Source organism: Thiemannella venezuelensis, from assembly GCF_014203605.1.
GTDB classification, from domain to species: Bacteria; Actinomycetota; Actinomycetes; order Streptosporangiales; family Streptosporangiaceae; genus Planomonospora_A; species Planomonospora_A venezuelensis.
The window spans coordinates 1-230686 of record NZ_JACHJJ010000005.1; the positions used below are offsets into that span (position 1 = coordinate 1).

Below are 230686 nucleotides of genomic sequence, written 5' to 3' on the forward strand. Positions count from 1 at the left end.
GGTCACACATCGATCCTCAACACCCTTCGTCGTCGGTGTCCTGGCGTGGAGGACAGGTTCAGCTGTCCTGGGGCACGGCCCGGGTGGGCGACACCTGTCCCACCACGGACGCGCCTCACGGGTGGGCTCCTCAGCTGGTAGGCGTCGCCGTACCCGCTCTCAGCTTTAGGACTTACTCGTCTAGTGGTGGACCGGTCGATACGGCGGGCCATGAGCGGACTCTACGGGAGTGGCGTCGGCTCGCTCTGCGAGTCGCTGAGTTACGGGTAACGACCTGGGGAAACGCCTTTAAGATCGTCCCCCATATGTCCCCGATCATTGGCCTAGGGCTGCACACGACGGCACCCGGCTGCATGTGATCGCTGAGAGGGGCCGAACTAAGCCCCTGGTCAGGGGCCTGACGGCTGGTGGAGATGGTGCCCCCGGCATGATTCGAACATGCGACACCCGCTTTAGGAGAGCGGTGCTCTATCCCCTGAGCTACGGAGGCAGGGTCTGCATGTAAGAGTAGCGAAAATGGGGCGTGCATGCGCGGTCGGGAGAGGTCTGGCGAACAGGAACGAGTCATCCCTTCGCTGACCTGCGGCAAAGGGATGGTAAGCCGACGGGTGCCCGGAGTGTCGGGATGACTAGCGTCACGCTTTGTGATCAGAGGACGGCAGAGGCGGGTCCAGACGCGGCGGGTGCTGCGGCCGGTGGTGCTGTGTGCGGCGATATGTGCTCCCGCGCTGCTGGCCGGCGGTCTCTTCGTGGCGGAGCTCACCGGGTACCGGAAGGCGCCCGATGCGGTCGTCGCGAGCGCGGAGCCCGCCGCAGAGCACGTGGAGCACGTGGAGCGCTGGGAAGGGGTGGTCGCCGCGATGTCGGTCGCGATCATGCCCGCCCGGGCGGAGGTGACGGAGCCGAGGCTGGTGCCTCCGCGCTCGCCCGCCTCGCCCGACCGGACGTACGGGGGCTGGGTGCCCTCCGCAGCTCTGGGCGCCTCCTCTCCTCACGGGCCGGGAGGCGTGGCGCCCGGTGCGGGGTGGGGGACGGAGCCTCACGTGCCCTGGGTGCGGTCGGTACGGCGGGACGCGGGATCCTCGCCCGGCGCGGAGGACGGCTCGGGCCGGAATTCGTGGGCGTGGGGGGCGGCGCAGAGGCCGTTCGGCGGCTCGGCGGAGGTCCGTACGGGGGCGGGGCCGGGGACGCGCGCGGGGTCCGGCTCGCACGGCGCGGCGACGGGGCCGGGCGCAGCGGCGAATCCGGGCGCGGGCACGAAGGCGGACGCGGGCACGAAGGCGGACGCGGGCACGAAGGCGGGCGCGGGCACGAAGGCGGGCGCGGAGGCGAAGCCGGGCTCGGACGGCGTGCGGACGGGCGCGGGGGCGGACGGCGCCGGCGTGGGTTCGGGGCCGGGCGGGACGAAGGCGGGGGCGGGGACGCGGGTGAAGACGGAGCCGGGAGCGGACGCGGAGGCCGGGTGTTCGGCGGAGTGGAAGGACACCTGGCTGTGGGAGGTCTGCGCGGAGAACGCGCGGAAGGAAGTCTGAAGGAGGCTGCCGGAAGGTTTGCCGGAAAAGTTGGCGGAACCGGGCGTTCGACGCATAGCGGCTGTGCAGAGTGTGGCTCGTGCACTCGGTGAGCTGTAGTAGCGTGCGTGGCTGACCCAGGTCACGAGTTCGCAAACGGAGGGGTCGAACGTGCCACCTCGACGATCAGCGGGTCTGATCGCCGTCGTCGCGACGATGATTTCCCTCTCACCGGGAGCCGCCGCCGCGGAGCGGGCGCCGGTGGAGGCCCGGGAGGTCCGGAGCGTCCTCGTCCGGGAGCCGGTGAACCTCGTGGAGCTCCGCAGGGAGGCCGAGAAGGCGGCGAAGGATCTCGAGGTCGCGACCAAGGCGCTGGAGCAGCGGCGGGCCGAGATCCAGGCGTCGGAGAAGGAGCTCACCGCCAAGCTGCGTGAGCTGCAGGCCGCCGAGCGGGCCTTCGCCCAGGTGCGGCAGCCGCTCTCGGACCTCGTCGGCCTGCTCTACCAGCAGCCGATCGGCGGGGACCTGGCGAGCCTCATGTCCGGCGGCTCCGACGTCTCCACGTTGCGGGCCATGACCGACGCGACGCAGCTCGTGGAGGAGCGGGAGCGGGTCCTGGAGGAGAGCGGCCGGCTGCACGCCGAGCGGGAGCGGCTCGCCGCCGAGGCGCAGGAGATCCGGGCGGGCAACCTGCTCTCCGAGGCGCAGATGGGCGCCGAGATCCAGACGCTCCAGGCGCGCTCCGACAAGATCGTCAAGTCGCTGACCAAGGCGCTGGTGAAGCTCGGCGTGAAGGTCGACAAGTCCGGTCAGGCGGCGGGGGGCTGCAACCCGACGAAGGCGGCCTCGATCGGCGACCTGCCCAACGGCCTGATCCCGAAGCTCTACCTCTGCCCGCTCCAGCAGCGCGGCCAGGAGCTCCGGGCCGACGCGGCGCTCGCGTTCATCAGCCTGAACGAGGCCTACCGCAAGCGGTTCGGCAAGCCCATATGCGTGACGGACAGCTACCGGAGCCTGGCGGAGCAGCAGTCGGTCTACTACCGCCGTCCGGGACTGGCCGCCATCCCCGGCCGCAGCAACCACGGGCTCGGGCTCGCCGTCGACCTGTGCGGGGGCGTGCAGAACTTCCGCTCGGCGGAGTTCAACTGGCTGGAGGCCAACGGCAAGGAGTACGGGTGGATCCACCCGCAGTGGGCCTACGTCAGCCCCTTCGAGCCCTGGCACTGGGAGTACGACCCGAAGCTCGGCTCCCTGCTCTGACCCGCCGCCGGCCTCTGCTCCCGCCCCGGCGCGTCAGGTCGCCGGCCTGCTGTCGTCCGTCATCGGCGCGATCTGGGCGGTGCAGTGCGAGCAGCGGACCGCGGCCTTGGGGATCTCGGACAGGCACTCCGGGCACTCGCGCAGGGTGGTCTCCTCCGGCGTGGAGAACCGGGCGGTCAGTTTCTCGTACGGGGTGATGACGAAGAAGTAGACGACCGCCGCCATGATCAGGAACGAGAACACCGCGTTGAGGAAGACGCCGTATCTGATCGGGCTGGAGCCCACGTGCAGCACCAGGTCCTCGAAGCGCGGCTGGCCGCCGATCGCCGCGAGCATCGGGGTGAAGACGTCCTTGACGAGGGACTGCACGATGGCGTTGAACGCCGTGCCGATCATCACGGCGACGGCCAGTTCCAGGACGTTTCCGCGCAGTAGGAACTTCTTGAATCCGCTCAGCATGGCCACTCCTAGCCCGGGGGTTCGGCTGCTCCCACCGGCCCGTCCCGGCAGGGCGGAGGTCTTATTACCCGTCCGTGACCGGGTTATCACCGGGCGGAGGAGATGGTGATCGAGAGCCGGCCGCCGGCCTGCGCCGAGGCGAGCTCGGCCGCCTGCCCCGGGGTGGTGGCCAGCACGACGAGCGCACCCCGGTCGGACCCGCCCGGGGGCAGGGCGAGGACCGGGACGTCCTCGGCCACGGTCCTGGCGGGAGCCGAACCGTCCCAGTCGGAGGGGGCGGCCAGCACGTTCACGAGGTTGCCCGGGGAGAGCAGGCGGGCGCTCTCGGGGTCGGAGACGCGGACCGGGGTGGCGACCGTACCGGGGGTGCGGGCGGCCAGCAGGTCCGGGCCGAGCAGGCGGACGTCGGTGAGGGGCTCGCCGCGCCGGACGGGACCGGCCAGGACCCGCCCGGCGACCGGCGCGCCCGGTCTCAGCGCGCCGTCGGGGGCGGTGCCGGGCCGCAGGGCCACGGGCTTGACGTCGGCGGCGGTCAGCACGCCGCCGGGGAGGTCGCGGGCCGCCGCGAGCACGGTCACGGACGCGCCGCCGTCCGGCCGCAGCCCGATCACGGCGCACGCCGCGGCGAGGGCGGCCAGGACGGTGGCGAGGACCCGGCGGCGCCGGCCGAGGAGGCCGCGGAGGAGGCGCCGGCCGGGGGAGAGGGGGCCCGGAGGCCCGAGAGGAGCGCGCACGACTGAACTCCAGGGGACGGGAGCCGGGCGGCGCGGTGCCCGGGGGCGGTCGGGAGGAACTGCCGGAGAGGCTACTGGGGGATCTCGAAGGGGAGCTTCAGCCCGTCGAGGGCGTTGCCGCAGGAGCAGGCGCGGTCCTGCGGGAGGGCGGTGACGAGGTCGGTGACCAGCGAGCGCATCCGGGTGACGTTGGCGGCGAAGAAGGCCAGGACCTCCTCGTGGGTGACGCCCTCGCCCGCCTCGACCCCGGCGTCGTGGTCGGTGACCAGGGAGAGCGACGTGTAGCACATGGCCAGCTCGCGGGCGAGGACGGACTCGGGGAAGCCGGTCATGCCGACGATCGTCCAGCCGTTCGCGGTGAACCAGCGGGACTCTGCGCGGGTGGAGAAGCGGGGCCCCTCGATGACCACCAGGGTGCCGCCGTCGGCCACCTCCCAGCCGGCGGACCCGGCGGCCGCGACGGCGGCGGCGCGGCCCGCGGGGCAGTAGGGGTCGGCGAAGGGGACGTGGACCACGCCGCCGGCGTCGTAGTAGGTCTGCACGCGGCCGGAGGTGCGGTCGACGAGCTGGTCGGGGACGACCAGGGTGCCCGGGCCGAGCTCGGGGCGGAGCGAGCCCACGGCGCTGGGGGCGAGGACCTGCCGGACGCCGAGGGAGCGCAGGGCCCACAGGTTGGCGCGGTAGGGGATGCGGTGGGGCGGGAGGCGGTGGTCGCGCCCGTGGCGGGGGATGAACGCCACCGGCCGCGAGCCGACGCGCCCGACGGTGACGGCGTCGCTGGGCGGGCCGTACGGAGTGGAGACCTCGACCTCCGTGGTGTCGTCGAGCAGGGAGTAGAAACCTGAGCCGCCGATGACCCCGACGTCCGCGCGAGTGACCATGGCGCAGACATTAGCGGTACGGGCGGGCCGTCAACGAGGACCGGGTCCGGCCTGTGGATAACCGTATCCGTAATGTGACTGTCCGGTCGCTATGGGTAGTGACCCCCGTACAGTGATCAGGGGGACGGAATGCACGTACAGGAGACCAGGCGGGACGCGGGAGGACTGGGGCTGATCCTCGGCGCCCTCATGCTCAGCATGCTCCTCGCGGCGCTGGACCAGACGATCGTCTCCACCGCGCTGCCGACGATCGTGGGCGATCTGGGCGGGCTGGACCACCTCTCCTGGGTGGTCACGTCCTACATGCTCGCCTCGACGGTCTCGACCCCGCTCTGGGGGAAGCTCGGCGACCAGTACGGCCGCAAGAGGCTGTTCGAGGGCGCGATCGTCGTCTTCCTGGCCGGCTCGGCGCTGTGCGGCCTCTCCCAGAACATGGGCCAGCTCATCGGGTTCCGCGCGCTCCAGGGGCTCGGCGGCGGCGGGCTCATGGTGCTCGCCCAGGCGATCGTCGCGGACGTGGTCCCCGCCCGGGAGAGGGCGAAGTACCAGGGATTGTTCGGGGCCGTGTTCGCCGTCTCCAGCATCGCCGGGCCGCTGCTCGGCGGACTGTTCGTGGACCACCTGTCCTGGCACTGGGTCTTCTACGTCAACCTGCCGATCGGCGTCCTCGCGCTGGCCGTGGTCGCGGCCGTGCTCCCCGCCGGGAGCCGCCGCACCAGGCACTCCATCGACTACTTCGGCATCGTCTTCCTCGGCGGCGCCGCCGCCTGCCTGGTGCTGGTGACCACGTGGGGCGGGGGCGTCTACCCGTGGGGCGACCCCGTCATCATCGGGCTGGGGGTCGCGGCGGTGGTGCTCGGCCTGCTCTGGTGGCTGGCCGAGCGGCGGGCCGCGGAGCCCGTGCTGCCGCTCCGGCTGTTCCGGCTGCGCGCCTTCAACGTGGCGTCGCTGGTCGGTTTCATCGTGGGCCTGGCGATGTTCGGCGCGCTCACGTACATGCCGCTCTTCCTCCAGGTGGTGCAGGGGATCTCGCCCACCCTCTCGGGGCTGCACCTGCTGCCGATGATGGCGGGCATGCTCGGCACCTCGGTCGTCAGCGGGCAGATCATCTCCAGGACCGGGCGGTACAAGCCCTTCCCGATCACCGGCAGCGCGGTCGCGGCGCTCGGCCTCTACCTGCTCTCGCGGCTGCACGCCGGCATCTCCACCCTCGAACTCGGCCTCTACCTGCTCGTCCTGGGCATCGGGCTGGGCATGGTCATGCAGGTCCTGGTGATCGTGGTGCAGAACGCCGTGGACTTCGACGACCTGGGGGTGGCCACCTCGGGGGCCACGTTCTTCCGCTCGATCGGAGGTTCGTTCGGCGTCGCGCTCGCCGGATCGATCTTCACCTCGCGGCTCACCGACGACCTGGCCCGGCTCTCCGGGACGGTACGGCTCCCGCCGGGCCTCGCCGACGCCGTGCAGGGCGACCCGACGGTCATCCGGCGGCTGCCTCCGGAGGCCGCCAGGGCGTTCCTGGAGGCGTACTCCGACGCGATCGCCCGGGTCTTCCTGTTCGGCGCGCCGGTGGCGCTGGCCGCCTTCGCCGTGGCCTGGCTGCTGCCGGAGATGCCGCTGCGGGAGACCACCAAGGCCGCCGACCTGGGCGAGGGCTACGGGGCGGCGCCCACCGAGCGGTCGTCGCTCGACGAGGTGGAGCGCGGGCTGTGGCGGCTGGCCGGCGCCGAGATGCGCCGCGACTACTACCGCAGGCTGGGCGACGCCTCCGGCTTCCCCGACCTGCCGGCCGGTTCGGTCTGGCTGGTCACGCGCCTGGGCACGCACGGCCGCCAGGCCGGCGCGGAACTCGCCGAACGGGCGGGCGTGACGGTCGAGGAGGGCCGGCCGTACGCCAGGGAGCTGGTGGAGCGCGGCCTGATCCGCCGGACGGAGGACGGATCCTGCCTGGAGCTCACCCCGGACGGGGAGCGGGCCGCCGACCGGCTGGTCGCCGAGGCCCGCGGCAGCCTGGCCCGGCTGGTCGAGGACTGGCGTCCCGGGGAGCATCCGGAGCTGCGCGAGCTGCTGGACAGGCTCCCCGGGGAACTGCTCGGCGCGGCGGCCGACCGCCCCGCGGGCCCGTGACTCAGGAGGCCGCGGGGGCGGGCGCCGGGGTCGCGGCGGGGGCGGCGGGCTTGGACTCCGCGGAGGCCGGCGCCGAGGACGCCGGCGTGGTGGAGCTCACCGTGCTGGACGAGCCGGACGACCGGTTGTCGGTCCGGTAGAAGCCGGAGCCCTTGAAGACGATGCCGACCGCCGAGAACACCTTGCGCAGCTCGCCCTGGCAGCTCGGGCACACGGTGAGCGCGTCGTCCGTGAACTTCTGGACGATCTCGAACTGGTTGTCACAGGCGGTGCAGGCGTACTGGTAGGTGGGCACGCTCTCCTCCTCGTTCGGGCCGCGCCGATTGGCACTCGACTGACGCGACTGCTAATGGTAAGGCGTCGACAAGCATAAACGCGAGCCGGAGCCATCACATTCCGTCCGAGGCATGGAAAGAGCGGACACCGTGCGACCGGGGGGTCACGTACCGCGCTCGCCGAACCACCCGGCGAGCTTGCCCCGGCGGCTGATCGCGCGCAGCCGCTGCTCCACGACCTCCCGGCAGGCGGCGGTGGCCACCACGAGAAGCTGGTCGTCGGTCCTGATCCTGGTGGAGTCCGACGGCACGAACGTCCTGCCGTCCCGGACGATGAGCGTGACCTGGGCGTCGGAGGGCAGCCGGAGCTCGAAGATCTCCACACCGTGCAGCCTGGACGTCTGCGGCACCCTGATCTGCAGCAGGTCGGCCTTGAGCTCCTCCAGCGGCGCCGACTCCACCTCCAGGTCGCGCGCCTCGTCCAGGACGGACACCCCGAGGACCCGCGCCACCCACGGCAGCGTGGGCCCCTGCAGCAGGGTGTAGACGACCACGATGACGAAGACCTCGTTGAACACGAACCTGGCGGTGGCGTCGTCGACCGAGGTGGCGGCCCAGGGAATGGTGGCGAGCACGATCGGCACCGCGCCGCGCAGCCCGGCCCACGACAGGAACGCCTGCTCCCGCCAGTCCAGCCGGTCGACGCCCGCCAGCCGTACGAGGAGGGCCGAGACGGTGATGGACAGCGGCCGGGCCACCGCGACCAGGATCAGGCCCGCCACCAGGCCGGGGACGATCGCCGACGGCATCTCCGACGGGCTGGCCAGCAGGCCGAGCATGACGAACAGGCCGATCTGGGCCAGCCAGGCGACGCCCTCGGCGAAGCCCCGGCTGGCGGCGCGGTGCGGCATCCTGGAGTTGCCCATGACCAGCGCGGCCAGGTAGACGGCGAGGAAACCGCTGCCGTGCAGCTGTACGGCTCCCGCGTAGGCGACGAAGGCGAGCGCGAGGACCGCGATCGGGTAGAGGCCGGAGGCCGGCAGCGCGACGTGGCGCAGCGCGTACACCCCGAAGGGGCCGACCACGAGGCCGATGCCCGCGCCCACCGCCAGCTCGAAGACCACCTCGCCCAGCGCGCCCCAGAGGCTGGGCGAGGCGCTGGTGCTCAGCAGCATCACGGCGATGACGACGGGGGCGTCGTTGAAGCCGGACTCGGCCTCCAGGGTGCCGGAGAGCCGCCGGGGCAGAGGCAGCCGGCGCAGGACGGAGAAGACGGCCGCGGCGTCGGTGGAGGCGAGGATCGCGCCGAGCAGGAGCGAGGTCCGCCAGTCCGCGCCGAGCAGGAAGTGCACCGGCGCGGCGACGGCGGCGATGCTCACCCCGACGCCCGCGGTGGCCAGCACCAGCGCGGTGGGGATGGAGCCCTTGACCTGGCTCCAGGTGGTGGTCAGGCCTCCCTCGGCCAGGATGATCGCCAGCGCGATCAGGCCGAGCTGCTGGGCCAGCTCGGCGTCGTCGAACTGGAACCCGAGGCCGGACTCGCCGATGACCAGGCCGAAGCCGAGGAAGATGAGCAGGCTCGGCAGCCCGCTCCAGTGGGCGACGCGCACCGCGACGATGGCGGCCATGACGATGAGCGCGCCGAGAAGCAGCCAGATGTTCCAGTCCATCTGGCCCCCTCTCGTCTTCTGGGGACCATTGTGTCCTATTCGACAGGGTTTCCTGTCCCCACCCGGACAATGCCGCTCGGTGACGCAGCGTAGCGGACCGCCCGGTCATGGGCCTCCGCGGGGACGCCGTCCAGCAGTTCGCCCTCGTGGAGCAGCGCGACCGTCGGCACGTTCGGTCCGACCCTCGCCAGGGCGCGGTCGTAGGAGCCGCCGCCCCGGCCGAGCCGCACCCCGGTGGACCGGTCGACCGCCAGCGCGGGGACGATCACCAGGGCGGCGGTCCTGATCGCGTCGACGCCGCGCCGGGCGTCCACCGGCTCCATGATCCCGAAACGGCCGGGGGCCAGGGTGTCGGGCCCGTCGTACACCGCCCAGTCGAGGTCGTCGTCCGGCCGGAGCACCGGGAGCATCACCGTCGCGCCGTGCTTCCACAGGGCGAAGACCAGCCCGTGCGTCGCGGGTTCGGCCCCGACGGACCAGTAGCAGGCGACCAGCCCGGCCATCTGCACCCAGGGCCGGTCCAGCAGGGACTCCCTTATCTGGACGGAAGCCGCATGCCGCTCGTCTTCGGGGAGCGCGGCACGCGCGGCCTCGATCGCCCGGCGCAGCTTCAGCTTCTCCACAGATCCCTCCACTATGGTTTCGGTCATGGCCGACTTCGATCCTGTGACGAAAGCCGTCGTTCCCGCGGCGGGTCTGGGCACCCGCTTCCTTCCGGCGACCAAGGCGACGCCCAAGGAGATGCTGCCGATCGTCGACAAACCCGCGATCCAGTATGTCGTCGAGGAGGCCGTCTCCGCCGGGCTGCTCGACGTGCTCATGGTGACGGGAAAGAACAAGCGCTCCATCGAGGACCACTTCGACCGGGCGATCGAGCTCGAAGACGTGCTGGAGGCCAAGGGCGACGACGAGCGCCTCTCCCAGGTGCGCGAGCCCGCCGACCTGGCGACCCTCCACTACGTACGGCAGGGCGAGCCGCGCGGCCTCGGCCACGCGGTGCTCTGCGCCAAGCAGCACGTGGGCCGCAACCCGTTCGCCTGCCTGCTCGGCGACGACCTGATCGACCCCCGCGACGAGCTGCTCAAACGCATGATCGAGGTCCGCGCGACCCACGGCGGCAGCGTCATCGCGCTGATGGAGGTCCCCAGGGAGCAGGTCTCCCTGTACGGCTGCGCCGCCATCGAGCCCACCGCCGAGGACGACGTGGTCCGGGTGACCGACCTGGTGGAGAAGCCCCCGGCCGAGGAGGCGCCGTCCAACTGGGCGATCATCGGCCGCTACGTGATCGACCCGGCCGTCTTCGAGGTCCTGGAGAACACTCCGCCGGGCCGCGGCGGCGAGATCCAGCTCACCGACGCCCTGCGCACGCTGGCCGGCCGGGACGTCGACGGCGGCGGGCCGGTCCACGGCGTGCTGTTCCGGGGCCGCCGCTACGACACCGGCAACAAGCTCGACTACCTGCGCACGGTCGTGCAGTTCGCCGCCGACCGGCCCGACCTGGCGCCGGAGTTCCTGCCCTGGCTGAAGGACTTCCTGGGCTCACGATGAACCAGACGATCCCGATGAGATCGGTCGACGACCACCTCGCCGACATCCTGGGCACCGTGCGGACGCTCGCCCCGCTGGAGCTGGAACTGGAGCAGGCGCTCGGCACCACGCTGGCCGAGGAGGTGACCTCCCCGGTCCCGCTGCCGCCGTTCGACAACTCGGCCATGGACGGCTACGCCGTACGGGCCGAGGACGTCGCGGACGTCCCGGTGACGCTGCCGGTGATCGACGACGTCGCCGCCGGCGACGGCCGCCTGCACGCGCTCGGCCAGGGGATGGCCGTGCGGATCATGACCGGCGCGCCGATGCCCGCCGGGGCCGACACGGTGATCCCGGTCGAGTGGACCGACGGCGGCACCGCCCGGGTCGGGATCGGCCGGTCCGCGCCGAGGGGCAACGCGATCCGCCGGGCGGGCGAGGATGTGCGCCCCGGCGAGCCGGTGCTGCCGGAGGGGACCGTGATCGGTCCCGCCCAGCTCGGCATCCTGGCCGGCGTCGGCCGGCGCCGGGTGCTGGTACGGCCCCGCCCCCGGGTCGTGGTGATCTCCACCGGGGCCGAGCTGGCCGAGCCGGGCGTCCCGCTGGCCCCCGGCCAGATCTGGGAGTCCAACAGCTACACCCTGATCGCCGCGGTCCGCGAGGCGGGCGGCGAGGGCTACCGGGCCGGGATCGTCGCCGACGACGCCGCCCGGTTCATGGACCAGCTCGACGCCCAGCTCGTCAGGGCCGACATGGTGATCACCAGCGGCGGGGTCTCCATGGGCGCGTACGAACCGGTCAAGGAGGCCCTCGGCCCGCTCGGCACGGTCCGGTTCGAGCGCGTCGCCATGCAGCCGGGCATGCCCCAGGGCTTCGGCGTCGTGGGCGAGGACCAGGTGCCGGTCTTCACGCTGCCGGGCAACCCGGTCTCGTCTTTCGTCTCGTTCATGCTGTTCGTCCGCCCGGCGCTGCGCAAGATGCGGGGCCTGCCCGCGGGGCCCACCCCGACGGTGCCCGCCGTGACCAGCGCCCCGCTCCGCTCGCCGGCGGGCAAGCGGTCGTACCTGCGCGGCGTGCTCGGCCCCCTGGGCACCGTGGCCCCGGTGCTCCGCCAGGGCTCCCACCAGCTCGCTGCCCTGGCCTCGGCCAACGCCCTGATCGTCGTCCCGGAGGACGTCACCGAGCTGCCCGAGGGGGCGTCCGTGGAGGTCATCCCGCTGTGAACGACCGGATCGACAGGTACGGCGCGGGCGCCGGACCACTGGCAGGGGAGACGGCATGACCGGATTCACCCATATCGACGAGACGGGCGCCGCCCGCATGGTGGACGTCTCGGCCAAGGACGTCTCGGTCCGTACGGCCGCCGCCACCGGCAGGGTGCTGCTCTCGGCCGAGGCCGTGGGCCTGCTCAGGTCCGGGGACGTCCCCAAGGGCGACGCGATCGGCACCGCGCGGATCGCCGGGATCATGGGGGCCAAGCGCACGCCCGACCTGATCCCGCTCTGCCACCCGATCGCGCTGCACGGCGTGAAGGTCGAGCTGGCCGTCGCCGACGACGGGGTGGAGATCACCGCCCGGGTGAAGACCGCCGACCGGACCGGCGTCGAGATGGAGGCGCTGACCGCCGTCACGGTCGCCGCGCTCGCGCTGATCGACATGGTCAAGGCCGTGGACCCCGCGGCCGTGATCACCGATGTCCGGGTCGAGGAGAAGACCGGCGGCAAGACCGGCGTCTGGACCCGGCCGTAGGAGGGAAGCGCGTGCGAGCTCTGGTGATCACGGCGTCCAACCGGGCGTCGGCCGGGATCTACGAGGACAGGTCGGGAAAGCTCCTGGCCGGGCTGCTCGCCGAGGCCGGATGCGAGGTGGACGGCCCGCAGGTGGTCCCCGACGGCGAACCCGTCGAGGAGGCGCTCAGATCCGGCGTGGCCGAAGGCTACGACGTGATCGTCACCACCGGCGGGACCGGGCTGACCCCCGCCGACCTGACGCCGGAGATGACCCGCAGGGTGCTCGACCGGGAGATCCCCGGGATCGCCGAGGCGATCCGCCAGGCCGACCGGGACAGGGTGCCGACCTCGATCCTCTCCCGCGGCCTGGCCGGCCAGGCGGGCCGCACCCTGGTCGTGAACCTGCCCGGCTCCTCCGGCGGGGTCCGCGACGGCATGGCCGTACTCGCCCCCGTCCTGGCGCACGCCGTGGACCAGATCCGGGGCGGGGACCACCCGCGCTGACCTGCACCGTGGCACGGGAGCGTGTCTTCGGGAGATGATGAGGGCGTGGATCGACTTCGTGGCTGGCCGGTGACCCTGACCGAGGGCCCGGTGGGACTCCGGCCGCTGCGCCTGCGGGACGTGCGCGTCTGGCGCGAGTCGCGGCTGCGCAACGCCGCCTGGCTCCGCCCCTGGGAACCGAGCAACCCGGAGACACCCCTGTTCCGGACCGGCCTCGGCCCCTACGTCTCGATGGCGGGCTCCCTGCGCCGGGAGGCCAGGCAGGGGCTCGCGCTGCCCTGGGTGGTGACCTACGAGGGCGCCTTCGCCGGACAGCTCACCGTGGGGGCCGTCGTCTGGGGCTCGGCCAGGTCGGCGCAGATCGGCTACTGGATCGACGGCGCGCTGGCCGGGCGGGGGATCACCCCGACCGCGGTGGCCATGGCGGTCGACCACTGCTTCTTCACCACCGGACTGCACCGGGTGGAGGCCAACATCCGGCCGGAGAACCACGCCAGCCGCCGGGTGGTCGAGAAGCTCGGCTTCCGGGAGGAGGGCGTCCGCCGCCGGCACCTGCACATCGACGGCGCGTGGCGCGACCACATCTGCTACGCGCTCACGGTCGAGGACGCGCCCCGGGGCCTGCTGGTTCGGTGGCGGCGCGACCGCGAGGCCGCCTCCCGCGGCGGCGCCTCCCACGAAGAGGTTTGAAGATCTCGCGACACACCGCATTGGATGCTCGTCAAATAGTGACACGCGGTCTTACGGTGCGTGACGTGAGCACATCGAGGGCGCCGATGGACCCCCGGCGTCTTCGTGCTGCCCGGAGGTGGCCGTGAGCAGCGTAGTCCTGTATCTGGCCATCGTCGTCATGTGGTTGTGCGTGCTCGTGCCCATGTGGCTGCGCCGCGACCGCGGCACCTTCGACGAGTTCCACGACGTCGCGGAGCCGTACGTCCAGGACGAGCAGCCCGCCGAGGCGGAGGGGCCGGGGGCGGCGCCGGAGGGAGAGCTCCGTTCCGAGCCCGGGGACGGGCCGGAGCCCGACGCGGGCCCTGAGACCGGGCCCCAGCTCAAGCCCGTGCCCGGCCGGGCCGAGCGGCGCCGGGCAGAGCTGCGCCGCCGGGCGAAGATCGTGGCCAAGCGCAGGCGGCTGACGTTCTGGTGCGTGCTGCTGCTGCTCGCCTCGGTGGTGACCGCCGCCGTCCGGGTGATCCCCTGGTGGGGGGCGGCGCCCTCGGCGGTCCTCCTGGGCGCCTACCTGAGCGTGCTGCGCGTCTCGGTCCGGGTCGACGCCGAACGCCGCCGGGCCGCCGCCCGGGCCCGCGCGGAACGTGCCAGGCTCGCCCGCCGCCGCGCCGCCGAACGGGCGGCGCGGGAGGCCATGCGCCCGGTGGCCGAGGTCATCGAGATCGCCGCGGCCCGTGACGAGATCTTCGACCAGTACGCCGAGCCTCCGGCCCGCGCGGTCGGCGACTGAGTCACGTGATCGGCGCTTCGGTGGCGCGAGTGCCCCTGGATGTTTGCTAACCTAGAGCACGTCTTGGGGATGTAGCGCAGTCCGGTAGCGCACTTCGTTCGCATCGAAGGGGTCAGGGGTTCGAATCCCCTCATCTCCACCAAGTCGGAAGGCCCGGTTCCAGATCATGGAGCCGGGCCTTCCGCCATCTCCGCAGGTCAGGTCCGCCAGTCTCGTTCGGGCAGCCTGAGCCACATGTCGGAGCCGATGATCGGCCCGCCGTCGGTCAGCCGCAGGCTTGCGCCGGCGCAGCAAAACGCCACAGAGTGGTCGCGGTAGAGGTAGGCGGCGAGAATCTTCTCGGCAGGGGCGTCAAGGGGCATGGTGTAGGCGCTGTGCGGCTGCCAGGCTGAGACTGCGCCGTCTCGGGCGATGTATCCGCCATTGCCACCCAAGACGTACATGCTGTAGCAGACCGTGCCCGGTGAGACGCGTTTGGCGACACCGCGAGTGGACGCGGTGTATCCCCAGGGTTGGATGATGACGCAGCCGCCGGGCACGTCCGTGATACCGACGATCAGCTCGGCGTCCGGCTTGTTCCACGGGCACTCGTAGAGCGCATCCATGTCCATGTCGTCGGCAGGTGTGGCTTCCAGTCGCGCTGCCGCCTCGGCTGCGCTGACGTCGGCCACGCAGGCCAGGCTCAGGTCGTCGTAATAGATGTCTCTCAGCGAGTCTTCCAGCGCGGGAATGAGACGTCTGGCTTCCCTCGCGGCGGCGGCCTCGGCCTCGGACAGGCCGACCTCCGGTGCGGGAAGGGGGAAGAGGTCGGGAGTGGGGCCGGCCAGGCTGAGGCGGCCGGGGGACCAGTCCGCCATCATGGGGCGCCACGGGTCCGCCCCGGCGGAGACGAGGGCTCGGGCGTTGTCGGTGCGGCCTTCGAAGACGGCCATCCACAGCGCGGTACGGCCCTCGCGTTCCGCGTCGACGTCATCGACGAGCCTGGCCAGTTCGGCGACCACCTCGGGTGAGCCGCGATCAGCCGCGGCGTGCAGCGGCTTTTCGAAGACATGCGCGCCGTAGTTCGGATCGGCGCCTGCGGCGAGCTCGGCGCGGACCAGGTCGAGATCTGCCCAATTGTTGATGTCCCACCATCTGACACCGTCGGTGGCGGCCATGGCACTCCTTGAGGGGACGTACAGGACATGCGAATGCCGATCATGGCGGATGGGGCCGACAGATTCGGGCCGGTGCCACGATTGGTCTACGAAGGACATCCTCCGCAGATCATGGCCATACCGGTCTGTGGACGGCTGGGTGAAGCCAGCGAAAAGTCAGCGAACCCGTTGGCACGGAAGCGCAACCGGGATCAACGGACGTCATCCTTGCCGCACCTGACGGCACCGGACGGCATCCAGTGACCAGGAGCGGCACGCGCCACCGGGGCTCACGTCGAAGGGGTCAGGGGTTCGAATCCCCTCATCTCCGCCCAGGTCGGAGGCTGCTTCCGAGAGATCGGGAGCGGCCTTCCGCGTTGCCGGGTGATCGACTGAGTGACTACGGTCCGTCCACCGGGTCCGTGTCCCGGACTTCGCGGAATCCAGTGACGAGGTGTCTCAGCAGTGAGTGATTCCAGCCCCGCGACCGTGTGGGTTTTTCTGGGCGAGGGCGCTCGGTGGCCGTCCGGCGTGTTCCGGACGCGAGAGCGCGCCGAGTCCTGGATCAAGATCGGCGAGCTGACGGGGATGCTCACGGAGTACCCCCTCGACACGGGGGTCTACGACTGGGCGATCGAGCACGGCCACTTCCAGCCTCGCGCCGCTCACCAGCAGACCCCCTCGTTCGTCGGGCGCTTCACGACCGCGTACCAGGAGCACTTCCACTACACCGATGGGAACCCGGACTAAGGAGCCTGTATCAAAGATCTTGTGCCAAGATCGCGGAATGCTGCGACTCACCGATTTCATCATTGACTGCCCGGACACGATGAAGCTGGCGGCCTTCTACTCTGAGGTGACGGGCCGACCGATCAAGGAAGGCAGCGACGAGAACTGGGCCGGCATCAAGTTCGGCGAGGTCGAGCTGGCCTTCATCCGGGTGGACGGCTACCGCGCTCCGCAGTGGCCCGACAGCGAGCACCCCAAGCAGTTCCACCTCGACTTCGAAGTGGACGAGATCGAGTCCGAGCAGCGCCGCATCCTCGACCTCGGCGCGACGCTGCGGCAGGACTTCATCGGCCCCGACGGCTACGGCTGGCGGATCTACACCGACCCGATCGGCCATCCCTTCTGTCTGTGCCGCAACAAGGGCGTCGTCTGGACCGACCAGGGCCCGGTCTGGCCCGAGCGCGGCTAGAAGGCCTGCTCGTCGACCGCCGATCCGCCACGGCGTTGCCCTCTACGCGGCCGGATGGCATGCGGTAGACGGCCTCCGTCACCGAGGTGCTGCAGTGGCCGACCAGGCGGGAGATGTTCTCCAGCGGGATGCCGGAGTCGGACGGCAGGAAGACGAAGCTGTGCCGTGTCCCGTGGGGTGTCCACTCCTCGGTGGACTTTCGGGTCCTGGTGTCGCCGCCCTCCCGGACCGAGCGCCGGACGATGATGGGCGGCGGGGTGCCGTCGAGGCCGATGTGGGACCAGGTGGGCGCCCGCAGTCCCTCCGTCCGCGCCCCCAGCAGCAGTGAGAGCACGATGCAGGCGTGCAGCGCCGTACTCTCGGACGCCTTGAGTACGGCTTCCGCCTGCTCCGGGGTGAGCGACTTGGACGGACGGCCCTGCCTGCCCTTGGGGATCCCGCACAGCAGCACGACGTTCCGGTCGAGGCGGGTGACGGCGGAGCCCGCGCCTGTCGGTGGCGGCCGGCAGCATGACGACATGACCATGCAGCCCCTCGATGTCTCCTGGCTCCGCGGTGAATACGGAGGGGAGTGCTACAGCTTCGTCTACGTCCGTGCCACGCCTGAACAGGTGGTCGCCCGCCTCGGCGGTCGATGGGAGGAGTTCACGCCAGGCCCCTTCCCCGACGACCCGGATCACTACCCGAGCCACGGGGATCCCCTCGGTGTCACCTCCATCGGCGACTGGACGTTCGTTTTCGATCCTGACTGGCTCGGCACCCGTGAAGAGGTGATCACTCAACTCTCCGAAGGCACCCGCCTGGTCTCCCAAGCCGCACTCGGCATCGAGGACATCGACTACCTCTACTGGTGCGAGGACGGCGAGATCAGATTCGCCTGGGGCGACGAGGACAACTACTTCGAGGAGACCCCGGGCGAACTCGTGGACACGATGGCGGAGATCGACAAGCTCTATCCATCGTTTCCCCGGCCCTACGAGGGGCCGGCCTTCCTGCTCGTCGAGCACCTGACCGGGATCAGGGTGACAGAACAACTGCTGAAAGGCTCCACGCTCATGTGGGGCGTCGTCCCGGAACCGGCCACGTCGTAATGCCGGCCGTCGGTCCTTGGATCGTCACCCTGCCGCAGTGGGGGAGTTCCATGGCCGGCAGGGGAAGCGGCCGATGGAGAGCCGGGTGAGCAACGGGGTGACAACGGCCGCGGACCGGGCCGGACGATCACGGACGGGCCGGGGTCGGCGAAAAGTCAGCAGACGTCCTCGGAGCGGCGAACTGCCGTGGGGAGGGATCGGCTGGCGGCCGGATCAGGCGTCAGGGTTGTCGAGGATGACGACGGGGGCGTCCTCCACATCCGGCCACCCGGCTTCGATTCTCATACCGGTGGCAGCCTCGATGAAGGCGAACGCCGCACTGCGCTTACCGCTGTAGTCTTCCGGGCCCAGGCTGTCGAGCATGGTGCGGAAGCCGGCCAGGACGTTCGGATCGCCTTGCTCGAAGATGTGCTCGGTGAAGATGAAGTCGCGCATCCGCGCCCTGATCTCGCCGCCGGCCGCGTAGAGAACCGTGTAGCCGCCGTTGAAGTGCCAGGTCACCATCCATACGCGTGATTCTTCGCTGAGCTCCATGAGGACGCGGTCGGACAGGCCGAAGCCGTAGGCGAGTTCGAGGAAGCCCCAGGTCCCTTCGCCCTCGGAGACGAGGAGGACGGGCCGGTCCTCGTCCATGGCCTCCTCCCGCGGGTACTCCATGGTGCGCTGTTCGGGATCGCGGCCCCCGTTCATCCGTCGCAGGAGGTCGCCTGGGGTGATCTCTTCGTTGAGGGGTTGCACCACGGTCCAGGAGAGTCCGTCCTCCAGCCACTGATGCTGTTCGAAGAAATCGCGGTAGTAATCGATCACATGATCATTGTGGTGGAGGCCGGGCCGCATGATGAAGGCCCGACCCCAGGTGGTGGAATCGGGCCTTCTGTCCGCTCGGAAACCATGCGGGTGATTCTTCCGGCGACGAGCCAGGTCGCGTAACAGCGCCGCAGGTCAGGGAAGAGCGCGGCCAGACTCCAGCAGCTCACGCAGCGCGGCGGGGGACTGGACGCCGGGGACCGGCCGGGCGCCGTCAATCACCAGGGAGGGGACTCCGGCGACACCGCACTCGATCGCCCGGCGCCGATCGGCTCGTACGGCGTCCGCGTAGCCGTCGCCGGTGAGGACGGCGCGCACCTCGTCATCGGCCAGACCGGTCTCGCCGCCCAGGAACCGCAGAACCTGAAGGTCGGCCACGTTGAGACCTTCGGTGTGATATGCGCGCAGCAGACGCTCCATCATCTGGTCTCCCCGGCCGCGATCGGCCGCCAGGTGGCACAGCCGGTGCGCGTCGAAGGTGTTCACCGGTCGGGCCAGGTGCAGGTTGAGCTCCAGTCCTTCGGCGACGCCCAACGACCGGATCTGCGCGATACGGGCTGCAGCCTGATCGCCCCACCACCCGGCCATGGCTTCGGCGGCCGTCGGCCCAGGAACCCGGCCTCCATCCGGTGCGAGCTCGTAGCTGCGCCACACGAGCTCCACGTCGTCACGGTCGGCGACCGTCTCCAGTGCCGCCGCCAAGCGTCTTTTGCCGATATAGCACCATGGGCACAGCACATCGGCATAGATTTCGACCTTCATGAACGTCCTTTCCTCGATTGACCGCCGCCGGCGGTGGAACCCCACCTCGATGGCATGAAGGAGCGGGGTCTCCGCCCGGCCGGGAGACGGCCCGCCGGGCGAGACGCAGGTGCGGTCAGGAGCCGAGGCGCTGCGGTCCGGGGCCGACCCCACGGACGGCGGTGTGGGTGGGCATGCCGCTCATACGCGCTCCGTCCCTCCCGAAGGGACCCTCCAGGGCCGCACGGAGATCGGACAGGACCCGGGATCGGTGCTCACCTGATGCTCCTCGTGATCGGCCGCAGGTTCGGTGGCTCATCCTGCAACCTCGACCATGGTTGAGATCAAGGGGGCTTTCTCTGGACCGAGCGGTGCCCGGCATCGGATGGCGCCCGGTGATCAGGGGTGGCACGTCCCACCGGGTTCGCGTCGAAGGGGCAGGGGTTCGAATCCCCTCATCTCCACCCGGGCCAGAGACCGCTTCCAAGAGATCGGGAGCGGTCTTCTGCATTGCCGGGTGACTTGTGGCACTGCGGTGCGCACCACCGGAAGCGAGGCGGCGCCGTCAGTCGAGTGGGCCCGTCGCCTTCGCCGCTCGGACGAACTCGCGCACACGCTCGCTGGAGGGCGAGCGCGCCGAGGAAGCCGCCGCGTAGGACGCCGCTGACGCCGCGCCCGGCGTCGATCGCCCGTTGGAGGGCATTCCGGATGCCGCCGACGTGCGGCCTCAGGTCGTCGGCCGACTGCCTGCCGAGCGGTGCCAGCCGGACCTGGCGGCTGGCCCGTTCGAACAATGGCGCGCCGATCAGCCGCTCCACCTTCTTGACCGCCTGGCTGATGCGTCCCGGAGTGAGCCGCAGGCGTTCGGCGGTGCGGGTGAAGTGCAACTCGTCGGCGAGCACCAGGAGCACCTGGATCTCCTGCCGTTCCAGCGCCGCGGCCTCCGTCATTGAGTCCGGCTAAACGCCCCTTCGCTGATCGCGGGTTGATTCGGTCGTTGCCACACGGGATCGTTCACTCCGGAAATGCAATGGGAGGCACCACGCGCCGACGACGCGGATCGACGGTCGTGATGAGTGACCGGAACGGATCGGCCGGTGGGCCTGCTCATGCGGAACCGTACGGGTAGGAGATCGCGGACCGGCGGTCCACGGCGAACGGAGACAGGCATGTCGTTCCAGGCGTACTTGGACAACATCGAGGACAAGACCGGCCTCACCCCGCGTGAGTTCATCGCGCTGGCGAAGGAGCGCGGTTTCGATGACCCGTCCACGAAAGCGGGCGTGATCGTTGACTGGCTGAAGCAGGACTACGGTCTCGGGCGCGGACACGCGATGGCGCTAGTGCATGTGATCAAGAACGGGCCGAAGATCGATGCCAAGCACGTCGGCGGCTCCGGCTCCCACCGTGACGAGTCTGACACGCTCTGGCTGGACGGAAAGAAGAACCGGCCCTGATGCGGCTGCCGGTCGCCGTGGCCGGAGACGGCGACCGTACGGATGCGAGACCCGCGTGCTCCCGAGCGGTGGGCCGTGACCACGGTGAAGCCACGCGGTGAGGTATCACGTCGGATGAAACGCGATGGGTCCCGGGGCGACCGCGCCGGAGTCTGCGAAAAGTCAGCGGCCCCGCTGGCGGGAGAGCGCAGCAGAGATCAACGGATGTCACCGTCGTGGTACCCGACGGCACCGGACGGCATCCGCTGATCGGAGGCGATGCGTCCCACCGGATCAAGCCCACGGGTTCGCGTCGGAGGGGTCGGGGGTTCGAATCCCCTCATCTCCATCCAGGTCAGAGGTCATTTCCGAGAAGTCGGGAGCGGCTTCTGGCGTTCCTGGGTGACCGACTGAGCGCTATGCCCGCTACTCGGGGTCGCGACCGGAGATCGCCATCACGGCGGAGGTCAGGATGCAGCCCAGCCCGACGGCGGAATTGGCGATCAGGAAGGGGATGGCGTCGTTGTCGACACCACTGGCGACCGCCCCGCATCCCCCCAGGAGGAGAACGGCCCACCCGAGGGTCAGGGGGAACATGTGAGATCGGTTCTGAGGTTTCACTGATCATCCTTCGCGGGGACGGACCGAGCCGGACGATGATGCCACGGCATGAAATCAGTCAGGGAACAGCTGGTCCATGGCCTCGGCTCCTTCCAGGAGCATCGGGCGGAGCTGCTTGCGGTAGACGGTCTCCGTCACCGAGGCGTTGCGGTGTCCGCACTTCAGGGGCAAGCCTCGGTCTCTTACTCGGGGCGGATGGCGATGGTGCTGACGGTGCCGTTGCCCCAGACGGTGGTGTTCATCATCATCCGCCCGTCCAGGGACACGACTGTGAACTCCGGTACGAAGCGTGTCGTGAACGTCCCGGCGATCCAGCTCCGCAACTGATCTACTTCACTCGCGACCCAGTCCCACTCGTCGAGGAGCCGCACTCGGACCCACGCCCTGTGCTCCTCTATGTCGTCCACGTCATCGCTCTCGGAGTAGGTGACCGCGAGCAGGAACTCGCGGTCTTCGTTGAAGAGCCCGTACTCCGTCGCCATCCGGAACCAGCTCGCATTGACCTTGTCCGGCATGTCCAGGTCGTCGACACCAGGTATCTCGTCCGGGTGGGAGTCGAACCGGCCGTGCTCGGGGCCGGCGCTCCCGGGTGAGTGGTACGGGGGAAGCGGAGGCAACCGGACTTCATCCCGGCTTCTCCGCTCTATGAGGTGGAGTCCGGCGGGTGCGAGCAGAGTGGCCATCTCGTCATCGGTGAGCGTCACGGATGCACGGTAGCCATCAGGAAGGGGGTCCCGTGAGCCGGAGTCAGCGAAAAGTCGCAGGAATGCCACGTCGATGGGATCAAGATGATCAGGCGTCAGGGGCTCGGCCGAGCGGGCTTTGCTCTCCTCCGCAAACGTGGGCTGCTCGCCCTCTGGCGATCGCCTTTCTCTGATCGGCCCCAGCGCCGGGAGAAAGGGATCGGTTGTCGTCATGCGGGCCACGATGGCAGGCCGGGCCGGCAATCTGCCGGAGTGGCAACCCCGGTGGTCATGCCGGTGACAAGCTCCCCTGGACCACTGTCCGCGACCGCTTCACGGACTTCGATCCAGATCTGGAATTCGGCGATGACCGGTCCACCGCGCATCCGCCCGGCAGCCGGATCACGGCGAAGTGCCGTCCGATCCGGCTCATCCGCTAACGGACGCGGGGCAGCCCCAGCGGCAGGAGATCCCACAGGGCATCCAGCAGCGCGTCCCACCCCGTCGCCAGCGCCCACCACGCGCCCGCAGCGAGCATGACACCCAACAGCAGCGTCAGCACGGTCAGCTTCGCCAGGGCGCGCCCCGGGGACCGCTCGGGGCTCCGGAAAGCCATCATGACGCCAGCCAACCAAACAGACAGGCGGCACACCAGTCCTTGCGGCTACGCACACATGGCAGTCCAGACACGCAACCCCGCGGAGCCGGCTGAGAGCTCCGGCTGTGGATGGTCTGGCCGGTTCCGCCGCGCTTCTGGGACGATCTCGGTGATCCGTTCCCGCCGAGCGAAGGGGCCCTGCGTGACCACCGGACAGCCGCCGACATCCGACCTGCGCGAGTACTACCGGCGGCTGATGAACGACACGCAGTGGCTCAGTGCGGGCATGTGCTGGACGGCGGTGGTCCCCGACGACGGGCGAGCGCTCACCCTGGACGAGGTCGCCGCCCGGCTCGCCGGGAACACGCCCTACCGGCTGCACGAGCCGACGCCGCTGGACGCCGTCGGGCCGCCCGAACGCGACGCCTACCCCGTGCTCGTCGACTGGTACGGCGCGACCACCGTGCTCTTCGAGTGGGACTACCTCGGGACGGAGCCCGTCGTGCTCCGGCGGCTCAGTGCGGGAGCGCGCGTCTACAGCGCCTGGTGGAACGTCAACGCCAACAATCGGCTGAGCTTCGCGGCCGGAGGCGAGCACCTCCTGGCGATCGACGGGATGTTCCCCGGGCAGAAGGAACACCACGCCCACCTGGCCCGGTGGCCCGAACTGCAGGCGATGACGGACTTCTTCGCCGACCCCCCGCCCGAGGACCTCGACGAGGACGAAGATGACGACGACCTCGGTGACCGCGCCGACTACGACTGGCAGGCCGCCTTCCTCGCGGTCATCGACCGCACCACCGGGGCGCGGCTGACCGGCGAGTGGCTGGAGCGGCCGCACCCCTGCGTGACGGTCCGCGTGCCCGACGTGACCCGCTGACTTCTCAGCGGTCCGCACGCCCGATGCGATCCGCTGACTCCTCAGCGGTCGGCGCGCGGGCTGCATGCGCGGGAAGCGACCTTCTCAACCCCTCGTGCGCGCCGGGCACGCCCTGTCTGCGAAGACCCCGAAGGGAGCGTCTTCCGGGACGCCCTCTCTCTTCGAGAGGTGGCCATGCGCTCACGGACCTACCTGCACGGCCTTCTGGTGTCGACGATCTTCACCGAGGGGCTCGACGCTAAAGGTCGAGCGTCAACGCGCGGTGATCGGACACCTCGGGTGCGGCCGCGATCTCGAATCGCCGGACGGCGGTGGGCTCGGAGACGAGCAGGTAGCTCGCATGCCGTACGGGCTTGGGATAGCGGGAGGTTCTGGTGTCGGCGTCCTGGACCAGATCGGTGAGGCCGAGCTTGGCGAGGATCTGGAGCGTCTCGCTGTCGGGCAGCACGTTGAAGTCGCCGCACACCACGGTCAGGTCGCCGTTCTCGCGCACGCCGGTGATGAGGCCGGCGAGCCTTTCGGCCTGTGCGCGGCGAGCCGGAGTATCGGTTTTCCCGCGTGCGTCACGCAGGCCGTGGAGGTTGACGACGGTGACGAACCGCTGCGCCCGGCGGTCGAAGACGCGTACGGCCAGAGCGGCGCGGGGGCGGTCGTCGGCCGGCCAGTGATCGCGGTGTTCGGCGTAGTCGCCGTGTACGAACGCGGATCGCATGCCGACGATGGGAAGCGTCTCGGCGACGAAGGTGGCGAGCCCGAAGTCCTGCCGGTGTGAACCGCGTTCGCGGTCCTGGACCGGCCCGGAGTCGCTCGCGGTGAACAGGTCGTGGTGGCGGGGAAGGCGCGACCGTACATCACCCAGGAGGTCCGCTCGTTGCGGCAGCGACCGCTCGGCGTCGTCGAATCGTGTCCAGCCGCGGGCGGTCGGCGTGTGCGTCACCTCCTGCAGGCACAGGACGTCGGCGTCGCAGTCGTCGAGCCAGGGGGCGAGCTCGCTGAACATCGCGCCGCCCCAAGCGTTGAGGGAGATGATCCGCACGATCACAAACCTAGACCAAGCCGACTCCTCCCGGCCGGCACGGCAAGGATCTTGCTCCGAGAGGGTTCACCCTCAATTAGATAGTGCTACTATCCATTAATAGATAACGTCACTATCCAAAGGAGGGTGAGTCCTGTGACCGTGATCGTCCTCGTCGCCGCCACGCTGTGCTTCCGCCTGCTGGGCGCGGCACTCGGCCTGGCCCGCTTCGCCACCTGGCGGGTAAGCGCCGCGCACGGCCTGGCCGTCATGCTCGTGATGACGGCCGGCGCCCACTTCGTCCCGTCGGATGTGGCCTTCATGCCGAACCACGCCGACATGGTGGCGATGGTTCCGCCGTTCGTCCCGTTCCCCGCCCTCGTGGTCTACCTGACCGGCCTCCTGGAACTGGCCGGTGCGGTGGGCCTCGTGATCCCGGCCACCCGGCGGGCGGCCGGGATCTGCCTGGCGCTGCTGTTCGTGCTCATGCTCCCGGCCAACATCCACGCCGCCCTGGCCGGGGTGACCCTGGCGGGGGAGGCGGCGACGCCGCTGTGGCAGCGCATCCCCGAGCAGGTCCTCTACATCGGCGTCGCGCTCTGGGGGGCGGGCGCCGTCGGGGGACGCGAGGGCCGTACGGCTTCCGCGGGCCGTACGGGCGCGGGAAGCGGGAGCGGGCGGCCGCGGGCGGAGCCGGAGCGGACGTAGGCCGGGTCAGGCGTCAGGGGCGCCGGGCGCGGAGCCGGCGCCGCCCTGCCCCGAGGAGGCTCCTCCGCAGGCGGCGGACAGGCGGCGGGCGAAGGCGGAGCAGGCCTCCCGGAACTCCGGGGGCTCGATGATGGAGAAGTCGGCGTCCAGGAAGACGAGGCTGAGGACGAGCCACTCCCAGGAGTCGAGCCAGACGGTGACCCGGGTCTCCTGGTCGTCGACGCGCTGGATCCGGGCGTCCTGGTACTTCAACGCGTCGGCGACCTCGTGCGGCTTCGCCCTCACGGTGAGCCGGACGCGGCGGCGGTCCGCGTTCAGGCCCTGCCGGAGGTACGACAGGGCCGTGTCGGCCGGCAGTTCGCGGGAGGGGCCGCGGGCGTCGGTGCGTACGGCGTCGGTGACGCGGTCGACGCGGAACACCCGCCAGTCGTCCCTGCCCAGGTCCCAGCCCAGCAGGTACCAGCGCAGATGCAGGTGGACCTGCCGGTGCGGCTCCACCCGCCGCCGGCTCGTCCTCCCCTGCCGGTCCGTGTAGTCGAACGCCACGACCTCCCGGCGGGCGATCGCCTCGGCGAGGCCGGCCAGGACCTCCGCGTTCACACCGGGTGCGAGTTGCTGCCCCGTCTCCAGGCTGGTGCGCAGCGCGGCCGCGCGCGGGCGGAGCCTCGCCGGGAGGAACTGGTCGAGTTTGCCGTAGGCGCGGGTGGCCGCGTCGTCGAGGGCCCCGTCCTGTCCGGAGCGCGCGGAGGCGAGAGTGGCGAGACCGAGCAGCGTCGCGACCGCCTCGTCGTCGTCGAGGACGAGCGGAGGCAGCGTCCGGCCCGCCACGAGCCGGTAGTAGCCGCCGGGCCCCGGCTGCGTCTCGACGGGGTAGCCGTAGCCCCGGAGCCGTTCGATGTCGCGGCGGACGGTCCGGGGACTCACGGCCAGCCGGGAGGCCAGTTCCTCCCCGCTGAACGGCCGACCCGTCTGCAGGGTCGACAGCAGGGCCAGCATGCGTCCGGTCACGTCGGCCATGACCTCATCATGCATAGAATTGCGGTCAATATCCGGCCACATCTAGCCATACTGTCGGAAGCATGGTGAAGCGCAGCATCTCCATCAGAGGCGCCCGTACGAACAACCTCCGCGACCTGGATGCGGAGATCCCGCGGAACCGCCTCGTCGTCTTCGCGGGCCTGTCGGGCTCGGGCAAGTCGTCGCTGGTCTTCGACACGATCGCGGCGGAGGCGGGTTACCAGCTCAACGACACCTTTCCTCCGTTCACGAGGAACCGGCTCCCGAAGTGGACGCGCCCCGACGTGGAGCACATCGACGGGCTCTCCCCGGTGGTGGTGATCGGCCAGCGGCGCATCGGCGGCAACGCGCGCTCCACGGTCGGCACGATCACCGACACCTGGACCTACCTGCGGCTGCTGTTCTCGCGACTCGGTGAACCCCACGTGGGCGAGTCGAACCGCTTCTCGTTCAACGACCCGGCCGGGATGTGCCCGACGTGCTCGGGGCTCGGTGAGGTCGTCTCCCCCGCCGTCGACCGGTTCCTCGACCTGGACAAGTCGCTCCGGCAGGGCGCGATCCGCCTGCCGGGCTTCGGCGAAGGGGGTTACTGGTACGCGCAGTACGCCGACATCGGCACCTTCAGCCCGGACACGCCGCTGCGGGACTGGAGCCGGGACGAGCGGAACGCCCTGCTCCACGGCGGAGAGGCGGCGGCGCGGCTGGGGCGGAGGCCGCCCAGGGACTACGAGGGGGTCGTCGAGCGATTCGAGCGGATATATCTGCACACCTCGGACAACATGTCCGAGCGCAAGCAGGAGACGATCCGCCGGTTCACCCGGTCCGAGGTCTGCCCCGACTGCGGCGGGGACCGGCTCAACGAGCAGTCCCGCTCCGTCACCGTCCTGGGCCGCACGATCGGCGAGATGTCCCGCATGGAGATCGCCGAACTCGCCGGACTCGTCCGGGGCGTCGACGCGCCGCAGGTCGCCCCCGTCGTGGCCGCGCTGGTCTCCAGGCTCGACGCCATGGACGCCATCGGGCTGGGCTACCTCGCCCTGGCCCGCGCGACCACGACGCTGTCGGGCGGCGAGTCCCAGCGCGTCAAGATCGTGAAGCACCTCGGCTCCAGCCTCACCGAGATGATCTACGTGTTCGACGAGCCCACGGTCGGGCTCCACCCCACCGACGTCGAGTCCGTGACGAGACTGCTCGGGCGGCTGCGCGACAGCGGCAACAGCGTCCTCGTCGTCGAGCACGACCCCGCCGTGATGGCGGTCGCCGACCAGATCATCGAGATCGGTCCCGGCGCCGGAGCCGACGGAGGCCGGCTCGTCTTCCAGGGCACCTTCGAGGAGCTCCGGCAGGCCGGCACGCACACCGGCCGCGCGCTCTCCCGGGGCCGTCCCCGCGGGAAGGCCCCGCGTACGGCCGGGCGGACGATCAGGATCGCCGGAGCGACCCGCAACAACCTGCGGAACGTCACCGTGGACGTCCCCGTCGGCGTGATGACCGCCCTCACCGGCGTCGCGGGCTCCGGGAAGTCCAGCCTCGCCGCCGAGCTGGTCGAGCAGCACGACGTCACCGTCATCGACCAGAGGCCCGTCGGCACCAACCGCCGGTCCACCCCCGTCACCTACACCGGCATCGCTCCGGCCGTCCGCAGGCTGTTCGCCCGGCACAACGGCGTCCCCGCCGCCCTGTTCAGCGCGAACTCGGAAGGGGCCTGCCCCGGATGCGACGGTCTCGGGATCGTCTACACCGACCTGGCCTTCATGGACGGCCAGGAGGCCGTCTGCGAGGTGTGCCGCGGGCGGCGCTTCGTTCCCGAGGTGCTCGCCCACACCGTCGACGGCCTGTCCATCGCCGACGTCGACGCCCTCTCCGTCGACCAGGCCGTGCGCCGGCTGCCGGACGAGGCCGTCGTCAAGGCCCTCCGGCACCTGTCGGAGGTCGGTCTCGGCTACCTCCGGCTGGGCCAGTCGCTCACCACGCTCTCGGGAGGGGAGTGCCAGCGCCTCAAAATCGCCAGGGAACTGCGCGACAGCGAGCAGCCCGCGGTCTACCTGCTCGACGAGCCCACGACGGGCCTGCATCCCGGCGACATCGACACCCTGCTCCATGTGCTGGACACGCTCACCGGGCAGGGGCACACCGTCGTGGTGATCGAGCACGACCTGGACGTCGTCCGGCACGCCGACTGGTTGGTCGATCTGGGGCCGGGAGCGGGAAGGCACGGCGGGACGGTCCTCTACGAGGGGCCCGTCTCGGACTACGGGCAGGACGCCGGCACGCCGACGGCTCGGGCGCTCGCGGCCCGCGCCCGGACGGGCCGGGGCCGGGACGGGGACGTCCCCGCGCCCGCCGGGCCGTCATCCGCGCGCTGACCGTCCGCGGCGGGCGGCCGGGTTCAGGGAGTGCCCGCCCGGTCGGGACGGCTCGCCTGGAGGGACTCGATGCAGCGGCCCAGCAGGGCGATCAGCGTCTCCCTCTCCTCCGCGCTGAACTCGGCGGCGAGCCCCCGCTCGACCCGCACCGCACGGGTGTCCCCGTCGGCCAGCACCCGTTCGCCCTTCTCGGTGAGCCGGGTCTCCAGGATGTTCTTGTGCCACTCGTGCGGAGTGCGCTCGATGAGGCCGTTCTCCTGGAGGTTCTTGAGCACGGTGTTCATGGTCGGCGGGGTGACGGCGCACGCGCGGGCGAGCGCGGCGGCCGAGATGCCGGGACTCTGCGACAGGTGCAGCAGCGCCGCGTACTGCGACACCGTCAGGTGAGCCGGCTTCAGTGCGGCGTGCTTGGCCGCGCTGAGCGCCTGCTCGGCGCGCTTGAGGTGGGAGCCCAGGCGCTCCGGTAGCGGCATCGAGGTCATCCCTGCATGGTAACGGCCCGGAAGGTTCGTATGTTGACATGCATTAGAGCTCTAATTATTGTTCGTGCACAGGTTAAGAGTAGATATTTAATGTAGATGAGTGTACGAACGGAGAAGTATCGTGTACCGCCTCCGCCGGTCCGTCGCCGCCGCGACCGCGGCCCTCGCCGCCACCCTGTCCTGCGTCCCGGCCGCCCAGGCGGCGCCGGCCGCCGTGACCACCGTGCCCGCCGCGGCCGGTTCGTCCGCGCCGGCCGCCCTCGGGACGCACCCCCGGATCTCCACGGCGTACGAACTGCCGGGGGACCGGGTCTACCCCGAGGGCATCGCCGCCGACCCGCGCACCGGCGACCTCTACGCCGGATCCTTCGCCGACGGCACGGTCTTCAGGATGACGCCGGGACGGCGCACGGCCCAGGTCTTCCTGCCGGCGGGCGCGGACGGCCGCCGCACCGCCAACGGCCTGAAGGTGGACCGGCTCGGACGGCTCTGGGTGACCGACTCCACCACCGGGGTCTCCGTGTACGACACGCGCAGCCGCCGCCTGCTGGCCCGTTTCGAGGTCCCGGGGCACGACGCGCGCTTCGTCAACGACCTCGCCATCACCCCCGACGGCAGCGCCTACCTGACCGACAGCGTCCGGGCCGTGGTCTACCGCGTCACCCCCGAGCAACTGGCCGGGGCGGGCGGCGAACCCGTCGCGCTCACGCCCCGCTTCGACCTGGGCGGCGTCCTCGACGCGCACGCGCCCGGCGCGTTCACCCTGAACGGGATCGTCGCCGACCGGTCCGGACGCCACCTGCTGACCGTGGACATGACCGGCGGCGATCTCTACCGCCTCGACCCCGCCTCGGGAGAGGTCCGCCGGGTCGCCCTGCGCGGCGGCGACATGCTCCACGCCGACGGCCTGGAGCTGCAGGACGGCAGGCTCTGGGTCGTCCACAACACCGACGACGCCATCAGCCGGTGGCGGGTCTCCGGGGACGGCTCCTCGGCCCGGATGGAGCGGCGGGTGACCGACGAGGCGCTGCAGCTCCCGACGACGCTGGTGCGCTCCCGCGGGACGCTCTACGTGGTCCGCTCGCAGTTCGACAAGGGCGGCCCGCTGGGAGAGGGCACCCCGCAGCGGCCGTTCACCGTCGCCGCCGTGCGCGGTCTCTGAGCCGCTCCGCCCGCGGGCGGAGCCCGGCTCCGTCCGGCGGGATCAGGGCCGGTCGCGGTTCAGCACGACGTAGCCGTCGCGCTCGAAGACGACCCGGTACCCGTTCCGCTTCAGGAGGCCGACGCGGGCCACCTGCTCGTCGCGGGTCGTGAAGGGGAAGGTCTTCCTTCCGGTGTCCGCCACCACCCACGGGGCCCAGCGGGGCTCGCGGTCCCACAGCAGCACGCGCGTGCGCGAGGTGAGCGCGGGCCCGACGTAGTTGGCCGCCTCGACCAGCGCGCCGTCCGGCACGGCCGCCGCGGCCTCGGTGGCCGCGGGTGCCCGATGGCCCGCGGGAGTGATCCTCCCGTAGGCGAAGAACGGCAGTGCCGCGACGGCGACGGCCACGAGGGCGGTGGCCGCCGGGACCCTCAGGCGGGCGGGCGCCGTACGCCGTATCCCGTCGGCGGCGGCGCAGAAGAGCACCACCGCGAGAAACGCGTTGTAGTGGTACTCGGTCCCCCACCAGTTCGGAAAGGAGCTCGCCAGCATCCGCGCGGCCAGCAGCGGCACCGCGATGAGCACCATCGGCGACAGCAGGCACAGGAACAGGACCATCGCGCCCAGCAGGAGCATCGTGGTCAGCTTCTCCGGAGGGGTGCCGAGCAGCGCGAGCGCGTCCAGCGGGCTGCTCAGCAGGTGCCCCGCGGCCGACGGCAGGTCGGCTCCCAGCGCGCCGTAGGCCCAGTAGTAGTCCTCCCGCCCGCCGAACGCCGGGATGAGGACCCTGCTCGTCACGATGACGGCGCCCAGGCCGGCGGCCACCAGCGCCGGCCCGGCCTTCCACCGCCGGGTGGCGAGCAGGAAGATCCCGTAACCGGCGACGACCAGCCCCATGTCCTCCTTGACGCACAGCAGCAGCGCGCCGGCGAGGACGGCCTGCCCGGTCCGCCCGGCGTCGTGGCGCTCGATCATCCACGCGGTGAGCACGGGCGCGAAGGCCACCTCGTGGAAGTCGAAGACGACGGCCTCGGCCACGGGCCACGAGAGCGCGTAGGCGACCGCCGTCAGGTGCGCGGCCGCCGTCCCCAGCCGCCGCCGGACGAACAGCCACAGCGGAGGCACGGCCGCCGCCATCAGCGCGCCCTGGAGGACGAGCAGGGTCTCGGGTCCGTCGTGCAGCCAGTAGAAGGGCGCCAGCAGCGCCAGGATCGGCGACCAGTGGTCCCCCAGGACCGGGAACTCCCACCCGAAGCCGTTGTGCACCCCCTTGGCGATCGAGACGGGAAGCCCGAAGCGCGAGTAGGAGCGGACGGCCTGGTCGAAGATGACGAGGTCGTAGGTCCCCAGGTGGAACGTGCGCAGGCGGATCAGGCTCACGGCCGAGTAGAGGACCGCGGCCGATGCGGTGATCACGCCCACGGTGAGCGCCGCCCGGTCGCCGCGGGGGAGCAGGCGGGTCGTCGCCGACCGGATCGTGCTTCTCACAGCAGGCCAGCGTAACCGCTCCCGGCGGCGGCCGGTCGCCGGTCCGCCGCCGGTTCCGCCGCGGCCGCCAGGTCCGGGTACGGCCCGCCGCCGCGGTGCCCGTGCCGGTCAGAGGCGTTCCTGGCGGGGCAGGACCACCTCGCGCAGGATGAGCAGGACCGCGGCGGCGATCGGGATCCCGAGCAGCGCGCCGATCACGCCGAGCAGCGCACCGCCCAGGAGCGCGCCCACGACCGTGGCCAGCGGCGGGACGTCCACCGAGCTCAGCATCACCTTCGGGGCGATCAGGTAGTTCTCGACCTGCTGGTAGACGGTGAAGAAGACGATGCACACGATGCCGACCGTGGGGGAGACGAAGAACCCGACGAGCGAGGCCACGCCCGCGCCGATGAAGGCGCCGACCATCGGGATCAGGTCGGTCAGGGCCACGATCAGGGCGAGGGCCAGCGCGTACGGCACCCGCATGATGCTCAGGAAGAGGAAGGTCGTCACCCCGGCGATCAGCGAGACGATCAGGTTCCCGGCGACGTAGCCGCCGATCCGCTGGATGATCTCGTCGCCGAGCAGCCGGGTCCGGGTCCGGCGGGACCGGGGCACCAGCCGGTAGCCCATCTCCTTGATGGAGGTGAGCGAGCCGAGGAAGTAGAGGGTGAGGACGAGCACGGTCAGCGAGTTGAAGACCGCGCCGAGCAGGACCGTGCCCAGGCCGAGCACGCCGCCGAACATCTGGGTGCCGAAGTCGCCGCTGGTGACGTACTGCTGGAGCTTCTCCAGCAGCTGGAAGCGCTGGTCGAGGTCGCGGACCAGGGGATTGTCCTGCAGCTCCTGGACGTAGCGGGGGACGTTCTCCACGAACTCGGTGAACTGCGTGGTCAGCGGGGGCACGACCGCAAGCCCGAAGACGACGAAGAGCGCGATGACGCCGAGGAAGACCACGGTGATCGCGAGCAGGCGCGACAGGTTGCGCCGCTGGAGGGCTTCGACGGCCGGGTTCAGGCCGACGGCGAGGAAGAGCGAGACCACGATCAGGAGGAGCACCGAGCCCGCGCTCGCGACGGCCTGCACCAGCCACCAGGCGGTGAGCACGCCCAGGGCCGCGGTGAAGCCGAAGACGAACGGGCTGCCCCGCATCGACCGGCCGGGACGTCCGAAGGGCCCGTCGGCGATGGTCGTGTCGAAGGAGGCGTCCGCGGGGTCGCGCAGGGGGGCCGACGGAGCCGGGGCGGGCCCCGTCTCACCCGGGGAGGGCAGGGGGCCGGCCGAGGTGAGGATCGGCTCCGCGGCCGGGGCGAGGACCTGCCCGGTGGCCGGGACGGTCTCGACGGCGGGGGGCGGCGCGGCCGCCGGAGGTTCCGCTGCGGAGGTCTCCTGGGGCCCCGGCGCCGGCGGTCCGCCGGGGGAGGTGGGTTCGGGCACGATCGTTCACTGCCCTTATCTTGGGGGAAATAGTCGGATAATGGAGGAATCGCGACGTCGGCGGCGGCCCGCACCGGTCAGCCCATGCTGACGTACCGGCGGGGGCGCAGGGCGTGGCCGCGCAGGGCCGCCAGGGCGGCGGAGCGCCCCGCGGCGGTGAGCTCACCGCCCGAGCGGAGGTCGAAGGCGTCCAGCCGGAGGGCCAGCTCGGCCAGGGAGGCCTCGAGGTCGGGCCGGCGCCACTCCTCGCAGCCGATCACGGCGATCACGCTCTCGCTGTCGGCGGGACGGCCGTCGGCCAGCAGCATGAGCGCCACCTCCCGGGCGGAGGCCCCGAGGTCGTGCTCCCGGGCCACCGGGGCCAGCAGTGTGGCCGTGGCGGCCTCCCAGAGCAGGCCCGGGTCGCCGAGCAGGCGCCGCCCGCCGGCGGTGGCCGCCAGCGCCGGGCCGGTCCGGTGCAGCGCCTCCATCTCCTGCGCGGCGGCCAGGGCCGCGTCCAGCTCGGCGTCGCTCCAGCGGCCGTCCGACAGCACCGCCAGCACCGGGCGGACCGGGTCTCCCTCCGGGGTCAGCGGGATCCCGGAGGGTGCCGTGCCCAGCCGGAGCAGCCGCCGCAGCACCTCCAGGCAGTCGCCGTCCGGGACGGGGATCGGGGCGTGCAGGCGGACCTCGAACGGCTGGGCCAGCTCGCGCCAGGCCGTGCCCCGGCCCAGCACCCAGCGGTTCAGCCGCTCGCCCTGGACCCGGTGGAGCCAGTTGTCCCCGCCCAGTTCGGCGCGGGGCGTGGTGAGCCAGCGGCGGGTCAGCGCCGCCCGGTCGGCCGCGGCCCCGGGGGCGAGCCCACCGGAGACGATGGCGAGCTCCAGCGCGGCCGAGCAGGCGCCGTGCGCGCCCAGCTCCTCCGGACCCATGATGGAGCTCCAGCGCAGCTCCGGCACGTCGGGCGGGAGCACCCCGGTGGCGTCCAGGGCCGCCTGGTAGGCGGCCAGGCCCGCGTCCTCGCCGGAGCGGGCGTAGGTGCGCAGGATCTGCGCCGTCATGGGAGCGGCGCAGAGCGCGGCGTAGCGCTCCAGGCCGCCGCGCAGGAGCAGCCGCCCCAGCGCCCGGGCGATCGCGGGGCGGTCGCCGCTCACCTTGGTGGGCAGCGTGTACCAGAGGAACTCGCACACGTTGAGCTCGGTGATGGTCTCCAGCGGCTCGCCGCCGGTGAGCCACTCGATCGCGCTCCGGGCGTACTCGGCGTAGTCGGGTTCGGACCGCTCCATCTCGACCAGGAGCGCAGCCACGTCCGGTGCAGGCATGCTTCGCAGTCTGCCGTATGCCGGCCTGCCCTGACGATGAACGTGACGTAGTGGATCGCGCACGTCGCCTACCCTACGAAATCAGCTCTAAGCGGCTCGTATGCGAACGGTCAGATCCAGCCCTTCTTGAAGAGCATGCGCGCATGCCAGTCCGTGTACGGGATGCTCTCCGCGGTGAGCACCGGGTGGAGCCACCAGAAGTTGACCAGCGCCAGGAGCATGAAGGCCCCCGTCACCCCCGCCCCGATCAGCCGCCGCCGCGGCGAGGCGTCCGCCGGGCCGATGATCAGCCCGGCGGCGAGCACGATCGCCAGGATCATGAACGGGATCAGGGGCATCGTGTAGAACAGGAACATCGTCCGGTCGTGCGCGATCGCGTAGTAGAGCCAGGGCAGCCAGCCCGCGGCGTAGGCCAGCAGCACGGCCCCGGCCCGCCAGTCGCGGGTGGCCACGTACCAGGCGATCATCGCGATGAGCGCGGCGAGCGCGCCGTACCAGATGACCGGGGTGCCGACCCCGAGCACCGCCTGGGAGCAGCCGTTGGCGTCCCCGCAGCCGGGTTTGACCGACTCGTAGTAGAACGCCACCGGGCGCAGCAGCAGCGGCCACTCCCACGGCTCGGACTGGTAGGCGTGCGGGGTCGACAGGTCCTCGTGGAAGTTCAGGATCTGGAAGTGGTAGGCCAGCCAGGAGCGGGCGGAGTCGAAGACGAAGAAGAACGGCCCCTGCGAGGTGGCCTGGCCCCAGTTGCGCCCCCAGCCGTTCGGCGAGGCGAACCAGCCCGCCCACGAGGCGACGTAGGTGACGGCGGGGACCAGCGCCATGGCCAGCAGCGCGGTGGGCGCGTCCTTGTTGAGGGCCCCGGTGTACGGCCTGCGCAGGCCCACGGCGCGGCGGGCGCCGGCGTCCCAGACCAGGGACATGACCGCGAAGGCGACCAGGAAGAAGATCCCGGACCACTTGACCGCGCAGGCGGCGCCCAGCATGGTCCCGGCCGCGATCCGCCACGGGCGCATGCCGAGCCAGGGGCCCTGGACGCCCGCCGGCGCCTTGACGTACCAGTCGGCGAGGCGGTCCCGTGCACGGTCGCGGTCGACCACCAGGCAGGCGAACCCGGCCAGCACGAAGAGCATCAGGAAGACGTCGAGCAGCGCCGTCCGGGAGAGCACGAAGTGCAGGCCCTCAAGGGAGAGCAGCAGGCCCGCCAGGCAGCCCAGCAGGGTGGAGCGGGTCATCCGCCGGGCCGTCCTGGCCAGGATCAGGATCGACAGCACCCCGGCCGCGGCCACGGCGAACCGCCAGCCGAAGGGGTTCATGCCGAAGAGCTGCTCACCGGCCGCGATCAGCCACTTGCCCAGCGGCGGGTGCACGACGTAGGAGGCGCACTTGTCGAGCTCCTCGGGGGCGCACTGCTGCCAGATGTTCAGGTCGCCCTGCATCAGGAGCTTGTCGGCGTCCTTGACCGTGTTGTGCTCGGCGCCGAAGGTGAGCAGCGCGAAGCCGTCCTTGGCGTAGTACGTCTCGTCGAACATGACCGCGTGCGGCTGCCCGAGGTTGACGAAGCGCAGGATCGCGCCGAACCCGGCGACCAGCAGCGGGCCGAGCCAGCCCCACAGCACGCTGCCGGGCATGGGCGGGACCAGCCGGTCGTGCACGGAGTCGGCGGGCCCGCGCGGGGACGGCTCGGGCTCCGGCTGCTCGAACGCCTGGTCAGGAAAGTCGGTCACGGCCACCGGGACATCGTACGGGCCGGGCCGCCCCTGTCACCCGGGAAACACCCCTTAACCCCTTAATTAGGGAGCTTCTCCCCGCGCCGGAGCCCGGTCCGGGATGGGGGAGGATGGGAGGGTGACGGAGAGCGGGACCGGGAACGGCAGGCTGGTGCTGGCGGGGGCGCCGATCGGGCAGGCGGGTGACGCCTCCCCGCGGCTGCGCGAGGCGCTGGAGACGGCCGACGTGGTGGCGGCCGAGGACACGCGCCGCCTGCGCCGCCTCGCCGCCGACCTGGGCGCGGAGATCGGCGGCCGGATCGTCTCCTACTACGACGCCAACGAGACCGGCCGGGCCGCCGAACTGCTGGAGGTGCTCCTGGCGGGTTACACCGTGCTGGTCATCACCGACGCGGGCATGCCCGGCGTCTCCGACCCGGGCTACCGGCTGACCCGCCTGGCCGTCGAGGCCGGGGTCACGGTCACCTCGCTGCCCGGTCCGTCCGCGGTCACCGCCGCGCTGGCGATCTCCGGGCTGCCCAGCGACCGGTTCTGCTTCGAGGGGTTCCCGCCGCGCAAGCCGGGCGAGCGGGCGCGCAGGCTGGCGGCCCTGGCCGCCGAGGAGCGCACGATGGTCTTCTTCGAGGCGCCGCACCGGCTGGCGGCGGCGCTGGCGGCGATGGCCGAGGCCTTCGGGGCCGAGCGCCCCGCGGCGGTCTGCCGGGAGCTCACCAAGACCTACGAGGAGGTACGGCGGGGCGGTCTGGGAGAGCTCGCCGAGTGGGCCGCCCCGGGCGTCAGGGGTGAGATCACCGTCGTCGTCGGCGGGCACGTCGCACAGGAGGCGGAGCCGGTCATCGAGGACCTGGTCGCCGAAGTGGAACGGCGCGCGGAGACGGGTGTGCCGCGCAAGCAGGCGATCGCGGACGTCGCCAAGATCGCGGGAATTCCCAAACGCGATCTCTATGACGCTGTCCACCGGAGCTGATTTGTCACCATAATTTCCTGAATGGGATCAACGCGGGAGCGGCTGGTGCCGTCCATGCCGGGCAGCGTGCTGTGGGGCCGGCTCGGCCCGCTGCTGGTCGCCGGGTTCGGCGCGATCCTGCGCTTCGCCGACCTCGGGCGGCCGCACGCGGTCATGTTCGACGAGACGTACTACGCCAAGGACGCGTTCGCGCTGCTCACCTTCGGCGTGGAGCGCAAGGCGCTCGGCAGCGCCGAGGACCCGGTCGCCGACCGCCTGCTCGTCGCCGGGGACACCCGCATCTGGGAGACGTGCACGCCCCCGGACGCCGACCCCTGCCCGCTCTTCGTGGCCCACCCGCCGCTGGGCAAGTGGCTGATCGCGGCCGGTGAGCAGCTCTTCGGCATGAACCCCTTCGGCTGGCGGTTCGCCGCGGCCGCGGCCGGGGTGCTGTCGATCCTGATCCTGGCCAGGACGGCCCGGCGGATGACCCGCTCCACCCTGCTGGGCTGCCTGGCCGGGCTCCTGCTGGCCCTGGACGGCCTGCACTTCGTGCTCTCCCGGACGGCGCTGCTCGACGTCTTCCTGATGCTCTTCGTGCTGGCCGGGTTCGCCTGCCTGGTGGTCGACCGCGACCGCATGCGCGCCGGACTGGCGGACTGGTACGGCTCCTCCCCGCTGAGCGAGCGGGGGCCGTGGCTCGGCATGCGCCCGTGGCGGATCGCGGCCGGGACCATGCTGGGCGCCGCCTGCGCGGTCAAGTGGTCCGGGGTCTTCTTCCTGGTCGCCTTCGCGGTCATGTCCCTGGTCTGGGACGCCGGCGCCCGCCGCGCCGTGGGCCTGCGCAGGCCGTACCTGGGGGCGCTGGACCGGGACGCGCCCACCGCGCTGCTGGCCATGGCGCTGGTCCCCGCCGTCGCCTACGTCGCCTCCTGGGCGGGCTGGTTCGCCTCGCCGAACGGCTGGGGGCGCAACTGGGGCCAGGCCACCTCGCAGGGGCCGTTCTTCTTCGTCTTCGACTCCCTCCGATCCTGGCTGGCCTACCACGTGCAGGTGCTCGGCTTCCACAGCGGCCTGTCGACCCCGCACGACTACCAGTCCGAGCCGTGGGAGTGGCCGCTGCTGCTGCGCCCGGTGGCGTTCCACTGGGAGACCCCGCAGAGCGGGTGCGGCGCCGACCGGTGCGCGCAGGCGGTGCTCGGGGTCGGCACCCCGGTCATCTGGTACGGCGCGCTCGCCGCGCTCATCGCGATGATCGCCTGGTACACGGCCGCCCGCGACTGGCGGGCCGGGGCCGTGCTGGCCGCCTGCGCCGCGGGCTGGCTGCCCTGGCTCTACTACGCGGTCGCGGACGACCGGACCATGTACCTGTTCTACGCGCTCCCCGTGGTCCCGTTCATGATCCTGGCGATCGTGCTCGCCGCCGGGCTGGTCGTCGGGCGCGCGGACGCCCCGCCCAACCGCAGGGCGGTGGGGGCCGCGCTGGCCGGCACGTTCGCGCTGCTCGTGCTGGCCAACTTCTGGTGGCTCCACCCGGTGCTCTCGGCGGAGGTCATCCCCTACGAGGAGTGGTGGCGGCGGATGCTGACGCGGGGGTGGGCAGGGCCCGGCTGAGCGGGCGGGGCCGCCGGACCCCGTGGCGCAGCGAGATCGCCGCGGCGAGGCACGCCAGCGGCACCGCGGGCAGCAGGTAGCGGTAGTCGAACTCGGCGGTCGCCGCCGGGGCGAGGATGAGGCCGAAGGCGGCCAGCCAGGGCAGCAGCACCGGCCCGCCCAGCGTGCGCCGGCGCGCCGCCACCCCGGCCAGGCCGACCAGGAGCAGGGCGCCGAGCACGATGCCCGGCAGCCGGACGACCCGCTGGTAGCCCTGCATGAAGGAGGCCCACGGGTCGTGGACGTCGGTGCCGACCACCCGCTGCTTCTCGCTGATCACCGCGGTGGGCAGGCCCGGATCGTAGGCCTGCGCGTCGCGGTCGGTGGTGCTCCCCTTCGGGGACGACCAGACGGGCAGGACCTTGGTGTCCGGCGGGAACTCGTACTGCAGGTAGGTCTTGGCGTCGGGGAAGCGCGGCCGGCCCCAGTGGAAGGCGCGGAAGAAGTCGCCGGCCACGAGCGCCAGGTAGTCGCCGGGCTGGGAGAGGATGGCCCGCTTGGCGAACTCGCCGGCCGTCCGGTTCATCTCGGGGGTGAACGTGGCGCCCGTCCCGAAGGCGTGGAAGCGCTGGCCGTTCTCCGCCCACCACAGGTACTTCTGCCCGGAGAAGTGGCGCTGCTCCGGCGGGTCGCTGATGCACAGCAGCGCCAGCTCCAGCTCCGTGCGCTTGTCGACGCCCATCTTCGTGCAGTCGGCGAACAGCGCGGTCCGCATGTAGAGGATCGCGCCGTCGCTGTTGGTCATCGCGAAGGGGCCGTGCGCCGAGGCGAACCAGGCCATGTAGCCGGCCACCGGGATCCCGCACGCGGCCACCATGGCCGCGATCGGCTTCCATCCGGCGCGCTTGACCAGCATGTAGACCGCGACGAGCGCGAGGATCGGCAGGCCGATCGAGCGGGTCAGCGCGGTGAGCGCGAGCAGCAGCCCGATCACCGCGCCGAGCTTCCAGGTGACCGTGCGGTGCCAGAGCACCAGCGTGACGACGCCCACGACCAGCAGCATGAACATCGTGTCGGACATGATCATGTGCTCGAGCTGGATCTGGTAGGCGTCGAACAGCACCGGCACCGCCGCCAGCGTCGCGGCCCAGCCCGGCAGCCGGAACCGCGCGTACAGCAGCGCGTAGACCAGCGCCGCCACGCCCAGCCCCATCAGGTGCTGGGTGAGCGCGACCAGGCCGAAGCTGTGGAAGGGGCGCAGCAGCAGGAGCCAGAAGGAGTAGCCGTTCGGGCGCAGGGCGCTGGGCCGGTCGGGGTTGACCGCTCCCGAGACGTACTCGTAGGAGTCGTTGAACCACAGCGCGGGGCCGTACCCGAGCATGGTGACCAGGCGGAGCAGGAACGCCGCCGCCAGGACGGCGGCGAAGACGCGATGGCGGCGCAGGAACATCAGCACCCGGGCCTTCCTGCCGGCCGGGGGTGTGTCCAGGCGTGGTCGATCCGCGACGGTCACCATGCATTACAGAATGCCAGCCGTTTGGCCGAGACGACGCGGGCACCTGAAGGTAGGGGGCATCATGGTGGGATTGCCTGTGCTGTGACTGAAGGGTTCGAGACGTGGAACTGACCGTGGTCATGCCCTGCCTCAACGAGGCGGAGACCGTGGAGACCTGCGTGCGCAAGGCCCTGGCCTGCATGCGCGAACACGGCATCGACGGGGAGGTGCTGATCGCCGACAACGGCAGCACCGACGGCTCGCAGCAGCTCGCGCGCGACGCCGGGGCCAGGGTCGTGCACATCGACGCCAAGGGGTACGGCAACGCCCTCATCGGCGGCATCCGCGCCGCCCGCGGCACGTACGTCATCATGGGCGACGCCGACGACTCCTACGACTTCACCGCGCTGCTGCCCTTCGTGGAGCAGCTGCGCGACGGCGCCGACCTGGTGATGGGCAACCGGTTCAAGGGCGGGATCGCGCCGGGCGCCATGCCCCCGCTCCACCGCTACCTGGGCAACCCGGTGCTCTCCTTCATCGGCAGGCTCTTCTTCCCCAGCGCGATCGGCGACTTCCACTGCGGGCTGCGCGGTTTCCGGCGCGACTCCATCCTGCGGCTGGGCCTGCAGACCGGCGGCATGGAGTTCGCCAGCGAGATGGTGGTCCGCTCGACCCTGGCCGGGCTGGACGTGCGCGAGGTCCCCACGACCCTCTCGCCCGACGGCCGCTCCCGCCCGCCGCACCTGCGCTCCTGGCGGGACGGCTGGCGCCACCTGCGCTTCCTGATGCTCTACAGCCCGCGCTGGCTGTTCTTCATCCCCGGTCTGGCCCTGATGACCCTCGGCCTGGTCGCGGGCACCCTGCTGACCTTCGGCCCGGTCTACATCGGCAAGCTCGCCTTCGACGTCGACACGCTGGTCGGCGCCTCCGCCATGGTGGTGATCGGCTTCCAGGCGGTGCTGTTCGCCCTGTTCACGAAGGTGTACGCGGCCGAGGAGGGCTTCCTGCCCGAGGACCGGCGGGTGCGCAGGCTCGTCGACATCGTGACCCTGGAGAAGGGGCTGGTCGCCGGCGGCCTGCTGGCCCTGGCCGGTCTGGGCGGCCTGGTCGCCTCGCTGGTGCACTGGCAGACGCGCAGCTTCGGCCCGCTGATCCCGTCGGAGTCGCTGCGCATCGTCGTGCCCTCGGCGACGGCGCTGATCGTCAGCTTCCAGACCATCCTGGCCTCGCTGTTCATCAGCATCCTCGGCATCCGCCGCACCAAGGAGACGCCCATCGACGTGGCCGCCTCCGCCGCCGAGGAGGCCGCCGAGGCCGTGACCCGGGAGCGCCAGAGCGCGCAGGCCCGGGAGGGCGAGGACGAGGCGGAGCAACGGGAGGCCAGCACCGCCTGAGGCTCCCGCGGCCGGCCGGCCGCGGGCGGATCCGGCCGTGTCGCGGGTAGGCACAGGATCCACAGGCGACCGGCACTAGGCTTAGGGCCATGTCCCAGCAGTCCCAGCACATCCTGACCGCGGTCGCCTGGCCCTACGCCAACGGCCCCCGCCACATCGGGCACGTCTCCGGGTTCGGCGTGCCGTCCGACGTCTTCAGCCGCTACCAGCGGATGGCGGGCAACAAGGTCCTGATGGTCTCCGGGACCGACGAGCACGGCACGCCCATCCAGGTCCAGGCCGACAAGGAGGGCCTGGGCGTCCGGGAGGTCGCCGACCGCTACAACCGGGTGATCGCCGAGGACCTCACGGCCCTGGGGCTCTCCTACGACCTGTTCACCCGGACGACGACCGAGAACCACTACGCCGTGGCGCAGGAGATCTTCAAGGGCCTGCACGCCAACGGCTACATCTTCCCGAAGACCACGATGGGCGCGATCTCGCCGTCCACCGGCCGCACGCTGCCCGACCGCTACATCGAGGGCACCTGCCCGATCTGCTCCTACGACGGCGCCCGCGGCGACCAGTGCGACAACTGCGGCAACCAGCTCGACCCGATCGAGCTGGTCAACCCGGTCAGCCGGATCAACGGCGAGACGCCGGTCTTCGTGGAGACCGAGCACTTCATGCTCGACCTGCCCGCCTTCGCCGAGGTGCTCGGCACCTGGCTGCAGTCCAAGCAGGGCGAGTGGCGGCCCAACGTGCTGAAGTTCTCCCTCAACCTGCTCGGCGACCTGCACCCGCGGGCGATCACCCGCGACCTCGACTGGGGCGTGCCGATCCCGCTGGAGGGCTGGAGCGACCAGGCCAACAAGCGGCTCTACGTCTGGTTCGACGCGGTCATCGGCTACCTCAGCGCCTCCATCGAGTGGGCCCGCCGCTCCGGCGACCCGGACGCCTGGCGGCAGTGGTGGCAGAACCCCGAGGCCCGCGGCTACTACTTCATGGGCAAGGACAACATCGTCTTCCACTCGGAGATCTGGCCGGCGCTGCTGCTCGGCTACAACGGCCAGGGCGCCCGCGGCGGCACGGCCGGCCCGCTCGGCGCGCTGAACCTGCCCTCCGAGGTCGTCTCCAGCGAGTTCCTGACCATGGAGGGGCGCAAGTTCTCCTCCTCCCGCCAGGTCGTCATCTACGTGCGCGACTTCCTGGAGCGCTACGACGCCGACGCGCTGCGCTACTACATCGCGGTCGCCGGGCCGGAGAACCAGGACACCGACTTCACCTGGTCGGAGTTCCTCAACCGCAACAACGGCGAGCTGGTGGCGGCCTGGGGCAACCTGGTCAACCGCTCGATCTCGATGGCCGCCAAGAACTTCGGGGCCGTCCCCGAGGCGGGTGAGCTGACCGACGCCGACCGCGCCCTGCTGGCCAGGTCCCGCGCGGCCTTCGCGCCGGTCGGCGCCGAGCTGAACCGCTCCCGGTTCAAGAACGCGGTCACCGAGGCGTTCGACGTCGTCCGCGACGCCAACCGCTACCTCGCCGAGCAGGAGCCCTGGAAGATCAAGGACGACCCCGAGCGGGTCAAGTCCATCCTGCACGTCGCCCTGCAGGTGGTCGACGACGCCAAGACCCTGCTCACCCCGTTCCTGCCCAACTCCTCCAACAAGATCCACGCGATGCTCGGGGGAACCGGCCTCTGGTCGGGCATGCCGGAGCTGCAGGAGGTGGAGGAGGGCGGCCGGAGCTACCCGGTCATCACCGGCTCCTACGAGGGCGGCGCCCGCTGGGAGTCCACCCCGATCCGGCCCGGCACCCCGCTCGCCCCGCCGACCCCGCTGTTCCGCAAGCTCGACCCCAAGATCGTCGATGAGGAGCTCGCCCGCCTCGGCGAGTAGCCCGCGGGAGCCGTACGGCCCCAGCCGCCCTTGCCGGGCAGCACGTCGACTGCGGCCAACCGCCCGGACTATCCAGGTCCGGGCGGTTTTTTATGGCCTCGGCTGCGAGAAACGCCCCATTACCTCATGATATTCATGAAGTCGTCCTATGAAAATCGCCTTGTCATCCTGTGAATTTCATAGTCTGACCTCGCTATCGTGGGTACATGAGCCGACTGATTCCCCGAGCGATCGAGCCTCTCCTGCACGAGCTCGCCTCCGGGCTGCGGATCGTCATCGTCAACGGGCCGCGACAGTCGGGGAAGACCACGCTCCTCCGGCAGGCCCACGCCGTGCGCGGCGGGCAGTACGTGACGTTGGACGATGAGAAGACGCTGGCCGCCGCGTTGGAGGATCCGGTCTCCTTCGTCAGGGGAAGGCCACGGCCGCTCATCATCGATGAGATCCAGCGGGGTGGCGACAAACTCGTGCGGGCCATCAAGATGGCCGTGGACGAGAGTCGAGACCGTGGCCAGTTCATCCTCTCAGGGTCCAGTAAGTTCCTCACCATCCCCACACTCTCCGAGTCGTTGGCGGGACGCGCCGGCTTCCTCGACCTGTGGCCCCTGTCGTTGTCCGAGCGAGTGGCAGGGCCGATCGACTTCATCGAGCGGGTCTTCGAGGAGCCGCAGTCGCTGATCGGGGCGCGATCGGAATGGAGCCGCGAGGACTACCTTGAAGCGATCATCCGAGGCGGCTATCCGGAGACGTTCCCACTCAAGTCGGACCTCGCGAGGTCCAGATGGTACGAGGGGTATGCGTCGACGATCCTCAACCGTGACATCACCGACTTCGCGCAGGTGCACCACGTCGGAAGTCTTTCCCGGCTTCTCGTCCTGATCGCTGCGCGGGCCGGGAGCCCCGCTGTTCTGGCGGACCTGGCCCGCGACGCCGATCTGGGGAGGGACACCGTGCGCAACTACCTGAGCTACCTGAACATGGTGTTCCTCACCAACGACCTTCAGGGGTGGGCGGCGAATCTGAACACCCGGGCGGCCAAGACCCCGCGCACGTACATCACCGACTCGGGACTGGCCACCCAGCTTCTCTCCGTGACGCGTGCCAAACTGCGCACCCCCGGACACAGGGCGCTGGGAGGGCTGCTCGAGACCTTCGTGGTGGCAGAGCTGACCAAGCTCAAGGCCATGAGCCTGAGCCGCGTCGACCTGTACTTCTACAGGGACAGCAACGACCATGAGGTGGACATCGTTCTGGAGAGTCCTCGCGGTGAGGTGGTCGCCATCGAGGTGAAGGCCAGCGTCTCTCCCGGGCTCGGGGCGGCCAAGCATCTGGTGTGGCTGAGGGAGAAGCTGGGAGACCGGTTCGTGGCCGGAGTGGTCCTCCATCTGGGAGAGCAGGCGCTCTCCTTCGGGGACCGGATTCTCTCGCTGCCGGTGTCGGCCCTGTGGGGACACACTCGTCTGCCGGGCTATACAGATTGACGGGTCACCTTATGATTTTCATGGGTCAGAAGCGTGATCTTCATGGGATGAGCTAACGATTTTCAGCTACGTCAGCAGGGTTTTCAGCTGTTGCGCGTCCGGTTGATGGACTATGGCCCGCTCTCGATGACGCGGTAGCGGAGAGTGGGAGAAAGTGGTCGGTTGGAGGGCCGGAGGCAAGCCGGCAGGACGTCGGAGTCGGCTTGGCGGTGTTCCACGGGCCGGCCGCCTCACTCGACGGGATCGTTCCGCCGGCCGTCGTCGGTCCCGTCGAGATCGCCCTGCCCTGGTCGCCCCTCAGCGCTGGGTGGGGGTCTGGTTCACGTCACGCCGGTAGGCGTAGTGGATGAGCCCTTTGTGGAACTTGCCCACCTTGTCGTACAGCGCGCGAGCCGGGGCGTCTTCCAGCGTGTTCCAGTAGAGGCCTGGGAAGCCGCGCTCCTTGGCATCCCGCGCCACCCACTCGATCACCGCCGTCGCGATACCCTGCCGCCGGACTTCCGCATCCACGAAATCAGCGGTGGGCTGCCTGATTTTCAGCTGGTGCAACCGCTGATTTTCAGGCACTATGACCGTCATTTTTCAGGAAGCGCTCCGGGACTCCGGGGCCGGGGCCGGGTCGGTGCTCAGGGCTCGGTGGCCTGCCGGGTGGAGCGCCGGTGAGAAACGCGGCGGTGGGTTCTCACGTTCTGTGGAGAGACGCTCTCAGGACACCCGCCGGCCGGCTGGCGGTAGGTTGGGCCGTGTGACCACGATGCCCGCCGCGCCGGAAGCGCTGACCAGCGAAGTCTTCGACAGCCACTGCCACCTCGACATCATGGTGGGCAACCGCCAGGCGTCCTCGGGTGATCCCGTGGCGCAGGCCGCGCAGGCGGCCGGGGCGAGTGTGGAGAAGATCCTCGAGGAGTCCCGGGCGGTCGGGGTGACCCGGCTGGTCACGATCGGCTACGACCTGGCCTCCTCGCGGTGGAACGCCGACGTGGCCAGAATCCACCGCGACGTCTACGCCGGGGTGGCGATCCACCCCAACGAGGCGCACGCCGCGACCCCCGAGGTCCTGGCGGAGATCGAGGAGCTCGCGGGCGAGCCCCAGGTCAGGGCGGTCGGGGAGACCGGCCTCGACTACTACCGCGACTGGGCCTCCAGGGACGACCAGCACGCCTCCTTCCGGGCGCACATCGAGATCGCCAAGCGGACCGGCAAGGCCCTGGTCATCCACGACCGGGAGGCCCACGACGACGTGCTCCGCGTGCTCGCCGACCAGGGCGCGCCCGACGCGGTGGTCTTCCACAGCTACTCCGGTGACGCCGAGATGGCCGAGAAGTGCGCCGAGGCCGGCTACTTCATGTCCTTCTCCGGCCCGGTCACCTACAAGAACGCCGGCTACCTTCGCGAGGCGGCCCGGGTGGCGCCCAGGGAGCTGATCCTGGTCGAGACCGACGCGCCCTACCTGCCGCCCATGCCGCACCGGGGCAAGCCGAACGCGCCCTACCTCATCCCGCTGGTCGTGCGCTGCCTGGCCGAGGTCAAGGGCATGGAGGCCGGCGAGCTGACCGCCGCGATCAGCGCGAACGGGGAGCGGGCCTTCGGGGCGTGGTGAGCCGCCGGGCCGGGAGCGCCACCGGGAGGCCGTGACCGGCCCGCCCGGTCTCAGCGGGTCCGCCGGCGGGTCTCGGCCGGGCCGGCGGTCTCCCGCCGGCCCGGCGCGTTCCGCGAGGTTCAGCCCGTGGCGGAGCCGAAGTCGGCGGAGCCGCCGCGGTCGAGGGCGGGGACCTTCCCCGCTCCGGGGGCGGCCGGGGTCGCCGCGCCGTCGTTGCGGCCCAGCAGCGTCACGCCTCCCGACGTCCCCCGGTCGGGGGCACCGGCGACGATCTTGTTTCCGCTGGCCGCCACCGACCAGCCGAAGCGCTCGCCGGGCCCGGTCCCGTCGACCACCCGGGCCCGGCCGGAACCGCCGCCCACCGGGAACAGGCTCACGCTGCCGCGCTGGTCCGGCCCGCGGAACGGGACGCCCACCACCAGCCGGAGCTCCCCGCCCTCGGAGAAGGCCACCGCGAAGCCGTACCCGTCGCCCGCGACACCCTCCCGGCCCTGGCCGAACGTGGGCCCCGGGGTGATCTCCGCCGTGCTGGAGGCCTGGAAGAGCTGGACCACGCCGGAGTCCTTCACCGACTCGCCGTCGCCGAGCGGCGCGCCCACGGCCAGGTAGGAGGTGTCCCCGTCCTCCCCGTAGGCGAGGGCGTAGCCGAACCGGTCGCCGGCGTCGGCCTCGGTGATCTCACGCAGGTCCCACTTCTTGCTGACCTGCTTCCCCCGGTTCTTCCGCACGTCGAACAGGACGCCGATCGCCCCCGAGTCGAGCTTCCCCTCGCCGGCCTGCACGCCCGTCCCGTCGTCGTTCTCGTACGGCAGGCCGATCGCGAGGTCGAGCTCGCCCGCCGTCCCGCCCAGTCTGCCCAGCTCCACCGCCCAGCCGAACATGTCGCCGACCTCGCTGTTGCCGGTGACCCCGTCTGTGCTCTGGGAGATCTTCCAGGGCCGGTCCAGGGCCGAGGTCTCGAACAGGTGGGCCGCGCCGGAGTCGGCCACCCCGTCGACGTTCTCGTGCGGCGCCCCCACCGCGACCAGGGGGCCCCGCGCGGCCAGGGACCAGCCGAAGTGGGCGTCGGCCTCCGGCTCGGCGGCGGTCAGCCGGACGGGGTCGCGCGGGGTCCCGCCGTACACCACGTAGGCCGCCCCGGCGTCCTCCCCGGCCGGCAGGTCGGCGTACGGCGCGCCGACCAGCAGGTCGGCGCAGCGGTCGCCGTCGATGTGGACCAGCCGCACCGACCAGCCGAAACCGTCTCCGGCGGCGGGCCCGGGAGCGGTCACGACCGCCCCCTCCCCGCTCCGGCCGGACAGCACGTGCACGGCTCCCGCGCCGTTCACGGTCTCCGCGCCGTCCGCGCCCGCCACGTCCGCGAACGGGTCGCCGACCACGGCGTCGTCCACCCCGTCGCCGTCGAAGTCGCTCTCGCCCGCCGAGGCGCAGGGATCGGGGGCCGCGGCGACGGGGACGGCGGAACCGGGGACGGGGGCGCCCGCGGGCAGCACGGGGAGCGCCGCGGCGAGGAGGAGGGAGAGCAGGAACCTCATGACAGCCTCACCTCGATCTCCCCGCCGCCCTCGACCACCCGGCCGGTCAGCCGGGCCGGGGTGCGCGCCGGGGGCAGGTCGTAGACGAACTCGCCGTCGACCCTGCCGCCGGGGGTCAGGGCGGTCGGCAGCTCGGGAGCGAGCGCTCCCGGATCGTGGGAGACGCCCCGGTCGTCCACCAGGGTGAGCGGGGTGCGGGCGAGCGGGACCAGTTTTCCGCCGGTGTTGACCAGGATCCAGCGGACCACGCAGAACCGGCCGCGTTGCGGTGTGGCGCCCCGGTAGGAGGCCAGGCCGCAGGCCGGAGCGCGGGGGATGATCAGGTGCGGGTCCTCCACGGGGGAGCCGAGCGCGATCCGCCGGCCGACGTCGGTGTTCCCGGCGGGAGCGGAGGCGCCCGGCGAGGGCGTCGCCCGCCCGGCACCGTCACCGCCGGTGTTGGCCAGCACGACTCCTGTCACCGCCAGCGCCGCCACCGCGGCCAGCCCGGCGATCATCCAGCGCCGCCGCTCCCGGCCGGGAGCGGCGGCGCCCGGGGAAGGGGCGCCGGGAAGCGGGGGGCGGACCCCCTGGCCCGGTGGACCGCCTCCCGGTGCCGGCGCGGGGGTCCCGGGGGCCGCGGCACGCGCTCCCGCGCCGGCCTGCGGGGCCCCTGCCCCGTCTCCGGGCGGGGAGGGGAAGAAGGTGGATCCGGTCTCCGGGAGCGGGAGCGGGCCGGGCGCCGGGGTGGCGCCGCCCGGCGGCAGGGTCCCGGACGCCGGGGAGGCGCCGCCCGGACGGGTGCCGGCCCCGGACTCTCCCGGGGAGGTGTCGGACGTCCATGGATACGGGGGCGGCGGGGTGTCCGCCTCCGCGCCGAGCGTGCCGATGGCGCCGAGCGTCTGGGTGGAGTCGGGCTCGACGTTGGGCGGCGGCTGCCACGACTCGCCGAGCAGGTCGGTGGCGACCAGCGTGGGCGGGTCCACCCGGAGCTGCGGGGACGGGCCGCCGGACGGGGCCGCGATCCCCCCGCCGACCAGGGCGATCAGCAGGTCCTGCGCGGTCGGGCGCTGGTAGGGGTCCATCGCGGTGGCGCGGCGGGCCAGGTCGTTCAGCGGCGCCGGGAGCGCGCCGAGGTCGGGCGGGCTGTTGAGCAGCCGCGTGGCCATGGTGATCATGTCGCCCCGGCCGTACGGGTGGCGGCCGTTGCCCGCGTAGGCGACCAGGCAGCCCCAGGCGAACACGTCGGCCGCCGGGGTGATCTCCTGGCCGCGCACCTGCTCGGGGGCCCACCAGCCGGGGCTGCCGAGCACCTCGCCCGACTTGGTGAACCCGGAGGTGGAGTCCAGCGCGCGGGCGATGCCGAAGTCGATCACCCGCGGCCCGGACATGGACAGGATCACGTTGGCGGGCTTGAGGTCGCGGTGGACCAGCCCCGACACGTGGATGGCGGCCAGCGCGGCGGCCACGCCGAGGGCGACGCCGTGCAGCGGCCCCGGTTCGAGCGCGCCGTGCTCGGCGATCTGGCGGGAGAGCGGGGTGCCCGCGATGTACTCGGTCACCATGTACGGCCGGCCGTCGCCGGCGTTGCCGTTGTCGAGCACCTGGGCGGTGCAGAAGGAGGCCACCCGCCGGGCGTTGTCCACCTCCGCGTGGAACCGGGCGGCGAAGCCGTCCTCGATCGCGAACTCCGCCTTGACCACCTTGACCGCCACCGGCCGCCCGGTCGGCGCCAGCGCCATGTAGACGGTGCCCATGCCGCCCTCGCCGAGCCGGCCGAGCAGGCGGTACGGCCCGATCTGCTCGGGATCGCCGGGCCTCAGCCCTCCGACACCGGCCTGGTTCACGTTCTCTCCACGGGGGGACTCCCCTTCCTCGCCGACCGTCCCCCGAGGGCTAACGGTATCCACAACGGAACCTCCCGTGTCCATGATGCGTCGCCGCATGGCGTTCGATGCGGGAAACTTGTCGGATGACGTGGGAAGAGGGAAAGTGATCGAACGCGGCGGGCGGGCCCCCGGGCAGGGTATCCGGGCGAGTGCCGGTTCCGAGCCGTCGGGCGGGGAACAATCATGAGCCTGCTGGGGCCGGTGGAGATACGTAATTTGGCGGAGAAGCTGGATATCCGGCCGACCAAGAAGCTCGGGCAGAACTTCGTGATCGACGGCGGCACGGTCCGCCGGATCGTCCGGGTCGCCGGGCTCCGCCCCGACGACGTGGTCATCGAGGTCGGGCCGGGCCTGGGCTCGCTGACGCTGGCGCTGCTGCCCGAGGCCCGCGCGGTGGTCGCGGTGGAGATCGACCCGGTCCTCGCCGCCCAGCTCCCGCTGACCGTCGCCGAGCGCGCCCCGGAGCTGGCCGGGCGGCTCACCGTGGTGCTCGCCGACGCCATGCGCGTCCGGCCGGAGGAGCTGCCGGAGCACCGGCCGACCGCGCTGGTGGCCAACCTGCCCTACAACGTCTCGGTGCCGGTGGTGCTGCACCTGCTGGAGACCCTGCCCTCGCTGCGGAACGTGCTGGTCATGGTGCAGTCGGAGGTGGCCGACCGGCTGGCCGCCGTACCGGGGTCGAAGATCTACGGCATCCCCTCGGTCAAGGCGGCCTGGTACGCCGACGTCCGCCGGGCGGGCCCCGTCGGCCGGACGGTCTTCTGGCCCGTCCCCAACGTGGACTCCGGCCTCGTCGCGATGACCCGCCGCGAGCCGCCGGCCACCGGGGCCGCCCGTGAGGAGGTCTTCGCGGTCGTGGACGCCGCCTTCGCCCAGCGGCGCAAGACCCTGCGCGCCGCCCTGGCCTCCTGGGCCGGTACGGCCGCCGCCGCCGAGCACGCGCTGCGCGCGGCCGGGGTCGACCCGTCGGCGCGCGGGGAGCAGCTCACGGTCGAGGATTTCGCCCGGATCGCCGAGAACCGCCCGTAGTGTACGGGCGCCGCCCACGGGGTGCGGCTACCGCCCGCGGGATGCGGCGCCGGTCCGGCGGCGTGGGCGGGAAGGCGGTCCCGTTACGATCGGACACCGTGAACGACGAGTGTTCCGAGGGGAATCCATGGACTCCGTGACCGTCCGCGTTCCCGCCAAGGTCAACCTGCAGCTGGCGGTGGGGCCGCTCCGCGACGACGGCTACCACGACCTGGTGAACGTCTTCCACGCCGTCTCGATCTTCGACGAGGTGACGGCCGTCGCGGAGACCGGGATGAGCGTCCGGGTCGAGGGCGAGTCCGCCGACCAGGTGCCCGAGAACGACGACAACCTCGCCATCCAGGCCGCCGTCGCGCTGGCCCGGCACGCGGGCCGCTCGTACGGCGTGAGCCTGGCGATCCGCAAGGCCATCCCGGTCGCGGGCGGCATGGCGGGCGGGAGCGCGGACGCCGCCGCGGCGCTGGTCGCCTGCAACGAGCTCTGGGGGCTCGGCCTGCCGGTCGAGGACCTGATGGAGATCGCCGCCGACCTCGGCAGCGACGTGCCGTTCGCGCTGCTGGGCGGGACCGCGGTCGGCACCGGCCGGGGCGAGCGGCTGACCCCCCTGGAGGTCGGCGGAAGGTTCCACTGGGTCCTCGCCCTCGCCGACGGAGGCCTGTCCACGGCGAAGGTCTACGGAGAGTGCGACCGCGTCCGCGCGGAGGGCGGCGAGCAGGTCGCCGCGCCGCGGACCAGCGAGGCGCTGCTGGCCGCGCTCCGCGCCGGCGACGCCAAGGCGCTCGGCGCCGAGCTCGCCAACGACCTGGAGCCGGCCGCCCTGTCGCTGCGCGGCTCCCTGGCCCGCACCCTGGACGCCGGCCGCGCGCACGGCGCCCTGGGCTCCCTGGTTTCCGGCTCCGGTCCGACCTGCGCCTTCCTGGCCGAGTCCGAGGCCCACGCCGCCGCCCTGGCCGCCGCCCTCACGGAGGCGGGCGTCGCCCGCGACGTCCTGACCGCCCACGGCCCGGTCCCCGGCCCCACGGTGGTGTGAGCGCCGGAGTGAGCGCGTGCGGTCGTTGGATACCCTTGTCCCACGATGAATCTGGTCAACCTTGAGTCGGTCTCCCACTCCTACGGTCCCAAGCCGCTGCTGAAGGACGTCTCCCTCGGCATCGAGGCGGGCGACCGCATCGGGGTGGTCGGCCGCAACGGCGGCGGCAAGACGACGCTGATCTCGGTGATCGCCGGGGAGCTCAAGCCCAACGCCGGGCGGGTCACCCACAACCGGGGCCTGCACGTGGGCGCCCTCTCCCAGGGCGACGACCTGGACCCGGCGCGCTCGGTGGCCGACATCGTCCTCGGCGACCGGGCCGAGCACGAGTGGGCCGGTGACGCGGGCGTCCGGGAGATCCTCGCCAATCTGCTCGGCGACATCGACCTGACGGCCCCGGCGGGGAGCCTGTCGGGCGGCGAGCGCCGCCGTACGGCCCTGGCCAGGCTGCTCATCGGCGAGCACGATCTGATCATCCTCGACGAGCCCACCAACCACCTCGACATCGAGGCCATCGACTGGCTGGCCAGGCACCTGTCGGCGCGGAAGACCGCGCTGGTGGTCGTCACGCACGACCGGTGGTTCCTGGACGCGGTCTCCACCCGCACCTGGGAGGTCGTCGACGGCGCGGTCGAGCGCTACGAGGGCGGTTACGCCGCCTACGTGCTGGCCAAGGCCGAGCGCGCCCGGATCGCCGCGGCCTCCGAGGCCCGCCGCCAGAACCTCATGCGCAAGGAGATCGCCTGGCTCCGGCGCGGCCCGCCCGCCCGCACCTCCAAGCCCAAGTTCCGCATCGAGGCCGCCCAGGCGCTGATCGCCGACGAGCCGCCGGCCCGGGAGAGCGTCGAGCTGGTCAAGTTCGCCGCCGCCCGGCTGGGCCGTACGGTCTACGACCTCGAGGACGTCACCCTGCACGCCGGGGGGCCCGGCCAGGGCCCGCTGGTGCTGGACCACTGCACCTGGCAGTTCGGCCCCGGCGACCGGATCGGCCTGATCGGCGTGAACGGCTCGGGCAAGTCCTCGCTGCTGCGGCTGCTCGCCGACACCGTCCGGCCCGACTCCGGCAAGGTGGTGCGGGGCAGGACCGTCCGCCTGGCCCACCTGTCGCAGGAGCTGACCGAGCTCGACCCCGCCCGGCGGGTGCTGGAGACGGTCGAGGAGGTCCGCAAGTTCATCCAGGTCGGCAAGAAGGAGTGGACGGCCTCCCAGCTGCTGGAGCGGCTCGGCTTCAAGGGCGAGGCGCAGTGGAAGGTCGTCGGCGACCTGTCCGGCGGCGAGCGCCGCCGGCTGCAGCTGCTCCGGCTGCTCATGGACGACCCCAACGTGCTGCTGCTCGACGAGCCGACCAACGACCTCGACATCGAGACGCTCAACGAGCTGGAGGACCTGCTCGACGGCTGGCCGGGCACGCTGATCCTGGTCAGCCACGACCGCTACTTCCTGGAGCGGGTGGCCGACCGCTGCGTGGCCCTGCTGGGCGACGGCAGGCTCTCGATGCTCCCCGGCGGCGTGGACGAGTACCTCCAGCGGCGTGCCGCGGGCGGGGCGCTGTCGGCCCGCGCGGCCTCCGTCTCCGGCACGGGTCCCGGTACGGCCGCCGCCCCCGCGACCGCCGCCCCGGCGGCGGAGCCCGGACTGTCGGCCAAGGAGGAGCGCGAGCTGCGCAAGGAGCTCTCCCGCCTGGAGCGCCAGCTCGACAAGCTCGGCGGCCGGGAGGCCAAGCTGCACGACTCCATGGCCGCGGCCGCCGCCGACTACGGCCGCCTGGCCGAGCTGGACGCCGAGCTCAAGACCGTCCGGGCGGAGAAGGAGACCGTCGAGGCCGAGTGGCTGGAGGTCGCCGAGCGCCTCGGCGAGTAGCGCGCCGCCCCCGAGGCGGGGCGCTCGTGCGGCGCGGCGTGGAACGGACCCAGGACGAGGGCCGGTCCGTTCCCGGTCGTCCCGGACCCGGATCTCCTCCGTCCGGAGGATTGCCTCTGTGTATTCTATCTGTTAGATATATCTAACAGAGAGAAGGAGGTGCCGATGGCACGGCGGAGCCAGACGGAGACGGCGGTCCTGGGGGGCCTGAGCATGCACCCGATGACGGCCTACGCGCTGCGGGAGGCCATCCGGGACGTGCTCGGGCATTTCTGGAGTGAGAGCTTCGGGCAGATCTACCCGACGCTCAACGCCCTCGAACAGCAGGGCCATGTGGAGCGCCGCGAGGGACCGCGCTCCGGCTCGTCGACCTTCGTCATCACCGAGTCCGGCACCGCGCGCCTGCGCGAGCTGCTGAGCGAGCCGATCACGGCGGCGCCCCCGCGCAACGGGCTCCTGCTGCGCCTGTTCTTCGGCCGGGTCCTGGGCGCGGAGAAGTGCCGGGAGCTGCTGCTGGAGGCGAAGGCGGACGCGGAGCGGAGCCTGGCCGAGTACGACCACCTGGCCCGCACGCTCTCCGCCGAGGAGGAGGGCTCCGCGGACCTGCCCTACGTCCTGATGACGGTCTCCGCCGGCAGGCACGACGCCGAAGGCGTCCTCGCCTGGATCGGCGAGGCCCTCGCCCTGCTCGGAGACGCCCCCGCGAACGACGCCCCCGCGAACGGAGAATCATGATGACCGCACCGGCCGACGTCACGGCCGCCACGGAGCGGCGCCGTCCCCTCTCGCGGCTCCGCGCCCGGATCAACTTCGCCGTCTTCTCGGCCGTCGCCGTCGGCGGCGGCTGGCTCTTCGCCGCCATGGACCGGGCGACAGGGGAGGCCGTCGGCACCGGGAGCGTGACCTCCACCAGCGGCGGCACGAACGGGCAGGGGCTGTGGATCGCCGTCCCGGCGCTGACCGCGCTCGCCCTCCACTTCCTCAGCCGGGACGGCGCCGGGCCCCTGGGGCTCACGCCGCGCTTCGCGGGCCGTGTCCGCTGGTTCGGGTTCGCGGCGGGGTTCTCGCTGGTCACGACCGCCGTCGCGGTGGCGGCGGCCGCCGCCACCGGCGTCGCGACGTTCTCCGCCGCCCCCTCGGCCGGCGCGCCCTCCCTCCCCGTCGCGTTCGCCACCACGCTCGGCTTCCTGGTGGTCAAGAACCTGCTGGAGGAGTTCATCTTCCGCGGTTACGGCACCCGCACCGCGATGGCTCTGGGCCTGCGCGGCGTCGCCCCGCACCTCCTCGTCGGGCTGGTGTGGGGGCTGTGGCACCTCCCGCTGTACACGGTCTGGATGTCCCAGGAGGACTTCCGCCGGTCCACGTCGCTGCCGTGGGCGCTGTACCTGCCGTTCTTCTTCGCGGGCATCATGGCGCTGTCCGTCCTCTACGGCGAGATGCGCGTGCGGACCGGCTCGATCTGGCCCGGCGTGGTGCTCCACACGGTCAGCAACGCGCTGGTGACCCCGCTCCTGCTCAACGGCCATGTGAGCTACGAGGGGCACGGCGACGCGCTGTTCGGCCTCGCCCCGAACTCGGTCGTCTCGGTCCTCCTCTTCGGCGGGGCGGGACTCCTCCTCCTGCACCGCCGGAACCGGGACGCGGGCGCGCTCGGGCGACCGGTTCGTTCTTGATCGCGTTTAGGGCCGGAGGATCGGGCAGAGTGCCTTAGTGCGCTCCGGTGTCGGTCGCGTCAAAAGGGATGAGTAGCGTGCGCAGCAGGCCCGCCAGGGCCTGCTGTTCATGCTGTCCGAGGCCGGACAGCAGCTCGCGCTCGCGGCGGAGCAGGTCGGCGAAGGCGTCGTCCACGCGCTCGCGCCCGGCCTCGGTCAGCGAGACCAGGACGCCGCGCCGGTCCTCCGGGTCCGGGCGGCGCCGTACGAGACCGGTGGCGGCGAGGCGGTCGATGCGGTTGGTCATCGTCCCGGAGGTGACCAGGGTGGCGCGGAGCAGGGCCCCCGGACTCAGCTCGTACGGCTTGCCGGCCCGGCGCAGGGCGGTGAGCACGTCGAACTCCCAGGTCTCCAGGCCGTGTTCGGCGAAGGAGGCCCGGCGGGCGCGGTCGAGGTGGCGGGCCAGGCGGGAGACGCGGCTGAGCACCTGGAGCGGCTCGACGTCGAGGTCGTCGCGCTCCTGCCGCCAGGCCGCGACCAGGCGATCGACTTCGTCCTCGGCGCGGTCGGGGTGGTGCGGGGTCATGACACGCAGTCTAGCTTTCTTGACATCGAGATATATCCGGGGATATCAATTATCTTGATGTCAAGAGATATGTGGGACCCAGCGAGTTACGGCCGCTACGCCGACGAGCGGGCGCGCCCGTTCTTCGACCTCGTCGGCAGGATAGCCGCCGAGAACCCCTCCTACGTCGTCGACGCGGGCTGCGGCACCGGAGACCTCACCGCGGAGCTGGCCAGGCGCTGGCCCGGGGCCGAGGTGCACGGCTTCGACTCCTCGCCCGCGATGGTGGACAAGGCGCCCGCGGGGGAGCGGCTCTCCTTCTCCGTCGGAGACGTCACGCAGTGGGCGCCCGGCCGCCCGGTGGACGTCCTGGTCTCCAACGCCGTCCTGCAGTGGGTTCCCGAGCACCGGGAGCTGCTGCCGCGCTGGGTGGAGGCGCTCGCCCCGGACGGGTGGCTCGCCTTCCAGGTGCCGGGCAACTTCGACGCCCCCAGCCACGTGATCCTGCGCGACCTGTGCCGGACGAAGTGGCTCGAATGGCTCGGGGACCTGGTCCGGCACGAGCCGGTGGGCACCCCGGCGGAGTACCTGGAGCAGCTCGCCGCCCTCGGCTGCGCGGTGGAGGCCTGGGAGACGACGTACCTGCACGTGCTGCCGGGGGAGAACGCCGTGCTCCACTGGGTCGGCGGCACCGCCCTGCGCCCCGTGATCGACCGCCTGCCTCCCGCCGAGCGCAACGAGTTCCTCGCCGACTTCGCGGCCCTGCTGGACGACGCCTACCCGCGCAGGCCGTACGGGACGGTCTTCCCGTTCCGGCGGATCTTCGTCGTGGCGCGCAAACCGGCGCTGGACGGGTAGGGGAGGAGCAATAAATACTGCGAGAACACAGTAGATATCTGGGCAAATGGGGTAGACCTGTGGCGCTAGAGATCGAAGACAAGTTCGACGTCCCGGCGGACTACGAGCTGCCGGACCTGTCGGATCTGCCTGGTTGCGACGAGGTCACCGGCCCCCGCTCCCACCAGCTCGTCGCGATCTACTTCGACACCCCCGACCTCCGGCTCGCCGCCCGCGGCATCACCCTGCGCCGCCGCCGGGGCGGCACCGACCCCGGCTGGCACCTCAAACTGCCCAAGGCGAAGGGCGTCCGGCAGGAGATCACCCACCCGCTCACCCGGAGCATCAAGATCGTCCCGCCCGAGCTGGCCGACCTCGTCCTGGCCTTCACCCGGGGCGCGCCCCTGGTCGCGGTCGCCGAGCTCGACACGCGCCGCTCGGTGACCGTGCTGCGCAACGGCGCCGGAGTGGCGCTGGCCGAGATCGCCGACGACCGGGTCAAGGGCACCGTGCTCGGCGACGAACCGCACGTCGAGCGCTGGCGCGAGGTCGAGGCCGAACTCGCCGAGGGCGACGAGCAGCTGCTCGCGAAGGTCGGCAAGCGGCTCCGCAAGGCCGGGGCGAGCCCCGCCGCGTCGGCCAGCAAGCTCGCCCGCCTGCTCGGCGCCGCCCGGGAGATCCCCCGGATCGAGACCGCCAGGACGGGCAGGGGCAGCGCCGGAGAGGTCGTCGTCGGCTACCTCTCCGCCCAGGTCGCCGCGGTGCTCTCCCAGGACCCCCGGGTACGGCGGGCGGAGAAGGACGCCGTCCACCAGATGCGCGTGGCCTGCCGCAGGCTGCGCAGCGCCCTCAAGTCGTTCAAGGCGGTCCTCAAGGACACCGGGACGCTCCAGGACGAGCTCAAGTGGCTGGGATGCATCCTCGGCGAGGCCCGCGACCTGGAGGTCATCCGGGAGCGGTTCGCCCGCGCCCTCGACGACCTGGACCGCGACTCGGACGGCGAGCTGATCGCGGGCCCGGTGCGCGCCCGGCTCGGCTCCGACCTGATCGACGACGAGCACGAGGCCTACGAGCGGATCAGGCAGGCGCTCGGCGGCGAGCGGTACTTCGCCGTGCTCGACGCCCTCGACGACCTGGTCGCCGGGCCCGCGCTCACCAAGGCCGCCGCCAAGCCCGCCGCGACCCTGGAGGCCGTCGCGGCCAAGAGCTGGCGCCGGGTCGTCCGCGCCTACAACGCCGCCCAGGAGATCGCCGACCCCGGCGAGCGCGAGACCGCGACGCACGAGGTCCGCAAGGCCGCCAAGCGCGCCCGCTACACCGCCGAGGTGCTCGGCATGCCCAAGCTCGCCAAGCGGGCCGAGGCCGTGCAGGAGGTGCTGGGCCTGCACCAGGACGGCGTGGTGGCCCAGGAGCGGCTGACCGGCGAGGCCGGGCGGGCCCGGCGGGCCGGAGAGGACACCTTCACCTACGGTGTGCTGACCGGCATCGAGCGGGCCCGGGCCGCCCGCGCCTACCAGGACTTCCCCCGGGTGTGGAAGAAGACCTCCAAGGCGGTCTCCAAGCTCCTGTGAAGGCCGGCGGGGACCCTGCGGGCCCCCGCCCGGCGGCCTCCCCCCGCGCTCAGGTGGTGTAGCGGTCCATTCCGACGACCCGGCCGCCGGCGTGGTGCAGGACCAGGAACGCGCCCTTGCGCAGGTGCGCGTCGCCCGGACGGCCGATCACCTTCTTGATCAGGCCCGGGAGCACCTTGCCGTGGCTGCACAGCACCGCCGCGCGGTCCGCCGCCAGCGCCTCGTGGAGCAGGCGCAGCGAGGCGCGCGGATCGTGGCCGGTCTCCGCGAGCAGGCGCTCCCGGCGGATCTCCAGCCCGGCCCGCGCGGCGTACGGCTCCAGCGTCTGCACGCAGCGCAGGCTCGGGGAGCTGACCAGCTCCGCCGGGCGGTAGCCGTACAGCGCCTCCGCCAGCACCTCGGCCTGCGCGGCGCCCGTCCCGTCCAGCGGGCGGAGGTCGTCGTCGCCGCGCCACTCCTGGCGCGATCCGGCCGAGCCGTGCCGGACCAGGAGCAGCGGAGTGGTCGCCAGCGGGAACGCGGCGAGCGCGCGCAGCAGCCCGGCGTCCCACTCGTAGGTCAGCCGCCGCCGGGCCTCCTCCAGGGGCAGCCAGGCGACCTCGTCCACCTCCTCGACCGCGGTGTACGGCTCGCCGGAGACCGCGCGGGCCAGCCAGTAGTCGACCCGCTTGAGCCGCCTGCCCTTCATGTAGTGGACCGGCGGGAGCGACCGGCCGAGCACCGCGGTGATCCCCGTCTCCTCGGCCACCTCGCGCAGCGCCCCGCCGATCACGTGCTCACCGGGCTTCAGCTTGCCCTTGGGAAAGGTCCAGTCGTCGTACTTCGGCCGGTGGACCAGCGCGATCTCCGGCGCGGACTCCGGACCCCGCCACAGCACCGCCCCGGCGGCGCGGATCATGCCGGCCGGGCGCACGTCCAGATCAGTCATCGATGGTCCTCCACCTGCGAGTGCCGATCAGGTGGCTCTGCAGGTCGTCGCCGCCGTGCCGGGTCCAGGACCCGTCCGGGTTGAGCCACCACGTGGTCGTGTTCTCCGACATCGCCCGGTCGAGCAGGTCGCTGAGATAGACCCGGTGCTGCTGGCTGACCACCTTGACCAGCGCCTCCACCCGCCGGTCCAGGTTGCGGCGCATCAGGTCGGCGCTGCCGATCCAGACCTCCGGCCTGCGGCCGTGGCCGAACTCGTAGATCCGCGAGTGCTCCAGGAACCGGCCCAGCACGCTCCTGACCCGGATGTTCTCCGACAGCCCCGGGATGCCCGGCCGGAGCGTGCACACCCCGCGCACCCACAGGTCCACCGGCACGCCCGCCTGCGACGCCCGGTAGAGGGCGTCGATGACCGGCTGGTCCACCAGGGAGTTCGTCTTGATCCGGATCCTGGCCGGGCGGCCCGCCTCCTGGTGCGAGATCTCCCGCTCGATCCTGGCCAGCAGCCCGCCCCGGAGCGAGTGCGGGGCGACCAGCAGCCGCCGGTAGGCCGAGTGGTTGGAGTACCCGGTCAGGTGGATGAACAGGTCAGTGACGTCCTCGCCGACGAGCGGGTCGGCGGTCAGCAGCCCCAGGTCCTCGTACATCCGGGCGGTCTTCGGGTTGTAGTTGCCCGTGCCGATGTGGCAGTAGCTGCGCAGCTCGCCGGAGGGCTCCTGCCGTACCACCAGGGCCAGCTTGCAGTGCGTCTTCAGGCCGACCACGCCGTAGACGACGTGGCACCCGGCCCGCTCCAGCTTGCGCGCCCAGCTGATGTTGGCGTGCTCGTCGAACCGCGCCTTGATCTCCACCACCACGACGACCTGCTTACCCGCCTCGGCCGCGTCTATCAGCGCGTCCACGATCGGCGACTCGCCACTGGTCCGGTAGAGCGTCTGCTTGATGGCCAGCACGTCCGGGTCGGCGGCGGCCTGCTCGATGAAGCGCTGCACGCTCGTGGCGAACGAGTCGTACGGGTGGTGCAGGAGCACGTCCCGCTCGCGCAGCACCGCGAAGATGTCGTCCTCGACGTGCACGACCTCCGCGGGCACGAAGGGGCGGAAGCTCAGCTCCCCCCGGTCCAGGTCGGCGATCGCGTGCAGCCCCGTGAGGTCCAGCGGGCCGGGCAGCCGGTAGATCTCGTGCTCGGCCACGCCCAGCTCGTCCACCAGCAGCTCCAGCACCCCGGGCGAGATGGTGTCCTCCACCTCCAGCCGGACCGGCGGTCCGAACCGCCGCTTGAGCAGCTCCTTCTCCAGCGCCTGCATGAGGTTCTCGGTGACGTCCTCGTCCACGTCCAGGTCCTCGTTGCGGGTGACCCGGAAGACGTGGTGCTCGACGACCTCCATGCCCTTGAAGAGCTGGCCCAGGTGGGCCGCGATCACGTCCTCCAGGGGGACGAACCGGTTCTTGGACGCCGCGACGAAGCGGGGCAGCCGGCTGGGCACCTTCACCCGGGCGAACACCGTGTGGCCGGTCGAGGGGTTGCGCACGGTGACGGCCAGGTTCAGCGAGAGGCCGGAGATGTACGGGAACGGGTGGGCCGGATCGACGGCCAGCGGCGTCAGCACCGGCCGGATCCGCTCGCGGAACAGCTTGCGCATCTCCGTGCGCTCGTCACGGCCCAGGTCGTCCCAGCGGACGACCTCGATGCCCTCGGCGGCCAGTTGCGGGCTGACCCGCTCCTGGAAGCAGGTCGCGTGCCGCTGCGCCAGCTCGTCGGCTATCGCGGCGATCCTGGCCAGTTCCTCGCGGGGCTTGAGGCCGCTCTTGGTGCGCAGCAGCAGGCCGGTGGCCATCCGCCGCTTCAGGCCGGCCACCCGCACCCGGAAGAACTCGTCCAGGTTGCTGGCGAAGATCGCCAGGAACCTGACCCGCTCCAGCAGCGGCAGAGCCGGATCCTCCGCCATCTCCAGGACACGTTGGTTGAACTGGAGCCAGCTCTCCTCGCGGTTGAGGAAGCGTTCCTGTGGAAGGGGCGACCCTTCTGGGGCGGAGTGCACGGGTTCGACGGACATAGTGACCACAATGCCCGCTTTTGTTGAACGGAACGTTAATTTCGGCTCAACGGGCGCTGTTGCTTACTCGGTCGTGCGAAGTTTTTCCTGGACCGTATCCCGGTCGGCCAGCTTCGCCTGCCGTGCGGCCTCCCGCTCGGTCCTGATCCGGAGCTTCTCCTGCTCCTTCAGCTCGCGCTCGCGGGCCCTGTCCCGCTCCCGCTGCAGCTTCTCCTGCTCCTTCAGCTCGCGCTCGCGGAGCCTCTCCTGCTCCTTCAGCTCCCGCAGCCGCGCCTTCTCCTGCTCCCGCGCCAGCTTCTCCGCCTCGCGCTGCTCGCGCTCGCGGAGCTTCTCCCGCTCCCGCAGCTCCTTCTCCGACGGACGCGGTGCGGGCACCGGGCGCCGCTCGTCGGCGGCCCGGGAACCGGCGGTCAGCCGGGGCCGCGGGTCCAGGCCGGTCAGCCCGTTCCACGCCAGGTTGACCAGGTGCGCCGCGACCTCCTCGCGGGGCGGCCTGCGCACGTCCAGCCACCACTGGCCGGTCAGCGCCACCATCCCGACCAGCATCTGCGCGTACATCGGCGCCAGCTTCGGGTCGTAGCCGCGCCGTACGAACTCGTCGACCATGACGTCCTCGACCTGGCTGGCGATGTCGTTGATCAGGCTGGCGAAGGTGCCCGTCCCCGAGGCCGCGTGCGAGTCGCGGACCAGGATCCGGAAACCCTCGCTGTTCTCCTCCACGTAGGCCAGCAGGGCCAGCGCGGCCCGCTCCAGCTTGACCAGCGCGTGCGAGGCGGACAGCGCCTCGGTCACCATGCCGAGCAGCTTCTGCATCTCCCGGTCGACGACGACCGCGTAGACGCCCTCCTTGCCGCCGAAGTGCTCGTAGACCACGGGCTTGGAGACGTTGGCGGTCGCCGCGATCTCCTCGACGGACGTGCCGTCGAACCCCTTCTCGGCGAACAGGGTCCGGCTGATCTGGATCAGCTGCTCCCGGCGCTCCTTGCCGGACATACGTCGTCGAGGTTGGCTCACACGTCCCATAATGACGTCACCCCCCGACGAAAGGGGAACGCCGCCGGTCCGGAGCGGCGGGGCGGACGGGGGAGGCCCGCCCGGAGCCGGTGTCGCGAGGGCCGTCGCCGCGGCCCCCGCGGAGTGGTCAGACATCGGCCCGGTCAGACATTGACGCGCTTCGCCGCCAGCCGCTCGGGGGTCGGCCAGCGCACGTCGTAGGCCCAGCCGAGCCTCTCGAAGATGCGGATGACGCCGGCGCTGATGTCGATCTGGCCCTTGAGGGCGCCGTGGCGGGCGCAGGTCGGGTCGGAGTGGTGCAGGTTGTGCCAGGACTCGCCGAACGACGGGATGGCCAGCCACCACACGTTGCGCGACTTGTCGCGCGACTCGAAGGCCTCCTCGCCGAAGACGTGGCAGATGGAGTTGATCGACCAGGTCACGTGGTGCAGCAGCCCGATCCGGATCACCGTGCCCCAGAAGAAGCCGGTCGCCATGCCCCACCACGACCAGGTCAGCAGCCCGCCGAGCAGCGCCGGGGCGACCAGCGAGGTGATCGCCAGCACCGGGAACCACTTGTGCAGCTTGATGATGTCAGGGTCCTTGACCAGGTCCGGCGCGTACTTCTCCCGGTTGGCGCGGGTCGTCTCGAACAGCCAGCCCATGTGGGCCCAGAGCAGCCCCTTGGCCATCGACCAGAAGCCCGGCCCGAACCGCCACGGCGAGTGCGGGTCGCCCTCCTTGTCGGAGAACTTGTGGTGCTTGCGGTGGGTCGCCACCCAGTCGAGCACCGACATCTCCAGCGAGATGCTGCCCGCGATGCCCAGGGCGAGCTTCAGCGGGCGCTTGGCCTTGAACGAGCCGTGCGTGAAGTAGCGGTGGAAACCGACGGTGACGCCCAGACCGGAGACCACATAGAAGACGGCCGCGATCGCGACGTCGGTCCAGCCGAGCCCCCAGCCCCATGCGAACGGGACCGCGGCGATCAGCGCGATGATCGGCGTCGCCACGATCACGCCGAAGGTGATGAGCTCGGGGACGGTCTTCGGCTCCGGGTCGATGTCGGGCTTGGGTCCAGGGGCAGAGCGTTCCGTGATGACTGTCATGCGCTACCTCATGAGGTTAGGAAGAGGATGGACCTTTTGTCCGGCTACGCCACCGTAACCTACGCTAGGGTAAGTTAGGAATCCCCAGGCGGCCAACACGGCGAAGGTGACTGTTTCCGGGGAATTTCGTGGCTCCGTCAAGCCTTGCGCCCCACCTTCTTGGCCTGATAGGGACCAGACGCCCTACGCGTGCCCCCGTGGGCGATCGCTAATCCCTCCACCCGCTGTGGACGAGCTGTCAATCGAGATGACCTCCGGCCGGAGGGCTTCGGTATGGTAGGGATCGGTGGAGTTCGGATCCTGTCCGAAACGCCGAGTTGATCCGGCATTGGGTAATTGGCAGCCCCCAAGGTTTTGGTCCTTGTTGTCCAGGTTCGAGTCCTGGTGCCGGAGCTGTGATTTTTGTCTGGTTTGGTGCCTGGCTGGTCGGCTGGGTGGATTCCCGTCGGGGAAGGTATCCTCACGTTGTCGAGCGGATGACGGTCCGGTGCCCCCGGGGTGGCCGTGCGTCGTCCCGTTTCGCCATGTCTCAGCCGCGATGCCGAGGGAGCCTCGTCCGTGAGTGTGCCGCGCCCGGCCGCCGTCATCGTCCTCGCCGCAGGCGAGGGCACCCGGATGAAGTCGAGAACACCGAAGATCCTGCATGAGCTGTGCGGTCGCGCCCTGGTCGACCACATGCTCGCCGCCGCTCGAGGTCTCGAACCCGAGCGGCTCATCGTTGTGATCGGTCATGAACGGGAACGGGTCGGGGCGCATCTGGCGCGCACCGCCCCCGACGCGCAGACCGTGGTCCAGAAGGAGCAGCGGGGCACCGGGCACGCGGTCAGGATCGTCCTGGAGGCGGCCGGCGCGATCGAGGGCACGGTCCTGGTGACGTACGGCGACACGCCGATGCTGCGCACCGGCACGCTCGCCGGGCTGCTGGAGCGGCACGCCGAGGACGGCAACGCCGTCACGGTGCTGACCGCCGAGGTCCCGGACCCGTACGGCTACGGCCGGATCGTCCGGGACGCGACCGGGGCCGTGCTGGAGATCGTCGAGGAGAAGGACGCCACCGCGGAGCAGCGGGCGATCCGGGAGATGAACTCCGGCGTCTACGCCTTCGACGGCGTGCTGCTGGCCGACGCGGTCAAGCGGGTCTCGGTCGCCAACGCCCAGGGCGAGGAGTACCTCACCGACGTCCTGTCGATCCTGCGCCGCGACGGCCACCGGGTGGGCGCGCACGTCGCGGCCGACCACGTCGAGGTGGAGGGCGTCAACGACCGGGTCCAGCTGGCCGCCGCGCGCAGGGTGCTCAACTCCCGGCTCCTGGAGGCGCACATGCGGGCGGGCGTGACGGTGGTGGACCCGGCCAGCACCTGGGTGGACGTGGACGTCGTGCTGGAGCAGGACGTGGTGCTGCACCCCGGCACCCAGCTGCACGGCCGCACGTCGGTGGCGGAGGGTGCCGAGGTCGGGCCGGCCGCGACGCTGACGGACACGGTGGTCGGCGAGGGCGCGGTGGTGCGCAACGCCGTCTGCGTGGAGGCGGAGATCGGCCCGGAGGCCATGGTGGGGCCGTACGCCTACCTGCGCCCGGGCACCGTGCTGGCCCGCAAGGCGAAGGCCGGGACGTACGTCGAGATGAAGAACGCCCGGGTGGGCGAGGGCTCGAAGGTCCCCCACCTGACGTATGTGGGCGACGCCACGCTCGGGGCCGGGGTGAACATCGGGGCCTCGTCGATCTTCGTCAACTACGACGGGGTCAACAAGCACCACACGACCGTGGGAGACCACGCGTTCGTGGGGTGCGACACCATGCTCGTCGCGCCGGTGAACATCGGCGACGGCGCGTACACCGCCGCGGGCTCGGTCATCGACGGCGACGTCCCCCCCGGGGCGATCGGGGTGGCCCGGACGCGGCAGCGCAACATCGAAGGGTGGACGGTCCGCAAGCGGCCGGGCACCAGATCGGCCGAGGCGGCGCAGCGGGCCGCCGAGGCCGGAGATCAGCAGGGGAGCACCTCCACATGAGCAGCATCAAGCAGACCGGTGAGAAGAAGATGATGTTCTTCTCCGGGCGCGCGCATCCGGAGCTGGCGGAGGAGGTGGCCAGGCATCTCGGAGTGGAGATCACGCCGACGACGCTGCGCGACTTCGCGAACGGTGAGATCTACGCCCGCTACCAGGAGTCGGTCCGCGGGAGCGACGCGTTCGTCATCCAGAGCCACACCGAGCCCATCAACCAGTGGATCATGGAGCAGTTGATCATGGTGGACGCGCTCAAGCGCGCCTCCGCCAAGCGGATCACCGTGGTCATGCCGTTCTTCGGCTACGCCCGCCAGGACAAGAAGGGCCGGGGCCGCGAGCCGATCACGGCCCGGCTGATGGCGGACCTGTTCAAGACGGCGGGCGCCGACCGGCTGATGTCGATCGACCTGCACACCTCGCAGATCCAGGGCTTCTTCGACGGCCCGGTGGACCACCTGTTCGCCATGCCGGTGCTGGTCAACTACATGAAGGACAAGATCGACCTGGCCAACACCACGGTCGTCTCACCGGACACGGGCCGGGTGCGGCTCTCGGAGCGCTGGGCCGACACGCTGGGCACGCCGCTGGCCTTCATCCACAAGCGCCGCGACCTCGACGTGGCCAACCAGGTGAAGGTGAACGAGGTCGTCGGCAAGGTGCGGGGCCGCACCTGCGTGCTGATCGACGACATGATCGACACGGCGGGCACGATCTGCAAGGCCGCGGACGCGCTGTACGAGCAGGGCGCGACCGACGTGATCGTGGCCGCCACGCACGCGGTCTTCTCCGACCCGGCGGTGGACCGGCTGAAGAACTCGCGGGTCTCGGAGGTCATCGTCACCAACACGCTGCCGCTGCCGGAGGAGAAGACGTTCGACAAGCTGACCGTGCTCTCCATCGCCCCGGTGATCGCGCGGGCGATCACCGAGGTGTTCAGCGACGGTTCGGTGACGAGCATGTTCGAGGGCGACTGCTGAGCGGCCGCCGGGCGCGCCCGGCGGCCGGTTCCGGTGCCGCCGGGCGAAGCGTCCGGCGGGGCGCGGTAGTCTGTACAGGTTGCGCGCGCTCGTAACGCCTTCCGCTAGGGCGGGTGAGGGGGAGCGCGCTTTCACCGCCATCGATCCCTAGGAGATCCGCCGTGTCCGAGGTAGTCATCAAGGCCGAGTCGCGCACCGACTTCGGCAAGGGCGCCGCCCGCAAGATCCGCCGCGAGCACAAGGTGCCCGCCGTCCTCTACGGGCACGGCACGGACCCGCAGCACCTGTCCCTGCCGGGCCACGAGCTCCTGCTCGCCCTGCGCACGCCGAACGTGCTGATCCGCCTGGAGGGCGCGGTCACCGAGATGGCGCTGCCCAAGGGCGTCCAGCGCGACCCGATCAAGGGCTTCCTGGAGCACGTCGACCTGCTGCTGGTCAAGCGCGGCGAGAAGGTCACCGTGGACATCCCGGTCACCGTCGTGGGCGAGGTCGCCGACGGCATCCTGGACCAGCAGATGGTCTCCGTCTCGGTCGAGGCCGAGGCCACCCACATCCCCGAGGGCGTCGAGGTCAGCGTCGAGGGCCTGGAGGTCGGCACGCAGGTCACCGCCGGTGAGCTGAAGCTGCCCAAGGGCACCACGCTGATCGCCGACCCGGAGGCGCTGGTCCTGATCGTCGCGGCTCCGGCCGCCGAGCCGGAGGCCGAGACCGCCGAGGGCGAGGCCACCGAGGGCGAGGTCGCCGAGGCGGAGGCCGAGAACGAGGCCGCCGAGGCGTCCGCCGAGGCCGGCGAGTAGTTCTTTCTGCTACACCTGTCAGGGCAGCCCGGGTCCGGGCTGCCCTGACGCGCATGTGCCCCCGGGGGCGTGCGCGGGGCCCGCTGTGGATACGAGTGACGCGAAGGGATGCCGACCGTGGACCGCTGGCTGGTCGTGGGCCTGGGGAACCCCGGGCCGGAGTACGCCGGGAACCGGCACAACGCGGGGTTCATGGTGCTGGACGAGCTGGCCGCGCGCGCGGGCGGGCGCTTCAAGGCCCACCGGTCGCGGGCCGAGGTGCTGGAGGGCCGGCTGGCGGGGGTTCCCGCGGTCCTGGCCAAGCCGCTGTCGTTCATGAACCTCTCGGGCGGCCCGGTCCGGGCGCTGGCCGACTTCTACAAGGTCGCCCCGGCGCAGGTGGTCGTCGTCCACGACGAGCTGGACGTCCCGTACGGCGCGCTCCGGGCCAAGCTGGGCGGCGGGGACAACGGCCACAACGGGCTGAAGTCGATCACGAAGTCGCTGGCCACCAGGGACTACCTGCGGGTGCGCTTCGGCATCGGGCGCCCGCCGGGCCGGATGGACACCGCGGCCTACGTCCTGCGCGACTTCGCCACGGCCGAGCGCAAGGACCTGGCCTTCCTGGTCGACCGGGCCGCCGACGTGGTGGAGTCGCTTCTCACGGTGGGCCTGGAGCCGACCCAGAACACCTTCCACGCCGGTGACCTGAAGCCCTCCGGGCCGCCCCGGTAGGGAGCCCGCCGCGCGGCCGCCCGACCGGGGGCGGCCTCCGCGAAGGTAAACGTTTCGGGCTTTCACCCCTCGGGGCTTTCTCCCTCTCGCTACCATTCCATGGCTGTACGTAGCCGAATGATTACGCAGGGGGAGCGGGTGCGTGACGCGACCGTCGTCCAGCCGGAGTCTAGGTCCGTGACCGCGGTCCGCCATCGGACGCCCGGCTGGGTCGGCTGGCACCGGGCGCGAACCGTCGCCTCCGACCTGTGCTGCGCCTCCCTGGCCGGGGCGCTGGCCTTCTTCGTCCGGTTCGGTGAGGTCACGCCGTACGTCGCGCCGTACGTGGTGCTGAGCGCCGCGCTGCCGGTCGCGTGGGTCTGCGCGGTCGCGCTGAACCGGGCCTACGAGCCCCGCCTGATCGGGCTGGGACCGGAGGAGTTCCAGCGCATCCTCCAGTGCGGGTTCATGTTCACCGCGGCCCTCGCGATCGGCGCCTACGTGACCAAGACCGAGGTGGCGCGCGGTTACGTCGTGCTCGCGGTCCCGCTGACCACGGTCCTGACCCTGCTCGCCCGGTACGGCCTGCGCCGGCTGCTGCACCGGATGCGGGCGCGGGGCGGGTGCATGCGGCGGGTCGTGGCGGTGGGCCACCGGGCGGCCGTCGCCGAGCTGGTGGAGCGGTTCCGCCGGGAGCCGTACCACGGGATGCAGGTCGTCGGCGTCTGCGCGCCGTACCACGGCAGGGACGAGGTGGCGGGGGTGCCGGTCCTCGGCGGCTTCTCCGACGTGCCGCTCGCCGTCGGCCAGGTGGAGGCGGACACCGTGGCGGTGCTGGCCTGCCCGGAGATGGACGGGACGGCGCTGCGGCGGCTGGCGTGGCGGCTGGAGAAGACGCGCACCGACCTGGTGGTCGCGCCGGGCCTGATGGAGGTGGCCGGGCCGCGGACCACCATCCGGCCGGTGGCGGGCCTGCCGCTGCTGCACGTGGACCACCCCGAGCTCGTGGGCCTGAGGCAGGTGGTCAAGAACCTGTTCGACCGGCTGGTCGCGGGGACGCTGCTGGTCGTGCTGGCGCCGCTGCTGCTGGGCCTGGCGCTGGCGGTCCGCATGTCGAGCCCGGGGCCCGCGCTGTTCCGGCAGACGCGGGTGGGCCGGGACGGCGCGGAGTTCACGATCTACAAGTTCCGGACGATGGGCATCGACGCCGAACAGCGCAAGCTCACCCTGGTGAGCGAGGGGCGGAGCGTGCTGTTCAAGATCCGCCGGGACCCTCGGGTGACCGCACTGGGCGTCCGGCTCCGGCGGTACTCCCTGGACGAGCTGCCGCAGCTGATCAACGTGGTGACCGGCGACATGTCGCTGGTCGGTCCCCGGCCCCCGCTCCCGGAGGAGGTCGCCAGGTACGGGGGCGACGTGCGGCGCAGGCTGCTGGTCAAGCCGGGGATGACCGGGCTGTGGCAGGTGAGCGGGCGGTCCGACCTGACCTGGGAGGAATCGGTGCGGCTGGACCTGCGTTACGTGGAGAACTGGTCTCTCACGCTGGACCTCCAGATCCTGTGGAAGACTTGGTCGGCTGTCGCGCGAGGAGCTGGAGCGTACTGAGATGACGATTCGCGACGATCACGACCTCGCCCGGGACCTGGCGGCGGAGGCGGGTGAGCGGTTGCTGGCCCTGCGGGAGCGGGAGGGGTTCGGCGATCCGTCCCTGCTGCGCAAGGAGGGCGACGCGGCCTCGCACCGGTTCCTGATGGAGGCCCTGGCGAGGCTCCGCCCGAGCGACAGCGTGCTGTCGGAGGAGGCCACCCAGTCCGAGCGGCTCGACCCCCGGCGCCTGACGGCCGACCGGGTGTGGATCGTCGACCCGCTGGACGGCACCCGCGAGTTCGCCGAGGAGGGCCGCGCGGACTGGGCGGTCCACGTGGCGCTGTGGGAGCGGGGGCCCGACGGGCGGGGGCGGCTGACGGCCGGGGCGGTGGCGCTGCCCGCCCAGGGGCGCACGCTCTTCACCGGCGAGCCGCCGGTGCCGCCCCGCCTGCAGGAGGGGGCCAGGCCGCGGATCGCGGTCAGCCGGACCCGGCCGCCGGAGTTCGTGCAGAGACTCGCCCGCCTCGCTGGTGCCGACCTGGTGCCGATCGGGTCCGCGGGGGCGAAGATCTCCGCGGTGCTGACCGGTGAGGTCGAGGCGTACGTCCACGCGGGCGGCCAGTACGAGTGGGACTCGGCCGCGCCGGTCGCCGTGGCGCTGGCCTCCGGAGCCCACGCGAGCAGGATCGACGGCTCAACCCTGACCTACAACCAGGGTGACCCGTCACTACCGGATATTCTTATTTCCCTACCGGAACTGGCGCCAACGTTGCTCGCCGGCATCCGGGACCTGCACCGATAGAGGGACATCCCCATATCCCCCGCTAGGAGAGCCAGATGCTTCAGCGCGACTACACCACGTCGCAGCTCGACGTCCTCGAAGCAGAGGCCGTCCACATCATGCGTGAGGTGGCGGCGGAGTTCGAACGTCCGTGTCTGCTCTTCTCCGGCGGCAAAGACTCCATCGTCATGCTCCGCGTCGCGGAGAAGGCGTTCTGGCCGGCGCCGATCCCGTTCCCGCTGATGCACGTGGACACCGGGCACAACTTCCCCGAGGTGATCGAGTTCCGCGACCGGCGGGTCGCCGAGCTGGGCGCGCGGCTGATCGTGGCGTCCGTGCAGGACTCCATCGACGCCGGACGGGTGGTCGAGGAGACCGGGCGCCGGGCCTCGCGCAACCGGCTGCAGACCACCACCCTGCTGGACGCGATCGAGGACAACGAGTTCGACGCGGTGTTCGGCGGCGCCCGGCGCGACGAGGAGAAGGCCCGCGCCAAGGAGCGGGTGTTCTCCTTCCGCGACGAGTTCGGCCAGTGGGACCCGAAGAACCAGCGGCCCGAGCTGTGGAACCTCTACAACGCCAGGCTCCGCAAGGGCGAGAACATCCGGGTGTTCCCGCTGTCCAACTGGACCGAGCTGGACATCTGGGACTACATCCGCCGCGAGGGCATCGAGATCCCGCCGATCTACTTCGCGCACACCCGCAAGGTGTTCGAGCGCGACGGCATGCTGCTGGCCGACAACCCGTGGATCACCCGCGGCGAGGACGAGCCGGTCTTCGACGCCGTCGTCCGCTACCGCACGGTGGGCGACGCGACCTGCACCGGGGCGGTGGAGTCGGCGGCCGCGACGGTCGAGGAGATCATCGAGGAGATCGCCGCCACCCGGATCACCGAGCGCGGCGCCACCCGCGCAGACGACCGCGCCTCCGAGGCCGCGATGGAAGACCGCAAGAGGGAAGGCTACTTCTGATGGACATTCTTCGCTTCGCTACGGCGGGAAGCGTCGACGACGGGAAGTCGACCCTCATCGGCCGGCTGCTCTTCGACTCCAAGGCGATCTTCGAGGACCAGCTGGAGGCGGTGGAGCGCACCTCCCGCGACCGCGGCACCGAGTACACCGACCTGTCGCTGCTCACCGACGGCCTGCGGGCCGAGCGTGAGCAGGGCATCACGATCGACGTGGCCTACCGCTACTTCGCCACGCCCAAGCGCAAGTTCATCATCGCCGACACCCCGGGGCACATCCAGTACACCCGGAACATGGTCACCGGCGCCTCCACCGCGGACCTGGCGATCATCCTGATCGACGCGCGCAAGGGCGTGCTGGAGCAGTCGCGGCGGCACGCGTTCCTGACGACGCTGCTGCGGGTGCCGCACCTGGTGCTGGCGGTGAACAAGATGGACCTCGTCGACTACTCCCAGGAGCGGTTCGAGGAGATCCGCGAGGAGTTCACCTCCTTCGCCTCCAAGCTGAACGCGCCCGACCTGACGTTCATCCCGATCTCGGCGCTGAACGGCGACAACGTCGTCTCCCGGTCGGAGAACATGCCCTGGTACAACGGCTCGTCGCTCCTGCACCACCTGGAGAACGTGCACATCGCCTCCGACCGGAACCTCGTCGACGTGCGCTTCCCCGTGCAGTACGTGATCCGCCCGCAGCGGGCCACCGACCCGGCCCTCCACGACTACCGCGGTTACGCGGGCCAGGTCGCCGGGGGCGTGCTGAAGCCCGGTGACGAGGTCGTGCACCTGCCGTCCGGGCTGAGCACCCGCATCGCCTCGATCGACACCTTCGACGGCCCGGTGGAGGAGGCGTTCCCGCCGATGTCGGTCACCCTCCGGCTGGAGGACGACATCGACATCTCGCGCGGCGACATGATCTGCCGTCCGAACAACCAGCCGCAGGCCGCCCAGGAGCTGGAGGCGATGGTCTGCTGGATGACCGACGCGAGCAAGCTGGGCCCGCGCACCAAGCTGACCATCAAGCACACGACCCGTACGGCCCGCGCGCTCGTGCGGGACCTGCACTACCGGCTGGACGTCAACACCCTGCACCGGGACGAGGCGGCCGCCTCGCTCGGCCTGAACGAGATCGGCAGGGTCTCCCTGCGGGTCACCCAGCCGCTGTTCGTGGACGACTACGCCAGGAACCGCCTCACCGGCGGCTTCATCCTGGTGGACGAGGCCACCAACAACACCGTCGGAGCCGGGATGATCGTCGAGGCCCGGTAGCCCCGCGGCCCGCTTCCGGACGCCCGCCGCCTCCGCCCCGTGACGCCTGCCGCCACGGGGCGGAGGCGGCGGGCGTTCCGCTGTACGGGCCCCGACGGCGGACCTCCCCGCGGCCCTGCCGGGCGGGTGGTGCCTCCCGGCGGCGCTCCCGGCGGGGGCGTCCCGCCGTACGGGGGTAGGTAGATCGTTTGACTGTTCTCTGACCGATCAGTTACTCTCCGCGCTAGGGTCGGCACGTTCCGTATCCGCTCGGTGAGGATTCGCACCTGTGCCTACCAGCCCGTCCCCTGCCCGGGTCGTCTTCCTGGGCGGGCTCGGCCGCAGCGGGACCACGCTGCTGGAGCGTCTTCTCGGCGAGGTCCCCGGAGTCGCCGCTCTCGGTGAGGTGGCCCATCTCTGGGCCCGGGGGGTGCTGGCCGACGAGGCCTGCGGGTGCGGCGAGCCGTTCGGAGCCTGCCCGTTCTGGAGGAAGACCGGCGAGCGGGCGTTCGGCGGCTGGTCCGGGGAGCGGGCCGGGCGGATGCTCGCGCTCGGGCGGCGGGTCGACCGCACGCGGTGGATCCCCGCGCTGGCGCGCCTCCTCGCGGAGGAGCGCGCGGGCGTCGGGACGTGGCCGCCGGGGGCCCCGGCACCGGACGGCTGGGAACGGCCGGGTGCGGAACCGGGCGTCCGGGCACGGCGGTCCGGCCGCCTCCCGGACCTGGGCGAGTACGCCGCCGTCTACCGCCGCCTCTACGACGCGGCGGCCGAGGTCGCCGACTGCCCGGTCGTCGTCGACTCCAGCAAGCACGCCTCCCTGGCCTTCTGCCTGGCGGCGGCGGGGGTCGACGTGCACGTCGTGCACGTCGTGCGCGACCCCCGTGCGGTGGCGCACTCCTGGCAGCGGAGGGTCACGCGTCCCGAGGACGGGACCCCCATGACCCACTGGTCCCCCGCCCGGACCTCGCTGCACTGGCTGGCCCAGAACCTCGGGCTCGAACTCCTGGCCCGCAGGGGCGTCCCGGTCACCCGGATCCGCTACGAGGACCTGCTGGCCGATCCCGCCCGCACGCTCAGGCGGCTGGCCGCCGGGGTCGGCGTCCGGCCGCGGCTGGACTTCCTCCGCTCCGGGACGGCGGAGCTGTCGGCGGCGCACACCGTCTCCGGCAACCCGATGCGCTTCACGGCCGGCCGCGTCGAGCTGGTGCGGGACGACGGCTGGCGCACCGCCGCCCCCCTCCGTCACCGCCGCCTGGTCACCGCGCTGACCTGGCCGCTCATGATCAGATACGACTATCCCTGGAGGTTCGCGTGAACCCATCGGTGGGCGTGGTCATCCCCACGCGAGGACACCGGCCCGACCAGTTGCGAGCGGCGGTGAGTGCCGCGCTCGAGCAGGACTACCCGGGTTCCGTCGAGATCGTCGTGGTCGTCGACGGCGACGAGCCCGCGCCGGTCGCGGACCAACTGGGAGACCTCCTGGCCGGCCGGGCGATGGCGATCCGGGAGAAGAACCCGCCGGCGCGGGTGGTCCGCGTGCTGGGCAACCGGTTCAGCCCGGGCCTGCCGGGCACCCGCAACACCGGCATCGCCGCCCTCGGCACCGACCTGGTGGGCTTCTGCGACGACGACGACCGGTGGCTGCCGGGCAAGCTGGCCGCCCAGATCGAGGCGCTGGAGGAGGAGCCGGAGGCGGAGTTCGCCAGCTGCGCCATCGAGGTGGAGTACGGCTCCCGCCGCGTCCCCCGCCTCGCGGGGACCTGCCGGGTGACCCACGAGCACCTGGTGCGCTCGCGCATGGTGATGGTCCACTCCTCGACGTTCCTGTTCCGGCACGGTTCGGCCTGGGTGGACGAGAGTGCCCCGGGCGGCCAGAACGAGGACTGGGACCTGGCCCTGCGCGCCGCCGGGCGCCGCCCGATCGTGCACGTGGACCGCCCGCTGGTGCGGGTGCGCTGGGGCGGATCGACGTACGCGACCCGCTGGACCGACCGGATCGCCGGACTCGAGTGGATGCTCGCCCGCCATCCCGAGCTGGCCGTGGACCGGCGTGGCGCGGCGCGGGTCTACGGCCAGCTCGCCTTCCACCATGCTGCGCTCGGCCACCGCAGGGAGGCCGGCCGATGGGCCTGGCGGGCGTTCACCGCCAGGCGCGGCGAACCCCGTGCCCCGATCGCGCTCGCCGTGGCCATGGGCCTGGTGCCCGCGCGGGCCGTGCTCAGCCGGTTGCACCACCGCGGACACGGCATCTGATGCGGGCGGTGATCGGCGACGCCTCCACAGTGATCGGCTACCGCCCCACGGCGATCGGCTACCGCCCCACCGCGGTCGGCTACGGCCCCGCGATGATCCACGGCGCTTACCGGGCCGCCGGCCGCCCGGCCGCGGTCGCCGGCCGGGCGACCGCCTCGGCCGGCGGCAAGGGCGCGCCCGCCGGGCGCGGCGCGATCGGGCCGATGGTCCCCCGGCCGCGGCAGCGGCCGCGGCTGGACAAGGCCACACGCAGGCGGCTCCGGCGGCGCGTGTCCGTGGCGGGGGTCGCGATCGACCCGATGACCGAGGGCGAGGTGGTCGACCATGTGGTCGCCGCGCTGAAGCGCGGAGAGGGCGGCCACATCGTCACCCCGAACGTCGACATCTGCCGGGCGGTCGCCCGCGACGCCGGGCTGCGCGAGATCCTCGGGAGCGCCGACCTCGTGCTGGCCGACGGGATGCCGCTGGTGTGGGCGGCGCGGCTGCTGCGCGCCCCGGTCCCGGCCCGGGTCACCGGCGCCGACCTGATCTGGTCCCTGTCGGAGGCCGCGGCCTTCTACCGCTACCCGGTCTACCTGCTGGGCGGGCCGCCGGGTGTGGCCAGGCAGGCGGCCGCCCGGCTCATCGCCCGGAACCCGGCGCTGATCGTGGCCGGGGTGGACGCGCCGCCGTACGGGTTCGAGGACTCTCCCGAGGACTGCGCCCGGGTCAGGGAGGCGGTCCTGGCCGCGGCCCCCCGCGTGGTCTTCGTCGGGCTCGGCTTCCCCAAGCAGGACCGGCTCATCGCCTCGCTGCGCGAGGACCTGCCCGGCACCTGGTTCGTCGGCTGCGGGTCGGCCATCGCCTTCGCCGCGGGCACGGTGTCCCGGGCGCCCGAATGGATGCGGCGCAGCGGCCTGGAGTGGCTCTTCCGGCTGCTCAGCGAGCCGCGCAGGCTGGCCAGGCGCTACCTGGCCGACGACCTGCCGTTCGCGCTGAAGCTGCTCACCGTCTCCCTGGTGAAGCGGCTGTTCTCCTGAGATCCGGCCGGGCGGCCCGCCGAGGCCGCCGAGTGCGGCCTCCGACGGCCTTCCGCGTGTCCGGGCCGTCCACGCCCCCCGCGGGCCTCAGGCGTAGGCCAGTTCCCTGACCCGCCGGGCCTCGTCCGGAGTCAGGCGGGCACGGGCCTCGGCCAGGGCCCGGCGGGAGTCCATCGGCCGGTAGGCCGTACGGGACAGGCCGTGCCAGGCGAAACCGCCGGCGGTGGAGCCGGGGGCGGTGCAGGCGCGGCGGACGCGCCGTTCGGCGCGGGGGGACCAGGTCAGACCGGCCCAGCCGTACAGGCGGCGGAAGCCCGCCACGGGGTCGGCGGCCAGATCCTCGTAGCGGACCACCAGGATCCCCGGATGCCGCGCGGCCAGGTCGGCGGTGACGGCGCGGGCGGTCCGCCAGAGGGCGGCGGCCTTGGCCAGGCGGTCCTGCGAGTCCAGCAGCGGGCGCAGCTCCTCCACGCGGGGATGGTCCCGGACCAGCCGCGGTTGATCCAGCAGCTCGCGGAAGTGCACCGTCCAGCCGAGCCGCTGCCAGCTACCGGTGAACGCCACCGGGTCGCGGACCAGGACGACCACCCGGCAGCCGAGCCGCTCGGCGAACCAGCCCGCGGAGAGCAGCGCGAACGGGTCGTCGAGCAGCGCCCGGCGGCCGGTCAGCCGCCCGAAGGTGAACGCGGTGCCGTACCGGACCATCCGTGCCAGATCGTACGGCGCGCGGTTGCGGCGGAGCTCGGCGAGGAACCGGTAGCGCAGCGCCACGGTGTCGGTGAAGGCCCGCAGCCACACTCCGTCGTCGTCGGCGCTGATGTACTGGAAGCGGTGGGTGACCTCGGCGTCGAGCACGCCGGGGGAGCGGCCGGGGCGGGGCAGCGGGTTGAGCGGCTCGTTGACGTAGACCAGCTCGCCGCCCGCCGAGAGCATCTTCCCGGTCCAGCTGGTCCCGCTCCTGGGCAGACCGGTCACGAGCAGCGGGGCGGTCATCGGGGCCTCCGGGGTGCGTGCCCGGCAGATCCGCCGGGGATGTCGGGGATGTCCGGGCTGCTGGGGGTGCCGGGAGTGGGCGGGCGCAGCCGGGGGACGCAGGCGGCCGCCGTGTGGGCGCCGAAGGGGCGCAGGCCGTAGCGGCGGTGGATCTGCCAGAGCGGGAGCAGGTTCTTCACCAGCACGCCGCCGGACCAGCCCAGGGCGGCGCCGAGCGCGCCGTGCGCCGGGATCAGCGCCACGTCCAGCGCCACGGTCACGGCCACGGCGGCCAGCAGGTTCGCGAGGCTGAGCCGGGTGTGCCCGGCGGCGGTCAGGATCACGTCGGCCATGCCGCAGGCGGTGGCGAGCGCCATCGTGGCGGACAGCACGAGCGCGACCGGGACTCCGGAGGCGTAGCCGCCGTCCCCGCTCCCGCCGCCGAACAGTCCCAGCAGCCACGGCGCGAGCGCGGCGTACCCCAGCCAGACCGGCCAGGTCAGCAGCACCAGCCACGCGGTGGTGCTCTGGTAGAGCTCGCGGGCGTGCGGCAGGTCGCCTCCGGCCAGCGCGCGTACCAGGCGGGGCTGCGCCGCCTGGGCCAGCCCCTGCCCGGCGAGCTGGCCGACGATCTTGAACCGGGTGGCGGCGGTGTAGACCGCGGCCTCGACCGGCCCGGCGAGCACCGCGACGATCACTACGTCGAGCCGCTGGAACACCGCCTGGACCGCCGCGGCCGCCGACCTCGGCCAGAGGTGGCGCCAGAGGCCGTGCGCGGTGCCGGGCGGGTACGGCTCGCGGGGCAGCAGCCGGCGCAGCCGGGCCGCGGCCAGCAGCAGGACCGGCAGGTACGGCAGCGCCCAGGCCGCCACGAGCAGCCAGGGCAGGTCGGCGGGTCCCGGCCACGGCACGTCCCGGCCGGACCCGGTGCCCCCTGGGGCCGGAGCGGGGGCGCCCGGAGCCGGGGCGTCGGGCGGGACGGCGGCGGCCGCGACCACCAGACCGACGAGGAGCAGCTGGCCCGCCGGACGCAGGATCCCGTCCAGCACGACCGTCGGCCGCATCTCTCCGAAGCCGCGGGTCGCCGCGACCAGGACGTCGGCGCACACGACGACGGGAAGGGCCAGGGCCAGCACCCGGACGGCGCCGGGGGTGCCCGCCACTCCGGCGATCTCCTCGGCCCAGACGAGGGCGGCGGCCGCGACGGCGGCCGACAGGGTGAGGACCGGGATGAGGGCCGCGCGGACATGACCGGACGGGCCCGGGCTCCGCGGCGGGCCGGACGGGTCGCGCCGCGCCGGACCGGATCCTTCCGGGCGGCCGGAGAGGCGGTCCCGGGCGATGACGTGGACCAGGCCGTTGCCGGTGTCCAGGCGCAGGACGCCCGCGGCCATCAGGCAGAGCGCGGTCGCGGCGAAGAACGAGCCGGCCGCCTCCTGACCGGCTCCCCGGGTGACCAGCACGACCACCGCGAACTGCGCGGCCGCGCTGACCCCGGCTCCGGCCAGTCCCGCCAGCCCGCGCCCGGCGAGCCCGCCGAGCCGCGTCCGCGCGGCCGTCACCGCCGGCACGGGGGCCGCGGCGCGGACCGCGCCGCCGGCGGAGTCCCGCGCAGGGGTGCGGCGGTCACCGCCGCCACGAGGGCTCCGCGCCGAGCCAGCGGGTCAGCAGGGCGTCGGACTCCTCGAAGCGTCCGGCCAGCTCCCGGCGGAGCGACTCCGGCATGGGGGAGGGCCGGGACCGGGCGTTGTGCCGCTCGAACACCGGCTCGCCGATGTGCGGCAGTCCGAGGAACTCCAGCACCCGGTCGTGGACGGCCTCCGGCCGGGCGAAGAACATCCCGCTGTCCAGCACGAGCAGCCGCTCCCGGCCGACCAGCCGCTCCACCCGGGCGAGCTGCTCGGCGTAGCGGCCCCGGGCCAGGTAGGCGTGGTGGCGGTGGGCGTGGCTGGTGGCGTGGGGAGAGGCGATCAGGGCGTCCGCCGCCCCGGCCAGCCGCTCCTCCTCCAGCTCCACCGCCCTGGCGAAGGAGGTCTCGGTCTCGAACCCCCGCGCCAGCTCGTGGGCGTGCGCCGAGAACGCGCGCTCGACCGGGTCGCGGACCAGCGCGATCAGTTTCACGCCCGGCAGGTCCTCGGCGATCCGGGAGGCGGCCAGGGGGTGGAACAGGTAGTAGGGCGCGGACTCGAAGGACTGGGGGCGGTAGCCGTACCGGTGGGTGAGGCGGGAGACCGTGGCGTGCAGCGGGAAGTGGGCCCGGTACCAGGGCAGGCCGCGGTCGTAGGCGACGTCGAAGTAGTGCACGCCCTTGCGCAGGACGGGCTTGAGGATCAGCGGGTGCTGCGCGAGCGCCCGGTAGAGCGAGGTCGTGCCGGAGCGCTGCGCCCCGGTGATCAGGAAGGAGGGCAGGACGCGGTTCCCGGCGCTGAGACGTCCCGCGGCCAGTGACGCCGCGTGGACGGAGCGCTTCAGCGTGGGCATCACGGCAGGCATCACACCAGGACCTCCTGGGCGTCGACGAGGGGGCTGAGCCAGCGGGCGGGCGGGCCGAGCGGCTCGTGGCCGTCGGCGGCGTGCCGCTCCGCCAGCACGATGAGGTAGTGGATCGCGGTCAGCCTCGCCTCGGCGGCCGACAGGCCGAACGGGGCCAGGATCGGCAGCGCCTGCGCCAGGCACGCCCTGGCCGCGACGGCGGGCCTCATCCGCCGCAGGGCCCGCTGGAAGAAGTGGTGCAGGGCGTCGAAGCCGGGCGGCACCCCGGTGGCGAACCGCTCCCAGTCCCAGACCAGGAGCCGCCCGTCCGGGCCGCGCGCGATGTTCCACGGGCAGAAGTCGCCGTGCCAGGCGGACCCGTCCTCGGCGAGGGCCCCGATCTCGCGGATCGCCTCGACGAGGAGTCCGGCCGGGACCGCGCCCCGCCGGAGACGGGAGGTCCGGTCGGGCACGGGCAGGGGGGACAGGACGAGCACCGACAGGCCGTGCCATGAGCCGTGGTGGAGCACGGCCGGCGGCACGACGGTCTTCAGCGGCGCCCCGGCGAGCATGTCGAGCGTACGGGCCTCGTTGGCGATGAGCTCGCGGGTCCGGTCGGTGTCGCCGATCTTCACGAAGGCGATCGGCCCGTCCGGCGTGTGCGCCTCCAGGATCGGCTTGCGGTTGACCCGCCGGGCCGGGCGGACGTGGAGCACCACCCGGACCGGGACGCCCAGCACCCCGCTCAGGTAGGTCTCGACGGTGTCCTCCCCCGAGGGCACCATGACCTTCCCGCACGGGTGCCACCACGTCCGCGGGGTGAGCCTGCGCGGGAGCAGCGGGTGCGGGAGCAGGCTGTAGGGCCGCTCCTCACCGGGACCGGGGAAGAGCAGGCTGATCGTCTGGCGCAGATAGCGCAACCGGACTCGGGCGTCGTTCATCCCGGGAGTTCCTCCAGAGCAGTGCGAACGAGATCAGGTAGAGGCTGAGCGGTGTGACAAGCCCGTCGTAGACGAACATGTAGAGCAGGGTGAGGACCATCACCAGGACCCCGGCCGTGCCGATCGGGGAGCGGTCGCCCCAGTGGCGGCGGGCGGCTCCGGCGAAGAAGGCGACGTAGAGCGCGGCCCCGGTGAACCCCTGGGTGATCAGCAGGTGCCAGAGCTGGCCGTCGCTGCCCAGCGGGGGATGGCCGCAGGTGTCGCACCAGTCGCTCTTGCCCGTGGTGATCGTCTTGTGGTTGCCCATCGCGTTGCGGGTGTTGCCGTAGCCGATGACCGGGGAGGTGCCGGCCGCGGTGATGGTGGAGGTCACGGTGAACGCGCGGATGTCGTTGCTGTGCGGGCTGTCCAGCCGCTGGGCGACCATCGTCTGCAGCGGGCTGAGGACGAACGCCAGCACCCCCGCCGCGACGGCCGAGCAGACCGCGACCCGGCCCCGCGGGCCCAGGCGCAGGACCAGGTAGGCGCCCGCGACGCCCAGTCCGATCCAGAGGCCCCGGTTGAGGGAGTAGACGATCGGGACGGCGGCGAGCGCGAGCAGCGGGGGCACGGCCAGGCGCCGGAGCGGCCCGCCGTACACCCACCAGCCGACCACGAACCAGACGAGCAGCACCGAGACGTTGCTGCCCCAGGCGTTGGCCCACTCGAAGGGCGCCTCGGGGCGCGGGGAGGCGTGGCCGAGGACCTTCTGCACCTGGGCGGCGGTGGGGTGGATCAGGTTCTGGACGAAGGAGTTGCCGCTGATCCACCCGGGCAGGAGCCGCTCCACCGGAGAGGTGAACTCCACCCGCGGAGCGAGCACGCCCAGCAGCCCGCCGGCGACGGTCGTGAGGAACAGCACGCCGAGCATGCGCACCAGCGCGAGCTGCGGCAGCTCCCGCTCGGTCAGGTTGCCCAGGTAGAGGACCATGACGGTCAGCGAGACGTAGAGGGACAACCGCATCAGGTAGCCGATCAGCCGGCCCGCCCCGAACTCGCCGTAGGTGTCCGGCGGCATCTCGGCGAGCATGACGGAGCTGACCAGGTAGCCCGCGAGCAGCAGCAGCCAGATCCCGAACCCGCGCGGCACCCTGATCGGCCGCCGCCGCCACAGGATGAGGGCCATCGGCGGGGCGAGCACGACCACCGCCAGTCCGCCGAAGCCCAGCGCCCACCAGACGGGATATCCCACGAGGAGCGCGGCGATCGGCCACGCCGCCCGGTCCAGCCCCCTCACGGCGGGAAGACCCGCCTGCCGACCGCGGGGAGCTGCGCGAGCGGGACGGTCTCCGGCGAGCCGGCCGGGGGCTCGCCCCGGTCGGCGGTGACGGCCAGGCCTGCCGAGAGGAGGGGCCGCATGTTCGCGGCGGCGGCGCGCGCGTCGGCGGAGCGCGGGGCCGCGGCGGGAGGCAGGGGCGCGGCGGGTGCGCCGGGAGGCGGGGGAGCGGCGGGCTGCGGCGGGAGGACGGCGGCCTCTTCCCGCCCCGGCTCCGGCCTCCTGCGGTCCGCCTCCTCGCCCGGCCGCCCGTCGCGGAAGGCGGCGACCGCGCCGATCACCGGCACGCGCCTGCCGCGCAGTTCCCGTACGGCCTGCGCCACCTCGCGGGCGGAGCTCCCGGGCAGCGGGACCAGCACCACGGCGCCGCCCGCCGTCCCCAGGTTGTGGATCCGCTCGCCGGTGACGATGTCGAGCCCGGTGAGGCGCGTGAGGTCGGAGGCCGTACGGAGCCGGAGGTCGAGGCGGTCGCGGAGCCAGGCGAGGCCGGTCCCGGCCAGCAGGCCGATCATGAAACCGCTGCCGAGGTACAGAGGCGGGCTGGGCGCGCTGGGCTCCGTGGGGGCGACCGCCTCGCTGATCACCGAGCCGGGGGTGACCGCGATGGTCTTGAGCCCGTCGTACTTGACGGTGAGGTTGTAGACCTGGCGGCTGAGCACGCTGCGCCGCTGCAGGGCGATGGTGCGCTGCGCGCTGCCCTTGTCCAGCCCCGGCAGGTCGGCCACCACCTTGGACAGGGCGGCGTTGACCTGCTTCAGCTTGTCCAGGAGCGTCTTCAGCTGCACGGCCAGCGCCTGGGTGGCGGCCTCGCCGCGGTGGGCCAGGTAGGCCTGGGCGTACGCGCTGGCCCCGGCGGCGGCGCTGTTGGGGTCGGCGGCGGTGTAGGAGATCTCCAGGACCGAGGTGTTGGGCGGCACCGAGACCTCGACCGGGCCGGGGGTCCCCCTGAGCGCCACTCGCGCCTTCCTGGCGACCACGGCCGACTGGGCGATCTGGGCCTCGGTGTCGAGGTTGAGCGCCTCCCGCTGCCGGGCGGTCACCTGGTTGGTCGGCTCCTGGACGCCGGTCGCGGTCACCAGGACGTGGGCCGAGGCGGTGTAGGAGGGCGGGGTGCGGTACAGCAGGGCGGCGGCGCCGCCGGTTCCGGCCAGGAGGCAGGCCAGCAGGATGGGCCAGCGCCGGCGGAGCAGGGCCGCGTAGTCCGCGAGGTCCCCGCCGGAGCGGCGGACGGCGGTGTCCGGCGACAGGCTCATCGGAGTCCCTCTCGGGTGGGGCCTCCCGAGTGAGGCCGAGGCTGGAAACCCTAGGAACTATAGGCCGGGTTGCCATTTTCCCGATCGAATACAGAAGATTTCTTCGCGGCGGTCACCGTGATCACGGTGGGATAACGATGGTTTATCCGATATTTCCTCTCCGCCATCCCGAAGGTCCGGCACGGAGCGGCAAAGTATGCGGCACGGCACGTCCATCGAGTGGGATGGTGGGTCCACGGAAAGTCGGGAAACGCGCGGCCGGATCATCTGCGAGGGACCGTTGTATCGGACAAATGCCGATTTGATGTCAGTGCTGAAGGTGCGGGGAATCGCCGCCGGCGGCGTCGCGCTGATTCTGGGGCTGGGCGCGTGCAGTCAGGCTTCGGGCGCCGCCAAGGTCTCGGCGCACGATCCCGTGCGGGGCAGCGGGCTGCTGGGCCTGCGCTCGTCGGCGCCGGGCTGCGAGGTCGGCGCCAAGCTGATCCCCTCCTGCGGGGCCTGGTGGGGGGTGGCGCCGGAGGTCTTCACCGGGAGGCCGCCCGCCGAGGCGCTGCGCCGGGCCGAGCGGCGCATGGGCCGGGCGGCCGACATCATGCACGTCTACCACCGGGGGTCCGAGCTCTTCCCGACCGCCGAGGAGCGGTCGATCGCCCGCGCCCCCGGCGGCCGCAGGATCCTGCTGGTGAACTGGAAGCCGTCCTTCGAGCACACCTGGGCGCAGATCGCCCGGGGCGCCCTGGACCGGCGGATCGACCGGCTGGCCGCGCACATCAGGCAGAACTTCCCCGAGAGGTTCTTCCTGACCGTGCACCACGAGCCGGAGAACGACGTGCGCGAGCGTCCCGGCTCCGGGATGACCGCCCGGGACTACGCGGAGATGTACCGGCACGTCGTGCTGCGGCTGCGCGAGAAGGGCGTGGGGAACGCGGTCACGGTGATGACCTACATGGGGGCTCCCAACTGGGCGGCCCGGTCCTGGTTCGAGCGGCTCTACCCCGGTGACGACGTGGTCGACTGGGTCGCCATGGACCCCTACGCGGACGACCGGGTCCAGGACTACGAGGGGCTGGTCAACAAGACCCGAGACGACATCGTCCAGTGGCCGGGCTTCTACCGCTGGATGCAGTGGCGCTTCCCCGGCAAGCCCGTCATGCTCGCCGAGTGGGGGGTCTTCGAACGGCGGCACCAGCCCCGCTTCAAGGAGTCCTTCTTCGCCTCGGTCCGCCGGGACATGCGGCGGTACCCGCAGATCAAGGCGCTGGTCTACTTCGACTCACCGAGCGCCCCGCGGGGGGACACCCGTTTCGACACCACTCCCGGCGCCCGGGACGCCTTCCGCGCCCTCGTCCGCGACCCCTACCTGCGTTCCACGGCGGTTCCTCGCCACTGACCAGGCGGCGGCCCCCGTGAGCACCACGCCGCCCAGGATCCACAGCAGGGCGGTGTTGCCCACACCGAGCAGCTTGAGCGCCGAGGCGAGCAGCACCACCACGAGCAGGGCCCGGATGGCCTCGCCGTTCGCCCGGGCCGAGATCCGCGCGCCGAGGTAGACGCCGGGGATCGAGCCGGCCAGCAGCGAGGTGGTGACGTCGAGCTGGAAGTCGCCGAAGAACAGGTGGCCGACGGCCGCCGAGGTGACCAGCGGGACCGCCTGGACCAGGTCGGTCCCGACGAGCTGGTTGGCCTTCAGCGCCGGGTAGAGCACGAGCAGCGCCACGATGATCAGGGAGCCCGAGCCCACGGAGGAGACGCCCACCACGAGACCGCCGACTATACCGACCAGTACGGTCGGGATCGGGCGTACGGCGACGCGGGCGGCGCCCGCCGCGGCGGGCCCCTCGTTCCGGGCGAGGTAGGCCTTGGCCAGCAGGCCCGCCACGGCCAGCAGCAGGGCGACGCCCAGGGCGTGCTTGACCGCCTGCTGGACCTCCTCGCCCTCTCCGAACGCCCGGATCAGCAGCACCCCGCAGAAGGCCGCGGGGACCGAGCCCGCGCACAACCAGCCGACCAGCCGCAGGTCGACCGTGCCCCGCCTCAGGTGCACGACCCCGCCGACCGGCTTCATCACGGCGGAGGCGACCAGGTCGCTGGAGACCGCCGCGAGCGGCGGCACGTTGAAGAACAGCATCATCATCGGCGTCATCAGCGCGCCGCCGCCCATGCCGGTCAGCCCGACGATGATCGCGACCAGGAACGAGCCGGCGACCAGGGGGAGATCCAGATCCATCAGCCGTTCACCGCTCCCTGTCCGTCATCGTGACCCTCTCCACGGGCCGGGATCCCCGCCCGGCCTTCCTCGCGCCGGACCCTCTGCCCCGTCGCGGCGGAACCTCTCCTCAACGGACCCAGCCCCCCTGCACCAGCGGGTCCAGGACGGCGTCCACGGCCCGCTCGACGGGGATGGCGGTGGTGTCGACGACCAGGTCGGCGTCCTCGGGCTCCTCGTAGGGGGCGGAGATCCCGGTGAACTCGGGGATCAGCCCCGCCCTGGCCTTGGCGTAGAGGCCCTTGCGGTCGCGGCGCTCGCACTCGGCGAGCGGGGTGGCCACGTGGACCAGGAGGAAGTCGGCGCCCACGGCCTCGACCATGGCCCTGACCTCCTCGCGGGTGGCGGCGTACGGGGCGATGGGCGCGCAGATCGCCAGCCCTCCGTGGCGGGCCGCCTCGGCGGCGACGAAGCCGATCCGCCGGATGTTGAGGTCGCGGTCCTCGCGGGAGAAGCCCAGCCCCGCCGAGAGCAGGTGGCGGACCACGTCGCCGTCGAGATAGGTGACCGTACGGCCGCCGCGCTCCAGCAGCGCGTCCCGCAGCCCCCGCGCCACGGTCGACTTGCCGGAGCCGGACAGGCCGGTGAAGAAGACGACCAGGCCGCGCCGGTGCGGCGGGCCGGGGAGCGTGACGGGCTCGGGGCCGGCCAGGTGCTCGGTCGCGCCGTAGGCCTCGGCCACGTGCTCGCGCAGTTCCAGGTCGACGGCCTGCTCCTGGCGGGGGGCGAGCGGCACCACGGCCAGGGCGGTCTCGGCGCCGCTCTCGGCGAGCCGGTCGCGGGCCTTCAGCGCGGCGCGGACCACCGCCGGCCCGCCCTCCCCGAAGGCCAGCGGGAGCAGCAGGACCGCCGCCTCCAACTCCTCGGCGGTCGCGGTGATCTCGCCCAGGTCGTCCAGGGGGCCGCGCATGGTGACGGCCAGGACCTCGCGCCCGGCCAGTTCCTTGCGGACCTCGGCGGGGCTGAGGCGGAGCCGGGCGAACGGCCCGTGCTCGGGCGCGCCCAGCGCCTCCACCGGACCGGCGGCGAGGCCGCCGGAGCGGTCGGTGACGGTCAGGACGGCCAGCGGGGCGCCCTCGGGGTCGCGGAGCGTGACCCGGTCGCCCGGGGCGGCCGGGTGGTCTCCGGGGAGGGAGAGCGTGACGGGGGCGGGCCACCGCGTGCCGTCGGCCAGCGTGCCGTGGTCGTCCACCGCGTGCGCCTCGGCCGAGCTCATGAAGCCCGTCAGAGGGTGGTACGCGCCGGAGAGCAGCAGCTCCAGATCGGCGAGCTCACGGGCGTCGGGGGTCCACTCGAAGGTCGCCGTCATCTGCTCCACATTTCCGATCGACTTAGTCGGATATTGTCACTCTAGCCATTCCAGTTGTGCCACATCAACCGGGTCGCGTCAGACCAGTCGCGCGAAGTGGTTCTCCGGCTTGCGGATGACCATGCCGATCTCGTCGTGCGTGGCGGGGAAGCGCCCGCCGGAGGCGGCCTCGACGGCCGAGCAGGCCGCGCGCCCCAGCGACCGGACCGCCGCGGGACCGCTGGACTCCAGGATCTCGTCGGTGACCATCAGCCCCCGGGCCAGGCAGAAGGCGTGGATCCCCTCCTTGGAGATGGCCGGGCCGTACACCGTCGGCAGCGGGCCGACCGTGCCCTTGGGGACGAGGCTGCGCCAGAGCATCCGCCGTACGAGGGAGGGGGTCAGCCGGACGCACATCCCGTAGGCCGAGGCGCGGTCGCGCATGCGCAGCAGGGCCAGCCCGCCGGGGCGCAGCCCGGCGAGCAGCCGGTCGAGCACGAGCTCGGGATGGCGGACGCGCTCCAGCAGGAACGAGACGCAGACGACGTCGAACGAGCGCGGCGGGACCGGGACGGTGCGCAGGTCCCCCAGGGCCCAGGAGTCGAGGTCCTTGCGGCCCGGCATGCTCGCCCGCACCGCGGGGAGGTCCTCGTCGATCCCGACGACGCGGGACCGGGCCCGGTCCAGGGCCAGCCCGCTAGGGAAGCCGCAGCCCGCGAGCAGGACGTCGAGCCGCCGCCCGGTCACCTCCTCCAGGCGCTCCCGGATCCGCTGGTCGAATAGGTCGCTTCGAGTCACGATCGAGCGTACTTCAGTCATATCACCTAGAGTAGTTGAATCGATACAGTTCGTCACGTCTCTCCTCTTCTTACGGATCGCAGAGGCGGGCGAAGTACCCTTGACCGGTAACCCCCCGTGCCCCGGCGGCCGGGGGCCTGTCGTGTTGCCGTCGTGGGGCTGTGGGCGAGAACTGATGAGCCTTTCCGGACTGCTGGACCTTGTCGCGGGCGAGCCGAAGCTGGCCGCCGCCCTCGCGGACGCGCGGGAGGGCGGCGCCTCCGGCGTCTCCGACACCTCGCTCGTCGCCCCGCCCGCGCTGCGGCCCTTCGCCGCGGCCGCGCTGGCCAGGGAGACGGGCCGGACCGTGCTGGCGGTGACCGCGACCGGCCGCGAGGCCGAGGACCTCGCGGCGGCGCTGTCCAGCCTGCTCGGCCCGGAACCGGGCTCCGGCGGCGGGAAGGACGGAGAGGGGGACGGCGGGAACACGGTCGCCGTCTTCCCCGCCTGGGAGACCCTCCCGCACGAGCGGCTCTCCCCGCGCAGCGACACCGTCGGCCAGCGCCTGGCCGTACTGCGCCGCCTGGCCCACCCGGTCGAGGGCGACGCCGCGGCAGGACCGCTGCGGGTCGTCGTCGCCCCGGTCCGGGCGGTGCTCCAGCCGATCGTGCGCGGGCTCGGCGACCTTTCGCCGGTACGGCTGCGCGCGGGCGACGACGCCGACCTCGACGCCGTGGTCCACCGGCTGGTGGAGAACGGCTACCACCGCGTGGACATGGTGGAGAAGCGCGGCGAGGTCGCGGTCAGGGGCGGGCTGCTCGACGTCTTCCCGCCGACCGAGGAGCACCCGCTCCGCCTGGAGTTCTGGGGCGACTCCATCGAGGAGATCCGCTGGTTCAAGGTGGCCGACCAGCGCTCGCTGGAGGTCGCGGAGGACGGGCTGTTCGCCGCGCCCTGCCGCGAGCTGCTGCTGACCGGGGACGTCCGGGACCGGGCCGCGGCGCTGTCCGCCGAGCACCCGGCCCTGGCCGAGATCCTCGACCAGCTGGCCGAGGGCATGCCGGTGGAGGGCATGGAGGCGTTCGCCCCGGTGCTCGCCGGCGAGATGGACCTGCTGATCGACCACCTGCCCGCCCGGGCGGCGGTGTTCGTCTGCGACCCCGAGCGCATCCGGAGCCGGGCCGACGAGCTCGTGCGGACCAGCCAGGAGTTCCTGGAGGCCTCCTGGATCAACGCCGCGGCCGGCGGCGAGGCCCCCATCGACCTGGAGGCGGCGGCGTTCCGCACGCTGGAGGAGATCCGCGACCGCGCGCGCGAGCTCGGGCAGCCGTGGTGGTCGATCGCCCCGTTCGGTGGAGAGGGTCCGGGCGGTGACGGTCCGGGCGGTGACGGTCCGAGTGGGGCGCTGGTCCTGGACGCCCGGGAGTCGGAGGCCTACCGGGGCGACACCCAGCGGGCGCTGGGCGACATCAAGGGCTGGCTGGCCGACGAGAAGGTCGTCGTGCTGCTCAGCGAGGGCCACGGCCCGGCCGAGCGGATGGTCGAGCTGCTCAAGGGCGTCGACCTGCCCGCGCGGCTGGAGGCGGGCCTCGACCGGGCGCCGGACCCCAAGGTCGTGCACGTCACCACGGGCCTGGTCGACCACGGCTTCGTCAGCCCCTCCCTGGCCGTCCTGACCCACCTGGACCTGGTCGGGCAGAAGGCCTCCACGAAGGACATGCGCCGGCTGCCCAGCCGCCGCCGCAACATGGTGGACCCGCTCCAGCTCAAGGTCGGCGACCACGTGGTGCACGAGCAGCACGGCGTGGGCCGCTACATCGAGATGGTGCAGCGGACCGTCCAGGGCGCGACCCGCGAGTACCTCGTGATCGAGTACGCCAAGGGCGACCGGCTCTACGTCCCCACCGACCAGCTCGACGAGGTCACCCGCTACGTCGGCGGCGAGTCGCCCACGCTCAACCGGATGGGCGGCGCCGACTGGGCCAAGGCCAAGACCAAGGCGAAGAAGGCGGTCAAGGAGATCGCCGGCGAGCTCATCCGGCTCTACAGCGCGCGCATGGCCTCCCCCGGCCACGCCTTCGGCCCGGACACGCCCTGGCAGCGGGAGATGGAGGACGCCTTCCCCTACGCCGAGACCGGCGACCAGCTGGAGGCCATCGACGAGGTCAAGCGCGACATGGAGCGCGCGATCCCGATGGACCGGCTGATCTGCGGCGACGTCGGCTACGGCAAGACCGAGATCGCGGTGCGCGCGGCCTTCAAGGCCGTGCAGGACGGCAAGCAGGTGGCGGTGCTGGTCCCGACCACGCTCCTGGTCCAGCAGCACCTGTCCACCTTCGCCGAGCGCTTCTCCGGTTTCCCGCTGAACGTCAGGCCCATGTCGCGCTTCCAGACCGACGCCGAGGTCAAGGTGACGATGGAGGGCACCCGCGACGGCACGGTGGACGTGGTGATCGGCACCCACCGGCTGCTCTCCCCGGAGGTCCGGTTCAAGAACCTCGGCCTGATCATCATCGACGAGGAGCAGCGCTTCGGCGTGGAGCACAAGGAGGCCATGAAGCACCTGCGCACCCAGGTCGACGTGCTGGCCATGTCCGCCACGCCGATCCCGCGCACGCTGGAGATGGGCCTGACCGGCATCCGGGAGATGTCCACGATCCTCACCCCGCCGGAGGAGCGCCACCCGATCCTCACCTTCGTCGGGCCGTACGACGAGAAGCAGATCGCCGCCGCGCTGCGCCGGGAGCTGATGCGCGACGGCCAGATCTTCTTCGTGCACAACCGGGTCGCCAGCATCAACAAGGTCGCGGCCCGGCTGCGCGAGCTCGTCCCCGAGGCCAGGGTGGCGGTCGCGCACGGCCAGATGAACGAGCAGCAGCTCGAAAAGATCATGGTGGGGTTCTGGGAGCGCGAGTTCGACGTGCTGGTCTCCACCACGATCGTCGAGTCCGGCCTCGACGTGCCCAACGCCAACACCCTCATCGTGGACCGGGCCGACAACTACGGCCTGTCCCAGCTGCACCAGCTGCGCGGCCGCGTCGGCCGGGGACGCGAGCGCGGCTACGCCTACTTCCTGTACCCGCCGGAGAAGCCGCTCACCGAGACCGCCCACGAGCGCCTGGCCACCATCTCCCAGCACACCGAGATGGGCGCGGGCATGTACGTCGCGATGAAGGACCTGGAGATCCGCGGCGCGGGCAACATCCTGGGCGCCGAGCAGTCGGGCTTCATCGCGGGCGTCGGCTTCGACCTGTACGTGCGGATGATGGCGGAGGCCGTGCAGGAGCAGAAGGCCAAGCTCTCGGGCGCCCCGGAGCAGGAGGAGCGGCCGGACGTCAAGGTCGAGCTGCCGATCAACGCGCACATCCCGCACGACTACGTCACCTCCGAGCGCCTGCGCCTGGAGGCCTACAAGCGCGTCGCGGCGATCTGCACCGAGGACGACATCGCGGCCGTGCGCGCCGAGCTCGCCGACCGGTACGGCAGGCCGCCCCAGGAGGTGGAGAACCTGCTGGCCGTGGCCCACTTCCGGATCAGGGCGCGCAAGGCCGGGCTCACCGACGTCACCCTGCAGGGCCAGCACATCAGGTTCTCCCCGGTGGCCCTGCGGGACTCCCAGCAGGTACGGCTCCAGCGCCTCTACCCGAAGGCGCTGCTGAAGCAGGCCGCCGACATCCTGCTGGTGCCGGTGCCCAAGACGAAGCCGCTCGGCGGGCAGCCGCTGCGCGACCTCGACCTGCTGCGCTGGTGCGACGATCTGGTCGAGGCGATGTTCCTCGAAGGTTCCACCGCAACGGGCCGGTAAAGTGATACGGCCTCTGTCGTGAAGGGATCGCAAGTGAAGTCGACTCGAGTGCGCGTCATCCTGGCGGTCATGGCCGCGGGTGCCGCGCTGACCGCCTGCTCTCCGTTGCAGGCCGGCGCCGCAGCCATCGTCGGTGACCAGCGGATCAGCACCAGTGAGCTGAGCGCCGACGTCCGGGAGTACGAGAAGGTCATGACCGAGGCCGGTGTCTCCGCGGGGCAGCTGCAGCTCCAGGGGTCGATCCCGCAGGCGCTGCTGGGCAGCAAGATCTTCATCAGCCAGCTCGACCAGCTCGGCGCGCGCGACGGCGTCGCGGTGACCCCGGCGGAGATCGAGGCGCTCATCGCCCAGGTCCTCCAGCAGCAGCAGGGCGCCACGAAGGAGCAGCTGGCGATCAACAACGCCGTGCCCCCGTCGGAGCTGAACGCGCTGGTCCGCGCCTCGATCGTCCAGCAGAAGCTGATGGCCAAGTACGGCGCCGGGCAGGACCAGGCGTCCCAGCAGGCGGCGGCCCAGAAGCTGGCGCAGGAGGCGCAGGCAGCCTTCCCGATCACCCGCAACCCCCGCTACGGCGAGCCCAACCCGCAGGCGCAGAGCGCGGCCGACGCCATCATCGAGAGCAACCGCTTCGGCGCGCTCCCCGCAGCCGCGGGCCGGTAGCGCCGGGCGGGGCCAGGCGGCGGAGCCTCTCCCGAACCGCCCGGGCTCCGGCGCCGGCGTCCTCCCGGCCCGCCGCCCCGGGCGGCGGGCCGCACCCCGGTAGCCTCTGGGCATGCCGCTGATCGTCGTCACCACCTCGCCCCGGGTCGCCCCCGGGCTGCTCAGCCACCGCGCCTGGCAGGCGCTGTCCGAGGGCCCGGTGCACACCGCCGTGCCGGACCATCCGCACCTGCCGTACCTGGCCGAGGCGGGGGTCGCCGTCGAGGTCGTGACGCCCGACCCGGCCGCCCTGGTCCGGCGGGCCCAGGACGGGACCGTGGTCTGGCTGGAGGCCGACGAGGCGCTGATGCGCTCGATCGGCCACGCCGCGGTGGTGCTCGAGGACCCGCCGGTGATCGAGGTCGTGCCCGGCTCCTACGACCTGCCGGGGGCCCGGCTGCTCGACCTCGTCGCGGTGATGGACCGGCTCCGCACCTCGTGCCCGTGGGACGCCGAGCAGACCCACGAGTCGCTGGCGCCGTACCTCATCGAGGAGGCCTACGAGGTTCTGGAGACCATCGAGGAGGGCGACCGCGGCGCGCTCCGCGAGGAACTGGGCGACCTGCTGCTGCAGGTGGCCTTCCACGCGCGCGTCGCCCAGGACCGTGCGGGGGACCCGGACGGGAGCGGCTTCGACATCGACGACGTGGCCGCCGGCATCGTGGACAAACTGGTCCGCCGGCACCCGCACGTGTTCGCCGCCGTGCAGGTGGACGGCGCCGAAGAGGTCAGCGACAACTGGGAGACGATCAAGGCCGCCGAGCGCGCGGCCAAGAGCGGCGGCGACGCGGGCTCCGCGGTGGACGGAGTGCCGATGGGCCAGCCCGCGCTCTCCCTCGCCGCCCAGCTCCTGCGCCGCGCCGAGCGGGTGGGGAGCCCGGCGGACCCGCCCGCCGAGGGCCTGGGCGGGCGCCTGTTCGAGCTGGTACGGCAGGCGCACGCCGAGGGGCTGGACCCCGAGGCCGAACTGCGCGCCGCGGCCCGCGTCTACCGCGACCGGATCCGCGCCGGGGAGTCCGCCCTGCGGGGAGCGGTTGCCGGGCAGGAGCCGTCCGGCCGGTAGCGGGCGGCGGCCGGCGGAGGGCCGCGGCGCCGCGCCCGGAAACGCCGGATGCGGGCGGCAGCCGTACCGGGAAGTAGGGCTCGATAGGCTTTTGCGGCAAACTGTCCTGCGACTTTAGGAGCGCTTCGTGGCTTCCATCGAGGGCGTACACGCCCGCGAGATCCTTGACTCCCGGGGCAACCCGACGGTCGAGGTCGACATCCTGCTGGACGACGGCAGCGAGGGCCGCGCGGCGGTGCCGAGCGGCGCCTCCACCGGCCAGTTCGAGGCCGTCGAGCTGCGTGACGGCGACGGCCGGTACGCCGGCAAGGGCGTGGAGAAGGCCGTCCTCGGGGTGACCGACGAGATCGCCGACGAGATCATCGGCTTCGACGCGGCCGAGCAGCGCAGCATCGACCAGGTGATGATCGACCTGGACGGCACGCCGAACAAGGCGCGGCTGGGCGCCAACGCGATCCTGGGCGTCTCCCTGGCCGTGGCCAAGGCCGCGGCGGAGAGCGCCGAGCTGCCGCTCTTCCGCTACCTGGGCGGGCCGAACGCGCACGTGCTGCCGGTGCCGATGATGAACATCCTCAACGGCGGCGCGCACGCCGACACGAACGTGGACATCCAGGAGTTCATGATCGCGCCGATCGGAGCCGAGTCGTTCCGCGAGGCGGTGCGGATGGGCACCGAGGTCTACCACGCGCTCAAGGCCGTGCTGAAGGAGAAGGGCTACGCCACCGGCCTGGGCGACGAGGGCGGCTTCGCGCCGAACCTGCCGTCCAACCGCGACGCGCTGGACCTGATCCTCGTCGCGATCGAGAAGGCCGGCTACACGCCGGGCGAGGACGTCGCGCTCGCCCTCGACGTGGCCGCCTCGGAGTTCCACTCCGAGGGCGTCTACACGATCGACGGCAAGGGCCTGTCCGCCGCCGAGCTGATCGCCTTCTACGAGGACCTGGTCGCCAACTACCCGCTGGTCTCCATCGAGGACCCGCTGGACGAGAGCGACTGGGAGGGCTGGAACGCCATCACCGAGGCCCTCGGCGACAAGGTCCAGCTCGTCGGCGACGACCTGTTCGTGACCAACCCCGAGCGGCTGGCGCGCGGCATCGCCGAGGGCACCGCCAACGCGCTGCTGGTCAAGGTCAACCAGATCGGCACGCTGACCGAGACCCTCGACGCCGTGGACCTGGCCCACCGCAACGGCTACCGCTGCATGATGAGCCACCGCTCCGGCGAGACCGAGGACACCACGATCGCCGACCTCGCCGTGGCCACCAACTGCGGCCAGATCAAGACCGGCGCCCCGGCCCGCTCCGACCGCGTGGCCAAGTACAACCAGCTGCTGCGCATCGAGGAGCTCCTCGACGACGCCGCCCGGTACGCGGGTCGCGCCGCGTTCCCGCGCTTCCGGCGGTAGTTTCGCACCGTACGGCGTGCGCCCGCTCCGGCGGCGCACGCCGTGCTCCGGAGCACGGACGCGGGAGGAACGACGCGGGAGGACATGTGGCGAAACGCCCTCAGCTGACGGGTCGGGCGGCGGTGCTCGCGGTCGTGGTGTGCGCCATCGCCATGAGCCTGGCCTACCCGGTCAGGGAGTACATCGCGCAGCGCCGCAACGTCGCCGAGCTGAAGCAGCAGCAGGCCAGGCTGCTCGCCGAGATCAAGGCGCTGGACGACGAGAGCAGGCAGCTCAGGGACCCCGCCTACCGCAAGCGGCTGGCCAGGGAGCGGCTGTTCTACTGCGAGCCCGGGCAGAAGTGCTACGTCGTCATGGACGACACGCCCGAGCAGGCCAAGGGCACGGCCGAGGAGAAGCAGGCCGTCGCCAAGCCGCCGTGGTACGAGACGCTCTGGGAGTCGGTCGAGGCCGTCGACGCGGGCAGGGGCAGGAAGGCGGCCGGGAGCTGACGGCCGATACCCTGGAGGCCTTTGCGCACGAGGGGGCCGGAGATGGTGGACGACCGTGACGTGGCGGCGGTGGAGCGGCAGCTCGGCCGGGCGCCGCGCGGCCTGCGAAGGGTGGCGCACCGCTGCCCGTGCGGGCTGCCCGACGTGGTGGAGACCGCGCCGCGGCTGCCGGACGGCACACCGTTCCCGACCCTGTTCTACCTGACGTGCCCCAGGGCCAACTCGGCCGTCGGCACCCTGGAGACCTCCGGGCTGATGAAGGACATGCGGGCCAGGCTCGACTCCGACCCCGAGCTGGCCTCCGCCTACCTGGCCGCCCACCGCGACTACCTCGCACGCCGTGACGAGGCGGCGGCCGAGGACGGCCTGGAGGCGCTGCCCCCCGGCATGCAGAGCGCCGGGGGCATGCCGGACCGGGTGAAGTGCCTGCACGCCCTGGTCGGGCACGAGCTCGCGGTGCCGGGGGCCAACCCGTTCGGGCGCGAGGCGCTCGACGCGCTCGGCGCGTGGTGGGCCGGCGGGCCGTGCTGCCCGGAGGACGGCGCGGGAGCGGACGGCACGGGGAGCCCGGAGGCCGCGGGGAGCCCGGAGAGCCGGGAAGCGCAGTACACGACCAGCACCGAGGAGAACGACAAGTGACCCGCGTCGCCGCGATCGACTGCGGCACCAACTCCGTCCGCCTGCTGATCGCGGACATCGAGCACGACGCCCTGCACGACGTCGAGCGGCGGATGGAGATCGTCCGGCTCGGCGAGGGGGTGGACCGTACCGGCAGACTGGCCCCCGAGGCCCTGGAGCGCACCTTCACGGCGATGCGGGAGTACGCCGGGCTGATCGGGCGGCACGGGGCCGACCCGGTCCGCGTGGTGGCGACGAGCGCCACCCGGGACGCCGCCAACCGCGACGAGTTCACCGCCGGCGTGCGGGAGATCTTCGGGGTCGAGCCCGAGGTGGTCAGCGGCGCGGAGGAGGCCGGGCTGTCGTTCACCGGCGCGACCCGGGGGCTGGTGCGGCTCTCGCCGGAGACCGGCCTGCCCGCCCCGGACGGCACCCGCCCGCCGTACCTCGTGGTGGACATCGGCGGCGGCTCCACCGAGTTCGTGGTCGGCTCGGCGCACGTGGAGGCGGCGCTCTCGGTGGACATCGGCTGCGTCCGGCTGACCGAGCGGCACCTGCGCGGGGCGGGCGACCCGCCGTCGCCGGAGGCCGTCGAGGCGACGGTCGCCGACATCGACGACGCGCTCGACCGGGTCGCCCAGGAGGTGCCGGTGGAGCGGGCGCTGACCCTGGTCGGTCTCGCGGGCTCGGTGACGACCGTCGCCGGAATGGCGCTTGAGCTGGATGAATACGACCCGGATAAAATTCATCACTCGCGGATTCCGGTAGGACAAGTGGAGAATGTCTCCCGCCGCCTGCTGGGAATGACGCACGCGCAGCGGGCGGAGGTCGGAGTCATGCATCCCGGCCGGGTGGACGTGATCGGGGCCGGAGCGCTCATCCTGGACCGGCTCATGGAGAGATACGGCTTCGCCGAGGTCGTCGTCAGCGAGAGGGACATTCTCGACGGCATCGCCTGGTCGATCGCTAAACCGTAACGACATCTGGACAAAACACCCGTTAGCGGAGTATTGGAGATCGTTCCGTTTTATGGTTAGGTAAAGAGGCTTTAGCGAGGCTTTGCCGTGGGGCCCGGCACAGCTGGTGTCGGGGCGGCAACCGTCTCCGGAGCGCACTTTGCTTCCTAACGAAACGGAGCACCCCCTCATGAAGTCCGGACTAGCACGCAGGCTAGCCGCGATGGGAGCCGGCGCGGCCATGCTGGCGACCATGGCAACGGGCCTGCTGGCCACCCCCGCAGCGGCGGCCAGCGGTTCCACCCAGGCCGGGAAGAGCACCTCCTCGGCCGCCCCGAAGGCGTCCGTCTTCGCGGGCACCCCCAAGGCGTCCTACAAGGGCGACGACTGCCCGGTTCGGGTCACCTTCTCCTCGAACATCAAGGTGAAGGCCGTCAAGGGCAAGACCACCGTGGCCTACCGCTGGCTGCACGGTGACGGGTCGAAGAGCAAGGTCAAGACCTTCACCGTCGGCAAGGGCGTCAAGAACGTCACGGTGAAGGAGACGACCACCTTCAAGAGCGACGTCAAGGGCTGGCAGGCTCTGCAGGTCCTGGCGCCGCGCAAGGCGACCTCGAAGAAGGGTTACTTCAAGGTCTCCTGCGGCGACCACAACGGCGGCAAGGAAGAGATCCGCCCGGTCATCGGCGCGGACGCCTGGGTCGACGAGGGCAACTGCCAGGCCGCTCTGATCGGCCGCATCACCGCCTCCGTCCCGGCCCTGGTGCGCTACCGCTGGGTCGTCAACGGCCACGTCGTCGACTACGGCGCCGTCAAGGTCAGCGGTTCCCGCAAGGTCGTCCACGTGATCCGCCCGGGCAAGGACCTGCGGGGCTGGGCCGCCCTGCAGATCGTGGACCCGGTCAGCACCGGCTCCGGCCGGGTCGGGTTCAAGATCTGGTGCAAGGACTGGTCGCCCAAGGTGACCGCGTCCGTGCACAGCCTCGCCGACTACGAGGGCTCCTGCCCCGTCGACCGCGCCTTCACCGGCACGATCAGCGCTTCGCACGGCCGCGGCCACGTGAAGTACCGCTGGATCCGCAACGGTGTCGCGGGTGCCTGGGAGAGCGTCTACGTGCACGGTTCCACGACCGTGCGTGACCCGTGGCGCGCCACGGACTCCGGTACGGCCAGCCGCGCGATCGAGCTCTACCACGGCTCGACCACCGGCACCGTCACCAGCAAGGTCACCTGCAAGGCTCCGGTGACCGCGTCCGTGGACCTGAGCGTGGCCCAGGACACGAGCACCTGCGGTGGCGTCGTGGGCAAGGCCTCGGCCAGGGTGACCGGCACCATCACGGTCTCCGGCGCGAGCGAGCTCGTCTACAGCTACACCTCGGGCGGCGTCCCCACCAAGGTCACCAAGACCGTCGGTGCGGGTGGCGGCACGTTCTCCCTGAACGAGCTGGTCGTCGAGGCCAAGGGCGCGTTCACGGTGAGCGTCTCCAGCCCGCAGTCGGTCTCCAAGACCGTCAGCTGGGACTACTCCTGCCCGACCGCCTAGGGCGGGCAGGAGTCCGGGAACGCCTGACCACCAGGCCGGCCTGACGCAGGGAAGGCGGCGTCCGCTCCGTGCGGGCGCCGCTTTTCCATGCCCGGGCCCGTCCTGCTCCCGGGCCCGTCCTCTCCCCGGTCCGGCCCCCGCACCCCCGGCCCGGTCCTCCGCGCGGGCCCGTGCCGCCTCGGGAGCCCCTGGCCGCCGGCGGTGAGGGCCGGTGGCACGATCAGGGGATGACCTTCGTTCCTCCGGGGTCCGGGTGGCCGGACGACCCCGCCCAGCCGGACACGCCCGTCGCGCACGACCCCGCGGAGGTGGGCGAGCTCGCGGCGGCGAGCCGTACCATCGCCGAGCTCACGGCCCGGCAGTCGGTCTGCCGGGCCTGTCCCCGCCTGGTGGAGTGGCGCGAGGAGGTGGCCGCGGTCAGGCGCCGGGCGTTCGCGGAGGAGACCTACTGGGGCAGGCCGATCGCCGGGTGGGGGGAGGAGCGGCCGGAGGTCCTGATCGTGGGGCTGGCCCCGGCCGCGCACGGCGGCAACCGCACGGGGCGGATCTTCACCGGTGACCGGAGCGGGGACTGGCTGTTCGCCTCGCTGTACCGGACGGGCCTGGCCGTACAGGAGACCAGCGTGCGCGCGGGGGACGGGCAGCGGCTCATCGGCGCGCGGATGGCGGCCGCGGTCAGGTGCGCGCCGCCCGGCAACAAGCCGCTGCCCGAGGAGCGCGAGGCGTGCTTCCCCTGGCTGGCCAGGGAGATCGAGATGGTCGCCGGGGGACTGCGGGTGGTGGTCGCGCTCGGAGGCTTCGCCTGGCAGGCCGTGTGGCCCGCCCTGAGGGAGGCCGGCTACGCCCTGCCGCGCCCGCGGCCCGCCTTCGGGCACGGGGCGGAGGTGGAGATCGTCCGGAACGGAACTTCCGCCCGTCTTCTCGGCTGCTATCACCCCAGCCAGCAGAACACGTTCACCGGGAGGGTGACGGCCGAGATGCTGGATCAGGTCTTCACCAGGGCGAACGTGCTTCGAGACATGTGAAGTCAGTCACAAAAGAGAATTTACGCCGAACTTTCCTCTGAAACATGGACGACTAATTCATCCCTGGTGAAAATCACATGAAGTTGCCAGGGGGGCGCCTGGCGCGAGCCGGAGGACGGGACGTATGCTTGTGAAAGCTTTCACAAAGTCTCGGACCTAAGGGGCGCCGAAGTGAACCGCAACTCCAAGCACATCGTGGTCATCGGTGGGGGCTATGTCGGCCTCTACACAGTGCTGCGGCTGCAGCGCACGCTCCGCAGGGAGCTGCGCGACGGCAGCGTGCGAATCACCGTCCTCACTCCCGAATCCCACATGACCTACCAGCCGTTCCTTCCCGAGGCGGCGGCCGGCAACCTCTCCCCCCGGCACGTGGTCGTGCCGCTCCGGCGGGTCCTGTCGAAGGCGACGATCCTCAACGGCAAGGTCACCAAGGTCGACCACGCGGCCAAGACCGTGCAGTTCGAGCCGAACGTCGGCACTCCGCACGAGATCGGCTACGACCTCGTGGTGATGGCGGCCGGCTCGGTCTCCCGGACCCTGCCGATCCCCGGCCTCGCCGACGCCGCGATCGGCTTCAAGACCGTCGGGGAGGCGATCGCCCTGCGCAACCGGGTGCTCGGCCTGCTGGACCGGGCGGAGAGCGACGACGACGAGGACCTGCGCCGCCGGGCGCTGACGTTCGTCGTGGTCGGCGGCGGCTTCGCGGGCATCGAGGCGCTGGCCGAGCTGGAGGACATGGCGCTCGACGCGATCCGCTACTACCGCAACGTCTCCACCGCCGACCTGCGCTGGGTCCTGGTCGAGGCCACCGACCGGATCCTGCCCGAGGTCGGCCCGGAGATGGGCCGGTGGACCGCCGAGCAGCTCCGCGAGCGCGGCATCGAGGTCAAGATGAACACCCGCCTGGAGTCCTGCGAGGGCGGCCGGGTCAAGCTCTCCGACGGGGAGGAGTTCGAGTCGGCCACCATCGTGTGGACCGCCGGGGTGAAGCCCAGCCCGGTCGTGAACGCGGGCGACCTGCCGCTGGACGAGCGCGGCCGGATCAAGACGACCACCCGGCTGACCGTGGTCGGCGCCAAGGACGCCTTCGCCGCCGGAGACGTGGCCGGGGTGCCCGACGTGACCAACCCGGGCCAGTACTGCGCCCCCAACGCCCAGCACGCGGTCCGCCAGGCCAAGGTGCTGGCCGACAACATCACCCGCCACCTCCGCGGGCAGGAACTGGTCGATTACCGCCACAAGTACGTCGGATCGGTTGCCGGGCTGGGCCTGCACAAGGGCGTCGCCAACGTCTACGGCGTCAAGCTTCGCGGATTGCCTGCGTGGTTCATGCACCGCACCTACCATCTGTCGCGGGTGCCTACCTTGAATCGCAAGGTCCGCGTGATGGCGGACTGGACTCTGGCGCTGTTCTTCAAGCGGGAGACCGTCTCGCTCGGAGAGATCGAGGAGCCCCGCGCGGAGTTCCGCGCGGCGGCGACGACCTGAGTCCCGGCACCCGAGGGTTAGGGAGTCGCTGGGGTCTCCTCGGGGTTCGTCACTGATTCTCGTGTCCGTCCCCGGGCCCCGGCCGGCCGGGAGGGGGCCAGGGATGGGCTTGTCCGCGATCGCGGTGCTGGGAGTCGCCAGGCCGGGGGTGATCGCCGAGGTGACCTCGGCGTTCACCCGGCACGGCGCGAACATCGAGGACTCGGCGATGACGCTGCTCGGCGGCCACATGGCGATGATGATGCTGGTCTCCGGGCAGGTGCCGCCCGCCTCCGCCTTCCCGGGTCTGACCGTCACCGCCGCCGAGGTCGGCTCCTGCCGCGACCACGACCGCGAAGGGGGGCTCGGCTACGTCCTCACCGTCCACGGTCCCGACCGGCCCGGCATCGTGTCCTCGGTCAGCGAGGCGTTCACCGAGGTCTCGGGGATCATCACGTCCATGACCACCCGTCTCTACGGGTCGCTGTACGTCCTGATCGCGGACGTGTGGCTGCCGGCGAAGGTGGACGTGGCCGCCCTGATGCGCCGCCTGGCCGCGGTGGGCGCCGGCCTCGGCTGCGCGGTCACCTTCCGCCCCGCCGAGGCGGAGGTGCTCTGATGTGCGGCACGGCGATGTGCGGTACGGCGCACGCCCGGCTGGACGGCGTGCTGGCCGGCGGGGTCTCCCGGGAGCTGATCGGGGCCCCGCACCCCGTGCTGACCACGCAGACGCTCCCCGTCGACGCCGCCGATCCCCTGGTCGTCGCCGGAGCGGCCGACCTGCTCGCCACCATGCGCCGCTCCCACCGCTGCACGGGCCTGTCCGCGCCCCAGATCGGGCTGGGCTGGCGGCTGCTCTCCCTCGACGTCTCCCGGCATCCGCGGACCCGGTCCTGCGCCGGCGAACTCGTCGTGGCCAACCCCCGCCTGGTGGCGGCCTCCCGCTGGGAACGGGTCAGGGAGGGCTGCCTCTCGGTCCCGGGCCTCACCGGCGAGGTCTCCCGGGCCACCCGCATCACCGTCCGCGGCGAGCACCCCGGCAGCGGCACCCCCGTCACCGTCCACGCCGACGCCTTCGAGGCCCGCTGCCTCCAGCACCAGCTGGACCACCTCGACGGCGTGCTGTTCCTGGACAGGGTCGTCGGAGCCCGTGCCGTCCACCGCACCGGCCGGGGGAGCGGTGCGACGGGTGACATGACTAGTTACGCACGAGTGTTCCGTTACGTATGATTGCGGCGCCCCCGTAGCCCAATGGCAGAGGCATACCCCTTAAAAGGGTCGTAGTGCGGGTTCGAGTCCCGCCGGGGGCACTCCTGTCTCTCTCCTCACAAGGGCTTCCGACCAGGGAAGACGCGGTGGACGACCGCCCGTCGCCGTCCGGCCGTCCGCGGCCGGCCCCGACCGCCCGCGGCTCCTCCGGCCGGATGCGGGCGCAGAGGTCCGAGGGTTACCCAAACGTGATCTTCTTCCGGAAGGCGGTCCCCTCCCGGCGCGGACCGGACCCGCCGGCGTCGCTCCGGTCCTGCGTCAGGAGCTCTTACCGGCGCCCCGGGCCGCCCCGGAGCCGTCCTCGGAGGCCGGGTACCGATCCAGCAGGGCCAGGACCCGCGCGATGAACTCGTGGTGGTTGATCGGTTTGAGGATGAAGTCGTCGGCCCCCGCCTGGCAGGCCTCCCGCATGGCCTTCTCGACGTCGTTGTCCACCCAGGCGGTCACCATCAGCACCGCCACCCCCGCCGTGTCGGGCGCGGCGCGCAACCGCCGGCAGACCTCCAGCCCCGCCATGCCGGGAAGCTGCCAGTCCAGCACCATCAGGTCCGGGCGCACGTCGTGAGCCGCCGGCACGGCTTCGGTGCCGTTCGCCACGGCGTGCACCTCGAAGCCGGCCCGCTCCAGCAGGATGACCAGCAGGTTCTGGTGATCGGGGTCGTCTTCGACGACCAGTGCGACAGGCATGCCTCTCCAAAGTCCCTCCGTCTGTCTCTGCCCACTGGAATCCGGAGTGATGCTTGCCCGCGCGTTCCGGCTCCCGCCGCCGGCCCTCCGGCGGATCAGCCGGACGGGTAGGGGTCCGGAGCGCGCTCGTGCAGATGGGTGCGGCGGCCGTCCCGGTCGAAGATGCCGAGGACCTCGGCCGGACCGCCGAGGGCGCCGATCGCGTGCGGGAGCATCGTCGGGAACTCCGCGGCCTGCCCCTCCTCGACCCGCAGCCGGCGTTCTCCCAGGAGCAGCTCGACCGTGCCGGACAACACCGTGAACCACTCCCGGCCGGGATGCGCCTTCAGCGCGGCCGGGCCCTTCGGCGGCGGCCCGGTCAGCCGCACCCTCGCCACGGTGACGCCGGGCTCGCCGCGCAGCGCCCACTGGGTCAGGCCGCGCGCGGGGTCGTGGGTGGGGTTGGAGACGACGTCGTCGGCGGCGTTCTCGACGAGCTGGTCGAGCGAGGTGCCCAGGGCCCGGGCGATCGCGGTGAGCTGGTCGAGCGCGATCCTGCGGTGCCCGGTCTCGATCCGGCTGAGCGTGGAGGGGCCGAGACGGCAGCGGGCGGCGAGGTCGTCCAGCGACCAGCCCTGCGCGGCGCGCAGCGCCCGGATCCGCTTGCGCACGAGGCTGTCGAGGTCACTACCTTCTTGCTTCATAGGCAAGAGTTTATGCAGCATTGGCAACACGTTCGTAGGATCGAACGCATGGAACGTCCCGAATCCCGCCATTCCCACGCACCCCGCACCCATGCCGCCCCTCCCTCCCGGTCCCGTGACCACGGCCAGGAGCACGGCCATGACCACGGCCATGACCACAGCCATGACCACGGCCGGCAGGAAAGCCGCGCGCACGGCGCCGGTCCGCAGGACGGTCTCGCCGAGGTGCTGGACCTCGACGCCGAGCTGTTCGCCCCGTACCTCACCGCCGTCACCGGCCGCCTCGCCCGGCTGGCCGGTGACGGCGTCGCGAGCGTCGTGGACCTGGGAGCGGGCACCGGCACCGGCACGTTCGCACTGCTGGAACGCTTTCCCGCCGCCCGCGTGACCGCCGTCGACAGCTCTCCCGAGATGCTGGCCCACCTCTCCGGAGCGGCCCGTACCAGGGGCCTGGGCGACCGTGTGCGCACCCTGGAGGCCGACGCCGGCGCCGGTCTGCCCGGTGTCGCGGACGCGGACCTCGTCTGGGCCTCGGCCTCGCTGCACCACCTGGACGACCCCGCCGCGGCCCTCGCCGGGATCCGCGCCGCACTGCGCCCGGGCGGGCTGCTGGCCGTCGCCGAGCTGGACGGGATGCCGTACTTCCTGCCCGAGGACGCCGTGCCGGACCGCCCCGGCCTGGAGGCCCGCTGCCGGGAGGCCCTGGCCGCGCTCCACGCCGACCGGCTGCCGCACCTGGGCGCGGACTGGGGCGCGCTGCTGGCCGCGGCCGGCTTCGCGGTCGAGGAGGAGCACACCGAGCACCTGGAGCTGCGCGCACCGCTGCCCCCCGCGGCCGGCCGCTACGCGCATCTCGTGCTCGGCCGCGTCCGCGGCGCCCTCGACGGCCGGATCGACCCCGCGGACCTGGCCGCGCTCGGCGTCCTCCTCGACGGGGGCCCGCAGGACGTGCGCCGCCGCGGCGACCTCGTGGTGCGCTCCACGCGCCGGCTGTGGGCCGCCCGCACCCAGCCGGCCCGCGGCCGGGTGGCGAAGTCCGGCGACGGCGGGTGAGACTGGAGGGGGAGCCGGGAACTCCCGGCGGCGGCCGCGCGTTGAGGATATCGGCGGTAGCCGTACGGCCACTCGCACGAAAAGATGGATACGAGCACGATACGGCCGTGTGATAACCGATCTAATAGTCTGATCGCGTAGGTCGCAGCGTGGAGGCAGCGATGGATAGTAAGAACCCCGTATTCGGCCGGATGTCGAAGGGGCAGCCCCCGGGCTATCCGGCCCCGACCCCTGAGCAGCTTCAGGGCATGTACGACGCCCCGTCGTACGCACCGCCCGCGCAGCGGACCATGACGATCGACGACGTGGTCGTGCGCGGCTTCATGACCCTGGGCACGCTGGTGGCCTCGGCCGCGGTGGCGTGGACGCTGAACCTCGGCTGGGGCGCGGCGATCGCCGGCGTGCTCGTCGGCCTGGTCCTCGCCCTGGTCATCACCTTCAAGCAGAGCACCAACCCGGCGCTCATCCTCGGCTACTCGGTCGCCTACGGCGTCGCCGTCGGTGTGATCAGCCACCTGATGGAGAGCCGCTTCCCGGGCATCGTCATCCAGGCGGTGATCGGTACGGCCCTCGCCTTCGGCGGCATGCTGACCGTCTACTCGCTGCGGATCGTCCGGGTGACGCCGAAGTTCACCAAGTTCGTCGTGGCGGCGGCTCTCGGCCTGATGGCCGCGCTGCTCGTCAACATGGTCGCGAGCTTCTTCATCCCCGGCGGGTTCGGCCTCCGCGAGGCCGGCTGGCTCGGCTACGCGGTCAGCGTCGCGGCGATCCTGCTCGGCTGCTTCTTCCTGCTCCTCGACTTCGACGAGGTCGAGCGGGGCATCCAGGCCGGGGCTCCGGCGAAGTACTCCTGGCTGATGGCCTTCGGCCTGACGGTGACGCTGGTCTGGATCTACCTGGAGATCCTGCGCCTGCTGAGCTACTTCTCGGGCGACGACTGATCGCCGGAGGAACACGCACGGAAGAACCCCGCCGGAACCGCTCCGGCGGGGTTTTTTCTTGGGCGAGACGGGCATCGGTGAACAAAAAGCAACCGAAGATCAACGAACTGTGACAGCCGCCCGCTGCCGGGTCTTGCTATCTGCGGTTCCGTGATGCACTGTCAAGCAAAGGAGCCTATCCGTGGAGGTGCCCATGTCGTTGAACCACTCACCGGAGACGCAGAGCAAGCTGATCGCAAGGGTCCCGGACATAACGGGACGCGCACTCCCCGAGTGGTTCCAAGCTCTCGACAACGGCCCGTCGTTCCTTCGCTGCGACGAACGAGCCAACTGGCTCGCCGACGAGCACGGGCTGACCCACGGCTACGCCGCCGCCATCGTGCACGAGCACGAGCGGCAGCGCCGCCACCACTTCTAGCCGCCGACCTCGAGCTTCCCGGAGGCCCGCGCCGCCGGCCGGTGGCACGGGCCTCCGGCACGCCGATCCGGATCCCGCCGGAGCGGCGATGAGATCATGCGGTCATGGATCTCGACAAGGCACGCGGCTTCATCCGCGACAACCACCGCGCCGTCCTGCTGACCTGGCACGCCGACGGGCGGCCCCAGATGTCCCCGGTCACGGTGGGACTCGACGCCGGGGGACACGCGATCATCAGCACCCGGGAGACCGCCGCCAAGGTCCGCAACCTCCGCCGGGACTCCCGGGTGGCGCTCTGCGTGACCACGGACGCCTTCTTCGGCGAGTGGATCCAGCTGGAGGGCACCGCGGAGATCGTCCCGCTGCCGGAGGCGATGGAGCTCCTGGTGAGCTACTACCGGGACATCTCCGGCGAGCACCCCGACTGGGACGACTACCGGGCCGCCATGGAGCGGGACCGGCGGGTGATCCTGCGGATCGACATCACCCGGGCCGGCCCCGACGTCCACGGGTGACCTAGCTCAGGCGCTCCAGGACCATGGCCATGCCCTGGCCGCCGCCGACGCACATGGTCTCCAGGCCGATCGACTTGTCGTGGAACTGGAGGCTGTTGATCAGCGTGGAGGTGATGCGGGCGCCGGTCATGCCGAACGGGTGGCCCACCGCGATGGCGCCGCCGTTGACGTTGAGCCGGTCGAGGTCGATGCCCAGGTCCTGGTAGGACGGGATGACCTGGGCGGCGAAGGCCTCGTTGATCTCGACGAGGTCCACGTCGCCGATGGACATGCCCGCCCGGGCCAGGGCCTGCTTGCTGGCCTCGACCGGGCCCAGGCCCATGATCTCGGGGGAGAGGCCGGTCACGCCGGTGGAGACGATCCGGGCCAGCGGGGTGATGCCCAGTTCGGCGGCCTTGGTGTCGCTCATCACGATCACCGCGGCGGCGCCGTCGTTCAGCGCGCAGCAGTTGCCCGCGGTGACCGTGCCGTCGGGGCGGAAGACCGGCTTGAGCTGGGAGACCGCCTCGTAGGTGGTGCCGGCGCGGGGGCCGTCGTCCTTGCTGACCACGGTCCCGTCCGGCAGGGTCACCGGGGTGATGTCCTTCTCCCAGAAGCCGTTGGCGATGGCCTTCTCGGCCAGGTTCTGGGAGCGCACGCCGAACTCGTCCTGCTCCTGGCGGGAGATGCCCTTGATCCCGGCGAGGTTCTCCGCGGTCTGGCCCATCGCGATGTAGATGTCGGGCAGCGCGCCGTCCTCGCGGGGGTCGTGCCAGAGCGGGGCGCCGCCCTCGGCGGCCTGCTTCGAGCGGGCGTGGGCCTCGCCGAACAGCGGGTTCTGCGTGTCGGGCAGCGAGTCGGAGTTCCCCTTGGCGAAGCGGGAGACGCACTCCACGCCGGCCGAGATGAACACGTCGCCCTCGCCCGCCCTGATCGCGTGCAGGGCCATCCGGGTGGTCTGCAGCGAGGACGAGCAGTAGCGGGTGACGGTGGTGCCGGGCACGCCGTCCAGGCCGAGCAGCGTGGCCACCACGCGGCCCATGTTGAAGCCCTGCTCGCCGCCCGGCAGGCCGCAGCCCAGCATCAGGTCGTCGACGGTGCTCGGGTCGAGCTGGGGGACCTTGGCCAGTGCGGCCTTGATCATTTGTGCGGTCAGGTCGTCCGGACGGATGTCCCTGAGCGACCCCTTGAAGGCGCGTCCGATGGGCGAGCGCGCGGTTGCGACGATGACTGCCTCGGGCATGTAGCTCTCCTGGGATTCGTTAATCGCTCCTCCTGCGGAGATTACTCCTCGGTAGGTCGGAAGCCACGACCCGGGGTGGGAAGAAACAGAACTTTGTTACGGAATGCCAAAAGAACCCGCTGTGCGGCGGGACCGCGGCACAGCTAGCCGTACATGCCGGGAGAGGTGATGGTGGCGTCGTTGACGCCGTGCAGGCCGCCCTTCTCGTCGCGCCATATCCGCCAGCCGCCCTGGCTGCCGGTGAACCAGCCCGGCGGGGTGCTGGAGGCGGTCGTGCGCTTCCCGGTGGCCAGGTTGAACTCGCACAGCGCGGCCACCGAGTAGAACCCGGAGTTCTGCCCCTTGAGGGGGAGCGGCTTGGGGTCGGTGACGCAGAAGGACCAGCCCCGCTCGTTCTCGAGCTCGACGTCCCGGCCGGTGGCGAGGTCGAAGGCGGCCCCGGCCTTGCCGTGCCTGAGGAAGCCGATCGTGTCCATCCGCGCGGGGAAGGCCAGCCACCAGCCCGATCCGGGGACCTGGGCGGCGGGGATCTGGCCCAGGACCCGGCCGCTCTCGGCGTCCAGGCGGGCGAACCCGCCGTACTGGCCCTGCTGGTCGACCGGGCGGACCACCGGCGCGTGACCGGGGCTGCCGCTGGGGTAGACGCGCACCACCGAGGGGCGCATCCAGTTGATCGAGCCGTCGGAGAGCTTCACGGAGAACAGCCCGAAGGGGGAGACCGACTTGGTCTTGGGGTTGGTGTAGGGAGCGACGTAGCCGACGAGGTCGTCCCCGGCCGTGCCGAAGGACCAGCCGCCCGACACGTCCACGCCGGCGCCGAGGGCGCGCTCCACCGGCTGCCGCCAGACGGGCTTGCCGGTCTTCAGGTCGTAGGCCTCCAGGACGGGGTTGCGGGCCAGGCGCAGGAAGACCACGCGGGAGGCGTCGGACCACTCCACCTCGGCGATGCCGGGGAACTTCCACATCACCTTGCCGGTGGCGGGGTCGAGCACGACGACCCGGGCCGCCGACAGGGCGGTGTGCTCCGGCAGGCAGACGAATCCGCCGCACCGCTGCGGACCGAAGGTGGAGTGGACCGGGCGGGTCCACTTCTGGGCGCCGGTCCGCGCGTCGCGGCCGACGAGCCTGCCGTTCCAGCGGCCCTTGCGGAACGGGTCGACGGAGACGGCGACGGTCTGGCCCTTGCCGGTCTCGACGATCGCCGGGGCGGGCACCCCCATCCCGGGCAGGCGGCCCGCCATGGTCGTGGGGGCGGCCCACAGCTTCTTGCCCGAGGCGAGGTCGAGGGCGACGGCCTCAAGCGTCCCGTCGGGTTTCATGGAGGTCGTCATGGCGACGTCGCCTCCGGTGACGGTGCGGCTGACCGCGTTCACCTGGGGGTTGTGCCAGGTGGGGTACTCCTGGGTGGCCGCTTCACTGCCGGAGCAGCCGGCCAGGATCAGGGTTCCGGCGAGAGCCAGAGCTGGTCTCGCATGAGGCCGGATCACAGGCATTGCACTCCAATGGGACGAGATGTGACGATCTCGCCGCGGAGCGTGACCGAGCTCAGGCGTCGTTGGGCAGCGCTCCGGGCCGCCGACGGAGCAGTGTCACCCACCGTCCGTGGGGACCCGTTGCTCGGCCGGCGACGCGGGTCGCGGACACCTCGGCGCCGGGCTCCTCCGCGGCTCTTGCCGCCGCGAGGTAGATCGACTCACCGCGTGCGGGCCGGGGCTCGGGCCACAGCTCCAACGCGGTGCAAACAGACGGTAGCACCGCGTAAGCGGCCTGTAGGTAGCCTTGGCGAGATGGGTGATATCGATCGGGTCCGAACATCTCGACCGGATTTGTCTCGAATTCCGGCCCGAGCATGTCCGCGAACGCCACCGTCCGCCCGCCCGCCTCGATGACCCCCACGGTCTGCGCGGCGGCGAGTTGCCGGCTCCAGCGCCGGGTCACCCAGCGCAGCGGCTGCGCGATCGGCCGGACCGTGCCGAGGTCCGGGCAGGTGCCCACGACCACCTCCGCACCGGCCTGCCGCAGCCGCCGCACGGCCTTCTGCAGGTGCCGTACGGCCTGCGCGGGGAGCGTCTGGGTGGTGATGTCGTTGCTCCCGACGAAGATGACCGCGATCTCCGGCCGCGCGGCGAGCGCCCTGTCCACCTGCTCGCCGAGCTCGGCCGAGGACGCCCCCGACACGCCGCACACGGTGAGCCGCACCGGCCGCTCGGCCACGGCGGCCACGCCGCACGCGATACGCACCCCCGGGGTGTCGCCGGGATCGGCCATGCCCAGCCCGACGGCGGTGGAGTCGCCGAGCATGACCAGCCGGATCGGCTCACCCGTGAAATCGCCGTAGACCCCGTCGGAGGGCGGCCCCTCCAGCCCGTGCGGGCGGCCGATGACCCGGCGCGCCATCATCCCCTCGGCGTACAGCAGCCCGTAGGTCGCCAGCCCGAGCGCGGTCAGGCCGCCGCCTCCCACCGCCGCCGCGGCCGCGATGCGCCGCGCGGTCCGCGCCACTCCGGGTGTCCAGATCACGTGACGTCACCTTTCTCGGCTCGTCGCGGGTTGACCGCTATATCTCCGGTACTTCGGCTCGGCGGTAGCGTTTGTTATAGAAAACCAGCCGAGTCCCGGCGACCCTCTGGGGACCCAGGCATTCCAAACGACAAGCTGACCCAGCTTTGGCAATTCGAGGTGATCGTCGCGATGCGCGTATACAACTCGCTCGTGGAGCTGATGGGCAACACCCCGCTCGTCCGGCTGCACAAGGTGACCGCGGGGGTGCCCGCCCAGGTGCTCGCCAAGGTCGAGTACTTCAACCCCGGAGGCTCGGTCAAGGACCGGATCGCGGTCCGCATGATCGACGCCGCGGAGAAGTCGGGCGAGCTCCGCCCCGGCGGCACGATCGTGGAGCCCACCTCGGGCAACACCGGCGTGGGGCTGGCGATCGTCGCCCAGCAGCGGGGGTACAGGTGCCTGTTCGTGGTGCCGGACAAGGTGGCCCAGGACAAGATCGCGGTGCTCCGGGCCTACGGCGCCGAGGTCGTCGTCTGCCCCACCGCGGTCTCCCCCGACCATCCGAACTCCTACTACTCGGTCTCCGACCGGCTGGCCAGGGAGACGCCGAACGCCTGGAAGCCGGACCAGTACTCCAATCCCAATAACCCGGAGAGCCACTATTACTCCACAGGACCGGAGATCTGGGAGCAGACCGAGGGCCGGATCACCCACTTCGTCGCGGGCGTCGGCACCGGCGGCACGATCAGCGGCACCGGCCGCTACCTCAAGGAGGTCTCCGGCGGCCGAGTCAAGATCATCGGGGCCGACCCCGAGGGCTCGGTCTACTCCGGCGGCACCGGCCGGCCGTACCTGGTGGAGGGCGTCGGCGAGGACATCTGGCCGGCCACCTACGACACCACGATCTGCGACGAGATCATCGCCGTCTCCGACAAGGACTCCTTCGGCATGACCCGCCGCCTGGCCCGGGAGGAGGCCCTGCTGGTCGGCGGCTCCTGCGGGATGGCCGCGGTCGCGGCCCTGCGCGTGGCCAGGAAGGCCGGGCCGGACGACGTGGTCGTGGTGCTGCTGCCCGACGGCGGCCGCGGCTACCTGTCGAAGATCTTCAACGACGAGTGGATGGCCGACTACGGCTTCCTGACCACCTCCTCCGAGGAGGGCCTGGTCGGGGACGTGCTGCACCGCAAGGGCTCGGGCCTGCCGGAGTTCGTGCACACCCACCCCCACGAGTCGGTGGACACCGCCATCTCCATCATGCGGGAGTACGGCGTCTCGCAGCTCCCGGTGATGAAGGAGGAGCCGCCGGTCATGGCCGCCGAGGTGGTCGGCTCGATCGTGGAGCGCGACCTGCTCGACGCCCTCTACCGCGGCCGGGTGCGCCCGCAGGACCCGCTGGCCGACCACATGTCCCAGCCGCTGCCCATGATCGGCGCCGGCGAGCCCATCTCCCACGCGGTCGACGCACTGGAGAAGGCCGACGCCGCCGTGGTCCTCGACGACGGCAAGCCCGTCGGCCTGCTCACCCGCCAGGACCTGCTGGCCTTCCTGGCGAACCACTAGCCGCGCCGGGCCTCGGCCTCCGGTCCGCGGCGCCCCGGCGCGGCCGGGGCGGGCAGCTCGGCCACGACCTCCCAGGCGCCCTCGGGGGTGGGGCCGGCCTGGAGGCGGCCGCCGAGCGCCTCGACGCGCTCGGCCATGCCGACCAGGCCGAAACCGCCGCCGAGGCCGGTGAGCCTGGCGTCGGCGGCCGAGCCGTAGTTGCGCACGCGCAGCCGTACGGAACCGTCGGCCAGCCGGAGGTCGGCCTCCACCCAGCCGGTGCCCGGGGCGTGGCGGCGCACGTTCGTCAGGGACTCCTGCAGGACCCGGTGGAGGGTGGTCATCACCTCGGGGGGCAGGGTGTCGTCGGCGATGCCCTGGGCGACCTCGAAGGCCACCTGCGGGCCGCCGGCCGAGAACCGCTCCACGAGCGCGCGCATGTCCGCCAGCCGGGTGCCGGGCGAACGGGCGGCCTCGTCCTCCGCGCGCAGGACGCTGACCAGGCGGCGCATCGAGGTCAGCGCGTCGGCGCCGGCCCCGGCGATCGCGTCGAGCGCGCCGAGCACGGCCTCCGGCTTCTGCTCGGCGACGACCCGGGCGGCCTGGGCCTGCACGACGATCCCGGTGATGTGGTGGGCGACCAGGTCGTGCAGCTCCCGGGCGAGCTCCAGGCGCTCGGCCCGCCGTACCGTGTGCACGGCCTCCCTGCGCCGCTCCAGCTGGAAGCGCAGGTAGGCGCCGACCCCCGCGGCGACGGACCAGGCGACGAAGATGAGGAAGCCCGCGGCCAGGGACGCGTCGTCCTGCCCCGGCCGGGCGGCCGAGATCTGCAGCACGAGCATCGAGGCGACGGAGAACAGCACGGCGTTCCTGAGCGGCTCGATCCAGCGCAGCCCGCCGATGGTGAGGATGAGCAGCGACCCGGTCTCCGCGAACCCGGGGATGCCGCCGTTCACGGTCGTCGCGATGACGATGGTGGAGGCGGAGGAGAGCAGCATCGCGATCACGAAGGGCCGGACCCGGCTCCGGCCGCGCCGCCACACGGCGTAGATCCCGTAGGCCCCGCAGACGGGAGCCAGGAACTGGGCGTCCATCGAGCCCCCCACCGCGATCGCGATGTCGAAGATCAGCAGCAGCCCGAGCCAGCAGAGCAGCGCTATCTCGCTGAGCCGCTGGATCCAGTAGACGAACCGGTTCGAATCCCCCACGGGCATCGAGCCTAATCCTGATGGCCGGGTGGGATATCGGCCGTTCGGCCGAGCCGTACCCCTTTGAACCGATCCTTCAGCGGAGGCGCCGCGGGACCCTCCGCGCCGATGCTTGAGGTGTCGAAGGGGAGAGGGAAATGACCGTCATCGGGATCGTGTTGCTGGCCGTCGGGCTCGTCGTCGTGGTGTCCCTGACACTCGCCGATCCGGTGCTGCTCTCACGGATCAACGGGGAGCCCGCCGAGGGCCGCAGCGGCCGTCACATCCATGCGCCGCGCGTCACCGGAAAGGACGCCGCGGTGGTCGAGCTCCGGCCGCGCCCGGTGGACGGGCACGGGTCGCGGGCCGCGTAGGGCGGGCCCGCGGGGCGCGGGCCGCAAGGGGGCCGGTCCGCGTCCGCGGGTCCCGCGGGCCCGGCCGGGGACGCGGGGCGGAGTAGCGTGGGCCGTATGACTGAAGGATTCGAGACCCTGGCCATCCATGCCGGTCAGGAGGCCGACCCCCAGACCGGGGCCGTCGTGCCGCCGATCTACGCGGTGTCCACCTACAAGCAGGACGGCGTGGGCGGACTGCGCTCCGGATACGAGTACAGCCGGTCGGCCAACCCGACCAGGACCGCGCTGGAGGAGGCCATGGCCGCCGTCGAGGGCGGCGCCCGGGGCCTGGCCTTCGCCTCGGGGCTGGCGGCCGAGGACACCGTGCTGCGCACGATCTGCCGGCCGGGCGACCACGTGATCATCCCGAACGACGCCTACGGCGGCACCTACCGGCTCTTCGCCAAGGTCCACGAGCGCTGGGGGCTGCACTACGACCCGGTGGCGCTGGACAACCTGAGCGCGGTGGGGGCCGCCATCACGCCGAAGACGAAGGCCATCTGGGTGGAGACGCCCACCAACCCGCTGCTCGGCATCTCCGACATCGCGGCCCTGGCCGAACTCGCCCACGACTGCGGCGCGCTGCTGGTGGTGGACAACACCTTCGCCTCGCCGTACCTCCAGCAGCCGCTGGCGCTGGGCGCGGACATCGTGGTCCACTCCACCACGAAGTACGTCGGCGGCCACTCCGACGTGGTCGGCGGCGCGCTCGTCGCCGGGGACGCGGAGCTGGGCGAGCAACTCGCCTACCACCAGAACGCCATGGGCGCGGTGGCCGGGCCGTTCGACGCCTGGCTGACGCTGCGCGGCCTCAAGACGCTCGCGGTGCGGATGGACCGGCACTGCGACAACGCGGAGCGGGTGGTCGACCTCCTGCTCGCCCACCCGAAGGTGATCTCGGTGCTCTACCCGGGCATGCCCGAGCACCCCGGCCACGAGGTGGCCGCCAAGCAGATGAGGCGCTTCGGCGGCATGGTCTCCTTCCGGGTCGCCGGGGGCGAGGCCGAGGCGGTCGAGATCTGCAACCGGGCCAAGCTGTTCACCCTGGGCGAGTCGCTCGGCGGCGTGGAGTCGCTGATCGAGCACCCCGGCCGGATGACCCACGCCTCGGCGGCAGGCTCCCCGCTGGAGGTCCCCGGCGACCTGGTCCGGCTCTCGGTCGGCATCGAGTCGATCGACGACCTGCTCGCCGACCTCTCCCAGGCCCTGGGCTGACGCGCCTGCGGCTCCGGGCCGCCCGGCCTGAGACCGGGCGGCCCGGAGCCGGTCAGAAGGGGTCGCCCCAGACCATGAGCACGAGGATGACCAGCCAGATCAGCGAGACCACGCCGGAGAGCGCGGCGATCCTGCCGGTCTGCGCCTCGGCGGTCCCGGTGGCGGCGGCCGCGGGGCCCCGGTCCCCGGCCGCCTGGTCGTCCTGCGGCGCGGAGTCGGCGTCGGCGTCGGTGCCGGTGTCCGTGCCGGTGCCGGTGTCGCGGGCCGGGGCGCCGCCGCCGAGGATCCGGATGGCGGCCCGCTGGTCCCGCTCCACGATGACCAGCAGCACCATGGCGACGATGAAGAGCGTCATCGAGACGGAGAGGTACGGCTTGCCGAGATACTCCCGGCCGAGCAGCACGCCGAACAGGAAGACGCCCACGCCGGCGATGGCGTAGGCGCGCGTCGTCCTGTGCAGGTAGCGCAGGACGTCGACGTTGCGGGCGCGGATGAACCTGGGGGTGGAGACGGTCGCGGCGGTGACCGGTCCCAGGGCGAAGATCGCGAAACCGATGTGCAGCCAGAGCAGCAGGTCTGTCATGCGCCAGACCCTAGCCCCCGGTGATCTCGTCCGGATACGGCTTCGGGAACCCGGGAGGGTCGGGTGCGTCCGCCCCGCCCTCTTTCCGGAGCCCGCCCTCCTTCTGGAGGAGGTGCCGGCAGAGCGGGCAGGCGTCCTGCGGCCGGGCCCGGCAGGTGCTGTGATCGACCCGCACGCCGAGCAGGCGCCGGGCGCCCGCCGTGGTGGCTCCCGGCGCGCGGCCGGTGATCGAGGCGCGGTTGTCCTCGACATGGATGCTGACCACGACGAGCGCGAGGACGACGAGAAAGACGGCGAGCAGGATTCCGGCTGCTATCGAGGCCGCGATCCACATGCGCTCCTCCGGGGAAGGGGAACCCAAGCCTTCCCCGGATACCGTCGCGTTTCAAGACGGGTGGATCACTCCCGGCCGGGAGCGTCCTGCCGCGCGCGGGGGCGCGAGCCGAGGAGCAGCTCGAAGCCCACGCAGGCGACGATCATCAGCACGATGAGGATGACTGCGATCATCCGGTCTCCCTCCCTCCGGTCGTCGGCGGCGGGAACGCCCTCGACAGGAAAGACGGCGGAAGGAGGGGAGAGGCCGTCACCGGAAGATTACGTTTCGGGGACGAGTGGATTCCGAGGGCAAGGTGATGGATCTTCACTTGTGCGTCCGGAGCATCCGGGCGGTGTGAGTAGGATCACTGGCAGGCCCGTCCCCGTGTGATGAGGCCGTCGGCGTCGAGGCCGCGGCCGTGCCGGGCGGGCGCCTGACCCGTGATCGTGCACGAAGGCACAAAGGAGTGCCCGCTGTGGCTGTGAAGCATGTCGAGCCGTACACCGCCGAATGGCACCACCAGCCCGCTTTCTACCTGCGCCGCGTCGCGGAGGCACTGGGCGCGCAGGCCGAGACCTGGTGGGAGGGGCCGTGCGACCCGCGCGCCGGGACCATCCGGCTGACCGGCGGCGACGCGCTGGTGTGGGACGAGGAGAGCGGCTGGCGCTGGGGCGGGTTCGTCTCGGGCGACCCGGCCTCCTGCACCGTCCTGGCCGGGGCCCGCTATCTCGGCGGCGGCCTGCTGCTCCGCCCCGACCGCGTCCCGGCCGCCGTCGCGGAGGCGCGGGCCGGGGTGGGCAACAGTACGGCCTGGCGTCCCTGCTACCGCTCCTACCGGCACTACCGCGACGGCTTCGACCTCGCCCTCAACGGCTACGTCGCCCACGCCGACGCCTGAGGCTCGGCGCCCCGCCCGCTGCCCGCCCCCTCCCGGGGGGCTCCGCCGCCCTCTGGCGCGGAGCGGGCGCCTACCGGGCGCGGCGGGCGCGCAGGAAGTCGCTGACGACGTACTCGCCGAGCCGGTCGGGGCTGGGGGAGAAGACCCGGCCGCCGTTGCGGCGGGCGACCTCGTCCACGAACTCCTTCAGCCGGTCGTCCTCGGCGAGCATGAACACGTTGAGCGTCGCCCGGCGCCGGGTCATCTTGTCCACCTCGGAGAGGGTGAGCTCCAGCGTCTCGGGCGTGGGCGGCCACTCGAAGGCGTAGGAGCCGTTGCGGCGCAGGTGCGAGGTGGGCTCGCCGTCGGTGACCACGAGCACGACCGGTTCGAAGTCGGGGTGGCGGTCGAGGTGGCGGCCGGCGATCAGCAGGGCGTGGTGCAGGTTCGTGCCCTGGACCATGTCCCACTCCAGCCCGGCCAGCTCGTCGGGCTGCAGGACCCGGGCGTAGTTGGAGAAGCCGACGATCTGCACCGAGTCCTGGGGGAACTTGGAGGCGACCAGCGCCTGCAGGGCCATCGCGGTCTGCTTGGCCGCCGCCCAGGTGCCGCGCAGCGCCATCGAGTAGGACAGGTCGACCAGCAGGCAGACCGCCGCGGCCGTGCGCCGCTCGGTCTCGGCCACCTCGAAGTCGTCCACCGTGAGGGTCACGGCACCGGTACGGCTCGCGCCGCGCCGTACTCCGTTGACGACCGTGCGGACCACGTCGATCGGCTGCTCGTCGCCGAACCGCCAGGGGCGGGTGGAGCCGGTGAGCTCGCCGGCCGCACCCGCGTCGACCTGGTCGTGGTCGCCGCGGCGGCCGGCGTCGAGGGAGGCGAAGACCCGGCGCAGCGCGGTCTCGCCGAGCCGCCGGACGGCCTTGGGGGTGAGCTCCAGCCGGCCGCGCCGGCGCAGGAGGTAGCCCTGCTGCTCCAGTTCGCGCTCGATCTGCTTGAGCGCCTCCAGGTCGTCGACGGCCGAGCGGCCGAGGGCGCGCCGGACCGCCGCCTCGTCCACGTCGTCCAGCCGGGCCCCGGGGTAGTCCTGGCGGAGCGCGGCCTCCAGCTGGGTCAGGTCGGCGAGCTCGTCCAGCGCGGTCACCGCGTCGCCCATCCCGATCGGTTGCTCGCCGGTGAGCCGCTCGGGGGTGTTCCAGGCGAGGTCGGGGCGGCGGGCGTGCAGGGACTCGCCCAGCCGGCGCATCTGCTCGGCCAGGCCCTCCTGCTCCAGGGTCTGGTTGACCAGGGCGGCGAGCTCCTCGCGCTGGCGCGGGGTGAGGGAGGCCAGCAGGCGCTGGGTCGCGGCGGCCCGGCGGGCCAGGATGTCGACCAGTTCCTCCAGGTTCCGGGGCGACTCCGGGAACATGTCTCCATATTTCGACATGAAGCGGTCGAAATCATCCTGGCTGTGCTCGCCCCGGGCGTCCCGGTCGAGCATGTCGTTCAGCTCGGACATCATCGCGCGGACCCGTTCCAGCGCGGCAGGATCGGGATCGGCCAGCGCCTGCTTCATGCCGCGGAACTGGCTGTCGAGCACCTCCCGGCGGAGCAGGTCGCGCAGCTCCTCAAAGGTCCGCCGGGCGGCCTCGGAGCGCCACCGGTAGTCGCTCAGCGACTGGATCGCGCCGGCCGGGTCGTCCGGAACCAGGTCCAGCTGCGTCTCGCGGAACCGGGCCTCGTCCGACGGGTCCGGGAACAGCTCCGCCCGCTCCTGGCCGATCGCCTTGTCCAGCAGCGCCCTGGCCCGTTCCAGGGTCCCGTCCAGGCGGCCCCGCTCGCGCAGCTCGCGGCGGCGGCGCCGTACCTCGCGGAGCAGGTCGTCCAGGCCGCGCCGGTTCTCCGCGCCGGGCAGGCCCTGCTTGAGCAGGTCGCGCAGGGCGTGGCCCGGGTTGGCGCCGGACAGGATCGAGTCGCCCATCCGGTCGAGCGCCGACCGCACGTCGTACGGCGGGGCGAGCGGGTCGGGCCCGTCCCGGTACTCGCCATAGCGATAACTCATCCGCCCCCCACCTTCTCGCACTCCACTCGCGGGGCCTGGCCGCTCAGGTGCGGTAGACCGCCGCGCCGTCCGTCTCGTCCTTGGACAGGCGGCGCAGCAGGTAGAGCCCCTCCAAGGTGAACTCCAGCGCCGCCGCCGCGTGCCCGGGGGACTCGTCGCCGATGCCGAGCTGGGACATGATCTTGGCCAGGCCGGTCACCGGGCCGATCCTGCGCAGCAGCTCGGCGGCCGGGACCAGCGGCCCGGACTCCACCTGCACCCCCTCGGAGAACCTCTCCAGCAGGGCCGACAGGTCCATGCCGCCGAGCGTGCCGCGGAACGTCTCGGCCACGGCCCGGCGGAGCAGGTGCGCGAGCACCTCGGTCTCCCGGCCCTCCTCACTGACCTCGAACTCCACCTTGCCGCGGAGCGTGTGCACGATGCCGGGAAGGTCGGCCACCCGGGCCACCGGGCGCTCCTCGCCGGTCAGCGCGGCCCGCCGCAGGGCGGAGGCCGCGGCGGTCTCGGCGGCGGCGATGGAGAAGCGGGCCGAGACGCCGGAGCGCGAGTCGACCGCGGTGGACTCGCGGACGAGCCGGGTGAACCGGGCGATCACCTCGATCAGGTGGCCGGGCAGGTCGGCGCCGACGTGGCCGAGGGCGGCCTCCTGGCGGATGAGCGCCAGCTCGGCCTCGACCGAGAGCGGGTAGTGGGTGCGGATCTCGGCGCCGAAGCGGTCCTTGAGCGGGGTGATGATCCGGCCGCGGTTGGTGTAGTCCTCCGGGTTGGCGCTGGCGATCAGCAGGATGTCCAGCGGGAGCCGGAGGTTGTAGCCGCGGACCTGGATGTCGCGCTCCTCCAGCACGTTGAGCAGCGAGACCTGGATGCGTTCGGCCAGGTCGGGCAGCTCGTTGACCGAGAAGACGCCGCGGTTGCTCCGCGGCACCAGGCCGTAGTGCACGGTCTCCGGATCGCCGAGCGTGCGCCCTTCTGCGATCTTGATGGGGTCGACGTCGCCGATCAGGTCGCCCACGGAGGTGTCGGGGGTGGCGAGCTTCTCGCCGTAGCGCTCGTCCCGGTGACGCCAGGCGACCGGGAGCTCCTCGCCCGCGGACTCGGCCAGGCGGCGGCAGCGGACGCAGGCGGGGGCGTAGGGGTGGTCGTTGATCTCGCAGCCCTCCACGACCGGGGTCCACTCGTCGAGCAGCCCGGTGACGGCGCGGACGAGCCGGGTCTTGCCCTGCCCGCGCTCGCCGAGCAGGACCAGGTCGTGACCGGCGAGCAGGGCCCGCTCCAACTGGGGCAGGACGGTGTCGTCGAAGCCCACGATGCCGGTGAACCGCGGCTCCCCCGCCCGGAGGAGGGACAGGAGGTTCTCGCGGATCTCGGCCTTCACCGTGCGGTGGACATGGCCGCTCGCGCGCAGTTCGCGCAGAGTCCGTGGCTGTGGAATGTGGCGCACGGGATCGAGACTACGTCGCCGGAGCCGAAACCGGCAGCCTCATCCCGCTCATCCCGATTTCGGATCTTGGCCATCGCATGGCGTTCGGCATGCGTGTCCTCCCTCTCAGTGGGGAGAATCGCTCAGGAAAAGGCTTCGGGATTCAGGGAAGACACTCCGGATACGAAGGTTTCGGACAAGAGGGGAGGCGAGACGGGTGCCGCTGTTGACAAGCCGCTTCGCCGATGGTCTCGCCGTGGGCTCGGACCTGGCCGCGGCGGCGGAGTCCGCGGTCGGGCAGGCCCTGCACGGGCTGAGCGGACCGCCGGATCTGGTCTGTTTCTTCATCTGCGGCGACGACCCCGACGAGGTCTCCCGCGCCGGCCTGCGGGCGATGACTCTGGCGCCGGAGGCGACGGTGATCGGCTGCAGCTCCACCGGGGTGATCGGGGGAGGGCAGGGGATCGAGGTCACGCCCTCGGTGAGCGCCTGGGCCGCCACCCTGGACGGGGCCCGGCTGACCACCTTCGTGCTGGACAGCCTGCAGGCCGACGACCGCTTCGTCGTCGTCGGCCTGCCGGAGCGCGGCCCCGACGACAAGGTGGCCATCCTGCTGGCCGACCCCTACACCTTCCCGACCGACGGCTTCGTCGAGCGCTCGGGAGAGGTCCTCGGCGACCTCCCGCTGGTCGGCGGCCTGGCCAACGCCTTCCTCGGCCGGGACGCGGTGCGGCTGTTCGTCAACGGGGAGGTGCACACCGAGGGCGCCGTGGGCGTGCTCATCGGCGGCGAGGTCAACGTCAGCACCGTGGTCAGCCAGGGCTGCCGCCCGATCGGCCCGTCCATGACGGTCACCGGGGTCGAGGAGAACCTGCTGCTCGAACTCGCCGGGCAGCCCGCGCTGGCGCGGCTGGAGGAGATCGTCAGCGCGCTGGACGAGGAGGACCGCGAGCTGGTCGCCTCGGGGCTGCAGATCGGCGTCGCCATCGACGAGTACGCCGAGCGGCACGAGCACGGCGACTTCCTGATCCGCGGGGTGCTCGGGATCGACCCCGACCGGGAGGCCGTGGCCATCGGCGACATCGTCGAGATGGGCCGGACCGTCCGCTTCCAGGTCCGCGACGCCGCCACCGCCGACGAGGACCTCTACGAGCTGCTCGACGCCCACCGGGAGGAGTTCGGCCGGGTGGACGGCGCGCTGCTGTTCTCGTGCAACGGCCGGGGCTCGGCCATGTTCGGCACCGCCGACCACGACATGATGGCGGTCAGCGACACCCTCGGCCCCATCGGCGTGGCCGGGTTCTTCGCGGCCGGGGAGATCGGCCCGGTGGGGAGCCACAACCACGTGCACGGGTTCACCGCGTGCCTGCTGGCCTTCTCCTCCCGCCCGTCGGCCGGCCGGTCCTATGATCGTTGAATGTCCGAATCTGTGCTCGCCGTCGACATCGGCGGGACGAAGTTCGCCGCCGCGCTGGTAGGACCCGGCGGAGACGTCCAGGCGGCCGAGCGGGTCGCCACGCCGCCCGGCGGCGACGCCGCGACCCTGTGGAAGGCCCTCGACGAGCTGGTCTCCGCCGTCGCCGGCGACCGGCCGGTCGCCGGGGTGGGGATCGGGTGCGGCGGCCCGATGTCCTGGCCGGACGGGGCCGTCTCCCCGCTGAACATGCCGGGCTGGCGCGCCTTCCCGCTCCGGGACCGGCTGGCCGCGCGTTTCCCCGGAGTGCCGGTCCGCATCCACAACGACGCCGTCTGCGTGGCCGTCGCCGAGCACTGGCGCGGCGCCGGGCGGGGCAGCGCCAACATGCTGGGCATGGTCGTGTCCACCGGGGTGGGCGGCGGGCTGGTCCTCGGCGACCGGCTGATCGACGGCGGCAGCGGCAACGCCGGGCACATCGGGCACATCGTGGTCGACCCGGACGGCCCCGCCTGCGGCTGCGGCGGCCGCGGCTGCCTGGAGGCCGTCGCCCGCGGTCCCGGCCTGGCGGCGTGGGCGGTCGAGCAGGGCTGGATCCCCGGGCGGGTCGCGGGATCCGCCGCTCCGGTCCCCGCGCCGGCCTACGTCGAGGCGGCGACCGCCACCGGGCGGCAGCTCGCGCTGGACGCCGCCGCCGGGGACGCGACCGCGCTGGCGGCCATGGGCAGGGCCGGGCGGGCGCTCGGCCTGGCCATCGCCTCCGCCACCCATCTGTGCGACCTCGACGTGGTCACCGTCGGCGGCGGCCTCTCCCAGGCCGGGCCGCTGCTGTTCGGCCCCATGGAGGAGACGCTCCGCGCCCACGTCGGACTGGACTTCGCCCGACGCGTCCGCGTGGTCCCGGCCTCCCTCGGCCAGGACGCCGGCCTCGTCGGCGCCGCGGCGCTCATCCTCGCCGCCGACCGGTACTGGTCCCCCCGGGACTAGTACGGCTCCTCCGCCCTCCCGGTCCGCTCCGCCGTACGGCGCGGGCCGCGGGGGCGGCACGCCGTACGGCCGGGTCGCGCCTGGCATGGACCCTGCACGCGGGGTGGGAGGATGGCCCGCATGTCAGCGCCTCAGGTGACCTTCGAGGACGTGGTCGCCGCCCGGGAGCTCCTGGCCGGCGTCGCCGTGCGGACCCCGGTCGTCCACTCCCGCGTGCTCTCCGACACGATCGGCGGGCCCGTCCACCTCAAGTGCGAGAACCTCCAGCGCTCCGGCTCCTTCAAGGTGCGCGGCGCCTACGTCAGGATCGCCCGGCTCACGCGGGAGGAGCTGGCGCGGGGCGTGGTCGCGGCCAGCGCGGGCAACCACGCGCAGGGCGTGGCGCTCGGCGCGGGCCTGCTGGGGGCCAAGGCGGCGGTCTACATGCCCGAGGGCGCGCCGCTGCCCAAGGTGGCCGCGACCCGGTCCTACGGCGCCGACGTGGTCTTCGCCGGGCACACCGTGGACGTCGCGCTGGCCCAGGCCAGGGAGCACGCCGAGCGGACCGGGGCGGTGTTCATCCACCCCTTCGACCACCCCGACGTCGTCGCGGGGCAGGGCACGATCGGGCTGGAGATCCTGGAGCAGCTCCCGGAGACCGGCACGATCGTGCTCTCCGTGGGCGGCGGGGGCCTGGCCGCCGGGGTCGCGCTCGCGGCCAAGTCGCTCCGGCCCGGCGTGCGGATCGTCGGTGTGCAGGCCGAGCGGGCCGCCGCCTACCCGGCCTCGCTCTCCGCCGGGCATCCGGTCATGGTCCAGCCCGCCGCCACGATGGCCGACGGCATCGCGGTGGGCCGCCCGGGCGAGCTGCCCTTCGAGCTGATCCACTACCTGGTCGACAGCGTGGTCACGGTCACCGAGCAGGAGATCTCACGGGCGCTGGTGCTCTGCCTGGAGCGGGCCAAGCAGGTCGTCGAGCCCGCCGGGGTGGCGGGCGTGGCGGCGGTCCTGGCCCATCCGGAGGTCTTCGAGCCGCCCGTGGTGGCGGTGCTCTCCGGGGGCAACATCGACCCGCTGCTGCTGGCCAAGGTCCTGCGGCACGGACTGGCCGCGGCCGGGCGCTACCTGACCCTGCGGGTCTCGCTGCCCGACCGGCCCGGAACCCTGGCGGCGCTGACGGCCGAGGTGGCGCGGTTGCGGGCCAACGTGCTGGACATCGCGCACGAGCGGGTCGGGGTCGACCTGGGCGAGGTCGCGGTCCAGCTCCAGTTGGAGACGCGGGGACCGGAGCACGCCGAGGAGGTGCTGGGCTCCCTGCGCCGGCACGGCTACCGGCCCGTCTCCGGCTGAGCCGCACGGCGCCGCGTCCACCGCGCGGCGGCGCGCGCCGGTCCCGCGGGCCGGGCCGTACGGCGGGCCCGCCCGACGGCGACGGGACTGCCGGGTGGCGGGCCTACCAGGTGGCGGGCTTGCGCTCCTGGAACAGCCAGGCGTCGAAGAGCGCGTCGAGCTGCTTGCCGGAGAGGCGCTCCGCCAGCGCCGTGAAGTCCTCGGTCGTGACGTATCCGTACTTGTGCTCGGCGGTCCACGTCTTCAGCAGCTCGAAGAAGACCTGGTCGCCGATGCGCTGCCGGAGCGCGTGCAGGGTCATGCCGCCCCGGGTGTAGACAGAGGCGTTGAACAGGTCGTCCGGCCTGGCGCGGCCCGGGGCGTACTTCCAGATGGCGGCGTCCGGCCCGGCCTCGTAGCGGCGGCGGAAGATCTCCTCGGCGGTGGCGTCGCCCTCGTGCTCCGACCAGAGCCACTCGGCGTAGGTGGCGAAGCCCTCGTTGAGCCAGAGGTCCTTCCACCGGCGGATGCTGAGGCTGTTGCCGAACCACTGGTGGGCGAGCTCGTGGGCGATGATGTCCTCGCCCGGGTCGAACCCGCCGTACATGGGCTTGGTCTGGTTCTCCAGCGCGTAACCGGCGGAGAAGTCGTCCACCACGCCTCCGGTGGAGGAGAACGGGTAGGGGCCGAACACGGTGGCCCAGTAGTCGGTGATCTTCCCCGAGAGCGTGTGGAGGTCGTCCAGCGAGTCGCGGAAACGGGGGTCCACGGCGGCCAGGTTCTTGATGCCGGAGGCGGTCGTCCCCTCGCGCAGCTCGAACCTGCCCAGCGTCATGGTGGCCAGGTAGGTCACCATCGGGTGGTCCTCCCGCCAGCGGTAGACGGTCTTCCCGCCGGTCGTCCTCGGCCGGTCGGTCATCTCCCCGTTGGCCAGCGCGGTCAGCCCGGCCGGAACGGTGATCTCGAACTCGTAGCGCGCCTTGTCGGCGGGGTGGTCGTTGCCGGGGAACCAGGTCCTGGCGCCGTTCGGCTCGCAGGTGACGAAGGCCCCGTCCTTGGTGGGGATGAACCCATAGGTGCCGAGGTTGGAGGAGTCCCTGACGGGCTCGGGCTCCCCGGCGTAGGCGACCTCGACGGTGAACGCCGCGCCGGAGGGCAGCGGCCCGGAGGGGATCACGGTGAGCTCGTGCCCGGACCGCTCGAACGCGGCGGGCCCGCCGTTCACCGCGACCCGCCCGACCGTGAACCCGGACAGGTCGAGGTTGAAGCGGGACAGGGCCTGCGCGGCCTTCGCCTCGATCACGGTGACGCCGGACAGGTGCCTGGAACCCGGGTCGTAGTCGATTTCGAGGCGGTAGCGCTCGACGTCGTAGCCGCCGTTGCCGTCGGAGGGGAAGTCGGGGTCGCCGATCCCGGGCGCGCCCGGCGACCCGGTGGCGGCGGGCGGGGCGCCGGTGGCCGGGGCGGTCGTCCCGTCCGGCCCGGAGCAGGCGAGCGCGCAGAGCAGGACGGTGGTTGCCACGATGGCGGGCCGACCCGACGCCATGGTTGAGCTTTCCCCTTTCCGGCCCGGGCCGTGCCGGGGCGCAGGTTCGCAAGACTACGCGAGCCCGCGCGGCCCGGCACTCACAGTGACGGAAAGGGGGTTCCGCCGCTACAGGTTGCCGCGGAGCTCCTGCTCGCGCTCGATGGCCTCGAACAGCGCCTTGAAGTTGCCCTTGCCGAAGCCGAGCGAGCCGTGGCGCTCGATGAGCTCGAAGAAGACCGTGGGACGGTCCTGGACCGGCTTGGTGAAGATCTGCAGCAGGTAGCCGTCCTCGTCGCGGTCGACCAGGATCCTGCGCTTCTTCAGCTCCTCGATCGGGGCGCGGACCTCGCCGATGCGGGCGCGCAGCTCCGGGTCGTCGTAGTAGGAGTCGGGCGTGTCCAGGAACTTCACCCCGGCCGCGCGCATGTGGTCGACCGTGGTCAGGATGTCGTTGGTGGCCAGCGCGATGTGCTGCACGCCCGGTCCGCCGTAGAAGTCGAGGTACTCGTCGATCTGCGACTTCTTCTTGGCGATCGCCGGCTCGTTGAGCGGGAACTTCACCTTGCGGGTGCCGTCCGCGACGACCTTGGACATCAGCGCCGAGTACTCGGTGGCGATGTCGTCGCCGATGAACTCCGCCATGTTGGTGAAGCCCATGACCCGCTTGTAGAACTCCACCCACTCGTCCATCTTGCCGAGCTCCACGTTGCCGACGCAGTGGTCGACGGCCTGGAACAGCCGGCCGTTCTTCACGTCCGGCGGGGCGACGAGCGGCTCGGCGGCGGCGTAGCCGGGCAGGTACGGCCCGCTGTAGTTGGAGCGGTCGACCAGCGTGTGCCGGGTCTCGCCGTAGGTGGCGATCGCGGCGAGGACCACCTTGCCGTGGTCGTCCTCCAGCGTGTACGGCTCCGCCAGGCCCCTGGCGCCCTGGGCGAGGGCGTGGGCGTAGGCGGCCTCCACGTCCGGGACCTCGATGGCCAGGTCGATCACGCCGTCGCTGTGCTCGGCCACGTGCCGGGCGAGGTCGGTGCCCGGCCGCAGGGAGCCGCGCAGCTCGAACCGGGCGCTTCCGGAGGTGAGGACATAGGCGACCTCGTCGCGGCTGCCGTTCTCCGGGCCCTTGTAGGCCACCAGCTTCATGCCGAAGGCGGTGGAGTAGTAGTGGGCGGCCTGCTTGGCGTTGCCCACGGCGAAGACCACGGCGTCCATGCCGTTCACGGGAAAGACGTCACTCATGGCTCCACTCTCGGTTTCGATGGGCTGGTTGTGCAACAGTTACTTGTTCAGGTGGACAACTTGTATATTTACTGACCGGTAAGCGTGGAGGATCTGTACACCATGACGATTGATCGACTCGACGCCCGGCTCATCACCCTGCTCGCCGAGGAGCCCAAGCTGGGCGTGCTGGAGTGCTCCCGGCGGCTCGGCGTGGCCCGGGGCACCGTCCAGGCCCGCCTCGACCGGCTGGCCGCCAGGGGAGTGATCACCGGCTACGGCCCCGACATCGCGCCCGCCGCGCTCGGCTACGACGTGACCGCCTTCGTCACCCTGCAGATCCGCCAGGTCAGCGGGCACGACCCGGTCGCCGACCAGCTCGCGAAGATCCCGCAGGTGCTGGAGGTGCACACGATCACCGGCGGCGACGACATGCACTGCCGGGTGGTGGCGCGCAGCAACGCCGACCTGCAGCGGGTCATCGACCTGATCGTCGAGGTCCGGGGGGTCGTCAGGACCTCCTCGGTGATCGCGCTGGACACCCCCGTGCCATACCGGATCCTTCCTCTGGTGGCCGACCTCCCCCACCAGGGCGGACGCTAGCCGTACCATGCCAAGAGGGGAATCAGGTTTTGTTATGCATCGTTTACCCTTAACGGTTCGCACAGTTGACGGGGGTCGGCTGCGGCCTGGAACGGGGGTGTGATCAGGTGGGGAAGGGCAGTCGCGGGAGAAGGCTCCTGCGGGCCGCGCTCGTCGTCCTCGGCGTCGGCTTCGTCGTGTCGATCATCCTGTTCGCCGTGGCGTGGGCGATGACCCCCATCCCGGACAGCACCCAGTCCGGCGCGACCGCGCAGGGATCGGTGATCTACTACCGGGACGGCAGGACCGTCCTCGCCAAGCAGGGCGTCAACCGCAAGAACGTGAAGCTGGACAAGGTCGCCGACAGCCTCAAGGACGCGGTCATCGCGGCCGAGAACCGCTCGTTCTACTCCGACAGCGGCGTCTCCCTCCGCGGCACCGCACGGGCCGTGTGGTCCACCGTCACCGGGAGGCAGCTGCAGGGCGGCTCGACGATCACCCAGCAGATGGTCCGCAACTACTACAGCGGCCTCAGCCAGGAGCGCTCCGCCGTCCGCAAGCTCAAGGAGATCATGATCTCCCTGAAGGTGGACCGCTCCCAGTCCAAGGACTGGGTGCTGGAGCAGTACCTCAACACGATCTACTTCGGCCGGGGCGCCCACGGCGTCCAGGCCGCGGCCGACGCCTACTTCCGCAAGGACGCGGGCAGGCTGACCGTGGCCGAGAGCGCCTACCTCGCCGCGGTGATCCAGCAGCCCACCCGGTTCGCCGACCCCGAGGGCGCCGACCTGGAGGCCGCCGAGGCGCGCTGGCGGTGGGTGATCGACGGCATGGTGAAGACCGGCACGCTCACCCCCGCCGAGGCCGCCGCGGCGAAGTTCCCCGTCCTGCAGGAGCCCAGGGCGGTCTTCACGCCTGAGGGGCAGGAGGGCTACATGCTCGACCAGGTCATGGCCGAGCTCAGGAAGCGCGGCTACACCGACGAGATGGTCAACCAGGGCGGGCTGAAGATCGTCTCTACCTTCGACAAGAAGCTGATGGAGACCGCGGAGCGGGCGGTCGCCTCCGTCCTGCCGGACGACGCCCCGAAGCAGGTCCGCACCGGCCTGGCCGCCGTCGACCCCGCGACCGGCGAGGTGCTCGCCTTCTACGGCGGGCGCAGCTACAGCGCCAGCAAGTTCGACAACGCCTTCTCCGCCGAGGTGCAGGCCGGTTCCACCTTCAAGGCCTACGTGCTGGCCGCGGGCCTGGAGAACGGCTTCGACCTGAGCACGCGGGTCAAGGGCAACTCGCCCATGCGGGTCGCCTCCGACCCCGACCACCCGATCGCCAACTCGGGCGGCGCCTCCTACGGCCAGGTCAACCTGGTCAGGGCCATGCGGCACTCGGTGAACACCGCGTTCGTGGACCTCGGCCAGCAGGTCGGCCTGCACGAGGTCGTCGAGGCCGCCGGGGCCGCGGGCGTCCCCGTCGACCAGCTCACCCCCCACCAGGACGCGGCGACCCTGCCGCTGGGAGTGGCCTCGGTGAGCGCGGTGCAGAACGCCTCCGGCTTCGCCACCTTCGCCGCGGGCGGCGTGCACCGCGAGGCCCACGTCATCCGGTCGATCACCGACGGCAAGGAGAAGACCAAGGTCGAGGAGAAGGGCGAGCAGGTCTTCTCCGCGCAGACCGCCGCCGACGTCACCTACGCGCTGACCGAGGTCGTCACGGGCGGCACCGGCACCGCCGCCCGCCTCTACGACCGCCCGGCGGCCGGGAAGACCGGCACCACCGACAAGTCGGCAGCCGCCTGGTTCGCCGGGTTCACCCCTCAGCTCGCCGTCGCCGTGGACATGTTCCGCGACGACAACAAGCCGGTGGTGGTGGGCGGGAGCGTCCAGTACGGCGGGCAGTACCCCGCCCAGATCTGGCGCGCGTTCATGACCGAGGCGATGGCCGGCAAGCCCGTCGAGCGGTTCCCCGAGCCGTCGAACCGCGGCTATGCGAACCCCTACGAGGGCGACGGCGGCTCCTACGACCGGGACGGCGGCTACGGCGGGGACGGCGAGATCGTCGACCCCACGCCCGCCCCCGAGCAGACGGCCCTCCCCGAGCCCGGCCCCGAGCAGACGGCCGTCCCGGACCCGGATCCGACCGGCGTCCCCGACCCCGAAGGCTCCGGGAACGGAGAGGGGGAGGGGACCGGCGACGGAGAGGGCGGCGGGACCGGCGAGGGAGAGGGCGGCGGCACCGGGGAAGGCGGCGGGACCGGCGAGGGAGGCGACGGCGGCACCGGCGGGGACGGCGGCGAGATCAACGACACCGAGACGGGCCGCCGCGCGGAGCCCGGCGGCGGCGGTCAGCCGGTCGGCCGGCCCGACGGCCCGCCGGTCGGCTAGGACGCGCCGGCGGCGGAGCCGCCCGGCCGGTCGCGGACGCGTCCGGCCGGCACCGCGTCGGCGGCCGTCAGGACATGAGCTCCGCCTCCAGGGCGGCCGGGGTGGTCACCGGCATCCGGCAGGTGAAGCCCCGGCACACGTAGGCCGCGGGGGAGCCGTCCACCAGCCCCCGGCCCTCCAGGAGCGGGGCGCCGGGCGAGCCGGGCTCGCCCAGGGCGACCACCAGCCCGGGCACCGCCGAGAGCAGGGCGGTGCGGTGCAGCGCCGCGGTCGCGGAGTCGCCGATCGGGCCGACGACGGCCACCTCGACGGGCCCGGAGACGGCGGCCTGCGCCACGGCCAGGCCCCAGCCGGCGAACCGGGCGTGCCGGTCGGCGAGGACGCTCACCGTGCCGAGGGCCGCCTCGGCCGCCTGCCGGTGCCGGGCCGAACCCGTCAGCGCGGCGTAGGACAGCAGCGCCCCGGCGGCGGCGAACCGGCCCGAGGGGGTGGCGTTGTCGGTGGGGTCCTGCGGGCGCTGGAAGAGCCGCTCGGCGTCGTCGGCGGTGTCGTAGAACCCGCCGGAGCCGTCGGGGAAGCGGGTGAGCACGGTCTCCAGCAGCTCTCCCGCCCGGTGGAACCAGCGGGTCTCGCCGGTCACGGCGTACAGGGCGAGCAGGCCCTCGGCCAGGTCCGCGTAGTCCTCCAGCACCCCGGCGTTGCCGCCCGCCCGGCCGTCGCGCGAGGTGCGCAGCAACCGGACGCCGCCCGCGCCGTCCCCGGAGCCGCCCGCACCGCGCACGTGGACCTCGTCCAGCAGCACGGCCGCGGCCCGCGCGGCCTCCACCAGGTCGGGCCGGTCGAACAGGGCGCCCGCCTCCGCCAGGGCCGCGACGGCCAGGCCGTTCCAGGCGGCCACCACCTTGTCGTCCCGTCCGGGCCGCACCCGGCGGGAGCGGGCGGTGAGCAGGGCGGCGCGGACCCGCTCGAACCGCTCCCGGTCGTCGGGGTCGGACAGGAGCTGGAGCACCGAGGCGCCGTGCTCGAACGTCCCGGCGCCGGTCACCTCGAACACCCCGGCGGCCCAGTCGCCGTCGTCCTCGCCGAGGAGCTCCTGGAGCTCGTCGACCGTCCAGGCGTAGAACCTGCCCTCCACCCCCTCGCTGTCGGCGTCGAGCGCCGAGGCGAAACCGCCCTCGGGGGTGCGCATCTCGGCCAGCAGGAAGGAGGCGGTCTCCAGCGCCACCCGCCGGCCCCGCTCCGACCCGGTGGAGCGCCACCAGTGCGCGTAGACCCGCAGCAGCAGGGCGTTGTCGTAGAGCATCTTCTCGAAGTGCGGCACGACCCACTCGGCGTCCACGCTGTAGCGGGCGAACCCGCCGCCGAGCTGGTCGTAGATCCCGCCCCTGGCCATGGCCTCCAGGGTGCGCCCGGCCATCGAGAGCGCCGCCTCCGCCTCGGGGCCCCCGGCGGCGCCGTACCGGAGCAGGAACTCCAGCGCCATCGAGGGCGGGAACTTGGGCGCCTCGCCGAAACCGCCGCGCACCGCGTCGAAGGAGGAGGCGAGGCTCCGCACGGCCCGGGTGAGCGTCTCCGCCGCGGGCAGCGGGCCCGAGGGGAAGGCCGCCTGGCTGTTCAGCGCCTCGACGATCTTCGAGCTCTGGGCCAGCACCGCCTCCCGGTCGCCGTTCCAGGCGTTCGACACCCCGGCCAGCAGGCGCTGGAACTGCGGCCGGGGGAAGTAGGTGCCGGTGTAGAAGGGGTGGCCGTCCGGCGTGGCGAAGACCGTCATCGGCCACCCGCCCTGACCGGTCATCGCCTGCGTGGCGGTCATGTAGACGGCGTCCACGTCGGGACGCTCCTCCCGGTCCACCTTCACGTTGACGAAGTGCTCGTTCATCAGCGCGGCCGTGTCCCCGTCCTCGAAGGACTCGTGCGCCATGACGTGGCACCAGTGGCAGGCCGAGTAGCCCACGCTGATCAGCAGCGGCACGTCCCGGCGCCTGGCCTCCGCGAACGCCTCCTCGCCCCACTCGAACCAGTGGACGGGGTTGTCGGCGTGCTGGAGCAGGTAAGGACTGGTGGCGTCCTTCAGCTTGTTCAACGGGGAACTCCTGGGTGTCGGGACGCGGCGGACCGGGCATGGGAGTCCTACCCCGTACGGCGCCGCCCGGCAAACCGGGGCGGCGGGCGGAGCGGGGCCGAGGACGACCGCGGAAACCGGAGGGCGAGGTCGTCCTGGGACGGAAATCCGCAGATTCGACAAAGCGTGCATCAGTTATCTATGACGTCAATTGGGGCGTAAGAAGGAACCGGGCATCCAATTAAGGGATGAAACGGTACATAGTATTTTGAACCTTGCTTCTGGGTGACTCCGATCTAACGGCTGTGTAATACTTCTGTCCCTGCGGCTCGTTCAGGCCTCAGGCCAGGCATTGCGGGGAGTTAGAATCACCTCAAGGGTCGGTGCAACTCTCCGTTATCCGTCCACCAACCGGGCTCACACGAGCCTGCCAGCACATAGAGCGGTTTGAGGCCCATGAACGCAACGGGTGAGAAGCAGGCCGAAGTCGCGTCGGACGTCAGGGATCTCCGTGACGTCCCGCTCGCTCTCGTCCGCCAGGCCGAGTTCGATGAGATCGTGCGCCGGATCCTTCCTGACTCGCCGGACGTCCGGCGCGTGCAGGTGGCCGCGTTCAACTCGTCCATCTGATTTCCGGGAGGGCCGCCGTGAGCAGGCCCTTCGTGCCGTTCCGACAGTTCGTTCTCAAGGTTCACAGCAGGTGCGACCTCGCGTGTGACCACTGCTACGTGTACGAACACGCCGATCAGAGCTGGCGCGGCCGTCCCAAGGTGATCTCCGACGAGACCGTCTCCTGGACGGCCGCGCGCATCGCCGAACACGTCAAGGAGCACGGGCTCGACCGGGTGCACGTCGTCATGCACGGCGGTGAGCCGCTGCTGGCCGGGCCGGGCAGGCTCGGCCGCATCGCGGCGGAGCTCCGCGGCAGGCTCGACGGATTCTGCGAGCTCGACCTGCGGATCCACACCAACGGCGTCCTGCTCGACGAGCGCTTCTGCGAGGTGTTCGCCGAGCACGGCGTCAAGGTGGGCGTCTCGCTGGACGGCGACCGGGCCGCCAACGACCGGCACCGCCGCTTCGCCGACGGGCGCAGCAGCTACGACCGGGTGATCCGGGCCGTCGAGCTGCTGCGCACCCGCCCGGAGCTGTACGCCGGGCTGCTGTGCACGATCGACGTGGCCAACGACCCCGTCGCGGTCTACCGCGGGCTGGTCGCGCTGGACCCGCCCCGCATCGACTTCCTGCTCCCGCACGCGACCTGGGACGACCCGCCGCCGCGCCCGTCGCCCACCGCGTACGCCGACTGGCTCATCACGATCTTCGAGACGTGGGTGGCCGAGGGCGGCGCCACACCGGTCAGGATGTTCGAGTCGATCATCAGGACCAGCGCGGGCGAGCCGAGCCTCACCGAGTCGCTCGGCCTGCAGCCCTCCGACCTGGTCGTCATCGAGACCGACGGGAGCTACGAGCAGGCCGACTCGCTCAAGACCGCCTTCGAGGGGGCGCCCGGGACCGGCCTGCACGTGCTGCGGCACACCCTCGACGAGGTGGCCGGGCACACCGGCATCCTCGCCCGCCAGCAGGGCCTCGACGGGCTCTGCGACGCGTGCCGCGCCTGCCCGGTCGTGGACAGCTGCGGGGGCGGGCTGTACGCCCACCGCTACCGGACCGGTTCGGGGTTCGCCAACCCCAGCGTGTTCTCCGCCGACCTGTTCAAGCTCATCACCCACGTTCGCCGCAGGATGAAGATGCATACGCCGACCCGCACCGCGACCCACACCGTGCCGTCCACGGTCATCGACACCCTCGCCTCCGGGCTCGGCGGGCAGGACGAGGTGGGCCACCTGGCCGAGTCGCAGCGGAGCCTGCGCCGGGCGCTGCTGGCGGCCGTCAACTCGGCCGCCGGCGCGGACGGCGGCGCGTTCTCCGGCGCGGACACGGCGGCGGCCTGGGAGCTGATCTCCGCCCTGGACGGCACGCACCCCCAGGTGGTCGACGCGGTCCTGGCCCACCCCTACGTCCGGGTCTGGGCCACCGAGTGCCTGCGCGACGGCCGCCACGCGGGCCACCTGGCCAACGTCGCCGCCGCGATGGCGATCCGCGCGGGCGTCACCGCCGCGCTCGACGTCCAGGTCCTGGCCGGCTCGGTCCACCTGCCCACCCTCGGCGTCCTGGAGGTGGATCCCGGCGGTACGGCCGGCCCGGGCGGCGTTCCGGGGCCGGAGGCGGGCCGTACGGCACGGCTGGAGACGGCGGAGGGGGCGTTCGAGGTCGCCGGGGACGGGCACCCGGGCGCGGTCACGCCGGACACCGGAGATGACCGGGGCGCGGGCGGGGAGGGCGGCGGGGCGGGCCGCCCCGGCTGGCACCCCGTCAGGCGGCTCCGCGCCGGGGACGTCTCCGTCGTGCTGGAGGACACCGACCCGTTCCGGGACTGCCACCAGTGGCCGGCCGAGGGCAGGCTCACCGACGACCGGGCACAGGACTGGCAGCGCGCCTTCGAGCGGGCCTGGGCGCTGATCGAGGCCGAGCACCCCGGCTACGCGCCGGGCCTGCGCGCCGGGCTCACCACCCTGATGCCGCTCACCCCCGGGCCCGAGGGCCGGGAGGTGAGCTCGACCGCGCGGCACGCCTTCGGCGCCGTCGCGGCGGCGCTGCCCGAGGACCCCGCCACCCTCGCGCTGCTCCTGATCCACGAGTTCCAGCACGTCAAGCTGGGCGCGATCCTGGACATCCTCGATCTCTACGACGAGAAGGACACCCGGCTGTTCCACGCCCCCTGGCGGGAGGACCCCCGGCCGCTGGAGGGGCTGCTCCAGGGGACCTACGCCCACCTCGCCGTCACCGACTTCTGGCGGGTCCGGCGGCACGCCGTACCGGAGCGGGGGAACGAGCAGTTCGCCCGCTGGCGGAGGCACACCGCGGAGGCGATCGAGACGCTCGCCGCCTCGGGCGCGCTGACCCCGCTGGGGGAGCGGTTCGTGGCGGAGATGCGGCGGCCGGCGGCGGCGTGGCTGGACGAGCCGGTCCCGGAGGCGGCCGCGGCGTGCGCCGACCGCTCGGCGCGCGACCACCGGAAGAAATGGACGGCCGAAACCTCCGCCTCGCATCAGTGATATTCCGCCGCGGCGTGCCGCGGCGTTCCCGCATTTCCTTCCGGGGCGGCGGAAATATCAATCTGCCACTTTCCCGATAAACCCTGCGTTTCTATAGTTGTGTATCCACAGGGGAAGGGAGGCGGATGGCAGCGCCGTACCCTGCGGGGGGTTCTCAGGGTCCCTATTTCTTCCTCAGCTACGCCCACGTCCCGTCGCACGACGGCACGGACTCCAGCGACCCCAACCAGTGGGTGGAGAAGCTGTTCCGCGCGCTGTGCGACTACATCCTGCACCACACGGGCCTGCCGGCCGGGGCGGCCGGTTACATGGACCGGGGGCTGCGGACGGGGGAGAACTGGCCGCGCGCCCTCTCCGAGCAGCTCTCCAGCTGCCGGGTGTTCGTCCCCCTCTACTCGCCGCGCTATTTCGAGAGCGAGGCCTGCGGCAAGGAGTGGGCCTCGTTCCTGACGCGGGCCGGCGACCACGTCGCCGCCGGGGGGCTGATGCCCAACGCGATCGTCCCCGCGCTCTGGACGCCGGTCAGGCTGGAGTCGATGCCCCAGGTGGCGCGGGACATCCAGTTCAACCACACCGATCTCGGACGGCACTACGCCGACAAGGGCTTCTACGGGATCATGAAGCTCAAGAAGTACCGGGACCACTACCAGAACGCCATCCACGAGCTCGGGCAGCGGATCATCGAGGTGGCGGAGAGCACCCCGATGCCGCGCGGGGACATCCCGAACTTCACCGAGGCCAGGAGCGTGTTCGCGGACAGCACGCCCGAGCGGCCGATCACGGTGACGGTCGTGGCGCCCGACAGGGAGAACCTCCCGCCGGGGCGCAACCCCGCCTACTACGGCGACACGCCTCCGAAGTGGGACCCCTACCACGCGGACGACGAAGGGAAGTCGCTGGCGGCCTGCGTCGCCGAGGTGGCGCGCTCCCGGGGGTTCCTGCCGGAGATCGGCTCCCTGGACGAGCACGCCGAGATGCTCGCGGCCGACGACTCCCACGCCCCCGGGGTGATGCTCGTGGACCCGTGGGCGACCTCCAGCGAGGAGTGCAAGCGGGCGCTGCACCCGGTGGACCGGTCGGGGCGGCCGTGGGTGACGGTCATGGTCCCGTGGAACCGCGACGACCCCGAGACGGTGGAGCACCAGGAGCAGCTCCGGGGCCACCTGCGGGCGGCCCTGGCCAGCAAGCTCGCCGAACCGGAGGCCAGGCCGTACATCCCCACGTTCGACGACTTCCAGACCGCGCTGCCCGACGTCCTGCGCAGGGCGGAGCAGCGGTTCCTCAACCGCGCCCCCGCCTACCCCCCCGACGGCGACAAGATCGACCGGCCCAAGCTGACCAGGCCCGAGGAGTGACCATGAGCGAAGGACAGGTCGTCACCTTCTACTCGTACAAGGGCGGCACCGGGCGGACCATGGCGCTGGCGAACACGGCGTGGATCCTCGCCAGCGCGGGCAAGCGGGTGCTCGTGGTGGACTGGGACCTCGACTCCCCGGGCCTGCACAAGTTCTTCAACCCGTTCCTCGCGCCGGGGGTGGCGACCACCACGGCGGGCGTCATCGACCTGATCTCCGACTACCAGTGGGCGGCGATGCGCAACGAGCCCCGCCCCGGGGACTGGCACAAGGAGTACGCCAGGGCGGAGAAGCACGCGATCTCGCTCGACTGGGAGTTCCCCGACGGCGGGACCCTCGACTACCTCTCGCCCGGCCGGGCCAACCGCGACTACTCCTCCCCGGCGTCCGGCTTCAACTGGGACAACTTCTACGACCGCCAGGGCGGCGGGCAGTTCTTCGACGCGCTGCGCGCCGACATGAAGGCATGCTACGACTACACCCTCATCGACAGCCGCACCGGCGCCAGCGACATCGCGGGCATCTGCACCGTGCAGATGCCCGACATCCTCGTCGACTGCTTCACCCTGGCCAACCAGGGCATCGACGGCGCCTCGCAGACGGCCAGGGACATCAGCGAGCGCTACCGCGACCGCAACATCCGCATCTTCCCCGTCCCCATGCGGATCGACATGGGGGAGAAGGAGCGGTGCGACGTCGGCCGCGCCCTGGCCCGGCGGAAGTTCGACGGCTTCCCCAAGGGCATGACGGCGGAGGAGGCCGACGAGTACTGGGGCGCCGTCGAGATCCCGTACACCCCCTTCTACGCCTTCGAGGAGATCCTCTCCACGTTCGGGGACGACCCGGCGCGGCCCGGCTCGCTGCTGGCCGCCTTCGAGCGGCTCACCTCGGTGATCACCGGTGGCGAGGTGGGCTCGTTCCCCCGGATGGAGGAGGCCCTACGCCTGCGGCACCTGGACAAGTTCGTGCGGCGGCACCCCGCGCTCCAGACCGACGTGCACATCAGCTACGCGCACGAGGACCGGATGTGGGCGGACTGGATCGCCGCGGTGCTCGACCGGCAGGGCTACCGGGTCGCGCTGCGCGGCGTCGAGGCGGACGAGAGCGGGGCCGGGGAGTCCGAGGGGGAGGCGCCCAGGACCGTGGTCGTGCTCTCCGGCGCCTACCTGCGCACGCCCCGGGCGCTGGTGGTGTGGTCGCGCCTGACGGCCGCCGAGACGGCGGGGCGGGGCGAGCTGATCCCGGTGCGGACCTCCGAGGCCCGCTTCCCGTCGCCGTTCGGCGACCGGGCGCTGGCCGACCTCACCCGGATCGGCGAGCACTCGGCCGCCGAGACGCTGCTGAAGGCCTTCGGCAGGACCGACGAGCTGTCGGCCGTGGACGTGTCGGCCGTGGGAGCGCGCTTCCCGGGAAGCGTCCCCCGGGTGTGGAACGTCTCCACCAGGAACGCCGCCTTCACCGGGCGCAGCACCGTGCTGGAGGCGCTCCGGCGCCAGCTGGTGGGGGGCAGCGCGGCCGTGGTGCTGCCGCAGGCGCTGTACGGCCTGGGCGGGGTGGGCAAGACCCAGGTCGCGCTGGAGTACGCCCACCGCTTCAAGGCCGACTACGACCTGGTCTGGTGGGTGTCGTCGGAGGACCGCGAGCGCATCAACGCCGCGTTCGAGGATCTGGCCCGCGAGCTCGGCATCCGCGTCGGAGAGAACATCGCCGAGGTCGTGGGGGCGGTGCGGGAGGCGCTCCGGGTGGGCAGCCCGCACTCCCGCTGGCTGCTGATCTTCGACAACGCCGGCGACCCGGACGAGCTCAGGGACTTCTTCCCGGGCGGGACCGGCCACGTCGTGATCACCTCGCGGAACCAGGCCTGGTCGAGTGTGGCGGCCCCGCTGGAGGTCGACGTCTTCAGCCAGCAGGAGAGCCTGGAGCACCTGAGCCGCAGGGTGCCGGGGCTCGCCGCGGGGGACGCCCTGGAGGTCGCGTCCGCCCTGGGCCACCTGCCGATCGCGGTGGAGCAGGCCGCCGCCTGGCTCGCCGAGACCGGCATGCCCGCGGCGACCTTCGTGGAGCAGCTGGAGTCGGAGACCGCCCGGGTGCTGTCCATGGGCCAGCCGGCCGACTACCCCCACCCCGTCGCGGTGACCTGGAACCTCTCGCTGGGCCAGCTCCGCGAGAGCTCTCCGGCGTCGGTGCGGCTCCTGCAGCTCTGCGCGTTCTTCGCCCCGGAGCCGGTCTCGATGTCCCTGCTCTACAGCGACGAGATGATCAGTTCGCTCCTGCCGTACGACGACTCCCTGCAGGAGAAGCTCGTGCTCGGCCGGGTCATCCAGGAGATCGGCCGGTTCGCGCTGGCCAGGGTGGACCAGGGCAACAACACCATCCAGGTGCACCGGCTCGTGCAGTCCGTCATCCGCAGCCAGATGACGGAGGAGGAGCAGGACAAGGCCTGCCACGAGGTGCACCGCATCCTGGTGGGCGCCCGGCCGCGCCAGGGCGAGGTGGACGACCCGGAGAACTGGACGAGGTACGACCTCATCTGGCAGCACCTGCAGCCCTCCCGGGCGACCGAGTGCACCGAGGAGGCGACCCGGCAGCTTCTCACCGACCGGGTGCGCTACCTGTGGAAGCGCGGCGACTTCGACAGCGCGCTCGTCCTCGGCGACCGGCTGGCCAACTACTGGGAGGAGACCTTCGGCACCGACGACCGCCAGCGCCTCCACCTGCTGTTCAACGTGGCCAACGTCAAGCGCTCCCAGGGCAAGTACCAGGAGGCCAGGGAGCTGGACGAGTGGGCCAGGGACATGCAGCGCAGGGTGGTCGGGGAGTGGCACCCGCACACGCTGATGACCGCGGGCGGGCTCGGCGCCGACCTGCGGGGCCTCGGCGAGTACGGCGAGGCGCTGGAGCTGGACAAGGCGACCTTCGAGCGGTGGAAGACGCTGTACGGCGAGGACCACCCCAGGACCCTCGCCGCCGCCAACAACCTGGCGCTCTCCTACCGGCTCGTCGGCGACAGCCACAACGCCAGGGAGCTCGACGAGGACACCCTGCTGCGGCGGAGCCGCGTGCTCGGCCCCACCCATCCGTACACGCTCTACTCCGCCTCCCAGCTCGCCCGCGACCTGCGGGAGATCGGGATCTACCAGGAGTCGGTCGAGATCCTGCGGACCACCCTGCAGCACTACAAGGAGACCCTCGGCGAGAACTTCGTCGACACCCTCCGGGCGGCCAAGAGCCTGGCGGTCTCCCTGCGCCGGGCGGGCGAGCAGCAGGAGGCGTGGCAGCTGGCGAAGGAGACCGAGGACCGCTACCGCCAGCGCTACCCCGGGACCCCCGACGCGCTGGCCGCCACCCTGGAGCTGGCCTGCTGCGAGTCGGCGCTGGACGACAAGGCGGCGGCGCGCGACCGCGCGGCGAGGATCGTGGAGGTCTACCGGGAGAACCTCGGGGAGGACCACCCCGGCACGCTGATCGCCCGCAACAACCTGGCCATCTACCTGCGCGGCACCGGCGAGGCGGGCAAGGCGGGCGGCGAGGCGGAGGAGGTGCTGGAGGGCCTGCGCAGGCAACTCGGCGAGAACCATCCGTTCACCCTCTCGGCGGCCATCAACCTGGCCAACTGCCTGGGCGACGCGGGGCGGGCCGCGGAGGCGGAGGCGCTGGAACGCCGGACGCTCGACGAGCTGCGGACCGCGCTCGGCCCGGAGCATCCGGACACGCTCACGTGCGAGGCCAACCTGGCGGTGACCCTCCACGCGCTGGAGCGCACGGCCCAGGCCGAGCGGCTGCGGGAACGGGTGCTGGCGGTCAAGGCCCGCGTCCTGGGCGAGGACCACCCCACCCTGGCCCACCTGCGGCAGTGGCGGAGGATCAACCGCGACCTCGAACCGCAGCCGTTCTGACCGCGGCCCGCCCCGCCGTACGGCGGGCCGGGCCGGCCGGGTCACCCCTCGGCGAGCCAGGTCAGGATGTCGGGCAGGACGTGGAGCGAGCCGAAATGGGCCGCGCCCTCCTGGATGACCACCGTGGCGCCGGGGATCTGCCGGCCCAGCCAGCGCGCGTGGCCGACCGGGGAGAAGACGTCCTCGTCGCCGTGCCAGAGGAGGGTCGGCACGCCGATGCCGGCCGGGTCGAAGCCCCAGGGCGAGCTGAAGGCCAGCGCGTCGTCCACCCAGCCGGCCGCGGAGTCCCGCAGCGCCTCGGCGAAGGTCGTGGCCAGCATCCGCCGGATCCCGAAGTCGGCGACGATGTGGCGGTCGGGTTCGGGCAGGTCGGTGTCGAGCGCCGGGACCAGCCGGGTCGGGTCGGCCCTGACCTCGTCGGCGACGGCGTCCAGCAGCGCGGTGAGCGCGCTGTGGCCGTGCGCCGCCGCGGTGTACTCGATCACGTTGGAGCGCGACATGCCCTCGAACCAGTCCAGTCCCTCGGCGTAGCGCGGGGCCAGCGGGACAAGCGCGGCCAGCCGGGTCGTGCGGTCCGGCAGCAGGGCGGCGCAGGCCAGCGCGTGCGGGGCGCCGCCCGAGCGGCCGATCACCGCGAACCGCTCGATGCCGAAGAAGTCGGCTATCGCCGCCACGTCGCCCGCCACGTCGGCGACGCTCCTGCCGACGAGCCGGTCGGAGAGGCCGTAGCCGGGGCGGTCGTAGGTGATCAGCCGGATGCCCATGCGGTAGAGGACGGTGGCGCGGGGGGCGGGGCCGACCCTGCTCCCGGGCGTGCCGTGCAGCAGGAAGATCGGTGTTCCGTCCGGCACCCCGCTCTGGTCGACTGCGAGAGTTCTTCCGTCCGCCGTCTTCACCAGTGCAGTCAAGGCCGACCTCCCCGTCATCCGCCACTTGAATGGTTCCCTGTTTCGAGGCATCTGTCCCGCAGGTCTTGCTGACATCTGAGGATTTTTCGCGTCCTGCCGGGTATGTTCCACGGCTGCTCCGGGCACGTCCCTCCTCCCGCGCGTCCCCGAAGAGGCGTAGGCTCACGGGGCGTGGATCTCGACTTCGTCTGTGCACACGCCGGTCGCCCGGCCGCCGACCTGACCCGGCGCGATGTGGTCCGTGCCCTCCTCGCCGTGCCGTCGGGGGTGGCGCTGGTGGCCCTTCCCGACCTGCGGCGGTCTCTGCTGGCGGCGGGCAACCCGCTCTCGGCGCCCTTCTGGGAGTCGGCCAAGGCGACGCTCGGCGCGATCGAGTCGGGCAGCGCCACGGTGGGCGACGTGCAGCGGTGGCTGGAGTCCACCGGGACCGAACCGCTCCTGCTGACCAGGAGCTTCTTCGTCTGGCCCGAGGAGGACGAGCGGGGCCCGGCCGCCGGGGAGATGTACCGCCGGCTGGTCGCCCACCTGGAGGAGCGGGTCGCCGAGGGTGAGATCGACCCGGACGCGCTCGCCCGCGGGGAGGCGGCCGCCCGGGAGGCGTACGAGGACCTGCAGGAGCACTGGCTCAACAGCCCGCTCCCCGACGGGAGGGTCCCCGTGGTCGAGGTCGGCGACGAGCAGGACGCGGAGCTCTTCGCGGCCTGGGACGAGGAGGAGGCGTTCGCGCTCGGCGAGCTCCGGCGCATCCTGGCGGACCTGCCGGAGCCCGTGCGGCCCGCGGCGGAGCTGCGGGCGGCGGGCACCCGGCTCCGCGAGGTGCTGGCCGCCCCCGGATACCCGGGCAACGTGCTGCGGGCCTGCGCGGGCTACGAGGGGGAGCCGCTGCCCGACGACGACGAGGAGCTCTGGCTGACCGTCACGGCGGGCATCGCCGGGCCGGCCGCCGACCTGTCGGAGGACGACGACGACGAGGAGCCCGCCGCCGGCGAGGACGGGCTCGGGCACGAGGACGGGGTGCTGGCGTCGCTGTGCGCGATCCACCACGCGGACTGGCTGGCCGTGGTCGCCGCCCTGGCCAGGCGCGGCCCCGGGGTGCTCGCCTCACCCGAGCGGATCGCCCGCCTGATCGCCGAGTCCGACGACATCGACGTCGACATGGACGACCCGGAGGATCTGGAGGCGGCCGAGATGCTGTTCGGCTCGGTCACGCCGCTGTGGGCCTCCCTCGGGATCGTCGACAGGAACGAGATCCTCACCCCGCTGGGGCACTGGGGGCTGCCCAGGGCGCTGGAGCGGGCCTGGTCCCCGTCCGCCTGACCGCGCCGGGCCCTCCGGTGCGGCGGAGGCCGCGGTCCCGCGCCGGAGGGCGCGGGACGGCGCACCTAGGCCGGCCCGTCCCCGCCGTCCGGCTCGCTCTTGCGCGACTGCGACTCCGCCCTGTGCGACTCCGCCCTGTGCGACTCGGCCCTGCGCGACTCCGCCTCGCGCGCCTCCGCCTCGGAGGGGACCTCGATCTTCGAGATCTGCTTCCTCATGGACTTGATGAGCAGGAACAACGCGAACCCGAGCGCCGCCACGACGAGGAATCCCAGCAGGCCCGGGCTGACATCACCTTTGGTGACGGTGTCGAATGCAATCACGTGCCAAGTTTGCCACCGCCACCCGGCGGTCGCGTCAGGGGCAGGCGTGCGACACCTCGTCGGCGTGGGCGTCGGCGTGGATCCCGGTGAACAGGTCGGTCTCCGGCGGCTCGGTGTCGACCAGGGAGCGCGCCAGGTGGTAGTCCTCGGTCGGCCAGACCTCGCGCTGCAGCTCCCGGGGGCAGACGAACCAGAACCCGTCGGGGTCGACCTGGGTGGCGTGCGCCAGCAGGGCCGCGTCCCGCGCCTCGAAGTAGTCGCCGCAGGCGACCCGGGTGGTCACCGGCCACTTCTGCGGGCGGTCCTCCCAGCGGGAGATCCAGTCGGCGTACGGCGAGCCGATCCCGCGCTCGGTCATGGCCTCGTGCAGCGCCTCGAACCGCTCCTTGGTGAAGCCCATGTGGTAGTAGAGCTTCAGCGGCTGCCAGGGCTCGCCCGTCCCGGGATAGCGGTCGGGGTCGCCCGCGGCCTCGAACGCCTCGACCGAGACCCGGTTGGTCATGATGTGGTCGGGGTGGGGGTAGCCGCCGTCGTCGTCGTAGGTGAGGATGACGTGCGGCCGGAACTCGCGCACCGCGGCGACCAGGGGCGCCGAGGCGACCTCGATCGGCTGGAGCGCGAAGCAGCCCTCGGGCAGCGGCTCGCTCTCGTCGTCCGGCAGCCCGGAGTCGACGAAGCCGAGGAAGCGCTGCCGCACGCCGAGGATCTCGCGTGCGCGCTCCATCTCCAGGCGGCGGACCTCGCCGATGTTCTCCAAGATGTCGGGCCGATCCATCTTGGGGTTCAGGATCGAGCCGCGCTCCCCTCCGGTGAGGGTGCAGACGAGCACGTCCACACCTTCGGCGACGTAGCGCGCCATGGTGGCGGCGCCCTTGCTGGACTCGTCGTCGGGATGCGCGTGAACGGCCATCAGCCTCAGCGGTGCACTCACGGCTCGTTGTCTCCTCTTCGCTCCCGGGATGGTGTCGATCACTCCAGGGAGAGGTTAGTTTCTCTAAGGCGGTCGCGGGGGCGAGGCCCCCGCGGGGGACAATTGTCTCGGATAACGCCGAGGTAGTGCAGGGAGATTCCGTCATGGCCACCAGCGAGGCCGAGCAGGGCCGGTTCGAAGGCCCCGTCCTCGGCACCCCCGGCGACTTCCCCGACCGCCCGCAGACCAGGGGGCGCTTCGTGGTGCACGGCGTCATCGCGATCCTCTGCGCCGTGCTGGCGGGCGGATGGGGCTACGTCATGTGGGCGGCCAAGGGGAATCCCGCGGTCATCGACCAGGTCATCGCCTTCGACGCGGGGCGCGCCGACTCCATCAAGATCGTATTCGAGGTGGTCAAGCCCTCCGACCGCGCGGCCCGCTGCCGGCTGCGCGCCATGGACGTCGGGCACGTGGAGGTCGGGAGCCGGGAGGTCGAAATTCCGGCCGGTGAGGGATATGTCCGGCTTACTGAACGGCTAGAGACCAGTGCCCAGGCCACTTCGGGTGACGTCGAGTACTGCCATCTCGTATAGTGAGACATTTGGGGAAGCGTTCGGGCGGTTAACTTGTTAGCCTTTCGAGATTCGACTGCCCGCTATCCCGGCGCCGAGTCCCACAGCATGTCCCACAGTATGTCTCGCAGCACGTAGCTCCACAGCACGAGCCCCACAGAGGAAGCAAGGAGAACCCGTGGCCGACTCCCACAACGAGAGCGTCACCTGGCTCACTCAGGAGGCGTACGACCGCCTGAAGGCGGAGTTCGAATACCTCTCGGGGCCCGGGCGCGTCGACATCGCCAAGAAGATCGAGGCCGCCCGCGAAGAGGGCGACCTCAAGGAGAACGGCGGCTACCACGCCGCCAAGGACGAGCAGGGCAAGATGGAGGCCCGGATCTTCCACCTCCGCCAGATCCTGGACAGCGCCAAGGTCGGGGAGGCGCCGCGTACCGAGGGCGTCGTCGGGCCCGGCATGACCGTCACCGTCCGCTTCGAGGGTGACGAGGAGGAGGTCGCGTTCCTGCTGGCCTCCCGCGAGGAGAGCGGCGCCCCGATCGACGTCTACTCGCCCAAGTCTCCGCTCGGCGCGGCGATCAACGGCAAGAAGATCGGCGAGAAGGCCACCTACACGATGCCGAACGGCCGCTCGAACACCGTGGAGATCCTGGAGGCCGTGCCGTACAACGGCGGCAACTGACGCCGCGGAGGCGCGCCCAGGGGGTACGGCGGCGGCCTCCCGCCGGTGCACGGCCACGTGACGACCGATCCGCCGGGACCTCGGGTCCCGGCGGATCGTCGCGTTGTACGGGGCCCGCGGGACCGGGCGCCGCGGCCCCGGCTCCCCTCGCGAGGGGCGAATCATGTCAAGGATCGGGAGCGTTCGGGCGGGTTCGCGTGCATCCGAGCGCGGTGTACGGCAGGCTTCGTGGAGCCGGGTTCCACGGACGCCCACGCCGGACGGCGGAGGGGAGACGACGGAGGGGAGACGAGGTGTTCGAGCGGCGCAGGCGCCTGGCCGACCTGGTCCGGGAGGCCCGCCACGATCTCGCCTACCGTCCGCGGCTCGGCCGCCGTCCGCCGCTCCGCCGGCCGTACGGCCTCCCCCCCGGCTACGGGGTCCGCCACGACGACCGCGCCGCCCGCACGATGCGGCGGATGGTCCCGGCCATCGCGGCCCTCCTCGTCGCCGTCCTCGCGGCCGACGTGGTGGTCCTGTCCCGGCTGCCGGAGCGGGAGGCGGAGACCGTCGCGGCGCGCCGGCCCGCGGACCGGGCGCCGGTGGCCGACACCCGGCCGGCGGGGGAGCCGACCGGAGAGCCGCAGGGGGCGGCGCCGCCGGAGGCGTCCGCCGAGCCGGTCGCCCCGCTGACCGCGATGCGCAGGCCCCACCTGTTCGTGGTCGCGGACCGGACGCTGAGCCCGGCCGTGGTGGCGAAGGTCGCCCGGCTCGACGGGGTCCGCGCGATCGAGCGCGCCGACGCGGCCGAGGTCGTCCTGGACGGCAAGCGGGTGCAGACACTGGGGGTGGACCCCTCGACGTTCCGGGCCTACACCCCCCGTCCGACCGCCCGGTCCGACCGGCTCTGGCGCAACCTCGCGGCCGGGGAGATCGCCGTCTCCTTCGTCCTCGGCAACGACGGGGGCATGCCGCTGGGCAAGACCGTCACGGCTCCCGGGCACGCCCTGCGGGTGGGCGCCTACGCCACGATGGGCATGGGCCAGGTCGACGCGGTGGTCGCCCGCCCGACCGCGCGGGCCCTGGGCATCCCGCAGAACAACGCGCTGGTGGTGAGCGCCCCGGGGGCCGACACGGCCGGGCTGCGCCGCGCCCTGCTCAGGATCCTGCCCAGGGGCAGCCAGGTCGCCACGGTCAACCCGGTGTTCGAAGCGGCCCGGCAGACCGTCTGGCCCGCGGAGGCCTTCATGACCGCCCCGCAGGTGCAGGCCGCGCTCACCGCGGCGGTCGGCAAGCTGGGCCGTCCGTACGTGTGGGGCGCCGAGGGCCCCGACAGCTTCGACTGCTCCGGCCTCGTCCAGTGGGCCTACGCCCAGGCGGGCGTCCGGCTGCCCCGCGTGACGCACCAGCAGTTCGTCGCGGGACCGCAGGTCCCGCTCGCCCAGGCCCAACCGGGCGACCTGCTGTTCTGGCGGCACGACCCGACCAACCCCGGCTACGTCTCGCACGTGGCGATCTACTGGGGTGACGGGAAGATGCTGCACGCTCCGAGGACCGGTGACGTGGTCAAACTCGTCCCCGTGACCACGAAGAACTTCGCCGGAGCCGTCCGGGTCAGCCCCCAGGCCGCCGCCCGGGTGCGCTGAAGGGACCCGCCTTCCCGCGGTCTTCCCCCGCTCGCGCAGCCTTCCCTCGTTCTTCCCGCGTCCTCTCCGCGTTCGCGCGGCCCCCGGCGCGCGGAGGCGGGCCCATGCGCGGATCGCCGCCTCCCGGGGTGCGAGGACACCGCCGCGAGCCGTCGCGTCCGGGCCGGCGCGGAGGCCGGGACGGGTGCCCGGGATCGGCCGGCCGGCTTCGGTGGAGACCCCTGGCCTGGTGTGCTGAAGCGATGTAATCTCCATTACATGGAAAATGACGAAGCACGCGAGAAGCTGCGAGGCTGGTTCTCCGGCCGCCTGCCGGAGGAGTGGTTCGAGGGACGGCCGGAGGTCGTGCTCGACCGCGAGGAGATCTCGGTGATCGGCGTCCTGCGGGGTCCCGCGTTCGCCGAGGACGCCTCCGAGGTGGAGCGGGCCGCCGCGGTGGAGGGTGCGGTGCAGCGTTTCCGCGAGGAGACCAGGGAGCGGCGCATCGAGATCGCCCTGGAGGCGGAGCACCGCTTCCGCCGGAAGGTCTCCTGGGGCGTCACCGCGGGTGACCGGACGGTGATGTTCACCACACTGTCGGTGCCCGTCATGACCCGGTTGCGGCAGACGGAGCGCCGGGTGCTGGACACCCTCGTGGCCGCCGGGGTGGCCCGCAGCCGCAGCGACGCGCTCGCCTGGTGCGTGCGCCTGGTGGGCACGCACACCGACACCTGGCTGGCCGACCTGCGGGACGCGCTCCAGCACGTCGACCGGGTGCGCGCCGCCGGTCCCGACGTGAGTTCCTGAGGCTGGGCAGGGAAAATCGCCTCATGATTGGTCTGAACCTTTGGCGAGATTGGTTTAGACCTCTCTTAATGGCCTATACCACTGCCGCAAGCAGTTTCTTTAATTTCGCTTTTTCTGGGTAGGTCCCTCCGGATGCCATGGTCCCTGCCAGGCCGTATGCCTGTCGGCGGGCCCGGACCGGGATCATGACGGCGTTCGCCCGGACGCGTTCACTGGTCTATGCCAATTGGATTAACTCCGGTTTCGTCGTCAATGATGATTTGGCCCTGAGAAGCGTGAGGAGCTGCCGCAGTGACCGCAACCGTTGACGTATCCGCCTCCACTCCGACCACCCACGAGGGACTCGTCGCCTGGGTCAGGGAGATCGCCGAGCTGACCCGCCCCGACAGGATCGAGTGGTGCGACGGCTCCGAGGCCGAGTGGACGCGCCTGACGAACCTGCTGGTCGAGCAGGGCACGTTCAAGCGCCTGGCCAAGCGGCAGAACAGCTTCTACGCCGCCTCGGACCCCAGCGACGTCGCCCGGGTCGAGGACCGCACCTACATCTGCTCCGAGAAGGAGGAGGACGCGGGCCCGACCAACAACTGGATCGCCCCCGCGGAGATGCGCGCGACCTTCGGCGAGCTCTTCGCCGGCTGCATGCGCGGGCGGACCATGTACGTCGTCCCGTTCTGCATGGGCCCGCTCGGCGGTGAGATCTCCCAGCTCGGCGTCGAGATCACCGACTCGCCGTACGTCGCGGTCTCCATGCGGGTCATGACCCGCATGGGCGACGCCGCCCTCCGGCTCATCGAGGAGCGCGGCGACTTCGTCAAGGCCGTGCACTCGGTCGGCGCCCCGCTGGAGCCCGGCCAGGCCGACGTGCCGTGGCCGTGCAGCTCCACCAAGTACATCAGCCACTTCCCCGAGACCCGCGAGATCTGGTCCTACGGCTCCGGCTACGGCGGCAACGCCCTGCTCGGCAAGAAGTGCTACGCGCTGCGCATCGCCAGCACCATGGCCCGCGACGAGGGCTGGCTGGCCGAGCACATGCTCATCCTCAAGCTCACCCCGCCCGGCGGGGAGACCCGCTACGTCGCCGCGGCCTTCCCGTCGGCGTGCGGCAAGACGAACCTGGCGATGCTCCAGCCGACCATCCCCGGCTGGAAGGTCGAGACGATCGGCGACGACATCGCCTGGATGCGCTTCGGCGAGGACGGCCGCCTGTACGCCATCAACCCCGAGGCCGGCTTCTTCGGCGTCGCGCCCGGCACCGGCGAGTCCACCAACGCCAACGCGATCAAGACGCTCTGGGGCAACAGCGTCTTCACCAACGTCGCCCTCACCGACGACGGCGACGTGTGGTGGGAGGGGCTGACCGAGGAGCCCCCGGCGCACCTGACCGACTGGAAGGGGCGCGACTGGACCCCGGACAGCGACGAGCCCGCCGCCCACCCCAACGCCCGCTTCGCGGTCCCCGCCGGGCAGTGCCCGACGATCGCCCCCGAGTGGCAGGACCCCAAGGGCGTGCCGATCTCCGCGATCCTCTTCGGCGGCCGCCGCGCCAGCGCGGTCCCGCTCGTCACCGAGGCGCTGAGCTGGAACCACGGCGTCTTCATCGGGTCGAACATCGCCTCGGAGAAGACCGCCGCCGCCGAGGGCACGGTCGGCGAGCTGCGCCGCGACCCCTTCGCGATGCTCCCGTTCTGCGGCTACAACATGGGCGACTACTTCGCCCACTGGATCAAGATCGGTCAGCGCGAGGGCGCCGAGCTGCCGCGCATCTACTACGTGAACTGGTTCCGCAAGAACGCCGACGGCAGGTTCATCTGGCCCGGCTTCGGCGAGAACAGCCGCGTGCTCAAGTGGGTCGTGGACCGGCTCAACGGCGAGGCGCAGGCCGTACGGACCCCGATCGGCCTGCTCCCGGCCGAGCTGGACACCGAGGGCCTCGACATGCCCGCCGAGGACCTGGAGACCCTCCTCAGCGTGGACACCGGGGTCTGGAAGGAGGAGGCCGCGCTGATCCCGGCCTTCTTCGAGACCTTCGGAGACCACCTGCCCAAGGAGCTCTGGGACGAGTACAACGCCCTGGTCGACCGTCTGAATTGAGACATTGAGGGTGCAACTTCCGTGCCGCCCCGTGCGTCTATCTGACAACGGGGCGTGCGCCCCCTTCCCCGGGAGGCCGACATGGGAGTCGTACTGGTCGTCATAGCGGCGGCCTTCGCCGTGGTGGCCCTCACCACGGTGACGGCGCTGGGCGCCGAGCACCGCAGGATCCGCGCCGCGGGTCCGGGCCACCGCGGTGGCCCGCTCAGCCCCTACGAGCTGGCCTACCTGGCCGGCGGGCCGCTCCGCACGGTCAACACCGCGCTCGGCATGCTGGCCAGGGGCGGCGGCGTCCGGGTCGCGCGGGGCGGCCAGATCAGCCTGGTCGCCGGGGCCCCGCCCTCGCCCGACCCGATCGAGCAGGCCGTCCTGGAGGCGCTCGCCGCCCGCGGCGGCACCGGATCGGCCGGTGAGCTGCGCCGTGCGGTGGCCGACGGCCAGGCCATGAGCGGCCTGCGCTACCACCTGCTCGGCCAGGGCCTGCTGCTGCCCGACGGCGCGTTCGGGCAGGCGTGGAAGCTGCTGAACCGGCTGCTGGCCGTCTCGGTGCTCGCGGTTCCCTTCACGATCGGCACGCTCGTCGTCGGGATCTCGACCGACCTCGTCCCGGTGGCGTTCCTGATCGGTCTCCTCACGGTGGTGCTCGGCTTCTCCGCCCATCGGCGCTGGAAGCGGGTCCTGAGCGGCGTGGTCAGCAAGGCGGGGCACGACGTGCTCGACTCCGCCCGCCGGGCCCACGTCCGCGGCGCCCAGCCCGTGACCGGCGACCTGGCCTTCGCCGTCGGCGCGCCGGTGGCGCTGTACGGCCTCGGCGCGCTGGGCGACCCCTACCTGACCGACGAGCTCCAGCGGGGCGACTCGTCGGGCGGCTACGTGGGCGGCGCCTGCGGCGGCGGTTCGGGCGGCGGCTCCGGCGACGCCTCCTACGGCGGCGGCGACTTCGGCGGCGGCTGGGGCGACTCCGGCGGTTCGAGCGGTTCGAGCGGTTCGAGCGACTCGGGTGGCGGGTCGAGCTGCGGCGGCGGGTCGAGCTGCGGCGGGGGCGGCTGCGGGGGCGGCTGACCGAGAGAACTTTCCGTCCGGCTTGATCGTCTACCGGTTACGGGGCGCGAGTCAGGCGAGCCCCCTACCCCTGGAGGCTGATATGACCGTTTTCCTGGTGGTTGTTGCTTTTCTGGCGCTCCTCATTCTCCTGCCGGTACTGCTCGCTCGGCAGGCGCGGTGGGATCGTGGGTCACAGAGGCGTCGATCGCGGGGCGGCGGTTGGAGCTCCGGTTCGGGCGGCGACTCGGGAGGGGGCTGGGACAGCGGGTCCGGCGACTCCGGCGGAGGGTCGAGCTGCGGGGGAGGCGGCGGCGGTGACTGAGCGGCTCGGGGTCGGGATCGGCTGGCGGCCGGAGATCGACCTCACCGTGGAACGGCTGCCCGGCGTCGACTTCGTCGAGGTGATCGCGGAGAACATCCGCCCCGACCGGCTGCCCGAGTCGCTGCGGGTGCTCCGGAGCCGGGGCGTGCCGGTGATCCCGCACGGCGTCGGGCTGGGGATCGGCGGCGCCGAGCCGCCCGACCCGGCCCGGCTGACGCACCTGGCCGAATGCGCCGAGGCGCTCGGTGCGCCGCTGGTCAGCGAGCATCTCGCCTTCGTGCGGGCGGGCGGGATGGAGGCCGGTCACCTGCTCCCGGTCCCGCGCACCCGGCGGGCGCTCGGGGTGGTGACGGAGAACGTACGGCGGGCGCAGGACGCGCTCGGCGGCGTTCCGCTGGCCCTGGAGAACGTGGCGGCGCTGTTCGGCTGGCCGGAGGACGAGATGACCGAGGCGGAGTTCCTCGGCGACCTGGTCGCCGCGACCGGGGTCGGGCTCCTGGTCGACGTGGCCAACCTCTACACCAACCAGGTCAACCTGGGGCTGCGGGCGGTGGACGCGCTGGACGCCCTCCCCCTGTCCGAGCTCGCCTACGTGCACGTCGCCGGGGGCCACCTGCACGGCGACGTCTGGCACGACACCCACACCGCGCACGTCCCCGACGACGTCCTCGACGTCCTGTCGGAGCTCTGCGCCCGGGTGGACCCGCCCGGGGTGCTGCTGGAGTGGGACGCCGACTACCCCAGCGACGAGGCACTGGAGGCCGAGCTCGGCCGGATCCGCGGAGCGATGACCCGTGCCTGAGCCCGATCGCGTGTCCGAGCCCGTGTCGGGCCACGGAGCTGCCGCGACGGGTGCTCCCGGCGCGGAGAGCGTCCCCGATCCCCGCGCGGAGCTGGCCAGGGCCCAGGCCGGGCTGCTGGCCGCGCTGGTGGCCGGAGGCGAGGCGCCGCCGGGGTTCGACGGGGAGCGGCTGCGGATCCAGGAGAACAGCCTCATCGCCAAACGGCGGGGGACGGTGGCCCGGCTCCGCCCCGACCTCGTCCGGGCGCTGGGCGACGGGTTCGCGGCCGAGTTCGCCGCCTACGCCCGGGGCCGCCCCAAGCCCGCGGGCGGCTCCCGGGCCGACGCCCGCGACTTCGCCGAGGCGCTCGGGGCGGCGGGCCGCCTCCCCGGGGCGGCGGCGCCGGCCCCGTCCTTTGGGCTGCGGTCCCGCCTGCGGACGTTTTGGCGGGCGGTACGGGGATAACCTCTCTGAGGTGGGTGGACTACGCTGTGTAGACGGTTCGTATCTGACGGTCACTCCCATCGTGTGCCGCGACAGCGTCGGCTCGCCGTACGAGGTCACCCTGGAACTGCACCGTGACGGCGCGCCCTACGGCACGGTGGGGGAGCGGTGCGGCTGGTTCCTCTCCCGGCTGGCCAGGGGGGTCGCCGAGGCCCGCGCCGAGCGGGACGGGCCGTGGCCCGATCCGGACGACCGGTTTCCCGAGCTGCCGGACGAGGAGGAACTGTTCGCCTTTCGTTACCGGACGAGGAACGGCCTGGTCGGCGGGGGCGAGCTCCGCTGCCGGCTGCGGACGATCCCGGTCTGGGTCCCCGGCGGCCGGGGGCCCGCGGGGGAGTGGCGGCTGACCCGGAGGGCGTTCGTGGAGGCCTGGGGGAGCGGCGGGGTGGGGCTGCGCGCGGTGCTGACCTCGGCCGAGCTGGGCGGGTTCGTGGAGGCGCTGGTGGCGGAGGCGGAGGAGTGCCTGGGCCCGCAGCGGCCCGGCAACCCAGGCAGAACACAATAGAAGGGGCGGGCAGCTTCCGGCGGCGGTGATAATTGCCTGTCAACGCCCGCAGGCGCCGGGCGCTGAGGGGAGGGGCTCCACATGGGCATGCGCGATCTCGTCTACCGGCTGTACGAGCGGCGGCTGGAAACCAAGCTGTCCCGCGAGCGGGACATGGTGCCTCGCCATGTCGGCGTCATCGTCGACGGCAACCGCCGCTGGGCCCGCTCGATGGGCATCGAGGACGTCAGCCGCGGGCACCGCAAGGGAGCCGACAAGATCTCCGAGCTGCTCGGCTGGTGCCGGGAGGCCGGGGTCGAGGTCGTCACGGTGTGGCTGCTCTCCAGTGACAACATCAACCGGTCCAAGGACGAGCTCGAACCCCTCATGAAGATCATCGAGGATGTCGTCCAGGAACTCGTGGCCGACGGATGGCACATCAAGCCGATGGGCGCGCTCGACCTGCTGCCCGATCGCACGGCGCATGTCCTGAAAAATGCAAAAGAGGCAACATCGCACCGTCCAGGTTTGATTGTGAACGTTGCGGTTGGGTATGGAGGAAGACGTGAGATCGCTGATGCGGTGCGCTCCCTCCTCCTGGAGCACGCCAGCAAGGGAGCGAGCATCGAGGACCTGGTCGAGGTCCTCGATGTGGAGCACATCGCGGAGCATCTCTACACGCGCGGCCAGCCCGATCCCGACCTGGTCATCCGGACCTCGGGAGAGCAGCGCCTGTCCGGCTTCCTGCTCTGGCAGAGCGCCCACTCCGAGTTCTACTTCTGCGAGGCCTACTGGCCTGACTTCCGCAGGGTCGACTTTCTGCGGGCGCTCCGCTCGTACGCCGCGCGGCACCGTCGGTACGGCACCTGAAACGCAACGTGAACACCCCCTTTCGGTCAGGTATGGACCATTGGATCGGGGGAATTCACGACGTACCGTAAGAAGTAGGCGGGCACAGCCCGTCCACTCCGGAGAGGGCCCGCCTTTGCCTCACGACCTGCCGAGGAGGGCCGGTCTCCGGTCCCCGTGCGGCGAGCCGCGAGCGTGGGCCCGGGTCCGGTCCGCATCCCAGCTCATGGCAGGGCGCCACCCTGGGCGCCCGGGGGAGAACGCGTGGCAAACCCTTCGTCCTCACCCACGTCCGCAGCCTCCGGCCGGCGGACGTACGTCCTGGACACCTCGGTCCTCCTGGCGGATCCGGCGGCGATAAGCCGTTTCGCCGAGCACGAGGTGGTCCTCCCGATCGTCGTCATCACCGAGTTGGAGGGCAAGCGCCACCATCCGGAACTCGGCTACTTCGCGCGCAAGGCGCTGAGGCACCTCGACGACCTGAGGGTGACACACGGACGTCTGGACGAGCCCATGCCGATCGGCGAGGGCACCATCCGGGTCGAGCTCAACCACAGCGACCCGTCCATCCTGCCCGTCGGCTTCCGGCTCGGCGACAACGACACCCGCATCCTGACCGTCGCGCGCTCCCTGGCCGCCGAGGGACTCGACGTGGTGCTGGTCTCCAAGGACCTCCCGATGCGGATCAAGGCCGCCGCCGTCGGCCTCGCCGCGGAGGAGTACCGCGCCGAGCTCGTGGTGGAGTCCGGCTGGACCGGCATGGACGAGATCCAGGTGACGGCCGAGGACATCGAGTCGCTCTTCGAGCACGGCAGCGCGGAGCTGGCCGAGGCCCGCGACCTGCCGACCCACACCGGCCTGCGGCTGCTGTCCGGCCGGGGCTCGGCGCTGGGCCGCGTGCTGCCGGACAAGTCCGTGCGGCTGGTCCGCGGCGACCGCGAGGTGTTCGGCCTGCACGGCCGCTCCGCCGAGCAGCGCATCGCCCTGGACCTCCTCATGGACCCCGAGGTCGGGATCGTCTCGATGGGCGGCCGGGCGGGCACCGGCAAGTCCGCGCTCGCGCTCTGCGCGGGCCTGGAGGCCGTCCTGGAGCGCCGCCAGCACCGCAAGGTCATCGTCTTCCGCCCGCTGTACGCCGTGGGCGGCCAGGAGCTCGGCTACCTGCCCGGCTCCGAGAACGAGAAGATGGGCCCGTGGGCCCAGGCCGTCTACGACACCCTGGGCGCGGTCACCACGCCCGAGGTGATCGAGGAGGTCATCGACCGGGGCATGCTGGAGGTGCTGCCGCTCACCCACATCCGCGGGCGCTCGCTGCACGACGCCTTCGTGATCGTGGACGAGGCCCAGTCGCTGGAGCGCGGGGTGCTGCTCACGGTGCTGAGCCGGATCGGGGCCAACTCGCGGGTGGTGCTCACCCACGACATCGCCCAGCGCGACAACCTGCGCGTGGGCCGGCACGACGGCGTGGTCGCGGTGGTGGAGAAGCTCAAGGGCCACCCGCTGTTCGCGCACGTCACGCTGACCCGCTCGGAGCGCTCGCCGATCGCCGCGCTGGTCACCGAGATGCTGGAGGACGTCACCATGTGAGCCGCGGCGGGCGTCCGGGGACCGTGGCACCGTCTCCCGGGCGCCCGTTCCCGCCGCGGCGCGGGGAACGGCCCCGTCACGGCGGGAGCCGTACCCCCTCGGCGGCCAGGTCCCGGAACTCGAAGCAGCTGTGGTCGCCGAGCGAGGCCGGGGTCCCGGGGAACAGCCGGGTGATCTCGACGCTCCAGATGCTCTCCTGCTTGTTCTGCCGGACCGTGCAGGTGATCTGGGCCAGGCCCAGCCGGGAGAGCCCGCCCTCGCCGGAGAGCACCACGTTCAGCCGGTACCCCAGCGAGCTCGCGGGCTCGCCGCCGCGCTGGGAGGTGCCGGTGTACCGGGTGGTCTTGCTGTCGTAGTGGCTGAAACCGTTCAGCTCGCTCGTCAGCCCCGGTCTCGGCGGCTGCTTCCCGGCCCGGAACAGGGTGTCGACGATGTTCTTGGCGGAGTCGGAGACCACCGGGACCCGCGCGGGCTCCAGCCGTCCCGCGCGGACCAGGTAGACCGTCACCCAGGTGGGGCTGTAGCTGATCACCGGAGGGCGGCCCCAGTCCCGCACCCCGCTGGGCGCGATGCCGCACCCGCCGAGCACGACGGCGGGCATGAGCGCGAGGGCGGCGGCGAGCGCGAGGGGCGCCCTGAACGGCCGGACGGTCCTGCTCATGCCGGGGGCAGCCAGACGGTGAAGAGCGTGCCCGGCTCCTGCGGGCGGACCGAGATCGTGCCGCCGTGCAACTGGGCGTTGGACCGGGCGATGGAGAGTCCGAGCCCGCTGCCGTCGCCGCGGGTGCCGGCCTTGTAGAAGCGGTTGAACACGTGGGGCAGGTCCGCCGGGGGGATCCCCGGCCCGTGGTCGCGCACCTTCACCTCCAGGCCGTGCGGGGTGCTGCGGGCGGCCACCACGACGGGCGGCTCCCCGTGCCGCAGGGCGTTGCCCACCAGGTTGGCGACGATGACGTCGAAGCGGCGGGGGTCGACGGAGAAGGCCAGCCCCTGCGAGACGTTCACCCGCACCCGGTCCGACCAGCCGCGCATCTCCAGGCAGTCGCAGATCGCGTCGGCGACGTTCACGGTGTCCAGGTTCAGCCTGGCGGTTCCCGCGTCGAACCGGCTCGCCTCGATGAGCTGCTCCACGAGCGTGCGCAGCCGCTCGATCTCGCGCAGCACCAGCCGTACGGCCGCCGCCGGCTCCCCGGGCAGCCGCTCGGCCTCCTCGGAGAGCATGTCGGTCACGGCCGTCATCGCGGTCAGCGGGGTGCGGAGCTCGTGGGAGACGTCGGCCACGAACCGGCGGGACATCGCCTCCAGCGACCGCAGCTCCGACACGCTCCGCTCCAGGGCGGCGGCGGTGTCGTTGAAGGTCGCGGTGAGCTCGGCCAGCTCGTCCTGGCCGTGCACGGGCAGCCGGGTGTCCAGGTGCCCGGCGCCGAGCGCCCGGGCGGCGGAGCCGAGCCGCCGGACCGGCAGCAGCACCCGCTGGGCCGAGAGCAGGGCCACGGCGAGGGCGACGACCAGCATGACGGCTCCGGCGATCGCCAGCGGCCGGCGCAGCCCGGTCAGGAGCCGTTCCTCCTCGGCGAGCGGGACGAAGACGAAGACGCTCATCCCGGTCGGCCGCGCTATGTGGATGGGCTCTATCCGCCAGACCGGGGTGCCGATCACCAGCCACAGCTCCCCGCGGATCTCCTCGCGCCGGGAGACCGTGCGGTCGGCGGCGTGGGCCCGCAGGTCGGCCGGGACGTCGTTCATGCCGAACTCGCCGTCGGAGTACAGGTACTCCTCGTAGCGGACCACCACGGCCCCGTTGTGCACGCGCAGGCTCTTCTGCAGCGCGGTGATCTCCAGGTCGGTCGGCGGGCTGTCCCCCGGCCAGAGCGCGCCGATGGGCAGCCTGGACCCGGTCAGGGTGTCGCGCACGTCGGCCACGGCCACCTGCTCGGCGCGCTCGATCACCCGGCGCTTGACGAGCTCGTAGCCGATCCCCGCGACCAGCGCGGAGGCGGCGACCGCGATCAGGGTGAAGGTGAGGACCAGACGCCCCCGCAGGCCGGTGTAGATCCGCCTCACGGCGGGCTGAACCGGTAACCGAAGCCGCGCACCGTGTGGATGAACTCGGGCTCGGCGGGCACCGGCTCGATCTTGGCGCGGACCCGCTGCACGCAGGCGTCCACCAGCCGAGAGTCCGCGGCGTGGGTGTGGTCCCAGACGGCCCGGAGCAGGTACCGGCGGTTGAGCACCTGGCCGGGGTGGCGGACCAGCTCCAGCAGGAGCCGGAGCTCGGTGGGGGTCAGGTGGACCTCCCGGCCCGCCATGGAGACCTTGAGCGCCCCCCGGTCGACCACCAGGTCGCCGAAGGTGATGCGGTCGGAGGTGACGGACTCCGCCCGGCGCAGGACCGCGCGGATGCGGGCGTCGAGCACCCGCGGCTCGACCGGCTTGACCACGTAGTCGTCGGCCCCGGCCTCCAGGCCCACCACCACGTCGAGGTCGTCGCCCCGGGCGGTGAGCAGGATCACCGGGAGCTGGTCCATCCTGCGGATCCGGCGGCACACCTCGACTCCGTCGATCCCGGGCAGCATGACGTCCAGGATGGCGATCTCGGGACGGCGGGACCGGATGTGGTCGAGAGCCTCCTCACCGCTGCCGTAGGAGGTCACCGAGTGGCCCTGGCGGGACAGTGCCAGTTCGAGGGCTGTCCTGACCGAGGGGTCGTCTTCAACGAGGAGGATGCCGGCCACCTGGTCATTATTCTTCGAATGCCCGGCAATCCCCGCCATGTCATGAAACTGTGACAGGGCACGCATGCCGCCGTCACGCCGGCCGGACACCCTGGACGGGACTCCCCTCCGGTCTGCGGGGGTTCGCGGGCGGACCTCCGCCCGATAGTGTGAGCAAAATCACACCAGCCGGTCGGCTGTCGGGAAAGCGCCTGTAAGCAGGGGGTAGAGCCCCGGTAAAGCCGCGGGCGTCCCGTGCCGAACCGGCCGGATCCTCCGTTCCGGTTGCGGAGCACCCCCCCGTCCACGGCAAGCTCATAGGTCGTGAGTGCAGGATCGCCCCCCGTGAAGGAGCGCCAGTCCCCCAGGGGGCGCCCGGCGCCCGGTTCCCGCCGTACGGCGCGCGCCGCCGCCAGGAAGCCTGCGAGCGACCCCGCGGACGGAGCGCCGGCGAAGGCGCCGGGGTGGCTGACCCCCAAGCGCGCCCTCGTCCTGGGCGCGGCGGCGATCGTCATCGTCGGCGGCGGCGGCTTCACCGTCTACACGGCGGTCCAGAACGCCTCCGCCCCGCAGGGGGAGCCGATCCCCCTCGACGTGATGGCCGAGGCGTTCGGCGGCGGCGACCCGTTCGGAGCCGACCCCGAGACCGACGCGCTGAAGGCCCAGGCCGTCCAGGCGCTCGCGGCCGACGCGCTCAAGCGCAAGCGCCAGGGCCGCGACCCGCTGGACTCGGTCAAGATCGTGAAAACCGCGCCCGGCGGCGGCGGCTTCGACCCCCGGCAGCTCCCGCCCGGCACCGCCAACCCGACCGGCAACAAGGCGCTGGGCAAGCAGATGCTGGAGGCGCGCGGCTGGGGCGACCAGTGGGGCTGCCTGGAGAAGCTCTGGATGAAGGAGAGCGGCTGGAACGAGCGGGCGATGAACCGCTCCAGCGGCGCCTACGGCATCCCGCAGTCGCTGCCCGGCCACAAGATGGCCAGCGCGGGCTCCGACTGGCAGACCAACGCGGCCACCCAGATCGAGTGGGGTCTGAGCTACATCAAGGGCCGGTACGGAACGCCCTGCGGCGCGTGGGCACATTCCCAGGCCAAGGGCTGGTACTGAAACCCTACAGATCGGCAGGTCGGACCGGCTTGGCGTCCGTGTGACCGCATCCTGGACTGTATGGGGATAAAGGTCAGTGTGGTGGTGCCGGTCCACAATCCCGGTGATGTGGCCGACGCGTGCATCTGCTCGGTGATAGAGCAGTCGATGGCTCCTGAGGAGTACGAGGTCATCTTCGCCGACGACGGGTCGGACGACGGGACCGGACAGCGGCTCGACGCCATCGCCGAGACGCATCCCAACGTCCGCGTCCTCCATCTGAAACACATCGGCTCGCCGATGCGCGGCCGCAACGCCGCCCTGGAGATCGCCACCGGCGAGTACGTCTACCTGCTCGACCAGGCGGACCGCCTGGAGCGCACGGCCCTGGAGCGGATGTACGAGCGCGCCGTGCGGACCGGGGCCGACGTCCTCGTCGCGCCGCTGGCGAGCGGGGACGCGCCGCCCTCCGCGGTGTTCGGCAAGGACCGCGAGCACGCCGACGTCCTCGGCGACCGGCTGCTCTCCCTGCTCACGCCGCACAAGCTCTACCGCAGGGCGTTCCTCGCGGCCGAGGGCCTCGCCTTCCCCGGCGCCGGCGGGAGCGTCGCCGAGCAGACCTTCGTCCTGCGGGCCTACCTGCGGGCCGCGGCCGTCACCGTCATGTCCGGCGAGGTCTGCTGCCACGTGGGGGAGCGGCCGGAACCGCCGGGCAGCCCGCACGTCCACGCGACCGCGCTGCGCAAGCTGCTCGACGTCATCGACGAGTCGGTGCCGCGGGGGCGCAGGCGCGACCACCTGTACGCGCACTGGTACCGCACCGCGGTCCTGCGCCGGCTCGGCGGAGCCGGGTTCACCGCCTCCTCGGCGGACCGCTCCGTCACCTTCACGACCCTGCGCGAGCTGGTCGCCCAGCGCTTCCCCGAACGGCTCGACCACTACCTCCCCGTCCACCTGAGGGTCCGCGCCGCGCTGCTGCGCGCGGGCCGGCTCGACCAGCTCGTCGCGCTCTCCCAGGTCATGCGCGGCGCCCACCTGAAGGCCGAGGTCAAGGACGTCGTCTGGCGGGACGGCGCCCTCGTGATGAACCTCACTGGCGAGATCATGTGGAGTGCGGGCAACCCCACGCGGTTCCTGCCGCACGGGGACGACCGCCTGCTCTGGACCTCCCCGCTCTCCCTCGGCGACCTCCGCCTGCCCCCCGAGGTCGCCGACGTCACCGCCGCGGTCTCCCGGGCCCGGTTCCAGGTCTACGCCCGGCACGAGGGCACCGGCGCCGTCCACCAGCTCCCGGTGAGCTGCTCGGTGGTCCGCCTGCGGCAGGGCGACCATGTCAGGGTGCAGGTCACCGGGACGGCCACGCTCGACGCCACCACGGCGGCGCACGGCCACCCGCTCGCGCCGGGCCTCTGGGAGATCCACATGCGGATGGACGGCGGGCTCTGCCAGGCCCGCGCCCGGGTCGCCGGCCCGCCGGTCGACTGCAGCGGATCACCCGCCGACCAGGCCAGGCGGCTGGTCGTCCCCTGGTGGTCCGACCGGGGCGAGCTGGGCGTCTGCGTGGAGCCCCAGTCGTTCCCCGAGTCGATCGTGCTCGTCTCGCCGGGGACCACGGTCACCCGCCAGCGCGACCACGTCTTCGTCGTCGTGCCGGTGCCGTACGTGCCGGCGAGCGGAGGGCCACCGGCGGAGCTGGTGCTGCGGCAGGCGCCGGGCGGGACGCGCGAGGTGTCCGCGCCCGCCCTGGTCGAGCCGGGCGCGCCCGGCCGGGCGGACGGGCGGCTGATCGCCAGGATCCCGATGAAGCGCCTGCCCCGGCAGGGCTTCCTGGCCCCCGGCGCGTGGATGCCGTACCTGCGGATGGACGACCGGGAGGTCGGGCTCCGCTTCGGCGTGGAGATGAGCCGCGGCGGCCGGGTGGAGATCCGCCGGGCCGCCGCGCCCGCCCTGCCCGTGCGCCGGTATCCGCGGCTGCGGCGTTTCGCCCTGCGGATCCCCGGCGCCCGGAACATGGTCCGGGTCACCCGGACCGTGCAGCAGCGCTACCTGCCGAGCTGACACTCGTTGACGGGGTCGCCGCCGGCCGGGCGCGGCAGGGTCGCGCTCGGCGGCGGGCTCTGCCGCCGCTCCACCCAGCCCTCCATGGCCTCGAACGCGCTGCGGAAGCACGGCAGCATCGGGCGGAGCCGGTCGGGATGGGCGGCGTAGAGGCCGTCGGTGTGGGTGCCGTCGGTGATCCGGTAGTACCGGAAGGCGCGCCGCCCGCCGACCATGTCCGCGTAGACGTCCCCGCTGCGGGAGATCGGCAGCAGCGTGTCCAGCGTGCCCTGGATCGTGATCAGCGGCTTGCTGATCCGGCCGGTCAGCGCGATCTTCCGGAGGGCCCGGTACGGCTTGCGCGCGTCGTAGTCGTAGTCCGCGTCGCAGGCCGGGGTGCCGGAGGCGCAGTACGGCGTGCCCGCCTGGGTGTCGCCGTCGAAGTCCGGGTCGATCTCCTCCCGGTAGACCCGCTGGGTGAGGTCCCAGTAGACCTGGTGGTGGAAGGGCCACAGGAACTCCGAGCCGCGCGCGAACCCGGCGTCGTACATCGCCTGGGCGTCGCCCTCCGGGTAGGCCCGCAGCGCCGCGGGCAGGTAGTTGAGCAGGTTGTCGCCCTTGACCCGCCAGAGCGTGCCCTCCCAGTCGATCCCGCCGTCGTACAGCCACGGCCGGTTCTCCAGCTGCCAGCGGACCAGGTAGCCGCCGTTGGAGATGCCCGCCGCGTAGGTGCGTCCGGGCAGCCTGCCGTACCGCTGCGCGGCGACCGCCTTGGCCGCGACGGCGATCTGGGTGACCCGGCGGTTCCACTCGGCGATCGCGTCCCCGGGCTCCTCGCCGTCCTTGTGGAAGGCGATTCCGGTGTTGCCCTTGTCGGTGGCCGCGTAGGCGTAGCCCTTGGCCAGCGCCCAGTCGGAGATGGTGAAGTCGTTGGCGTACTGCTCCCGGTTGCCGGGAGTGCCCGCGACGACCAGCCCGCCGTTCCACCGGTCCGGGAGGCGGAGCACGAACTGGGAGTCGTGGTTCCAGCCGTGGTTGGTGTTGGTGGTCGAGGTGTCCGGGAAGTAGCCGTCGACCTGGATGCCGGGCACGCCCACCGGGTTGACCGCCCCCGCCGGGTGCAGCCCGGCCCAGTCGGCGGGGTCGGTGTGCCCGGAGGCCGCGGTGCCCGCCGTGGTGAGGTCGTCGAGGCAGGCCGCGACCTGCTTCTCCGCCCCGGGGACCGTGATCCTGTCCTGCCGGTCGCAGTGCCCGGCCGCGCCGCCGGCCGTCCCCGCGCCGGTCGCCGCCGCGTTCGCGGCCGGCGCCCCCGCCGCCAGCACGGCGGCGGTGGCGAGCGCGAGCCCGGTGGCGAGCGCGGCCGGTCGGCGTGCCCCGGTCGCCGCGCGCCGTGCGGGCGTCATGCCGATGTGCTGTGTCATCGCGTGCTCTCCGTACGGCTCAGGGCTTGGCGGCGCTGGTGGTGGTCTCGGGGGCGTCGAGGGTGACGAGGTCGCGGCCCCTGGTCTCCTTGGCGACGAAGACGGTGACCAGCGTCAGCACGGCGGCCGCGGCGACGTAGACCATGACCGGCAGCGCCGAGCCGTACGCCTGCAGCAGGGCCACCGCGATCAGCGGGGCGAGGCCGCCGGCCACGATCGAGGCGAGCTGGGCGCCGATGGACACGCCCGAGTAGCGCATCCGGGTGGCGAACAGCTCCGAGAAGAACGCCGCCTGCGGGCCGTACATCGCGCCGTGCAGGACCAGGCCGACCGTGACCGCCAGGGTGATCGCGGCGAAGTTCTTGGTGTCGACCAGCGGGAAGAACGCGAACGCCCACAGGCCCACGCCGGCCGCGCCGAGCAGGTAGACCGGACGGCGGCCCAGCCGGTCGGAGAGCGCCCCCCACAGCGGGATCGAGACGAAGTGCACGGCCGAGCCGATCAGCACCGCGTTGAGCACGAAGCCCTTCTCGAGGTCGACCGGCCCCGTCGCGTAGGTCAGCACGAACGCGGTGATCACGTAGTAGGAGACGTTCTCCGCGAAGCGGGCGCCGATCGCGGTGATCACGTCGCGCCAGTGGTACCGGAAGACCTCCACGATCGGCATCGCCTTCACCGGCTCGGCGTTGGCGACGGCCTGCTGGAAGACCGGAGACTCGCTGATGGACATCCGGATCCACAGGCCGACCAGGACCAGCACGCCCGAGAGCAGGAAGGGCACGCGCCAGCCCCAGCTGGTGAACGTCTCGTCGGACTGGACGGCGGCCAGCACCGCGAGCACCGCGGTGGCCAGCAGGTTGCCGCCGGGGGCTCCCGCCTGCGGCCAGGAGGCCCAGAAGCCGCGCCGCCGGGCGTCGCCGTGCTCGGACACGATGAGCACCGCGCCGCCCCACTCCCCGCCGAGCGCGAAGCCCTGGACGAGCCGGAGCGCGGTCAGCAGCAGCGGGGCCACCGAGCCGATCGCCGCGTGGGTGGGCAGGCAGCCGATCAGGAAGGTCGCCCCGCCCATCAGCAGCAGGCTGATGACCAGGAGCTTCTTGCGGCCCAGCCGGTCGCCGTAGTGGCCGAAGACCAGCGCGCCCAGCGGGCGGGCGACGAAGCCGACCGCGTAGGTGAGGAACGCGAGCAGGGTGCCGGTGAGCGGGTCGGACTCGGGGAAGAACAGGGCGGGGAAGACCAGCGCGGCGGCCGAGCCGTACAGGAAGAAGTCGTACCACTCGATCGTGGTGCCGATGAGGCTGGCGCCCACGATCTTTCCGATGGGGGTGCGGGATTTCTCTGTCATCTCACTCACCAATGGGAATCGCTGTTGGGGGGATGTCGGCTCACCGTATGTAGTGACCGGCGTCACTCCTATGTGGGGAACCTCCACACCCTGTGGACGGGATGTATGGACTCCGCGCGGTGCCCGCCCGGCCGTGCGGGCCCGGAGGCCCGCAGGTCCCGCCGTACGGGCGGCCTCAGCCGCGCAGCCGGTGCAGCCGCAGGGCGAGCTGGATCTCCAGGGCCCGCTCCGGCTCCTGCCAGCCCGCGCCCAGGAGCTGGGAGATCCGGTCCAGGCGCTGGGTGACGGTGTTGACGTGGATGTGCAGGGACTCCGCCGTGCGGGAGAGCGACCCTCCCGCACCGAAGTAGGCGGTGAGCGTGCGGACCAGGGCGGTGCCGCGGCGGGCGTCGTAGTCGACCACCGGGCCGATCGCCGAGCCGAGGAACGCCTCGATGTCGCGGCCGTCGCCGACCAGCAGCCCGACGAAGCCCAGCTCTGCGGCGCCGGCGCCCTCCCCGGCCCGGCCCAGGGCGCGCAGCGCGTCGGCGCAGCGCCGCGCCTCGCCGTGCGCGGCGGCGACCTCGCCGGGGCCGCGGACCGGGCCGCAGGCGCCCGCGGTGGCCGGGCGGCCGAGGGAGGCGGTCAGCTCGGCCGCCACCCGCCTGGCCAGCGGCCCCGGCAGGTCGCCGGGGAGCAGCAGGACCAGCTCGTCCCCGCGCTGGGCGGCCAGGCCGTGCTCCAGCGCGGCCCGCGAGGAGGCCCAGAAGGCGGCCCGCTCGCGCTGGCCCTCGTGGCGGACCACGACCACCACGTGGTCGCGGTCCAGGTCCACGCCGACCCGCCGGGCCCGCTCGCCCAGCCCGCCGAGGCCGGGCCGGGAGATCAGGTCGTCGAGCAGCTCGCCCCTGACCCGGCTCTCCGCCTCGGCCACCGTGCGGCGGAAGAGCAGCAGCAGCGCGGTGACCAGCGCGGCCCGCTCAAGGATGCGCTGGTCGGTGTCGGCCACCCGGCCCTCGGCCCGCAGCACGAGCGTGCACAGCGGCTCGGCCGCGACGTCCACCGACGCGACCAGCAGGCTGCCCTTGCGGACGGTACGGCCCAGCGCCCGGGAGGACTGCGCGGCGTCCGCGATCAGCGCCGCCGTGACCCCTGTGACCCCTGTGACCCCTGCGGCCCTCGCGGTCCCGGCGGTCCCCGCGGCCGCCGCCGGTGCGGGCCCGCGCCGGTCCCGCCGCGCGGCCGCCTCCCGCGGGACCGCGGACTCCAGCTCGTCCAGGTCGCCGGCTATCGGCCGCCCGGAGCCGTCCAGCACCGCCAGCGAGCCGCCGAGCACCTCGGTGACCACGGCGGCCACGTCCTCGACCCCGCCGCCGCGCAGCACCAGCCCCGTCATCCGGTCGTGCGCGAGCGCGGCCCGCTCCACCGCCTCGCTGTGCGCGTTGACCTGGCGGTTGGCCTCGCTCAGCTCCTCCAGGGCGTTCCTGGTCTCCTGCAGCAGGCGGGCGTTGTCGATGGCGACCGCCGCGTGCGCGGCCAGCGAGCCGAGCAGCACCACCTCGTCCTGGGTGAACGGGCGCACGCTCCGGTTGGCCGCGAACAGCACCCCGATGACCCGCGCGCCGAGCTTGAGCGGCACGCCGAGGATGGCGACGAGGCCCTCCTCCTTCACCGCGTCGTCGATGTCGGTCATGTGGCGGAAGCGCTCGTCGGCGAAGTAGTCGGCGGTGGCGTACGGCGTGGCGGTCTGGGCGACCAGCCCGCCGAGCCCGGCCCCCATGGCCAGACGCAGGGCGCGGAACTTGGCCGAGACCGAGCCGTCGGTGACCCGCATCCAGGTGTCGCCCCGGTCGGGGTCGTGCAGGGTCATGTAGGCGGCGTCGGTGCCGAGAAGCTGCCGGGCCCGGCGCACGATGGCCTCCAGCACGGCGTCCAGGTCGCGGAGCCCGGCCAGGTCGCCGGCCGTGTCGAACAGCGCCGAGAGCTCGGCCTCGCGCCTGGCCCGGCGCCGCAGCAGCGCCCGCACCTTCAGCGCGGCGAGCTTGGCCTCCTCCAGCTCGGCCAGGACCGAGGCGTCCGCCCCGGCGGTCCTGGCGGCCAGGACGGGCCCCTCGAACTCGACGGCCGAGGCCTCCCTGGCCAGCAGTTCGAGAAACACCCGCGCGTCCATGCCGTCCATTCTCGTCGTGCGTGCGGCCGGAGGCCGCCGGCGGGGAGCCCCTCCGCGGCCGGCCCCGCCCCTCCGCCGGGGCGGGCCCGGGGCGGTCGTCGGCGGCTGATCGCCGGCGGGCGGTCGTCAGCGGGCGGTCCAGCCGCCGTCCACCGGCAGCGAGACGCCGGTCATGAAGGAGCCGTGCGGTCCGCACAGGTAGGCGACCAGCTCGGCCACCTCCTCGGGCTCGACCAGCCGCTTGATCGCGGCGGGCGCGAGCATGATCTGCTCGACGACCTCGTCCCTGCCGATGCCGTGGGTCTCGGCCTGGGCGTCGATCTGCCGCTCCACCAGCGGGGTGCGGACGTAGGCGGGGCTCACGCAGTTGGAGGTGACGCCGTGCGGGGCGCCTTCGAGGGCGAGGACCTTCGACAGCCCTTCCAGTGCGTGCTTCGCAGTGACGTAAGCAGATTTGTACGGCGAGGCGCGGAGGCCGTGGATCGACGAGACGTTCACGATCCTGCCCCAGCCCCGCTCGTACATCCCGGGCAGGACCGCCCGCGCCAGCAGGAACGGCGCCTCGACCATGACCTTGAGGATCTTCGAGAAGACGTCCGGAGGGAACGCCTCGACCGGGGCCACGTGCTGGAAGCCGGCGTTGTTCACCACGATGTCGGCACCGCCCAGCAGGCCGGGAGGGAACGCGGCCGGGAAGTCCGGGACCGACAGGTCGGCGGTGACCGGGGTCCCGGCGACCTCGGCGGCCACCTTCGCGGCGGCCTCGGCGTCCATGTCGACCACCACCACGTGCGCCCCGGCCTCGGCCAGCCGCCGGGCGCAGGCCCGTCCGATCCCGCTGCCCGCCCCGGTCACCACGGCCCGTCGCCCTGTCAGGTCAATCATGCTGACGAATCTAGGCAATCACCCGAATCCCGGCCCATGTAGCGCACCGACATACTCTCCTGGCGGGTTATGTACGGAGCGCACGCGGGCCGCCCGCCCGCCGGGCACCGGGGAACCCGTTCGCGGCCCCCTTCCGGCCGGACGGGGTGTCCCGCGCCGCGGAAACTGTCGGCGGTCTGATCTAGGGTCGGAGAAGTCTGGCCTGACATCTACCGACATGAGGATGCGAATGACCGCGAACCCCCTGAGGCTGATGGCGGTACACGCCCATCCCGACGACGAGTCCAGCAAGGGCGCGGCGACCATGGCCCGCTACGTCGCCGAGGGGGTGGACGTGCTCGTGTGCACCTGCACCGGCGGGGAGCGCGGCGACATCCTCAACCCGGCGATGGACCGGCCCGGCGTGCTGGAGAACATCGCGGAGGTCCGGCGCAAGGAGATGGCCGAGGCGGCCTCGATCCTCGGCGTCGGGCACCGCTGGCTCGGCTTCGTCGACTCCGGTCTGCCCGGGGAGGGCGAGCCGCTGCCGGAGGGATGCTTCGCCGTACAGGATCTCGAGGTCGCCTCGGCGCCGCTGGTGGCGGCGGTGCGGGAGTTCCGGCCGCACGTGATCATCACCTACGACGAGACGGGCGGCTACCCGCACCCCGACCACATCATGACCAACAAGGTGGCCGTCGAGGCGTTCGAGGCGGCGGGCGACCCCGCCCGCTACCCCGGCACCGGCGAGCCCTGGCAGCCGCTCAAGCTCTACTACATGGTCTCGTTCTCCCGCGAGTGGTTCACCGCGATCCACGAGGGACTGCTCGCCCGGGGGCTGAAGTCGCCGCTGGCGGAGATGATCACGGAGGACTGGTTCGAGGGCATGCCCCAGCTGACCGCGACCACCCGTGTGACCTGCGGCGACCACTTCGGGACAAGGGACCGGGCGATGAAGGCGCACGCCACCCAGATCGACCCCGAGGGGCCCTGGTTCTCCACCCCCAACGACGTGGAACGGGAGATCTGGCCCACCGAGGACTACCAGCTCGCCCGCTCCCACGTCGAGACGGAGCTCCCGGAGACCGACCTGTTCGCCGGGCTCCGGGGTCAGACGGTGACCGGGTAGGTCAGCGCCAGCTCGTCTCCCGGGACCCCGCGGATGCCCCAGTTCACCTGGGGCGACTCCAGGATGACGATCTCCAGGTCCTCCGGGGCGAGGCCGAGCGCCTCCCCGGTCCGGGCGAACAGCGTCCGGATCAGGTCGCGCTTGGCCTCGTCCGAGCGGCCCGCGAAGCAGACGATCTCCATGATCAGGTAGCGCTCGCTCCGCTGCGGGCAGAGCAGGTCGTCGGCGTCCAGCAGCAGGAAGCGGTGGAACCGCTTGTCCTCCGGCAGCTTCCACACCTCGGCCAGGCAGCCGTGCACGACATCGGAGAGCTCCCGCCGGAGCGGGGCCCAGACGTCGCGGCGACCGTAGAACTTGATCTGCGTCATGAGACCGAGTCTTCCATGATGATGATCTACGACGGCGGGCGGGTCATGGAGAGCACGTCCAGCAGGGCGTCGAGCTCCTCCTCGGTGAGGGTGCCGTTCGCGACGTGGCCGCGCTCGACGACGACCTCGCGGATGGTCTTCCGCTCGGCCAGCGCCTGCTTGGCGATCTTCGCCGCCTCCTCGTAGCCGACGTGCCGGTTGAGCGGGGTGACGATGGACGGCGACGACTCGGCGTACTCCCGCAGCCGTTCGGTGTTGGCCGTGATGCCGTGCACGCAGCGGTCGGCCAGCAGCCGGGAGGCGTTGGCGAGCAGCCGTACGGACTCCAGGACGTTGCGCGCCATGACCGGCAGGGCCACGTTGAGCTCGAAGCTGCCCGAGGCGCCGGCGAAGGCGATGGCGGCGTCGTTCCCGACGACCTGGGCGGCGACCATGCAGACGGCCTCGGGGATGACCGGGTTGACCTTTCCCGGCATGATCGAGGAGCCGGGCTGCAGGTCGGGGAGGTTGATCTCGCCGAGTCCGGCGCGCGGGCCCGAGCCCATCCACCGGAGATCGTTGGCGATCTTGTTGAGGGAGACCGCGACCGTCCTGAGCTGGCCGGAGAGCTCCACCACGGCGTCCCGGGCGCCCTGGGCCTCGAAGTGGTCGGGGGCCTCGGTGAACGGCAGGTCGGTGGCCTCGCGGAGCTTCTCGATGACCTTCCTCGCGAAGCCGGGCGGAGTGTTGACGCCCGTGCCGACCGCGGTCCCGCCCAGCGGGAGCTCGGCGAGGCGGGGCAGCGCGCTCCGCACCCGGGCCACGGCGTTGTCGACCTGGGTGGCGTAGCCGCCGAACTCCTGGCCGAGGGTGACCGGGGTGGCGTCCATCAGGTGGGTGCGGCCCGCCTTCACGACCTGGTCGAACTCGCCCGACTTCCCGCGGAGCGCGGTGGCCAGGTGCCGCAGGGAGGGGATGAGGTGGTAGGTGACCTCGGTCAGCGCGGCGACGTGGATGGAGGTGGGGAACACGTCGTTGGACGACTGGGAGGCGTTGACGTGGTCGTTGGGGTGGACCGGGCGGCCCAGCCGCTCCTCGGCGAGGGTGGCGATCACCTCGTTGGCGTTCATGTTGGAGGAGGTGCCGGAGCCGGTCTGGAAGACGTCGACGGGGAACTCGCCGTCCCACTCGTTCTCCGCGATGTCGGTGGCGGCCTCGGCGATCGCCTGGGCCAGCTCCTTGTCCAGCACCCCCAGCTCGGAGTTGACCTCGGCGGCGATCGCCTTGATCAGTCCGAGCGCCGCGATGTGCGGGCTCTCCAGCCCCCGCCCCGAGACCGGGAAGTTCTCCACCGCCCGCTGCGTCTGTGCCCGCCACTTCGCGCCCGCCGGGACCCGCACCTCGCCCATCGAGTCATGCTCGATCCGATACTCGCTCATGAGGCCAGTCTGCAACGCGGGGGATAAGCCCGGCGTTCGCGCTCAGGAGCCGTCCGCGCCCTGCTTCGGCCGGAAGGAGGTGAGCACCTCGTCGCGGACGCCGGCCTGCTCCTCCCAGGAGGCCGCGGGGACCGCCCAGTAGATGACGTAGTCGTCCTTGCCGGGCAGGCTCACGAAGCGGGCCAGCACGTGGACGGTCTTGCCGCCCGCGAGGTAGGTGAACTCCCAGTCGGCCGTGTCCGCCCCGGCGTACGGCTCGGGGTCGGCCTCGGTGACCCCGACCAGCCGGTAGCCGGGGTAGCTCCCGGCCTCGGCCGCGGCGTTCTGGATGGCCGTGACGGTCTTGCGGACGTCGTCGGAGACGTGCGGGGCGGTGTTGACCCGGAGGTAGCGGGGGTCGTCGGAGCTCCTGAAGACGACGTCGTCCCCGTCGGTGCCGCCCTTCAGCGGGTCCGGGACGGAGATCGTGAACCCGCCGGGGTCCTTGTGCGACCGGAGCCCCGAGGAGGCCGCGCCGGCCGCGGCGTCCGGCCCGGCCGTCGGCGCGGTGGCGACGCCGGCCGCGGCGGTGCTGCTCTCGCGGCTGTCGGCGAAGGCCGCCACCACCAGGATCATGATGATCACCAGGGAGACGGCCGCCACCCCGATCAGGACGAGGGTCCCGTTCCGGTTCCCCCGCGGGCGGGCGCTCTCCGCGCCCTGCGCCTGCGCGATGGAGAACAGGTCCGTCCCCAGCCCCCGCGTCGGGGGGAGGGCGCCGTTGCCCGGGCCCGGTCCGTACCCGGGCGGCGGGAGCGGCTGCTGCGGGATCCCTCCCGGCAGGGGCCCGCCCGGTCCGCCGAAGCCGCCCGGCCCGCCGTGGCCGGGCAGCATGCCGACGGCCGTCGACTCGTCGTCCGGGGAGGGGCCGGCGGGGTTCACCGGCGGCGGGGTCATGGGAGCTCCCGGCCCGCCCGTCCGGGAGACGACGGGGAAGCCGTGCGGGGGCGTCGCGGAGGAGTCCTCGACCGGCGGCGCGCCGGGGGTCCCGCCGTCCCGGTCTCCGGGCGGGACCGGCGTCCTCGGCCGCCCCGCCACATGGACCCCCAGCTCGGACGAGGTGACCGGCGGCCGGGGGCGGGCCGGGGGCGGCGTCGCGGGGGAGGCCGCAGGGGGCGCCACGGGGGGCGCCGTGTCGGGGACCGCCGGAGGCGACGCCGCGAGGGGCGCCGCGGCGACCGGGGTCTCCTCGGTGCCGGGGAGGCGGAGACCGGTCTTGGGGCGGATGACCAGCATGGTGCGGTCGGCGTCGAACTCCTCGTCCTGCGCGGCCCCGTCCTCCGGCCCGGATCCGGTGCCGTTCCCGGTGCCCGGAGCGGCCCCGGCGGCGGCTCCGGGCCCGTCCGGAGAACCGGCCGGAGCCGTGGGGCCGCCGTCGCCGGAGGCCGCCGCGGGAGGCTCCGCGGGGACCTCCGGGGGCACCGCGCCGGCCGAGGGCGTGTCCGCCACGGCGCGGAGCATCGCGGCCGCCTGGGAGGCGGTGAGCCGTGCCGTGTAGTCCTTCTCGAGGAGGTGTTCGAGCACGGGGCGGAGCGGACCGGCCTGGACCGGCGGGTCGGCGCTCTCGGTCATCAGCGCGGCCAGGGTCTCGGCGACCGAGGAGCGTTCGTACGCCGGCCGCCCCTCGACCGCGAAGTACAGGGTGGCTCCGAGGGACCAGAGGTCCGACTCGGGCCCGGTGTGCTCCCCCCGTGCCCGCTCGGGCGCGGTGTATCCCGGGGAGCCGATCACCATGCCGGTCTGGGTGAGGCTCGTGTCGCCCGCGGCCTTGGCGATGCCGAAGTCGGTCAGCACCACCCGGCCGCTCTCGGTGATCAGCACGTTCCCGGGCTTCACGTCGCGGTGCAGGATCCCCTGCGCGTGGGCGGCGCGCAGCGCGCCCAGCAGGTCCACGCCGATCTCGGCGACCAGGCGGGGAGGGAGCGGGCCCTCCTCCTCGATCACCTGCTCCAGGGACCGCGCCTGCACCAGCTCCATGATGATCCACGGACTGCCGTCCTCGATGATCGCGTCATGGATGGTGGCGACCGACGGGTGGCTGATGCGGGCGGCCGTACGACCCTCGCGGATCATGCGTTCCCGCAGTTCGGAGCGCTGTGCCTCGCTGAGCCCGGGCTCCTGGCGGATCTCCTTGATCGCTACGTCCCGGCCCAGGGAGCGGTCGTGGGCACGCCAGACGGTGCCCATCGTCCCTCGGCCGAGCGGCGCGATCAGCTCGTAACGATCAGCGAGCACGCGCATCTGCTGTTCCGGCATGAGAAGAAGATAGCGATTCCTGCTTGATGAACGCTTTACCCACGCTTGCGGAGTTCCCTAGGCCACAAGCGACGAGGAAGCATAAGACGGATAAAAGGTGACATAAGTCTCACAAAAGGATGTGGGGTAGGCCACGGGTCCAGCGGCTTTCGATGCATCCCCTCCATGGGACGGCGATGCCCCCGGGGCATCGGAACGGGCGTCGCGAGGGGGGGTGGAGGCGGGACCGGCGCGGAACCCGCACGGTGCAGGCCCCGGTGGGGAGGCCTGCGGTTGAACGAGGGCACGGAGACCACGGGGCTGTTCCGGATGGCCCGGCCCGCCGCGCGGGCGAGCGGCTCCTCGGCCGAGCCGCCGGCCGCCACCCGGGAGAGCATCAGCGAGGCGCGGACCGCGTCGAGCCGGGTGGCCGGGTCGATGCCGAGCAGGCCCTGGAGCACCGGGGCGAGCGGTCCGGCCCTCTCCATGGGGATCGGCTCGCCGCTGGTCAGGGCGGCCAGGGCGGCGGCGGCCGTACGGCGGCCGTGCAGGCCGCGGCCCTCGACGGCGGTGTAGAGGGTCGCGCCGAGCGACCACAGGTCGGCGGCGGGGCTCGCCTTGGAGCCCAGCACCCGCTCGGGCGCGATGTAGCCCGCGGAGCCGAGCACGATGCCCGCCTGGGTGATCGAGACCTCGCCCTCCAGCGCGGCCAGGCCGAAGTCGGTGAGGACCGCCCGCTTCTCGGTCACCAGGACGTTGCTGGGCTTCACGTCGCGGTGCAGGATGCCCTTGGCGTGCACGGCCCGGAGCGCGCCCAGCACCTGCCGCCCGATCTCGGCCGCCCGCTGCGGCGGCAGCGGGCCCTCCTGCTGGATGAGCTGCTCCAGCGACCTGGCCGGGAGCAGCTCCATGACGATCCAGGGGCGGTCGTCCTCGGTGACGACGTCGAAGACGTTGATCACCGACGGGTGGGTGACCATCGTGGTGGCCCGGCCCTCCCGCTCGGTCCTGGCGCACAGCTCGGCCCGCAGGTCCTCGTCGAGGACCAGGGGCAGCCGCACCTCCTTGACCGCCACCTCCTCGCCGAGCAACTCGTCGTGCGCTCGCCAAACGGTGCCCATGCCGCCGCGCCCGACCGGCTCCAGCAGCCGGTAGCGCGCGGCAAGAAGGTATCCGGACGGCGCACGCATGAGGAGCAGCTTACCTATTCGCCCCATGCGACCAGTAGAGACAGGCCTGAAGTTTCTTGTCTGTTGCAGTCAGATTCTCTCTCACGTGACTGTCCGGATGCACAGGGTGAGCATTCACCCGCCGGGCCGCCCCATGGCCGAGCCCCGCGTCCGGCGCGTCGTGCCCGCCGACCGGCCCCGCCTGTACGGCGGCGCCTGACCTCCGCCGGGCCGTACGGGACCGGGTGCCCGGCGGAGTCGCGCCGGGAGGCTCAGCGGCGGCCGATGGAGAGGGCCGGGCCCGTCCGGTCGGTGAAGAAGTCGTCGCCCTTGTCGTCGACCACGATGAAGGCCGGGAAGTCCTCGACCTCGATCTTCCAGACGGCCTCCATGCCGAGCTCCGGGTACTCCAGGACCTCGACCTTGCGGATGCAGTCCTGGGCCAGGCGGGCGGCGGGACCGCCGATCGAGCCGAGGTAGAAGCCGCCGTGCCTCTGGCAGGCCTCGGTGACCTGCTTGGACCGGTTGCCCTTGGCGAGCATCACCATGGAGCCGCCCGCGGCCTGGAAGCGCTCGACGTAGGAGTCCATGCGCCCGGCGGTGGTGGGCCCGAAGGAGCCGGAGGCGTAGCCCTCGGGGGTCTTGGCGGGACCGGCGTAGTAGACGGCGTGGTCCTTCATGTACTGCGGCATCTCGCCGCCCGCGTCGAGCAGCTCGCCGATCTTGGCGTGCGCGATGTCGCGGGCGACGACCAGCGGGCCGGTCAGCGACAGGCGGGTCTTGACCGGGTACTTCGTCAGCTCGGCGAGGATCTCCGGCATCGGCCGGTTGAGGTCGATCTTCACCACGTCGTCCGAGAGGTGCTCGTCGGTGGTCTCCGGCAGGAACCGGGCCGGGTCGGTCTCCAGCCTCTCCAGGAAGACCCCCTCGGGGGTGATCTTCGCCAGGGCCTGGCGGTCGGCGCTGCAGGAGACCGCGATGGCGACCGGGCAGGAGGCGCCGTGCCGGGGCAGGCGGATCACGCGGACGTCGTGGCAGAAGTACTTGCCGCCGAACTGGGCGCCGATGCCGAGCTTCTGGGTGAGCTCGAAGACCTTGGCCTCCAGCTCGGTGTCGCGGAAGCCGTGGCCGCTGGGGGAGCCCTCGGTCGGGATGGAGTCGAGGTAGCGGGCGCTGGCGTACTTCGCGGTCTTCAAAGCGAACTCCGCGGAGGTGCCGCCCACGACGATCGCCAGGTGGTACGGCGGGCAGGCGGCGGTGCCCAGGGAGCGGATCTTCTCCTCCAGGAAGGCCAGCATGCGCTTCTCGTTGAGGACGGCCTTGGTCTCCTGGTACAGGAACGACTTGTTGGCGCTGCCGCCGCCCTTGGCCATGAACAGCAGCTTGTACTCGTCGGGGTGGCCGTGCGGGTCCTCGGCGTACAGCTCGATCTGGGCGGGGAGGTTGGAGCCGGTGTTCTTCTCCTCCCACATCGTGATCGGGGCCATCTGCGAGTAGCGCAGGTTGAGCCTGGTGTAGGCGTCGTAGACGCCGCGCGAGATGTGCTCGGCGTCGGCGCCGTCGGTCAGCACGTGCCGGCCGCGCTTGCCCATCACGATCGCGGTGCCGGTGTCCTGGCACATCGGGAGCACGCCGCCGGCCGAGATGGAGGCGTTCTTGAGCAGGTCGAGGGCGACGAAGCGGTCGTTCCCGCTGGACTCCGGGTCATCGATGATCTTCCGGAGCTGGGCGAGGTGCGACGACCGGAGGTAGTGGGAGATGTCGTGGACCGCCGTCTCGGTGAGCAGGCGCAGCGCCTCGGGCTCGACCTCCAGGAACCTGCGGCCCGCGGCCTCGACGACGCGCACCCCCTCGCTGCTGATCAGACGGTATTCCGTCTCGTCCGATCCCAGCGGGAGCAGGTCGGTGTAGTCGAACTCGGGCATCGTCCTCGATCCTCCGTGCCGGGGGTCTTCTCCGGTCCTCCTAGAGGGTACGGCCTCCTATCGCAGGCCCGGGAAGGACGGCAACCGCAGGGCCGCCGGAAGCCGGGAAACGGACCGAACCTTTGCCCGCCCATGGGGCGGGGCCGGGGCCGCCGCGACCCCGGACGGCGAGGATGGTGGGGAAGACCCGATCCGCTCCGCGGAGGGAGAGGTCATGGAGATCGGTTACGTCGTGCTGTACGCCATAGGGATCCTGATCATCGGCGGGCTCGTGGGGTCGCTCCTCACCATCGTGCTGCACATGATCGCCGAAGAGAACAGGTTCCAGGGGCCGCTGCACCACTGATCACGCCGCGCGCCCTGCGGGTACGGGCGCCCCTCGGAGCCGGGGGAGACACGGTCCTCCCCGGCGGGCTCCCCGCCGCCCTCTCGCCGGCCGTGGCGGGGCGGGCCGCCGGTCCCTCCGGGAGGAGGGCGACGCGGATCACGACCCGTCCCCGCGCGGCCCGCGCCCGGGCGCCGAGAGCCCGATGGCGATGCCGGTGACGACCAGCGCGGCTCCGGCCAGGTCGGCCGCCGAGGGCGCGCCGAGGCCGAGCAGCGCGCCGGTCGCGATCGCGCCGACCGGGATCAGCCCGGCGAACAGGCCGGCCCTCGCCGGGCCGAGCCGGGGCAGCGCGTCGTACCAGAGGAAGAACGCCACGGTGGTCACGATGATCGACTGGTAGCCGAGCCCCGCCGCCTCGGCGAAGGTCGGCACGCGCACCATCCCGGCGCCGTCGATCAGCAGGCCGGCCGCCGCGAGCAGCGGCACGGCCAGCGCCGCGGAGTAGGCCGAGACCCGGATCGCGCCCAGCCTGGGCAGGAGCGGGAGGGCCAGCAGCGAGAAGCAGACCTCGCAGACCAGCGCGCCCAGGGACCAGAGCAGGCCGGGCAGGTCGCCGCTGCCCAGGCCGGTGGCGACCGTCGCCCCGGCCACCACCACGGCCGCCGCCCCGATCACCCGGGGTGAGGGGCGGCCGTCCAGCAGGGCGAGCGCCAGGGGGACGGTGCCGAGTACGGTGCCGACCAGGGCGGGGCCGCCGTGCCGGGTCGCCTCGATCACGCAGATGTTGAAGACGACGAGCCCCGTCAGGGAGAGCGCGGCCAGCAGGGCGGTCTCCCGGGGCGTCAGCCGTACCGGCCTCGGGCCCGCCACGCGGGCGACGGCCAGCAGGACGGCGGCGGCCAGGAGGTAGCGCAGCGCCTGGCCGCCGTAGAGCGGGTAGTCCTGGATCACACCGGCGACCCCCGCGAGGGTGCCCACCAGGAACATCGCACCGGCGGCCTGGGCGAGACCCCGGGTCTCGGTCCGTCGGATGATGACATCGGTGTTCATGTCGGGAATGCTAGGAAGCCAATGGTTCGCTCATTCAGTCCAATCGGCGAGCGGAGCAGAGGACCAATCCGGCCACCGGAACACCGCAAGACCGCCTTCCGGGAGCGCGACCCGGGACGCCGCGAGACGCGGGCCTCCGGAGGGCGATCACTCGCCCCGGGGCGCGGGCGCGAGAGGGGGAGCGTTGGCGGATCTGCATCTGGCCATCGACCGGACGGCGGGCGGGATCGCCGGGCAGATCGCCCGCGAACTGCGCGAGGCCGTACGGCGCGGCAGGCTCACGGCCGGGGAGCGGCTGCCCGCGAGCCGGGAGCTGGCCAGGGACCTGGGATTCTCGCGCGGCGTCGTGGTGGAGGCGTACGAGCAGCTGGTCGCCGAGGGGTTCCTGACCTCGAAGGTCGGCTCGGGAACGCACGTGGCCCCGGCGGCCTGCCGCGCCCCGGCGCCACCCGGCCCCGGCCCCGTACCGGGCCGGACGCCCGGCCTCCCGCCCCGGACCCCCGGTCCCATGCCCATGCCCGCTCCCGGTCCTGATCCCGTGCCCGCTCCCGGGCCCGTGCCGGCGGCTGCGGGGCCCGCGCCCGGGGGCCGCCCCCCGGGACGCCCGGCCCGGCGGGGCCCCCGGCCGGGCGGGGAAGACGGCGGCGCCCCGGACCCGGCGCCGGGCTACGAGTGCGACTACGGCCGCCGTCCCACCTCGCCCGACCTGGGGTGCTTCCCCCGCGAGCGGTGGCTGGCCTCGACCAGGAGGGTGCTCGCGGCGCTGCCCGCCGACGCGCTGGACTACGGCGACCCCGGCGGGGTCCCGGAACTGCGCGAGGAACTGGCGGCGTACCTGCGCCGGGTCCGCGGGGCCGAGGTCGGGCCGGAGAACCTGGTGATCGTCGGCGGGGTGGCCCAGGGGCTCAACCTCACGGTGCAGGCGCTCGCCGGGCGGCTTCCCGGCACCCGCCCGGACCCGGGCCGCCCGGTGCACGACCCGCGCCGCAGCCCCCCGGACGCCCCGGACCCGGGCCGCCCGGGGGACTGCGGCGCGGATGCGGGGACGCCGTCCCTCCGGACCCTGAGCCGGTTCGTCGACGGGTCCGCGCCCCCGCTCCCGCCGCCGGGCCGGATCCGGCTCGCGGTCGAGGACCCGACCGGCCTGCGCCAGCTGCCGCTGCTCCGCTCCGCCGGCGCGGACCCGGTCGCGGTCCCGGTGGACGGGGAGGGCGTCGACGTCGCGGCCCTCGCCGCGACGGGGGTCCGCGCGGTGCTGCTCACCCCCGCCCACCACTACCCCACCGGGGTGGTGCTCTCCCCGCGCCGCCGTGCGGAGCTGGTCGAATGGGCGGCGGCGACGGGCGCGACCATCCTGGAGGACGACTACGACGCCGAGTTCCGGTTCGACCGCGACCCGGTGGGCTGCCTGCAGGGGCTGGCCCCCGGCAGCGTGGTCCTGGCGGGGAGCGTCAGCAAGTCCCTGGCCCCCGGCCTCCGGCTGGGCTGGGTGGCGGCTCCGCCGCGGATCGCCGCCGCCGTACGGCTGGCGCGGGCGGAGCTCGACATGGGCTCCCCGGTGCTGGAGCAGCACACGCTGGCGGACTTCGTGCGGTCCGGTGCCTACGACCGGCACCTGAGGCGGATGCGCCGCGAGTACCGGAACCGGCGCGACACCCTCGTCCGCGCCCTGGCGCGGCACCTTCCGGAGATCACCGTGCGGGGCGTCTCCGCCGGGCTCCACCTGCTCGCCGAGCTGCCCCCGGGCTGGGACGAGCGGGCCGCCGCGCGGACGGCGCAGTCCTGCGGGCTCGCGGCCGAGCCGGTGGGGCCGATGCGGCACCGGCCGGGCCCGTCCGCACTGGTCATGGGCTTCGCCCGGCTCCCGGTCCACCGCGCCGACGAGGTGGTCCGGGGCTTCGCGCGCGGCCTTCCCCGCTGACCGCCCGCCGTACGGGCCGGACGCGGTCGTCCGCCCCGCGGGCCCGGCGGAGCGGGCCATGACGCGGGTTGATAGGTAGTTCATATGTCCTTACAAACTCTTGACGGCCTCCGGGCCGTCGCCTAGAACTGAGGTCAGCCGCTCACTCCTCGGAGGCATCATGCGCGTCGGTCTGCTGGGTCTCGGGCGAATAGGGGCTTTCCATGCCATGACGCTGGCCGCCCACCCCCGGGTCGACGAGCTGGTGGTGGCCGACGCGGACCCGGCGAGGGCGGCGGGAGCGGCCGCCGGACTGGGGGAGAAGGCCAGGACGGGGGAGGCGTTCGACGCCGACGCCGTGGTCATCGCCACCCCCACCGGCACCCACGCCGAGCTCCTGCTGAGGGCGTGCGCCGCCGGGCTCCCCGCGTTCTGCGAGAAACCCGCCGCCTCCGGGATCGACGACACCGTCCGGGTGCTGGAGGCGGCCGAGCGGAGCGGGACGGCCGTGCACATCGGCTTCCAGCGGCGCTTCGACGCCGGCCACGCCGAGGCCCGAAGGGCGTTGCGGGCCGGAGAGCTGGGCGAGCTCCACCGGGTCCACCTGGTCACCGCCGACCCGGCCCCGCCCGCGGCCGGCTACGTCGCGACCTCCGGCGGGATCTACCGCGACTGCCACATCCACGACTTCGACATCCTGCGCTGGGTCACCGGCCGGGAGGCCGTCACCGTCTACGCGACCGGCTCCAACCGGGGCGCGGCGTTCTTCGCCGAGGCGGGGGACGTCGACACCAGCGCCGCGCTCGTCACCATGGACGACGGCACACTGGCCACCCTCCAGGGCTCCCGCTACAACGGCGCCGGATACGACGTGCGGATGGAACTGGCCGGGACGCGGCGGACCCGGGTCGTCGGCCTCGGCCCCCGCGCCCCGCTGACCGCCTCCGAGGGCCTCCAGCCGGGCGGGGATCCGTGGCCGGACTTCGCCACCAGGTTCGCCCCGGCCTACGCGGCGGAGCTGGACGCGTTTCTCGCCGCCGCGGCGGGGGAGGCGGACGTTCCGTGCACGGTCGAGGACGCGCTGGCCGCGCTCTACCTCGCGGAGGCGGCGGACCTGTCGCTCCGCGAGGAACGGCCGGTCCGCGTGGCGGAGGTGGTCCGATGAGCGAGCGGGAGACGGCGTCCGGCGGCGTGGTCCGGGCGGCCGGCGCGCCCATCTCGTGGGGTGTCTGCGAGGTGCCGGGCTGGGGGCGCCAGCTGGACCGGTCGCGGGTGCTCGCGGAGATGGCGGACCTCGGCCTGACCGCCACCGAGCTGGGTCCCGCCGGGTTCCTGCCGCCCTCGCCGTCGCGGTGCCGCTCCCTCCTCGGCGGGTACGGCCTGCGCGCGGTCGGCGGCTTCGTCCCCGTGGTCCTCCACGAGCCCCGCCACGACCCGCTCCCGGAGGTCCGCGCGACCATGCGGGCCTTCAGGGAGGGGGATGTGGAGGCCGTCGTGCTGGCCGCGGCCACCGGAGGGGAGGGCTACGACGCCAAGCCCGCGCTGGACGCCGCGGGCTGGAAGACCCTGCTCGCCAACCTGGGCCGGATCCTCAGGGCCGCCAGGGAGTTCGGCCGCGCCGTCACCCTGCACCCGCACGTCGGGACCATGGTGGAGACCCGGCAGGAGGTGGACCGGGTGCTCGGCGGCAGCGCGGTCCCGCTCTGCCTGGACACCGGCCACCTGCTCATCGGCGGCACCGACCCCCTGGACCTCGTCCGCGCGGTCCCCGGCCGGATCGCCCACGTCCACCTCAAGGACGTCGACGCCGCCCTCGCCGAGCGGGTCCGGGCGGGCGGGCTCGGCTACACCCGGGCCGTGCGGGACGGGATCTACCGCCCGCTCGGCGAGGGCGACGTCGACGTGGCGGGCATCGTCACCGGCCTGGCGGCGGCCGGGTACAGCGGCTGGTACGTGCTGGAGCAGGACGTCGTCCTGGACTCGGAGGAGGCGGACCCCGCGCGGGACGTCCGCGCGAGCCTGGCCTACCTCCGGAGCCTCGCGTGACCGCGCCCGGGGGGTCCGCGGAGGCGGGGAACCGCACGGGCGCGGGCGGGCGGGAGCAGGAGGCCGGGCGGCCCGGGGGCGGGGCCGTACCCGTGGAGGTGCTGACGATCGGGCGGGTCGGGGTGGACGTCTACCCGCTCCAGGTGGGGGTCTCGCTGCGGGAGGTGGAGACCTTCGGCAAGTACCTGGGCGGCAGCCCGACCAACGTGGCGGTGGCCGCCGCCCGGCTGGGCCGCTCCAGCGCGGTGATCACCCGGACCGGGGCCGACCCGTTCGGGGCGTTCGTCCACGACGCGCTGCGCGCCTACGGCGTCGACGACCGCCACGTCACCGCGGTGCCCGGCCTGCCGACCCCGGTGACGTTCTGCGAGATCCGGCCGCCGGACGACTTCCCGCTCTACTTCTACCGGTACCCCAAGGCCCCCGACCTGGAGATCCTCCCCGAGGAGCTGGACCTGGCGGCGGTCGCCGGGGCGCAGCTGTTCTGGGCGACCGCGACCGGGCTCTCCGCGGAGCCGTCCCGCAGCGCGCACCTGGCGGCCTGGCGGGCGCGGGGGCGCGCGCCGTACACGGTGCTGGACCTGGACTACCGGCCGGCGTTCTGGCCGGACGAGCGGGCGGCCCGCGAGCGGGTGCGCGCGGTGCTCGGGCAGGTCACCGTCGCGGTCGGGAACGCGGAGGAGGCCGAGGTGGCCACCGGCACGCGCGAACCGCACCGGGCGGCACTGGCCCTGCTGGAGGCCGGGGCCGAGCTGGCGGTCGTCAAGCGGGGACCGGACGGGGTGCTCGGCATGACCGCCGGCGAGACGGTGGAGGTGCCGCCGGTGGCGGTCGAGGTGGTCAACGGGCTCGGCGCGGGCGACGCCTTCGGCGGGGCGCTCTGCCACGGCCTGCTGGCGGGCTGGCCGCTGGAGCGGACGCTGCGCTTCGCCAACGCGGCCGGGGCGATCGTGGCCGGGCGGCTGGCCTGCGCCCCCGCGATGCCCACGGTGGACGAGGTGCTGGCCGTCCTCGGCGGGGGACGCCCGGACCGCGGGCCGGAGGACGGGCGGTGAGCGGGACCGGCGCCGGCCGGGGCGGGCGGGGCCCGGCGGGCGCGGCCGGGCACGCCGCGGGCCTGCCGGAGGAGGAGCACCGGAGACTGCTGGAGACCAGGGCGCGCTTCCCCTGGCGGATCGCCGAGGCCGCCGCGGCCCGGCGGCGGCGGGGCCTGCTGGAGGGCCGGGACCGGCTCCTGATCATCGCGGCCGACCACGCGGCCAGGGGCGTGCTCGGCGCCGGGAGCCGCCCCCTGGCCATGGGCAGCCGGCTCGACCTGCTCCAGCGGCTCCGTGTGGCGCTGTCCAGGCCGGGCGTGGACGGGCTGCTGGCCACGCCCGACGTCGTCGAGGACCTGCTGCTGCTCGGCGCGCTGGACGACAAGATCGTCATCGGCTCGATGAACCGCGGCGGCGTGCACGGCACCGCGTTCGAGTTCGACGACCGCTTCACCGCCTACGACGCCGCGGCCATCGCCCGGATGGGCCTGGACGGGGGCAAGATGCTCTGCCGGATCGGCGTCGACGAGCCCGCCACCGCCGCCACCCTCGAAGCCTGCGGCCGGGCGGTGACCGAGCTGGCCGCGCGCGGGCTGGTCGCGCTGGTGGAGCCGTTCTGGTCGCGCCGGGTGGACGGGGAGGTCACCCACGACCTGTCCGCCGAGGGCGTCATCCGGTCCGTGCACGTCGGCCAGGGGCTCGGCGCGACCTCCGCGCACACCTGGCTGAAGCTCCCGGTCGTGGACGAGATGGAGCGGGTGATGCGCGCGACCACCCTGCCCACGCTGCTGCTCGGCGGCGATCCGGGCGACGCGGCCGCCTCGGCGTACGCCGCCTGGCGCGAGGCGCTGCGCCTGCCCGGCGTCCGGGGGCTTGTGGTGGGCCGCGCGTTGCTGTACCCCTCCGATGACGACGTGGCGGCGGCGGTGGACACCGCGGCGGCGATGCTGGAGGCGGCATGAGGCAACGATCACACCGGCGCGGCGCGGCCGCGCCCTGTCCCGGCGGAGCGCGGCCCGGGGAGGCGCGATGACGTTCATCCCGGCCGGCAGCACGGCGCTGGCCCCCTGGGCGCTGTGGATCACGCCGGAGACGGCCGGCTGGGCCTACACCGGGCTCCGCCTGCTCCACCTGTCCGGCGAGACGGTCGAGTTCGCCACCGGCGGGGAGGAGATGCTGGTCCTGCCGCTCTCGGGCGGGTGCGCGGTCGAGTGCGACGGAGTGCGGCTCACGCTCCGCGGCAGGGACTCGGTCTTCCACGCGGTCTCCGACTTCGCCTACCTCCCGGTCGAGGCGACGGTCCGGATCACCGGGGAGGGCCGGTTCGCCCTCCCCACGGCCCGCGCGTCCCGGCGCCTGCCCGTCCGGTACGGCCCCGCCGACCGGGTCCCGGTGGAGGTGCGCGGCGCCGGGCAGGCCAGCCGCCAGGTCAACAACTTCTGCGCCCCGGACGCCTTCGAGTGCGACAAGCTCGTCGCGGTCGAGGTGCTCACCCCCGGCGGGAACTGGTCGTCCTACCCGCCGCACAAGCACGACGAGGCCTCCGAGCACGAGGCCGTGCTGGAGGAGATCTACTACTTCGAGGGCGGCCCCGGCTACCAGCGGGTGTACGGCACGCACGACACGCTGGCCGAGGTGTCCGGCGGCGACGTGGTGCTCGTCCCGCACGGCTACCACGGCCCGTCGATGGCGGCCCCCGGCTACGACCTGTACTACCTGAACGTGCTGGCCGGACCCGCCGAGAAGCGGTCCATGGCCTTCCGCGACGACCCCCGGCACGCATGGGTCCGCTCCTCCTGGGCAGGCAGGCAGGCCGACCCCCGGGTCCCGATGACGAGGGCGCCGCGCTGACCCGGCGGGCGCCCAGGCCCGACCCCGCCCCGGGACGCGACGTCCCGGGGCCGCTCCTGCAGGAGGCGGGATGAGGCTCACGGTGGCACAGGCGCTGGTGCGGTTCCTGGCGAACCAGTGGTCGGAGCGCGACGGCGCCGAGCAGCGGCTGATCGCCGGCGTCTTCGGCATCTTCGGCCACGGCAACGTGGCGGGTGTCGGCCAGGCCCTGGCCGAGCAGGGCGCGGGCACCGGCGGCCCGCTCCCGTACTACCTGGCCCGCAACGAGCAGGCCATGGTGCACACCGCCGCCGGCTACGCCCGGATGCGCGACCGGCTGTCCACCTTCGCCTGCACCACCTCGATCGGCCCCGGCGCCACCAACCTGGTCACCGGGGCGGCGCTGGCCACGGTCAACCGCCTCCCCGTGCTGCTGCTGCCCGGCGACGTCTTCGCCACCCGCGCCGCGGGCACGGTCCTGCAGGAGCTGGAGGACCCGCGCTCCCACGGCGTGACGGTCAACGACGCGCTCCGCCCGGTCTCCCGCTTCTTCGACCGGATCGACCGTCCCGAGCAGCTGCCCCCCGCGCTGCTCGCCGCGATGCGGGTGCTGACCGACCCGGCCGAGACCGGCGCCGTCACCCTGGCGCTCCCCCAGGACGTGCAGGCCGAGGCCTTCGACTGGCCCGGGGAGCTGTTCGCCCGGCGCGTCTGGCACGTGGCCAGGCCGGTTGCCGAACCCGCCGCACTGGCCAGGGCGCTCGACCTGGTCCGCGCCTCGCACCGGCCGCTGATCGTCGCCGGGGGCGGGGCCGTCTACAGCGGGGCCTGCGAGGAGCTGGCCGGCTTCGCCGCGCGGCACGGCGTGCCGGTGGCCGAGACGCAGGCGGGCAAGGGCGCCGTGCCGTACGACCACCCCTGCGCGGTCGGCGCGGTCGGCCACACCGGGACCGCCGCCGCCAACGCCCTGGCGCGCGAGGCGGACCTGGTCATCGGCGTCGGCACCCGCTACAGCGACTTCACCACCGCCTCCCGGACCCTCTTCGGGCGGGCCCGGTTCCTCAACGTCAACGTGGCCGCCTTCGACGCGGCCAAGAACTCCGGGCGGACGCTGGTGGCCGACGCCCGCGAGGCGCTGCGGGCGCTGGAGCTCCCCGGCTGGACGGCCGACCCGGGCTGGACCGCGAGGGCGAGCGCGCTCACCCACGACTGGCAGGAGCAGGTCGCCCTGCTCACGACGGGCGAGACGCTGACCCAGCCGGTCGTGCTCGGCATGGTCAACGAGGTGGCCCGCCCGTCCGACGTGGTGGTCAACGCCGCCGGGTCCATGCCGGGCGACCTGCACCGGCTGTGGCGGGCCCGCGACCCGAAGGGCTACCACGTCGAGTACGGCTACTCCTGCATGGGCTACGAGATCGCCGGAGGGCTCGGGGTGAAGCTCGCCGCCCCGGAGCGCGAGGTGTTCGTGCTGGTCGGCGACGGGTCCTACCTGATGATGGCGCAGGAGATCGCCACCGCCGTGCAGGAGGGCGTCAAGCTCGTGATCGTCCTGGTGGACAACCGCGGGTTCGCCTCGATCGGCGGGCTCTCGGAGTCGGTCGGGGCGCGGCGGCTCGGGACCGCCTACCGGATGCGCGGCCCGGCGGGGGAGCTGGACGGCGCGCTCGTCCCGGTCGACCTGGCCGCCAACGCGGCCAGCCTGGGCGCCGACGTGCTGCGCGCCGACGGCCCCGAGTCGCTCCGGGTGGCCCTGGCCAAGGCGCGCGAGTCCACCCGGACCACCGTCGTGTACGCCGAGACCGTTCCCGGTCCGGGCCCGGCGACCACGGCCTGGTGGGACGTGCCGGTCGCGGAGGTGTCCGGCGACGGGGAGGTACGGCGGGCACGCGCGGCCTACGAGCAGGCCAGAAGAGACCAGCGGCCCTACCTGTAGGCCGCGCCGGTCAGGGAGCCGCCGCCGGCGTGGTCGCGGACCTGGGCTGGAAGCCCCCGGCGAGGAAGACGATCAGCGCCACCGTGATTGCGGCGGGCACGAACGCCGCCCGCGCGCTCACGGTGTCGTTGACCGTCCCGACCACGGCCGCGCCGACCAGGAACCCGACGTAGTTGAACAGGTTGACCCGGGCGATCGCCGTCTCCGCCCCGGAGCCCAGCCGGCCGGCGGCCGAGAACGACTGCGGGGCGATGATCGACAGGCCGACGCCGACGAGGCCGAAGGAGACCACGGCCACCACGGGGCCCGGCGCGACGACGACGCCGAGCGTGCCCAGCGCCGCGATCACCGCGCCCGCGCGGACCACGGGGGCCGGGCCGTACCGGCGCACCGCGAGGTCCCCGGGGACCCGCGCGAGGAGCATCGCCGCCTGGTAGGCGAGGTAGGCGAAGGGGACCAGCCAGCCGGTCGCCGACAGCGCCTTCTCCATGTAGACGGTGCCGTAGTTGGAGACCGCGGCGTCGCCGACGTAGAGGAAGGCCATCGCCAGGCAGAGCGGGATGATCGGCCGCCACGGCGCCCGGGCCGCCGTCTCCGCGGCCTGCGCCGTCGCCCGTTCCTCCGCGCGGTCGTAGAGGCGGGGGAGCATGGCCAGCGAGATGACCGCGCCGATCACCACCGGGACGGAGAACGACCAGGCCAGGTCCACGCCGAGCGCGCTGAAGGCGGAGTTGAAGGCGGCCCCCAGCATCGAGCCGACGCTCCACACCGCGTGGAAGCCGGTCAGCACGCTCATGCCGTAGGTGCGCTCGACCGCGACCGCCTGCATGTTCATCGCCGCGTCGACCGCCCCGACGGCGAGGCCGAACGCGGCGCTCAGCGCGTACAGGCCGGCGAGCGAGCCGTTCCAGCCCTGCAGGACCACGACGGCGCAGACGGCGAGCTGGGAGACGCGCAGCACGGGGGCGCTGCCGTACCGGGCGGCGAGGGAGCCCGCGGCCACGCTCCCGACACCGGCGATCACCGGCACCAGGAGCAGGACCAGGGTGAGGTCGGTGTCGCTCAGCCCGAACTTGTGCTGCAGGTCGATCACATGGGTGAGCAGCGTGGCGAAGCACAGTCCCTGGACGAAGAACGCGGCCCAGGTCGCCACCCGGACCTGCCTGTCGCGCGGGGCCGGGGCCTGCGCCTGGTTGACGTGCGGGGTCGGCACCACGACCTCCAGAGAACATGAGGGGGGGTCAAGTTCTCGGCCAGGGTAAGGGGGCGGTTCCCCGGGGTCAATGGCCGCTCACCGGCACCGCCGCCCGCCGGGACCCGCCGGAGCCTCGGAGGGGGCCTTCGCCGGGCCCGCGGGGCCTCGGAGGACCCGGGCCGGGCCGTTCCGTTAGGGTTCTCCCGTGCGAGCGGCAGGAGAACGGCGCAGGGGGTACGCGGCCGGGCAGGCACGCCGGGAGCGCATCCTGGCGATCGCGCTGCAGGAGTTCGCGGAGAACGGCTACCGGGGCGCCTCGCTCGCCCGCATCGCCGAGCGGGCCGAGATATCCCAGGCCGGGCTGCTGCACCACTTCCGCAGCAAGGAACGGCTGCTGATCGCCGTGCTGGAGTACCGCGACGAGCTGGACGTGCGCCGCTACAGCGCCGACGCCCGGCCTGCGGGGGGCCTGCGCGCGCTGGACGACCTGGTCGACCTGGTCGAGCGCAACTCCCGCGTCCCCGGCCTCGTCCAGCTGTTCACCGTGATGAGCGGCGAGGCCGTCACCGCCGACCACCCCGGCCACGAGTGGGCCCGCGAGCGCTACCGGCGGCTCCGCGACGAGGTGAGCCGGGTGCTGGGGCGGGCGGTGGAGGAGGGCGAGCTCCGGGCGGACATCGACCCCGAGGCGCACGCGGCCCGGCTGATCGCCATGATGGACGGCCTGCAGAACCAGTGGCTCCTCGACCCGGACAGGGTGGACATGGCCGCCCTCTTCCGGGGCCACATCGCCGACCTCGTCGCCGCGCTCCGCCCCCGGTGACCCCGTCCCCGGTGACCCCGCCCCCGCACGTCCCGGCAGGGCTTATCGTCGAAGGGTGGACTTCTCCTGGCCTCCCGCGATCCGTGACGACACGCCCGAGCCGCGCCCCGGCGACCTGCGGGCCGGAGACGCCGACCGGGAGCGGATCGCCGAGGTCCTCAACGACGCGCTCGGCGACGGGCGGCTGACCCGCGACGAGCACGAGGAGCGGATCGAGCGCCTCTACCGCTCCCGCACGCTCGGCGAGATCGCCACCCTCACCACCGACCTGCTCCCGCCCGAGGCGCAGCCGCTGCGGACCGACGTCCGCCCGGTGACGGCCTTCTTCGGCTCGGAGGAGCGCTCGGGCCGATGGGTGGTGCCGACGCGCTTCTCCGCCACCGCCGTCTGCGCCAACGTCACCCTGGACCTGCGCGAGGCGCTGCTCCAGTCCGGCCACGTGACCCTCCAGGTCACCGTGATGGCGGGGACGCTCACGCTGATCGTGCCGGAGGGCGTGCGGATCGAGATGCCGGCCTCGTCCTTCATGGGCGGGAAGAAGAACCAGGTCCCGCCCTCCCCGGACGGGCCGGTCATCGAGATCACCGGGACCGTCGCCCTGGGCAGCATCGTCGCCAAGTCCCCCAAGCGGCCCCGCCGCCCCTGGTTCCGCCGCTGACCGGAGTTCCGCCGCCGGCCTGGCGACCGGGCGGGCGGGGGCCCGCGCCCGTCCGGGCGAGGCACGGGCCCCCGGCCGCGCTGCGGGCGCCGTGCCGGACGGGACCGCTCCCGGCGGGCGTCAGACCGCGGTGTCGAAGTTGATCGCGCTGTAGGCGCGCAGCTTCCAGAGCTGGTGCTCGCTCTCGATCTTGCGGATCGTGCCGGACCGGCCGCGCATGACCAGGGAGTTGGTCACGGCGTGGCCGCCCCGGTAGCGCACGCCCTGCATGATCTCGCCGTCGGTGATCCCGGTCGCCGCGAAGAACACGTCGTCGGACCTGACCAGGTCGTCGGTGGTCAGCGTGGCGTCCAGGTCGAGCCCCGCGTCCAGCGCCCGGCGGCGCTCGGCGTCGTCCTGCGGCCAGAGCCTGCCCTGGATCACGCCGCCCAGGCACTTGAGCGCGCAGGCCGCGATGATGCCCTCGGGCGTGCCGCCGATGCCGAGCATCAGGTCGACGCCGGTGCCCCCCCGGGCCGCCATGATCGCGCCGGCCACGTCGCCGTCGGTGATGAGCTTGATCCGCGCGCCGGTCTCCCGGATCTCCCTGATGATCTTCTCGTGCCGGGGCCGGTCGAGGATGACCACGGTGACGTCCGAGGACTCGCCGCCCTTGGCCCGCGCCACCGCGGCGATGTTGTCGGCCACCGGCGCGTTGATGTCCACCGAGGAGGCCGCCTCCGGGCCGGTCACCAGCTTGTCCATGTAGAAGACGGCCGAGGGGTCGTACATCGAGCCGCGCTCGCTGACCGCGATGACCGAGACGGCGTTCGGCATGCCCAGCGCGGTGAGCCGGGTGCCGTCGATCGGGTCCACCGCCACGTCGCACTCGGCGCCGCTGCCGTCGCCCACGGACTCGCCGTTGTAGAGCATCGGCGCGTTGTCCTTCTCCCCCTCGCCGATCACCACGACGCCGTTCATCGAGACCGTGTTGATCAGCTGGCGCATCGCGTTGACGGCCGCCCCGTCGGCGCCGTTCTTGTCACCGCGCCCCACCCAGCGGGCCGCGGCCATCGCGGCCGCCTCGGTCACCCGGACCAGTTCGAGGGCCAGGTTGCGATCAGGCGCGTGCTCGCCCGTGGCGAGGGCGGCGGGGACGGACGTCTGCTCGGACATGGCGGAAAGCCCCTCTCGTGGATTCTGACCTCGATCGTAGTTGCCCCCTCCTGACCGGGCGGAGGAGGATAATGTGTGGCCACTATGAGCAGCTACAGGAACGGCCGGTGACGAGGGTGACCGCACGGACGTCCGAGCGGGGCGCCGCCACGCGGGTCGCGCTCCTGGCGGCGGCCAGGGAGACCTTCGTCACGAGCGGGTTCGCCGAGGCGGGCGTCACCGACGTGGTGGCGCGCGCCGGCGCGAGCGTGGGCAGCCTCTACCACCACTTCTCCGGCAAGGCCGACCTCTACCTCACGCTCTTCGAGGAGTTCCAGGCCCGGCAGACCCAGCGGACCAAGCAGGCGGTGCAGGAGGCCAGGACCGGCGGCGAGACCGACCCGATGCGGTTGTTCGTCGCCGGAGCCCGCGCCTACCTGGAGGGCTGCCTGGCCGAGCGCGAGCTCTCCGCCCTGTTCCTGCGCGGCGACGGCCCGCCCGGCTTCGAGATCATCATGCGCGACCGGCTCCGCCAGTGGGCCAAGCGCAACGCCACCCTGTTCGAGGGCGACGAGGGGGCGCTGGTCGTGGTCCTCACCGGCGCGCTCGCCGCCGCGGTCTCCGAGGTCGCCCTCTCCGAGGACGAGGACGCCTCCCGCAGGCTCGCCGACGACGTGCTGGCCATCATCGGGCAGATCCACCGCCCCGCGGAGCGCCCCTGACAGCGGACCACCCGCCGGGGCGGGTAGTCTCGCCACTCGTGCAACGGTTCACTCAGGGTTTCTACGGCTACGCCTTCGCGATGGCGGTCTGCCTCGCCGGCGTCCTGGCCTTCCTGTTCGTCACCCCGTACAGCACCACTCCGCACATCCCCCGGGTGGACTACACGATCGACGTGGCCAACATGCGCCGCGCCGCGCCGTACCAGGTCTGGACGCCGGAGCCGGTGCCGGCGGGCTGGATCCCCAACAGCTCCCGGATGACGGACGCCAAGGGCGTGGTGACCTGGCGGCTCGGCTTCGCCACGGCCGAGCAGAAGCACGCCATGCTCATCCAGAGCGACGAGAGGCCGGCGGCCGAGTTCGCCAACCGGATGGCCAACAGCGACCGGGCCACCGGCACCGTCCAGATCGCCGGCGAGACCTGGGAGCAGCGCTACCGCGAGGACAAGAACCAGCGCTCGCTGGTACGGCTCCTGCCCGACGCCACCCTCGTCGTCACCGGCACCGCCGGGTGGGACGAGCTCACCGCCCTGGCGACCTCCCTCAAGCAGCAGCCCAAGCCCGCCGGGAGCCCCGCCCCCACGGCCACTCCCGTTCCCGCGGCCACCCCCACCGCCACGGGCTGAGGCGGCCGGCGTCCCGGTCGTCCGCGTTCCGGAGACCGCGTATCCTCCGTCGGCATGCGCAGCGTCCGCCTTGAGAGTCCTTTCTACAACGTCACCGACGACCCGAAGCGGGTCATCGGCGACTTCCTGGGCTTCGCCCTCTCCCCGGGATGCGTCTCCGAGCAGCCCCTGGCCGAGGAGCTCGCCGAGAGCTTCGGTCCCGGAGGGCGGGGGATGCGCCTGCCCGTCTTCGTGGCCTACCGGGCCGAGGAGGCGGACGACGTTCCCGAGGAGTTCGGCGACCGGTTCACGGAGGAGATCGGCCGCAGGGAGCTCTGGGTGCTCACGAACCTCATGCCGGGCAGGACGCCGGACTCGGTCGTCATCGAGGGCCCGGAGCTGCGGCACCTGCTCGCCGACGCCTTCCGGCAGCGCGCCGCGGCGCTCTCCCCCTGAGCCGGGCGCGTTCCGGGACGGCACGCCGACTCGGAGCCGTCCGGGGAGGAACCCGCGGCGGCCCGCGTCCGGAGCCGCGGGCCTCGTGGCCGGCGGCTCGGCGCGGCCGTACGGGACCGGCGGCGGCTCGGCGCGGCCGTACGGGACCGGCGGCTCAGAAGGGGGAGTCGGGGTCGGGCTGGCCGCGCCTGGCCATGGCGGCGGCGAGCTTCACGCGGGCGCCCTGGAGCCACTCCTCGCAGATCGCCGCCAGCTTCTCGCCCCGTTCCCAGAGCTCGATCGACTGCTCCAGCGTCAGCCCGCCCGCCTCAAGGCGGCGGACCACCTCGGTCAGCTCCTCGCGCGCCTGCTCGTACGACGGTGTCTTCTCATCGGCCACGGGTCAACCCTAGACGGTGGGACGGGTGGGGCGGCTGGGAGAATCGGGGGGTGAACGTGCGCGACGCGATCCCCGGCGACATCCCCGAGCTGGTCCGCCTCCGGCAGATCCTGGCCGACCGCATGGCCCTGGACGGCGCCTTCCCGATCGAGAGCCGCTGGCAGGAGGCCTACGCCGAGAGCCTGGAGGAGCGGCTCGGCTCCTCCGACACGGCCGTCTACGTCGTGGACGCCTCCGCGGGCGGTCTGGCCGCCTGCGGGATCGGCCTCATCTTCGACCGCTTCCCCGGGCCGAGCCTGCCCGACGGCCGGTACGGCTACATCCAGGGCATGACCACCGACCCCGGCCACCGGCGGCGCGGGCACAGCCGGGCCATCATGGGCGCGCTCATGGACTGGTACCGGACGAAGGGCATCCGCAAGGTGGACCTGCACGCCACCTCCGACGGCGAGCCGCTCTACCGGCAGTTCGGCTTCGTCGAGGACGGCTACCCCTCGCTCACGTGGCGGGCCCCCTCCTGACCTCGGTTCCCGCTCCCGGGCTCACGTGGCGGGATCCCTCCTGACCGTGATCTTCTCGTCCGGGAAGCGGAGGGTGAGCCCGTCGCCGGGGGAGACCTCGGCCGCGCGCCGTACGACCTCGCCCGAAGGGCGCTGCACGATCGCGTAGCCGCGCTCCAGGGTGGCGGCGGGGGAGAGGGCGACCAGGCGGGCGCGGAGATGCCCCAGGGAGTCGTGGGCGCGGTCCAGGGAGCCGGCGAGTGAGCGCCGCGCCCGGTCGCGCAGCTGCTCGGCCTGCTCGGCCCTGCGCTCGATCTCGCGGACCGGGTCGGCGAGGGACGGCCGGGAGCGCGTCGCGGTCAGCCAGGCCGTCTCGCGGTCCAGCCAGCCGCCCGCCACCCGGCGCCCCCGGTCGCGGAGCTGGCGCACCAGCGTGAGCTGCTCGCCGACGTCCGGCACGACCTTCTTCGCCGCGTCGGTGGGCGTCGAGGCCCGCACGTCGGCGACCAGGTCGAGCAGCGGGCTGTCCTGCTCGTGGCCGATCGCGCTGACCACCGGAGTACGGCACGCGGCCACCGCCCTGACCAGCGCCTCGTCGGAGAAGGGCAGCAGGTCCTCCATCGACCCGCCGCCCCGCGCGATCACGATCACATCGATCTCGCCGTCCGCGTCGAACTTGCGCAGCGCCTCGGTGACCTCGCCGACGGCGTACGGCCCCTGCACGGCGACCGGCTCCACCTTGAACCGCACGGCGGGCCAGCGCCGCCGCGAGTTCTCCAGCACGTCGCGCTCGGCCGCGGAGTCCCGGCCGCAGACCAGCCCGATCGCGGCGGGCAGGAACGGCAGGCGGCGCTTGCGGTCGGCGGCGAAGAGGCCCTCGGCGGCGAGGACCTGGCGCAGCCGCTCCAGCCGGGCCAGCAGCTCGCCGACGCCGACCGGGCGCATCTCCAGCGCGGTGAACGCGAAGGAGCCCCGGTTGACCCAGAAGTCCGGCTTCAGGTTCATGACGACCCGGGCGCCGTCCACCGGCCGGGGGACGGTCGCCTCGTAGACTCCGCGCGGGCAGGTGACCTTGGCGGACATGTTGGCCACCGGGTCGCGCAACGTCAGGAACACCGTGCCGCCGCGCGCGGTCAGCTCGGTGATCTGCCCCTCGACCCAGACGGTGCCGAGCTTGCCGATCCAGCCGCCGACCATCTGCAGCACGGTGCGGACCGGCAGCGGCTGCTCCGGTGTGGTCTTCGCGCTCATGCGAAGACCTTACGCGCAGGGGTCGGCTACTCGGCGGCCTCCAGCTTGGCCAGCCGGTTCTCGTACATGCGCACGACCTCGGGCCGGGCCGCGGTGGCCTGCTCGTAGGCGATCAGATCCTTGATCTGATCGGCGCTCTTGCCGCGCATGCGGGCGCGCAGCGAGGCGACGGTGAGGTCGGCGTAGCCGGGCAGCGGCTCGGCGGGCACGGCCGCGGCCCCGGCCCCGACGGTCTCGGCCCCCGTCTCGGTCGCGGCGGTCCCGGTCTCGGAGGCCTTGGTCTCGGAGGCCTTGGTCGCGGCGGCGGTCTTCGCAGCCTTCGCGGGCTTCGTGCTCCTGGCCGTCTTCGCGGGCTTCGGCTTGGCGGTCTCCGCGGTCTCCGCGGTCTCCGCCGCCTTCGGCCTGGCGGTCCTCGGCCTGGCGGGCTTGGTCTTCACGACCTCGACCGCGGCGGCGTCGGCCGTCTTCGGCTTGGCGACCTCGACCTCGGCCACCTCGACCTCCACGGCGGGAGGCGCGGCGATCCCGGTCTCAGGTCCGGCGCTCTCCGGCGTGGTGCTCTCCGGAGCGGCGGTCTCCGGCGTGGTCACGGCCGTCGCCTGCCCCACGGTCTCCGGCTTCGCGGTCTCCGGCTCCACGGTCTCCGGCTTCGCGGTGTCCGCCTCGACGGCGGACGCCGCCCGCTCCGGGGCATCGGCGGGCTCGGACTTCGCCGGGGCGTAGATGACCGGCTCGGGCCGGGTCTTGGTCCCGTCGGCCGCGCTCCCGCTCGCGGAGGGCTCGGCCGCGCTCGCGGAGGGCTCGGCCGTGGCCGGGGTCTCGGCTCCGGCGCCGTTCCCGGCCCGGGCGGTCTTGGACTTCGCGGGGGAGAAGATGACCGGCGCGCGGCGGGCCGGCTTCTCCTCGGCCGCCTGCTCCGCGGTCTCCCCGGCCTCGCCCAGCTGATCGGCGGCGGTGGTGCGGGTCTCTTCGAGCGCCTCGTCGCTGCCGCCGAGGCGCTTGAGCCGGGTGCGGACCCGGTCGCCGAGCAGCAGCGCCTGGCCGACCCCGCTCAGCGTGGCCTGCAGCATGTGAAGCGGCAGGTCTTTGGCCTTCCCCGCGATGGTGCGGAAGAGGTCGGGGACTGACATTTCGTCTCCCTGGGAGGTCTGTATTGGACGTCTAGTCTGGCAAGATCAGGGCGTGCGAGGTCAAGGGGCACATGAGCGGACCCCATGGGCACTCCACGTAGCATAAGAACATGACTTCAAAGACCCGCGCGACCCGTCGTGTACTTGTGGCGAAGCCCCGTGGTTACTGCGCGGGGGTCGACCGGGCCGTCCAGGCCGTCGAGAAGGCTCTGGAGCAGTACGGCGCGCCGATCTACGTCCGCAAGCAGATCGTCCACAACACCCACGTGGTGAAGACGCTGGAGGAGCGCGGAGCGATCTTCGTCGAGGAGACCGAGCAGGTTCCCGAGGGCGCCATCGTGGTCTTCTCCGCGCACGGAGTCTCCCCCGCCGTCCACCAGGAGGCGGCCCGGCGCAGCCTGAAGACGATCGACGCGACCTGCCCGCTGGTCACCAAGGTCCACAACGAGGCCAGGCGCTTCGCCTCCCAGGACTACGACATCCTGCTCATCGGCCACGAGGGCCACGAGGAGGTCGAGGGCACCGCGGGCGAGGCCCCCGACCACATCCAGCTCGTCGACGGCCTCGACGCGGTCGGCTCCGTCCAGGTGAAGGACCCCGGGCGGCTGGTGTGGCTCTCGCAGACCACCCTCTCGGTGGACGAGACGATCGAGACGGTCTCCCGGCTCAAGGAGCGGTTCCCGAACCTGATCGACCCGCCGAGCGACGACATCTGCTACGCCACCCAGAACCGCCAGGTCGCGGTGAAGGAGATCGCCGCCGAGGCCGAGCTGGTCATCGTCGTCGGCTCGGAGAACTCCTCCAACTCCAAGCGCCTGGTCGAGGTCGCCCTGGACCACGGGGCCGACGCCTCCTACCTGGTCGACGACGCCTCGTTCATCAAGGACGAATGGCTCGACGGCGTCACCACCGTGGGGGTCACCAGCGGCGCCTCGGTCCCCGACGAGCTGGTCGCCGGGGTCCTGGCCCGCCTGGCCGGGCACGGCTTCGACGACGTCGAGGAGGTGCACTCCGTCGAGGAGAGCGTGCGCTTCGCCCTCCCGCACGAGCTCCGCAAGGACCTGCGGGCCACCGGCTGACCGGTCCCTCTCCGCCGTGCGCCGCCGACCGGAGGCGCACGGGACCGCCCCGCCGTACGGCTCCGAGCGGATGGCGGGATCGCGGGAGGGGGCGGCCGGGGCTATCGGCCCTCGCGCGGCGTGCCGTACACCCTGGGCTCGAAGTAGCCCTCGGGCTCGGGGGCGAATCCCGTGTCGTCGCCGTTCCTCGGGCGCGGGACGGCGGGGCCGGCGGTGCGGATCTCCTCCCGGAGCTCGCGGACGCACCGCGTCAGCCCGCGCCGCCAGGCGACGACCAGGACCAGCGCCGAACCTGTGAACAGCCACGGCGCCCCGCCGGACAGCGCCGTGAACATGCCGAGGCCGAAGGCCTGGACCGGCGAGGGCGCGCTCAGGGCCCGGAGCGCCTCCGCGACCAGGGCCGCGGAGAAGAAGATCAGCGGCGGGGAGACCACGAGCGAGAGCAGGTCCCGCGGGTTGACCAGCAGGACCGCGCCCGCGCAGCCCGCCACGAAGGCCAGGCCGACCGCGGCCGGGAGCCCGAGCAGGGCGTGCAGCAGGCTGCCCGTCAGGGTGACCGCCAGTACGAAGGCCACCGCGCCCCGCGCGGTCAGCCGGATGCCCGATGCCCGGTTCCGCTCACTCATGCGATCACCTCGCCAGTCGCCCCCCTCGGCCCGCCCCGCGGTTTCCAGTGTCCGACTCCCCTCGGTCCAAGGAAACACCTTTCATGGCAGGTCGTTGGCCAACTTACCGTTCAAGGGGGAGACGAGGGACGGGCTTGACTCCTCTTCTCCCAGCAATTCAGGTGAGGTGAGCGCCCGGGGCAGCTCCTCGACCGGCGCCGGACCGTCGAGCTCGCCGTCGACCAGGCCCAGCTCGTTCAGCTTCCGGGCGCTCACCAGGACCCGCGTCTCCAGGGAGCCGACCGCCCGGTTGTAGGACTCCACGGCCCGGCCCAGCGAGCGGCCCACCGCGTCCAGGTTCCGGCCCATCGTGCCCAGGCGCTCGTAGAGTTCCTTGCCCAGCTCGAAGACCGCGCGGGCGTTCTCGCCGAGTGCGGCCTGCTGCCAGGCGTACTGCGCGGTGCGGAGCATGGTGATCAGGGTGGTGGGGGTGGCGATGTGCACGCGGCGGCGCATGGCGTGCTCCAGCAGGCCGGGGTCGCGCTCCAGCGCGGGGGCGAGGAAGGCCTCTCCCGGGATGAAGAGCACGACGAACTCCGGGGCGGGGTTGAACGCCTGCCAGTAGGCCTTGGCGGCCAGCCGGTCCACGTGCTCGCGCACGTGCCGGGCGTGGGCGCCGAGCCGCTCGGACCGGTGGCCGGGGTCGGCGGACTCGGCCGCCTCCAGGTAGGCGGCCAGGGAGACCTTGGAGTCGACCACGATGTTCTTGCCGCCCGCGAGCCGTACGACCATGTCGGGGCGGAGCGTCCCGTCGGCGGTGGCCGCGCTCGCCTGCTCGTCGAAGTCGCAGAAGCGCTGCATCCCGGCGATCTCGGCGACCCTGCGGAGCTGGAGCTCGCCCCAGCGGCCCTGGGCGTCGGGCCGCTGCAGGGCCCGGACCAGCGCGGTCGTCTGCGTGCGGAGCCGGTCGTTGCTCTCCCGGACGATGTCGATGTGCCTGGTCAGTTCGGCGTGGGCCGCGCGCTGCCCCGCCTGCGTGTCGCGGAGCTGCGCCTCGACCCGGGACAGGGTGTCCTTCAACGGCTCGATCAGGTGCTCGACGGCCTGCTTGCGCTGCTCCAGCTCCCCGGCCGCCTCGGCGCGCCCGGCGGCCATCCGGGTCTCGGCCAGCTCCAGGAAGCGCAGGTTGTTGACGTCGAGGGCACGGGCCGACAGCGCCTGGAACCGCTCGGTGAGCTGCCCCTCGACGTAGGCGACCTTCTCCTCGGCCGCCCTGGCGCGGGCCTCGGCGTCGGCCAGGCGGACGGCGGCGTCCGAGGCTCCGGCCCCGGCGCGCGCCCGGCCCAGCAGGAACCCGATCGCGAGTCCCGCGGCGAGTCCCACGGACAGCTGGAAGACGAGCGCCATGACATCCATCCCCCGAATGATCCCAGGGCCGGCCGGCCCCGGCGGCCCGACACGCCTTCGGACCGGCTGCCGCATTCCACTTGTGCTGAAGCATCCTGTCACTCAAAGTTCTGTATTGAACACGGAAAGTGGGGGATTTGCGGTGAGCGCACGCGACTGGGGGTCGACGGCGGTGCCGGCGCTGGGGGTGACCGCCGTGGTGACGGTGATCGTGGTGGCGGTGACGGGGGTGTTCATCGCCGGGAGGGCGGAGCCGAGACCCGAGGCGGTGCGGGCGGAGACGCCCGCGACCGGGTTCGCCTGGAGGCAGGGGGCCTGCGTCGGCAGGAACGGCTCGGTGTTCCGGCTGGTCCCGTGCGGGGAGGCCGACGGGAGGGTGATCTCCGTGGTGGGCGGACGCCCGGCGGACTGCCCCGGCGAGACCGACGAGATCGTCAGGATCAGGGTCGCGTCCGAGACCGGGGAGCAGTTCTCCCCGAGCCTGCGGACCGACCGTACGGCGTGCGTGCGCAACCTCCGGCAGCCGCATCCCGGGGACCCGGGGGAGGGCGGCGGGGTCCTGCGCCCGGGCGACTGCCTGGCGCTGCGCGGCGGGGAGCGGCCCTGCTCCGCGAGCGGCTGGTACGGGAGGGTGCTGGCGCTGGTGGACCGGACGGACGAGTGCCCGAGGCGTGCGCTCGACGCGCTCCTCGTCGACGAGCGGTCGATCGCGTGCCTGGGCGAGGGCCGCCGGATGCTCTCCGTGGGAGACTGCGTGGTCAGGCCGGCGGGGCGGAAGGTGAGCCGTGAGGCGCTCTCCAGCACGTCGTGCGGTTCCTCCCGCGCCTGGGCGGAGGTGACCGGCAGGGTGGTCTCCCGCGGGCGCTGCCCCGAGGGGTCCGACCGCTACCTGAAGGTGCGCGAGCCCGGAGTCCGGCGTCCCGTGACCTGCCTGCGGCGAGTGGCACTTCACGGCTCCCCGTAGACTCGGGTCGCGTGAGCCTGAGCATCGGTATCGTCGGACTGCCCAACGTCGGCAAGTCCACGCTTTTCAACGCGCTGACCAAGACCGCCAACGCACTGGCGGCGAACTACCCGTTCGCCACCATCGAGCCCAACGTGGGCATCGTCGGCGTGCCCGACGCGCGCCTGGAGAAGCTGGCCGAGATCTTCGGCTCCGCGAAGATCCTGCCGGCGAAGGTCGAGTTCGTCGACATCGCGGGTCTGGTCAAGGGGGCCTCGGAGGGGCAGGGGCGGGGCAACCAGTTCCTCGCCAACATCCGCGAGACCGACGCGATCTGCCAGGTCATCCGGGTCTTCAGCGACCCGGACGTGACCCACGTGGACGGCGCGGTCGCCCCCGAGCGCGACATCGAGACGATCAACACCGAGCTCATCCTCGCCGACCTGCAGACGCTGGAGAAGGCGATCCCGCGCCTGCAGAAGGAGGCCAGGACCAACAAGGACCGCAAGGCCGCGCTGGACGCCGCCGAGGCGGCCTCCAAGCTCCTCGACGGCGGCACGACGCTGTACGCCGGGGCCAAGGGCGCCGGGATCGACCTGGCGGACCTGCGCGACCTGCACCTGCTGACCGCCAAGCCGTTCCTGTACGCCTTCAACCTCGACGCCGACGAACTGGTCGACGCGGAGCTGCGCGGCAGGCTCTCGGCGCTCGTCGCACCGGCCGAGGCGGTTTTCCTGGACGCCAAGATCGAGTCGGAGCTGGTGGAGCTCTCCGACGAGGAGGCGCTGGAGCTGCTCCAGTCCGTCGGGCAGGAGGAGTCCGGCCTGGCGCAGCTCGCCCGGGTCGGGTTCGAGACCCTCGGCCTGCAGACCTACCTGACGGCGGGCCCGAAGGAGACCCGCGCCTGGACGATCCGCAAGGGCGCGACCGCCCCCGAGGCCGCCGGGGTGATCCACACCGACTTCCAGCGCGGCTTCATCAAGGCGGAGATCGTCTCCTTCGACGAGCTGGTGGAGGCGGGCTCCATCGCCGCGGCCCGGCAGGCGGGCAAGGCCCGCATCGAGGGCAAGGACTACGTGATGCGCGACGGCGACGTGGTGGAGTTCCGCTTCAACGTGTGAGCGGCCGCCGGACACGCCGGTCTCATCAGGCGGACACATCGATCCCACCGCTCCGGCGCTCCGCCCCCACCGGGAACGGGCGCGGTCCAGCCGACCGCGCCCGTTCTTCGCGTTGTGACCCTGAGTCACGTTCTTTCGCCCGTTCCCGGCCAAAGGTGCAGGTCGCGACAGTCCCAGTGCTTTACCGATACCAATGGGTGGCGTTTGGGTAACCGGAGCCTGCGCTGGCCAGGTGTAACGCGCGATGTGCCGCCTGTACGGGGATCCGGGACGGTTGCAGATCCGGTTTGCTCAGTGAGGGCGATGCCTGCAGCATGGGCGTGGTTTTCCTGGAACAATCGGCAGGGCGGTTAAGGTAATCACTTCACCATGGCTAACGGGATCGGGAGTAATACGACACCGCGCCAGCCGGGGGAATCGGCGCGAGCGGAGGCGTGATGGTTCGAAGGTCAACCGCCCAGCGGGATCCGCGGATCGCTGGCGACCCTGATCTTTCGGCATACCCAGAAGCGTTCGACGATCCCGAGTCCGGGCGCGCTCCCGCGCGCGGGCGGGGCGTGCCGCGCCGCGGCCGGTGGTCCGGTGGAGGCGGGCGCTGGCTGGTGTGGACCGGCCGCGTCGTTCTATGGGCGTTAATTGTGGTTATCGTGGTAAATGGGGTCCGTGCACCTTTTGAGCGATTCACTCAGCAGGGAGCGACCGGTCAGCCCGCCGCCACCTCGGCCGATCTGGGATTCCCGGTCACCCAGGGCACCTCTTTCGCCAGCCAGTTCGCCGCCGTCTATCTGAATTTCGACGCCGTGCGCGCGGAGGAGCGGGCCGGGCGGCTGGCGCCCTTCCTGCCCGACGGGGCCGATCCGAAGTTCGGCTGGGACGGCCTCGGCAGGATGAGCGCCGGGGCGATCCAGCCGTACGGCATCGAGGTCGCCGACGCGCAGAACGCCGTCGTGACGCTGATGTTCCAGGCCGGCGACCGCCGCCAGCTCCTGTCCGTGCCGGTCTTCCACGACGGCCAGGACGGCAGGTTCGTCGTCTCGGGGCGGCCGGGCATCCTGCCCGCGCCGACGAGGGCTGCCCTGCCCGCGCTCGCCGGGCCCGATCGGGACGAGGCCGCCGAACAGGAGCTCCGCACCCCCATGGCCAACTTCTTCAAGGCCTACGCCGCGAGCGACACCGCCTCCCTGCAGCAGTACGCCGCCGACGGGGTCACCCTGGAGGGGTTCGGCGGCGCGTTCACCTTCGTGGAGCTCAAGGAACTGGTCGTGCCCCTTCCCGCCGCGGCGACCAGGGAGGTGACCGCCACGGTCGTGTGGGGCGTGCCCACCGGGGCGGCGCCGTCCGCGCAGCCCACCGGCGACCCGGGGGAGATGAGCGGGAAGCTGGAGCAGTCCTACGTCCTCACCGTGGTCGAGCAGGGCGGCAAATGGTTCGTCAGGAGCATCGGCGGCGCCGGACGGTCCGTGGGGTGACGCATGATCGAACAGTGCCAGTCCACAGCGAACAGAGCCCCCCTGACCGGCGCGCCGGCGGCGCGGGCGCCTCGCGCGCGCCCGGCCGCCCGGCACCCGCGATCATGAGCACGGAGGACGAGACGTGACCCTGAAGACCATCCTGCTGAGCGTGATCGACCTCGCGCAGCAGCAGCAGCCGACCGGCCAGCCCACCGCCCCCCCGGCCGGCGTGAACACCGAGGGCCTGGCCGACTTCCTCCGCCGGTTCTTCGCCCCGCTCTTCCTCGTCATCGTCTCGGTGGTGGCGCTGTTCTTCCTGTTCACGCGGGAGATCACCCGGTTCGTGCAGTTCATCATCCTGGCCATCGCCATCGGTGTGATCTTCTACGTGCCCAACATCATCGAGGTGACGGCCAAGGCGATCGCAGGAGCCCTGGGCATCACGGGAGGCTGAGACCGCCGGAGCGCGGCCGGAGAGCGAGAAGGGAGAGGAGGAACGCGTGGACCTGCCCACATATACCAATATCTGGCGGATCGAGAAGCGGCTCTACAAGCTGTACGACCTACGGCTGCCGATGCCGCTTCCGATCGTCTGGATCGGTGTGTTCGTGGGTGTGATCGCGCCGTGGTCGCTGCTGCTCGCCCTGGCCGGACTGCCCTTCGACGCCCCCTGGCACGTGGTCTACCTGGTGCCGCCGGGAGTGGTGACCTGGCTCTCCACCCGGCCGGTGATCGAGAGCAAGCGGCTCACCGAGCTGCTCCAGTCGCAGGTGCGCTACCTCGGCGAGCCGCGGACCTGGTGCCGGATGGCCCCCGCGGCGGAGCCCGCGGAGATCACACTGACCGGCCGGGTCTGGCGGACCGCCCCCCGGCCCGCGCAGGTCCGCGTCAAGGCCGCCCGCCGGGCCCGCCACGCCCAGCCCAAGCGGGCCGGCGCCCCCCAGCGGGCCGGCGTGCCCCTCCGGGAGGTCCGCCCCGCCGTGGCGGCCGCGGCCGCGGCCGCCGCAACCGCTCCGGTCACCCGGGACCGCGTCGTCTGGAGCTCGCCCTCCACCTCCCGCGCCGCGACCGCTCCGGCCCCGGGCCGGGCGGTCCCGGCCGCCGAGGCCCCGCTCTCCCTGGAGACGCCCCTGCCCGTGACCTGGGCCGCACCGCCTGCCCCCATCGCACCGGCCGCTCTCACCGGATCCGGGACCGATCGGGCCGCACCGGCCGGGGAGGCCGTCCCCGCCGCGCAGGCCGAGCCCGCCCCCCAGGCCGAACCGGCCCCTGCCGCGCGGGCCGAACCCGGGACCGCCCCCGCCGCGCGGAGCGGGAACGAGACCGCCCCCGCCGCGCAGGCCGGGCCGGAGCCCCTCCCGCAGGAGGCGCCCGCCGGGCCGGACCCGGCGCAGGCCGGGCCCGCCCCCTCCGCCACGCCGTCCGGTGAGCCCGCAGGACCGGCGGCCCCGGGTACGGCCCGGCAGGAGAAGGCGCCGGCCGCGCGTACGGCCCCGATCGACACCGAGGCGCTGCGCCGCCTCCGGAAGCTGGCCGTCTCCGCCGAGAAGACCGCGGACGAGAAGACCTCGGACGAGAAGACCGCGGATCCGGTGGAGCCCGCCGAGAGGACCGAGCGGCCCGCCAGGCCGCGGATCGTTCCGCAGTTCACCGCACCGGCTCCGGCCGGGCCGCGCGCCGCCGGATCACAGGCGGAGACGGACGAGGACCTCCGGGCCCAGCACCGCAAGGGCCAGCCGCCCCCGGCGGGGCAGGGCGCTGGCGCGGGCCGTACGGAGCGGAGGTCTCCCGCGGAGCGGCCGGCGGCTCCCGCGGAGCGGCCGGTGACGCCCGCCGAGCACGGAACCGGCGGCGAGCGGAAGCCGTGGCCGCCGGAGCGGCCCGCGATCGTGCCGGGCAACGTCTCGATCAGGGCCGTGCCCCCGGGCCCCGCGGCCCAGGGTGACCCGGGACCGCCGGTGCCCGGGCCGGGGCGGGCCGAGCCCGCGCGGGAGGCCAGGGTCCGCCGGGTGGAGGCGGTCGTCGGCCGCGACTCCGAAGGGGGATGGCGGCGGCTGGCCCAGGTGGTGATGGGACCGGGGAGCGGGAGCCGCACGGACGGGTCGGAGGTCGACGAGGTCCGGACCCGGGGGGTCTTCAGCGGGAGCCGCAGGGTGATCGTCCTGGGCTGCACCGGAGGCGCGGGCCAGACCACGACGGCCCTCATGCTCGGCCACACCCTCGCCCGCCACCGCGAGGACCGGGTGCTCGCGATCGACGCCGGCGCCGGACCGCACTCCCTGTCCAGCCGGATCCGGGGCGAGTCGCCCGAGACGCTGGGCTCCCTGCTGGCGGGCCTGGACGACGTCCACGGCTACCTGGGCATGCGCGCCTACACCAGCCGCTGCGCCTCGGGCCTGGAGGTCCTGGCGGGCGACACGGGGCCGGGAGCCGAGCAGCGGCTGGCGGACCGCACGCTCTTCTCCGACCAGCGGCTCGGCCAGGCCATGGACGCGCTGGACCCGCACTACAAGCTGGTCGTGGTGGACCCCGCCGCGGCGCTGGCCGCGCGCGTCCTGCCCTACGCCGACCAGCTGGTCCTGGTCGTCCCGGCCAGCGAGGACGGGCCGGACGCGGTCGCGATGACCTACGAGTGGCTCGACGGGCACGGCTGCGCCCACCTGCGCCGCAGGGCGGTCATGGTCGTCAACGGGGTGAGCCGCCGCAGCATGGGCGACGTGGAGCAGGCGGAGGCGGTCGCGCGCGGCAGGTGCCGGGCGATCGTCAGGGTGCCCTGGGAGGACGAGCTGGCCCCCGGCCGGTCCGACCGGGTGGAACCGTCCCACCTGCGGGCGCCGGGCCGCCGGGCCTACCTCGCGCTGGCCGGGGTGGTGGTGTCCGGCTTCGGAGCGGCGCGGACGGCGCGGACGAGCGAGGAGGAAGTGGCCCAGTGATCCCCAGGGCGCGAGAAGGCACGGAGAGGGCCGCCTGCGGCGGCCGCGGGCGGCCTGCGGAGGGGTCGGCATGAGCAGCCGGGCGTCACGGGCGCGCAGCCGCCTCGCCGTCCGGTACTTCGACGACCGGATCCTGCTGACCGACTCGGCGGCGTGGGCCTACTTCCGGCTGCCGACCGTGAGCTACGAGTTCATCACCCCCGAGGAGCGGGAGGCGCTGGCCACCAACATCACGATCGCGCTCGCCGCGATCAGGATGCCGGACGCCGAGGTGCACCTGCGGGTGGCGCACCGCACCTACCCCGCGGCGGAGTGGGCGATGGCGCTCAACGCCACCTCCGACGAGGGCACGGGCTGGCGCGAGTACCTGGAGGAGATGTACCGGCACGTCTGGGCGAAGGACTTCTGGAGCAAGGAGGTCTACCTCGGCGTACGGCTCGGCCCGCGCGGCGCGCAGCTCGGCACCGGGGTGCTCGCCCAGCTCTTCGGCTTCTACCAGCGCGGCGAGAAGGCCCTGGGCATCGAGGACGACCAGATCCCCAAGGGCGAGATCGCCAAGTGGACCGACCAGGCCGAGCGGCTCGGCAGGGCGCTGGGCGCCAGCGCCCTGTACGCCCGGCACGCCGCCTCCACCGAGCTCGCCTGGCTCTTCCAGCACGCCGCGACCGGCTCCCTCGGCGACCCGCCCGCCTCGGCCAGCCCGAAGCGGCGCTGGGGCAAGGGGGAGATCGAGTCGCTGGTCGAGGGGCAGATCCACAACGGCAGGTCGCTGCTGAGGATCGAGCAGCCGTACGGCGACTCCTACGTCGCGCACCTGTCCTTCGCCCGCTTCCCCGACCTGATGCCGTTCCCCGACGGCGAGCCGTGGATGCACTACGCCGACCAGCTGCCCTTCCCGGTCGAGATCAGCTCCCGGATGCGGCTGATCTCCCCGGTCAAGGCCAGCAAGGACGTGGCGCGCAAGCTCGCCCACGCCCGCGACATGGACATCCACATCCGGGAGGCGGGCGCGGAGGCGCCGCTGGCGCTGGCCGAGCAGATCGACGCCGCCCGGATGCTGGAGCACGGCATCACCAAGGAGCGCCTGCCGTTCGTGTACGGCTGGCACCGGCTGATCGTCTCCGCCCCGACCGAGGAGATCTGCGTGCAGCGGGTCGAGGCGGTCGTGGAGCACTACCGCGACATGGGCATCGACATCGTCAACTCCACCGGCGACCAGTTCTCGCTGTTCTGCGAGGCGCTGCCCGGCGAGCGGGTCCGGGTCAACGCCTACGCGCAGCGGCAGCCGCTGCGCACCATCGCGGGCGGCATGGCGACGGCGACCGTGGACCTCGGCGACCGGGTGGACGAGACGAACGCCGGCTGGCTGGGGCCGTACGTGGGGGAGACCCTGGGCCGGGCCCGCAGCATCGTGCACTTCGACCCGCTGGTGGCGGCGGCCCGGAACCGGCCGACGGCCATCGCGATCACCGGTGAGCCGGGCGGCGGCAAGACGACGCTGGCGCTGCTGATGATCTACCAGATGGCGATGCGCGGGGTCACGGTCGCGGTGATCGACCCCAAGGGCGACGCCGACTCGCTGGTCGAGCTGCTGAAGCAGCGGGGCAGGAAGGCGCGGATCATCCCGCTCGGCTCGGCCGCGCCCGGACTGCTCGACCCGTTCTCGTTCGGCGACGACCTCGCGGCCAAGAAGACGATGGCCACCGAGACCCTGCGGCTGCTGCTGCCGCGCATGTCGGAGGAGCGCGAGTCGGCGATGATCCAGGCGGTCGCGGCGGTCTCCAACGGCGACGACCCCTCGCTCGGCAAGGTCGTCGACCACCTGGAGCAGGCCGAGGACGCCGCCTCCAAGAACCTGGGGGCCGTGCTCCGCTCGATGTCGGAGATGCACCTGGCCCGGCTCTGCTTCGACCCCTCCGGCGGCGACCAGATCGACACCGAGGGCTGGACCACGGTCTTCACCCTCGGCGGGCTGACCCTCCCGGACGCCTCCACCGGCCGCGACGACTACTCCTACGAGCAGCGCCTGTCGGTGGCGCTGCTCTACCTGGTCGCCCAGTTCGCCCGGGGCCTGATGAACGGCCTGGACCGGCGGACGCCCAAGGCCATCTTCCTGGACGAGGCGTGGGCGATCACCTCCACGCCGGAGGGTGCCAAGCTGGTGCCCGAGGTGAGCCGGATGGGCCGCTCACGCAACACCGCGCTCGTCCTGGTCTCGCAGAACGCCGGCGACCTGCTCAACGAGCAGGTGACGAACTGCCTGTCGTCGGTGTTCGCCTTCCGCTCCACCGAACGGGTCGAGGTGGAGCACGTGATGGCGCTGCTCGGGGTCGACCCCTCCGAGGAGCACAAGGCGGTGCTGCGCTCGCTGGGCAACGGCGAGTGCGTCTTCCGCGATCTGGACGGCCGCGCGGGCCGTATCGGGGTGGACCTGATCTCGGGCGAGCTGCTGCGCTGGCTCGACACCAACCCCACCCACGACAAGCCGGTCGAGAACGTGCATGATCTTTCCGGGGGCGACAGAGTCGGCAGGCCGGGGGCTTCGGCGCTGGAGGTGCGGTCATGAGAGGCTCTGACGAGGAGCTGGAGGGTTCCCGCGAAGGCCGGTCCGCCGGGTGGCCGGGCGCGCGGGTGATCAGGCGGGCCGCCGCGGGGCCGGGCGCCCGGGAGACCGGGCGTGCGGTCGGGCGGAGCGGGGAACGGACCGGCGGGCGGCGGGTGCGCAGGCGGATCGCCGTCGCGCTGCTGGCCTTCACCGCCTTCATGGCGCTGCCGCTGGTGTTCCCCGCGGGCGGGTCCGTCGCCGCCGCGGCCCCCTGCGACCTCTCGCCCGACCTGGCGCCCGAGATCGTCGGCGGCGGGGTGGACGGCCTGGTCAAGCCGCCGCCGCCGGAGGGCGCCGCGCAGCCCGGCACGCAGACGAACTACGCGACCTACGGCATGAGCGGGCAGTTCTGGCACACCCACCAGCTCGGCTGCGACGACGTGACCGCGGTGCTGGGCAACGCCTGGGCCAACACGGTCTTCTCCTGGGCCAAGGCCCTGGACCGGCTGACCATCACGACCTACCAGGCGGCGGCCACCGAGGGCCCGCTGGAGTCGATCAAGAGCGTCGTCGACGACATGGTCAAGCGGCTCTCCGAGGCGATGTACTGGCCCTACCTGCGGCCGATCGTGATCCTCGGGGCGATCTGGCTGGCGTGGTACGGGCTGATCCGCAAGCGCGCGACCACGACCGCCGAGGGCGTCATCTGGATGGTCCTCGCGGTCACCGTCGCGGTCTGGTTCTTCAGCCGCCCCGGCGACCTGACCGGCCTGGGCAAGGTCGTCACCGACAAGACGGGCGAGGTCGTGAACTCGGCCTTCTCCGGCCTGCCCGGCGCGGGCGGGGCGTCGTGCCTGCCGGCCAAGGGGGAGGGCAGCCCGCAGGCGATGCCGGGCGGCTACGGCCGCAGCGGCGTCCCGGCCGTGGAGCAGAACGCCGACGCGCTCTGGTCCACCCTGGTCTGCAAGCCGTGGCTGATGGGCCAGTTCGGCACCGCCGACCCCGCGGCCCCCATCGTGAAGACCTTCGGCGCCAAGACACTGGACATCCAGGCGCTCGACGCCGCCGAGCAGCAGGCCACCCAGACCCCCAACAGCAGCGCCCACCAGGCCCGCTACGAGGAGGAGGTCGCCAAGTACCTGGAGAGCAACCCGGTCTTCTTCCTCTTCCAGGGCAAGGACTGGACCAGCCGGCTGGGCATCGCGATCGGCGCGCTCCTGGCCGCGATGGTCGCCGGTCTGCTGATCTTCCTGGTGGCGGTCTCGCTCCTGGTGCTCAAGGTCGGGTTCCTGCTGCTGCTGATCATGGCGCCGGTCTTCCTGCTGATCGGCGTGCACCCGGGCTCCGGCCGGATCATCGCGATGCGCTGGGTGGAGATGCTGGTCGGCACGCTGCTGCGGCAGGCGGTCCTCGCCCTCGTGCTGGGCGTGCTGGTGTACGGCTACGCGCTGATCATCTCCACCGCGATGCCGTGGGGCATGCAGGTCATGTTCATGGCGCTGCTGACGATCGCGGTCTTCTTCTACCGGAGGCCGTTCCAGCACCTGTTCGCCTCCATGGACGGCCACACGTTCACCACCCGCATGCTGGGCGAGGCCGCCAGCGCGCCCACCCTGCAGCGGACGGCGGGCATCCTGCCCCCGGTCGCGGTGGCCAGGGTCGGCCGCTGGGGCATGCGCAAGGCGGAGCCCGTCCTCCAGGCGGCCGCGATCGCCGGGGGCGTGTCCGCCGGCGCGGCGGCGGCCGTCGCGCAGGGCAAGGGCCGGGGCGAGGAGAGCGGCGCGGCGGGTACGCCCTCCGGCACCCGGGTCCCGGTCACCGCGCAGCCCGCGCCGCTGGACACCGACGCCCAGGCCGGCGGGCGGCGCAAGGCGGTGGGCCGCCCGGTCACCGCCCCGCGCACCGGCGCGGCGCCGCCGCTCAACCTCTCCGGCGGCCGTACGGCGGGCGGCGTGCCCCCCGCGCGGACCGGCGGGTCCGCCTCGCGCGGCGGGGGCGGCGGCTGGTTCGGCGGCAGGTCCGGCGGGGGCTGGGCCTCCCAGGGCGGTTCCGGCCCGGCCAGTGCGCCGCGCCCGGCCTCCTCTGGCGGTTCCCGGAGCTCCTCGGGGTCCGGCGGGAGCATCTTCGGCGGCGGTTCGCGGGGCTCCTCGGGTTCGGGCGGTTCGCGCGGGAGCGCCTCCCGCGGCTCCTCCTCGGGGTCCGGCGGGAGCATCTTCGGCGGCGGTTCGCGTGGATCCTCCGGGTCCGGTGGTTCCCGGAGCTCCTCGGGGTCCGGCGGGAGCATCTTCGGCGGCGGTTCCCGGGGTTCCTCGGGTTCGGGCGGTTCGCGCCGAGACTCCGGCGGCGGAGGCCGGGAGTCCGAGGCGCCGCCGCTCTGGCTGTCCGGCCGGTCCGACCGGGGACGGCGGGCCGATGAGGCTCCGGCGCCGTTCTGGCTCCGCCCGGCCAACCCGGACAAGGACTGACGATGGCCGACAGCGGTGGCCGCCGGGGCGTCGTCTTCGCGGTTCTCGTCGGGGTGCTCGCGGTGGTCGGCGTCTACCTGACCTTGTCGGGGCCCGAGAGCGGCCAGGAGCCCCTGCCCGCTCCGGTGGGCGCCGGCCGTACGGTGCCGGGGGCGCCGGTGAGCGCGGAGCCGTCGCGGCCGGCGGCGACGGCGAGCGACGCGCCCTTCGACGTCTACTCCTACCTGCCGATGAGCAAGCAGGAGCTGGCCGCCGCAGCCGACTACGCCGAGCGGTTCACCGCCGAGTACGGGACCTACCGCCACGACGAGGACCCGGTGGCCTACGGGGAGCGGCTGCGCGGCTACGCCACGGCCGAGTTCGCCGACGCGCTGGTGCGGTCCCGCACCAGCGCGGGGTTCGCCGAGGCCAACCGGGCCGACCAGGTGGTCTCCACCGGCTCGGCGAAGGTGAAGGAGATCCGGCAGATCCAGGACTCCTCGGTGGTGTTCGTGGTCGTCGCCACCGAGCAGGTCACGGCCGCGAGCGGACCGCGGGACCGCACCGACGAGTACGCCGTCACGCTCGTCCCGGTCGGCTCCGACTGGCGGGTGCACGACCTCCAGCCGGCCGCCGACGGCCAGGAGGGGGACGAGCGGCAGGGAGAGACGGGCGGATGAACGGGACCGGGAAGGGCCGGATCGCGCTGGTCGCCGCGGTCGCCGGGCTCTGCCTGCTCACCCTGATCATGGCGCCGATGGTGATGGTGAGCAGCTTCCCCTCCTTCATGGGCGGAGGCAGCCTGCCGGACTGCGAGGAGCCCGCGGAGCAGGCGGACGACCAGTCCGAGACGGCGGCCTCCGACATCCCGCAGGAGTACCTCGAGCTCTACCGCGAGCACGGCGAGAAGGTCGGCGTGCAGTGGAACGTGCTCGCCGGGGTCGGCAAGCGGGAGACCGACCACGGACGCTCCACGCTCCCGGGGGTCCGGAGCGGGACCAACCACGCCGGGGCGGCCGGGCCGATGCAGTTCCTGATCAGCACCTGGGGCGGCGCGGCGAAGATCAAGATTCCGTCGGAGTTCAACGGCTACGCCTCCGACGGCGACGGCGACGGCTGGGCCGACGTCTACAACCCGGCCGACGCCATCCTGGGCGCGGCGAAGATGCTCAAGCGCAACGGGGCGCCGGAGAACGTACGGCGGGCGCTGTTCGTCTACAACCGGGCCTGGTGGTACGTGGACCAGGTCATGGAGATCGCCGCGAAGTACGCCAGGAGCGGCGAGGTCGGCGCCCCGCCGCAGGCGGAGCCCGCCTGCGACCCGTCGCTGGTCGCCGCGGCCCCCAACGACGTGGTGGCCGGGATCCTGGACTACGCACTGGCCCAGCGCGGCAAGCCGTACCTGTGGGGCGGCACCGGACCGGACGCCTTCGACTGCTCGGGGATCGTCTACATGGCGTACCGGAGCGTCGGCCTGACGATCCCGCGCACCACCTTCGGCCAGTGGCCGTTCGGGGTGAAGATCGCCGCGGGTGAGGAGCAGGCCGGGGACCTGGTCTTCTTCAACTCCGGTCCCGGCACCGGCCCCGACCGGCCGGGGCACGTGGGCATGGTGGTCTCGCCGGGCAAGATGATCGAGGCCCGATGCCGCCTCTGCGGTCCGATCAAGGTCACGACCTACCGGGACCGCGAGGGGATCGTCGGCTTCACCCGGCCGCTGCAGAACCCCGGGGTCCTGGCCCAGCTCGAACTCAGGGAGCAGGGCTGAGCCAGGCGTCCATGGGACAGAATCAGGGGCCATGGAGAGAGTCGTCGTGGGGGCCGCGATCGTCGACCCGGAGGGCAGGCTGCTGGCCGCGCAGCGCGCCGAGCCGCCGGAGCTGGCCGGAGGCTGGGAGTTTCCCGGAGGGAAGGTCGATCCGGGCGAGGACGACCACGCGGCGCTGGTCCGGGAGTGCGAGGAGGAACTCGGCGTCCTGATCGAGGTGGGGGAGCGGATCGGCGGCGACTGGCCGCTGAGCGGGGGCTACGTGCTCCGGGTCTGGCTCGCGGCGATCGTGCGGGGGGAGCCGGAGGCCAAGGAGCACCTGGCCCTGCGCTGGCTCGCGATGGACGAGCTGGACGACGTGACCTGGCTTCCCGCGGACCTGCCGATCGTGCATGCCGTACGGGACCGGCTCGGAGAGGATTGAAAGGTAACTCATGGTGACATAACAGCTACTGGGCGTGCTTGTTTCGTGCGTCTGAACCGGGGGATCGGAGACGTGCGGTGGGGAAGACAACCGGATGGCTGAAGCGTGCCGTGCTCGCGTCGGCGGTGGGGGCCGGCGTGTTCGTCCCGGGCGGCACGCTGGCGGACGCATCCGCCGCGGGCTCCGCCGCCCCCGGTCTCCCCGTCACCTCGGGACTGCCCCGCACGGGGGACCTCCCCGTACGGCTCCAGGCGCCGGCCGGCGCCGCGGCCGGGTACGGGAGGAGGCCCTGGGCCCCCACGCCTCCCGCGCCTCCTGTGCCGCCGGAGGTGCCCACCGCTCCAGAGACGCCTCAGGCACCCGAGACGTCCGAGTGGTCCGAGGACGTGGAGACGCCGGACTGGTCGGATACGTCAGAGTGGTTCGGGACATCCGAGTGGTCCGAGCTGCCGGAATGGCCGGAGCTGCCCGAGTGGCCGTCGATGCCGGAGTGGCCCGAGGTGCCGGAGGGCGGCGCCCCGCCGACGCCCTCTCCCGCTCCCTCTCCGGGCATGCCCGTTCCCGGATCGCCCTTCCCCGCGGGGATCGGTGACCCGGCCTCCTCCTTTCCCGGCCTCGCGTGCCTCTACGCGCTCCAGGAAGGCGGCATGGCCGTCCCGCCGGTGCCGCCCGTCCCTCCCATCCCGCCGCTCCCGGACAGGCCGCCCCACAGGCCGGGCACGCCTCCGGACAAGCCCGGGCCCCCGGCGAAACCCAAGCCTTCGGGACGGCCCGTGCCGCCGGAGAGGCCGGAGCCGCCCGTGCTCCTCCCGGCCTATCCGGGGACGGAGGGACTTCTCTGGACGGAAGGGTTTCTCTGGACGGAGGGACTGCCGTCGTCAGGAGACCCGGAGGAGCGGTGGCTGCCGGAAGAGTGCGAGCACCTGCAGGTCGCGCCGTCGATCCCGGTTCTCCCGGGGGCGCCGTCCCCGGTCCCGTCCCCGGTGGAGGAGACCGGTCCCGACGCCGGGGCCCCGGTGGCGCCGCAGCAGGAGCGGCCGGGGCAGAAGACGGGGAAGAAGGGGCCTCGCTGGTACGGCGGGCCGAAGCAGGACAGGGCGGAAGGCGTCAGGGACGGGCGGAGGCACCCCCGCTGGGCGGGGGACCGGGGGGGACCGCCCGGAGGGCCCCGCAACGGCGGTGGAAGGGACGTGATCCTGCCGGAGAGCGAGATCCTGGAGGGCTTCGTGCCGGGCGCAGCCGGCCTGGGAGCCGACCCGGGGGCCACGAGAGCCCCCCGGCCCCTGGACCCCGGGAGCCCTTATGCCGCCCCCCTGCCCGTCGCGCCGCCCGTCGCGCCGCCCGTCGCGCCGCCGGTCGCGCCCGTCCTCCCGCCGATGCCCGCTTTCCCGTCGGCCGCGCCGGGGCAGGCGCCCTGGGGGCACTGGGCCCCCTGGCCGTGGGGCGTCCCCCCGATCCAGATGCCGCCCGCCGTACCCTCCCCGGCCGCCCCGCCGTCGTTCCCGGAACGGGCGCCGGCGCAGAGCGCCCCGCTGCCCCTGAAGACCGCGGTCCCGGTGCCGGAGGCCGAGCCTCCGCGACGGGAGATGGAGGCCGTGGGCCAGTCGAGCCCGATCCTGACAGGGCTACGGGGTCTTCCCGTTGCGGTGATCGCGATCGGAGGGCTGCTGTGCCTGTTGTGGCTGCAGGCGAGGATGCATCGGAGGCGTGCGCATCGGCGTCCCTCCCACGTGAGATGAGGCGAGGGGCATATGGGCTGAGAGCGGTGACATGTCATGTGATGTGCATCACATGATTTTGTCATGGGCGGCTGTCCCGCGTTTGTGATCAGCGTCAACGTTGAGAGCCCGTGCCCATATCGCTATATCCGGATATCCGCCTCATTTGAGATGTATGCGGTCGAGGCCTTTTCGGGTTAGACCTCCCGGGACCTTATGTGGACTCCTGTGGGAACACCGTCTGGGCTTCCGTCCGCGAGGTGCAGACCGGACCCCTTCCGGTCTGCACCTCGCGGGCGGGAGGCCCGTGGGCTCGGGACCCGCGGCCAGGGGGATGCAGCGGTCCCGCTCCGGCCCGTACGCAGGCTCTGAGGGCGTCGGCGGGGCGGTGTGACAGTGTCCGAGGCAGGGCTGTGACCTGTAGCGTAAAGGGTGCTTTGCTGTTACTTTTCCCCGGCTAGGATTTCTTCGATATGAGTCGCTCGGGGATTGCACGGAGGCACCGGTGACGAGATCTCGCCGTAGGGCAGCAGCCTCGGCCGTGCTCGTGTCCCTGGGGCTGGCCGGAACGGTCACGTTCGCCGCCGCCTCGCTCACCGGCTCCCACCCGGCCGACGCGGCCACCCGGCTGGTCGCCGCCGACCCGTCGGAGATCCCCGGCTGCGACGTCGATCCCGCGGCCGAGTGCTCCGAGGAGCCCACACCGATCGTCACGGTCACGATCACCCACAACCCGGGGGACCCCGAGCCCCGGCCCACGACCACCTCGACGGGCCAGGTGACGGTGACCGCCACGGTCACCGTCCCCCCGACGACGCCTCCCGCCACGACGCCTCCCGCGACGACCGCCCCGCCGGCCACGACGCCCCCGGTCCAGGTGCCGACCTCGGCACCCGTCGTCGAGCCGCCGCCGGTGACCCCCTCGACCACCGATCCCGAGGTGGTTTTCCCCAGCACCGAGCAGACGCCGACCGCCCTGCCGACCGCCTCGGCCGAGCCGACGGGCGGTGCGTCCGCGGAACCCGATCCCGCGACGGCGCCCTATGTGATCCGCAACGCGAACTCGGACTACAACACGACCGCCCTCAGCCGCCAGCTCGGCATCCTGGCGCTGATCCTGGTCCTGCTCGTGGTGTTCGCCATTCTGATCTTCGAGGGCAGGCTGCGCCGCCTGGCGCACGCCGCCGCCGTCCGCCGGGCGGGACCCCGTCCCGCCGACCCCTCGGGCTACCCCGCGGGGCCCGGGTTCACCTCCCCCGGATTCCCGCACGCGGCCTACCAGGGCGGTGCGGCGTACGCGCCGATCATCAGCTTCGTCCCGATGCAGATGTACCCGCCGGTCTACCCGGAGGCCTACCCCACCGACCAGTACCCCCAGCCTGAGCCGTACCCCCAGCCCTACGACCAGCCGACGGTCTACGCACCGCCTCCCACCGGTCCCTTCGACCGGCCGCCCTACCCCCCGGAGGGCACCGCGGCCTTCCACGGCGGGCACCCGGTGCCGTACGGCGGCCCGCAGGGGCACCCCGGCGACCTGCCCGGAGCTCCGCCTCCCCCTGCCTTCGGCGACTTCCCCGCCGATCCCTTCCCCCGGGACCCCGCGCTCCAGGGACCGCCTCCCCAGGGTCCCGCCGACCGCTTCCCGGAGGACCCGGGTCTCGCCCGGCCCGCGCCCGGCCCTGCCGTCTCGTCGCCGATGTTCCACGACCAGCCGCCCTTCGGCCCTCGGGCCCAGAGCGGTCCCGCGCCTCAGGAGGGCGCTGCGCCGTTCGGCGGTCCCCCGCCGTTCGGTGGTCCCATGCCTCAGGACGGCCCTGCGCCGTTCGGCGGTCCCATGCCTCAGGACGGTCCCCCGCCGTTCGGCGGCCCGCCCCCCGCGGGACCGTCCACGAGCCTCACCGGTACGGCGGTCTACCCGATCCCCGGCGAGGGCGCGATGCACCCGCAGGCGGACCCGCCGGGGAAGAAGCGCGGTCTCTTCCGCCGCAAGCAGGACTGAGTCCGCGGAGCGGCCCCGCGGCAGGCGGGGCGCCGGGCCGCGGAGCCGCCGCGGCATCCCTGCGAAGACGGGAACGGCCGGCCGCACCCGAGTGCGACCGGCCTCCTGGAAACCCCGCCGGGCCGCCGGAACGCAGTCCTGCGGCCCGGGGCGGCCGTCAGCCCTTCGACCCTGACCCGGAACGCTTGAAGATCTTGTTCCCCAGCCAGACCAGCGGGTCGTACCTGCGGTCGACGACGCGCTCCTTCATCGGGATCAGCGCGTTGTCGGTGATCTTGATGTGCTCCGGGCAGACCTCGGTGCAGCACTTGGTGATGTTGCAGTACCCGAGCCCGTGCTCCTCCTGCGCCGCGTCCTTGCGGTCGGCCACGTCGTAGGGGTGCATGTCCAGCTCGGCGATCCGCATCAGGAAGCGCGGCCCGGCGAAGTTGGTCTTGTTCTCCTCGTGGTCGCGGATCACGTGGCAGACGTTGTTGCACATGAAGCACTCGATGCACTTGCGGAACTCCTGGCTCCGCTCGACGTCGATCTGCTGCATGCGGTACTCGCCCGGCTTCACGCTCGCCGGAGGGGTGAAGGACGGGATCTCCCGTGCCTTCTGGTAGTTGAACGACACGTCCGTGACCAGGTCCTTGATCACCGGGAACGTCCGCATGGGCGTCACGGTGATCGTCTCGTCCTCCGTGAAGGTGGACATCCGGGTCATGCAGCCCAGCCGCGGCTTGCCGTTGATCTCCATTGAGCACGACCCGCACTTGCCGGCCTTGCAGTTCCACCGTACGGCCAGGTCGGGAGCCTGGGTGGCCTGGAGCCTGTGGATGATGTCGAGGACGACCTCGCCCTCGTTCACCTCCACGGTGAAGTCCTCCAGCTTCCCCTCGCCGCCCTCGCCGCGCCACACGCGGAACTTCGCCTTGTACCCCATGGCTCTACTCCCTCACCAGCGCGTCGAAGTCGGCCAGCTCTTCCTCGGTGATGTACTTCTTCAGCTCGGCCCGGTCGAACAGCGTGATCAGGTCGTCGCGCATGGCGGGCTGGGCCTTCTCCTCGACGGTGACCGCGGACCCGTCGGGGGAGGCGCCGCAGACCAGCAGCCTGCGCCGCCACTCGGCCGACATCCCGGGGAAGTCGTCGCGGGTGTGGCCGCCGCGGCTCTCCTCGCGCAGCAGCGCCGCGCGGGCCACGCACTCGGAGACCAGCAGCATGTTGCGCAGGTCGAGGGCGAGGTGCCAGCCGGGGTTGTAGATCCGGCCGCCCGCCGCGCCGGCGCCCTTGGCCCGCTCCTTGAGCTTCTCCACGGCCTCCAGAGCCTGGGTGACCTCGCCGGCGTTGCGGATGATACCGACCAGCTCGTTCATCGTGCGCTGCAGCTCGTGGTGGACCTCGTACGGGTTCTCGCCGTCGCGCTCCAGCGGTGCCAGCGCCTCGGCCTTCGCCGCGGCCACCGACTCCTCCGAGACCGCGGGCCGGGCCTTCAGCCCGTCCACGTACGCAGAGGCCCCGGCGCCCGCCCGGCGGCCGAAGACCAGCAGGTCGGACAGGGAGTTGCCGCCGAGCCGGTTGGAGCCGTGCATGCCGCCGGAGACCTCGCCCGCCGCGAACAGGCCGGGTACGGCCGCCGCCCCGGTGTCGGCGTCGACTTCGACGCCGCCCATGATGTAGTGGCAGGTCGGGCCGACCTGCATCGGCTCCTTGGTGATGTCGACGTCCGCCAGCTCCTTGAACTGGTGGTGCATCGAGGGCAGCCGCCGGATGATCTCGGCGGCCGGGAGCCGGGTGGAGACGTCGAGGTAGACGCCGCCCTGGGGCGAGCCGCGCCCGGCCTTGACCTCGGCGTTGATGGCGCGGGCCACCTCGTCGCGGGGGAGCAGCTCCGGAGGGCGGCGGTTGTTGGCCTGGTCGGTGTACCAGCGGTCGCCCTCCTCCTCGGTCGTGGCGTACTTGTCCTTGAACACGTCCGGGATGTAGTCGAACATGAAGCGCCTGCCCTCGGAGTTGCGCAGCACGCCGCCGTCACCGCGGACCGACTCGGTGACGAGGATGCCGCGGACCGACGGCGGCCAGACCATCCCGGTCGGGTGGAACTGGATGAACTCCATGTTGATCAGCTTCGCCCCGGCCAGCAGCGCCAGCGCGTGGCCGTCCCCGGTGTACTCCCAGGAGTTGGAGGTGACCACGTAGGACTTGCCGATCCCGCCGGTGGCCAGCACGATCGCGGGGGCGTCGAACAGGATGAGCCTGCCGTTCTCCCGCCAGTAGCCGAAGGCGCCGGAGATCGCGTCGCCGCTCTTGAGCAGGCGGGTGACCGTGCACTCCTGGAAGACCTTGATGTAGGCCTCGGCGTCGCCGTGCAGCTTCTCGTCCTCCTGCTGGAGCGCGACCACGCGCTGCTGCAGGGTGCGGATCAGCTCCAGGCCGGTGCGGTCTCCGACGTGGGCCAGCCGGGGGTACTCGTGCCCGCCGAAGTTGCGCTGGCTGATCTTGCCGTCCTTGGTGCGGTCGAACAGCGCGCCCCACGCCTCCAGCTCCCAGACCCGGTCCGGGGCCTCCTTGGCGTGCAGCTCGGCCATCCGCCAGTTGTTGAGGAACTTGCCGCCGCGCATGGTGTCGCGGAAGTGCACCATCCAGTTGTCGTCGCTGTTGACGTTGCCCATGGCCGCGGCCGCGCCGCCCTCGGCCATGACGGTGTGCGCCTTGCCGAACAGCGACTTGCAGACGATCGCGGTGCGCTTGCCCTGCTGCCGGGCCTCGATGGCCGCCCGCAGTCCTGCCCCGCCGGCGCCGATGACGACGACGTCGTATTCGTGACGCTCGATTTCCATGTGAAGTTCAGATCCCTTAAGCGAACGCGAAGGTGAGGACGCCCTTGGCGACCAGCCGGACGTACAGGTCGGCGCCCATGACCGAGAACATCGAGACCAGCGCCAGCTCCTGGTGCTTGGCGTTGAGCTTGGAGACGAAGCCCCACGCGCGGTACCGGACCGGGTGCTTGGAGAAGTGGTTCAGCCGCCCGGCGGTGATGTGCCGGCAGGAGTGGCACGAGAGCGTGTACAGGTTGATCAGGATCGCGTTGCCGATCAGGACCCAGGTGCCGACGCCGCCCGGCTTCTCGATGAGCGCCTTCACCGCGTCGTAGGCGAGGATCAGGCCGACCACGATCGCCGCGTAGAAGAAGTAGCGGTGGACGTTCTGCAGGATCAGCGGGAAGCGGGACTCGCCGGTGTACTTGGTGTGCGGCTCGTTGACCGCGCAGGCCGGGGGCGAGAGCCAGAAACCCCGGTAGTAGGCCTTGCGGTAGTAGTAGCAGGTGAAGCGGAAGCCCGCGGGCAGGCCCAGGATGAGCAGGCCGGGCGGCCAGGTGTACCAGTCGCCGAGCGGCGCCCAGCCGAACAGCCGCGCGTCCTCGGGGCAGACCGCCTCCGCCAGGCACGGCGAGGCGAACGGCGCGTGGTACGGCGCGACGAAGAAATCCGTATCGAAGATCGCCCACGTCGCGTAGACGAGGAACGCCGTGAAGATGATGAAAGTGACCAGCGGGTAGCGCCACCACTGGTCGGTTCGCAGGGTGCGCTCCCGGATCTGAGCGCGCTGCCTTCTCGCCGGGGCCGGGCTGTCGGCCGCTGTCTGGGTCATCGGTGACCTCTCCACCTCCCGCGGACCCTGTTCGCCGAAGGGTCCGGGTCGCTTCAGTCGTGCCGCGCGCCGGGCGAGACCGGGCCGGCTCACATGCGCGCGCCTATTGGTGGGGGATACGTTACGACGCTGCCCAGCGGTTATGTGAGAAGCATCACTCACATTTTCGTCGGCCCGGTGTGATTCCCGTCACGTCGGGAACGGAGAGATGCCGGAACGGTCAGGCGGAGTTGGGCAGTTTGACCACCGTCACGAAGAAGTCGTCGATCCGCCGGACGATGCTGATGAACTGGTCGAAGTCCACGGGCTTGGAGACATAGGCGTTGGCGTGCAGGTCGTAGCTGCGCAGGATGTCCTCCTCGGCCTCGGAGGTGGTCAGCACGACCACGGGGATCCGGCGCAGGCTCCCGTCGGCCTTTATGTCCTGGAGCACCTCGCGGCCGTCCTTGCGGGGCAGGTTGAGGTCGAGCAGGATCAGGTCGGGCGTGGGCGCGTCGGCGTACTCGCCCTCCTTGCGGAGGAAGGCCATGGCCTGCTCGCCGTCGTTGACGACGTGCAGCTTGTTCCTGAGCTTGTTGAGCTCGAAGGCCTCGCGGGTCAGCAGGATGTCTCCCGGGTCGTCCTCGACGAGGAGCACGTCGATCCAGCGGAGCTCGTTCATTCGCGCCTCCCAGCGGAACGCCGTCCCGCGGTTCGATGGTTGGTCGTTCATCCTCCCGTACTTTCCGGGAAGCTCACCTGGCGCCGCCCCGGGAGAGGTGCACGGCCGCCAGGTCGTCGTTGAGCGGGTCCTCGTTCAGCTCGACGACCCGCTCGATGAGCCGGTCGAGATGGATCCCGCCCTGCTCGCCGACGAGCCGCTGCAGGCCCTCGGTGCCCAGCAGGTCGGGTCCGCCGCCCACGGTGGCCTCGATCAGGCCGTCGGTGTAGAGCAGCACGGACCACTCCTCGCCGAGCGGCACGTCGATGGGGGTCCATTCCACGTCCTGGAAGATGCCCAGCGGAGGACCGGACGGGGTGCCCGGCACGACCTCGATCGTGCCGCCGCGGATCAGCAGCGGCGGCGGGTGGCCGACCACGTGCATCCGGGCGCGGTGCAACCCCGGGTCCACCGCCATCGTGCAGAGCGTGGTGAAGATCTCGGTGGACTTGCGTTCGAGGCGGAGCACCGAGTCGAGGGTCTGCAGGATCTCGTTGCCGGTGTGCCCGGCCAGCACCAGGGTCCGCCAGGCGATCCGCAGCGCCACGCCCAGCGCGGCCTCGTCGGGACCGTGCCCGCAGACGTCGCCGACCACCACGTGCACGGAGCCGTCGGGGCTCTGCACCGTGTCCCAGAAGTCCCCGGCGAGCAGCGCGCGCCGGCGGCCGGGCAGGTATCGGGCCTCGTGGTGCAGGAGCCCCGGATCCAGCAGGGGCACCGGGAGCAGGCCGTGCTCCAGGCGGGCGTTCTCCTTGGCCGTCAGCTCGGCCTCGACCAGCCGGAGGTGGGTCAGGTCGGCGCGCTTGCGCTCGATCGCGTAGCGGACCGCCCGCACCAGGAGCCGCGCGTCGATGTCCTGCTTGATCAGGAAGTCCTGCGCCCCCGCCGCGACGGCCTTCACGCCCACGTGCGAGTCGTTGAGCCCGGTCAGCACGAGCACGGCCGCGTGCGGCGCCATCTCCAGCACCTGCTGGAGAGCGATCAGCCCGTCCGCGTCGGGAAGGGAGAGGTCCACCAGGACGCACCTGACCTCGTCGGTCAACCGGACCCGGCTCTCCGCCAGGCTGCGCACCCAAATGATCTTCGGTGGGTTCTCCGCCTGGCCGAGCAACTCCTCCACGAGGAAGGCATCGCCCGCGTCGTCCTCGATGAGGAGGAGCGTGAGCGTTTCGTTGGGAGGGGCGGTCACTGCGCCTCTTCTTCTCGATCTAAGGGGACAGGTGTTCGACCCTATGAACAATAGTGGGCCGGAACCCGCCGCGGAGGGGAGTGCACCGGGCACCGGTCACCCGCGGGGGGCCTCCCGCACCGGTTCACGCCCTCCACCGGGAGGGGACGGTGAAGCGCGTACGGAGGATCCCGGCGATGTCGTCATCGAGGACCAGGGCCGCTCCCGGTGCGTCCAGCGTCCGTACCATCGCGTACAGCACATCGGCATGCGGCTGCCGGAGTAGGGCTTCTGCCCGGATCTGGGCGCGCTGATGTTCCCCACTGGAGAGCAGCCGCGCGTATCCGCGCAGCATGTCCTCGCAGCGGTCGAACGCATCCCTGCGGGCCCGCTCCAACTGCCAGCGGTCCAGCCGGAAGGTCGCAATGGTCGCCTCGCCCTTCCGGGTCTTGGCTCGATAGCGCCCGGTGTTCAGGACGAGCTGAAGATGGTCGTAAGGGTCTTCCGCGGACGGATCGACGAGCAGGCAGGCACCAGTGAGAGGGTCGCACGGGTACTCAGCTCGTTTGGCGTTGCTGTTGCAGTATTCGCAGGCCAGGAAATGGTTGAGCCAGTCGAACGCCCGTAGCGGAGCCAGCTTGATCGGCTCGAAGTGGTCGATCGCGGTGCCGAGACTGTCTCCGCAGTACATGCAGCGCTCTATCCCAGGTGCCATGGGCTGAAGTGCTTCACGCAGCGCTGTGCGGTCCGCGGCCGCGTTCTTCCAGCGAGAGCGGGCTGCGACTCCACCGGCCGAGCAGGTGCGAAGATGCTCGGTGTGCGCGCTGAGCCGGTCGGCCAGCTCCGCAGGGAGAGCCGGGCGGGCCAGCGGGATCACGAATCGTCTCCGAGGGCCCTGGAGACCTCCCGGACACGAGTGGCCGGCGAACTCTTCAGCTCCGTGCTGAGCCGCCTGTACTCGGCCGCTTCGACGGGCGTCGCGGTTCCTTCGAGCACCTTGATCTCGAGGTCCCCGAGATCTTCGCGGAGTTCGTCCGCGCGGGGGGAGTAGGGGGAGTCCACGCCGAACAACTCCGTCACGATGGCGTCGTCGCCGCTGCCGTACACGATCCGGCGGTAGAGGTCCTCGTCCGCGACCGCCGGGGGTGCCTGCTCGTCCGGTCCGGGAAGCCGGATGAGGCCGCCGGGGCTGGCGCTCTGGCAGATGTACGGGCTGTGCGTGGTGACGATGAACTGGATCTTCGGGAAATGAGTCTTCAGCCACTCGCCGATCTTCTGTTGCCAGCTCACATGAAGGTGTGCGTCTACCTCATCGATCAATACGACTCCCGGGTAGGGGAGCGTGGGAACGTCGTCCCGCTCTTCGATCTCCAGCGAACCGTATGCGCCATGGAGTTGCCGGACGATGTCGAGCACCAGAGCTGTCACCGTTCGGTACCCGTCGCTCATCTGGCGTAGCGGGACCTCCTTCGATCCTCGCTGGACCCACAATCCGTCGGAATCGACGTGACGAATGCGGAGACCGTCGGGAAGGAGGCCATCCGCCAGCAGGCGCAGTACGGAGTCGAGAAGGGCAATGGCCTTCGGACGCTTTTCAAGGCGGTACAGGTGCTGCTCGACGAGCCAGCTGACGCCTTCGACCAGTGGTTCGTCTTCGTTGAAGAGAGTGCGCGATGTTTGGTGGTGGGTCCACCTGCCGGTGCCCGGTCGCCCTATCTCAGGGTTTGACAGCCTGCGGAAGGGGCCGTAACCGGCCAGGAACCATCCACGTGATTTCGGCGACCATAGTGTGTAGAGGCGGGTGTCGTCCTGGGGCCAGGAGGGAAGTCCGTCTTGACCCCATTGCAGCGTGGACCATATCGGATCGGGATATCCGGCATAGGTGAAGAGATCGTCCGCCGCGTCATCGGCCAGATCGTATGTCAGTTTGACCCGGATGCCGGCGTCGACGGGTTCAGCCGTCGCTCCGAGCCAGAGGTCGGCGAATGATCCGATGGGATTGCGGGGTCCAGAGACAGCCAGTGCAATGGCCTGTAGCAGAGTGGTTTTCCCGGAACCGTTACGGCCCGCGAGCACCGTCCAGCCGGCGAAAGAGCCATCGGGCCGGGTGAAGTCCAGGTCGACTTGGCGCGATCCAGAAAAGCCCCGTACGCCGGAGATCTGCAGATTCGCGACGTACATGTCGTCCTCTCGTTCACACGCGGGGGTGCTTGGGCTAGGTGGTGTGCAAGCCTCACTCTAGGCTTGAGGCTGTTCAGATGTCCTGGTTGCTGAGCGGTCAGGGCATCAGTCTGCGGCGATCAGCTCGACGCCCTCGGGGAGGCTGCCGTCGTGGGCGGCCTCGGCGAGGAAGAACAGCAGCGTGGCCCGGAACGCCTGGGCGGCGCGGGTGGGCTCGACGTCCTTGCGGTGCGCGATGGCGATCGTACGGCGCAGGCCGGGCGGGGCCAGGGGGGTCCCGGTCAGCCCGGGGCGGCCGTCCAGCACCATCGAGGGGACGAGCGCGATGCCCAGCCCCGCCTCCACGAAGCGGAGCACGGCGTCCATCTCCCCGCCCTCCACCGCGAAGCGCGGCTCGAACCCGGCCTGGCGGCACGCGCCGAGCGTGGCCTCCCGCAGGTCGTACCCGTGCCGGAACATGACCATCGGCTGCCCGCGCAGCTCCTGGATGCGCAGGTACGGCCTGCGCGCGCGCGAGGTCGAGGGGGAGACGACGACCAGGTCCTCCCGGAGGATCTCCTCGGTGACCAGGGAGGGGTCGTCGCTCTGCAGCGGCATGATGATCATCGCCAGGTCGAGCTGGCCGCGGGCCAGGGTGCGGACCAGGTCGCGGGAGCCGCTCTCCTCCACCAGCAGCTCGATCCCGGGGTAGGCGCGGTGGAACCTGGCCAGCGCGTCGGCCAGCAGGCCCGCGTAGAGCGAGGGCGTGGCGCCCAGCCTGACCCGGCCCCGGCGCAGCCCGGCCAGCTCCCCGACCTCGCGCCGGGCGGTCTCGGCGTCGGCCAGCATGCGGCGGGCCAGCGGGAGCAGCGCCTCCCCGGCGGGGGTGAGCGTGACGTTGCCCCGGGCGCGGCTGAAGAGCGGCGCGCCGAGCTCGGCCTCCAGCGCCTTGATCTGCTTGCTCAGCGACGGCTGGGCGACGCGCATCCGCTCGGCGGCCTGGGTGAAGTGCCGGGCCTCGGCGACCGCCACGAAGTAGGCCAGTTGCTGGAGCTGCACGTTTCCCTAGCGTACGGCTGCCGCGGCCGCCGGCCCGGAGCGCCCCCGGGCCGAGGCGCCCGCCGGCCGCGAACGCTGTGAGTTTCCTCGCACTCGTGATCCTGACCACGGTGTATAAGCCCTGTGTAAGCAGAGTGAATAGCCATCGGCTATGGAAACCACGCCTGCCATGACTTGGACGGGACCAAAGTCCCTTTCCTAGCGTCGTGAAGGTGACTGCCATGATTGAGCGCGGAACCTCCACCGCGCCGGTTGACCCCCCAGCGGGCACGCCCGCCAAGCCGGTGACGACCGGGACAACGCGCAGGAAGAGCGTGGGGTTCCTGGGTTCCTCCAACGGGAGGAAGGCCGTGATGGCCGTCACGGGCGCCGTCCTGGTGCTCTTCCTCGTCGGCCACATGACCGGCAACCTCAAGGCCTTCTTCGGCGCCGCCTCGTTCAACGAGTACGCGAACTTCCTGCGCACCATGGGCGAGCCGCTCCTGCCCTACCGGGTCGCGCTCACTCTCGTGGAGGTCGTGCTCGGCGCCTGCATCGTCCTGCACATGTGGTCGGCGGTCTCGCTGGCCCGCCGGGCGGGCAAGGCCCGGCCGGTCAAGTACGCGGCGAAGCGCAAGTCCCAGGCGGGCGGCTACGCCGTGCACACCATGCGCTACGGCGGCGTCGTCATCCTGCTCTTCGTGATCTACCACCTGCTCGACCTGACGTTCGGCACGGTCAACCCGGCCGGCTGGGACGGCACGCCGTACGAGCGGCTGGTGGCGGGCTTCGCTCCCGAGCGCTGGTGGGTCACCCTCTTCTACGCGGTCGCCGTCGTCATGGTCGGCCTGCACCTGCGCCACGGCCTGTGGAGCGCCTTCCAGACCCTCGGCCTGGCGAGCGGGCGCAGCTACCGCCCGCTGAAGGGCGCCGCCGCCGCGATCTCCGCGGTGCTGGTCCTCGGCTTCCTGGTGGTCCCCGTGGCGGTCATGAGCGGAGTGATCAAGTGAGCAAGCGCGGCGAGCGAACCAAGAAGAACAGCCGCTCCGCGGACGTGATCGACGAAGGAGGGCGCGTGACCGGGTACTACGCCGAGGGCGAGCCGATCCGCGACACCAAGGCCCCCGAGGGCCCGATCGAGGACCGCTGGGAGAAGCGGAAGTTCGGCGCCAAGCTGGTCAACCCGGCCAACAAGCGCAAGCTCCACGTCATCGTGGTCGGCACCGGCCTGGCGGGCGGCTCGGCCGCCGCGACCCTCGGCGAGCTGGGCTACAACGTCACCTCGTTCTGCTACCAGGACTCGCCCCGGCGCGCCCACTCCATCGCCGCCCAGGGCGGCATCAACGCGGCCAAGAACTACCGCGGCGACGGCGACTCGATCTACCGGCTGTTCTACGACACGGTCAAGGGCGGCGACTTCCGCGCCCGCGAGTCGAACGTCTACCGCCTGGCCCAGGTCAGTGTGAACATCATCGACCAGGCGGTGGCCCAGGGCGTGCCGTTCGCCCGCGAGTACGGCGGCCTGCTCGACACCCGCTCCTTCGGCGGCGCCCAGGTCTCCCGGACCTTCTACGCCCGCGGCCAGACGGGCCAGCAGCTCCTGCTCGGCGCCTACCAGGCGCTGGAGCGGCAGATCGCGGCCGGGACCGTGAAGATGAACACCCGCCACGAGATGCTCGAACTGATCGTGAGCGACGGCCGGGCGCGCGGCGTCATCGTCCGCGACATGGTCACCGGCGAGATCGAGCGGCACACCGCCGACGCGGTCGTGCTGGCCACCGGCGGCTACGGGAACGTGTTCTTCCTGTCCACCAACGCCAAGGGCTGCAACACCACGGCGATCTGGCGGGCGCACCGGCGCGGCGCGATGTTCGCCAACCCCTGCTACACGCAGATCCACCCGACCTGCATCCCGGTCAGCGGCGACTACCAGTCCAAGCTGACCCTGATGTCGGAGTCGCTGCGCAACGACGGCCGCGTCTGGGTGCCGCTCAAGGCGGGCGACGACCGCCCGGTCGCGGAGATCCCCGAGGATGAGCGCGACTACTACCTGGAGCGCATCTACCCGGCCTTCGGCAACCTGGTCCCGCGCGACATCGCCTCCCGCGCGGCCAAGAACGTCTGCGACGAGGGCCGCGGCGTCGGCCCCGGCGGGCTGGGCGTCTACCTCGACTTCGCCGACGCGATCAGGCGGCTCGGCCGGGACGCGGTGGAGAAGAAGTACGGCAACCTCTTCGAGATGTACGAGCGCATCACCGGCGAGGACCCGTACACCCAGCCGATGCGCATCTACCCCGCCGTGCACTACACGATGGGCGGCCTGTGGGTGGACTACGACCTGCAGTCCACGATCCCCGGCCTGTTCGTGGTCGGCGAGGCGAACTTCTCCGACCACGGCGCCAACCGCCTCGGCGCCTCCGCGCTGATGCAGGGCCTGGCCGACGGCTACTTCGTGCTGCCGACCACGATCGGCGACTACCTCGCGAACGGCCCCTACGGGGAGGTCGACGAGGAGGCCGCGGCCGAGGCCGAGACCGCGGTCCGGACCAAGATCGAGAAGCTGCTCTCGGTCAACGGCACCCGCACCGCCGACTCCTACCACCGCGAGCTGGGCCGGATCATGTGGGACTACTGCGGCATGGAGCGCACCGAGGAGTCGCTGCGCAAGGCCCTGGAGCGGATCCCCGAGCTCCGCGAGGAGTTCTGGCAGAACGTGAAGGTGTCCGGTCAGGCCGAGGAGCTCAACCAGGCGCTGGAGCGGGCCGGCCGGGTCGCGGACTTCTTCGACCTCGCCGAGCTGATGTGCGTCGACGCCCTGCACCGCACCGAGTCGTGCGGCGGCCACTTCCGCGCCGAGTCGCAGGACGCCGACGGCGAGGCCCTGCGCGACGACGAGAACTTCGCCTACGTCGCGGCCTGGGAGTACGGCGAGCAGGGGCCGATCCTGCACAAGGAAGCGCTCGACTACGAGTACGTCAAGATGAGCCAGCGGAGCTACAAGTGAACCTCACCCTCAAGGTCTGGCGCCAGAACGGCCCGCAGGACAAGGGCCGCATGGTCACCTACCGGGTCGAGGACGTGTCCCCGGACATGTCCTTCCTGGAGATGCTGGACGTGCTCAACGAGCGGCTCATCCTGGAGGGCGACGACCCGATCGCCTTCGACCACGACTGCCGCGAGGGCATCTGCGGCATGTGCGGCATGGTCATCAACGGCGTCGCCCACGGCGAGCAGGTGGCCACCACCACCTGCCAGCTGCACATGCGGCACTTCGAGGACAACGCGGTCATCACCATCGAGCCGTGGCGCGCCGCGCCGTTCCCGGTGGTGAAGGACCTGGTCGTGGACCGCTCGGCGTTCGACCGGATCATCCAGGCGGGCGGCTTCATCTCCGTCCCGGCCGGCTCGGCCCCCGACGCGCACAGCGTCCCGGTGAAGAAGGTCGACGCCGACGCGGCGTTCGACGCGGCCACCTGCATCGGCTGCGGCGCCTGCGTCGCCGCCTGCCCCAACGGCTCGGCCTCCCTCTTCACCGCCGCCAAGATCACCCACCTGTCCCTGCTCCCCCAGGGCCAGCCGGAGCGCGACTCCCGCGCCAAGGCCATGGTCGAGCAGATGGACGCCGAGGGCTTCGGCGGCTGCACCAACACCGGCGAGTGCACGGCGGTCTGCCCCAAGGGCATCCCGCTGGACACCATCGCCCAGATGAACCGCGACTACCTCCGGTCGTCGAAGTGACACGGAGACCGTAAGGTCGTCCCCACCGGGAAGCCCCGGTGGAGAACGCGGGCCGTACCTTCGTGGGGAGGTACGGCCCGTGTTTTCTGTTGTATGGCTATTTGCCCCGAAATGCTGCTCTCAGGGTTATTTATCCTCAAGCATGTCGCGGGCCACGGCACCGTCTACGCCGCGGCCTGGTTCAAGCGCTAACCCGCTGCTTGGATGTGAATCTTTCCGTGCTTGAATAGAAGCGGAGCGTGACGACCCTCTTTCTCATAGCATCAACGCTATGAGCTGGGGTATGGTGGAACTGGAGCCAGAGGTTCGGGAGTGGCTGGAAAGCCTCCCCGCGGACTCGTTCGCGAAGGTGGTGTTCTATGTCGAGCTGCTGGCGGCCGAGGGCCCTCTACTGGGCGAGCCCTACACGAAACAGCTCTCGGGAAAGCTACGTGAGCTCCGGTTCCACCTCAACGAGCTCGCTATGCGGATCACCTATTGGATTGCGCCTCATCGCCGGATCGTGCTCCTGACCGTGTTCCACAAGACACGTACACGCGATGATCGCGAGGTCGCACGTGCTCGGAGGGCTATGCTCCGCTGCATTGAGCAGGCACATACTCCTGACGAGGAAGAGGAGGCGGTATGAGCGAAAGCTGGCAGGAGCTCAGAGATCGCCGGATGGCCGAACCAGGTGCGGCTGAGGCGTACGAAGCTGCCAGGCTCGCTTATGAGCTGGGTAAGGCGGTGCGAGCGATGCGAGAAGAACGAGGATGGACCCAGAGCGACCTGGCTCGTAGAGCGAGCATGACCCAATCGGCCGTGGCACGGTTCGAGGCAGGGGGCACCATGCCCACTATTCCTCTGCTGGAGCGTCTCGCCGAGGCGCTGGGGATGCGCCTGAACGTTGGATTCCAGCCACTCCGTGAAGCAAGCTGACCGAGCGGGCAGGTGCTTGCCATGGCTCATCACCCTCAAATGCCGACCGCTTCCGAGGCCGCAGACCTTTTGAAGGTGAGTCCTTCGACGCTGATCCGTCTACTGGAGCAGGGAGAGATCCCATATGAGCAAGTGGGCGAGGAGCGGCGGATGTTGCTCCGTGACGTCCTGACCTACCGTGAACGGCGGCGGCATCAGCGTCGTGAGGGGATGGACGAGCTTGTCCGGATCTCCGAGGAGATGAATCTCTACGAGATTACGGCGACGCCGCGAAGAACACGTTAAGGGCAAAGCGCGGATGCCGCGGGCCGTACCCCTTCTGGAAGGGGTACGGCCCGCGGCTTCAGGAGTGGGCGCGGAGGGCGGCGGCGAACCATTCGAAGGCGGGGACGGTCGAGGGGAACGGCGGGTGGCCGTTGAGGACGCCCATCAGCTGCCAGTAGCGCTCCACCCGCCGGTCGGTGAAGGTCTCGATCTCCTCCGCCAGCCGGGCGCGCTCCCCGGCGGAGGTGCCCGGGGCGAGGATCCGGTCCAGGACCGCCCCGCCCTCGGCGGAGCCGGGGGCGACGCCCGCCGCCAGCGCGGCGCCGGCGTGCTCCAGGATCGGCCCGCAGTCGTACGGCTGCCACGGCTCCTCCGACCGCGCGCCCGCCACCGCCATCTGGCGCGCCCGCAGCCGGAAGCCCTCGTCCGTGACGAGCCCGGAGAGCTCGATCCAGGCGTCCACCTGCTCAGGGGTCGGGTCGTCGGGCAGTTCGGCGGGGAGCTGCCGCATCGCCTGTGCGATGTGCGCTCCCGGCGCGCCGGGGTCGAGGCCCTCGAAGGCGCGGTCGACGAAGTCGTCGATCAGGCGCTGCCGCTCCTGTGCGGAGAGCCGGGCCATCTCGTGCATGAGTCTCATCTCCTCGGTCGTGCTTCCGTGCCGGGCGACCGACCGCAGCACCGCCCGGCGCAGCCGCAGGACGCGGATCTCCGCGTCGAGGGCGTCGGCGTGCGTCCTGGCGACCTCGGCCACCGTGGCCTGCCCGTCCAGCACCCGCTGCACCGTCTCCAGGCCCAGGCCCAGCTCGCGCAGGGTCCGGACCAGTTCCAGCCGGGCCACCGCCCCGGCGTCGTAGAGCCGGTGGCCGCCGTGCGAACGGTGGGTCGGCGGCAGGAGGCCGGTGTCGGACCAGAAGCGGATGGTGCGCACCGTCAGGCCGGTGCAGTGGGAGAGCTGCCCGATGGTGAACAGCTCGGTGCGGTCGGTCACGAGACGATCCTCAATCCTCCAGCGGCTGGAGGTTCAAACCGTTTTCCTCCCGTCGCCCCGTGCACGCCGGCATCGTGGGTCAGGGCAGGGCCAGGCGGATGCCGTTGGCCTCGGCCTCCAGTGCGTCACGGAAGGCGTTGGTGCGGGTGAGATCGGACTCCGCCGTGCTCCGGTCGGAGAAGTCGATCCGGGCGGTGTAACGGCGGGCGAAGGAGAGCACACCGATGAGCGCGCCGAAGCCGTCGTTGTGCGTCGCGCTCTTGAGCGCGGCGAGATAGTTGACGCGGTAGACCGTCGGCACGATGACGCGCACCTCGCCTCCGGCGACGAGCTCGGCGTTCATCATGATCCGGGCGACTCGCCCGTTGCCGTCGTCGAACGGATGCACCTCCGTCACCAGGAACAAGGGCAGCAGGCGGCGGCGCACACTGTCGGCGGGGAGGCTGGGGAGTACGTCCGGAGGGGCGTCGTGGAGCGCGGTCGCCAGCTTCTCCAGTTTCTCCATCCGGGACGGGTCGTACGGAGATCCGGTGGCCCGTGCGCGCAGCACCACCGACTCCAGGCCGCCGCCGTCGTGGGTCGCCAGAACAGAGGAGAGGAGGGTGTCGAGAACCCTCATCTCCGGTTCACGGCGGATGGACGGCGCGATGTCCCTGGCCGCGTCGCGCAGAGCGCTCAGCCCTTCCTCGCCCCGCTGCCGCATCAGCCGGTCCACCCACTCTTCCAACTCCCGCCGGGACAGGCAGCGCTCCGCCTGCCTGGAGCCGGAACCGGACAGGTTGTCCAGGAGACCTCTGGCGATGGAACTCATCCACAGGCCGTCGGGCAGCGCCATGTCCCCGGGGGCGGGGCCCGGCCCCGGCCGGGGCCGGATCGTCACCCCCGGCAGGGCGAGCGCATTGCGTCGTGCGTGGATCGTAGAGGGACCCGTCGGACGGCAGGCCGCCGGTGACGACCGACCTGTCACCGATCACCGCCCCGGGGAACTCGTGGGCGACGATCCGCCACAGGTGGCGGCTGACGACCGTCTCGGCGGTCTCGGAGACCTGGGAGGTGTAGATTCCGCGGGCCAGGCGCCGTAGGGTCCCCCGCCGGGCCGCGCGGGTGAGGACCGCGGTGTCCGACTCGTCGGCGAACACGACTTCAGGCCAGACGGACATGCGCACCTCGCCGGTCGGTTTTCCTGCCAGCTTAGCGACGCCCGGTCAGCTTTCCTGCGCCTCCGGTCAGCTTTCCTGCAGACCTGTTCCGCTCTCGGGTGGTACGGCCCGCCGTCAGGCGAGTGCGGCGACGATCTCCCGGCGCAGGGCGGCGAGGTCGATGCCGGCATCGGCGATGACGCGGGCGCCGAGGCCCTCGCCTTCGCGCAGGATGCCGAGCAGGAGGTGGCCGTCGGCGATGTCGCGGTGCTTGAGGTTGATGGCCTCGCGCAGTGAGAGCTCCAGCGACTTCTTCGCCCGTGGGGTGAAGGGGATGTGGCGGCCGCCGAACGGGCGGCCCCGGCGGTCCAGGCGCGGGGGGCGGTCCAGCGCGCCGGGGCCGAAGGCCGCCTCGACCTTCTCCCTGATGGCCGACAGGTCGATGCCGATCGACTCCAGAGCCTCGACGTCGAGGTCGCTGTCGGTCTGGGCGGGGACCAGCGCGGTGACCGCCTCGACGGCCCTGGCGTGGTCGAGGCCGTGCCGGTCCAGCACCCGGGCCGAGAGGCTCTCCGGCTGGCCGAGGAGTCCCAGGAGGATGTGCTCGGTGCCGATGTAGTGGTGCCTGAGCCGCCGGGCGTTGTCCTGGGCGAGGACGACGGCCTGGCGGGCTTCGCGATGGAAGCGTTCGAACATGGTTACTTCTCCCTTCTCAGGAGCCCCCGGCCCCCCGCGTACTTCTTGTGCACCGCCTGCCGGGAGACCTCCAGGCAGTAGGCGATCTCCTGCCAGGACCATCCCTGCTCGCGTGCGTTCTCGACCTGAAGGGCCTCCAGGCGGTCGACCAGCATCCGCAGCGCCCGTACGGCCCGCAGGCCGACGGCGGGGTCGCGGCTGCCGGCGTCGGAGGCCAGCTGCGCCGTATCGCTCATAGATGTCAATTTAGGTTGACGTCATCCTCATGTCAACCCTGGTTGACGTCATCCTCCACCGGTCTCGCCCTGATGTCAATTTCAGTTGACATCAAGAGGGAAAATGGTTTGCTGACCAGCACGTATCTTTGCCAGCCTGGAACGGCTATGCGCTCCTTACCTGTCGCCGATCCCGGCACCCCCGACGCCCGCTCGCCCATCCGCTACCTGCTCTGGACCGCCCGCTGCCAGGCAGGCGCCCTGGCCGTCGGCATCGGCTACGCCATCGTGTGGTGGATCGCGATGGCGCTGGTGCCCATCGCGGTCGGCGCGGGCATCGACGCCGTCCGGACCAAGGACACGCAGGCGCTGCTGACCTCCGGCGCGGCGGTGCTGGTCCTGGGCGCCGTGCAGGCGGTCACGGGCACCCTGCGGCACCGGATGGCCGTCTTCAACTGGCTCAGCGCCGCCTACCGGACCGTCCAGGTCACCGCCCGGCAGGCGACCCGGCTGGGCGCGACGCTGCCCAGGCGCGTGTCCACCGGCGAGGTGGTCAGCGTCGGCAACTCCGACATCGCCCACATCGGCAACGCGATGGACATCCTGCTGCGCGCCGTCGGCTCGCTGTTCGCCATCGCCGCGATGACCGTCATCCTGATCCGGATCTCCCCGCCGCTGGGCCTGATGGTGCTGGTCGGCGTGCCGGTCATGACGGTCGCCGTCGCGCCGCTGCTCCGCCCGCTCCACCGGCGCCAGCGCGACCACCGCGAGCTGCAGGGCGAGCTGTCCACCCGGGCCGCCGACATCGTCGCGGGGCTGCGCGTGCTGCGCGGCGTCGGCGGCGAGCAGGTCTTCGCCGGCCGCTACGCCGCCGAGTCGCAGAAGGTACGGCACGCGGGCGTGCGGGTGGCCGCGGCCGAGTCGGTGCTGGAGGGCGCGCAGATCCTGCTGCCCGGCCTGCTGATCGCCGGGGTGACCTGGCTGGGCGCGGCCTTCGCGCTCCAGGAGAGGATCTCCCCAGGAGAGCTCGTCGCCTTCTACGGCGCCGCCGTCTTCCTGATCGCCCCCATGCGGACCCTCACCGAGGCGGCCGACAAGCTGGCCAAGGGCCACGTCGCCGCCGGCCGGGTGGT

At 72.3% G+C, this 230686-nt stretch carries 205 protein-coding genes and 4 tRNA genes (1 of these 209 cut by a window edge); 121 read left to right on the top strand and 88 right to left on the bottom strand.

Features of this window, described 5'->3' with window-relative positions; all coding sequences use genetic code 11:
- Positions 1–414: 414 nt before the first annotated feature.
- Positions 415–490: transfer RNA gene (locus FHS22_RS09520), tRNA-Arg, on the bottom strand.
- A 549-nt stretch (positions 491–1039) separates the two neighbouring features.
- Positions 1040–1486 (bottom strand): hypothetical protein, encoded by a 447-nt coding sequence (locus FHS22_RS09525; RefSeq protein ID WP_184940275.1) that lies wholly within the window; start codon positions 1484–1486, stop codon positions 1040–1042.
- A gap of 241 nt (positions 1487–1727) precedes the next feature.
- Here FHS22_RS09525 and FHS22_RS09530 point away from each other — a divergent pair, with 241 nt between their 5' ends.
- Positions 1728–2771: a M15 family metallopeptidase gene (locus FHS22_RS09530; protein ID WP_184940276.1), complete on the top strand. Its 1044-nt coding sequence runs from the start codon at positions 1728–1730 to the stop codon at positions 2769–2771.
- Positions 2772–2804: 33 nt separating this feature from the next.
- Here FHS22_RS09530 and mscL read toward each other — a convergent pair whose 3' ends face one another.
- The 3 genes from mscL to FHS22_RS09545 all read right to left on the bottom strand — a co-directional run bounded on the left by mscL (position 2805) and on the right by FHS22_RS09545 (position 4845).
- Complete coding sequence (gene mscL, locus FHS22_RS09535; protein ID WP_184940278.1) at positions 2805–3230, bottom strand: large conductance mechanosensitive channel protein MscL; 426 nt, start codon at positions 3228–3230, stop codon at positions 2805–2807.
- Positions 3231–3316: 86 nt separating this feature from the next.
- Entirely contained in the window at positions 3317–3964 is a 648-nt protein-coding gene (locus FHS22_RS09540; protein WP_184940279.1) for an RcpC/CpaB family pilus assembly protein, read from the bottom strand.
- A 71-nt stretch (positions 3965–4035) separates the two neighbouring features.
- A complete protein-coding gene (locus tag FHS22_RS09545; protein WP_184940281.1) occupies positions 4036–4845 on the bottom strand; it encodes an S-methyl-5'-thioadenosine phosphorylase in 810 nt (269 codons plus the stop codon).
- Positions 4846–4974: 129 nt separating this feature from the next.
- On the opposite strand from FHS22_RS09545, the gene FHS22_RS09550 reads away from it, so the two are divergent.
- Complete coding sequence (locus FHS22_RS09550) at positions 4975–6972, top strand: MFS transporter (protein ID WP_184940283.1); 1998 nt, start codon at positions 4975–4977, stop codon at positions 6970–6972.
- A gap of 1 nt (position 6973) precedes the next feature.
- Here FHS22_RS09550 and FHS22_RS09555 read toward each other — a convergent pair whose 3' ends face one another.
- The 3 genes from FHS22_RS09555 to FHS22_RS09565 form a co-directional block, all read right to left on the bottom strand.
- Positions 6974–7267, bottom strand: a complete 294-nt coding sequence (locus tag FHS22_RS09555) for an FmdB family zinc ribbon protein (protein WP_184940285.1) — start codon at positions 7265–7267, stop codon at positions 6974–6976.
- A gap of 144 nt (positions 7268–7411) precedes the next feature.
- Positions 7412–8917 carry a potassium/proton antiporter gene (locus tag FHS22_RS09560; protein WP_184940287.1) on the bottom strand — a complete coding sequence of 502 codons (1506 nt, stop codon included), beginning with the start codon at positions 8915–8917 and terminating at the stop codon, positions 7412–7414.
- Positions 8918–8952: 35 nt separating this feature from the next.
- On the bottom strand, positions 8953–9567 hold the full coding sequence (locus FHS22_RS09565; RefSeq protein ID WP_184940288.1) for a 5-formyltetrahydrofolate cyclo-ligase: 615 nt from the start codon (positions 9565–9567) through the stop codon (positions 8953–8955).
- Here FHS22_RS09565 and galU point away from each other — a divergent pair.
- The 7 genes from galU to FHS22_RS09600 all read left to right on the top strand — a co-directional run bounded on the left by galU (position 9566) and on the right by FHS22_RS09600 (position 14279).
- Complete coding sequence (galU, locus tag FHS22_RS09570; RefSeq protein ID WP_184940290.1) at positions 9566–10465, top strand: UTP--glucose-1-phosphate uridylyltransferase GalU; 900 nt, start codon at positions 9566–9568, stop codon at positions 10463–10465. The two genes, FHS22_RS09565 and galU, sit on opposite strands and share 2 nt — an antisense overlap.
- Positions 10466–10479: 14 nt before the next feature.
- Positions 10480–11667, top strand: a complete 1188-nt coding sequence (gene glp, locus FHS22_RS09575; protein WP_184940731.1) for a molybdotransferase-like divisome protein Glp — start codon at positions 10480–10482, stop codon at positions 11665–11667.
- A 55-nt stretch (positions 11668–11722) separates the two neighbouring features.
- The gene (moaC, locus tag FHS22_RS09580) at positions 11723–12193 is read left to right on the top strand and encodes a cyclic pyranopterin monophosphate synthase MoaC (RefSeq protein WP_184940292.1); all 471 of its coding nucleotides are present in this window, start codon (positions 11723–11725) and stop codon (positions 12191–12193) included.
- 11 nt (positions 12194–12204) lie between these two features.
- Positions 12205–12678 carry a MogA/MoaB family molybdenum cofactor biosynthesis protein gene (locus tag FHS22_RS09585; protein WP_184940293.1) on the top strand — a complete coding sequence of 158 codons (474 nt, stop codon included), beginning with the start codon at positions 12205–12207 and terminating at the stop codon, positions 12676–12678.
- Between the two features lie 45 nt (positions 12679–12723).
- The gene (locus tag FHS22_RS09590; protein ID WP_184940295.1) at positions 12724–13368 is read left to right on the top strand and encodes a GNAT family N-acetyltransferase; all 645 of its coding nucleotides are present in this window, start codon (positions 12724–12726) and stop codon (positions 13366–13368) included.
- Positions 13369–13492: 124 nt separating this feature from the next.
- Positions 13493–14137, top strand: coding sequence for a divisome protein SepX/GlpR (sepX, locus tag FHS22_RS09595; RefSeq protein WP_184940296.1), 645 nt, complete (start codon positions 13493–13495; stop codon positions 14135–14137).
- A gap of 65 nt (positions 14138–14202) precedes the next feature.
- Positions 14203–14279 (top strand) — tRNA-Ala (locus FHS22_RS09600).
- A 55-nt stretch (positions 14280–14334) separates the two neighbouring features.
- Here FHS22_RS09600 and FHS22_RS09605 read toward each other — a convergent pair.
- On the bottom strand, positions 14335–15294 hold the full coding sequence (locus tag FHS22_RS09605) for an ankyrin repeat domain-containing protein (RefSeq protein WP_184940298.1): 960 nt from the start codon (positions 15292–15294) through the stop codon (positions 14335–14337).
- A 444-nt stretch (positions 15295–15738) separates the two neighbouring features.
- Here FHS22_RS09605 and FHS22_RS09610 point away from each other — a divergent pair, with 444 nt between their 5' ends.
- The 3 genes from FHS22_RS09610 (at position 15739) to FHS22_RS09620 (ending at position 17562) form a co-directional block, all read left to right on the top strand.
- Positions 15739–16023 carry a DUF7710 domain-containing protein gene (locus FHS22_RS09610; protein WP_221473447.1) on the top strand — a complete coding sequence of 95 codons (285 nt, stop codon included), beginning with the start codon at positions 15739–15741 and terminating at the stop codon, positions 16021–16023.
- A 37-nt stretch (positions 16024–16060) separates the two neighbouring features.
- Entirely contained in the window at positions 16061–16471 is a 411-nt protein-coding gene (locus FHS22_RS09615; RefSeq protein WP_184940300.1) for a VOC family protein, read from the top strand.
- A gap of 518 nt (positions 16472–16989) precedes the next feature.
- Positions 16990–17562 (top strand): DUF6461 domain-containing protein, encoded by a 573-nt coding sequence (locus FHS22_RS09620; protein ID WP_184940302.1) that lies wholly within the window; start codon positions 16990–16992, stop codon positions 17560–17562.
- Positions 17563–17775: 213 nt separating this feature from the next.
- On the opposite strand, the gene FHS22_RS09625 is transcribed toward FHS22_RS09620, so the two are convergent.
- The 3 genes from FHS22_RS09625 to FHS22_RS09635 form a co-directional block, all read right to left on the bottom strand.
- Positions 17776–18369: a hypothetical protein gene (locus FHS22_RS09625; protein WP_184940304.1), complete on the bottom strand. Its 594-nt coding sequence runs from the start codon at positions 18367–18369 to the stop codon at positions 17776–17778.
- Between the two features lie 135 nt (positions 18370–18504).
- Positions 18505–19131, bottom strand: a complete 627-nt coding sequence (locus tag FHS22_RS09630; protein ID WP_184940306.1) for a DsbA family oxidoreductase — start codon at positions 19129–19131, stop codon at positions 18505–18507.
- Between the two features lie 434 nt (positions 19132–19565).
- Positions 19566–20060, bottom strand: a complete 495-nt coding sequence (locus FHS22_RS09635) for a helix-turn-helix domain-containing protein (RefSeq protein ID WP_184940308.1) — start codon at positions 20058–20060, stop codon at positions 19566–19568.
- 219 nt (positions 20061–20279) lie between these two features.
- Here FHS22_RS09635 and FHS22_RS09640 point away from each other — a divergent pair, with 219 nt between their 5' ends.
- Positions 20280–20567 carry a DUF4287 domain-containing protein gene (locus tag FHS22_RS09640; RefSeq protein ID WP_184940310.1) on the top strand — a complete coding sequence of 96 codons (288 nt, stop codon included), beginning with the start codon at positions 20280–20282 and terminating at the stop codon, positions 20565–20567.
- A 405-nt stretch (positions 20568–20972) separates the two neighbouring features.
- On the opposite strand, the gene FHS22_RS09645 is transcribed toward FHS22_RS09640, so the two are convergent.
- The 3 genes from FHS22_RS09645 to FHS22_RS09655 form a co-directional block, all read right to left on the bottom strand.
- A complete protein-coding gene (locus FHS22_RS09645; RefSeq protein ID WP_184940312.1) occupies positions 20973–21167 on the bottom strand; it encodes a hypothetical protein in 195 nt (64 codons plus the stop codon).
- A 182-nt stretch (positions 21168–21349) separates the two neighbouring features.
- Positions 21350–22084 (bottom strand): hypothetical protein, encoded by a 735-nt coding sequence (locus FHS22_RS09650; protein ID WP_221473449.1) that lies wholly within the window; start codon positions 22082–22084, stop codon positions 21350–21352.
- A gap of 202 nt (positions 22085–22286) precedes the next feature.
- Positions 22287–22469 carry a hypothetical protein gene (locus tag FHS22_RS09655; protein ID WP_184940314.1) on the bottom strand — a complete coding sequence of 61 codons (183 nt, stop codon included), beginning with the start codon at positions 22467–22469 and terminating at the stop codon, positions 22287–22289.
- 181 nt (positions 22470–22650) lie between these two features.
- Between FHS22_RS09655 and FHS22_RS09660 the strand changes: the two genes are divergently transcribed.
- Positions 22651–23328, top strand: a complete 678-nt coding sequence (locus tag FHS22_RS09660) for a DUF6461 domain-containing protein (RefSeq protein ID WP_184940316.1) — start codon at positions 22651–22653, stop codon at positions 23326–23328.
- A gap of 238 nt (positions 23329–23566) precedes the next feature.
- On the opposite strand, the gene FHS22_RS09665 is transcribed toward FHS22_RS09660, so the two are convergent.
- Positions 23567–24364, bottom strand: coding sequence for an endonuclease/exonuclease/phosphatase family protein (locus FHS22_RS09665; RefSeq protein WP_184940317.1), 798 nt, complete (start codon positions 24362–24364; stop codon positions 23567–23569).
- A gap of 135 nt (positions 24365–24499) precedes the next feature.
- Between FHS22_RS09665 and FHS22_RS09670 the strand changes: the two genes are divergently transcribed.
- Positions 24500–25051, top strand: a complete 552-nt coding sequence (locus FHS22_RS09670) for a DoxX family protein (protein WP_338047683.1) — start codon at positions 24500–24502, stop codon at positions 25049–25051.
- A gap of 6 nt (positions 25052–25057) precedes the next feature.
- Here FHS22_RS09670 and FHS22_RS09675 read toward each other — a convergent pair whose 3' ends face one another.
- A complete protein-coding gene (locus FHS22_RS09675) occupies positions 25058–26068 on the bottom strand; it encodes a helix-turn-helix transcriptional regulator (protein ID WP_184940319.1) in 1011 nt (336 codons plus the stop codon).
- A 62-nt stretch (positions 26069–26130) separates the two neighbouring features.
- Here FHS22_RS09675 and FHS22_RS38940 point away from each other — a divergent pair, with 62 nt between their 5' ends.
- Entirely contained in the window at positions 26131–28434 is a 2304-nt protein-coding gene (locus tag FHS22_RS38940) for an ATP-binding cassette domain-containing protein (RefSeq protein WP_184940321.1), read from the top strand.
- Between the two features lie 23 nt (positions 28435–28457).
- On the opposite strand, the gene FHS22_RS09685 is transcribed toward FHS22_RS38940, so the two are convergent.
- Positions 28458–28916: a MarR family winged helix-turn-helix transcriptional regulator gene (locus FHS22_RS09685; RefSeq protein WP_221473450.1), complete on the bottom strand. Its 459-nt coding sequence runs from the start codon at positions 28914–28916 to the stop codon at positions 28458–28460.
- A 121-nt stretch (positions 28917–29037) separates the two neighbouring features.
- Between FHS22_RS09685 and FHS22_RS09690 the strand changes: the two genes are divergently transcribed.
- Complete coding sequence (locus tag FHS22_RS09690; protein ID WP_221473451.1) at positions 29038–30078, top strand: SMP-30/gluconolactonase/LRE family protein; 1041 nt, start codon at positions 29038–29040, stop codon at positions 30076–30078.
- Positions 30079–30120: 42 nt separating this feature from the next.
- Here the strand turns inward: FHS22_RS09690 and FHS22_RS09695 are convergent, their stop codons facing one another.
- The 4 genes from FHS22_RS09695 to FHS22_RS09710 form a co-directional block, all read right to left on the bottom strand.
- Complete coding sequence (locus FHS22_RS09695) at positions 30121–31545, bottom strand: DUF2079 domain-containing protein (protein ID WP_338047684.1); 1425 nt, start codon at positions 31543–31545, stop codon at positions 30121–30123.
- 108 nt (positions 31546–31653) lie between these two features.
- Positions 31654–32961 carry an AI-2E family transporter gene (locus FHS22_RS09700; RefSeq protein WP_184940323.1) on the bottom strand — a complete coding sequence of 436 codons (1308 nt, stop codon included), beginning with the start codon at positions 32959–32961 and terminating at the stop codon, positions 31654–31656.
- A 77-nt stretch (positions 32962–33038) separates the two neighbouring features.
- Positions 33039–34262, bottom strand: coding sequence for a hypothetical protein (locus FHS22_RS09705; RefSeq protein ID WP_184940325.1), 1224 nt, complete (start codon positions 34260–34262; stop codon positions 33039–33041).
- 110 nt (positions 34263–34372) lie between these two features.
- On the bottom strand, positions 34373–35893 hold the full coding sequence (locus FHS22_RS09710; protein WP_184940742.1) for a dolichyl-phosphate-mannose--protein mannosyltransferase: 1521 nt from the start codon (positions 35891–35893) through the stop codon (positions 34373–34375).
- A 199-nt stretch (positions 35894–36092) separates the two neighbouring features.
- Here FHS22_RS09710 and rsmI point away from each other — a divergent pair, with 199 nt between their 5' ends.
- Both rsmI and FHS22_RS09720 read left to right on the top strand, forming a co-directional pair.
- A complete protein-coding gene (rsmI, locus tag FHS22_RS09715) occupies positions 36093–36959 on the top strand; it encodes a 16S rRNA (cytidine(1402)-2'-O)-methyltransferase (RefSeq protein WP_184940326.1) in 867 nt (288 codons plus the stop codon).
- 21 nt (positions 36960–36980) lie between these two features.
- Entirely contained in the window at positions 36981–38552 is a 1572-nt protein-coding gene (locus FHS22_RS09720; RefSeq protein WP_184940328.1) for a dolichyl-phosphate-mannose--protein mannosyltransferase, read from the top strand.
- Here the strand turns inward: FHS22_RS09720 and FHS22_RS09725 are convergent.
- Positions 38491–40047: a hypothetical protein gene (locus FHS22_RS09725; protein WP_260407821.1), complete on the bottom strand. Its 1557-nt coding sequence runs from the start codon at positions 40045–40047 to the stop codon at positions 38491–38493. The two genes, FHS22_RS09720 and FHS22_RS09725, sit on opposite strands and share 62 nt — an antisense overlap.
- A gap of 101 nt (positions 40048–40148) precedes the next feature.
- Here FHS22_RS09725 and FHS22_RS09730 point away from each other — a divergent pair, with 101 nt between their 5' ends.
- The 3 genes from FHS22_RS09730 (at position 40149) to FHS22_RS09740 (ending at position 44778) form a co-directional block, all read left to right on the top strand.
- Entirely contained in the window at positions 40149–41420 is a 1272-nt protein-coding gene (locus FHS22_RS09730) for a glycosyltransferase (protein WP_184940330.1), read from the top strand.
- 89 nt (positions 41421–41509) lie between these two features.
- Positions 41510–43297, top strand: coding sequence for a methionine--tRNA ligase (metG, locus tag FHS22_RS09735; protein ID WP_184940332.1), 1788 nt, complete (start codon positions 41510–41512; stop codon positions 43295–43297).
- Between the two features lie 206 nt (positions 43298–43503).
- Positions 43504–44778 carry an ATP-binding protein gene (locus tag FHS22_RS09740; RefSeq protein ID WP_184940334.1) on the top strand — a complete coding sequence of 425 codons (1275 nt, stop codon included), beginning with the start codon at positions 43504–43506 and terminating at the stop codon, positions 44776–44778.
- Positions 44779–45075: 297 nt separating this feature from the next.
- Here FHS22_RS09740 and FHS22_RS09745 read toward each other — a convergent pair whose 3' ends face one another.
- The gene (locus FHS22_RS09745) at positions 45076–45327 is read right to left on the bottom strand and encodes a GNAT family N-acetyltransferase (protein ID WP_260407822.1); all 252 of its coding nucleotides are present in this window, start codon (positions 45325–45327) and stop codon (positions 45076–45078) included.
- Positions 45328–45532: 205 nt separating this feature from the next.
- Here FHS22_RS09745 and FHS22_RS09750 point away from each other — a divergent pair, with 205 nt between their 5' ends.
- Positions 45533–46378: a TatD family hydrolase gene (locus FHS22_RS09750; RefSeq protein WP_184940744.1), complete on the top strand. Its 846-nt coding sequence runs from the start codon at positions 45533–45535 to the stop codon at positions 46376–46378.
- A gap of 119 nt (positions 46379–46497) precedes the next feature.
- Here FHS22_RS09750 and FHS22_RS09755 read toward each other — a convergent pair whose 3' ends face one another.
- Positions 46498–47913 (bottom strand): FG-GAP repeat protein, encoded by a 1416-nt coding sequence (locus tag FHS22_RS09755; RefSeq protein ID WP_184940336.1) that lies wholly within the window; start codon positions 47911–47913, stop codon positions 46498–46500.
- Entirely contained in the window at positions 47910–49739 is a 1830-nt protein-coding gene (locus FHS22_RS09760; protein WP_338047685.1) for a serine/threonine-protein kinase, read from the bottom strand. The genes FHS22_RS09755 and FHS22_RS09760 overlap by 4 nt, the downstream gene beginning before the upstream one ends.
- Positions 49740–49964: 225 nt before the next feature.
- Between FHS22_RS09760 and rsmA the strand changes: the two genes are divergently transcribed.
- From rsmA to FHS22_RS09785, 5 genes are all read left to right on the top strand, one after another.
- Complete coding sequence (gene rsmA / locus FHS22_RS09765; RefSeq protein WP_184940337.1) at positions 49965–50810, top strand: 16S rRNA (adenine(1518)-N(6)/adenine(1519)-N(6))-dimethyltransferase RsmA; 846 nt, start codon at positions 49965–49967, stop codon at positions 50808–50810.
- Between the two features lie 127 nt (positions 50811–50937).
- A complete protein-coding gene (locus FHS22_RS09770) occupies positions 50938–51840 on the top strand; it encodes a 4-(cytidine 5'-diphospho)-2-C-methyl-D-erythritol kinase (RefSeq protein ID WP_184940339.1) in 903 nt (300 codons plus the stop codon).
- Positions 51841–51885: 45 nt separating this feature from the next.
- Positions 51886–53700, top strand: a complete 1815-nt coding sequence (locus FHS22_RS09775) for an ABC-F family ATP-binding cassette domain-containing protein (protein WP_184940341.1) — start codon at positions 51886–51888, stop codon at positions 53698–53700.
- A gap of 165 nt (positions 53701–53865) precedes the next feature.
- A complete protein-coding gene (locus FHS22_RS09780) occupies positions 53866–54435 on the top strand; it encodes a PadR family transcriptional regulator (protein ID WP_184940342.1) in 570 nt (189 codons plus the stop codon).
- On the top strand, positions 54432–55373 hold the full coding sequence (locus FHS22_RS09785; RefSeq protein ID WP_184940344.1) for a CPBP family intramembrane glutamic endopeptidase: 942 nt from the start codon (positions 54432–54434) through the stop codon (positions 55371–55373). The genes FHS22_RS09780 and FHS22_RS09785 overlap by 4 nt, the downstream gene beginning before the upstream one ends.
- Positions 55374–55407: 34 nt before the next feature.
- Here FHS22_RS09785 and FHS22_RS09790 read toward each other — a convergent pair whose 3' ends face one another.
- Positions 55408–55938 (bottom strand): MarR family winged helix-turn-helix transcriptional regulator, encoded by a 531-nt coding sequence (locus FHS22_RS09790; protein WP_184940346.1) that lies wholly within the window; start codon positions 55936–55938, stop codon positions 55408–55410.
- A 69-nt stretch (positions 55939–56007) separates the two neighbouring features.
- Between FHS22_RS09790 and FHS22_RS09795 the strand changes: the two genes are divergently transcribed.
- Positions 56008–56775: a trans-aconitate 2-methyltransferase gene (locus FHS22_RS09795; protein WP_184940747.1), complete on the top strand. Its 768-nt coding sequence runs from the start codon at positions 56008–56010 to the stop codon at positions 56773–56775.
- Positions 56776–56834: 59 nt separating this feature from the next.
- A complete protein-coding gene (locus FHS22_RS09800; protein WP_184940347.1) occupies positions 56835–58325 on the top strand; it encodes a CYTH and CHAD domain-containing protein in 1491 nt (496 codons plus the stop codon).
- A gap of 49 nt (positions 58326–58374) precedes the next feature.
- Here FHS22_RS09800 and FHS22_RS09805 read toward each other — a convergent pair whose 3' ends face one another.
- The 4 genes from FHS22_RS09805 to FHS22_RS09820 form a co-directional block, all read right to left on the bottom strand.
- Positions 58375–59253, bottom strand: a complete 879-nt coding sequence (locus FHS22_RS09805; RefSeq protein ID WP_184940349.1) for an NUDIX hydrolase — start codon at positions 59251–59253, stop codon at positions 58375–58377.
- The gene (locus FHS22_RS09810; protein WP_184940350.1) at positions 59246–61309 is read right to left on the bottom strand and encodes an RNA degradosome polyphosphate kinase; all 2064 of its coding nucleotides are present in this window, start codon (positions 61307–61309) and stop codon (positions 59246–59248) included. The genes FHS22_RS09805 and FHS22_RS09810 overlap by 8 nt, the downstream gene beginning before the upstream one ends.
- 63 nt (positions 61310–61372) lie before the next feature.
- A complete protein-coding gene (locus FHS22_RS09815) occupies positions 61373–62323 on the bottom strand; it encodes a TetR family transcriptional regulator (protein WP_377296098.1) in 951 nt (316 codons plus the stop codon).
- A gap of 143 nt (positions 62324–62466) precedes the next feature.
- A complete protein-coding gene (locus FHS22_RS09820) occupies positions 62467–63408 on the bottom strand; it encodes an acyl-CoA desaturase (protein WP_184940352.1) in 942 nt (313 codons plus the stop codon).
- A gap of 321 nt (positions 63409–63729) precedes the next feature.
- Here FHS22_RS09820 and FHS22_RS09825 point away from each other — a divergent pair.
- From FHS22_RS09825 to FHS22_RS09880, 12 genes are all read left to right on the top strand, one after another.
- A tRNA-Gln gene (locus FHS22_RS09825) sits at positions 63730–63801 on the top strand.
- A 165-nt stretch (positions 63802–63966) separates the two neighbouring features.
- Positions 63967–65421, top strand: coding sequence for a bifunctional UDP-N-acetylglucosamine diphosphorylase/glucosamine-1-phosphate N-acetyltransferase GlmU (gene glmU, locus FHS22_RS09830; RefSeq protein ID WP_184940353.1), 1455 nt, complete (start codon positions 63967–63969; stop codon positions 65419–65421).
- On the top strand, positions 65418–66395 hold the full coding sequence (locus tag FHS22_RS09835; protein WP_184940355.1) for a ribose-phosphate diphosphokinase: 978 nt from the start codon (positions 65418–65420) through the stop codon (positions 66393–66395). Before glmU ends, FHS22_RS09835 begins: the two co-directional genes overlap by 4 nt.
- Before the next feature lie 161 nt (positions 66396–66556).
- A complete protein-coding gene (locus FHS22_RS09840; RefSeq protein WP_184940357.1) occupies positions 66557–67192 on the top strand; it encodes a 50S ribosomal protein L25/general stress protein Ctc in 636 nt (211 codons plus the stop codon).
- Between the two features lie 108 nt (positions 67193–67300).
- Positions 67301–67906 carry an aminoacyl-tRNA hydrolase gene (gene pth / locus FHS22_RS09845; RefSeq protein WP_184940358.1) on the top strand — a complete coding sequence of 202 codons (606 nt, stop codon included), beginning with the start codon at positions 67301–67303 and terminating at the stop codon, positions 67904–67906.
- 117 nt (positions 67907–68023) lie between these two features.
- Positions 68024–69490, top strand: coding sequence for a sugar transferase (locus FHS22_RS09850; protein WP_184940360.1), 1467 nt, complete (start codon positions 68024–68026; stop codon positions 69488–69490).
- A gap of 1 nt (position 69491) precedes the next feature.
- Positions 69492–70274 (top strand): 3'(2'),5'-bisphosphate nucleotidase CysQ, encoded by a 783-nt coding sequence (locus FHS22_RS09855; RefSeq protein ID WP_184940362.1) that lies wholly within the window; start codon positions 69492–69494, stop codon positions 70272–70274.
- Positions 70275–70309: 35 nt separating this feature from the next.
- Positions 70310–71224 carry a sulfate adenylyltransferase subunit CysD gene (gene cysD / locus FHS22_RS09860; protein WP_184940365.1) on the top strand — a complete coding sequence of 305 codons (915 nt, stop codon included), beginning with the start codon at positions 70310–70312 and terminating at the stop codon, positions 71222–71224.
- Positions 71224–72486: a sulfate adenylyltransferase subunit CysN gene (cysN, locus tag FHS22_RS09865; RefSeq protein WP_184940367.1), complete on the top strand. Its 1263-nt coding sequence runs from the start codon at positions 71224–71226 to the stop codon at positions 72484–72486. Before cysD ends, cysN begins: the two co-directional genes overlap by 1 nt.
- Positions 72487–72754: 268 nt before the next feature.
- A complete protein-coding gene (locus FHS22_RS09870) occupies positions 72755–73780 on the top strand; it encodes a sulfotransferase family protein (RefSeq protein ID WP_184940368.1) in 1026 nt (341 codons plus the stop codon).
- Positions 73777–74718 (top strand): glycosyltransferase family 2 protein, encoded by a 942-nt coding sequence (locus tag FHS22_RS09875; RefSeq protein ID WP_184940370.1) that lies wholly within the window; start codon positions 73777–73779, stop codon positions 74716–74718. The genes FHS22_RS09870 and FHS22_RS09875 overlap by 4 nt, the downstream gene beginning before the upstream one ends.
- Positions 74719–74726: 8 nt before the next feature.
- A complete protein-coding gene (locus FHS22_RS09880) occupies positions 74727–75737 on the top strand; it encodes a WecB/TagA/CpsF family glycosyltransferase (protein ID WP_338047686.1) in 1011 nt (336 codons plus the stop codon).
- Positions 75738–75824: 87 nt separating this feature from the next.
- Here FHS22_RS09880 and FHS22_RS09885 read toward each other — a convergent pair whose 3' ends face one another.
- From FHS22_RS09885 to FHS22_RS09910, 6 genes are all read right to left on the bottom strand, one after another.
- On the bottom strand, positions 75825–76730 hold the full coding sequence (locus FHS22_RS09885) for a sulfotransferase (protein WP_184940372.1): 906 nt from the start codon (positions 76728–76730) through the stop codon (positions 75825–75827).
- On the bottom strand, positions 76727–78271 hold the full coding sequence (locus FHS22_RS38945) for a lipopolysaccharide biosynthesis protein (RefSeq protein ID WP_338047687.1): 1545 nt from the start codon (positions 78269–78271) through the stop codon (positions 76727–76729). Before FHS22_RS38945 ends, FHS22_RS09885 begins: the two co-directional genes overlap by 4 nt.
- 64 nt (positions 78272–78335) lie before the next feature.
- The gene (locus tag FHS22_RS09895; RefSeq protein WP_260407824.1) at positions 78336–79202 is read right to left on the bottom strand and encodes a sulfotransferase family protein; all 867 of its coding nucleotides are present in this window, start codon (positions 79200–79202) and stop codon (positions 78336–78338) included.
- Positions 79202–80122 carry a hypothetical protein gene (locus FHS22_RS09900; protein WP_184940376.1) on the bottom strand — a complete coding sequence of 307 codons (921 nt, stop codon included), beginning with the start codon at positions 80120–80122 and terminating at the stop codon, positions 79202–79204. The genes FHS22_RS09895 and FHS22_RS09900 overlap by 1 nt, the downstream gene beginning before the upstream one ends.
- The gene (locus FHS22_RS09905) at positions 80052–81398 is read right to left on the bottom strand and encodes a hypothetical protein (protein ID WP_338047688.1); all 1347 of its coding nucleotides are present in this window, start codon (positions 81396–81398) and stop codon (positions 80052–80054) included. Before FHS22_RS09905 ends, FHS22_RS09900 begins: the two co-directional genes overlap by 71 nt.
- Positions 81395–82690 carry a YveK family protein gene (locus tag FHS22_RS09910; protein ID WP_184940378.1) on the bottom strand — a complete coding sequence of 432 codons (1296 nt, stop codon included), beginning with the start codon at positions 82688–82690 and terminating at the stop codon, positions 81395–81397. Before FHS22_RS09910 ends, FHS22_RS09905 begins: the two co-directional genes overlap by 4 nt.
- Before the next feature lie 304 nt (positions 82691–82994).
- On the opposite strand from FHS22_RS09910, the gene FHS22_RS09915 reads away from it, so the two are divergent.
- The gene (locus FHS22_RS09915; RefSeq protein WP_221473452.1) at positions 82995–84080 is read left to right on the top strand and encodes a glycoside hydrolase family 26 protein; all 1086 of its coding nucleotides are present in this window, start codon (positions 82995–82997) and stop codon (positions 84078–84080) included.
- Here FHS22_RS09915 and FHS22_RS09920 read toward each other — a convergent pair.
- From FHS22_RS09920 to FHS22_RS09930, 3 genes are all read right to left on the bottom strand, one after another.
- The gene (locus FHS22_RS09920) at positions 83964–84917 is read right to left on the bottom strand and encodes a sulfite exporter TauE/SafE family protein (RefSeq protein WP_184940379.1); all 954 of its coding nucleotides are present in this window, start codon (positions 84915–84917) and stop codon (positions 83964–83966) included. The genes FHS22_RS09915 and FHS22_RS09920 overlap by 117 nt on opposite strands.
- A 109-nt stretch (positions 84918–85026) precedes the next feature.
- Positions 85027–86265: an adenylyl-sulfate kinase gene (gene cysC, locus FHS22_RS09925; RefSeq protein WP_184940381.1), complete on the bottom strand. Its 1239-nt coding sequence runs from the start codon at positions 86263–86265 to the stop codon at positions 85027–85029.
- Between the two features lie 78 nt (positions 86266–86343).
- Positions 86344–87063, bottom strand: coding sequence for a class I SAM-dependent methyltransferase (locus FHS22_RS09930; protein ID WP_184940383.1), 720 nt, complete (start codon positions 87061–87063; stop codon positions 86344–86346).
- Positions 87064–87217: 154 nt separating this feature from the next.
- Between FHS22_RS09930 and mfd the strand changes: the two genes are divergently transcribed.
- The 13 genes from mfd to FHS22_RS09995 all read left to right on the top strand — a co-directional run bounded on the left by mfd (position 87218) and on the right by FHS22_RS09995 (position 101403).
- The gene (gene mfd, locus FHS22_RS09935; RefSeq protein ID WP_184940385.1) at positions 87218–90826 is read left to right on the top strand and encodes a transcription-repair coupling factor; all 3609 of its coding nucleotides are present in this window, start codon (positions 87218–87220) and stop codon (positions 90824–90826) included.
- Positions 90827–90859: 33 nt separating this feature from the next.
- A complete protein-coding gene (locus FHS22_RS09940; RefSeq protein WP_184940387.1) occupies positions 90860–91486 on the top strand; it encodes a SurA N-terminal domain-containing protein in 627 nt (208 codons plus the stop codon).
- A 112-nt stretch (positions 91487–91598) separates the two neighbouring features.
- A complete protein-coding gene (locus tag FHS22_RS09945; RefSeq protein WP_184940388.1) occupies positions 91599–92588 on the top strand; it encodes a nucleoside triphosphate pyrophosphohydrolase in 990 nt (329 codons plus the stop codon).
- Positions 92589–92715: 127 nt separating this feature from the next.
- On the top strand, positions 92716–93993 hold the full coding sequence (eno, locus tag FHS22_RS09950; RefSeq protein WP_184940390.1) for a phosphopyruvate hydratase: 1278 nt from the start codon (positions 92716–92718) through the stop codon (positions 93991–93993).
- An 86-nt stretch (positions 93994–94079) separates the two neighbouring features.
- Complete coding sequence (locus FHS22_RS09955; RefSeq protein WP_184940392.1) at positions 94080–94484, top strand: septum formation initiator family protein; 405 nt, start codon at positions 94080–94082, stop codon at positions 94482–94484.
- Between the two features lie 42 nt (positions 94485–94526).
- Positions 94527–95123, top strand: a complete 597-nt coding sequence (locus FHS22_RS09960; RefSeq protein ID WP_184940393.1) for a DUF501 domain-containing protein — start codon at positions 94527–94529, stop codon at positions 95121–95123.
- The gene (locus FHS22_RS09965) at positions 95120–96079 is read left to right on the top strand and encodes a Ppx/GppA phosphatase family protein (RefSeq protein WP_184940395.1); all 960 of its coding nucleotides are present in this window, start codon (positions 95120–95122) and stop codon (positions 96077–96079) included. Before FHS22_RS09960 ends, FHS22_RS09965 begins: the two co-directional genes overlap by 4 nt.
- Positions 96080–96281: 202 nt before the next feature.
- Positions 96282–97601 (top strand): hypothetical protein, encoded by a 1320-nt coding sequence (locus FHS22_RS09970; RefSeq protein WP_184940397.1) that lies wholly within the window; start codon positions 96282–96284, stop codon positions 97599–97601.
- Positions 97602–97828: 227 nt separating this feature from the next.
- On the top strand, positions 97829–98626 hold the full coding sequence (locus FHS22_RS09975) for a uracil-DNA glycosylase (RefSeq protein ID WP_184940398.1): 798 nt from the start codon (positions 97829–97831) through the stop codon (positions 98624–98626).
- A gap of 171 nt (positions 98627–98797) precedes the next feature.
- On the top strand, positions 98798–100114 hold the full coding sequence (locus FHS22_RS09980; protein ID WP_184940400.1) for an NAD(P)/FAD-dependent oxidoreductase: 1317 nt from the start codon (positions 98798–98800) through the stop codon (positions 100112–100114).
- 103 nt (positions 100115–100217) lie between these two features.
- Complete coding sequence (locus tag FHS22_RS09985) at positions 100218–100712, top strand: glycine cleavage system transcriptional repressor (protein ID WP_184940402.1); 495 nt, start codon at positions 100218–100220, stop codon at positions 100710–100712.
- Positions 100712–101323 carry a peptide deformylase gene (locus tag FHS22_RS09990; protein ID WP_221473453.1) on the top strand — a complete coding sequence of 204 codons (612 nt, stop codon included), beginning with the start codon at positions 100712–100714 and terminating at the stop codon, positions 101321–101323. Before FHS22_RS09985 ends, FHS22_RS09990 begins: the two co-directional genes overlap by 1 nt.
- Positions 101324–101330: 7 nt before the next feature.
- Positions 101331–101403, top strand: a tRNA-Leu gene (locus FHS22_RS09995).
- Between the two features lie 217 nt (positions 101404–101620).
- Here FHS22_RS09995 and FHS22_RS10000 read toward each other — a convergent pair.
- Both FHS22_RS10000 and FHS22_RS10005 read right to left on the bottom strand, forming a co-directional pair.
- Positions 101621–102049 (bottom strand): response regulator transcription factor, encoded by a 429-nt coding sequence (locus tag FHS22_RS10000; RefSeq protein ID WP_184940404.1) that lies wholly within the window; start codon positions 102047–102049, stop codon positions 101621–101623.
- 95 nt (positions 102050–102144) lie between these two features.
- Positions 102145–102732, bottom strand: a complete 588-nt coding sequence (locus tag FHS22_RS10005) for a helix-turn-helix domain-containing protein (RefSeq protein WP_184940405.1) — start codon at positions 102730–102732, stop codon at positions 102145–102147.
- Positions 102733–102780: 48 nt separating this feature from the next.
- On the opposite strand from FHS22_RS10005, the gene FHS22_RS10010 reads away from it, so the two are divergent.
- The 4 genes from FHS22_RS10010 (at position 102781) to FHS22_RS10025 (ending at position 105659) form a co-directional block, all read left to right on the top strand.
- Positions 102781–103785, top strand: a complete 1005-nt coding sequence (locus FHS22_RS10010) for a class I SAM-dependent methyltransferase (protein WP_184940407.1) — start codon at positions 102781–102783, stop codon at positions 103783–103785.
- Positions 103786–103946: 161 nt separating this feature from the next.
- Positions 103947–104726: a Bax inhibitor-1/YccA family protein gene (locus FHS22_RS10015; protein ID WP_184940409.1), complete on the top strand. Its 780-nt coding sequence runs from the start codon at positions 103947–103949 to the stop codon at positions 104724–104726.
- A 193-nt stretch (positions 104727–104919) separates the two neighbouring features.
- Positions 104920–105144: a DUF4287 domain-containing protein gene (locus FHS22_RS10020; protein WP_184940757.1), complete on the top strand. Its 225-nt coding sequence runs from the start codon at positions 104920–104922 to the stop codon at positions 105142–105144.
- Positions 105145–105248: 104 nt separating this feature from the next.
- Complete coding sequence (locus FHS22_RS10025) at positions 105249–105659, top strand: PPOX class F420-dependent oxidoreductase (protein WP_184940410.1); 411 nt, start codon at positions 105249–105251, stop codon at positions 105657–105659.
- 1 nt (position 105660) lies between these two features.
- Here the strand turns inward: FHS22_RS10025 and FHS22_RS10030 are convergent, their stop codons facing one another.
- The 3 genes from FHS22_RS10030 to FHS22_RS10040 form a co-directional block, all read right to left on the bottom strand.
- Positions 105661–106881, bottom strand: coding sequence for an acetyl-CoA C-acetyltransferase (locus FHS22_RS10030; RefSeq protein ID WP_184940412.1), 1221 nt, complete (start codon positions 106879–106881; stop codon positions 105661–105663).
- Positions 106882–107024: 143 nt separating this feature from the next.
- Positions 107025–108374 (bottom strand): outer membrane protein assembly factor BamB family protein, encoded by a 1350-nt coding sequence (locus FHS22_RS10035; RefSeq protein ID WP_184940414.1) that lies wholly within the window; start codon positions 108372–108374, stop codon positions 107025–107027.
- A gap of 52 nt (positions 108375–108426) precedes the next feature.
- On the bottom strand, positions 108427–109401 hold the full coding sequence (locus tag FHS22_RS10040; RefSeq protein WP_184940416.1) for a GDSL-type esterase/lipase family protein: 975 nt from the start codon (positions 109399–109401) through the stop codon (positions 108427–108429).
- Between the two features lie 171 nt (positions 109402–109572).
- Here FHS22_RS10040 and FHS22_RS10045 point away from each other — a divergent pair, with 171 nt between their 5' ends.
- Positions 109573–110943 carry a cystathionine beta-synthase gene (locus FHS22_RS10045; RefSeq protein WP_184940417.1) on the top strand — a complete coding sequence of 457 codons (1371 nt, stop codon included), beginning with the start codon at positions 109573–109575 and terminating at the stop codon, positions 110941–110943.
- On the opposite strand, the gene FHS22_RS10050 is transcribed toward FHS22_RS10045, so the two are convergent.
- Positions 110940–112130, bottom strand: coding sequence for a histidine kinase (locus FHS22_RS10050; protein ID WP_184940419.1), 1191 nt, complete (start codon positions 112128–112130; stop codon positions 110940–110942). The two genes, FHS22_RS10045 and FHS22_RS10050, sit on opposite strands and share 4 nt — an antisense overlap.
- A gap of 137 nt (positions 112131–112267) precedes the next feature.
- On the opposite strand from FHS22_RS10050, the gene FHS22_RS10055 reads away from it, so the two are divergent.
- Positions 112268–112483 (top strand): hypothetical protein, encoded by a 216-nt coding sequence (locus FHS22_RS10055; protein ID WP_184940421.1) that lies wholly within the window; start codon positions 112268–112270, stop codon positions 112481–112483.
- A gap of 96 nt (positions 112484–112579) precedes the next feature.
- Complete coding sequence (locus FHS22_RS10060; RefSeq protein WP_184940422.1) at positions 112580–113719, top strand: cystathionine gamma-synthase; 1140 nt, start codon at positions 112580–112582, stop codon at positions 113717–113719.
- A gap of 52 nt (positions 113720–113771) precedes the next feature.
- Here FHS22_RS10060 and FHS22_RS10065 read toward each other — a convergent pair whose 3' ends face one another.
- Positions 113772–114302 (bottom strand): hypothetical protein, encoded by a 531-nt coding sequence (locus FHS22_RS10065; protein WP_184940424.1) that lies wholly within the window; start codon positions 114300–114302, stop codon positions 113772–113774.
- Between the two features lie 10 nt (positions 114303–114312).
- Complete coding sequence (locus FHS22_RS10070; protein WP_184940426.1) at positions 114313–114636, bottom strand: hypothetical protein; 324 nt, start codon at positions 114634–114636, stop codon at positions 114313–114315.
- Positions 114637–115093: 457 nt separating this feature from the next.
- Between FHS22_RS10070 and FHS22_RS10075 the strand changes: the two genes are divergently transcribed.
- Complete coding sequence (locus tag FHS22_RS10075; RefSeq protein ID WP_184940428.1) at positions 115094–115516, top strand: DUF6292 family protein; 423 nt, start codon at positions 115094–115096, stop codon at positions 115514–115516.
- A 70-nt stretch (positions 115517–115586) separates the two neighbouring features.
- Here the strand turns inward: FHS22_RS10075 and FHS22_RS10080 are convergent, their stop codons facing one another.
- Positions 115587–117536, bottom strand: coding sequence for a vWA domain-containing protein (locus FHS22_RS10080; protein ID WP_184940430.1), 1950 nt, complete (start codon positions 117534–117536; stop codon positions 115587–115589).
- Between the two features lie 43 nt (positions 117537–117579).
- On the bottom strand, positions 117580–118977 hold the full coding sequence (locus FHS22_RS10085) for a sigma 54-interacting transcriptional regulator (protein WP_184940431.1): 1398 nt from the start codon (positions 118975–118977) through the stop codon (positions 117580–117582).
- A gap of 196 nt (positions 118978–119173) precedes the next feature.
- On the opposite strand from FHS22_RS10085, the gene FHS22_RS10090 reads away from it, so the two are divergent.
- From FHS22_RS10090 to ilvA, 3 genes are all read left to right on the top strand, one after another.
- Positions 119174–120373 carry an FIST signal transduction protein gene (locus FHS22_RS10090; RefSeq protein WP_338047689.1) on the top strand — a complete coding sequence of 400 codons (1200 nt, stop codon included), beginning with the start codon at positions 119174–119176 and terminating at the stop codon, positions 120371–120373.
- Positions 120374–121357: an ROK family protein gene (locus tag FHS22_RS10095; RefSeq protein WP_184940433.1), complete on the top strand. Its 984-nt coding sequence runs from the start codon at positions 120374–120376 to the stop codon at positions 121355–121357.
- 120 nt (positions 121358–121477) lie between these two features.
- Positions 121478–122686, top strand: coding sequence for a threonine ammonia-lyase (ilvA, locus tag FHS22_RS10100; protein WP_184940434.1), 1209 nt, complete (start codon positions 121478–121480; stop codon positions 122684–122686).
- Positions 122687–122789: 103 nt separating this feature from the next.
- Here ilvA and FHS22_RS10105 read toward each other — a convergent pair whose 3' ends face one another.
- Positions 122790–124187: a M1 family metallopeptidase gene (locus FHS22_RS10105; protein WP_338047690.1), complete on the bottom strand. Its 1398-nt coding sequence runs from the start codon at positions 124185–124187 to the stop codon at positions 122790–122792.
- A gap of 132 nt (positions 124188–124319) precedes the next feature.
- A complete protein-coding gene (gene hppD / locus FHS22_RS10110) occupies positions 124320–125429 on the bottom strand; it encodes a 4-hydroxyphenylpyruvate dioxygenase (protein WP_184940437.1) in 1110 nt (369 codons plus the stop codon).
- 102 nt (positions 125430–125531) lie between these two features.
- Between hppD and FHS22_RS10115 the strand changes: the two genes are divergently transcribed.
- Entirely contained in the window at positions 125532–126011 is a 480-nt protein-coding gene (locus FHS22_RS10115; protein ID WP_184940439.1) for an Lrp/AsnC family transcriptional regulator, read from the top strand.
- Positions 126012–126118: 107 nt separating this feature from the next.
- Complete coding sequence (locus FHS22_RS10120) at positions 126119–128371, top strand: transglycosylase domain-containing protein (protein ID WP_338047691.1); 2253 nt, start codon at positions 126119–126121, stop codon at positions 128369–128371.
- Positions 128372–128438: 67 nt separating this feature from the next.
- Here the strand turns inward: FHS22_RS10120 and FHS22_RS10125 are convergent, their stop codons facing one another.
- The gene (locus tag FHS22_RS10125) at positions 128439–130454 is read right to left on the bottom strand and encodes a thioredoxin domain-containing protein (RefSeq protein WP_260407826.1); all 2016 of its coding nucleotides are present in this window, start codon (positions 130452–130454) and stop codon (positions 128439–128441) included.
- 435 nt (positions 130455–130889) lie between these two features.
- Between FHS22_RS10125 and FHS22_RS10130 the strand changes: the two genes are divergently transcribed.
- The 4 genes from FHS22_RS10130 (at position 130890) to fxsT (ending at position 138800) form a co-directional block, all read left to right on the top strand.
- Positions 130890–131063 (top strand): hypothetical protein, encoded by a 174-nt coding sequence (locus FHS22_RS10130; RefSeq protein ID WP_184940442.1) that lies wholly within the window; start codon positions 130890–130892, stop codon positions 131061–131063.
- Between the two features lie 17 nt (positions 131064–131080).
- Positions 131081–133549, top strand: a complete 2469-nt coding sequence (locus FHS22_RS37930) for an FxsB family cyclophane-forming radical SAM/SPASM peptide maturase (RefSeq protein ID WP_338047692.1) — start codon at positions 131081–131083, stop codon at positions 133547–133549.
- Between the two features lie 125 nt (positions 133550–133674).
- Entirely contained in the window at positions 133675–134904 is a 1230-nt protein-coding gene (locus FHS22_RS10140) for a TIR-like protein FxsC (protein ID WP_184940444.1), read from the top strand.
- Positions 134905–134906: 2 nt separating this feature from the next.
- Complete coding sequence (gene fxsT / locus FHS22_RS10145) at positions 134907–138800, top strand: FxSxx-COOH system tetratricopeptide repeat protein (protein ID WP_184940446.1); 3894 nt, start codon at positions 134907–134909, stop codon at positions 138798–138800.
- Between the two features lie 41 nt (positions 138801–138841).
- Here fxsT and FHS22_RS10150 read toward each other — a convergent pair whose 3' ends face one another.
- Positions 138842–139708: an alpha/beta fold hydrolase gene (locus tag FHS22_RS10150; protein WP_221473455.1), complete on the bottom strand. Its 867-nt coding sequence runs from the start codon at positions 139706–139708 to the stop codon at positions 138842–138844.
- Between the two features lie 171 nt (positions 139709–139879).
- Between FHS22_RS10150 and FHS22_RS10155 the strand changes: the two genes are divergently transcribed.
- The gene (locus FHS22_RS10155) at positions 139880–141025 is read left to right on the top strand and encodes a hypothetical protein (protein ID WP_184940450.1); all 1146 of its coding nucleotides are present in this window, start codon (positions 139880–139882) and stop codon (positions 141023–141025) included.
- A 65-nt stretch (positions 141026–141090) separates the two neighbouring features.
- Here FHS22_RS10155 and FHS22_RS10160 read toward each other — a convergent pair whose 3' ends face one another.
- Together FHS22_RS10160 and mca (FHS22_RS10165) are read right to left on the bottom strand one after the other, a co-directional pair.
- Positions 141091–141348 carry a hypothetical protein gene (locus FHS22_RS10160; RefSeq protein ID WP_184940451.1) on the bottom strand — a complete coding sequence of 86 codons (258 nt, stop codon included), beginning with the start codon at positions 141346–141348 and terminating at the stop codon, positions 141091–141093.
- 34 nt (positions 141349–141382) lie between these two features.
- Positions 141383–142279 (bottom strand): mycothiol conjugate amidase Mca, encoded by an 897-nt coding sequence (gene mca, locus FHS22_RS10165; protein ID WP_184940452.1) that lies wholly within the window; start codon positions 142277–142279, stop codon positions 141383–141385.
- A gap of 143 nt (positions 142280–142422) precedes the next feature.
- Here mca (FHS22_RS10165) and FHS22_RS10170 point away from each other — a divergent pair, with 143 nt between their 5' ends.
- The 11 genes from FHS22_RS10170 (at position 142423) to FHS22_RS10220 (ending at position 153586) form a co-directional block, all read left to right on the top strand.
- A complete protein-coding gene (locus tag FHS22_RS10170; RefSeq protein ID WP_184940454.1) occupies positions 142423–142851 on the top strand; it encodes a DUF4307 domain-containing protein in 429 nt (142 codons plus the stop codon).
- Between the two features lie 157 nt (positions 142852–143008).
- Positions 143009–143512, top strand: coding sequence for a transcription elongation factor GreA (greA, locus tag FHS22_RS10175; protein WP_184940456.1), 504 nt, complete (start codon positions 143009–143011; stop codon positions 143510–143512).
- A gap of 293 nt (positions 143513–143805) precedes the next feature.
- Complete coding sequence (locus FHS22_RS10180; protein WP_338047693.1) at positions 143806–145137, top strand: C40 family peptidase; 1332 nt, start codon at positions 143806–143808, stop codon at positions 145135–145137.
- Positions 145138–145395: 258 nt separating this feature from the next.
- A complete protein-coding gene (locus FHS22_RS10185) occupies positions 145396–145923 on the top strand; it encodes a hypothetical protein (RefSeq protein WP_184940458.1) in 528 nt (175 codons plus the stop codon).
- A gap of 291 nt (positions 145924–146214) precedes the next feature.
- Positions 146215–148014, top strand: a complete 1800-nt coding sequence (locus FHS22_RS10190) for a phosphoenolpyruvate carboxykinase (GTP) (protein WP_184940460.1) — start codon at positions 146215–146217, stop codon at positions 148012–148014.
- An 81-nt stretch (positions 148015–148095) separates the two neighbouring features.
- Positions 148096–149076, top strand: coding sequence for a TIGR04222 domain-containing membrane protein (locus FHS22_RS10195; protein ID WP_184940461.1), 981 nt, complete (start codon positions 148096–148098; stop codon positions 149074–149076).
- A gap of 296 nt (positions 149077–149372) precedes the next feature.
- Positions 149373–150182: an MbnB/TglH/ChrH family RiPP precursor modification enzyme gene (locus FHS22_RS10200; RefSeq protein ID WP_184940463.1), complete on the top strand. Its 810-nt coding sequence runs from the start codon at positions 149373–149375 to the stop codon at positions 150180–150182.
- A 10-nt stretch (positions 150183–150192) separates the two neighbouring features.
- Positions 150193–150627, top strand: coding sequence for an SCO6045 C-terminal-like domain-containing protein (locus FHS22_RS10205; protein WP_184940465.1), 435 nt, complete (start codon positions 150193–150195; stop codon positions 150625–150627).
- A 61-nt stretch (positions 150628–150688) separates the two neighbouring features.
- A complete protein-coding gene (locus FHS22_RS10210; RefSeq protein WP_338047694.1) occupies positions 150689–151171 on the top strand; it encodes a hypothetical protein in 483 nt (160 codons plus the stop codon).
- An 81-nt stretch (positions 151172–151252) separates the two neighbouring features.
- The gene (locus FHS22_RS10215; protein ID WP_184940468.1) at positions 151253–152020 is read left to right on the top strand and encodes an isoprenyl transferase; all 768 of its coding nucleotides are present in this window, start codon (positions 151253–151255) and stop codon (positions 152018–152020) included.
- A gap of 243 nt (positions 152021–152263) precedes the next feature.
- A complete protein-coding gene (locus FHS22_RS10220) occupies positions 152264–153586 on the top strand; it encodes a PhoH family protein (RefSeq protein ID WP_184940469.1) in 1323 nt (440 codons plus the stop codon).
- 76 nt (positions 153587–153662) lie between these two features.
- Here FHS22_RS10220 and FHS22_RS10225 read toward each other — a convergent pair whose 3' ends face one another.
- The 3 genes from FHS22_RS10225 to FHS22_RS10235 are packed head-to-tail and all read right to left on the bottom strand — an operon-like array spanning position 153663 to position 156321.
- Positions 153663–154247, bottom strand: coding sequence for a hypothetical protein (locus FHS22_RS10225; protein ID WP_184940471.1), 585 nt, complete (start codon positions 154245–154247; stop codon positions 153663–153665).
- On the bottom strand, positions 154244–155650 hold the full coding sequence (locus FHS22_RS10230; protein ID WP_184940473.1) for a sensor histidine kinase: 1407 nt from the start codon (positions 155648–155650) through the stop codon (positions 154244–154246). Before FHS22_RS10230 ends, FHS22_RS10225 begins: the two co-directional genes overlap by 4 nt.
- The gene (locus FHS22_RS10235) at positions 155647–156321 is read right to left on the bottom strand and encodes a response regulator transcription factor (RefSeq protein ID WP_184940475.1); all 675 of its coding nucleotides are present in this window, start codon (positions 156319–156321) and stop codon (positions 155647–155649) included. The genes FHS22_RS10230 and FHS22_RS10235 overlap by 4 nt, the downstream gene beginning before the upstream one ends.
- 324 nt (positions 156322–156645) lie before the next feature.
- Here FHS22_RS10235 and FHS22_RS10240 point away from each other — a divergent pair, with 324 nt between their 5' ends.
- Both FHS22_RS10240 and FHS22_RS10245 read left to right on the top strand, forming a co-directional pair.
- A complete protein-coding gene (locus FHS22_RS10240; protein WP_338047695.1) occupies positions 156646–157404 on the top strand; it encodes an aggregation-promoting factor C-terminal-like domain-containing protein in 759 nt (252 codons plus the stop codon).
- 60 nt (positions 157405–157464) lie between these two features.
- Positions 157465–159441 (top strand): glycosyltransferase family 2 protein, encoded by a 1977-nt coding sequence (locus FHS22_RS10245; RefSeq protein ID WP_184940476.1) that lies wholly within the window; start codon positions 157465–157467, stop codon positions 159439–159441.
- Here the strand turns inward: FHS22_RS10245 and FHS22_RS10250 are convergent.
- The 4 genes from FHS22_RS10250 to FHS22_RS10265 all read right to left on the bottom strand — a co-directional run bounded on the left by FHS22_RS10250 (position 159426) and on the right by FHS22_RS10265 (position 165220).
- Complete coding sequence (locus FHS22_RS10250) at positions 159426–160841, bottom strand: tannase/feruloyl esterase family alpha/beta hydrolase (protein WP_260407828.1); 1416 nt, start codon at positions 160839–160841, stop codon at positions 159426–159428. The two genes, FHS22_RS10245 and FHS22_RS10250, sit on opposite strands and share 16 nt — an antisense overlap.
- Before the next feature lie 19 nt (positions 160842–160860).
- Positions 160861–162186 (bottom strand): MFS transporter, encoded by a 1326-nt coding sequence (locus tag FHS22_RS10255; protein WP_184940478.1) that lies wholly within the window; start codon positions 162184–162186, stop codon positions 160861–160863.
- Between the two features lie 175 nt (positions 162187–162361).
- Positions 162362–164335 (bottom strand): helix-turn-helix domain-containing protein, encoded by a 1974-nt coding sequence (locus tag FHS22_RS10260; RefSeq protein WP_377296127.1) that lies wholly within the window; start codon positions 164333–164335, stop codon positions 162362–162364.
- A 126-nt stretch (positions 164336–164461) separates the two neighbouring features.
- Positions 164462–165220 carry a 3-hydroxybutyrate dehydrogenase gene (locus tag FHS22_RS10265; RefSeq protein ID WP_184940480.1) on the bottom strand — a complete coding sequence of 253 codons (759 nt, stop codon included), beginning with the start codon at positions 165218–165220 and terminating at the stop codon, positions 164462–164464.
- A 229-nt stretch (positions 165221–165449) separates the two neighbouring features.
- On the opposite strand from FHS22_RS10265, the gene mca (FHS22_RS10270) reads away from it, so the two are divergent.
- On the top strand, positions 165450–166328 hold the full coding sequence (mca, locus tag FHS22_RS10270) for a mycothiol conjugate amidase Mca (protein ID WP_260407829.1): 879 nt from the start codon (positions 165450–165452) through the stop codon (positions 166326–166328).
- Here mca (FHS22_RS10270) and FHS22_RS10275 read toward each other — a convergent pair.
- The 5 genes from FHS22_RS10275 to FHS22_RS10295 all read right to left on the bottom strand — a co-directional run bounded on the left by FHS22_RS10275 (position 166310) and on the right by FHS22_RS10295 (position 173482).
- Positions 166310–166696 (bottom strand): tautomerase family protein, encoded by a 387-nt coding sequence (locus FHS22_RS10275; protein WP_184940481.1) that lies wholly within the window; start codon positions 166694–166696, stop codon positions 166310–166312. The genes mca (FHS22_RS10270) and FHS22_RS10275 overlap by 19 nt on opposite strands.
- Positions 166697–166722: 26 nt before the next feature.
- On the bottom strand, positions 166723–168114 hold the full coding sequence (locus tag FHS22_RS10280) for a class II fumarate hydratase (RefSeq protein WP_184940483.1): 1392 nt from the start codon (positions 168112–168114) through the stop codon (positions 166723–166725).
- A 42-nt stretch (positions 168115–168156) separates the two neighbouring features.
- On the bottom strand, positions 168157–170409 hold the full coding sequence (locus FHS22_RS10285; protein WP_184940485.1) for a serine/threonine-protein kinase: 2253 nt from the start codon (positions 170407–170409) through the stop codon (positions 168157–168159).
- A gap of 35 nt (positions 170410–170444) precedes the next feature.
- Positions 170445–171605: a serine/threonine-protein kinase gene (locus FHS22_RS10290; protein WP_260407830.1), complete on the bottom strand. Its 1161-nt coding sequence runs from the start codon at positions 171603–171605 to the stop codon at positions 170445–170447.
- Positions 171606–171829: 224 nt separating this feature from the next.
- Positions 171830–173482: a fumarate hydratase gene (locus FHS22_RS10295; RefSeq protein ID WP_184940488.1), complete on the bottom strand. Its 1653-nt coding sequence runs from the start codon at positions 173480–173482 to the stop codon at positions 171830–171832.
- 214 nt (positions 173483–173696) lie between these two features.
- Here FHS22_RS10295 and FHS22_RS37935 point away from each other — a divergent pair, with 214 nt between their 5' ends.
- The gene (locus FHS22_RS37935; RefSeq protein WP_260407831.1) at positions 173697–173828 is read left to right on the top strand and encodes a hypothetical protein; all 132 of its coding nucleotides are present in this window, start codon (positions 173697–173699) and stop codon (positions 173826–173828) included.
- Between the two features lie 138 nt (positions 173829–173966).
- Here the strand turns inward: FHS22_RS37935 and FHS22_RS10300 are convergent, their stop codons facing one another.
- Positions 173967–174860: a DMT family transporter gene (locus FHS22_RS10300; protein ID WP_184940490.1), complete on the bottom strand. Its 894-nt coding sequence runs from the start codon at positions 174858–174860 to the stop codon at positions 173967–173969.
- Positions 174861–175044: 184 nt separating this feature from the next.
- On the opposite strand from FHS22_RS10300, the gene FHS22_RS10305 reads away from it, so the two are divergent.
- From FHS22_RS10305 to iolD, 7 genes are all read left to right on the top strand, one after another.
- Positions 175045–176781: an aminotransferase-like domain-containing protein gene (locus FHS22_RS10305; protein ID WP_184940492.1), complete on the top strand. Its 1737-nt coding sequence runs from the start codon at positions 175045–175047 to the stop codon at positions 176779–176781.
- A 160-nt stretch (positions 176782–176941) separates the two neighbouring features.
- Positions 176942–177925 carry a Gfo/Idh/MocA family protein gene (locus FHS22_RS10310; RefSeq protein WP_184940494.1) on the top strand — a complete coding sequence of 328 codons (984 nt, stop codon included), beginning with the start codon at positions 176942–176944 and terminating at the stop codon, positions 177923–177925.
- Positions 177922–178806, top strand: a complete 885-nt coding sequence (locus FHS22_RS10315) for a TIM barrel protein (RefSeq protein ID WP_184940496.1) — start codon at positions 177922–177924, stop codon at positions 178804–178806. The genes FHS22_RS10310 and FHS22_RS10315 overlap by 4 nt, the downstream gene beginning before the upstream one ends.
- 92 nt (positions 178807–178898) lie before the next feature.
- Complete coding sequence (gene iolC, locus FHS22_RS10320; RefSeq protein ID WP_184940771.1) at positions 178899–179861, top strand: 5-dehydro-2-deoxygluconokinase; 963 nt, start codon at positions 178899–178901, stop codon at positions 179859–179861.
- Positions 179862–179923: 62 nt separating this feature from the next.
- A complete protein-coding gene (locus FHS22_RS10325) occupies positions 179924–180805 on the top strand; it encodes a Cgl0159 family (beta/alpha)8-fold protein (protein WP_184940773.1) in 882 nt (293 codons plus the stop codon).
- A gap of 67 nt (positions 180806–180872) precedes the next feature.
- Complete coding sequence (gene iolB / locus FHS22_RS10330) at positions 180873–181694, top strand: 5-deoxy-glucuronate isomerase (RefSeq protein WP_184940497.1); 822 nt, start codon at positions 180873–180875, stop codon at positions 181692–181694.
- 70 nt (positions 181695–181764) lie between these two features.
- On the top strand, positions 181765–183606 hold the full coding sequence (gene iolD, locus FHS22_RS10335) for a 3D-(3,5/4)-trihydroxycyclohexane-1,2-dione acylhydrolase (decyclizing) (protein WP_184940499.1): 1842 nt from the start codon (positions 181765–181767) through the stop codon (positions 183604–183606).
- A 10-nt stretch (positions 183607–183616) separates the two neighbouring features.
- On the opposite strand, the gene FHS22_RS10340 is transcribed toward iolD, so the two are convergent.
- A complete protein-coding gene (locus FHS22_RS10340; RefSeq protein ID WP_184940500.1) occupies positions 183617–184819 on the bottom strand; it encodes an MFS transporter in 1203 nt (400 codons plus the stop codon).
- Between the two features lie 187 nt (positions 184820–185006).
- Here FHS22_RS10340 and FHS22_RS10345 point away from each other — a divergent pair, with 187 nt between their 5' ends.
- Together FHS22_RS10345 and FHS22_RS10350 are read left to right on the top strand one after the other, a co-directional pair.
- Positions 185007–185624 (top strand): TetR/AcrR family transcriptional regulator, encoded by a 618-nt coding sequence (locus tag FHS22_RS10345; protein ID WP_184940502.1) that lies wholly within the window; start codon positions 185007–185009, stop codon positions 185622–185624.
- Positions 185625–185679: 55 nt separating this feature from the next.
- Positions 185680–186282 carry a DUF1707 SHOCT-like domain-containing protein gene (locus FHS22_RS10350; RefSeq protein ID WP_184940503.1) on the top strand — a complete coding sequence of 201 codons (603 nt, stop codon included), beginning with the start codon at positions 185680–185682 and terminating at the stop codon, positions 186280–186282.
- 120 nt (positions 186283–186402) lie between these two features.
- Here the strand turns inward: FHS22_RS10350 and glpX are convergent, their stop codons facing one another.
- A complete protein-coding gene (gene glpX / locus FHS22_RS10355; RefSeq protein WP_184940505.1) occupies positions 186403–187437 on the bottom strand; it encodes a class II fructose-bisphosphatase in 1035 nt (344 codons plus the stop codon).
- Positions 187438–187508: 71 nt separating this feature from the next.
- Between glpX and FHS22_RS10360 the strand changes: the two genes are divergently transcribed.
- The 3 genes from FHS22_RS10360 to FHS22_RS10370 are packed head-to-tail and all read left to right on the top strand — an operon-like array spanning position 187509 to position 189199.
- On the top strand, positions 187509–188138 hold the full coding sequence (locus tag FHS22_RS10360) for a TetR/AcrR family transcriptional regulator (RefSeq protein WP_184940507.1): 630 nt from the start codon (positions 187509–187511) through the stop codon (positions 188136–188138).
- Positions 188139–188176: 38 nt separating this feature from the next.
- Positions 188177–188764 carry a DUF4245 domain-containing protein gene (locus FHS22_RS10365; RefSeq protein ID WP_184940508.1) on the top strand — a complete coding sequence of 196 codons (588 nt, stop codon included), beginning with the start codon at positions 188177–188179 and terminating at the stop codon, positions 188762–188764.
- 54 nt (positions 188765–188818) lie between these two features.
- Complete coding sequence (locus tag FHS22_RS10370) at positions 188819–189199, top strand: hypothetical protein (RefSeq protein WP_184940510.1); 381 nt, start codon at positions 188819–188821, stop codon at positions 189197–189199.
- A 154-nt stretch (positions 189200–189353) separates the two neighbouring features.
- On the opposite strand, the gene FHS22_RS10375 is transcribed toward FHS22_RS10370, so the two are convergent.
- Positions 189354–189578, bottom strand: a complete 225-nt coding sequence (locus FHS22_RS10375; RefSeq protein WP_184940511.1) for an exodeoxyribonuclease VII small subunit — start codon at positions 189576–189578, stop codon at positions 189354–189356.
- Between the two features lie 50 nt (positions 189579–189628).
- Between FHS22_RS10375 and FHS22_RS10380 the strand changes: the two genes are divergently transcribed.
- Entirely contained in the window at positions 189629–190099 is a 471-nt protein-coding gene (locus FHS22_RS10380; RefSeq protein WP_221473458.1) for a GNAT family N-acetyltransferase, read from the top strand.
- Positions 190100–190120: 21 nt separating this feature from the next.
- On the opposite strand, the gene xseA is transcribed toward FHS22_RS10380, so the two are convergent.
- Complete coding sequence (xseA, locus tag FHS22_RS10385) at positions 190121–191329, bottom strand: exodeoxyribonuclease VII large subunit (RefSeq protein WP_184940513.1); 1209 nt, start codon at positions 191327–191329, stop codon at positions 190121–190123.
- 26 nt (positions 191330–191355) lie between these two features.
- Positions 191356–192459 (bottom strand): hypothetical protein, encoded by a 1104-nt coding sequence (locus FHS22_RS10390; protein WP_184940514.1) that lies wholly within the window; start codon positions 192457–192459, stop codon positions 191356–191358.
- 110 nt (positions 192460–192569) lie between these two features.
- Between FHS22_RS10390 and FHS22_RS10395 the strand changes: the two genes are divergently transcribed.
- A complete protein-coding gene (locus FHS22_RS10395; protein WP_184940516.1) occupies positions 192570–193538 on the top strand; it encodes a 4-hydroxy-3-methylbut-2-enyl diphosphate reductase in 969 nt (322 codons plus the stop codon).
- Positions 193539–193639: 101 nt separating this feature from the next.
- Here the strand turns inward: FHS22_RS10395 and FHS22_RS10400 are convergent, their stop codons facing one another.
- Entirely contained in the window at positions 193640–194164 is a 525-nt protein-coding gene (locus tag FHS22_RS10400) for a DUF6542 domain-containing protein (RefSeq protein WP_184940518.1), read from the bottom strand.
- An 81-nt stretch (positions 194165–194245) separates the two neighbouring features.
- Complete coding sequence (locus tag FHS22_RS10405) at positions 194246–195559, bottom strand: DNA recombination protein RmuC (protein WP_184940520.1); 1314 nt, start codon at positions 195557–195559, stop codon at positions 194246–194248.
- Between the two features lie 133 nt (positions 195560–195692).
- Between FHS22_RS10405 and FHS22_RS10410 the strand changes: the two genes are divergently transcribed.
- The 11 genes from FHS22_RS10410 (at position 195693) to FHS22_RS10460 (ending at position 212896) form a co-directional block, all read left to right on the top strand.
- Entirely contained in the window at positions 195693–196514 is an 822-nt protein-coding gene (locus tag FHS22_RS10410; RefSeq protein WP_184940522.1) for a hypothetical protein, read from the top strand.
- Between the two features lie 11 nt (positions 196515–196525).
- Positions 196526–197614: a redox-regulated ATPase YchF gene (gene ychF, locus FHS22_RS10415; RefSeq protein WP_184940524.1), complete on the top strand. Its 1089-nt coding sequence runs from the start codon at positions 196526–196528 to the stop codon at positions 197612–197614.
- A 647-nt stretch (positions 197615–198261) separates the two neighbouring features.
- On the top strand, positions 198262–199083 hold the full coding sequence (locus FHS22_RS10420; RefSeq protein ID WP_338047696.1) for a conjugal transfer protein: 822 nt from the start codon (positions 198262–198264) through the stop codon (positions 199081–199083).
- Between the two features lie 211 nt (positions 199084–199294).
- On the top strand, positions 199295–199519 hold the full coding sequence (locus tag FHS22_RS10425; RefSeq protein WP_338047709.1) for a hypothetical protein: 225 nt from the start codon (positions 199295–199297) through the stop codon (positions 199517–199519).
- A gap of 46 nt (positions 199520–199565) precedes the next feature.
- The gene (locus FHS22_RS38950; RefSeq protein WP_184940528.1) at positions 199566–201998 is read left to right on the top strand and encodes a TcpE family conjugal transfer membrane protein; all 2433 of its coding nucleotides are present in this window, start codon (positions 199566–199568) and stop codon (positions 201996–201998) included.
- A 70-nt stretch (positions 201999–202068) separates the two neighbouring features.
- Positions 202069–204564 carry an ATP-binding protein gene (locus tag FHS22_RS10435; RefSeq protein WP_184940530.1) on the top strand — a complete coding sequence of 832 codons (2496 nt, stop codon included), beginning with the start codon at positions 202069–202071 and terminating at the stop codon, positions 204562–204564.
- Positions 204561–207008 (top strand): type IV secretion system protein, encoded by a 2448-nt coding sequence (locus tag FHS22_RS10440; protein WP_184940532.1) that lies wholly within the window; start codon positions 204561–204563, stop codon positions 207006–207008. The genes FHS22_RS10435 and FHS22_RS10440 overlap by 4 nt, the downstream gene beginning before the upstream one ends.
- A 2-nt stretch (positions 207009–207010) precedes the next feature.
- On the top strand, positions 207011–207667 hold the full coding sequence (locus FHS22_RS10445; RefSeq protein WP_184940534.1) for a hypothetical protein: 657 nt from the start codon (positions 207011–207013) through the stop codon (positions 207665–207667).
- Positions 207664–208755 carry a C40 family peptidase gene (locus tag FHS22_RS10450; protein WP_184940535.1) on the top strand — a complete coding sequence of 364 codons (1092 nt, stop codon included), beginning with the start codon at positions 207664–207666 and terminating at the stop codon, positions 208753–208755. Before FHS22_RS10445 ends, FHS22_RS10450 begins: the two co-directional genes overlap by 4 nt.
- Before the next feature lie 31 nt (positions 208756–208786).
- Positions 208787–209179 (top strand): (deoxy)nucleoside triphosphate pyrophosphohydrolase, encoded by a 393-nt coding sequence (locus FHS22_RS10455; protein WP_184940537.1) that lies wholly within the window; start codon positions 208787–208789, stop codon positions 209177–209179.
- Positions 209180–211438: 2259 nt separating this feature from the next.
- Entirely contained in the window at positions 211439–212896 is a 1458-nt protein-coding gene (locus FHS22_RS10460; protein WP_221473459.1) for a hypothetical protein, read from the top strand.
- A 157-nt stretch (positions 212897–213053) separates the two neighbouring features.
- Here the strand turns inward: FHS22_RS10460 and FHS22_RS10465 are convergent, their stop codons facing one another.
- The 8 genes from FHS22_RS10465 to FHS22_RS10500 form a co-directional block, all read right to left on the bottom strand.
- Entirely contained in the window at positions 213054–213821 is a 768-nt protein-coding gene (locus FHS22_RS10465) for a succinate dehydrogenase/fumarate reductase iron-sulfur subunit (RefSeq protein ID WP_184940540.1), read from the bottom strand.
- A 4-nt stretch (positions 213822–213825) separates the two neighbouring features.
- Positions 213826–215718 (bottom strand): fumarate reductase/succinate dehydrogenase flavoprotein subunit, encoded by a 1893-nt coding sequence (locus tag FHS22_RS10470; RefSeq protein ID WP_184940542.1) that lies wholly within the window; start codon positions 215716–215718, stop codon positions 213826–213828.
- A 16-nt stretch (positions 215719–215734) separates the two neighbouring features.
- The gene (locus tag FHS22_RS10475; protein ID WP_184940544.1) at positions 215735–216529 is read right to left on the bottom strand and encodes a hypothetical protein; all 795 of its coding nucleotides are present in this window, start codon (positions 216527–216529) and stop codon (positions 215735–215737) included.
- A 220-nt stretch (positions 216530–216749) separates the two neighbouring features.
- Positions 216750–217190: a response regulator gene (locus FHS22_RS10480; protein ID WP_184940545.1), complete on the bottom strand. Its 441-nt coding sequence runs from the start codon at positions 217188–217190 to the stop codon at positions 216750–216752.
- 73 nt (positions 217191–217263) lie between these two features.
- Positions 217264–218418, bottom strand: a complete 1155-nt coding sequence (locus FHS22_RS10485) for a PP2C family protein-serine/threonine phosphatase (protein ID WP_184940547.1) — start codon at positions 218416–218418, stop codon at positions 217264–217266.
- Between the two features lie 124 nt (positions 218419–218542).
- Entirely contained in the window at positions 218543–219274 is a 732-nt protein-coding gene (locus FHS22_RS10490) for an HNH endonuclease family protein (protein ID WP_184940548.1), read from the bottom strand.
- Positions 219271–220578 carry an AAA family ATPase gene (locus FHS22_RS10495; protein WP_184940550.1) on the bottom strand — a complete coding sequence of 436 codons (1308 nt, stop codon included), beginning with the start codon at positions 220576–220578 and terminating at the stop codon, positions 219271–219273. Before FHS22_RS10495 ends, FHS22_RS10490 begins: the two co-directional genes overlap by 4 nt.
- A gap of 105 nt (positions 220579–220683) precedes the next feature.
- Complete coding sequence (locus tag FHS22_RS10500; protein WP_184940551.1) at positions 220684–221616, bottom strand: LysR family transcriptional regulator; 933 nt, start codon at positions 221614–221616, stop codon at positions 220684–220686.
- Between the two features lie 212 nt (positions 221617–221828).
- Between FHS22_RS10500 and FHS22_RS10505 the strand changes: the two genes are divergently transcribed.
- The 6 genes from FHS22_RS10505 (at position 221829) to FHS22_RS39575 (ending at position 226536) form a co-directional block, all read left to right on the top strand.
- Complete coding sequence (locus FHS22_RS10505; RefSeq protein ID WP_338047697.1) at positions 221829–222605, top strand: succinate dehydrogenase cytochrome b subunit; 777 nt, start codon at positions 221829–221831, stop codon at positions 222603–222605.
- A 65-nt stretch (positions 222606–222670) separates the two neighbouring features.
- Positions 222671–224599 carry a fumarate reductase/succinate dehydrogenase flavoprotein subunit gene (locus tag FHS22_RS10510; RefSeq protein ID WP_184940776.1) on the top strand — a complete coding sequence of 643 codons (1929 nt, stop codon included), beginning with the start codon at positions 222671–222673 and terminating at the stop codon, positions 224597–224599.
- Positions 224596–225333 carry a succinate dehydrogenase/fumarate reductase iron-sulfur subunit gene (locus FHS22_RS10515; protein WP_184940555.1) on the top strand — a complete coding sequence of 246 codons (738 nt, stop codon included), beginning with the start codon at positions 224596–224598 and terminating at the stop codon, positions 225331–225333. The genes FHS22_RS10510 and FHS22_RS10515 overlap by 4 nt, the downstream gene beginning before the upstream one ends.
- 271 nt (positions 225334–225604) lie before the next feature.
- Positions 225605–225961 carry a type II toxin-antitoxin system RelE/ParE family toxin gene (locus FHS22_RS10520; RefSeq protein WP_184940557.1) on the top strand — a complete coding sequence of 119 codons (357 nt, stop codon included), beginning with the start codon at positions 225605–225607 and terminating at the stop codon, positions 225959–225961.
- A complete protein-coding gene (locus FHS22_RS10525; protein ID WP_184940558.1) occupies positions 225958–226251 on the top strand; it encodes a helix-turn-helix domain-containing protein in 294 nt (97 codons plus the stop codon). Before FHS22_RS10520 ends, FHS22_RS10525 begins: the two co-directional genes overlap by 4 nt.
- Before the next feature lie 39 nt (positions 226252–226290).
- Complete coding sequence (locus tag FHS22_RS39575; RefSeq protein WP_420829960.1) at positions 226291–226536, top strand: helix-turn-helix domain-containing protein; 246 nt, start codon at positions 226291–226293, stop codon at positions 226534–226536.
- Positions 226537–226594: 58 nt separating this feature from the next.
- Here FHS22_RS39575 and FHS22_RS10535 read toward each other — a convergent pair whose 3' ends face one another.
- The 4 genes from FHS22_RS10535 to FHS22_RS10550 form a co-directional block, all read right to left on the bottom strand.
- Entirely contained in the window at positions 226595–227503 is a 909-nt protein-coding gene (locus FHS22_RS10535; RefSeq protein ID WP_184940562.1) for a helix-turn-helix domain-containing protein, read from the bottom strand.
- Positions 227504–227582: 79 nt separating this feature from the next.
- A complete protein-coding gene (locus FHS22_RS39205) occupies positions 227583–228383 on the bottom strand; it encodes a Fic family protein (protein WP_184940563.1) in 801 nt (266 codons plus the stop codon).
- Positions 228384–228777: 394 nt separating this feature from the next.
- Positions 228778–229338, bottom strand: a complete 561-nt coding sequence (locus FHS22_RS10545; RefSeq protein ID WP_184940565.1) for a Clp protease N-terminal domain-containing protein — start codon at positions 229336–229338, stop codon at positions 228778–228780.
- Between the two features lie 2 nt (positions 229339–229340).
- Positions 229341–229574, bottom strand: coding sequence for an RNA polymerase subunit sigma-70 (locus tag FHS22_RS10550; RefSeq protein WP_184940567.1), 234 nt, complete (start codon positions 229572–229574; stop codon positions 229341–229343).
- A gap of 147 nt (positions 229575–229721) precedes the next feature.
- On the opposite strand from FHS22_RS10550, the gene FHS22_RS10555 reads away from it, so the two are divergent.
- On the top strand, positions 229722–230686 hold the 5' portion of the coding sequence (locus tag FHS22_RS10555) for an ABC transporter transmembrane domain-containing protein (protein ID WP_184940569.1). It continues 736 nt past the right edge of the window; 965 of the gene's 1701 nt are visible here — the first part of the coding sequence; it begins with the start codon at positions 229722–229724; its stop codon lies off the right edge, out of view.

Coding starts and splice junctions, on each gene's coding strand:
- FHS22_RS09530 (WP_184940276.1), top strand. CDS start 1,728: ATGATTTCCCTCTCACCGGGAGCCGCCGCCGCGGAGCGGGCGCCGGTG.
- mscL (WP_184940278.1), bottom strand. CDS start 3,230: ATGCTGAGCGGATTCAAGAAGTTCCTACTGCGCGGAAACGTCCTGGAA.
- FHS22_RS09545 (WP_184940281.1), bottom strand. CDS start 4,845: ATGGTCACTCGCGCGGACGTCGGGGTCATCGGCGGCTCAGGTTTCTAC.
- FHS22_RS09550 (WP_184940283.1), top strand. CDS start 4,975: ATGCACGTACAGGAGACCAGGCGGGACGCGGGAGGACTGGGGCTGATC.
- FHS22_RS09560 (WP_184940287.1), bottom strand. CDS start 8,917: ATGGACTGGAACATCTGGCTGCTTCTCGGCGCGCTCATCGTCATGGCC.
- galU (WP_184940290.1), top strand. CDS start 9,566: ATGGCCGACTTCGATCCTGTGACGAAAGCCGTCGTTCCCGCGGCGGGT.
- FHS22_RS09565 (WP_184940288.1), bottom strand. CDS start 9,567: ATGACCGAAACCATAGTGGAGGGATCTGTGGAGAAGCTGAAGCTGCGC.
- glp (WP_184940731.1), top strand. CDS start 10,480: ATGAGATCGGTCGACGACCACCTCGCCGACATCCTGGGCACCGTGCGG.
- moaC (WP_184940292.1), top strand. CDS start 11,723: ATGACCGGATTCACCCATATCGACGAGACGGGCGCCGCCCGCATGGTG.
- FHS22_RS09605 (WP_184940298.1), bottom strand. CDS start 15,294: ATGGCCGCCACCGACGGTGTCAGATGGTGGGACATCAACAATTGGGCA.
- FHS22_RS09615 (WP_184940300.1), top strand. CDS start 16,061: ATGCTGCGACTCACCGATTTCATCATTGACTGCCCGGACACGATGAAG.
- FHS22_RS09620 (WP_184940302.1), top strand. CDS start 16,990: ATGACCATGCAGCCCCTCGATGTCTCCTGGCTCCGCGGTGAATACGGA.
- FHS22_RS09630 (WP_184940306.1), bottom strand. CDS start 19,131: ATGAAGGTCGAAATCTATGCCGATGTGCTGTGCCCATGGTGCTATATC.
- FHS22_RS09635 (WP_184940308.1), bottom strand. CDS start 20,060: ATGACGGAGGCCGCGGCGCTGGAACGGCAGGAGATCCAGGTGCTCCTG.
- FHS22_RS09640 (WP_184940310.1), top strand. CDS start 20,280: ATGTCGTTCCAGGCGTACTTGGACAACATCGAGGACAAGACCGGCCTC.
- FHS22_RS09650 (WP_221473449.1), bottom strand. CDS start 22,084: ATGACGACAACCGATCCCTTTCTCCCGGCGCTGGGGCCGATCAGAGAA.
- FHS22_RS09655 (WP_184940314.1), bottom strand. CDS start 22,469: ATGATGGCTTTCCGGAGCCCCGAGCGGTCCCCGGGGCGCGCCCTGGCG.
- FHS22_RS09675 (WP_184940319.1), bottom strand. CDS start 26,068: ATGGCCGACGTGACCGGACGCATGCTGGCCCTGCTGTCGACCCTGCAG.
- FHS22_RS38940 (WP_184940321.1), top strand. CDS start 26,131: ATGGTGAAGCGCAGCATCTCCATCAGAGGCGCCCGTACGAACAACCTC.
- FHS22_RS09685 (WP_221473450.1), bottom strand. CDS start 28,916: ATGACCTCGATGCCGCTACCGGAGCGCCTGGGCTCCCACCTCAAGCGC.
- FHS22_RS09705 (WP_184940325.1), bottom strand. CDS start 34,262: ATGCCTGCACCGGACGTGGCTGCGCTCCTGGTCGAGATGGAGCGGTCC.
- FHS22_RS09710 (WP_184940742.1), bottom strand. CDS start 35,893: ATGCCCGGCAGCGTGCTGTGGGGCTGGCTCGGCCCGCTGCTGGTCGCC.
- rsmI (WP_184940326.1), top strand. CDS start 36,093: ATGGGGGAGGATGGGAGGGTGACGGAGAGCGGGACCGGGAACGGCAGG.
- FHS22_RS09720 (WP_184940328.1), top strand. CDS start 36,981: ATGGGATCAACGCGGGAGCGGCTGGTGCCGTCCATGCCGGGCAGCGTG.
- FHS22_RS09725 (WP_260407821.1), bottom strand. CDS start 40,047: ATGGTGACCGTCGCGGATCGACCACGCCTGGACACACCCCCGGCCGGC.
- metG (WP_184940332.1), top strand. CDS start 41,510: ATGTCCCAGCAGTCCCAGCACATCCTGACCGCGGTCGCCTGGCCCTAC.
- FHS22_RS09740 (WP_184940334.1), top strand. CDS start 43,504: ATGAGCCGACTGATTCCCCGAGCGATCGAGCCTCTCCTGCACGAGCTC.
- FHS22_RS09750 (WP_184940744.1), top strand. CDS start 45,533: ATGCCCGCCGCGCCGGAAGCGCTGACCAGCGAAGTCTTCGACAGCCAC.
- FHS22_RS09755 (WP_184940336.1), bottom strand. CDS start 47,913: ATGAGGTTCCTGCTCTCCCTCCTCCTCGCCGCGGCGCTCCCCGTGCTG.
- rsmA (WP_184940337.1), top strand. CDS start 49,965: ATGAGCCTGCTGGGGCCGGTGGAGATACGTAATTTGGCGGAGAAGCTG.
- FHS22_RS09770 (WP_184940339.1), top strand. CDS start 50,938: ATGGACTCCGTGACCGTCCGCGTTCCCGCCAAGGTCAACCTGCAGCTG.
- FHS22_RS09775 (WP_184940341.1), top strand. CDS start 51,886: ATGAATCTGGTCAACCTTGAGTCGGTCTCCCACTCCTACGGTCCCAAG.
- FHS22_RS09780 (WP_184940342.1), top strand. CDS start 53,866: ATGGCACGGCGGAGCCAGACGGAGACGGCGGTCCTGGGGGGCCTGAGC.
- FHS22_RS09785 (WP_184940344.1), top strand. CDS start 54,432: ATGATGACCGCACCGGCCGACGTCACGGCCGCCACGGAGCGGCGCCGT.
- FHS22_RS09790 (WP_184940346.1), bottom strand. CDS start 55,938: ATGACCCCGCACCACCCCGACCGCGCCGAGGACGAAGTCGATCGCCTG.
- FHS22_RS09795 (WP_184940747.1), top strand. CDS start 56,008: ATGTGGGACCCAGCGAGTTACGGCCGCTACGCCGACGAGCGGGCGCGC.
- FHS22_RS09805 (WP_184940349.1), bottom strand. CDS start 59,253: ATGACTGATCTGGACGTGCGCCCGGCCGGCATGATCCGCGCCGCCGGG.
- FHS22_RS09810 (WP_184940350.1), bottom strand. CDS start 61,309: ATGTCCGTCGAACCCGTGCACTCCGCCCCAGAAGGGTCGCCCCTTCCA.
- FHS22_RS09820 (WP_184940352.1), bottom strand. CDS start 63,408: ATGACAGTCATCACGGAACGCTCTGCCCCTGGACCCAAGCCCGACATC.
- FHS22_RS09835 (WP_184940355.1), top strand. CDS start 65,418: ATGAGCAGCATCAAGCAGACCGGTGAGAAGAAGATGATGTTCTTCTCC.
- pth (WP_184940358.1), top strand. CDS start 67,301: ATGCCGACCGTGGACCGCTGGCTGGTCGTGGGCCTGGGGAACCCCGGG.
- FHS22_RS09850 (WP_184940360.1), top strand. CDS start 68,024: ATGATTACGCAGGGGGAGCGGGTGCGTGACGCGACCGTCGTCCAGCCG.
- FHS22_RS09855 (WP_184940362.1), top strand. CDS start 69,492: ATGACGATTCGCGACGATCACGACCTCGCCCGGGACCTGGCGGCGGAG.
- cysD (WP_184940365.1), top strand. CDS start 70,310: ATGCTTCAGCGCGACTACACCACGTCGCAGCTCGACGTCCTCGAAGCA.
- cysN (WP_184940367.1), top strand. CDS start 71,224: ATGGACATTCTTCGCTTCGCTACGGCGGGAAGCGTCGACGACGGGAAG.
- FHS22_RS09885 (WP_184940372.1), bottom strand. CDS start 76,730: ATGACCGCCCCGCTGCTCGTGACCGGTCTGCCCAGGAGCGGGACCAGC.
- FHS22_RS09895 (WP_260407824.1), bottom strand. CDS start 79,202: ATGCCTGCCGTGATGCCCACGCTGAAGCGCTCCGTCCACGCGGCGTCA.
- FHS22_RS09900 (WP_184940376.1), bottom strand. CDS start 80,122: ATGAACGACGCCCGAGTCCGGTTGCGCTATCTGCGCCAGACGATCAGC.
- FHS22_RS09910 (WP_184940378.1), bottom strand. CDS start 82,690: ATGAGCCTGTCGCCGGACACCGCCGTCCGCCGCTCCGGCGGGGACCTC.
- FHS22_RS09915 (WP_221473452.1), top strand. CDS start 82,995: ATGTCAGTGCTGAAGGTGCGGGGAATCGCCGCCGGCGGCGTCGCGCTG.
- FHS22_RS09920 (WP_184940379.1), bottom strand. CDS start 84,917: ATGGATCTGGATCTCCCCCTGGTCGCCGGCTCGTTCCTGGTCGCGATC.
- cysC (WP_184940381.1), bottom strand. CDS start 86,265: ATGACGGCGACCTTCGAGTGGACCCCCGACGCCCGTGAGCTCGCCGAT.
- FHS22_RS09930 (WP_184940383.1), bottom strand. CDS start 87,063: ATGACTGAAGTACGCTCGATCGTGACTCGAAGCGACCTATTCGACCAG.
- mfd (WP_184940385.1), top strand. CDS start 87,218: ATGAGCCTTTCCGGACTGCTGGACCTTGTCGCGGGCGAGCCGAAGCTG.
- FHS22_RS09945 (WP_184940388.1), top strand. CDS start 91,599: ATGCCGCTGATCGTCGTCACCACCTCGCCCCGGGTCGCCCCCGGGCTG.
- FHS22_RS09960 (WP_184940393.1), top strand. CDS start 94,527: ATGGTGGACGACCGTGACGTGGCGGCGGTGGAGCGGCAGCTCGGCCGG.
- FHS22_RS09970 (WP_184940397.1), top strand. CDS start 96,282: ATGGGAGCCGGCGCGGCCATGCTGGCGACCATGGCAACGGGCCTGCTG.
- FHS22_RS09975 (WP_184940398.1), top strand. CDS start 97,829: ATGACCTTCGTTCCTCCGGGGTCCGGGTGGCCGGACGACCCCGCCCAG.
- FHS22_RS09985 (WP_184940402.1), top strand. CDS start 100,218: ATGGGCTTGTCCGCGATCGCGGTGCTGGGAGTCGCCAGGCCGGGGGTG.
- FHS22_RS09990 (WP_221473453.1), top strand. CDS start 100,712: ATGTGCGGCACGGCGATGTGCGGTACGGCGCACGCCCGGCTGGACGGC.
- FHS22_RS10000 (WP_184940404.1), bottom strand. CDS start 102,049: ATGCCTGTCGCACTGGTCGTCGAAGACGACCCCGATCACCAGAACCTG.
- FHS22_RS10005 (WP_184940405.1), bottom strand. CDS start 102,732: ATGAAGCAAGAAGGTAGTGACCTCGACAGCCTCGTGCGCAAGCGGATC.
- FHS22_RS10010 (WP_184940407.1), top strand. CDS start 102,781: ATGGAACGTCCCGAATCCCGCCATTCCCACGCACCCCGCACCCATGCC.
- FHS22_RS10015 (WP_184940409.1), top strand. CDS start 103,947: ATGGATAGTAAGAACCCCGTATTCGGCCGGATGTCGAAGGGGCAGCCC.
- FHS22_RS10020 (WP_184940757.1), top strand. CDS start 104,920: ATGTCGTTGAACCACTCACCGGAGACGCAGAGCAAGCTGATCGCAAGG.
- FHS22_RS10025 (WP_184940410.1), top strand. CDS start 105,249: ATGGATCTCGACAAGGCACGCGGCTTCATCCGCGACAACCACCGCGCC.
- FHS22_RS10030 (WP_184940412.1), bottom strand. CDS start 106,881: ATGCCCGAGGCAGTCATCGTCGCAACCGCGCGCTCGCCCATCGGACGC.
- FHS22_RS10035 (WP_184940414.1), bottom strand. CDS start 108,374: ATGCCTGTGATCCGGCCTCATGCGAGACCAGCTCTGGCTCTCGCCGGA.
- FHS22_RS10045 (WP_184940417.1), top strand. CDS start 109,573: ATGCGCGTATACAACTCGCTCGTGGAGCTGATGGGCAACACCCCGCTC.
- FHS22_RS10055 (WP_184940421.1), top strand. CDS start 112,268: ATGACCGTCATCGGGATCGTGTTGCTGGCCGTCGGGCTCGTCGTCGTG.
- FHS22_RS10060 (WP_184940422.1), top strand. CDS start 112,580: ATGACTGAAGGATTCGAGACCCTGGCCATCCATGCCGGTCAGGAGGCC.
- FHS22_RS10065 (WP_184940424.1), bottom strand. CDS start 114,302: ATGACAGACCTGCTGCTCTGGCTGCACATCGGTTTCGCGATCTTCGCC.
- FHS22_RS10070 (WP_184940426.1), bottom strand. CDS start 114,636: ATGTGGATCGCGGCCTCGATAGCAGCCGGAATCCTGCTCGCCGTCTTT.
- FHS22_RS10080 (WP_184940430.1), bottom strand. CDS start 117,536: ATGAGTTATCGCTATGGCGAGTACCGGGACGGGCCCGACCCGCTCGCC.
- FHS22_RS10095 (WP_184940433.1), top strand. CDS start 120,374: ATGTCCGAATCTGTGCTCGCCGTCGACATCGGCGGGACGAAGTTCGCC.
- ilvA (WP_184940434.1), top strand. CDS start 121,478: ATGTCAGCGCCTCAGGTGACCTTCGAGGACGTGGTCGCCGCCCGGGAG.
- hppD (WP_184940437.1), bottom strand. CDS start 125,429: ATGAGTGACGTCTTTCCCGTGAACGGCATGGACGCCGTGGTCTTCGCC.
- FHS22_RS10115 (WP_184940439.1), top strand. CDS start 125,532: ATGACGATTGATCGACTCGACGCCCGGCTCATCACCCTGCTCGCCGAG.
- FHS22_RS10130 (WP_184940442.1), top strand. CDS start 130,890: ATGAACGCAACGGGTGAGAAGCAGGCCGAAGTCGCGTCGGACGTCAGG.
- FHS22_RS10140 (WP_184940444.1), top strand. CDS start 133,675: ATGGCAGCGCCGTACCCTGCGGGGGGTTCTCAGGGTCCCTATTTCTTC.
- fxsT (WP_184940446.1), top strand. CDS start 134,907: ATGAGCGAAGGACAGGTCGTCACCTTCTACTCGTACAAGGGCGGCACC.
- FHS22_RS10170 (WP_184940454.1), top strand. CDS start 142,423: ATGGCCACCAGCGAGGCCGAGCAGGGCCGGTTCGAAGGCCCCGTCCTC.
- FHS22_RS10185 (WP_184940458.1), top strand. CDS start 145,396: ATGGAAAATGACGAAGCACGCGAGAAGCTGCGAGGCTGGTTCTCCGGC.
- FHS22_RS10195 (WP_184940461.1), top strand. CDS start 148,096: ATGGGAGTCGTACTGGTCGTCATAGCGGCGGCCTTCGCCGTGGTGGCC.
- FHS22_RS10215 (WP_184940468.1), top strand. CDS start 151,253: ATGGGCATGCGCGATCTCGTCTACCGGCTGTACGAGCGGCGGCTGGAA.
- FHS22_RS10225 (WP_184940471.1), bottom strand. CDS start 154,247: ATGAGCAGGACCGTCCGGCCGTTCAGGGCGCCCCTCGCGCTCGCCGCC.
- FHS22_RS10245 (WP_184940476.1), top strand. CDS start 157,465: ATGGGGATAAAGGTCAGTGTGGTGGTGCCGGTCCACAATCCCGGTGAT.
- FHS22_RS10250 (WP_260407828.1), bottom strand. CDS start 160,841: ATGACACAGCACATCGGCATGACGCCCGCACGGCGCGCGGCGACCGGG.
- FHS22_RS10255 (WP_184940478.1), bottom strand. CDS start 162,186: ATGACAGAGAAATCCCGCACCCCCATCGGAAAGATCGTGGGCGCCAGC.
- FHS22_RS10260 (WP_377296127.1), bottom strand. CDS start 164,335: ATGGACGCGCGGGTGTTTCTCGAACTGCTGGCCAGGGAGGCCTCGGCC.
- FHS22_RS10265 (WP_184940480.1), bottom strand. CDS start 165,220: ATGATTGACCTGACAGGGCGACGGGCCGTGGTGACCGGGGCGGGCAGC.
- mca (WP_260407829.1), top strand. CDS start 165,450: ATGACCGCGAACCCCCTGAGGCTGATGGCGGTACACGCCCATCCCGAC.
- FHS22_RS10275 (WP_184940481.1), bottom strand. CDS start 166,696: ATGACGCAGATCAAGTTCTACGGTCGCCGCGACGTCTGGGCCCCGCTC.
- FHS22_RS10280 (WP_184940483.1), bottom strand. CDS start 168,114: ATGAGCGAGTATCGGATCGAGCATGACTCGATGGGCGAGGTGCGGGTC.
- FHS22_RS10285 (WP_184940485.1), bottom strand. CDS start 170,409: ATGCCGGAACAGCAGATGCGCGTGCTCGCTGATCGTTACGAGCTGATC.
- FHS22_RS10290 (WP_260407830.1), bottom strand. CDS start 171,605: ATGGGGCGAATAGGTAAGCTGCTCCTCATGCGTGCGCCGTCCGGATAC.
- FHS22_RS10295 (WP_184940488.1), bottom strand. CDS start 173,482: ATGCCCGAGTTCGACTACACCGACCTGCTCCCGCTGGGATCGGACGAG.
- FHS22_RS37935 (WP_260407831.1), top strand. CDS start 173,697: ATGGAGATCGGTTACGTCGTGCTGTACGCCATAGGGATCCTGATCATC.
- FHS22_RS10300 (WP_184940490.1), bottom strand. CDS start 174,860: ATGAACACCGATGTCATCATCCGACGGACCGAGACCCGGGGTCTCGCC.
- FHS22_RS10310 (WP_184940494.1), top strand. CDS start 176,942: ATGCGCGTCGGTCTGCTGGGTCTCGGGCGAATAGGGGCTTTCCATGCC.
- FHS22_RS10315 (WP_184940496.1), top strand. CDS start 177,922: ATGAGCGAGCGGGAGACGGCGTCCGGCGGCGTGGTCCGGGCGGCCGGC.
- iolB (WP_184940497.1), top strand. CDS start 180,873: ATGACGTTCATCCCGGCCGGCAGCACGGCGCTGGCCCCCTGGGCGCTG.
- iolD (WP_184940499.1), top strand. CDS start 181,765: ATGAGGCTCACGGTGGCACAGGCGCTGGTGCGGTTCCTGGCGAACCAG.
- glpX (WP_184940505.1), bottom strand. CDS start 187,437: ATGTCCGAGCAGACGTCCGTCCCCGCCGCCCTCGCCACGGGCGAGCAC.
- FHS22_RS10360 (WP_184940507.1), top strand. CDS start 187,509: ATGTGTGGCCACTATGAGCAGCTACAGGAACGGCCGGTGACGAGGGTG.
- FHS22_RS10370 (WP_184940510.1), top strand. CDS start 188,819: ATGCGCAGCGTCCGCCTTGAGAGTCCTTTCTACAACGTCACCGACGAC.
- xseA (WP_184940513.1), bottom strand. CDS start 191,329: ATGAGCGCGAAGACCACACCGGAGCAGCCGCTGCCGGTCCGCACCGTG.
- FHS22_RS10390 (WP_184940514.1), bottom strand. CDS start 192,459: ATGTCAGTCCCCGACCTCTTCCGCACCATCGCGGGGAAGGCCAAAGAC.
- FHS22_RS10395 (WP_184940516.1), top strand. CDS start 192,570: ATGACTTCAAAGACCCGCGCGACCCGTCGTGTACTTGTGGCGAAGCCC.
- FHS22_RS10400 (WP_184940518.1), bottom strand. CDS start 194,164: ATGAGTGAGCGGAACCGGGCATCGGGCATCCGGCTGACCGCGCGGGGC.
- FHS22_RS10405 (WP_184940520.1), bottom strand. CDS start 195,559: ATGGATGTCATGGCGCTCGTCTTCCAGCTGTCCGTGGGACTCGCCGCG.
- FHS22_RS10435 (WP_184940530.1), top strand. CDS start 202,069: ATGAGCAGCCGGGCGTCACGGGCGCGCAGCCGCCTCGCCGTCCGGTAC.
- FHS22_RS10440 (WP_184940532.1), top strand. CDS start 204,561: ATGAGAGGCTCTGACGAGGAGCTGGAGGGTTCCCGCGAAGGCCGGTCC.
- FHS22_RS10445 (WP_184940534.1), top strand. CDS start 207,011: ATGGCCGACAGCGGTGGCCGCCGGGGCGTCGTCTTCGCGGTTCTCGTC.
- FHS22_RS10450 (WP_184940535.1), top strand. CDS start 207,664: ATGAACGGGACCGGGAAGGGCCGGATCGCGCTGGTCGCCGCGGTCGCC.
- FHS22_RS10455 (WP_184940537.1), top strand. CDS start 208,787: ATGGAGAGAGTCGTCGTGGGGGCCGCGATCGTCGACCCGGAGGGCAGG.
- FHS22_RS10465 (WP_184940540.1), bottom strand. CDS start 213,821: ATGGGGTACAAGGCGAAGTTCCGCGTGTGGCGCGGCGAGGGCGGCGAG.
- FHS22_RS10470 (WP_184940542.1), bottom strand. CDS start 215,718: ATGGAAATCGAGCGTCACGAATACGACGTCGTCGTCATCGGCGCCGGC.
- FHS22_RS10475 (WP_184940544.1), bottom strand. CDS start 216,529: ATGACCCAGACAGCGGCCGACAGCCCGGCCCCGGCGAGAAGGCAGCGC.
- FHS22_RS10480 (WP_184940545.1), bottom strand. CDS start 217,190: ATGAACGAGCTCCGCTGGATCGACGTGCTCCTCGTCGAGGACGACCCG.
- FHS22_RS10495 (WP_184940550.1), bottom strand. CDS start 220,578: ATGTACGTCGCGAATCTGCAGATCTCCGGCGTACGGGGCTTTTCTGGA.
- FHS22_RS10520 (WP_184940557.1), top strand. CDS start 225,605: ATGAGCTGGGGTATGGTGGAACTGGAGCCAGAGGTTCGGGAGTGGCTG.
- FHS22_RS10525 (WP_184940558.1), top strand. CDS start 225,958: ATGAGCGAAAGCTGGCAGGAGCTCAGAGATCGCCGGATGGCCGAACCA.
- FHS22_RS39575 (WP_420829960.1), top strand. CDS start 226,291: ATGCCGACCGCTTCCGAGGCCGCAGACCTTTTGAAGGTGAGTCCTTCG.
- FHS22_RS10545 (WP_184940565.1), bottom strand. CDS start 229,338: ATGTTCGAACGCTTCCATCGCGAAGCCCGCCAGGCCGTCGTCCTCGCC.
- FHS22_RS10550 (WP_184940567.1), bottom strand. CDS start 229,574: ATGAGCGATACGGCGCAGCTGGCCTCCGACGCCGGCAGCCGCGACCCC.